General features: G+C 67.6%; 206 protein-coding genes, 2 tRNA genes and 2 pseudogenes (2 of these 210 running past the window's edge). 104 read left to right on the top strand and 106 right to left on the bottom strand.

The features are described from left to right. The 9 genes from H0B43_RS12205 to H0B43_RS12165 all read right to left on the bottom strand — a co-directional run. Positions 1-3, bottom strand: partial view of an MCE family protein gene (locus H0B43_RS12205; RefSeq protein WP_185727651.1) — the 5' end (the start) only. The gene continues 1,482 nt to the left of window position 1, outside the view; 3 of the gene's 1,485 nt are visible here — the first part of the coding sequence; its start codon is at positions 1-3; its stop codon lies off the left edge, out of view. Then, on the bottom strand, positions 3-1,142 hold the full coding sequence (locus H0B43_RS12200; RefSeq protein ID WP_185727652.1) for an MCE family protein: 1,140 nt from the start codon (positions 1,140-1,142) through the stop codon (positions 3-5). Before H0B43_RS12200 ends, H0B43_RS12205 begins: the two co-directional genes overlap by 1 nt. Beyond that, positions 1,139-2,335: an MCE family protein gene (locus tag H0B43_RS12195; protein WP_252189815.1), complete on the bottom strand. Its 1,197-nt coding sequence runs from the start codon at positions 2,333-2,335 to the stop codon at positions 1,139-1,141. Before H0B43_RS12195 ends, H0B43_RS12200 begins: the two co-directional genes overlap by 4 nt. A gap of 17 nt (positions 2,336-2,352) precedes the next feature. After that, the gene (locus H0B43_RS12190; RefSeq protein ID WP_185727654.1) at positions 2,353-3,354 is read right to left on the bottom strand and encodes an MCE family protein; all 1,002 of its coding nucleotides are present in this window, start codon (positions 3,352-3,354) and stop codon (positions 2,353-2,355) included. Then, a complete protein-coding gene (locus H0B43_RS12185; RefSeq protein WP_185727655.1) occupies positions 3,354-4,361 on the bottom strand; it encodes an MCE family protein in 1,008 nt (335 codons plus the stop codon). Before H0B43_RS12185 ends, H0B43_RS12190 begins: the two co-directional genes overlap by 1 nt. Beyond that, the gene (locus H0B43_RS12180) at positions 4,361-5,524 is read right to left on the bottom strand and encodes an MCE family protein (protein ID WP_185727656.1); all 1,164 of its coding nucleotides are present in this window, start codon (positions 5,522-5,524) and stop codon (positions 4,361-4,363) included. Before H0B43_RS12180 ends, H0B43_RS12185 begins: the two co-directional genes overlap by 1 nt. 1 nt (position 5,525) lies before the next feature. After that, positions 5,526-6,311, bottom strand: a complete 786-nt coding sequence (locus H0B43_RS12175) for an ABC transporter permease (RefSeq protein ID WP_252190200.1) — start codon at positions 6,309-6,311, stop codon at positions 5,526-5,528. A gap of 132 nt (positions 6,312-6,443) precedes the next feature. Beyond that, entirely contained in the window at positions 6,444-7,238 is a 795-nt protein-coding gene (locus H0B43_RS12170; RefSeq protein ID WP_185727657.1) for an ABC transporter permease, read from the bottom strand. Between the two features lie 53 nt (positions 7,239-7,291). After that, entirely contained in the window at positions 7,292-8,395 is a 1,104-nt protein-coding gene (locus H0B43_RS12165; RefSeq protein ID WP_185727658.1) for an NAD(P)-dependent alcohol dehydrogenase, read from the bottom strand. A gap of 307 nt (positions 8,396-8,702) precedes the next feature. On the opposite strand from H0B43_RS12165, the gene H0B43_RS12160 reads away from it, so the two are divergent. Further along, the gene (locus H0B43_RS12160; protein ID WP_185727659.1) at positions 8,703-10,061 is read left to right on the top strand and encodes a bifunctional lysozyme/C40 family peptidase; all 1,359 of its coding nucleotides are present in this window, start codon (positions 8,703-8,705) and stop codon (positions 10,059-10,061) included. Positions 10,062-10,144: 83 nt separating this feature from the next. Here the strand turns inward: H0B43_RS12160 and H0B43_RS12155 are convergent, their stop codons facing one another. The 3 genes from H0B43_RS12155 to H0B43_RS12145 are packed head-to-tail and all read right to left on the bottom strand — an operon-like array spanning position 10,145 to position 12,220. Further along, the gene (locus H0B43_RS12155) at positions 10,145-10,573 is read right to left on the bottom strand and encodes a DUF2834 domain-containing protein (RefSeq protein WP_185727660.1); all 429 of its coding nucleotides are present in this window, start codon (positions 10,571-10,573) and stop codon (positions 10,145-10,147) included. Position 10,574: 1 nt separating this feature from the next. Beyond that, entirely contained in the window at positions 10,575-10,892 is a 318-nt protein-coding gene (locus H0B43_RS12150) for a 2Fe-2S iron-sulfur cluster-binding protein (protein WP_185727661.1), read from the bottom strand. A gap of 5 nt (positions 10,893-10,897) precedes the next feature. Continuing rightward, on the bottom strand, positions 10,898-12,220 hold the full coding sequence (locus H0B43_RS12145; RefSeq protein WP_185727662.1) for a cytochrome P450: 1,323 nt from the start codon (positions 12,218-12,220) through the stop codon (positions 10,898-10,900). Positions 12,221-12,821: 601 nt separating this feature from the next. On the opposite strand from H0B43_RS12145, the gene H0B43_RS12140 reads away from it, so the two are divergent. From H0B43_RS12140 to H0B43_RS12100, 9 genes are all read left to right on the top strand, one after another. Further along, positions 12,822-13,916, top strand: a complete 1,095-nt coding sequence (locus H0B43_RS12140) for an alpha/beta hydrolase (RefSeq protein WP_213015128.1) — start codon at positions 12,822-12,824, stop codon at positions 13,914-13,916. Positions 13,917-14,606: 690 nt separating this feature from the next. Beyond that, positions 14,607-15,623, top strand: a complete 1,017-nt coding sequence (locus tag H0B43_RS12135) for a LacI family DNA-binding transcriptional regulator (protein ID WP_185727663.1) — start codon at positions 14,607-14,609, stop codon at positions 15,621-15,623. Next, entirely contained in the window at positions 15,624-16,628 is a 1,005-nt protein-coding gene (locus H0B43_RS12130; protein WP_185727664.1) for a 2-hydroxyacid dehydrogenase, read from the top strand. It abuts the gene before it with no gap. Continuing rightward, the gene (manD, locus tag H0B43_RS12125; protein ID WP_185727665.1) at positions 16,625-17,842 is read left to right on the top strand and encodes a D-mannonate dehydratase ManD; all 1,218 of its coding nucleotides are present in this window, start codon (positions 16,625-16,627) and stop codon (positions 17,840-17,842) included. The genes H0B43_RS12130 and manD overlap by 4 nt, the downstream gene beginning before the upstream one ends. A gap of 5 nt (positions 17,843-17,847) precedes the next feature. After that, the gene (locus H0B43_RS12120) at positions 17,848-19,365 is read left to right on the top strand and encodes a mannitol dehydrogenase family protein (protein WP_185727666.1); all 1,518 of its coding nucleotides are present in this window, start codon (positions 17,848-17,850) and stop codon (positions 19,363-19,365) included. Positions 19,366-19,435: 70 nt separating this feature from the next. Beyond that, a complete protein-coding gene (locus H0B43_RS12115; protein ID WP_185727667.1) occupies positions 19,436-20,815 on the top strand; it encodes an MFS transporter in 1,380 nt (459 codons plus the stop codon). After that, positions 20,812-21,426: a bifunctional 4-hydroxy-2-oxoglutarate aldolase/2-dehydro-3-deoxy-phosphogluconate aldolase gene (locus H0B43_RS12110; RefSeq protein ID WP_185727668.1), complete on the top strand. Its 615-nt coding sequence runs from the start codon at positions 20,812-20,814 to the stop codon at positions 21,424-21,426. Before H0B43_RS12115 ends, H0B43_RS12110 begins: the two co-directional genes overlap by 4 nt. Continuing rightward, the gene (locus tag H0B43_RS12105; protein WP_185727669.1) at positions 21,426-22,364 is read left to right on the top strand and encodes a sugar kinase; all 939 of its coding nucleotides are present in this window, start codon (positions 21,426-21,428) and stop codon (positions 22,362-22,364) included. Before H0B43_RS12110 ends, H0B43_RS12105 begins: the two co-directional genes overlap by 1 nt. 35 nt (positions 22,365-22,399) lie before the next feature. Next, on the top strand, positions 22,400-23,470 hold the full coding sequence (locus tag H0B43_RS12100; protein ID WP_185727670.1) for an L-idonate 5-dehydrogenase: 1,071 nt from the start codon (positions 22,400-22,402) through the stop codon (positions 23,468-23,470). Between the two features lie 94 nt (positions 23,471-23,564). Here H0B43_RS12100 and H0B43_RS12095 read toward each other — a convergent pair whose 3' ends face one another. From H0B43_RS12095 to H0B43_RS12070, 6 genes are read right to left on the bottom strand one after another with little or no spacing between them, the layout of a single operon-like run. Further along, complete coding sequence (locus H0B43_RS12095; protein WP_185727671.1) at positions 23,565-24,329, bottom strand: HpcH/HpaI aldolase/citrate lyase family protein; 765 nt, start codon at positions 24,327-24,329, stop codon at positions 23,565-23,567. A gap of 14 nt (positions 24,330-24,343) precedes the next feature. Beyond that, the gene (locus tag H0B43_RS12090) at positions 24,344-25,300 is read right to left on the bottom strand and encodes an aldo/keto reductase (protein ID WP_185727672.1); all 957 of its coding nucleotides are present in this window, start codon (positions 25,298-25,300) and stop codon (positions 24,344-24,346) included. Further along, on the bottom strand, positions 25,300-26,157 hold the full coding sequence (locus H0B43_RS12085; RefSeq protein ID WP_185727673.1) for an ATP-binding cassette domain-containing protein: 858 nt from the start codon (positions 26,155-26,157) through the stop codon (positions 25,300-25,302). The genes H0B43_RS12090 and H0B43_RS12085 overlap by 1 nt, the downstream gene beginning before the upstream one ends. Then, positions 26,154-26,969, bottom strand: coding sequence for an ABC transporter ATP-binding protein (locus H0B43_RS12080; protein ID WP_185730004.1), 816 nt, complete (start codon positions 26,967-26,969; stop codon positions 26,154-26,156). The genes H0B43_RS12085 and H0B43_RS12080 overlap by 4 nt, the downstream gene beginning before the upstream one ends. A 1-nt stretch (position 26,970) precedes the next feature. Next, positions 26,971-27,915 carry an ABC transporter permease gene (locus tag H0B43_RS12075; RefSeq protein WP_185727674.1) on the bottom strand — a complete coding sequence of 315 codons (945 nt, stop codon included), beginning with the start codon at positions 27,913-27,915 and terminating at the stop codon, positions 26,971-26,973. Beyond that, positions 27,912-28,847, bottom strand: coding sequence for an ABC transporter permease (locus tag H0B43_RS12070; RefSeq protein WP_185730005.1), 936 nt, complete (start codon positions 28,845-28,847; stop codon positions 27,912-27,914). Before H0B43_RS12070 ends, H0B43_RS12075 begins: the two co-directional genes overlap by 4 nt. Positions 28,848-29,157: 310 nt before the next feature. On the opposite strand from H0B43_RS12070, the pseudogene H0B43_RS12065 reads away from it, so the two are divergent. The 6 genes and pseudogenes from H0B43_RS12065 to H0B43_RS12045 form a co-directional block, all read left to right on the top strand. Continuing rightward, positions 29,158-30,141 (top strand): annotated as a pseudogene (locus tag H0B43_RS12065) (ABC transporter substrate-binding protein); the annotation flags it as partial. Next, the gene (locus H0B43_RS43105; RefSeq protein ID WP_397517473.1) at positions 30,128-30,823 is read left to right on the top strand and encodes an ABC transporter substrate-binding protein; all 696 of its coding nucleotides are present in this window, start codon (positions 30,128-30,130) and stop codon (positions 30,821-30,823) included. The pseudogene H0B43_RS12065 and the gene H0B43_RS43105, both read left to right, overlap by 14 nt. Positions 30,824-30,875: 52 nt before the next feature. Then, complete coding sequence (locus H0B43_RS12060) at positions 30,876-32,105, top strand: exo-alpha-sialidase (protein ID WP_185727675.1); 1,230 nt, start codon at positions 30,876-30,878, stop codon at positions 32,103-32,105. A gap of 26 nt (positions 32,106-32,131) precedes the next feature. Then, positions 32,132-32,791 (top strand): SDR family oxidoreductase, encoded by a 660-nt coding sequence (locus H0B43_RS12055; RefSeq protein ID WP_312033807.1) that lies wholly within the window; start codon positions 32,132-32,134, stop codon positions 32,789-32,791. 76 nt (positions 32,792-32,867) lie between these two features. After that, the gene (gene pdxA / locus H0B43_RS12050) at positions 32,868-35,096 is read left to right on the top strand and encodes a 4-hydroxythreonine-4-phosphate dehydrogenase PdxA (protein WP_185727677.1); all 2,229 of its coding nucleotides are present in this window, start codon (positions 32,868-32,870) and stop codon (positions 35,094-35,096) included. Between the two features lie 11 nt (positions 35,097-35,107). Continuing rightward, positions 35,108-35,875 carry a DeoR/GlpR family DNA-binding transcription regulator gene (locus H0B43_RS12045; protein WP_185727678.1) on the top strand — a complete coding sequence of 256 codons (768 nt, stop codon included), beginning with the start codon at positions 35,108-35,110 and terminating at the stop codon, positions 35,873-35,875. A gap of 19 nt (positions 35,876-35,894) precedes the next feature. Here the strand turns inward: H0B43_RS12045 and H0B43_RS12040 are convergent, their stop codons facing one another. The 10 genes from H0B43_RS12040 to H0B43_RS11995 form a co-directional block, all read right to left on the bottom strand. After that, the gene (locus H0B43_RS12040) at positions 35,895-36,395 is read right to left on the bottom strand and encodes a hypothetical protein (RefSeq protein WP_185727679.1); all 501 of its coding nucleotides are present in this window, start codon (positions 36,393-36,395) and stop codon (positions 35,895-35,897) included. A 38-nt stretch (positions 36,396-36,433) separates the two neighbouring features. Further along, positions 36,434-37,225 carry a DUF6390 family protein gene (locus tag H0B43_RS12035; protein WP_185730006.1) on the bottom strand — a complete coding sequence of 264 codons (792 nt, stop codon included), beginning with the start codon at positions 37,223-37,225 and terminating at the stop codon, positions 36,434-36,436. Positions 37,226-37,249: 24 nt separating this feature from the next. Further along, positions 37,250-38,377 carry a hydrogenase formation protein HypD gene (gene hypD / locus H0B43_RS12030; RefSeq protein ID WP_185727680.1) on the bottom strand — a complete coding sequence of 376 codons (1,128 nt, stop codon included), beginning with the start codon at positions 38,375-38,377 and terminating at the stop codon, positions 37,250-37,252. Between the two features lie 25 nt (positions 38,378-38,402). Then, positions 38,403-38,675: a HypC/HybG/HupF family hydrogenase formation chaperone gene (locus H0B43_RS12025; protein WP_005244643.1), complete on the bottom strand. Its 273-nt coding sequence runs from the start codon at positions 38,673-38,675 to the stop codon at positions 38,403-38,405. Between the two features lie 25 nt (positions 38,676-38,700). Continuing rightward, the gene (gene hypE, locus H0B43_RS12020) at positions 38,701-39,801 is read right to left on the bottom strand and encodes a hydrogenase expression/formation protein HypE (protein WP_185950061.1); all 1,101 of its coding nucleotides are present in this window, start codon (positions 39,799-39,801) and stop codon (positions 38,701-38,703) included. Beyond that, positions 39,798-40,490: an SIS domain-containing protein gene (locus H0B43_RS12015; RefSeq protein ID WP_185727682.1), complete on the bottom strand. Its 693-nt coding sequence runs from the start codon at positions 40,488-40,490 to the stop codon at positions 39,798-39,800. Before H0B43_RS12015 ends, hypE begins: the two co-directional genes overlap by 4 nt. After that, positions 40,487-41,251, bottom strand: coding sequence for a hydrogenase assembly protein HupF (locus tag H0B43_RS12010; protein ID WP_185727683.1), 765 nt, complete (start codon positions 41,249-41,251; stop codon positions 40,487-40,489). The genes H0B43_RS12015 and H0B43_RS12010 overlap by 4 nt, the downstream gene beginning before the upstream one ends. Before the next feature lie 44 nt (positions 41,252-41,295). Then, complete coding sequence (gene hypF / locus H0B43_RS12005; RefSeq protein WP_185727684.1) at positions 41,296-43,602, bottom strand: carbamoyltransferase HypF; 2,307 nt, start codon at positions 43,600-43,602, stop codon at positions 41,296-41,298. A gap of 66 nt (positions 43,603-43,668) precedes the next feature. Beyond that, entirely contained in the window at positions 43,669-44,319 is a 651-nt protein-coding gene (locus tag H0B43_RS12000) for an ATP-dependent Clp protease proteolytic subunit (protein WP_252189819.1), read from the bottom strand. Further along, positions 44,316-44,588 carry a helix-turn-helix transcriptional regulator gene (locus tag H0B43_RS11995; protein WP_185727685.1) on the bottom strand — a complete coding sequence of 91 codons (273 nt, stop codon included), beginning with the start codon at positions 44,586-44,588 and terminating at the stop codon, positions 44,316-44,318. Before H0B43_RS11995 ends, H0B43_RS12000 begins: the two co-directional genes overlap by 4 nt. A gap of 42 nt (positions 44,589-44,630) precedes the next feature. Here H0B43_RS11995 and lhgO point away from each other — a divergent pair, with 42 nt between their 5' ends. Next, positions 44,631-45,836 carry an L-2-hydroxyglutarate oxidase gene (lhgO, locus tag H0B43_RS11990; protein ID WP_185727686.1) on the top strand — a complete coding sequence of 402 codons (1,206 nt, stop codon included), beginning with the start codon at positions 44,631-44,633 and terminating at the stop codon, positions 45,834-45,836. 65 nt (positions 45,837-45,901) lie between these two features. Here the strand turns inward: lhgO and H0B43_RS11985 are convergent, their stop codons facing one another. From H0B43_RS11985 to H0B43_RS11975, 3 genes are all read right to left on the bottom strand, one after another. Continuing rightward, entirely contained in the window at positions 45,902-46,498 is a 597-nt protein-coding gene (locus H0B43_RS11985; RefSeq protein WP_185727687.1) for a TetR family transcriptional regulator, read from the bottom strand. Then, on the bottom strand, positions 46,488-48,008 hold the full coding sequence (locus H0B43_RS11980) for an MFS transporter (RefSeq protein ID WP_185727688.1): 1,521 nt from the start codon (positions 48,006-48,008) through the stop codon (positions 46,488-46,490). The genes H0B43_RS11985 and H0B43_RS11980 overlap by 11 nt, the downstream gene beginning before the upstream one ends. Positions 48,009-48,085: 77 nt before the next feature. Further along, entirely contained in the window at positions 48,086-49,483 is a 1,398-nt protein-coding gene (locus H0B43_RS11975; protein ID WP_185727689.1) for a cytochrome P450, read from the bottom strand. Positions 49,484-49,581: 98 nt separating this feature from the next. Between H0B43_RS11975 and H0B43_RS11970 the strand changes: the two genes are divergently transcribed. Continuing rightward, the gene (locus tag H0B43_RS11970; protein ID WP_185727690.1) at positions 49,582-50,166 is read left to right on the top strand and encodes a TetR/AcrR family transcriptional regulator; all 585 of its coding nucleotides are present in this window, start codon (positions 49,582-49,584) and stop codon (positions 50,164-50,166) included. Positions 50,167-50,259: 93 nt separating this feature from the next. Continuing rightward, positions 50,260-51,045: a class II aldolase/adducin family protein gene (locus H0B43_RS11965; protein WP_185727691.1), complete on the top strand. Its 786-nt coding sequence runs from the start codon at positions 50,260-50,262 to the stop codon at positions 51,043-51,045. Positions 51,046-51,054: 9 nt separating this feature from the next. On the opposite strand, the gene H0B43_RS11960 is transcribed toward H0B43_RS11965, so the two are convergent. Genes H0B43_RS11960 through H0B43_RS11950 form a run of 3 tightly spaced genes read right to left on the bottom strand, consistent with a single transcriptional unit; the run spans position 51,055 to position 54,170 of the window. Then, positions 51,055-52,014: an NAD(P)-dependent oxidoreductase gene (locus H0B43_RS11960; RefSeq protein WP_185727692.1), complete on the bottom strand. Its 960-nt coding sequence runs from the start codon at positions 52,012-52,014 to the stop codon at positions 51,055-51,057. Then, the gene (locus H0B43_RS11955; protein ID WP_185727693.1) at positions 52,011-52,646 is read right to left on the bottom strand and encodes a TetR/AcrR family transcriptional regulator; all 636 of its coding nucleotides are present in this window, start codon (positions 52,644-52,646) and stop codon (positions 52,011-52,013) included. The genes H0B43_RS11960 and H0B43_RS11955 overlap by 4 nt, the downstream gene beginning before the upstream one ends. 42 nt (positions 52,647-52,688) lie before the next feature. Continuing rightward, on the bottom strand, positions 52,689-54,170 hold the full coding sequence (locus H0B43_RS11950; RefSeq protein ID WP_185727694.1) for a sodium:solute symporter: 1,482 nt from the start codon (positions 54,168-54,170) through the stop codon (positions 52,689-52,691). 181 nt (positions 54,171-54,351) lie between these two features. Between H0B43_RS11950 and H0B43_RS11945 the strand changes: the two genes are divergently transcribed. Next, positions 54,352-55,242, top strand: coding sequence for a LysR family transcriptional regulator (locus H0B43_RS11945; RefSeq protein WP_185727695.1), 891 nt, complete (start codon positions 54,352-54,354; stop codon positions 55,240-55,242). A 4-nt stretch (positions 55,243-55,246) separates the two neighbouring features. On the opposite strand, the gene H0B43_RS11940 is transcribed toward H0B43_RS11945, so the two are convergent. Genes H0B43_RS11940 through H0B43_RS11930 form a run of 3 tightly spaced genes read right to left on the bottom strand, consistent with a single transcriptional unit; the run spans position 55,247 to position 58,262 of the window. Further along, a complete protein-coding gene (locus H0B43_RS11940; protein ID WP_185727696.1) occupies positions 55,247-55,909 on the bottom strand; it encodes an IclR family transcriptional regulator in 663 nt (220 codons plus the stop codon). A 37-nt stretch (positions 55,910-55,946) separates the two neighbouring features. After that, positions 55,947-57,095 (bottom strand): CaiB/BaiF CoA-transferase family protein, encoded by a 1,149-nt coding sequence (locus H0B43_RS11935; RefSeq protein ID WP_185727697.1) that lies wholly within the window; start codon positions 57,093-57,095, stop codon positions 55,947-55,949. A 15-nt stretch (positions 57,096-57,110) separates the two neighbouring features. Beyond that, the gene (locus H0B43_RS11930) at positions 57,111-58,262 is read right to left on the bottom strand and encodes an acyl-CoA dehydrogenase family protein (protein ID WP_185727698.1); all 1,152 of its coding nucleotides are present in this window, start codon (positions 58,260-58,262) and stop codon (positions 57,111-57,113) included. Positions 58,263-58,454: 192 nt separating this feature from the next. On the opposite strand from H0B43_RS11930, the gene H0B43_RS11925 reads away from it, so the two are divergent. Beyond that, the gene (locus tag H0B43_RS11925) at positions 58,455-58,832 is read left to right on the top strand and encodes a hypothetical protein (protein WP_185727699.1); all 378 of its coding nucleotides are present in this window, start codon (positions 58,455-58,457) and stop codon (positions 58,830-58,832) included. Between the two features lie 76 nt (positions 58,833-58,908). On the opposite strand, the gene H0B43_RS11920 is transcribed toward H0B43_RS11925, so the two are convergent. Further along, positions 58,909-59,112, bottom strand: a complete 204-nt coding sequence (locus H0B43_RS11920) for a cold-shock protein (protein WP_005244612.1) — start codon at positions 59,110-59,112, stop codon at positions 58,909-58,911. A 225-nt stretch (positions 59,113-59,337) separates the two neighbouring features. Between H0B43_RS11920 and H0B43_RS11915 the strand changes: the two genes are divergently transcribed. Beyond that, positions 59,338-60,171, top strand: coding sequence for an alpha/beta fold hydrolase (locus H0B43_RS11915; RefSeq protein ID WP_185727700.1), 834 nt, complete (start codon positions 59,338-59,340; stop codon positions 60,169-60,171). A gap of 20 nt (positions 60,172-60,191) precedes the next feature. Here the strand turns inward: H0B43_RS11915 and hutG are convergent, their stop codons facing one another. Genes hutG through H0B43_RS11895 form a run of 4 tightly spaced genes read right to left on the bottom strand, consistent with a single transcriptional unit; the run spans position 60,192 to position 65,594 of the window. Further along, on the bottom strand, positions 60,192-61,154 hold the full coding sequence (gene hutG / locus H0B43_RS11910) for a formimidoylglutamase (RefSeq protein WP_185727701.1): 963 nt from the start codon (positions 61,152-61,154) through the stop codon (positions 60,192-60,194). After that, positions 61,151-62,374 (bottom strand): imidazolonepropionase, encoded by a 1,224-nt coding sequence (gene hutI, locus H0B43_RS11905; RefSeq protein WP_185727702.1) that lies wholly within the window; start codon positions 62,372-62,374, stop codon positions 61,151-61,153. The genes hutG and hutI overlap by 4 nt, the downstream gene beginning before the upstream one ends. Positions 62,375-62,421: 47 nt before the next feature. Beyond that, positions 62,422-64,098 carry a urocanate hydratase gene (gene hutU / locus H0B43_RS11900; RefSeq protein ID WP_185727703.1) on the bottom strand — a complete coding sequence of 559 codons (1,677 nt, stop codon included), beginning with the start codon at positions 64,096-64,098 and terminating at the stop codon, positions 62,422-62,424. Positions 64,099-64,157: 59 nt separating this feature from the next. Continuing rightward, a complete protein-coding gene (locus tag H0B43_RS11895) occupies positions 64,158-65,594 on the bottom strand; it encodes a cytosine permease (protein WP_185727704.1) in 1,437 nt (478 codons plus the stop codon). 228 nt (positions 65,595-65,822) lie between these two features. Here H0B43_RS11895 and H0B43_RS11890 point away from each other — a divergent pair, with 228 nt between their 5' ends. Then, entirely contained in the window at positions 65,823-70,502 is a 4,680-nt protein-coding gene (locus tag H0B43_RS11890) for an NAD-glutamate dehydrogenase (protein ID WP_185727705.1), read from the top strand. 105 nt (positions 70,503-70,607) lie between these two features. Then, positions 70,608-71,369, top strand: a complete 762-nt coding sequence (gene hutC, locus H0B43_RS11885; RefSeq protein ID WP_185727706.1) for a histidine utilization repressor — start codon at positions 70,608-70,610, stop codon at positions 71,367-71,369. A 9-nt stretch (positions 71,370-71,378) separates the two neighbouring features. On the opposite strand, the gene H0B43_RS11880 is transcribed toward hutC, so the two are convergent. Further along, positions 71,379-71,972, bottom strand: a complete 594-nt coding sequence (locus H0B43_RS11880) for a PadR family transcriptional regulator (protein ID WP_185727707.1) — start codon at positions 71,970-71,972, stop codon at positions 71,379-71,381. Between the two features lie 137 nt (positions 71,973-72,109). On the opposite strand from H0B43_RS11880, the gene H0B43_RS11875 reads away from it, so the two are divergent. From H0B43_RS11875 to H0B43_RS11860, 4 genes are all read left to right on the top strand, one after another. Next, positions 72,110-73,384, top strand: a complete 1,275-nt coding sequence (locus H0B43_RS11875) for a glycosyltransferase family 87 protein (protein ID WP_185727708.1) — start codon at positions 72,110-72,112, stop codon at positions 73,382-73,384. 52 nt (positions 73,385-73,436) lie between these two features. Next, positions 73,437-73,718, top strand: coding sequence for a DUF2277 domain-containing protein (locus H0B43_RS11870; RefSeq protein WP_185950060.1), 282 nt, complete (start codon positions 73,437-73,439; stop codon positions 73,716-73,718). A 107-nt stretch (positions 73,719-73,825) separates the two neighbouring features. Further along, positions 73,826-74,833 (top strand): AraC family transcriptional regulator, encoded by a 1,008-nt coding sequence (locus tag H0B43_RS11865; protein WP_185727709.1) that lies wholly within the window; start codon positions 73,826-73,828, stop codon positions 74,831-74,833. Between the two features lie 118 nt (positions 74,834-74,951). After that, entirely contained in the window at positions 74,952-76,130 is a 1,179-nt protein-coding gene (locus H0B43_RS11860) for a serine hydrolase (protein ID WP_185727710.1), read from the top strand. A 49-nt stretch (positions 76,131-76,179) separates the two neighbouring features. Here the strand turns inward: H0B43_RS11860 and ipdC are convergent, their stop codons facing one another. Genes ipdC through echA20 form a run of 4 tightly spaced genes read right to left on the bottom strand, consistent with a single transcriptional unit; the run spans position 76,180 to position 79,671 of the window. After that, positions 76,180-77,241, bottom strand: coding sequence for a (3aS,4S,5R,7aS)-5-hydroxy-7a-methyl-1-oxo-octahydro-1H-indene-4-carboxyl-CoA dehydrogenase (ipdC, locus tag H0B43_RS11855; RefSeq protein WP_185727711.1), 1,062 nt, complete (start codon positions 77,239-77,241; stop codon positions 76,180-76,182). After that, on the bottom strand, positions 77,238-77,999 hold the full coding sequence (gene ipdB, locus H0B43_RS11850; RefSeq protein WP_185727712.1) for a cholesterol ring-cleaving hydrolase subunit IpdB: 762 nt from the start codon (positions 77,997-77,999) through the stop codon (positions 77,238-77,240). The genes ipdC and ipdB overlap by 4 nt, the downstream gene beginning before the upstream one ends. After that, complete coding sequence (ipdA, locus tag H0B43_RS11845; RefSeq protein WP_185727713.1) at positions 77,996-78,889, bottom strand: cholesterol ring-cleaving hydrolase subunit IpdA; 894 nt, start codon at positions 78,887-78,889, stop codon at positions 77,996-77,998. The genes ipdB and ipdA overlap by 4 nt, the downstream gene beginning before the upstream one ends. Before the next feature lie 5 nt (positions 78,890-78,894). Beyond that, entirely contained in the window at positions 78,895-79,671 is a 777-nt protein-coding gene (echA20, locus tag H0B43_RS11840) for a (7aS)-7a-methyl-1,5-dioxo-2,3,5,6,7,7a-hexahydro-1H-indene-carboxyl-CoA hydrolase (RefSeq protein ID WP_185727714.1), read from the bottom strand. Positions 79,672-79,732: 61 nt separating this feature from the next. Between echA20 and H0B43_RS11835 the strand changes: the two genes are divergently transcribed. The 6 genes from H0B43_RS11835 (at position 79,733) to H0B43_RS11810 (ending at position 85,669) form a co-directional block, all read left to right on the top strand. Then, on the top strand, positions 79,733-80,539 hold the full coding sequence (locus tag H0B43_RS11835; RefSeq protein ID WP_185727715.1) for an SDR family oxidoreductase: 807 nt from the start codon (positions 79,733-79,735) through the stop codon (positions 80,537-80,539). Next, complete coding sequence (locus H0B43_RS11830; protein ID WP_185727716.1) at positions 80,536-81,450, top strand: SDR family oxidoreductase; 915 nt, start codon at positions 80,536-80,538, stop codon at positions 81,448-81,450. The genes H0B43_RS11835 and H0B43_RS11830 overlap by 4 nt, the downstream gene beginning before the upstream one ends. A 199-nt stretch (positions 81,451-81,649) precedes the next feature. Then, complete coding sequence (locus tag H0B43_RS11825) at positions 81,650-82,513, top strand: LLM class F420-dependent oxidoreductase (protein ID WP_185727717.1); 864 nt, start codon at positions 81,650-81,652, stop codon at positions 82,511-82,513. A gap of 89 nt (positions 82,514-82,602) precedes the next feature. After that, positions 82,603-83,850 carry a glycosyltransferase family 4 protein gene (locus tag H0B43_RS11820; RefSeq protein WP_185727718.1) on the top strand — a complete coding sequence of 416 codons (1,248 nt, stop codon included), beginning with the start codon at positions 82,603-82,605 and terminating at the stop codon, positions 83,848-83,850. Beyond that, positions 83,844-84,584 (top strand): class I SAM-dependent methyltransferase, encoded by a 741-nt coding sequence (locus H0B43_RS11815; RefSeq protein ID WP_185727719.1) that lies wholly within the window; start codon positions 83,844-83,846, stop codon positions 84,582-84,584. The genes H0B43_RS11820 and H0B43_RS11815 overlap by 7 nt, the downstream gene beginning before the upstream one ends. Beyond that, positions 84,581-85,669, top strand: a complete 1,089-nt coding sequence (locus tag H0B43_RS11810; RefSeq protein WP_185727720.1) for a prenyltransferase — start codon at positions 84,581-84,583, stop codon at positions 85,667-85,669. Before H0B43_RS11815 ends, H0B43_RS11810 begins: the two co-directional genes overlap by 4 nt. On the opposite strand, the gene H0B43_RS11805 is transcribed toward H0B43_RS11810, so the two are convergent. The 5 genes from H0B43_RS11805 to H0B43_RS11785 are packed head-to-tail and all read right to left on the bottom strand — an operon-like array spanning position 85,645 to position 89,827. After that, positions 85,645-86,307 carry a class I SAM-dependent methyltransferase gene (locus H0B43_RS11805; RefSeq protein WP_185727721.1) on the bottom strand — a complete coding sequence of 221 codons (663 nt, stop codon included), beginning with the start codon at positions 86,305-86,307 and terminating at the stop codon, positions 85,645-85,647. The two genes, H0B43_RS11810 and H0B43_RS11805, sit on opposite strands and share 25 nt — an antisense overlap. Beyond that, positions 86,304-86,696, bottom strand: coding sequence for a carboxymuconolactone decarboxylase family protein (locus tag H0B43_RS11800; protein WP_185727722.1), 393 nt, complete (start codon positions 86,694-86,696; stop codon positions 86,304-86,306). Before H0B43_RS11800 ends, H0B43_RS11805 begins: the two co-directional genes overlap by 4 nt. Beyond that, entirely contained in the window at positions 86,693-87,574 is an 882-nt protein-coding gene (locus tag H0B43_RS11795; RefSeq protein WP_185727723.1) for an NAD(P)-dependent oxidoreductase, read from the bottom strand. Before H0B43_RS11795 ends, H0B43_RS11800 begins: the two co-directional genes overlap by 4 nt. Then, entirely contained in the window at positions 87,571-88,323 is a 753-nt protein-coding gene (locus H0B43_RS11790; protein ID WP_185727724.1) for an SDR family oxidoreductase, read from the bottom strand. Before H0B43_RS11790 ends, H0B43_RS11795 begins: the two co-directional genes overlap by 4 nt. 37 nt (positions 88,324-88,360) lie before the next feature. Beyond that, positions 88,361-89,827 (bottom strand): aldehyde dehydrogenase, encoded by a 1,467-nt coding sequence (locus tag H0B43_RS11785; protein ID WP_185727725.1) that lies wholly within the window; start codon positions 89,825-89,827, stop codon positions 88,361-88,363. A 282-nt stretch (positions 89,828-90,109) separates the two neighbouring features. Between H0B43_RS11785 and H0B43_RS42825 the strand changes: the two are divergent. The 9 genes and pseudogenes from H0B43_RS42825 to H0B43_RS11740 form a co-directional block, all read left to right on the top strand. Beyond that, positions 90,110-90,277 (top strand): annotated as a pseudogene (locus H0B43_RS42825) (cytochrome P450); the annotation flags it as partial. 63 nt (positions 90,278-90,340) lie between these two features. After that, entirely contained in the window at positions 90,341-90,904 is a 564-nt protein-coding gene (locus H0B43_RS11775; RefSeq protein ID WP_185730008.1) for a TetR/AcrR family transcriptional regulator, read from the top strand. 5 nt (positions 90,905-90,909) lie between these two features. Beyond that, on the top strand, positions 90,910-92,136 hold the full coding sequence (locus tag H0B43_RS11770) for a cytochrome P450 (RefSeq protein WP_185727726.1): 1,227 nt from the start codon (positions 90,910-90,912) through the stop codon (positions 92,134-92,136). After that, positions 92,129-92,914, top strand: a complete 786-nt coding sequence (locus tag H0B43_RS11765) for an SDR family oxidoreductase (RefSeq protein ID WP_185727727.1) — start codon at positions 92,129-92,131, stop codon at positions 92,912-92,914. The genes H0B43_RS11770 and H0B43_RS11765 overlap by 8 nt, the downstream gene beginning before the upstream one ends. Then, a complete protein-coding gene (locus H0B43_RS11760; protein ID WP_185727728.1) occupies positions 92,911-94,263 on the top strand; it encodes a cytochrome P450 in 1,353 nt (450 codons plus the stop codon). Before H0B43_RS11765 ends, H0B43_RS11760 begins: the two co-directional genes overlap by 4 nt. Then, the gene (locus H0B43_RS11755; RefSeq protein ID WP_185727729.1) at positions 94,263-94,478 is read left to right on the top strand and encodes a ferredoxin; all 216 of its coding nucleotides are present in this window, start codon (positions 94,263-94,265) and stop codon (positions 94,476-94,478) included. Before H0B43_RS11760 ends, H0B43_RS11755 begins: the two co-directional genes overlap by 1 nt. Next, positions 94,478-95,026, top strand: coding sequence for a nuclear transport factor 2 family protein (locus H0B43_RS11750; protein ID WP_185727730.1), 549 nt, complete (start codon positions 94,478-94,480; stop codon positions 95,024-95,026). Before H0B43_RS11755 ends, H0B43_RS11750 begins: the two co-directional genes overlap by 1 nt. Beyond that, a complete protein-coding gene (locus H0B43_RS11745) occupies positions 95,020-96,276 on the top strand; it encodes a hypothetical protein (RefSeq protein ID WP_312033811.1) in 1,257 nt (418 codons plus the stop codon). The genes H0B43_RS11750 and H0B43_RS11745 overlap by 7 nt, the downstream gene beginning before the upstream one ends. 12 nt (positions 96,277-96,288) lie before the next feature. After that, complete coding sequence (locus H0B43_RS11740) at positions 96,289-97,899, top strand: acyl-CoA synthetase (RefSeq protein ID WP_185727731.1); 1,611 nt, start codon at positions 96,289-96,291, stop codon at positions 97,897-97,899. Positions 97,900-97,942: 43 nt separating this feature from the next. Here the strand turns inward: H0B43_RS11740 and H0B43_RS11735 are convergent, their stop codons facing one another. The 3 genes from H0B43_RS11735 to H0B43_RS11725 all read right to left on the bottom strand — a co-directional run bounded on the left by H0B43_RS11735 (position 97,943) and on the right by H0B43_RS11725 (position 100,395). After that, a complete protein-coding gene (locus H0B43_RS11735) occupies positions 97,943-98,608 on the bottom strand; it encodes a GNAT family N-acetyltransferase (RefSeq protein WP_185727732.1) in 666 nt (221 codons plus the stop codon). Between the two features lie 102 nt (positions 98,609-98,710). After that, complete coding sequence (locus H0B43_RS11730) at positions 98,711-99,226, bottom strand: nitroreductase family deazaflavin-dependent oxidoreductase (protein ID WP_282555441.1); 516 nt, start codon at positions 99,224-99,226, stop codon at positions 98,711-98,713. Between the two features lie 5 nt (positions 99,227-99,231). Further along, positions 99,232-100,395 carry a steroid 3-ketoacyl-CoA thiolase gene (locus H0B43_RS11725; protein WP_185727733.1) on the bottom strand — a complete coding sequence of 388 codons (1,164 nt, stop codon included), beginning with the start codon at positions 100,393-100,395 and terminating at the stop codon, positions 99,232-99,234. A 160-nt stretch (positions 100,396-100,555) separates the two neighbouring features. On the opposite strand from H0B43_RS11725, the gene H0B43_RS11720 reads away from it, so the two are divergent. Then, a complete protein-coding gene (locus H0B43_RS11720) occupies positions 100,556-101,812 on the top strand; it encodes a cytochrome P450 (protein ID WP_185730011.1) in 1,257 nt (418 codons plus the stop codon). A gap of 143 nt (positions 101,813-101,955) precedes the next feature. On the opposite strand, the gene H0B43_RS11715 is transcribed toward H0B43_RS11720, so the two are convergent. The 5 genes from H0B43_RS11715 to H0B43_RS11695 are packed head-to-tail and all read right to left on the bottom strand — an operon-like array spanning position 101,956 to position 106,493. Further along, positions 101,956-102,369: a nuclear transport factor 2 family protein gene (locus tag H0B43_RS11715; protein WP_185727734.1), complete on the bottom strand. Its 414-nt coding sequence runs from the start codon at positions 102,367-102,369 to the stop codon at positions 101,956-101,958. Between the two features lie 10 nt (positions 102,370-102,379). Then, positions 102,380-103,243 (bottom strand): TIGR03619 family F420-dependent LLM class oxidoreductase, encoded by an 864-nt coding sequence (locus H0B43_RS11710; RefSeq protein ID WP_185727735.1) that lies wholly within the window; start codon positions 103,241-103,243, stop codon positions 102,380-102,382. Between the two features lie 17 nt (positions 103,244-103,260). Next, positions 103,261-104,436 carry a thiolase domain-containing protein gene (locus H0B43_RS11705; RefSeq protein WP_185727736.1) on the bottom strand — a complete coding sequence of 392 codons (1,176 nt, stop codon included), beginning with the start codon at positions 104,434-104,436 and terminating at the stop codon, positions 103,261-103,263. After that, positions 104,436-105,500 (bottom strand): thiolase domain-containing protein, encoded by a 1,065-nt coding sequence (locus H0B43_RS11700; protein WP_185727737.1) that lies wholly within the window; start codon positions 105,498-105,500, stop codon positions 104,436-104,438. Before H0B43_RS11700 ends, H0B43_RS11705 begins: the two co-directional genes overlap by 1 nt. Positions 105,501-105,512: 12 nt before the next feature. Continuing rightward, positions 105,513-106,493: a Zn-ribbon domain-containing OB-fold protein gene (locus H0B43_RS11695; protein ID WP_185727738.1), complete on the bottom strand. Its 981-nt coding sequence runs from the start codon at positions 106,491-106,493 to the stop codon at positions 105,513-105,515. 79 nt (positions 106,494-106,572) lie between these two features. Here H0B43_RS11695 and H0B43_RS11690 point away from each other — a divergent pair, with 79 nt between their 5' ends. Next, positions 106,573-107,610 (top strand): LLM class F420-dependent oxidoreductase, encoded by a 1,038-nt coding sequence (locus H0B43_RS11690; protein WP_185727739.1) that lies wholly within the window; start codon positions 106,573-106,575, stop codon positions 107,608-107,610. A 74-nt stretch (positions 107,611-107,684) separates the two neighbouring features. Here the strand turns inward: H0B43_RS11690 and H0B43_RS11685 are convergent, their stop codons facing one another. Together H0B43_RS11685 and H0B43_RS11680 are read right to left on the bottom strand one after the other, a co-directional pair. Beyond that, entirely contained in the window at positions 107,685-108,644 is a 960-nt protein-coding gene (locus tag H0B43_RS11685) for a hypothetical protein (protein WP_185730012.1), read from the bottom strand. A gap of 174 nt (positions 108,645-108,818) precedes the next feature. Then, positions 108,819-109,673, bottom strand: a complete 855-nt coding sequence (locus tag H0B43_RS11680; RefSeq protein ID WP_185727740.1) for a crotonase/enoyl-CoA hydratase family protein — start codon at positions 109,671-109,673, stop codon at positions 108,819-108,821. Positions 109,674-109,752: 79 nt separating this feature from the next. On the opposite strand from H0B43_RS11680, the gene H0B43_RS11675 reads away from it, so the two are divergent. Together H0B43_RS11675 and H0B43_RS11670 are read left to right on the top strand one after the other, a co-directional pair. Further along, positions 109,753-111,405 carry an acyl-CoA synthetase gene (locus H0B43_RS11675; protein ID WP_185727741.1) on the top strand — a complete coding sequence of 551 codons (1,653 nt, stop codon included), beginning with the start codon at positions 109,753-109,755 and terminating at the stop codon, positions 111,403-111,405. Next, positions 111,406-112,521: a nitronate monooxygenase family protein gene (locus H0B43_RS11670; RefSeq protein ID WP_185727742.1), complete on the top strand. Its 1,116-nt coding sequence runs from the start codon at positions 111,406-111,408 to the stop codon at positions 112,519-112,521. Positions 112,522-112,557: 36 nt separating this feature from the next. On the opposite strand, the gene H0B43_RS11665 is transcribed toward H0B43_RS11670, so the two are convergent. Genes H0B43_RS11665 through H0B43_RS11655 form a run of 3 tightly spaced genes read right to left on the bottom strand, consistent with a single transcriptional unit; the run spans position 112,558 to position 116,439 of the window. Further along, on the bottom strand, positions 112,558-114,129 hold the full coding sequence (locus H0B43_RS11665; RefSeq protein ID WP_185727743.1) for a long-chain-fatty-acid--CoA ligase: 1,572 nt from the start codon (positions 114,127-114,129) through the stop codon (positions 112,558-112,560). After that, complete coding sequence (locus tag H0B43_RS11660; RefSeq protein ID WP_185727744.1) at positions 114,126-115,247, bottom strand: acyl-CoA dehydrogenase family protein; 1,122 nt, start codon at positions 115,245-115,247, stop codon at positions 114,126-114,128. Before H0B43_RS11660 ends, H0B43_RS11665 begins: the two co-directional genes overlap by 4 nt. A gap of 10 nt (positions 115,248-115,257) precedes the next feature. Beyond that, positions 115,258-116,439 (bottom strand): acyl-CoA dehydrogenase family protein, encoded by a 1,182-nt coding sequence (locus H0B43_RS11655; protein ID WP_185727745.1) that lies wholly within the window; start codon positions 116,437-116,439, stop codon positions 115,258-115,260. 247 nt (positions 116,440-116,686) lie between these two features. Between H0B43_RS11655 and H0B43_RS11650 the strand changes: the two genes are divergently transcribed. The 13 genes from H0B43_RS11650 to H0B43_RS11590 all read left to right on the top strand — a co-directional run bounded on the left by H0B43_RS11650 (position 116,687) and on the right by H0B43_RS11590 (position 129,737). Next, positions 116,687-116,878 carry a ferredoxin gene (locus H0B43_RS11650; protein WP_005244549.1) on the top strand — a complete coding sequence of 64 codons (192 nt, stop codon included), beginning with the start codon at positions 116,687-116,689 and terminating at the stop codon, positions 116,876-116,878. A 74-nt stretch (positions 116,879-116,952) separates the two neighbouring features. Beyond that, complete coding sequence (locus H0B43_RS11645; protein WP_185727746.1) at positions 116,953-117,870, top strand: 3-oxoacyl-ACP reductase; 918 nt, start codon at positions 116,953-116,955, stop codon at positions 117,868-117,870. Positions 117,871-118,436: 566 nt separating this feature from the next. Continuing rightward, on the top strand, positions 118,437-119,201 hold the full coding sequence (locus H0B43_RS11640; protein WP_015888557.1) for an ABC transporter permease: 765 nt from the start codon (positions 118,437-118,439) through the stop codon (positions 119,199-119,201). A 20-nt stretch (positions 119,202-119,221) separates the two neighbouring features. Further along, entirely contained in the window at positions 119,222-120,073 is an 852-nt protein-coding gene (locus H0B43_RS11635; protein ID WP_073358221.1) for an ABC transporter permease, read from the top strand. 12 nt (positions 120,074-120,085) lie between these two features. Beyond that, positions 120,086-121,261, top strand: a complete 1,176-nt coding sequence (locus H0B43_RS11630) for an MCE family protein (protein WP_185727747.1) — start codon at positions 120,086-120,088, stop codon at positions 121,259-121,261. After that, positions 121,258-122,280 carry an MCE family protein gene (locus H0B43_RS11625; RefSeq protein WP_312033814.1) on the top strand — a complete coding sequence of 341 codons (1,023 nt, stop codon included), beginning with the start codon at positions 121,258-121,260 and terminating at the stop codon, positions 122,278-122,280. Before H0B43_RS11630 ends, H0B43_RS11625 begins: the two co-directional genes overlap by 4 nt. 2 nt (positions 122,281-122,282) lie before the next feature. Beyond that, positions 122,283-123,338 carry an MCE family protein gene (locus H0B43_RS11620; protein ID WP_185727748.1) on the top strand — a complete coding sequence of 352 codons (1,056 nt, stop codon included), beginning with the start codon at positions 122,283-122,285 and terminating at the stop codon, positions 123,336-123,338. Beyond that, positions 123,335-124,630, top strand: a complete 1,296-nt coding sequence (locus H0B43_RS11615) for an MCE family protein (RefSeq protein ID WP_185727749.1) — start codon at positions 123,335-123,337, stop codon at positions 124,628-124,630. Before H0B43_RS11620 ends, H0B43_RS11615 begins: the two co-directional genes overlap by 4 nt. Then, the gene (locus tag H0B43_RS11610; protein WP_185727750.1) at positions 124,627-125,850 is read left to right on the top strand and encodes an MCE family protein; all 1,224 of its coding nucleotides are present in this window, start codon (positions 124,627-124,629) and stop codon (positions 125,848-125,850) included. Before H0B43_RS11615 ends, H0B43_RS11610 begins: the two co-directional genes overlap by 4 nt. Then, positions 125,847-127,253 carry an MCE family protein gene (locus H0B43_RS11605; protein WP_185727751.1) on the top strand — a complete coding sequence of 469 codons (1,407 nt, stop codon included), beginning with the start codon at positions 125,847-125,849 and terminating at the stop codon, positions 127,251-127,253. The genes H0B43_RS11610 and H0B43_RS11605 overlap by 4 nt, the downstream gene beginning before the upstream one ends. After that, positions 127,250-127,981, top strand: a complete 732-nt coding sequence (locus H0B43_RS11600) for a hypothetical protein (RefSeq protein WP_185727752.1) — start codon at positions 127,250-127,252, stop codon at positions 127,979-127,981. The genes H0B43_RS11605 and H0B43_RS11600 overlap by 4 nt, the downstream gene beginning before the upstream one ends. After that, complete coding sequence (locus H0B43_RS11595; RefSeq protein ID WP_185727753.1) at positions 127,978-128,496, top strand: h domain protein; 519 nt, start codon at positions 127,978-127,980, stop codon at positions 128,494-128,496. The genes H0B43_RS11600 and H0B43_RS11595 overlap by 4 nt, the downstream gene beginning before the upstream one ends. A 230-nt stretch (positions 128,497-128,726) precedes the next feature. Beyond that, positions 128,727-129,737: an NAD-dependent epimerase/dehydratase family protein gene (locus H0B43_RS11590; RefSeq protein WP_185727754.1), complete on the top strand. Its 1,011-nt coding sequence runs from the start codon at positions 128,727-128,729 to the stop codon at positions 129,735-129,737. On the opposite strand, the gene H0B43_RS11585 is transcribed toward H0B43_RS11590, so the two are convergent. Together H0B43_RS11585 and H0B43_RS11580 are read right to left on the bottom strand one after the other, a co-directional pair. Continuing rightward, complete coding sequence (locus tag H0B43_RS11585) at positions 129,707-131,254, bottom strand: trehalose-6-phosphate synthase (RefSeq protein WP_185727755.1); 1,548 nt, start codon at positions 131,252-131,254, stop codon at positions 129,707-129,709. The two genes, H0B43_RS11590 and H0B43_RS11585, sit on opposite strands and share 31 nt — an antisense overlap. A 33-nt stretch (positions 131,255-131,287) precedes the next feature. Beyond that, on the bottom strand, positions 131,288-131,461 hold the full coding sequence (locus H0B43_RS11580; protein WP_005244525.1) for a hypothetical protein: 174 nt from the start codon (positions 131,459-131,461) through the stop codon (positions 131,288-131,290). A gap of 167 nt (positions 131,462-131,628) precedes the next feature. Between H0B43_RS11580 and H0B43_RS11575 the strand changes: the two genes are divergently transcribed. Both H0B43_RS11575 and H0B43_RS11570 read left to right on the top strand, forming a co-directional pair. Further along, positions 131,629-133,332 carry an ABC transporter ATP-binding protein gene (locus H0B43_RS11575; RefSeq protein ID WP_185727756.1) on the top strand — a complete coding sequence of 568 codons (1,704 nt, stop codon included), beginning with the start codon at positions 131,629-131,631 and terminating at the stop codon, positions 133,330-133,332. Further along, complete coding sequence (locus tag H0B43_RS11570) at positions 133,329-135,077, top strand: ABC transporter ATP-binding protein (protein ID WP_185727757.1); 1,749 nt, start codon at positions 133,329-133,331, stop codon at positions 135,075-135,077. Before H0B43_RS11575 ends, H0B43_RS11570 begins: the two co-directional genes overlap by 4 nt. Positions 135,078-135,089: 12 nt before the next feature. On the opposite strand, the gene H0B43_RS11565 is transcribed toward H0B43_RS11570, so the two are convergent. After that, entirely contained in the window at positions 135,090-136,025 is a 936-nt protein-coding gene (locus tag H0B43_RS11565) for a methionyl-tRNA formyltransferase (RefSeq protein WP_185727758.1), read from the bottom strand. Positions 136,026-136,134: 109 nt separating this feature from the next. Between H0B43_RS11565 and H0B43_RS11560 the strand changes: the two genes are divergently transcribed. The 5 genes from H0B43_RS11560 to H0B43_RS11540 all read left to right on the top strand — a co-directional run bounded on the left by H0B43_RS11560 (position 136,135) and on the right by H0B43_RS11540 (position 156,882). After that, positions 136,135-136,938, top strand: coding sequence for an alpha/beta fold hydrolase (locus H0B43_RS11560; RefSeq protein ID WP_185727759.1), 804 nt, complete (start codon positions 136,135-136,137; stop codon positions 136,936-136,938). 79 nt (positions 136,939-137,017) lie between these two features. Next, positions 137,018-138,217, top strand: coding sequence for a sensor domain-containing diguanylate cyclase (locus H0B43_RS11555; protein ID WP_185727760.1), 1,200 nt, complete (start codon positions 137,018-137,020; stop codon positions 138,215-138,217). A gap of 164 nt (positions 138,218-138,381) precedes the next feature. Continuing rightward, positions 138,382-155,127 (top strand): non-ribosomal peptide synthetase, encoded by a 16,746-nt coding sequence (locus H0B43_RS11550; RefSeq protein ID WP_185727761.1) that lies wholly within the window; start codon positions 138,382-138,384, stop codon positions 155,125-155,127. A gap of 160 nt (positions 155,128-155,287) precedes the next feature. Continuing rightward, positions 155,288-156,634, top strand: coding sequence for a lysine N(6)-hydroxylase/L-ornithine N(5)-oxygenase family protein (locus tag H0B43_RS11545; protein WP_185727762.1), 1,347 nt, complete (start codon positions 155,288-155,290; stop codon positions 156,632-156,634). Then, the gene (locus tag H0B43_RS11540; protein WP_005244517.1) at positions 156,631-156,882 is read left to right on the top strand and encodes an MbtH family protein; all 252 of its coding nucleotides are present in this window, start codon (positions 156,631-156,633) and stop codon (positions 156,880-156,882) included. The genes H0B43_RS11545 and H0B43_RS11540 overlap by 4 nt, the downstream gene beginning before the upstream one ends. Positions 156,883-156,985: 103 nt before the next feature. Here the strand turns inward: H0B43_RS11540 and H0B43_RS11535 are convergent, their stop codons facing one another. Next, positions 156,986-158,419 (bottom strand): threonine/serine exporter ThrE family protein, encoded by a 1,434-nt coding sequence (locus tag H0B43_RS11535; protein WP_185727763.1) that lies wholly within the window; start codon positions 158,417-158,419, stop codon positions 156,986-156,988. A 1-nt stretch (position 158,420) separates the two neighbouring features. Further along, entirely contained in the window at positions 158,421-158,801 is a 381-nt protein-coding gene (locus tag H0B43_RS11530; protein WP_185727764.1) for a nuclear transport factor 2 family protein, read from the bottom strand. Positions 158,802-158,873: 72 nt separating this feature from the next. Here H0B43_RS11530 and H0B43_RS11525 point away from each other — a divergent pair. From H0B43_RS11525 to H0B43_RS11515, 3 genes are all read left to right on the top strand, one after another. Continuing rightward, positions 158,874-158,948, top strand: a tRNA-Thr gene (locus H0B43_RS11525). Positions 158,949-159,090: 142 nt separating this feature from the next. Then, a complete protein-coding gene (locus H0B43_RS11520; protein WP_185727765.1) occupies positions 159,091-159,297 on the top strand; it encodes an RNA polymerase sigma factor in 207 nt (68 codons plus the stop codon). A 41-nt stretch (positions 159,298-159,338) separates the two neighbouring features. Next, positions 159,339-159,491, top strand: coding sequence for a hypothetical protein (locus tag H0B43_RS11515; protein ID WP_185727766.1), 153 nt, complete (start codon positions 159,339-159,341; stop codon positions 159,489-159,491). On the opposite strand, the gene H0B43_RS11510 is transcribed toward H0B43_RS11515, so the two are convergent. Together H0B43_RS11510 and H0B43_RS11505 are read right to left on the bottom strand one after the other, a co-directional pair. Beyond that, complete coding sequence (locus tag H0B43_RS11510; protein WP_185727767.1) at positions 159,472-160,308, bottom strand: class I SAM-dependent methyltransferase; 837 nt, start codon at positions 160,306-160,308, stop codon at positions 159,472-159,474. The two genes, H0B43_RS11515 and H0B43_RS11510, sit on opposite strands and share 20 nt — an antisense overlap. A gap of 102 nt (positions 160,309-160,410) precedes the next feature. Continuing rightward, positions 160,411-163,113 carry a LuxR family transcriptional regulator gene (locus H0B43_RS11505; RefSeq protein ID WP_185727768.1) on the bottom strand — a complete coding sequence of 901 codons (2,703 nt, stop codon included), beginning with the start codon at positions 163,111-163,113 and terminating at the stop codon, positions 160,411-160,413. 122 nt (positions 163,114-163,235) lie between these two features. Here H0B43_RS11505 and H0B43_RS11500 point away from each other — a divergent pair, with 122 nt between their 5' ends. Then, entirely contained in the window at positions 163,236-165,170 is a 1,935-nt protein-coding gene (locus H0B43_RS11500) for a 2-oxoacid:acceptor oxidoreductase subunit alpha (RefSeq protein WP_185727769.1), read from the top strand. A gap of 5 nt (positions 165,171-165,175) precedes the next feature. Beyond that, positions 165,176-166,243 carry a 2-oxoacid:ferredoxin oxidoreductase subunit beta gene (locus H0B43_RS11495; RefSeq protein WP_185730014.1) on the top strand — a complete coding sequence of 356 codons (1,068 nt, stop codon included), beginning with the start codon at positions 165,176-165,178 and terminating at the stop codon, positions 166,241-166,243. Here the strand turns inward: H0B43_RS11495 and H0B43_RS11490 are convergent. The 7 genes from H0B43_RS11490 to H0B43_RS11460 all read right to left on the bottom strand — a co-directional run bounded on the left by H0B43_RS11490 (position 166,219) and on the right by H0B43_RS11460 (position 174,230). Continuing rightward, positions 166,219-167,487 carry an aromatic acid/H+ symport family MFS transporter gene (locus H0B43_RS11490; RefSeq protein ID WP_185727770.1) on the bottom strand — a complete coding sequence of 423 codons (1,269 nt, stop codon included), beginning with the start codon at positions 167,485-167,487 and terminating at the stop codon, positions 166,219-166,221. The two genes, H0B43_RS11495 and H0B43_RS11490, sit on opposite strands and share 25 nt — an antisense overlap. A 146-nt stretch (positions 167,488-167,633) precedes the next feature. Continuing rightward, entirely contained in the window at positions 167,634-168,428 is a 795-nt protein-coding gene (locus H0B43_RS11485) for a 1,6-dihydroxycyclohexa-2,4-diene-1-carboxylate dehydrogenase (protein WP_185727771.1), read from the bottom strand. Continuing rightward, positions 168,425-169,963, bottom strand: a complete 1,539-nt coding sequence (gene benC / locus H0B43_RS11480) for a benzoate 1,2-dioxygenase electron transfer component BenC (RefSeq protein WP_185727772.1) — start codon at positions 169,961-169,963, stop codon at positions 168,425-168,427. The genes H0B43_RS11485 and benC overlap by 4 nt, the downstream gene beginning before the upstream one ends. A 36-nt stretch (positions 169,964-169,999) precedes the next feature. Beyond that, positions 170,000-170,509, bottom strand: coding sequence for a benzoate 1,2-dioxygenase small subunit (gene benB, locus H0B43_RS11475; protein WP_185727773.1), 510 nt, complete (start codon positions 170,507-170,509; stop codon positions 170,000-170,002). A gap of 14 nt (positions 170,510-170,523) precedes the next feature. After that, the gene (benA, locus tag H0B43_RS11470; RefSeq protein ID WP_185727774.1) at positions 170,524-171,900 is read right to left on the bottom strand and encodes a benzoate 1,2-dioxygenase large subunit; all 1,377 of its coding nucleotides are present in this window, start codon (positions 171,898-171,900) and stop codon (positions 170,524-170,526) included. A 93-nt stretch (positions 171,901-171,993) separates the two neighbouring features. Further along, a complete protein-coding gene (locus H0B43_RS11465) occupies positions 171,994-173,016 on the bottom strand; it encodes a 2Fe-2S iron-sulfur cluster-binding protein (RefSeq protein WP_185727775.1) in 1,023 nt (340 codons plus the stop codon). Positions 173,017-173,018: 2 nt separating this feature from the next. After that, positions 173,019-174,230: a cytochrome P450 gene (locus H0B43_RS11460; protein ID WP_185727776.1), complete on the bottom strand. Its 1,212-nt coding sequence runs from the start codon at positions 174,228-174,230 to the stop codon at positions 173,019-173,021. 204 nt (positions 174,231-174,434) lie between these two features. On the opposite strand from H0B43_RS11460, the gene H0B43_RS11455 reads away from it, so the two are divergent. After that, positions 174,435-175,382 (top strand): AraC family transcriptional regulator, encoded by a 948-nt coding sequence (locus H0B43_RS11455; RefSeq protein WP_185727777.1) that lies wholly within the window; start codon positions 174,435-174,437, stop codon positions 175,380-175,382. Between the two features lie 22 nt (positions 175,383-175,404). On the opposite strand, the gene H0B43_RS11450 is transcribed toward H0B43_RS11455, so the two are convergent. Continuing rightward, the gene (locus H0B43_RS11450; RefSeq protein ID WP_185727778.1) at positions 175,405-177,021 is read right to left on the bottom strand and encodes a 4-hydroxyphenylacetate 3-hydroxylase family protein; all 1,617 of its coding nucleotides are present in this window, start codon (positions 177,019-177,021) and stop codon (positions 175,405-175,407) included. A 26-nt stretch (positions 177,022-177,047) separates the two neighbouring features. Then, positions 177,048-177,608, bottom strand: coding sequence for a flavin reductase family protein (locus tag H0B43_RS11445; protein WP_185727779.1), 561 nt, complete (start codon positions 177,606-177,608; stop codon positions 177,048-177,050). 164 nt (positions 177,609-177,772) lie between these two features. Here H0B43_RS11445 and H0B43_RS11440 point away from each other — a divergent pair, with 164 nt between their 5' ends. Continuing rightward, positions 177,773-178,711 carry an AraC family transcriptional regulator gene (locus tag H0B43_RS11440; RefSeq protein WP_185727780.1) on the top strand — a complete coding sequence of 313 codons (939 nt, stop codon included), beginning with the start codon at positions 177,773-177,775 and terminating at the stop codon, positions 178,709-178,711. A 6-nt stretch (positions 178,712-178,717) separates the two neighbouring features. Here H0B43_RS11440 and H0B43_RS11435 read toward each other — a convergent pair whose 3' ends face one another. Further along, positions 178,718-180,208: a multicopper oxidase family protein gene (locus tag H0B43_RS11435; protein WP_185727781.1), complete on the bottom strand. Its 1,491-nt coding sequence runs from the start codon at positions 180,206-180,208 to the stop codon at positions 178,718-178,720. Positions 180,209-180,259: 51 nt separating this feature from the next. Then, entirely contained in the window at positions 180,260-181,207 is a 948-nt protein-coding gene (locus H0B43_RS11430) for an acyl-CoA thioesterase (protein ID WP_185727782.1), read from the bottom strand. Positions 181,208-181,439: 232 nt separating this feature from the next. Here H0B43_RS11430 and H0B43_RS11425 point away from each other — a divergent pair, with 232 nt between their 5' ends. Continuing rightward, entirely contained in the window at positions 181,440-181,979 is a 540-nt protein-coding gene (locus H0B43_RS11425; protein ID WP_185727783.1) for an intradiol ring-cleavage dioxygenase, read from the top strand. Between the two features lie 14 nt (positions 181,980-181,993). Here the strand turns inward: H0B43_RS11425 and H0B43_RS11420 are convergent, their stop codons facing one another. Beyond that, positions 181,994-182,764 carry an IclR family transcriptional regulator C-terminal domain-containing protein gene (locus H0B43_RS11420; RefSeq protein WP_185727784.1) on the bottom strand — a complete coding sequence of 257 codons (771 nt, stop codon included), beginning with the start codon at positions 182,762-182,764 and terminating at the stop codon, positions 181,994-181,996. 206 nt (positions 182,765-182,970) lie between these two features. On the opposite strand from H0B43_RS11420, the gene catA reads away from it, so the two are divergent. The 3 genes from catA to catC are packed head-to-tail and all read left to right on the top strand — an operon-like array spanning position 182,971 to position 185,262. Then, a complete protein-coding gene (gene catA / locus H0B43_RS11415; RefSeq protein ID WP_185727785.1) occupies positions 182,971-183,813 on the top strand; it encodes a catechol 1,2-dioxygenase in 843 nt (280 codons plus the stop codon). A 29-nt stretch (positions 183,814-183,842) separates the two neighbouring features. Then, positions 183,843-184,964, top strand: a complete 1,122-nt coding sequence (locus H0B43_RS11410) for a muconate/chloromuconate family cycloisomerase (RefSeq protein ID WP_185727786.1) — start codon at positions 183,843-183,845, stop codon at positions 184,962-184,964. Between the two features lie 16 nt (positions 184,965-184,980). Next, positions 184,981-185,262, top strand: coding sequence for a muconolactone Delta-isomerase (gene catC, locus H0B43_RS11405; RefSeq protein ID WP_185727787.1), 282 nt, complete (start codon positions 184,981-184,983; stop codon positions 185,260-185,262). 8 nt (positions 185,263-185,270) lie between these two features. Here the strand turns inward: catC and H0B43_RS11400 are convergent, their stop codons facing one another. Beyond that, a complete protein-coding gene (locus H0B43_RS11400) occupies positions 185,271-186,458 on the bottom strand; it encodes an ROK family protein (RefSeq protein WP_185727788.1) in 1,188 nt (395 codons plus the stop codon). A gap of 151 nt (positions 186,459-186,609) precedes the next feature. Here H0B43_RS11400 and zwf point away from each other — a divergent pair, with 151 nt between their 5' ends. The 5 genes from zwf (at position 186,610) to H0B43_RS11375 (ending at position 193,449) form a co-directional block, all read left to right on the top strand. Then, positions 186,610-188,088 carry a glucose-6-phosphate dehydrogenase gene (gene zwf / locus H0B43_RS11395; protein ID WP_185727789.1) on the top strand — a complete coding sequence of 493 codons (1,479 nt, stop codon included), beginning with the start codon at positions 186,610-186,612 and terminating at the stop codon, positions 188,086-188,088. Further along, positions 188,085-189,938, top strand: a complete 1,854-nt coding sequence (gene edd, locus H0B43_RS11390; RefSeq protein WP_185727790.1) for a phosphogluconate dehydratase — start codon at positions 188,085-188,087, stop codon at positions 189,936-189,938. Before zwf ends, edd begins: the two co-directional genes overlap by 4 nt. Positions 189,939-189,948: 10 nt before the next feature. Then, a complete protein-coding gene (eda, locus tag H0B43_RS11385) occupies positions 189,949-190,575 on the top strand; it encodes a bifunctional 4-hydroxy-2-oxoglutarate aldolase/2-dehydro-3-deoxy-phosphogluconate aldolase (protein ID WP_185727791.1) in 627 nt (208 codons plus the stop codon). A gap of 29 nt (positions 190,576-190,604) precedes the next feature. Next, on the top strand, positions 190,605-191,783 hold the full coding sequence (locus tag H0B43_RS11380) for an ROK family transcriptional regulator (RefSeq protein ID WP_185727792.1): 1,179 nt from the start codon (positions 190,605-190,607) through the stop codon (positions 191,781-191,783). Between the two features lie 214 nt (positions 191,784-191,997). Further along, on the top strand, positions 191,998-193,449 hold the full coding sequence (locus H0B43_RS11375; protein WP_185727793.1) for a sugar porter family MFS transporter: 1,452 nt from the start codon (positions 191,998-192,000) through the stop codon (positions 193,447-193,449). A 36-nt stretch (positions 193,450-193,485) separates the two neighbouring features. Here the strand turns inward: H0B43_RS11375 and H0B43_RS11370 are convergent, their stop codons facing one another. Then, positions 193,486-194,217: a FadR/GntR family transcriptional regulator gene (locus tag H0B43_RS11370; RefSeq protein ID WP_185727794.1), complete on the bottom strand. Its 732-nt coding sequence runs from the start codon at positions 194,215-194,217 to the stop codon at positions 193,486-193,488. Positions 194,218-194,384: 167 nt separating this feature from the next. On the opposite strand from H0B43_RS11370, the gene H0B43_RS11365 reads away from it, so the two are divergent. The 3 genes from H0B43_RS11365 to H0B43_RS11355 all read left to right on the top strand — a co-directional run bounded on the left by H0B43_RS11365 (position 194,385) and on the right by H0B43_RS11355 (position 197,436). Beyond that, the gene (locus H0B43_RS11365) at positions 194,385-195,779 is read left to right on the top strand and encodes a GntP family permease (RefSeq protein WP_185727795.1); all 1,395 of its coding nucleotides are present in this window, start codon (positions 194,385-194,387) and stop codon (positions 195,777-195,779) included. Between the two features lie 31 nt (positions 195,780-195,810). Next, positions 195,811-196,347 (top strand): gluconokinase, encoded by a 537-nt coding sequence (locus H0B43_RS11360; RefSeq protein ID WP_185727796.1) that lies wholly within the window; start codon positions 195,811-195,813, stop codon positions 196,345-196,347. Positions 196,348-196,464: 117 nt separating this feature from the next. Further along, a complete protein-coding gene (locus tag H0B43_RS11355) occupies positions 196,465-197,436 on the top strand; it encodes an alpha/beta hydrolase (protein ID WP_185727797.1) in 972 nt (323 codons plus the stop codon). On the opposite strand, the gene H0B43_RS11350 is transcribed toward H0B43_RS11355, so the two are convergent. After that, the gene (locus H0B43_RS11350) at positions 197,381-198,904 is read right to left on the bottom strand and encodes an MFS transporter (protein WP_185727798.1); all 1,524 of its coding nucleotides are present in this window, start codon (positions 198,902-198,904) and stop codon (positions 197,381-197,383) included. The genes H0B43_RS11355 and H0B43_RS11350 overlap by 56 nt on opposite strands. Before the next feature lie 64 nt (positions 198,905-198,968). On the opposite strand from H0B43_RS11350, the gene H0B43_RS11345 reads away from it, so the two are divergent. Next, entirely contained in the window at positions 198,969-199,349 is a 381-nt protein-coding gene (locus H0B43_RS11345; RefSeq protein WP_185727799.1) for a MarR family winged helix-turn-helix transcriptional regulator, read from the top strand. Positions 199,350-199,353: 4 nt separating this feature from the next. Here the strand turns inward: H0B43_RS11345 and H0B43_RS11340 are convergent, their stop codons facing one another. The 12 genes from H0B43_RS11340 to H0B43_RS11285 form a co-directional block, all read right to left on the bottom strand. Continuing rightward, positions 199,354-200,157 (bottom strand): transglutaminase family protein, encoded by an 804-nt coding sequence (locus H0B43_RS11340; protein WP_185727800.1) that lies wholly within the window; start codon positions 200,155-200,157, stop codon positions 199,354-199,356. Between the two features lie 51 nt (positions 200,158-200,208). Next, positions 200,209-201,048: an alpha/beta hydrolase gene (locus H0B43_RS11335; RefSeq protein ID WP_185727801.1), complete on the bottom strand. Its 840-nt coding sequence runs from the start codon at positions 201,046-201,048 to the stop codon at positions 200,209-200,211. 70 nt (positions 201,049-201,118) lie between these two features. Next, positions 201,119-202,345 carry a cytochrome P450 gene (locus H0B43_RS42820; RefSeq protein ID WP_185727802.1) on the bottom strand — a complete coding sequence of 409 codons (1,227 nt, stop codon included), beginning with the start codon at positions 202,343-202,345 and terminating at the stop codon, positions 201,119-201,121. Positions 202,346-202,448: 103 nt separating this feature from the next. Beyond that, positions 202,449-202,525 (bottom strand) — tRNA-Met (locus H0B43_RS11325). Between the two features lie 61 nt (positions 202,526-202,586). Next, the gene (locus tag H0B43_RS11320; protein WP_185727803.1) at positions 202,587-203,225 is read right to left on the bottom strand and encodes an LON peptidase substrate-binding domain-containing protein; all 639 of its coding nucleotides are present in this window, start codon (positions 203,223-203,225) and stop codon (positions 202,587-202,589) included. Further along, on the bottom strand, positions 203,225-203,698 hold the full coding sequence (locus H0B43_RS11315; RefSeq protein ID WP_073358890.1) for a DUF309 domain-containing protein: 474 nt from the start codon (positions 203,696-203,698) through the stop codon (positions 203,225-203,227). The genes H0B43_RS11320 and H0B43_RS11315 overlap by 1 nt, the downstream gene beginning before the upstream one ends. A gap of 16 nt (positions 203,699-203,714) precedes the next feature. Next, complete coding sequence (locus H0B43_RS11310) at positions 203,715-204,464, bottom strand: ESX secretion-associated protein EspG (protein WP_185727804.1); 750 nt, start codon at positions 204,462-204,464, stop codon at positions 203,715-203,717. Further along, positions 204,461-205,798 (bottom strand): hypothetical protein, encoded by a 1,338-nt coding sequence (locus H0B43_RS11305; protein ID WP_185727805.1) that lies wholly within the window; start codon positions 205,796-205,798, stop codon positions 204,461-204,463. The genes H0B43_RS11310 and H0B43_RS11305 overlap by 4 nt, the downstream gene beginning before the upstream one ends. A gap of 3 nt (positions 205,799-205,801) precedes the next feature. Beyond that, a complete protein-coding gene (locus H0B43_RS11300) occupies positions 205,802-206,392 on the bottom strand; it encodes a DUF3558 domain-containing protein (RefSeq protein WP_185727806.1) in 591 nt (196 codons plus the stop codon). Further along, positions 206,389-206,730, bottom strand: a complete 342-nt coding sequence (locus tag H0B43_RS11295; RefSeq protein ID WP_312033822.1) for a hypothetical protein — start codon at positions 206,728-206,730, stop codon at positions 206,389-206,391. The genes H0B43_RS11300 and H0B43_RS11295 overlap by 4 nt, the downstream gene beginning before the upstream one ends. 97 nt (positions 206,731-206,827) lie before the next feature. Further along, entirely contained in the window at positions 206,828-208,171 is a 1,344-nt protein-coding gene (locus H0B43_RS11290) for an HNH endonuclease signature motif containing protein (RefSeq protein WP_185727808.1), read from the bottom strand. A 79-nt stretch (positions 208,172-208,250) separates the two neighbouring features. After that, positions 208,251-208,850, bottom strand: a complete 600-nt coding sequence (locus H0B43_RS11285) for a TetR/AcrR family transcriptional regulator (protein ID WP_185727809.1) — start codon at positions 208,848-208,850, stop codon at positions 208,251-208,253. Positions 208,851-208,989: 139 nt separating this feature from the next. Between H0B43_RS11285 and H0B43_RS11280 the strand changes: the two genes are divergently transcribed. From H0B43_RS11280 to H0B43_RS11255, 6 genes are all read left to right on the top strand, one after another. Next, positions 208,990-210,135, top strand: coding sequence for an acyl-CoA dehydrogenase family protein (locus H0B43_RS11280; protein ID WP_185727810.1), 1,146 nt, complete (start codon positions 208,990-208,992; stop codon positions 210,133-210,135). Between the two features lie 40 nt (positions 210,136-210,175). Further along, entirely contained in the window at positions 210,176-210,937 is a 762-nt protein-coding gene (locus H0B43_RS11275; protein WP_185727811.1) for an SDR family NAD(P)-dependent oxidoreductase, read from the top strand. A 44-nt stretch (positions 210,938-210,981) separates the two neighbouring features. Beyond that, positions 210,982-211,677, top strand: a complete 696-nt coding sequence (locus tag H0B43_RS11270) for a TetR/AcrR family transcriptional regulator (protein ID WP_185727812.1) — start codon at positions 210,982-210,984, stop codon at positions 211,675-211,677. 116 nt (positions 211,678-211,793) lie between these two features. Then, positions 211,794-212,603, top strand: coding sequence for an SDR family oxidoreductase (locus H0B43_RS11265; RefSeq protein WP_185727813.1), 810 nt, complete (start codon positions 211,794-211,796; stop codon positions 212,601-212,603). A gap of 67 nt (positions 212,604-212,670) precedes the next feature. After that, a complete protein-coding gene (gene fabG, locus H0B43_RS11260) occupies positions 212,671-213,429 on the top strand; it encodes a 3-oxoacyl-ACP reductase FabG (RefSeq protein WP_185727814.1) in 759 nt (252 codons plus the stop codon). Between the two features lie 3 nt (positions 213,430-213,432). After that, a complete protein-coding gene (locus H0B43_RS11255; protein ID WP_185727815.1) occupies positions 213,433-214,422 on the top strand; it encodes an NADPH:quinone oxidoreductase family protein in 990 nt (329 codons plus the stop codon). On the opposite strand, the gene H0B43_RS11250 is transcribed toward H0B43_RS11255, so the two are convergent. After that, positions 214,419-214,880: an SRPBCC family protein gene (locus tag H0B43_RS11250; RefSeq protein ID WP_185727816.1), complete on the bottom strand. Its 462-nt coding sequence runs from the start codon at positions 214,878-214,880 to the stop codon at positions 214,419-214,421. The genes H0B43_RS11255 and H0B43_RS11250 overlap by 4 nt on opposite strands. A 119-nt stretch (positions 214,881-214,999) precedes the next feature. Here H0B43_RS11250 and H0B43_RS11245 point away from each other — a divergent pair, with 119 nt between their 5' ends. From H0B43_RS11245 to H0B43_RS11230, 4 genes are all read left to right on the top strand, one after another. Beyond that, positions 215,000-215,620: a TetR/AcrR family transcriptional regulator gene (locus tag H0B43_RS11245; RefSeq protein WP_185727817.1), complete on the top strand. Its 621-nt coding sequence runs from the start codon at positions 215,000-215,002 to the stop codon at positions 215,618-215,620. A 99-nt stretch (positions 215,621-215,719) separates the two neighbouring features. Continuing rightward, the gene (locus H0B43_RS11240; RefSeq protein WP_185727818.1) at positions 215,720-216,931 is read left to right on the top strand and encodes an acyl-CoA dehydrogenase family protein; all 1,212 of its coding nucleotides are present in this window, start codon (positions 215,720-215,722) and stop codon (positions 216,929-216,931) included. Beyond that, positions 216,928-217,953, top strand: a complete 1,026-nt coding sequence (locus tag H0B43_RS11235) for a phosphotransferase family protein (RefSeq protein WP_185727819.1) — start codon at positions 216,928-216,930, stop codon at positions 217,951-217,953. The genes H0B43_RS11240 and H0B43_RS11235 overlap by 4 nt, the downstream gene beginning before the upstream one ends. Further along, complete coding sequence (locus H0B43_RS11230) at positions 217,950-218,687, top strand: SDR family oxidoreductase (RefSeq protein WP_185727820.1); 738 nt, start codon at positions 217,950-217,952, stop codon at positions 218,685-218,687. The genes H0B43_RS11235 and H0B43_RS11230 overlap by 4 nt, the downstream gene beginning before the upstream one ends. Before the next feature lie 2 nt (positions 218,688-218,689). Here the strand turns inward: H0B43_RS11230 and H0B43_RS11225 are convergent, their stop codons facing one another. Beyond that, entirely contained in the window at positions 218,690-219,241 is a 552-nt protein-coding gene (locus H0B43_RS11225) for a ribulose 1,5-bisphosphate carboxylase large subunit (RefSeq protein ID WP_185727821.1), read from the bottom strand. Positions 219,242-219,336: 95 nt separating this feature from the next. On the opposite strand from H0B43_RS11225, the gene H0B43_RS11220 reads away from it, so the two are divergent. The 5 genes from H0B43_RS11220 to H0B43_RS11200 are packed head-to-tail and all read left to right on the top strand — an operon-like array spanning position 219,337 to position 222,491. After that, the gene (locus tag H0B43_RS11220) at positions 219,337-219,843 is read left to right on the top strand and encodes a methylated-DNA--[protein]-cysteine S-methyltransferase (RefSeq protein WP_185727822.1); all 507 of its coding nucleotides are present in this window, start codon (positions 219,337-219,339) and stop codon (positions 219,841-219,843) included. After that, positions 219,840-220,331 carry an RNA polymerase sigma factor gene (locus tag H0B43_RS11215; protein WP_185727823.1) on the top strand — a complete coding sequence of 164 codons (492 nt, stop codon included), beginning with the start codon at positions 219,840-219,842 and terminating at the stop codon, positions 220,329-220,331. The genes H0B43_RS11220 and H0B43_RS11215 overlap by 4 nt, the downstream gene beginning before the upstream one ends. Further along, positions 220,328-220,930, top strand: coding sequence for a methylated-DNA--[protein]-cysteine S-methyltransferase (locus tag H0B43_RS11210; protein ID WP_185727824.1), 603 nt, complete (start codon positions 220,328-220,330; stop codon positions 220,928-220,930). Before H0B43_RS11215 ends, H0B43_RS11210 begins: the two co-directional genes overlap by 4 nt. Further along, a complete protein-coding gene (locus H0B43_RS11205; protein WP_185727825.1) occupies positions 220,927-221,637 on the top strand; it encodes a 2OG-Fe(II) oxygenase in 711 nt (236 codons plus the stop codon). Before H0B43_RS11210 ends, H0B43_RS11205 begins: the two co-directional genes overlap by 4 nt. 2 nt (positions 221,638-221,639) lie before the next feature. After that, positions 221,640-222,491 (top strand): DNA-3-methyladenine glycosylase, encoded by an 852-nt coding sequence (locus tag H0B43_RS11200; RefSeq protein WP_185727826.1) that lies wholly within the window; start codon positions 221,640-221,642, stop codon positions 222,489-222,491. Positions 222,492-222,497: 6 nt separating this feature from the next. On the opposite strand, the gene H0B43_RS11195 is transcribed toward H0B43_RS11200, so the two are convergent. Next, entirely contained in the window at positions 222,498-224,720 is a 2,223-nt protein-coding gene (locus tag H0B43_RS11195; RefSeq protein WP_185727827.1) for an MMPL family transporter, read from the bottom strand. An 83-nt stretch (positions 224,721-224,803) separates the two neighbouring features. After that, positions 224,804-226,345, bottom strand: coding sequence for a bifunctional 3'-5' exonuclease/DNA polymerase (locus tag H0B43_RS11190; RefSeq protein ID WP_185727828.1), 1,542 nt, complete (start codon positions 226,343-226,345; stop codon positions 224,804-224,806). A 116-nt stretch (positions 226,346-226,461) separates the two neighbouring features. Between H0B43_RS11190 and H0B43_RS11185 the strand changes: the two genes are divergently transcribed. Continuing rightward, positions 226,462-226,671 (top strand): hypothetical protein, encoded by a 210-nt coding sequence (locus H0B43_RS11185; RefSeq protein ID WP_185727829.1) that lies wholly within the window; start codon positions 226,462-226,464, stop codon positions 226,669-226,671. Position 226,672: 1 nt separating this feature from the next. On the opposite strand, the gene H0B43_RS11180 is transcribed toward H0B43_RS11185, so the two are convergent. Then, the gene (locus H0B43_RS11180; RefSeq protein WP_185727830.1) at positions 226,673-228,016 is read right to left on the bottom strand and encodes a YhgE/Pip domain-containing protein; all 1,344 of its coding nucleotides are present in this window, start codon (positions 228,014-228,016) and stop codon (positions 226,673-226,675) included. A gap of 75 nt (positions 228,017-228,091) precedes the next feature. Continuing rightward, positions 228,092-228,334 (bottom strand): phosphopantetheine-binding protein, encoded by a 243-nt coding sequence (locus tag H0B43_RS11175; protein WP_185727831.1) that lies wholly within the window; start codon positions 228,332-228,334, stop codon positions 228,092-228,094. A 151-nt stretch (positions 228,335-228,485) separates the two neighbouring features. Between H0B43_RS11175 and entS the strand changes: the two genes are divergently transcribed. Beyond that, entirely contained in the window at positions 228,486-229,751 is a 1,266-nt protein-coding gene (entS, locus tag H0B43_RS11170; protein ID WP_185727832.1) for an enterobactin transporter EntS, read from the top strand. Positions 229,752-229,767: 16 nt separating this feature from the next. Here entS and H0B43_RS11165 read toward each other — a convergent pair whose 3' ends face one another. Next, positions 229,768-230,686: the 3' portion of an iron-siderophore ABC transporter substrate-binding protein gene (locus H0B43_RS11165; RefSeq protein ID WP_185727833.1), read on the bottom strand. 146 nt of this gene lie beyond the right edge of the window; the window shows 919 of its 1,065 coding nt (coding positions 147-1,065); its start codon lies beyond the right edge, outside the window — the gene reads right to left on this strand; it ends in the stop codon at positions 229,768-229,770.

The following is a 230,686-nucleotide window of genomic DNA, read 5'->3' as shown; positions in this document are numbered from 1 at the left end:
CATCAGCGCGGTGCTCCGTTCTGCGGTGCGGACGTCGCTGGTCCGCCGGATGTCGTTGCACCGGTGGGTGCCAACAGCGGATTCACCGCTTGGCGAGCCGGGTTCAGTCCCGCCAACTCGTCGAGAGGAATGCTGCCGAGAACCTTTCCGCCAACCGTCTCGGCGCTGACGTCGAGGGTGAGGAAGAGATTCATGTAGTCGCCCCGCACGGCGCGCTGGGTGGTCGTGACCGGGAACGGTATGGTTCCAGCGATCTTCAGCGATTCTGGCAGGTGATCACCGGCCGCGGCGAGCTGTGAGAGCACCGGCTGCAGCGACCGCAGATTCGCGTCGAGATCGTCGCGGCTGCTCTCCAGCACCTTCGTGGCGACCTCACCGAAACGCCCCACGTCGTCGAGCATCGTGGTGAGTTGCTTCTGCTGTTCGTCGAGGATTTGCATCGCCGGCTGGATCGAGGTGATGCCTCGATCGATCGTCTGATTCTGGCTGGCCAGTTCCGCGCCGAGGCGATCGAGCCCGTCGATCGCGCGGACGATGTCGTCGCGTTGCTGGTCGACACCGCCGACGAACTCTTCGAGGTTGCCGAAGAGGCTGCGGAGTGATTCCTCGCGGCCACCCAGAACGCGGTTCAGCTCGGAGGTCACGGTGCGGATCTGTTGCAAACCACTGCCGTTGAGCACGAGGGCCAGCGCCGAAAGCACCTCTTCGGTCGACGGGTACTGACTGGTGCGGTCGAGGGGGATCACGTCCCCGTCGGCGAGTGCGCCGACCGCCTCGACACCGGGCGGCACCGTCAGCTCGAGGTACTGGGAGCCGAGCACACTGGTTTGCGCGAGTTTGGCGCTGACGTTCGCCGGGATCTCGGCGTCGGGATCGATTTCGAGTGTCAGTTTGGCACCCCAATTGTCACCTGCGATGTGGCTGATATTCCCCACGATGACGTTGTTGGCCTTCACCGGCGAGTTGCCCACGAGATTCTGGATATCCGCGAGCTCGACCGTCACCTCGTGTGCGTCGCCCCCGACCACGTTGCCGGGCAGCCCGATCGAATTGATCCCGTCGAATCGGCACCCGGCCGCCGCGGCCACGACGCCGACGAGCATGGTCACGGTGAGCGCCGACCTCCGAATTGAACTCGTCATCGTGGTCCCTCCGGAAGAATGAGGTTCTGGAAGCTCTGGGTGATGGAGGCGACGGGATCACTCGGGCCGTGGGATCCCGGCGCGCCTGCCGGCGGAGTCGGATTGGCGACGGGTGCTGACGTTGCCTGTTGCACGGCCGCATTGGCCAAAGGTGCGGCGAAAGCCCCGGCAGCGGTGGCGCATTCATTCGCGGGTGCGTCGACCGTGGTCAAGAGCGCGCAGATGAGCGAGCGCGGGTCCGGCATCTCGGGCACGGCGAGGGCGCCCGTGAGTGAGTTGGCGTCGGGATCGTAAATGTTGTAGAAGTCCGACAGCGCCGTCGGTCCGGCGTGCAGGATCGACATCAGGGTGTCCTGCCGATCGACGAGCAACCGGGTGATGGTTTCGAGCTGCCCGGCATTCTCGACCAGTGCCCCACGGTTGTCTTCGACGAACTTCGTGACTTCCTGGAACGTGGTCAGCATGCTGCTGAGCAGTGCGTCGAGCTCGGTCCGGTTGGCGTTGAGCAGCCCCGACACGTTGGCCAGTTCACCGCTGAACGCCCGAATCTGCTGGTCGCTGGCGGCGAGGGCGGAAGAGAACTTCTGCAGGTTCTCGACGGTGCCGAACAGATCTTCGCCGCTCGCGTTCAGTGTGGTGGCGGCGTCGGAGAGGTGGGTGAGGGAATCGTGCAGTGCGGTACCCGTTCCGTCCAGGGTGTGGGCGGTGCTGCTCACGAAGCGATTGAGTGAACCGTCAGGGTGCTCCGGGGTGCGGCCTGCATCCTCGCTGAGTTTGACCACCTGCTTCTTGATCTCGTCGAACTCGACGGGTACGGCGGTCCGGTCGAGCGGGATCTCGTCGCCGTCCGACAGAGTCGGTCCACCCGAGTACGCCGGTGCCAGCTGGATGTAGCGGCCGGTCACCAGGGTGGGCGCGACGACCGCGGCCTTCGCGTCGGCGGGGACGTCGTACTCGTTGTCGTAATCGAACTCCACCCGGACCCGTTCGCCGTCCGGTTCGATCGTCGTGATGCGGCCGACCTCGACGCCGAGAATCATCACTCGGTCTCCGACGTACATGCCGGTGGTGTTCCGGAAGTAGGCCGTGACGTGGTTGACGGAGTGGTTTTCGATCCAGGCGGCGGTCAGCAACCCGACTATGGCGACCGCGATCACCACGGCGAGCAGTCTCGCAGGCAGTGCCCGTGCCATCTCACGTACCGATGCCATCAGCGCGGCCCCCCGAAACTTCCGGGAAGCTGCCCGGAGAGATTGGCCGGGACGATGTTGTGCAGCAGCACCCCGAAGAACGGTCCGCTGCCCACCGCCTCACCGACCTGCCTCGCGAACCGTTCGAGGCCGGTGAGCGACGCGTTGATGTTGTCGTAATTGCTGTTCAATGTGGCCACCAGAGTCTTCATCTGATCGAGAGTGGGTCCGAGAGTGCCTGCGTTGTCGCGGGACAGCCCGGTGAGGGCATCGGCCACCTGCCGGGACTGCACGAGGACGTGATGGATGGTGTCCGCCCGGTTGTTCAGCGCGGCGAAAAGCGACTGGCCTTGGCCGAAGAGTGCAGAGACCTGGCCGTCCCGATCCGCGAGGATCTTGGACACGTCGGCCGCACCCGCGAGCAACCGACGCAGTTCCTCGTCCCGGCTCGATACCGTCTCGGACAGGCGGGACAGGCCGTCGAGAGAGGACCTCAGGTCCGGCGGAAGCTCGTCCTCGACCGAAGAGACCTGCTCGAGTGCGCCGGACAGGTTGACGGTGTCGGTCTCGGACACCTTGTCGGTGACCTCCTCGAGTGCCCGGGTGATGTCGTATCCCGAGCTGGTCTGCGCCAGGGGGATGGTCGAGTTCTCGGCGAGTTCGCCGTGACGCCCCGGAGTGATCTCCACGTACCGCCGACCGAGAGCAGTTTCGACCTTGATCGCTGCCGTCGTGTCGTCGCCGAGCCCGACCGCACCACTGTCGACATCGAACTCGACGTCGACCTTTCCGTCACTGATCGAAAGCTTCTTCACCTCACCGACTTTCACGCCGGCGATTTGCGTGGTGTCACCGACGGCGAGGCCACTGGCATCGGCGAACTCGGCATGGTAGGTAGTGGCCGTGTTGATACCGGGGATGGACTTGAAGTTGAGCGCAAGGAAGAGGACCCCGATCAGGACGGCTGTTCCGATCAGTCCCATGCGGAACGCATCCCGCTCGAGGAAGGACTTCTGAGCCATCACTGGCACCTTTCTGCGGGGGCCTTGAACATCGGTGTGACGCCGCCGGGGCCCGGCCCGGACGCGTACTTGATCGCGAGACCGCAGACGAAGAAGTTCACGAAACTGCCGTAGCCCGCGACGCGGCTGATGAGGCGGTAGTCCTCGGGCAATGTGGAGAGCACCATGTTCAGGGTGTCGGTGTTGGCGTTGAGGTTGCCCGCGAGATCACCCAACGCGACGACGTCCTGCGCGATCGCCGGCCGGTTCTGGTCGAGCACACTCGCGAGACTGTCGGTGACGTGGTCGATGTTCACCAGGGAGTTGGTGATCAGATCACGGTCACCGTCGAGGCCCGCGACCAGCCGCTGAAGCTGATCGATGAGCGTCGAAAACTGGTCACCGCGATTGTTCACGGTCCCGACGACGGTGTTGAAGTTGCTCACCACTTGACCGATCGCCTGGTCCCGGTCCGCCAGCGTGTTGCTCGAGGACCCGATCTGACTCACCAGACGCCCGATGCTCGCCTCCTGGCCGTTGAGTACCTCGATCAGGGAGGCGGACAGTTGATTGGTCTGATCCGGGTCGAGCCCCTGCAGGAGGGGCCGGAACCCGTTGACCACCTGGTCGAGGTCGAGTGCCGGGGTGGTCTGCTGGAGTGGAATCGGGCCGTCGAGCGCACCGATGGCACCCGGTCCGTTCGACAACTCCACGTAACGGTCACCGATCAGGTTCTTGTACTTGATCCGTGCCGTGGTCCCCTCCGTCAGAGGGCGCTCGGTGGACAGGGTGAACGACACCACCGCGGTGCCGTCCGCGGCCAACTCCACCCCTTTCACCTTGCCCATCGGAACACCGCCGACCTTGACGTCCTCGCCGTTGCCCAGGCCGGACGCGTTCGCGAAGACGGCCTGATAGGTGTTTGTGCTACCGAAGCGCATGTTGCCCACCACCGTCGCCACACCGAACCCCGTCAGCGAGGTGACCAGGACGAAGATCAGCAACTTGATTCCCGGTGCCTTCGTCATCAGCGTCCACCTCCGAACATGAACTGCGCGAACGGGTTGCCGATCAGATCGTCGATACCGTGCGCGGGTTGGTAGGCGTGGCTGCCGTCGTCGAAATCGGTGTGCCCGGGTGCCTGCCCGGGGTCGTAACACCGCGGTGCGCCGTGCGCACCGTTCTTCGGCGCGTTCTTCGGGTACGTGTACGGCGGATCGCCCATCAACAGGGTGCCGAGGATGTTCAGCCCGGCCTGATCGCTACCACCGACGGTGCGCTCGAGATACCTGTTGGTCTGGTCCATGCTCGCCAGGAAGCACGGATACATCGGCGCATTCTGCGCGAGCAGTGCCGTCGTCGGTTCCAGCGCATCCAGCGACTTCTCCAACGGGTCACCGGAAGCCTCGAAGAAACTCCGTCCGCTGTTGCCGAAACCGCTGAAACTGAGGAGGAACGCGCTGAACTGATCCCTTTTCGCGGGCAACGTGTCACCTGTGGTGCTGACATGGTCGACGGTCCGCAGGAGGTCCGGAGCCGCGTCGGCGAGGACGTCGGAGACCTCCGCGCCCTTGGCCAGGTCGCGCTGCAACGTGGGAAGGCTGCCGTTGAACTCGGACAAGTAAGTGTCGAGCTCGACCATCATGTCTCCAAGTTGGTCGCCGCGGCCCTGCAACGACGTGGACAACGCACTCAACGTCGCGTTGACTTTCTGCGGTTCCACGGTGCGCAGCACCGTCACCAGCGAGTCGAGGAGGTCGTTCACCTCGGTGGCTACGCCGGTGCCCCGAACCACCGAGCCCGCCGACACAGTGGTCGCGGAGGGATGTTCCGGCTGCACGAGCGTGACGAACTTGCGGCCGAACAACGTGGTCGGATCGATGACGGCCGTGATGTTCTCCGGGATCGCCGACGTACGGCTCTCGTCGATGTCCATCGTGATCTGGGCTTGGTCGTCCACCAGCTGCACCTTCGACACCCGCCCGACGACGACATCTCTCATCTTGATGTCTGATCCGGGTTCGAGCATCAGACCCGACCGCGCCGAGTACAACGTCACCGGCACCGTCGAGGCGAACGATCCGCGGTAGATGCCGACGGATACCGCCGTCGCGATCGCGAACAGCGTCACCAGACACACCCCCAGGAGCACGTACACCAGGCGGCTTCGCTCTTCGATATGGCCACCCATGTCAGCCCGCCACTTTCACGGCGCCGGCGGAGCCACCGTAGACGGCGATTCCGACCAGTAGGTCGATGACCATGATCGCGATCAGGGAGGTGCGCACGGCCCGCCCGACCGCGACGCCGACTCCCGCCGGCCCGCCCTTCGCGTTGTAACCGTGGTAGCAGTGCACACACATCACCACCACCGACATCGCGAGGACCTTCACCATCGACCACGCGACGTCGCTGGGCACGAGGAATACGTTGAAGTAGTGCTGGTACGTTCCGCTCGCCTCGCCGAGGTATTCGGTAACAAGCTGGGTGGCGACGTATCCGACGAACAACGCCACCGCATACAGCGGAATCACCGCGATGATCCCGGCCATCACCCGGGTCGTCACCAGGTAGGGGAGCGACGGAATCGACATGGTCTCCATGGCATCGATCTCCTCGCTCACGCGCATCGCACCGAGTTGCGCGGTGAAACCCGCACCGACCGTCGCCGTCAGCGCAATACCCGCGATGACCGGAATGGCCTCCCGGGTATTGAAGAACGCCGAGATGAATCCGGACAGCGCGCCGATCCCGATGCGCCCCATCGAGGTAGCACCCTGCTGGCCCACTTCGTATCCGACCGCGGTGGTGAGCAGGGAGATGACGACGAGAGTTCCCCCGATGACCGCGAGGGCGCCGGTGCCCATGCTGACCTCGGCGAGTAGCCGAAGCGTTTCCTTCCGGTACCGCCGGAAAGTGCGCGGAATCGCGGTGACAGCATGGCTGTAGAAGTGGAGCTGTCGGCCCATCTCCTCCATGTGGCCGACCGGTGCGTCGACCACGCGGAGCGCGACCGTGGCAACCCTGGGTCTCGCGCCGGTGGCCCGAGTAGCTTTCGACACAGAATTCTCCCGTTGACAGCCGTCTTCGCGGCTAGAGGTGGAGCGCTGTCAGTGCAGCGCGAGAGTCGTGATAACCGAGTTGGCTAGGAAAAGCAGCAGAAAGCTGAACACGACGGTCTGGTTCACTGCGTCTCCCACACCTTTGGGTCCGCCTTTCGCGTTGAGTCCCAAATGGCACGCGACGAGTCCTGCAAGCAGACCGAACACCGCCGCCTTCACCTCGCTGACGAGGAAGTCGGGCAGTTTGGTCAGGATCGAGATCGCCGTGACGTACTGGCCCGGCGACGCACCCTGCATGTACACCGTCGCGATATAGCCGCCCACCAGGCCGACCGCCGAAACGAGGCCGTTCAGGAACATCCCGATCAACGTGGACGCCAGCACCCTCGGCACAACGAGCCGTTGAATCGGATCGATCCCCAGCACCTTCATCGCGTCGATCTCTTCACGAATCGTCCGCGAACCCAGGTCGGCGCAGATCGCGGTTGAGCCGGCACCTGCCACGACGAGAACCGTGACAACCGGGCCGATTTCCCGAATGATCGCGACGCCGGCGCCGGCGCCACTGAGGTCGACCGCACCGATCTCGGCCAGCAGGATGTTGATCTGATAGACGAACATCATGCAGAAGGGAATCGCCATCAGCAGCGCCGGGATGATCGATACACCGGCGATGAACCACGCCTGCTGCACGAACTCGCGAGCGTGGAAGGGGCGCTTGAACATGCATCGGAACGTCTCCATCGACGTCGCGTAGAACGCGCCGACCGCCGTCGGCGCGACCTGGACGGCCTTCCGGACAGCACTCGCCTTCGGCGGGCGTGCCTTCAGATCTACTGACATCGAACAGCCTTTCTCACTTATCCGGAGCATCCGACGGGCAGGCAGGGTTGCCATCACTCGTGGACGAGGACGACCTTCACTGCCTCACCTCGATGCTGCACGGCCACAGCCTCGTTGATCTGTGAGAACGGCATCGTCGTGATCAACTTGTCGAACGGGAACCTGCCCTGACGGTGGAGATCGAGAAGGTAAGGAATGAATGTGTCGGGGTCGGCATCTCCCTCGACGATCCCGCGAATCGTGTGACCGAAGAGCTGCGTCGACATCATGCCGATCGGGAGTGTGGCGGTCGGGTCGGCGGGGACCCCGATGAGGCCGAGGGAGCCCCGGACACCGAGTGACTGCAGGATCTGGTCGAGCACCGGAAGGAGGGCCGTCGTATCGATGGCGTAGTCGACGCCGTCGGGGACGATTGCCCGGATCTGCTCGGAAAGTGCACCATTCGCCGGATCGACTGCGTGGGTAGCTCCGAGGGAGAGCGCGAGCTCGCGCCGCGACTCGTGAGGTTCGACGACGATGATCGCGCCGACCTCGCGGACCACGGCAGCGAGCACTGCCGCCAGGCCGACCGAACCTGCTCCGACGATGACCAGTGACGATCCCGGAGCGACGTCGAGTGAGTTCAACACCGCGCCCGCGCCGGTCTGGATTCCACAGCCGAGCGGACCGACGAGTTCGAGAGGCGCGTCGTCCGCGACCTTCACGACATTGCGCTCGTGAGCGATGGCATGTGTCGCGAGGGAGGACTGGCCGAAGAAGTTGCCGCCGAGCGTGGCGTCGCCCGAGGTGAGTGCCGAACTGCCGTCCGGACGCGCGCCCCCGAAGTTGAACGCCATGAAACTGTGGCAGTAGGCAGGCTCGCCCTTCACGCAGTGGGCGCACTGGCCGCAACTGTTGAAGCTGATGGCGACCTTGTCGCCCTCAGCGACCTTGGTGACCCCCGATCCGACCCTCACGACCGTGCCGCTGCCTTCGTGGCCGACCACGCCCGGGAGGGGGAACGGGAGATGACCCTCCTTGACGGCCACGTCGGTGTGGCAGAGACCGACGCCGGCGATCTCGACGAGGACTTCGTGTTCCGTGGGTTCGCTCAGAGACACGGTCTCGATGGCGAAGTCTCCCGACACTTCGTTGATTACGGCGGCGCTGATCTGCACGATTGCTCCTAGATTCAGGTTGTTTCGGCGTTTGCCCGTTGTCGGGCATCACTTGCGTACGGGTGATGTTAGGTAGGTCACAAGGCCGAAAAATAGGGGTGAAGGACAAGTTCGCTCGAATCTCCCCCTTGACCCCCCCGGTGGGGGGAGATGGCGATCCGCGGCCCTGTCGCTGCGGGTCGGTCCGTAGCTCCGATGAAGTACCCGAACCACCCTCTGGTGCGACGCGGCGAGGAAAGCGCGCGGGAGAGACTCGGGTCACATCTCATGAGTCTCTTTGGCCTGGCTTACACTTCAGGAGGAAACAATGTCTGTTGACCCTTCGGCGATCATCGTCGGGGTAGCCGCGGCAATCGGGGGCTTCGTGCATGGCGCCGACCTGCCAGAGCTCGCGCAAGGCATTGCAACGCAACAGGTTCAATCGATCGTGGAGGCCGCGCCGGAGTTGGACGCGCAGATCGACGAGTCCATCGCGAATCTGCCCCGAGAAGCTCAGGACCCGGCTCGTCGAGCCGTCGACGCCGCGGCCGTTGCCGTTCAGGATGCGGTAGCCCCATATCTACCGCCCGTGCCGGTGCCGGCGACCCCGCAGGATCCGTTGCCCCCCAGAGATCCCCGACGTGAGGGCAACGTGAGTCCCCAATCCTCAGGGCCGGTCGCTACGGAGCCGTATTCCCCGTCGTGGTGGCCGTCACCGACGACGGACGATGCCCTTGCGCAGGGAGAGAGTGATGGCGCGCTGTCACAATGGGTGCCGTCGGTGCTCGATTCTTCCGCCGCTGCTTCGTCGGCTATCGGTTCGATCGCCGTCTTCGTTCCGTGGTTTCAGAAGGCGGGCGCCATCTGCGACGGCGTGAAGGCACCCGTTCTCGCTGCGCTGTACGCCGCGGAGAACGGGTTTCGCTACGGCGCAGCCGCTCCGGTGTCACCGTCCGGCGCACGTGGTCCGGGACAGTTCATGCCCGCCACCTGGGCGAGGTACGGCAAGGACGCCGACGACGACGGGAAGGCCGACATCCTCGACGTCGCAGACTCGGTCATGGCATCCGGCCACCTTCTCTGTGACATGTACGACCAGATAGAACAGTGGAAATCGGACGGTGAGGTGGTCGGAGACACGCTCGACCTCACGATCGCGGGGTACAACGCAGGTGTGGGCGCAGTCCGAAATAGTCGCGGTATGCCCTCAGGTGCGGCAGATTACGAGAATCAGACGAAGCCCTATGTCGCGAAGATCCGCGGATCCGAGTCCCGATATGCCTCCCTTCTCGGCGTTTTCGGAGGCGGGGCCGACAGTATCGGCGGTAAGATCGTCGAAGCCGCCGTCCGGTACCTCGGTCTCCCATACGTGTGGGGCGGCGGGAACGTGAATGGTCCCTCGGCGGGCGGTTTCGACTGCTCCGGTCTGACGTCCTACGCCGTCCACGCGGCCACGTCGGGGATGTCCCTTCCCCGCACCTCCGAGACGCAATGGAATGTCGGTGTGGAGGTGCCGCTCGCGGATGCGAGGCCGGGCGATCTGCTGTTCGGGAACTGGGGCCCGGCGGGCCCCGGGCATGTCGCGATCTACGTGGGGAACGGGCAGATGGTCCACGCCCCGACGACCGGCGACGTGGTACGCGTCGCACCGGTGTTCGAGGGGATGAAGGCCCGCCGGGTGGTGTGACAGCACATCGGCGTCGTGACGGAACGCGAAGTGCGCCAGGACGAGGGTCCTGGCGCACTTCGCGTGTCGGGCAACTACAGGTGTTACGTGCTCGTCGACGCACTCGATTCGCGGCCGTCCGACGCCGACACCGGCTGTCCGGGAACGTGTCTCCCCAGGAACCGCTCACGAACAATGAGATAGAACGGAAAGGCCATCGAGACGCCGATGTAGGACAGCAGAACGAAGGCCACGCCCCATTTGCGGCCCATCCCGATCCGCACGGTGTCCGTGAGAACCCACACGATGAAGACCGCCCACGCGATCAACATGTCGATGCTCAGAAAGGCCGCCGTGCCGCCCGGTTCGATGCCGTCTCCGAAGAACTCGACCGGGTTCATGATGTTGCCCCCGTCGCCCATCCAGTCGAACGCGAATGGCCACGTCAGGAGTAGCGCCGCGATCCCGGCGACGAGGTAGCAGGCATGCCGGACGTTCATTGCCGTGTTGCCGTGTAGTTGCATCGTCACCATGTCACCTGCTGTCTGCGACTCGGACGTGGATCTCGGCGTCGCTGTCACCGACGACGAGTTGGCAGGACAGGCGGGAATCGCCATCTGCCGCATCCAGATATGCGATCAGATCCGCCTCTTCGTCGGTCGGCTCGGCGAAGAAGTGCGCGTACTCCTTCGGGAGATGAACGTGGCAGGTGGCGCAGGCGCAACTGCCGGCGCATTCGGCAACGATTCCGGGGAGATTGTTGCGGAGCGATGCATTCATGAGCGTCTCGCCGGGTTCGACGTCGACCTGCTCAGTCGTCCCGTCGGGCAGATGGTAGGTAACTTTGGTCATGATTGTCACGCGAACGTCAGGTGGACAGGGAGACGCCGGAGTCCGCCGACGAAGTTGGTCTGGATCATCTTGGGATCGCCGGTTACCTCCACGCGCCGGAGGGCGGGCAGCAGCTCCTCGAGCATGACCTTCATCTCGAGCTTGGCGAGATGCTGTCCGATGCACATGTGCGGACCGTAGCCGAAGGCGATCTGCTTGTTGGGGCGTCGGTCGATGTCGAAGGTGTCCGGATTGTCGAAGACCTCGGCATCCCGGTTGCCGGATTGGAACAGGAGCATCAGGCGGTCACCGGCCTTGATGGTGCGTCCCCGGAGTTCGTAGTCGCGGAGAGCGACACGGGTGAACTGCTTCACCGGCGACACGATCCGCAGTGCCTCGTTCACGAGGTGTGGAACCAGGGTGAGGTCGCCCTGGACGCGCTCGAGGATGTCGGGACGTGCAGCGAGCTGTTGCAGGCATCCCGCGAGGGTGCTGGCCGTGGTGTCGTGGCCGGCGGTGGCGATGGCAACGAACCATCCGTAGGCGAAGGTCTTGGGGAAATATTCCCCGCTCGCGTCCTTCGCGACGGCGATGAGAGTAGCCAGATCGTCGCGCGGTTCGGCGCGCCTGCTCTCGACGAGAACATCGAAATACGCGTAGAAGTCCGCGATCGCCGCCGCCCACTGCTGTGCCGCGGCGTCGGGGGACAGGGTTTCGATGTCGTCGCGCTTCGCATCCGGGTCGGCGACTCCGAAGAGGTCCTGCGTCAGCGCCATCATGCGTGGTTCGTCTTCCACGGGAACGCCGAAGAGCGACATGATGACGTGCAGCGGGAAGAACACCGCGAACTCGTGCACGGCATCCAGGTCTTGCTTTCCGGACACGAGGCGCGTGACGGATTCCCGCGCGGTCTCGCGAATGCGGTCTTCCCACTTCTTGAGGTTCGCCGGGCGGAACCAGTCGAACGCAACGTCCTTGATCGTGGTGTGCTCCGGCGGGTCGAGGTAGGGCAGCGCGTCGAGGATGCGGAGACTTCCACCGGTGAGTGTCTTCGTGAACTCGTCACCGGCCTGATTGCTGAGAATCGGGTTGTGCGAGCCCTTGTTCTCGCCACCACCAGCGCTGAAAATCTCTGGCTGTCGCTCGATTTCCATCAGGTCGGCGTGCTTGCTGACCAGCCAGAGGGGGTCGTACCCCACTACCCGCGCCTGCCCGAGGGGCTGGTTCTCGCGGAGCCACCGGTAGGCGTCGTACAGTTTCGCGTCGTCGCTGTGCCCCTCGGGGAGAACGATCTGCCTGCCTATTTCGTCGGGAATTGTTGTGGTGTCGGCGGATTCGACTGTTGTCATGATCAACCTTCTCTCTGGGGTGGGCTGAAGAGAGCCGGACGCCTGAGTGTCACCCCCTACGTCCTCATGCTCTGTGACTCGAGTCTCATGCATGGCCGAGGCGGGTGCGTCACCCGGATGAGGTGTTTTGATCCCGCTTCGGAGGGGTTGAGCGGCGCTGAGTGCGGGTGCGTCGACTCGGAGTTCCCGCGTTACGAGACGCCCTCGCGGAGAACAGCCCTACTGCTGTCGGTACCGGGTCACCGATCTGGGGGCGATGCGGCGCAGGTGTTTCGGCCCCCGGGCGGAAGTCGCAACACCATGTTGATCACCGGCGCGCCGGGTGCGATCGAATTCCTCGCAGCACGTTTCGCCGGTGTGCGTGCTGTCGACGAATGCCGTTGACACAGTGGGACCGCCCGTCCTGCGACATACCCGTTGCCCTGGTAGGGGGATCGGCCGTTAACTCCATCGGTGAGCAATGCCCCGAAGGGGCTATATTTCCACCCCTACGGGGTAATGCGCTGGGGTGATGTGCACCATACGTTGGAGCTGCGTTAATACGAGGTTAACGCCGGTTGCTTTCAGCCAGTCGTGACCATCTGAAAGAAGTGGAGTTCCGATGGCGGTCCCCAGTTCGATCGAACGGCAGATCGCGGAGGCAACCTGCGATGTGGGCCGGACTCACCGGTCGGAGGTGGGGCCCGAGTGGAACGCACTCGGCCAACCGAACATTCTCCCTGGCAGCAGCCTTCAGTCGAAGGCCATTGCGCACCTGTTGCGTGTGACGATCAAGCCCGCGCTCGGTGTCTGGGCGCGAGTGCCGAGCACGAGCTGGGCCGCGCGAGCGGTGGACCAGGCGGCGCGTGTACTACCTCCGCTGGACGGAGTAGGGCATCGGCGCGTGCGCCTGACGAACTGCGATGCGGATTGGATCCAGGCGCACGACGCCGATCTCCACAGTGTGGTGCTCTACCTGCACGGTGGTGGATTTCTGTCCTGTGGCCTCAACACGCATCGGCGACTCGCGTCGCGAATCTCGCAGTCGGCCGATGCCAGCGTGCTCAGCGTCGACTACCGGCTCATGCCGACGCATACGATCGAAGACGCGGTAGCCGATGGTGTCGCCGGCTATCAGTGGCTGCTTGCGCGAGGATTCTCGCCCACGCAAATTGTCATTGCCGGCGATTCCGCGGGCGGATACCTCGCGTTCATGGTGGCGCTCGCCCTCGACGGCCCAGGGCTGCCACGGCCGGCCGGGCTCGTCGCGTTGTCGCCGCTCACAGACCTGGACCCGACAAGCAAGCTGCAACATCCCACGTCTGCACGATGCCCGGTTCTTCCCCGTTCTGCGCTATTGGCGTTGAGCTCTCTCGCCATGCAGGTCGAACACCGCTCTCGCGGCGTGTCGGGGCTGCCGCAGTCTCCCGTCGACGCAGACCTCCGTGGGTTACCTCCGGTTCTGCTGCAGGTGGGGTCCAAAGATCTGCTGTGCCCCGACTCACGCTTGATGTTCGATCGTCTCGTGGAAGCAGGTGTTCCGGCCTCTCTCGAGATTTGGGATGGACAGTTCCACGTGTTCCAGGTGGCCGCAGATCTCGTGCCTGAGGCGCGGAAGGCGATCGCGCGCGTCGCGGAGTTCATTCGGGGGAGGACCACCGTTCGAGGTAGCGATGCGGAAGGTGGTCACGGTGATGCGGCACTCGAGATCGCCTAGTGGCTTGGATACGCAACGCGACCTGTTGGTCCGAGCGATCGGCTATGTCATCGATCGGTTGGAGGCACCGGAATTCGTGCTTCCGTATCTGGTTCAGCTGGGGCGAGATCACCGAAACCGGAATCGACGACTCGCACTACAGCGCGGTCGGCATCGCCCTTGTCGCAGCGCTGGAAATGGTGTGTGAACCGCGCACGTGGACCACGGAGGTGGGAGCTGCGTGGCGACAGGCGATCGCGCTGGTCACCGACGTCATGACCAATGCAGCCCAGACGGAATCAGGGCCGTCGAGTTGGTTGGGACGGTGCAGCGGACACCGTAGGGTACGTGAGGATGTGGCGCCGCCTGTCACCCGCCACGCCGTGGAGTGCCGATGTAACTTTCATGTGCGGGTTTGCTCACCGGCCCAGTGGGGTCGGTCGTCGCGGGCTACTCGAACTGGACCGACCACGACATCCAGATATCGGAATCGCCCTCGGCGATCCAAACCATCAAGTTTCGGCTGCAAGCGCTGGTGTGGAGTCCGGGAGTATCCGTCACGACCCCTTGCCGTGAGCGGCCTACTCCTCCTACGTCTGATAGAGGCTCGGCACACTCGTTGCCGCAAAGCTTGCGCAATATATTGACAATCTTGCGCAAGCTGTGGATAGTTGTGTCGTCAGTCACAACGAGCAGCGAGGCGGTAGCACCGTGGCACCCACCTTGACCGAGGTCGCACGCCGTGCGGGGGTATCCCTGTCCACCGCGTCGCGGGCGTTCAGTGCCCCGGACCGGATCGGACCGGACACGCTCGCGCGGATCATTGCGGTCGCCGACGAGATCGGCTACCGGGCGGCGTCACCGACACGCAACGATGCGGTGAGGGCGACCGCCACCACCGTCGCGGTCGTGGTGCCCGACATCGGACACACGGTGTTCGCGAGCTTCGTGAAGGCGGCGCAGGCTCAGGGGTGGCACCGACGCCAGACGGTGCTCCTCACCGACACCGACGGCAGCGCCGACCGTGAGCGTGAGGTTCTCGGCGAGTTGCAGGGTCGCGTCGACGCGCTCGTGGTCTGCGCTCCACGGCTTCCCGCATCGGACATCGTGCAGCTCGCCGGCGACACCCCCTTGGTGCTGGTCAACCGCTCCTCACCCGAATGTGACTGCATCGTTGCCGATTCCGAGGACGGCATTCGCCAGACCATCGACTACCTCGTCGCCCTCGGGCACGAACACCTCGCCTACGTCCAGGGGTCACCCCAGTCGTGGTCCAACCAACGGCGTGTCGCCGCGGTCGAGGAGTTCTGCGCGGCGCGTGACGTGCAGCTGAGCCTGCTCGGCTGGCAGCAGGAAACCCTCGCGGGTGGGCACGCCGCCGCCGCCAGCGTGATCGCCACCGGAGCCAGTGCGGTGATGACGCACAACGATCCGATGGCGATCGGCGTCATGAACGGCGCACGGGCCATGGGCTTCTCGGTTCCGGACGACCTCAGCGTCGTCGGCATCGACGATTCGCCGCTTGCCGAACTCGCCAACCCTGCTCTGACGAGCGTCAACGTCCCGATGGCACGAGCCGGCGTGCTGAGCCTGGATCTGGTGTTCCAGCGCGCGAACGAGCCGGACTCCGATATCCGAGAAATCCACCTCCCCACTCAACTGGTCGTCCGTGCTTCGGCCGGACCGGCGCACGATCGGGTGTTTCGCCCCGGAAGAGAGAACCGCTAGATGAAGATCATTGTTGCCGACCGCAACCTGATTCCGCACCGATCCCGGCTCGAGGCCGCGGTTCCACCCGATGCGCGGCTGTCCTGGCACGACGGCTTCGACGAAGCGGCCCTGGCCGAGGACCTGCGCGACGCCGACGTCTATGTCGGGGGAAGGTTCACACCGTCGATGGCGTCGTCCGCGGAGAGGCTGCGTCTCGTCCACGTCGCCGGTGCAGGGACGGACAACATCGCGTTCGATGCCCTCGCGCCGGACACGCTGGTGGCAAACACCTTCCATCACGAGCAGTCGATCGCGGAATACGTCGCGGCGGCCGCGGTGATGCTCCGTCGCGGTGTTCTGGCCCAGGACGAGGCGCTGCGGGGCGGCGTCTGGGCCACCTCGGTGTATGACGACCGCCTCACCCAATCGAATTCCCTGCAGGCTGCGCGGGTGGGCTTCGTGGGGTTCGGGCACATCGGTGCGACCACCTGGAAACTGTTCCGCGCGTTCGGCGCGACGGGTTCGGCTGTAACCGGCCGCGGCAACGTCGACGCCGCGATTGCGGGGTTGGAGTGGGCCGCCGACGCGTCCCAACTCGATCGCTTGATGCGCGACTCCGACGTGGTCGTCGTGTCCGCACCGCTCGACGACCGAACACGGGGCATGATCGGCGCCGAAGAATTGCGCGCACTCGGCAGCGACGGCGTGCTGATCAACGTCGGGCGCGGACCGCTCGTCCAGGAGCAGGCGCTGTTCGACGCACTGTCCTCGTCGACCATCGCGGCTGCGGCCATCGACGTCTGGTACGACTACCCCGATACCGACGGTCGCGGGACGCCCAGCGCCCTGCCGTTCTCCGAGCTTCCCAACATCCTGATGACACCGCACTCTTCCGGAGTGTCGCGACAGACTTTCCTCGGCCGCGTCGACGACATCGCCGGCAACATCACTCGACTGTCCCGCGGCGAGCAACTGCGCAACGTCGTCGCTCCTGCCGTCGGCTCGAAAGGAACACGAGCATGACCGACAAGATCATCTCTGCGGACGTGCTGGTCTGCAGTCCCACCCGCAACTTCGTCACCCTCAAGATCACCACCGCGGACGGCGTCGTCGGATACGGCGACGCCACGCTCAACGGCCGCGAGCTGTCGGTCGCGTCGTATCTTCGAGATCATGTCGCTCCCTTGCTGATCGGGCGTGACGCGACGCGAATCGAGGACACCTGGCAGTACCTCTACCGCGGCGTGTACTGGCGCCGCGGACCGGTCACGATGGCCGCGATCGGCGCCGTCGACGTCGCCCTCTGGGACATCAAGGGCAAGACCCTGGGACAGCCCGTCTACCAGTTGCTCGGTGGCGCGGTCCGTGACCGCATCCTGTCCTACACCCACGCCACCGGATGGGACGTGCCCGCGCTGCTCGACTCCGTCGACGCCACGCGGGAGAAGGGTTTTCAGGCAATCCGCGTGCAGTCCGGTGTTCCCGGACTGGATTCGGTGTACGGCGTGCACAAGGGGGCGGCCGGTTACGAGCCCGCGAGCCGCGGCGCCCTCCCGGTCGAAGAGGTGTGGGACACCGACGCCTACCTCAACCATGTTCCCGGAGTGCTCGAGGCGGTCCGCGAGCACGTCGGTCCCGACCTCAAGTTACTGCACGACGCCCACCACCGACTCACCCCGCAGCAGGCGGCGCGCCTCGGCAAGTCCCTCGAACCCGTGAACCTGTTCTGGCTCGAGGATGTCACCCCGGCCGAGAACCAGGATGCGTTGCGGCTGGTGCGGAACCACACGACGACCCCGCTGGCAATCGGCGAGGTGTTCAACACCATCTGGGATTGCCAGCACCTGATCACCGAGCAGCTGATCGACTTCATCCGCGTCGCCATCGTCCACGCCGGTGGAATCAGTCACGTGCGCAAGATCTTCGCGCTTGCCGAGGTGTACCAGGTGCGGGGCGGACCGCACGGTCCGTCGGACGTCTCGCCGATTTCCCTGGGCGCGAGCCTGCATCTCGGACTGGCGACGCCGAACTTCGGAATCCAGGAATACATGGGCTACGACCCGCTGGTCAGCGAGGTCTTCCCGCACGCATGGTCGTTCTCGGACGGACACCTGACCCCGGGTGCCGCACCGGGTGTCGGCGTGACGATGAACGAGGAACTGGCCGCGAAGTATCCCTACGAACAGGCCTACCTCCCGGTCGCCCGTCGCCGCGACGGCTCGATCACGGATTGGTGACGAGCATGACCGAACCGACGCTGTCCCGCGTGAGTGTTCCCGCAGCGGCGCTGATCCACCGGCGGGTGCCGGAAGGCACCGGGATCGTCCATCTGGGGCTCGGCAACTTCCACCGTGCCCACCAGGCCGTCTACACCGCGCTGGCGATGGAACGCGACCCCGGACCCTGGGGCATCCTCGGGGTGGCCAGCAGGTCGGGCACCGTCGCCGCGGCCATGCAGGTGCAGGACCTGCTCTACAGCGTGGTCGAGATCTCGCCCGAAGGCTCTCGGGTCACGGTTCCCGGCTCCCATTCCGGAACTCTGGTGGCCGACCGGAATCCGGAGGCCGTCGTCGACGCGATCGCCGATCCGGCGACGAAGATCGTCACGATCACCGTGACGGAACACGGGTACACCGTGTCGCCCGAGACCGGCGCGCTCGACCTCGACTCCGACGCCGTCCGGCGTGATCTCGCGGAGGTCTTGACGCCGCGCACCACGATCGGGCAGATCGCCCGGGGGCTGACGCTGCGAGCAGGAACGCACGGCACCCCGATCACCATTCTGAGCTGCGACAACCTGCTGTCGAACGGTCGCCAGACCGAACGGCTGGTGCGCGAGTTCGTCGGCACCTTCGCGGAGCCGCTCCGCGACGACGTGCTGGCCTGGATGGACGCGGCCGTCACGTTCCCCAACTCGATGGTGGACCGCATCGTGCCGTCCGGTTCGGACCGATACAACGAGGCAGCCCTGGCACACCTCGGTGTGCGGGACACCATCGCCGTTCCCGCCGAGCCGTTCACCATGTGGGTCATGGAGGAGCGTTTCGCCGCCGGCCGTCCCACCTGGGAGCACGGTGGGGCACTGTTCGCCGACGACGTGGAGCCCTACGAGTTGATGAAGGTACGCCTGCTCAACGGGACGCACTCGCTGATCGCCTACCTCGGAGCCCTCGACGGGCACGCCACCATCCCGGAGTCGGTGTCCCAGTCGTTCATCGCGGACGCGGCACACCGCATTCTCCACGACGAGTACCTGCCTACCGTGACCGTCCCCGACGCGGTCGACACGGACGACTACGTCCGGCAGCTCTTCTCGCGATGGTCCAATACCGCACTGGGACATCGGACCTCGCAGGTAGGATCCGACGGATCGGTCAAGCTGGCCCAGCGTGTCCCGATCCCGGCACTCGAACACCTCGGTCGCGGCGACGTCCCCCAGCACCTCGCGTTGACGGTGGCCGCGTACCTCTGCTGCATCGCACCGCTGCCCGGCTTCGACCCCGGCACCCACGCACACGACATGACCGACCCCGCTCGACCGCGCCTGGCAGGAATGGCTCACCACGCCGCTTCCACAACAGAATTCGTTCGCTCCGTCTTCCGCGACGGCGCAGTGTTCCCCAGCACTCTCGCATCGCACGCCGAGTTCGTCTCGCGGATCGCCGACTTCGTCGACATCATCGTCCGCCACGGGCCGGCGGTCGCCGCCGGCGAGGCAGCGGGCCTCATCTCCGATCTCGAGGCGACGCACTCGCTGTAGTGCCGAGCGGCGATCCGACACTCTCACCCCTGTACCCGGTACATTCCGGGAACCACCAATGGAGGAATCCATGGACACTACAATCGACCCCACGGTGAACCCGAAATCCCACGACCGCGCAGGCGGAGCGCCCCAGGCAGACCCGGCCGCGGTCCGCCGGGCGGCCTGGGCGGGGCTCATCGGAACCACCCTCGAGCAGTACGATTTCGTCATCTACGGCACCGCGTCGGCGCTGATCTTCAACACCCTGTTCTTCCCGAACATCTCTCCCGCGGCGGGAATTCTCGCGAGCTTCAGTGCGTATGCGGTCGGATTCCTCGCCCGTCCGCTCGGCGGCCTGTTCTTCTCCCGCTACGGCGATCGCCTCGGCCGCAAGTGGGTACTCGTCGCGACACTGATGTTGATGGGCGGAGCGACGCTCGCGATCGGTCTCCTGCCCACCTACAGTCAGGTCGGCCTCCTCGCACCCGCACTCCTCGTCGCCTGCCGGTTCCTCCAGGGATTCGGCGCGGGGGCCGAACAGTCTGGTGGTGCAACACTTCTCACCGAGACAGCGCAGATCGGCAGGCGCGGCAGACTCGCCGCCCTGGTGATGACCGGAGCGGCGCTGGGCACAGCGCTCGGCGCAGTGGCCTGGATCGGCGCGCAACTTCTCCCCGAAGAGCAACTGATGTCCTGGGGGTGGCGTCTCGTCTTCATCAGCAGTCTGTTCGTGACGGTCGCCGCGTTCGTCATTCGTCGCAAGCTGACCGAGAGCCCGGTGTTCCAGGAACTCAAGGAGCAGCACCAGGCACCGAAGACCCCGGTCAAGGAGATCTTCGCGAACGGCAAGAAGCCACTGTTCATCGTCATGTTCATGACGATCGGCATCAGCGCGCAGTCTTACACCTACCAGGTCTTCATGGCGTCGTACCTCAAAAATGACGTGCACGTCGATCCGACGTTCATCCCCAAGGTGCTCCTGATCGGGGCCGTCTGCGGCGGAATCGCGGCGTACGGCTTCGGTAGACTGTCCGATCGGGTGGGCCGCAAGCCGGTGTACATCTCGATCGTGATCGCCCTCATCATCCTGCCCGTGCCGACCTTCCTGGCCTTGAACACCGGCTCACATCTCTTGATCACGATGGCGATGATCGTCGGATTCATCCTGGCCTGCCAGGGTGCGGTCGGCGTCACCATGAGCTACTTCCCGGAGATCTTCGGCGCCCGCTACCGCTACGCCGGCGTCACTCTCGGACGTGAATTCGCCTCGATCTTCGGCGGCGGAGTCGCACCACTGATCTGTGCCGCCCTCGTCACCGCCTTCTCCGGTTCCTGGATTCCCGTGGCGGTCTACATGATCGTGATGGCCGTGACCGTTCTGATCGCCTCGACGATGGCACCGGAAACTCGCGACCGCGACCTCACGCTGGCAGCCAACGCCACCGACCGTGAGGTGACGGCAGCATGACCCCCTCCGTCATCGCGGTTCTGCGCGCGGCGCACGCCGACCTGTACGCGCCTGTGGTGAATGTACTCGCCGAGAACGGCGTGCGCGCCGTCGAGCTGACGATGAGCACCCCGGGAACCCTCGAGTCCCTCGGCGCGATCCGAGAGTTCGCACCCGACGACGTCGAGATCGGCGTCGGAACGATCACCACCGTCGACCAGGCGCACACGGCCCTCGACCGGGGTGCCGACTTCCTCGTGACCCCGACGACCAACCTCGACGTCATCGCCACCGCCGTCCGCGCGGGAATCCCCATCTACCCGGGCGGACTCACCCCGACCGAATTGTGGAGCGGATGGAACGCGGGCGCGACCGCCGTGAAGCTGTTCCCGGCGTCCGTGGTGGGACCCGAGTACATCGCGCACCTGCGGGGGCCGTTCCCCGACATCCAGGTCGTTCCCTCGGGTGGGGTGGGTATCGAGGACGTGCCGGCGTGGATCGCGGCCGGGGCGGCTGCGGTCAGCCTCGGTGGTCCCCTGATCGGGGACGCACTCCGCGGCGGAGACCTCGGGCAGCTCGCGGAACGCTGCCGGCGCCTCGGCGACGTCGTTGCCGAACTGGCGGTCGTGTGATGACGGTGCTGACCTTCGGCGAGACGATGGCTCTCACCCGCGCGGTGGACACCGGTGCGCTCGCCCACACATCGGCACTCCACCTGGGAATCGGTGGCGCGGAATCGAACTTCGCGATCGCACTGCGGCGGCTCGGTGCCGACGTCACCTGGATCGGCCGCGTCGGCCGGGACAGCCTGGGCGACCTGATCGAACGTGAACTCCGGGCCGAAGGTATCACCGTCGACATCGTCCGCGACCCGGATGCGCCGACCGGGCTGATGGTGAAGGAACGGCGAACCGCCACGGCGACCCGCGTCTGGTACTACCGGGCCGGCAGTGCCGGATCGCGGCTCACTACGTCGGACGTCGCGGACGACCGCCTGCGGTCGGCGTCGCTGCTGCACGTCACCGGCATCACGCCCGCCCTCTCCGACACAGCCCGGAAGACCACCCTGCACTGCGTCGAACAGGCACGCGCACTGGGCATTCCGGTGTCGTTCGACCTCAACTACCGCCGTGCGCTGTGGTCGCCGGCGGACGCGGGTCCCGTCTTCCGTGAGCTGATCGAACTGGCAGACATCGTCTTCGCGGGTGTGGACGAGGCCGCGATCGCTGTGGGCGAGGGGACGCCCGCCGAACTCGCCGCCCGCATCTGCGATCTCGGCCCCACCGAGAGTGTCCTGAAACTGGGCGAGCAGGGATGCCTGGCCCTCATCGACGGAGAAACGTTGTCACTGCCCGCAGTGCCGGTGACCGTGGTCGACTCCGTCGGCGCCGGAGACGGTTTCGTCGCCGGCTACATCGCGGAGCGGCTCGCTGGAAAGTTACCCCTCGACCGGCTGAGGACCGCGGTGACGGTCGGGGCATTTGCTTGCGCCGTCTCCGGTGACTGGGAGGGCATGCCCCGACGAGACGAACTCGGCCTCCTCACCACCGCCGAGCCCGTCACCCGATGACACGCTCCGATCTCCGACAGAACTGGACTTCACCGATGAACACCACCCAGACCACCGGCACGCAGACCGCAGAGGTTCCGACGCACGCGCAGGCGGTCGTCGCCCACGGCGCGAACGACCTGCGCGTCGAGGACGTGCCGATCGCGGCACCGAAGCCGGACGAAGCGGTGATCCGGATCGCCTATGGCGGAATCTGCGGGTCCGATCTGCACTATTGGCAGCACGGCGCGGCGGGTGAGTCGATTCTTCGCGCACCGATGCGGCTGGGACACGAGGCGTCGGGCACCGTTCTGGTCGCTGCGACGGACGGAAGCGGACCCGCCGTCGGCACTTCCGTCACGATTCACCCCGCGACACCCGGCGGGGACAGCACCACGTACCCGGCGGATCGCCCCAACATTTCGCCTGGCTGCACGTATCTGGGCAGTGCGGCACATTTCCCGCACGCGGACGGCTTGTTCGTCAGCCACGTCGCCGTCCCGGCCCGCATGCTGCGTGTCCTCCCAGCCGGACTCGACCTCCGCCTCGCTTCGCTGGCCGAGCCGGCGAGCGTGGCCTGGCATGCTGTCGCGCGGGCAGGGAACGTGAAGGGCCGGTCGGTCCTGGTCATCGGGGCGGGACCCATCGGCGCGCTCGTGGTCGCGGTACTGAAGAGAGCGGGTGCCGGACAGATTACGGCGGTGGACATGCACGAGTACCCGCTGACCATCGCGCGTGAAGTCGGCGCGGACCGGACACTCACCGCCACCGACGCCGACGCGATCGCGGCGGTGGCGGCAGATGTCACCATCGAATGCTCCGGCAACCATCGCGGTCTGACGTCGGCGATCCACGGGACGGCACGCGGCGGCAGCGTCGTCATGGTCGGATTGCTTCCGTCCGGAGATCAGCCGGTACCCGTGTCGATTGCAATCACCCGGGAACTGGACCTGGTCGGCTCGTTCCGGTTCAACGACGAGATCGACGAGGTCGTGGCCGCGCTCGCCGACCGCTCGCTGGTGGTCGATCCGATCGTCACGGCCGAGTACGGCGTCGCGGATGCGCTCACCGCTTTCGCACTGGCCAAGGATGCGTCCTCGTCGAGCAAGGTCCTCCTCCGGTTCTGACCCGCACACGTGTGCCACAGGTGCACGAGTAGGTGCGCCGCCCGCATCACCGGGACGGGCGATGCGGACGGCGCGTGGACCGTTGGTGACCGATCTACTCCCCGGCGGCCGCTTTGAGATGCGCGGCGGAGACGGCCTTGAGGTGGGTGAGGTCGGAGGCGACGGTGGCGAAGGTGTAACCCTCGGCGAGGCGCCGCGCCGCGACGGATCCGTCGGGGGTGTGGATGCCCGCCGCGATGCCGGCTGCGGCGGCGGCTTCCCGGACCCGGACGAGGGCCGCCTCGAATTCGTCGTCGACGCTCAGATCGTTCGGGTGGGCGCCGCCGACGGCGAGGCGCAGGTCGGACGGTCCGACGTAGACGCCGTCGAGTCCGGGGACGGCGCAGATCTCCTCGACGTTCGCGAGGCCTTGCGGGGTCTCGATCATCACGACGAGCACCGTGTCGCGGTTGGCGTCCGCCGGTGTCGGGCCGATCCGCAGTTGGGAGCGCATCGGCCCGTACGAGCGGATTCCGGCCGGCGGGTAGGTGGCCGACGCGACGGCGTGGGCCGCTTCCTCGGCCGTGTTCACGAGCGGAACGATCACTCCCGCCGCACCGGCGTCGAGCGCTCGGCCGATCGGGGTCGGATCGTTCGACTCCACGCGGACCATTCCCACGGAGGAACCGGACGCGTCGATCGCGGTGAGCCCCGCGACCATCCCGGAGTACCCGATCAGGCCGTGCTGGAGGTCGAGGGCGATGTAGTCCCAGCCGACGTGGGCGAGCCATTCCGTCGAGACCGGACTGTCGATGACGGCCCAGTAGCCGACGATCCGTTCCCGGCCGCGGAGTCGGGCGGCAAATTCCTGGGCGCTCATGAGGGGAGTTACTCCTAGCGGTTGTAGTTGGGCATGGGTCCGCGCAGGGCGCTGCCCACTTCATCGCACGCGTCGATCAGTTCGTCGTCGAGTCTGCCCTTCGCGACGGCGGCGATGTTCGACTGCAGGTGCGCGACCTTCGATCCGCCGAGGAGGATGGGGCCCGCGGCGGGCTTGGACACCAGCCAGCGGAGAGCGAGTTCGGTGAGGGGGATGCCGGCCTTGTCCGCGATCACGGACAGCTGTTGGATGGCGTCGAAGATCGCGGTGTTCCAGTACCGCTCCTTGTACATCTGCGCGAGCCGCGAATCACCGAAACGACCGTCGGCGGGCTTCGCGTCGAACGAGTGCCGTCCGGTGAGCAGACCGCCACCGAGCGGGTTGTAGACCATCGTGATCAGGCCGGTGACCGCCGCGAACTCGACGTACTCCTCCTCGATCCGTCGGGCCAAGAGGTTGTAGAGCTGCTGTGCCACGATCGGCCGGGGTGCGCCGACGGCGTCGGCGGTGTGATTCACCTCCGCGATCTGCCAGGCGGCGAAATTGGAGACACCGAGGGCGCGAATCTTGCCTTCCGACACCAGGTCCGCGACGGTGGACAAGGTGTCGGCGAGCGGTGTTGCCCGGTCGGGCTGATGGAGATGGAAAAGGTCGACGTAATCGGTGTCCAGCCTCTTCAGGCTCGCCTCGACGCTCGACCGGAGGCCCGCGGGCGAGAGCGGGGAATTGTCGCCCGCGTCCGGGTGGGGCATCCCCGCCTTGGTGGCGAGGGTGACACGGTCGCGCCGGCCGGCCAGCAGCCGGGCGAGGATCCGTTCGGATTCGCCGCCGGCGTAGCCGTTGGCGGTGTCGATGTGGGTGATTCCGGCATCGAGCGCGGCGTCGACCATCGCTGCGGCACCGTCGAAGTCGACGGTGTCACCGAAGGTCATCGTGCCGAGCACGAATGAGGTCAGGTCGAGTTCGGGCATCAAGCTACTCCTCGGGACGCGGTGCGGTGAACCTCGGTCGCGCCGGACAGGCGTGAGACGAGGTGACGGGGTTTGATCCCGACCATGGTGGTGGGATCGAGCGCGGCGGCGCGCAGGGCCTGGGTGTACGGCTCGGCGGGGCGTTCGAGAACGTCGGTGGTGGAACCGCTTTCGACCACCCGCCCGCGTGACATGACGATCACGGTGTCGCTGATCTCGCGGACCACGCCGAGGTTGTGGGAGATGAAGACGTAGGTCAGACCGGTGTCCTGCTGGATTTCGCGGAGGAGGTCGAGGACCTGCGCCTGCACCGACACGTCCAGCGCGCTGGTGGCCTCGTCGCACACGAGCAGTTCCGGGTCGCTGGCCAGGGCGCGGGCGATGCCGATGCGTTGCCGCTGACCGCCGGAGAACTCGGCGGGCCGGCGATGGAGCGCGGACGCGGGCAGGCCGACCCGGTCGATCAGCGCCGCCGCCCTGCGGGCCCGCTCGGATTTGCTCCGGACGCCCTGCAGGCGCAGCGGTTCGCCCACGATGTCGACGGCCGTCAGATGCGGATCGAGCGACCCGTACGGATCCTGGAAGACCATCTGCACGCGAGAACGGAAGGGGCGCAGCGCCTTCTCCGAGAGTTGTGCGATGTCGGTCCCGTCCACCAGGATGCGGCCGGACGTGGGGGTGAGCAGCCGGACGATCGACTTCGCGATGGTCGACTTGCCGCAGCCGGATTCCCCGACCACGGCCAGCGTCGCCCCCTTGTCCACCGAGAAGCTGACGGTGTCGACCGCGCGGAACACCCCGTCGGTCACCGGGTATTCGACGACGAGATCTTCGACGGACAGCAGAGGTGCTTTCATGTCGACGCTCCTACGGTCGTGGTGTAGTCGCCGAGCCGGGGGACGGCGTCGAGCAGCTTCTTGGTGTAGGCGCTGCCGGGATGGCGGACCAGGTCTTCGGCGTCACCGTTCTCGACGAACCGGCCGTCCTTCATGACGTAGATGCGGTCGGACATCAGCCGGGCGACACCGAGGTCGTGGGTGATGACGAGCATGCCGACGCCGGTGCGCTCCTGCAGTTCGAGGAGCAGGTCGAGGATGCTCGCCTGCACGGTGACGTCGAGGGCGCTGGTGGGTTCGTCGGCGACGATCAGTTCCGGGCTCGACGCCAGCGAGCAGGCGATCAGCACACGCTGCAGCATCCCGCCGGACAGTTGGTGCGGGTACTTCCCGAGTTGTCCTGCCGGGTCCTGGATCCGCACCTGCTCGAGAAGTTCCACGGCCCGCGCGGTCTCTTTCGCCCGGCCGGTGATGCCGCTGTGGCGGACGGCCTCCCGCAACTGGGATCCGATGGTGTGCACCGGACTCAACGCGGTCATCGGATCCTGGGGGATCAGGGCGATGTGCCGTCCCCGGACCTTGGCGAGCGCCTTCGGTTTTCCGAGGAGGTCGCAGTCCTTGAACCGCACCGCACCCGAGAGGACGGCGAGGTCGTCGGCGAGCAGACCGAGAATGCCCATCGCGGTGGTCGATTTGCCCGAGCCGGATTCGCCGATGATCGTCACCGTTTCGCCGGCGTCGATGGAGAAGGACACACCGTCGACGGCGCGGATGACACCGCGCGCGGTGATGAGTTCGATCTGCAGTTCGTCGACCCTCAGGAGGTTGTCCATGTCAGGCACGTCCCTTCCGCGTCCGAAGTTTGTGCAACACACTCGGTTGCAGGCGCACCGACTTCGGCCGATCGCGGAGCCCGTCGCCGAGCAGGTTCACCCCGATCACGAGGACCACGATGACGAGACCGGGAAGAGTGACGAGCCACCAGGAGGTGGTGATGTAGTCCTGGCCGTCGGAGATGATCCGGCCCCAGGTGGCGAACGGGCGTTGCGGCCCGGCCCCCAGGTAGCTCAGCGCGCTCTCGAGAAGAACGGCCTGGGCGAGCAGCAACAGCACGACGAGCGACGCCTGCTTGATGACGTTGGGGACGACGTGGCGCAACAGGATGGCGGTACGTCCGAGCCCGAGCACCCGGGACGCCGCCACATACGGTTTCTCGCGTTCGACGAGGACGAGCGAGCGTGTCAGCCGGGCGATCTCCGGCCACTGGGCGATCGCGATGACGAAGGTGATGACCGGGATCGACGGGCCGAACAGGGCCACGACGAGCAGCAGCATCATGAGGAGCGGCAGCGACAGCTGGGCCTCGAGCAGCCTGCTCACGACGGTGTCGGTCCAGCCGCCGAGATACCCGGCGAGGGCCCCCAAGCACAGTCCGATCAGCCCGGACACGACGACCGCGAGGATGCCGATCGTCAGCGACACCTGACCGCCGTAGAGGACGCGGGAGAGCAGGTCGCGGCCGAGTTGATCGGTGCCGAACAGGTGCCCGTCCGTCAGCGGCGGAAGCCGGCGCTGGGAGAGGTCGGTGGCGTCCGGCGACGGAAGCGGAAGCAGTTGCGCCAGTGCGACGGGGGCGATGACGGCGAGCGCGCAGATGCTGCCCACCCAGATCTTCACGCGACTGTCGCGGGCCCGGCGGGTGGCGCCGGCCCTGGCGATGTCCCGGGCGGTGACGGCGCTCGGCCGCGCCTGTGCCGGGGGAGCGATGACGGTGGTCATTTGTTCGTTCCCTTTCCGAGTCGGACGCGCGGGTCGAGCAGCGGGTAGCAGAGATCGACGACGAGCTGCACGAGGACGGCGAGCACCGCGGTCACCAGAACGGTGGCCTGGATGAGCGGGTAGTCCCGGGTCTCGAGCGCCCGCACCACCAGCGATCCGACGCCCGGCCACGCGAAGACGACCTCGACCACGACGACACCGTTGAGCATGGACGCGAACCGCGTGCCAAGCGCGGTCAGCACCGGGATCGCCGAGTTCCGCAGGGCGTACCGCCAGATCAGTTCGCGCTCCGAGACGCCCCGGGCGCGGGCGACGGTCATGTACGGCGAGGCGAACGCGCCGACCATTTCGCGGCGCACCATGCGGGAGATGAGGGCGATCTGCAGCACCGCCACGGTCACCGTCGGCAGCACGAGGCTCGACCAGGTCGTGAAGCCGGCGGCGGGAAACACCGGGATCAGGACGGCGAACAGGGTGATGAGCATGAGGCCGGTCCAGAAGTCGGGCATGGACTGACCGGCGATCGTGACGACGTTGGCACCGAGCTCGCGTCTCGTGTCGGCGCGGCGGGCCATCCACACGCCGAGCGGAATGGACACCAGGGTGGTGAGCACGATCGCCGAGACGGCGAGGGTGATCGTGTAGGGGAGCCGGGCGATGACGACGTCGAAGGCGGGCGCCTGGAACGAGTACGACGTCCCGAGATCGAGGTGGAGCAGGCCGCGCAGATACAGCAAATACTGGGTGAACACGGATTGGTCGAGGCCCATGTCCGCTCGGATGCGGGCGAGATCGTCGGTGGTGGCCAGCGGCCCGGCCATCGAGTAGGCGGGGTCGCCGGGCGCCATCCGGATGAGGACGAACACGGTGGTCAGGGTCAGGAAGACGGCCAGCGCGCTCTGTCCGAGGCGTTTTGCGACGTAGCGGGGCATGGCCGCCGTCAGCACTCTCGGGACATGGGAGGTCCGGGTCCGGCGGGGCGCCGAGGAGGCCGAGCCCGGGGGCTGGGCTGCAAATGCCGTGTCGGCGGCGTGCTGCGTCATTCGGTCACCGGCCGTTCGGTGTCTGCGTGAGGGGTCATCGTCGACCTTTCGATAACGCCGGCGATGGGAGGTATCGACACCGCGGCGTGTCGGGTACAGCAGCTTCGTTTGTAACTCAGCTCACAATCGCACTAATGCGCGTTGTGCGCAAGTCTCGACCTCATCTTGCGCATCTCAAGCAACTCTGAGTAGAGTTCGGATGTGCCGGCGATCACATCGCGTGGTGGGCAACCATCTCGCGCCGTACCGGATCGCCGCGCCCCACACCCTGAGTCCCGAGAGGTCGACGATGACCAATTCTCTTTTCGAACAGCGTTTTTCGAGGAGAACGCTGCTCCGGTCGGGTCTGCTCCTCGGTGCCGGCCTCACGCTCGGATCCGCCGCTGGATGCGCGACCCCGACCGGAACGCCCGGACCGAGGACCGTGAGCCTGGCCCTGAACCGATCGCTCGTGAGCCTCGACAACAAACTGAACCAGTTCGATGCCGCACTCACCGTGCAGCGCGGCGTGCGGCAGGCACTCACCGAGATCGATCGGAACCTGCGGCCCCAGCTGGTCCTGGCCGATCGCTTCGAACTCGTCTCGCCCACCCAGTGGTTCGTGCACCTGCGTCCCGGAATCCGCTATTCGGACGGCAGCCCGGTCCAGGTCCGGGACGTCGCGACGGCCCTGCAGATGTACAGCCAGGTCGACGGATCCTTCGTCGGCGGGTTCTTCCCCGAATGGCCCACGGTCGGCCAGATCGACGACACCAGCTTCACGCTGAACACCGAGCGCCCCGTCCCGGTACTCGACTACCTCATGTCGAACATCCTCGTCACCCCGGCGGCCGCGAACGTCCCCGAAGAGCTGCAGTCCGGCGTGGGGACCGGACCGTACGTCGTGACGGAAAGCGACCGCGGCACCGGAAACTACACCCTGGTCCGCAACGAGAACTACTGGGGAACGCCGGCCCAGATCGAATCGGTGCGCGTCCGCTTCGTGCCCGACGAATCGAACCGGGTGGTGACGTTGCGCAGCGGCGAGGTCGACGTCATCGACTCCATCACCCCGGATGCCGCCGATCAGCTCGCCGGACTGTCGGGTGTCTCGATCGACCGGATCGACGGAGTGCGGCTGAACCAGCTGTTCTTCAATTTCCGGAAACCGCAGGGGCACCCGCTGGCCGATGCGCGGGTGCGTCGGGCCCTCACCTACGCCATCGACGGACACGCCCTCAGCCGACCAGGTTCTCCAGGGCTCCGCCACCCCCTCGCGCGGGGTCATCCCCCTCACTCTCGACGGCGCCGTCGAGACCGGCGAGTACACCTACGACCCGGCTCGGGCCCGCGGCGAACTCGACGCCCTCGGGGTCCGCGACCTCGAGCTGAAGATCATCTGGGAGACCGGCGAATTCGCCGCCGACACCGACATCATGGAATCGGTGCTGCAGATGCTGTCCGCGGTCGGCGTGCGCACGAGTCTGCAGCAGTTCGAGCCCGGCGGCGACATCTCGCAGTGGCGTCAGGGCAAGGCCGGTGACTGGGACGTGCTCGGCAACGGCTTCCCCAGCCCGACGGGTCTGGCCCTCACCATCATGCAGGGCATGTACGCGGGCACCGCGGAGAAGGAAGCGACGCGGGACACCTACCACGGGTACATCTTTCCCGAGATCACCCGAATCATCACCCAGGCGTCCGAGGAGGCCGACGCCGCCCGGCGTGCCGCACTCCTCGCGGATGCGCAACGGCAGATCTGGGACACGTGCCCGTGCCTGTGGTCGTTCGTCCCGAAGGCCGTTCTCGCGCGGCGCTCGCGGATCGACGGCGTCGGGCTGCGCCCCACCAACTCCTACGACCTGAGCGTCGCGACGCTGCACGCCTGACCGTGCCCGCACCGACAGCTCGCCCCGCCCACCCGACGCACTGGAGACGCAGATGACCACACCGAGTCCCGCAACCGACACCCGATCCGCCGACGGCGTCGTACGTCCCGCCGCCGAGAGTGGCCGCCGCGACGCTCTGCTTCCCGCTCCGCAGGTGCAGAATCACGCCGCCAATCTCACGGTCCTGCCGGACGGATCCCTCGCCTGTGTGTGGTTCGCCGGCACCCAGGAGGGGGTGCCGGACATCAGCGTCTGGTTCTCCCGGCTCGCGCAGGGCGCGGACACCTGGTCGGAACCCGTGCAGCTGTCCCATGATCCGACGAGGTCGGAGCAGAATCCCGTTCTCCACGTCGCGAAGTCGGGGGCGGTCTGGTTGCTGTGGACGTCGCAGCACGCCGGCAACCAGGACACGGCGCGGGTGATGCGGCGCATCTCCGCCGACGGCGGCCGAACGTGGGGGGAGGCGCACACGCTGCTGCCGGAGACCGAGGCCGGGGGCGTGTTCGTCCGCCAACCGGTGACCGCGCTCCCGTCCGGGCGGCTCCTGCTCCCGGTGTTCCACTGCGTCCGCCTCGAGGGCCGCAAGTGGGTGGGCGATCGCGACTACAGCAGCGTGATGATCTCCGACGACGACGGCGACTCCTGGCGGGAGGTGGTCGTGCCGGGCAGCGTCGGCTGTGTGCACATGAACATCGGCCGCCTCTCCGACGGCACGCTCGTGGCCCTGTACCGCAGCCGCTGGGCGGATTCGATCTACCGCAGCACCTCCACCGATGACGGCGACACCTGGACCGCGCCGGTGGCCACCGAACTTCCCAACAACAACTCGTCCGTCCAGTTCGTCGTCCTGCCCGGCGACCGGCTCGCCCTGGTGTTCAACGAGTCCAGCGCCGCCGACGCCACCGCGCGGCGGACGTCCCTCTACGACGAGATCGACGACGACGGACTCGCCGACGCGGTGCCCGCCGCCGCGGACGCGGAACCGGAACCCCTCGACGACGGCGACAGCCGCAGCGCGTTCTGGGGCGCACCCCGCGCGCCGATGACGCTGGCGATCTCCGACGACGGCGGCCGGACGTGGCCGCTCCGCCGGGACCTCGAAACCGGGGACGGCTACTGCCTGTCCAACAACTCCCGCGACGGCCTGAACCGCGAGTACTCGTACCCCAGCATCACCACCGGGAACGACGGCCGCCTGCACGTGGCGTTCACCCGGTTTCGTCAGGCGATCGAATACGTCGAACTCGAAGCGGGCTGGATTGCCGACGGGGGCCGGTCGTGACCCCGGGCGGACCGAAGAGGGCGCTCGTGACCGGGGTCAGCTCCGGCATCGGCGCCGCCGCCGCGCACCGGCTTCTGGACGACGGATGGTCGGTCATCGGGTTCAGCCGCCGCGACCCCGGCATCGAGCACGACCGATTCGACTGGGTGCCCGTCGACCTCGGCGATCTCGACGCGGTGGCCGAGCAGGCGACGGCGGTCGGTGCGGTGGACGCCGTCGTGCACGCCGCCGGCCTGCAGTCGTCCGCGCCCCTGGGGAAACTGCGAGTGGAGGACGGCCTGGACATGTGGCGAATCCACGTCGCGGCCGCCGAGGTTCTCGTCGACGCGCTCGCGCCGTCGATGCGCAACGGCGGCCGGGTGGTCCTGGTCGGGAGCCGCACGATGTCGGGAGCGGCGGGCAAGAGCCAGTACGCCGCCACCAAATCGGCCCTGGTGGGGATGTCCCGGTCCTGGGCCGCCGAGTTGGTGGACCGGGCGATCACGGTCAACGTGGTCGCGCCGGGCCCGACGGACACTCCGATGCTGAAGGATCCGGCACGCACGTCGACCCCGCCGAAGGTTCCGCCGCTCGGTCGCTTCATCGCGCCGGACGAGGTGGCGGGGCTGATCGGCTTCCTCCTCGGACCGCACGGCGGGAGCATCACGGGCCAGGCGATCGTGCAGTGCGCGGGAGCGTCCCTGTGAACGCGCTGCGCGTAACGCGCAATTATGTTAGCATTAGATGCACGAAACGCGCACCTAATCGGGCAAAGGCGGCACCATGAGACCGAAATCGATCGGATCCGATCCGACCGTCGCGGTCCTCGCCGACGACCTGTCCGGCGCGGCCGAAGTGGCGAGCGCCTTCCTCGGCCGGAGCGCGGCCGTCTCGCTGCTTCTCGGCGCCGCCGAGGCTCACGAACCGGGCGGGGTCGTCGTCGCGGATCTCGACACTCGGTCGATGAGCGGGGCGGAGGCGGCGCGGACGACACGGCACGCACTCGCCGGCATTCCCGCCGGCACGCTCGTGGTGAAGAAGATCGACTCGCTCCTACGTGGCAACATCGGCGCCGAGGTGGGAATCCTTGCCGAGACCGGCCTGGTGGTTTTCGCAGCCGGCCTTCCTGCAGTCGACCGGACCGTGCGCGGCGGCACCGTGCACCTCGGTTCGACACCGCTCCACGCCGCCGGCGCCTGGTCGGCGGAATCCACGCCGCCCCCGGAGTCGATCGCGGCACTCTTCCCGGGCCGACCCACCCGGAACGTGCCCCGCGGTGCCGATGTCGCCGAGGCGCTGGCCCGCGCAGCGTCCGACGGCGCCGTCGCGATCTGCGACGTCGAGACGGACGCCGACCTCGATTCGATAGTCCTGGCCTGCCGCGCGTTTCCCGGGGTGCGACTGGTCGGGACGTCCGCCCTCGCCGCCGCCGTGGCGCGCACGCTGCCCCGTCGCGACGTTCCCGCCCCGGCGACCACCCACCCCGAATCCGTGCTCACCGTCGTCGGGACGGCGGAACCCGTTGCCGTGCAACAGGTGGCCGCACTCGTCGCCGACGGAGCCCGGCACGTGCCCGTCGACGCCCGGGCGCTTCTGCTCGGCGCCGTCGACACCGCGCCCGTGCGCCGCGCACTCGACAGCGGCCAGGCCGTGGTGACGGTGACCGGTGACGTGGGCCCGTCGAACGCCCGGAGTCTGTCGGCGGCGCTGGGCAGGCTCGTCGCCGCCGTGCAACACGGCCGTCGATCCGATCTCGTGCTCACCGGCGGGGAGACGGCGCGGGCCGTCGTCGACGCGCTCGGGATCACGTCCCTTCGGCCCGTCCACGAAGTCCACCACGGCGCCGTCGCCTCCGTGGCGTCCGACGGACGGCGAGTCGTCACCAGACCCGGCAGCTTCGGCGACGCCACCAGCCTCTCCGCGATCGCGGCCTACCTGCGCGGCGGTCAGCGGCCCACCCCCACTCCCACACAGCGAGGACCTCACATGAGCGCGTCAACCGATACCGCCAACCTTCCCGCCGTCGCCGTCACCATGGGCGACGGTGCCGGAATCGGCCCCGAGGTGATCGTCCCCGCACTGCTGGACGAGGCCACCCGGTCCTGGTGCAACCCCGTCGTCGTCGGCGACGCCAAGCGGTTGCGTCTTGCGGCGAACGTCCTCGGCATCGACGCCGACATCGTGACCGTCGAGTCGATCGCGGACGCCGAGTCGGTGCCCGGACGCGTCAACGTCATCGATCTCGACCTCCTGCCCGACGACCTGCCGTGGGGCGAACTGTCGCCGATTGCCGGTCACGCCGCGTACGAGTACATCCGCGTCGCCAGCGAACTGGCCGTGCGCGGGGAGGTCCAGGCGATCTGCACCGCCCCGCTCAACAAGGAAGCGCTGCACGCCGCAGGCCACATCTTCCCGGGGCACACGGAACTCCTCGCGCATCTCACCGGCACCGAGGAGGTGTCGATGATGCTGTCGACGCCGAAACTCAAGGTGATCCATGTGACCACCCACATCGGTTTGCTCGACGCCGTCGCCAAGATCGAACCCGGCCTGGTCGAAAGGACCATCCGGCGGGGGCACGAGGCGCTGGTGCGATCCGGGATCGCGGAACCGAAGATCGGGGTGTGCGGCATCAACCCGCACGCCGGCGAGCACGGACTGTTCGGCTACGGCGAGGAAGAGCAGAAGATCATTCCCGCGGTCGAGGTGCTGAAGGCGGACGGCATCGACGTCCACGGTCCGTTGCCCGCGGACACGGCGTTCTTCCTCGCGGGACGCGGCGACTACGACCTCATCGTCGCGATGTATCACGACCAGGGGCACGGGCCGGTGAAGGTCCTCGGCATCGAGGCGGGCGTCAACATCACGGTGGGACTGCCCGTCATCCGGACGTCCGTCGACCACGGCACCGCCTTCGACATCGCGGGCAAGGGTATTGCGGAGGCCGGTAGTATGGTCGAAGCTCTTCGTCAGGCTGCCGAATTGGCAACCAGCACAGCGGTTGTGAAGTAGGGGGACGAGACATGGCGGTTCGTGAGTCGGAAGCACGCCGGTCCGAGATCGTGCGACTGGCCCGGTCGATCGGGCTGGCCAGCGTCGAGGACCTGTCGGCGCAGTTCGGTGTCACGGCCTCCACCATCCGGCGGGACCTGAGCCAGCTCACGTCTCAGGGGCTGATCGCCCGAACGTACGGCGGTGCGATCGCGCTCGACCCTCAGCAGGAGTCGTCACTCCGCCAGCGTGCCCTCGAGGGTTTCGACGCGAAGCGGGCGATCGCGGAATGGGCCGCGAACCAGGTGCGCCCGGGTGAGACGATCCTCCTCGACGCCGGCACCACCGTGGGCGCGATGGGGGAGTTCCTGCGCGAGATCGAGAACATCACCGTCATCGCGGCCGGTCTCACGGCCCTCGAGTCGCTCGCCGACGCCGACTCCGTGCGTGTCGAGTGCATCGGCGGCACCCTCCGCCACCTCAGCCAGGGGTTCGTCGGCCCGTTGGCCGAGGCCGCACTCCAGCGCGTCACCTTCGACCGCGCGTTCCTCGGGGCAGACGCCGTCACCGCGGATCTGGGCATCTGCGAGGCCGAACTGGAACAGACCCGCCTCAAGGAGATCATGATCGAACGCGCCGACGAGGTGTACGTGCTCGCGCACGCGGCCAAACTCGGACGCCGCCCGTTCCATGCGTGGGCGCCGATCCCGCCGGGAACGACGATCGTCACCGACGACTCGGCCGAGCACGACCAGACGGCACCCTTCGATTCCGCCGGAATGCGGGTCGTGCGAGTCTGAGGCAGCCCCGGACTCGGAGTTACCGCTTGTCCTTCTTCGCCTGCCGGCGTGCGCCTTCGGCGATGGTGGAGGCTTCGTACTTCTTGCGGCCGGAGGATTTCCGGGTGGCGTCGACGCGTGCCTTACCGGACGACGCGACCTTGCCGTTACCGTCGCCGAGTTCGCTGAAGGAGGGGGCATCGCTGCGCGCGCGGGCGAGTCGCTCGCCCTTCAGATCCCGGGCGCTGGCGCGGGCCGCCGTCGCCAACTGGCGGCTCACCCGGCTCAGTGCCGCCTCGAAGACCTCGGCCTTGTCGGCGTTGCGCACGTTGGCCGCCTTCCCGGCTCCACGCGCACCCTTGTTTTCGACCTTCGCCGCGCCTTCCTGGCGGTACAGCTTGACGTGCTTGTTCCGGGCGCGGCGAATGCGGGTGTGCAGCTTGATCAGCGCGTCCTCGTCGAGATCGGCCATCTGCGCCTTCTTGGTCTCACGAATCAGCACGAACTCGTCCTCGGACAGGGAGTTCAGAATTTTGTTCATGTCGGCTCCGATCCGGCCACTCAGGCCGTGAGTTGTAGTCATGGTAACTGAGAAACATTCGCGCCGGTCCGTTTCGGAGTGGCTGGGGACACCTCCCCGACAAGCCGCTGATTGGTCTGTGCAAGTTGCCATTCCGTCTGCCTGCGTAGCCTGCCGACCCGATCGGCGTCGAGGCGGTCGCACACGAAATCCCAGTGCAGCGCGACGTGGTCGCCGACCGTCAGGCCGGCGACGAAAGCCCCTTCGGGCACGCGGTAGTCGGCCGGGTCGTCCTGCTCGGGCCCGAGGGACAGCCGGGTACCGTCCCACTGCAGTCGCCGGGACCGGACCACGGCACGATCGTGATCGAGACCCACCACCTCACCCCAGCGGATGCGGCACGAGTCGAGAACCTGCAGCGGCTGAGGCATTCCGGTGTGCAGCAACCGCGACCACGGATACACCGCGAACACGTGAAAGTTGTGGGTGGGCGCCGCCTCCCCGAGCAGGTCCTCCGTGAGGTGCTTCCAGTACTGGCCGGCCTGCGACGCGAGGCGGGCGAGTAGTTGGACGCCGAATTCGGCGCGGTCGATGCGGTCGGAGAGCTCGTCCGCGGTCCAGTAGGCACGAACGACGCTCTCGTCCAAGGGGTCCGGGATCCCGGCCAGTCGCGCGATCACCTCCTGGTACGGCCACGCGCCGCTGAACTGCTTCGCCAAACACACCACGTCGGTGTCCGGCGCCCCACCGCACGCGACCGCCTGCAGTCGCTCCGAACCGGGAGGGCCGCAGTAGCCCAGGGCGTTCGGGGCGTGCGCGTACTGCGCGAACACGCGGTGCCCTGACGGCATCGTGTGTTCGCGCGGCATCACCGGTCAGCCTCGCTGACCGAGCAATTGGGCCGTCTCGCGGTGCAGCCTGCCGAAGTTGTAGTAGGCGGCGCACGCACCTTCCGGGGAGACCATGCACGTGCCGATCGGGGTCTCCGGTGTGCAGGCCGTCCCGAAGACCTTGCACTCCCACGGTTTGATGACGCCCTTGAGAACCTCGCCGCACTGGCAGGCCTTCGGATCGGCGACGCGGACACCCGGCATCGAGAACTTCTCCTCGGCGTCGAACTCGACGTAGTCGCGGTGGACCTTGAGCGCGCTGTGCGAGATGAAACCGAGCCCGCGCCACTCGAAGTGCGGTCGCAACTCGAACGTCTCGGCCATCAGCTTCAGCGCCTGCACGTTGCCCTCCGCGCGCACCACCCGTTTGTACTGGTTCTCGATCTCGCAGCGACCCTCACGGATCTGCTGGAGCAGCATGTGCACCGACGCGAGGATGTCGAGCGGCTCGAAACCCGCGACCACCATCGGCTTCCCGTACACCTCGTTCACGAACCGGTACGGGCGCAGCCCCACGACGGTGGACACGTGGCCGGGACCGAGGAAACCCGACAACCGGAGGTCGGGGGATTCGAGGATCGCCTTGATCGGCGGAACGATCGTGACGTGGTTGCAGAACACGCTGAAGTTCTTCACACCCAGCGCCCGCGCGCGGACCAGCGTCACCGCAGTGGACGGCGCGGTGGTCTCGAAACCGACGGCGAAGAACACCACCTGGTGGTCGGGGTTGTCGAGGGCCACCTTGAGTGCGTCCAGCGGCGAATACACGAAGCGGACATCCGCGCCGCGGGCCTTGGCCTCGATGAGATTGCCCTTGGATCCGGGCACCCGCATCATGTCGCCGAACGTCGTGAAGATGACGCCGGGCTGCTCGGCGAGCCACATGGCGTCGTCGACGCGGCCCATCGGGATGACGCACACCGGACATCCGGGGCCGTGCACCAGTTCAACGGTCTCCGGCAGCAGATGCTCGATGCCGTGCCGATAGATCGTGTGGGTATGGCCGCCGCACACCTCCATGAACTTGAACTCGTCGCCGCGGGCCAGTTCGGTGATGGATTTGACCAGGGCGCGCGCCGCCGCCGGGTCCCGGAATTCGTCGACGAACTTCATCCCTGTTACCTCGTTCTTGCTGTAGTCACGCGATTTCGGACGAGTTGAACGCGTCGATCTCGTTCACGTAGTCGGCGCCCATCTTCTGCACCTGATCCAACGTCAGCTGCGCCTCGATCTCGTCGATCTTCGCCATCGCGAAACCGACGTGTACGAGCACCCAGTCACCGACGACGAGACCTTCTTCGGCGAGCAGTCGCACACTGATCGTTCTCTGGACGCCGTTCACGTCCACCTTCGCCAGATGCTGTTCGGCATCGACGATGTCGACCACCTGACCGGGTATCCCCAGACACATCGTGGTTCTCCTCTCGGGCTGTACGTCAGCAGATTCGGGGAAGCGGGTCGCCGACGAGCATGTCGACGATCCGGCTGCCGCCGAACGAGGTTCGCAGTGCGACGATGCCCGGCGGCTCGGCCAGGATCTCGCCCACCGCAGCGGCATCGGCTCCCCGCGGATGGGCCCGCAACGCCGCGACGGCTGCGTCCGCCTCCTCCGCCGCGACGACCGCGACGAACTTGCCCTCGTTCGCCACATACAGCGGGTCGATGCCGAGCATGTCGCAGGCGCCCAGCACCTGAGGCTCGATGGGCAGGGAGTGCTCGTCGATGATGACGGCGAGTTGCGAGGCGTGCGCCAGTTCGTTGCACACGGTGCCGACACCGCCGCGGGTGGCGTCCCGCATCCACCGCGTCGACGGGGCTGCCTCCAGCAACGCCTCCACCAAGGAATTGACGGGGGCCGTGTCGGAGGCGATGTCGGCCTCGATGGCCAGGTCGCCGCGGGCGAGCATCACGGCCATGCCGTGTGCGCCGATGGTCCCCGACAGCAGAACCTTGTCGCCCGCGCGCACGAGGTCCGGTGACAGCCGCCTGCCCTCCGGGATGACACCGACACCGGCGGTGGAGATGTAGACGCCGTCGGCGGCGCCCTTGCCGACGACCTTGGTGTCGCCGGTGACGATCTGCACCCCCGACAGGACCGCGGCCTCGCTCATGTCAGCGACGATCTCCCGCAGTTCGGCGATCGGGAAACCCTCCTCGATGACGAACGCCGCCGACAACCACCGCGGGCGCGCGCCGGAGACGGCCAGATCGTTGACGGTCCCGTGCACCGCGAGGTGCCCGATGGAACCGCCTGGAAAGCGCAGCGGCTGAACCACATACGAGTCGGTGGAGAATGCGAGCCGTTCACCCGACGGCATGCTCAGCGCGGCCGCGTCACCGAGTTGCTCGAGTTCGTCGTTGCGGAACGCCTCGACGAACACCGCGTCCACCAGCGCCGCCGACGACTTTCCGCCCGCACCGTGCGCGAGCGTCACCACCTCGTCGAGCAGCCGGGGACGGCGTTGCCGGAACTTGTCGATCCGCTCGAGGACGCGGTCTTCGCGTTCCGCCGACGTGGCCGGTTCGGTCGTGCTCATGAAGCCTCCACAGATTTGGGAGCGATCCGCGCCATATGGTCCTGGGCGACCGACCACAGCCGGTACCCGAGCATCGCGTGGCTCTCCTGGATCCGGTGGATGCTCTGCGAGTGGACGGTGTAGCAGAAGTCGAGTTCGCCGGCAGACGCCATCGCCGCCATCCGGCCGCCCTCGTGCCCGGCGAATCCGATGGTGAGCAGACCCCGCTGCTTGGCCTCGGTCAGCGCGGTCATCAGATCGTCCGAATTGCCGGACGTCGACAGCGCGATCGCGACGTCGTGTTCCCGGGCGTGGGCGATGATCTGCCGCTTGAAGATCAGATCGAAGCCCACGTCGTTGCCCAGGGCCGTCACCACGGCCTGATCGGCGGCCAGTGACCAGGCGGCCACCGGGCGTCCGCGGGCGGGACGGCTGAACAGCGACGCCAGCGTGGCGGCGTCGGTGGAACTGCCGCCGTTGCCGAACGTGTAGAGGCGGCCGCCGCGGCGGAACCTGTCGGCCATGTCGATGCCGGCGGCGGTGAGGCCGTCCCCGTATTCGTCGAGGGACTCCTTCTGCAGGCGCGCGCTCTCGGTGGCCTTCCCCCGCGCGGAGGCGGCGAGGTCGTCGAGGAGGCTCTGCGCGTCGGTCTCCTCCGAGTCGATGAACGGGTACAGGAAGCTGGTGCTCTCCGAGTCGTGCGTGGTCATCGGTCCGCCTCCGTACCCGTGTCGTTGAGAGCCGTGTCGTCGAGTCGCGTGATTGCCGCGCCCGCATGCACCAGCACGAGGTCGTTCGGCCGGACGTCGCCCAGAACGCTGACGTCCACCCACTCCTCGCCGGCGGCGGTGCGGACCAGGGCCGGACCGAGGGGCTCGGCGGGCTCGATCACCACCTCGCCCAGGCGGCCCTCGTCGCTGCACGTGACGCAGACCGTCTCGTCGCAGTCCGAGGTCTCGGGTTTCAGCAGCCCCGAATGCTCGAAGCAGACGTGGGTGAGTTCCCACAGCAGGTGGTACATGAGGACGAAACGCCCGGTGGCCGGCACCATCGGGTCGTCCGAGTCGACCCAGAGGATGTGGTTGGCCGCACCGGCCGGAGGTCGGGGGCCCGCCCCGATCCACAACGTCATCGCGCCCCACGCCGGTGCCCGGCGCATCGCGTCGACCACCGCGGGCTCGTCCGCCGACGCCACCGCCAGCAGGATGTCGCCGGGTCTGCTCGCCACCCGGGCCTGCGCCACCGGATCCGGTTCGACGAGCGCCACCGACGGCAACGCCCGTTTGCCCATGATCACCGGGTGAACGAATTCGACGGCCACGTGATGGGCGTGCGGTTCCCATTGCGGCGAGATCACCCAGAGCGTCGCGCCGTCATGGAATCTGCGGGCCAGGGACAACGCTGCGGCAGCGAGATCCGCAGACAGATCCGTGTCGACAAGGTGCCCGCCCGCCTCTGCGGTGGTGGTCATCCACTAGCTCCCGTCCCGGGCCGGCCGGTCGGGGGCTGCCGACGTCACGGTCCGCGCATGGTTGCCGCGGCACCGATCACCGCCTGGCCGAGGGAGAGTCCTCCGTCGTTGGGAGGCACCCGGTGGTGGGTGAGGACTCGATAACCGCTGCTCTCCCAGTGTGCTCTCACCAGTGCGAGGAATAAACGGTTTTGGAAGACTCCTCCGGTGAGTCCGATCGTGGTCGCGCCCGTGGCGGTGGCGGCCCGGTCGACGAGTGCCGCCGTCCCGGCCGCGAGGGCATGGTGGAAGCCCAGTGCGAGCGCCGCCGGCGGCATGCCGTCGCGTAGTCCGGCAACCAGTCCGGACAGCAGGAGGGGAAGTCCGAGCTGGTCGTTCTCCACCTCCATCGCCAGATCGGCGGGGTGCGCGGCGGTCCGGGCGAGCGCCTCGAGTTCGATGGCGGCCTGCGCCTCGTAGGTGATGCGATGCCGCACCCCGAGCAGGGACGCGACCCCGTCGAACAGGCGGCCGGCGCTCGTCGTCCTTATACAGCCGAGACCCGAGACGAGTTGCGATTCCACCGCCGCACGCTCCGTCGCCGGCATCGCCGCGACGCACGGCAGCCCGTCGACGTCGGCGATCCCGCACTCGTGGAGCAGGGCCAGCGCCACCCGCACCGGATTGCGGACGGCGGCGTCACCACCCGGCAGCGAGAAGGGCTGCAGATGACCCACCCGCCGGGAGTCGAGGATGTCCGGGCCGACCAGCAGGAGTTCGCCGCCCCACACGGTGGTGTCACAGCCGTACCCGGTTCCGTCGAAAGCGACCCCGAGCACCGTCGTCCCGACCAACCCGTGTTCGGCCATCAACGACGCGACGTGCGCGTGGTGATGCTGCACGGTGAGCAGGGGGACGCCGGTTCTCTCGCTGTAGCGCCGGGCCCAGTGATGCGTCGAGTAACCGGGGTGCCGGTCGGCGACCACGGCCTCCGGTGCGATGCCGTGCAGATGCGTCAGTTGCCGTACCGACGTCTCGAAGGCGTGCTGACTCTCCAGGCTGCCCATGTCGCCCAGATGCGCGGAGCAGAACGCGTAGTCCTGCCGGGTCAGGCAGAAGGTGTTCTTGATCTCGGCGCCCACCGCGAGGATCTCCGGGCCGGGCGCCGGGAGCACCACCGGCAGGGGAGCGAACCCGCGAGACCGGCGGATCGGCAGCACCGCCCCGTCCTCCACCGCCAGCACGGAATCCTCGCAGGGCACCGCGATGCGGCGGTCGTGCATCAGGAACACGTCGGCGATGTCCCGCAGCCGGGCGCGGGCGTCGTCGTTGTCGAAGCACAGCGGTTCGCCGCTCAGGTTGCCGGACGTCATGACCAGCACCCGCGGGGGATCGACGTCGCTGCCCGGTGTCCGGGAGAAGAGCAGGTGATGCAGCGGCGTGTACGGAAGCATCACGCCGAGGTCGTCGATCCCGGGTGCGATGCCGTCGGAGATCGACGCGGTACACCCCTTGCGCAGCAACAGGATCGGCCTGGACGGATGTCGCAGCAGGGCACTCTCGGATTCGGAGATGTCGCACAGTTCGGCGGCGACGGGCAGGTTCGCCGTCATCACCGCGAACGGTTTGTCCGGGCGGTGCTTACGCGCGCGGAGCATCGCCACGGCGTCTGCGTCGGCGGCATCGCACACGAGGTGGAACCCGCCGAGACCCTTGACCGCCACGATCCTGCCGTCCCGCAACGCCTGCTGGACCGTCGTGAGGACGGCGTCGTCGCCGTCGAACCGGCGTCCGTCGATCTCGGCGAACAGGTGCGGACCGCAGTCCGGGCAGCACACCGGCTGGGCGTGGAATCGGCGGTCCGCGGGGTCGCGGTATTCGGCCAGGCACGCGTCGCACAGCGGGAACTCGGCCATCGTGGTGTTGGGCCGGTCGTAGGGCAGATCGGTGATCACGGTGAACCGCGGCCCGCAGTTGGTGCAGTTGACGAACGGGTGCCGATACCGGCGATCGCGGGGATCGGCCAGTTCACGCAGGCAGTCGGCGCAGGTCGCCACGTCCGGCGACACCAGCGTCCGCGCGCCGGGGACGTGGAGGCTGTCGATGATCCGGAACGACTCGTCCCCGCGAACCGGAACCGGCTGCGCCGTCGCGTCGACGATCACGGCCATCGGCGGCGCGTCCGTGCGGAGCCTGCGCACGAACTCCGACGCGGCGGCCGGCTTGCCCTCGATCTCGATGAACACGCTGACGTCGTCGTTGCCGCAGTGGCCGTGCAGGCCGAGTTCCTCGGCCAGTCGTGCGACGAACGGGCGGAAACCGACGCCCTGCACCACCCCGTGGACCGTGATGCGCGATCGTACGACCGTCATCCTCGGATGATTCCCCCGCCGAGGTGCGGGGCGCAAGAGGCGCGGCCGCGGTCCGCGGCTGCCGGATCACACGCCTTCGACGGACCGGGCGCCGGCGATCGTGTCGATCAGCCCGTAGTCGCGGGCCTCGTCGGCGGTGAGGATCCGGGCCTCGCGCATGTCGCCGATCACCGTGTCGAGGGGCTGCCCGCAGGAGTCGGCGATGCGCTGCTGGAGTCGCCGCAGCTGCTGCTCGTGCTGTTCGGCGGCGACCGCGACGTCGGACGCCGGACCGACGCAAGACGTCCGCGGTTCGCGTAGGTGGAAGCGGGCATGCGGTGCCGCCGTCCGCCGGCCGGCCGGCGCGAGGAGCGCCACCGCCATTCGCCGGACGTCGCCTCGGCAGTGGACGTGGAGCGGGACGCCCATCTGGTCCAGGGTGTCGAGGAGGGTCGCCGCTGCATCGACGTCGGCGTCGACGCCCTGCAGCCACAACTGGACCTCTGCGTCGCCGGAGGCGTCGAGCAGCGCCAGCGACGCCGCTGCGCGATTGGTGGCCTCGGCGTCGAGTCGGCCGGTGAGCGACACGATCCGCTTGTCGAACAGGCGCTCGGTCAGCCAATCGGGGCCAGGGGCGATCGACGTGCCGTGAACGGGTTCCGACGGCTGCCGCGGATCCGGCTGCCAGGGTGTGGGGAACTGCGGGACGGACGGTGGGGTGGGTGGTGGCCAGATCATGGTGATGACTCCCGGTGCGCTGAGATCGTCCAGTCGACCGTCCGGCCCACGGCCTCCGCATACCGTTCGAGCGTCGACAGGCGGGGGTCGACGTCGCCGCGTTCGAGCCGCGCCACCGCCGACTGCGACGTGCCCATGTGGGCGGCGATCTCGGTCTGCGTCAGCCCCCGCTCGCGGCGGGTGGTGACGAGTTCGTCCAGCAGCGCTCGACGCCGATCGGACAGGTGCCCCAGCCCGGGAAAGGACGTGCGTCGAGGGGTGGTCGACATACCATCGATGATATCTCGAAAACGGTATACGGAGGGGTGGTCATGGCGAAGGTTCGTGCGGCCGTCATCGGCGGCGGCATCATCGGTCTGGCGGTCGCCCGGGAACTTCTGCACCGCGTGGACGGCGTCGAGGTGACGGTGTTCGAGAAGGAAACCCGGGTCGCGGCCCACCAGACCGGCCACAACAGCGGTGTCGTCCACGCCGGCCTGTACTACCCGCCCGGCAGCCTGAAGGCGCGCCTCTGCCGGCGCGGTGTCACCCTGCTGCGGCAGTACGCCGAGGACAAGGGTGTGGCCTACGAGGAGTGCGGCAAAGTGGTAGTGGCCCGCGACCCGTCCGAAGTCGCGCGGATGGACGCCATCTATGACAGGGCGACCGCCAACGGGGTCCCGGGTATCCGGAAGCTGCCGGGGGAGGAGATCCCCGAGATCGAACCGCACGCACGGGGCGTCGCCGCCGTGCACTCACCGCACACCGCGATCATCGACTACGTGGCGGTCGCGGAGGCTCTCGCCGCGGACATCACGGCCGCGGGTGGACGCGTGCTGCTCGGCCGGGAGGTCGTGGGCCTGGACAGCCGGTCGGCGGACACGGTGGTCACCACCCGGGACGGCAGTGCGGGCTTCGACCTGGTGGTCACGTGCGCCGGACTGCAGTCCGACCGGGTCGCGCTGATGTCGGGCGAACCGCGATCACCCCGGGTGGTGCCGTTCTTCGGTGACTACTTCTTGCTCGAGCCGGAACGTTCTTCACTCGTGAAGGGGCTGATCTACCCGGTGCCGGACCCGCGGTACCCGTTCCTCGGGGTTCACCTCACCAAGCGGATCGATGGTCGGATCATGCTCGGCCCGAACGCGTTTCTCGCCTTCGGGCGCGAGGCCTACGACCGTCGGGGGTGGTCGGCGTCCGACCTGATGTCGGCGGTCGGGTTTCCCGGATTCTGGCGGTTCGCGGTGCAGAACACGGCGGCGGCGGTCCGCGAGGCTCGCACCGTCCTCAGCACCGGCGAGTTCGTGAAGGAGGCGCAGAAATACGTGCCCGACGTGCGCCGCGCCGACGTCACCCGCGGGCCCCGCGGCATCCGCGCGCAGGCGATGAACGCCGACGGCAGCCTCGAGGACGACTTCGTCATCACCGGAACCCACCGCGTCATCCACGTCCGGAACGCGCCGTCGCCGGGTGCGACGTCGTCCCTCGCCATCGCCGAACACGTCGTGACGGAAGCTCTCGCCCGCGCCGCGGCCTGACCGAGCCCCGCCCGATGTCACACCGGTGCAGTCGAAGTAGACCGCTGTGACATCGGGCGCCGGGTTTACGACGTGGTGTCCCGCCCGAGCGGCAACCCGTCCTCGAGGAATTCCAGTGCGCGCAGGGCGAGCGGCAAATTCCCCGGCAGCAGATCGACCACACCGAGGACTACGCCGACGATGGCCCCGGCGAGTGCGCGGACCTCGAAGTCGTCGGCGGTGCGCCCGACCCGGCGCGCCGTGACGCCCGCGATCATGTCGATGCTGCGCACCATCTCCTGCATGATGGCCCCGCGCAGCTCCGGGACCGAGTACAGCAGTTCCTGACGGGTCCGCTCGAACTCCATGTCTGCCTCGGACAGGCCGGCGAAGACGGACTCGGCCGCCTTCCGGAACGCGGTGATCAGCGGGACGTCCGGCGGTTGCGCCTCGATGGCCTCGATCATGGGCGGATCGAGATCGTCGGCGAGGACCAGTTGTTCCTTGGTGGGGAAGTAGCGGAAGAACGTGCTCGGCGACACGTCCGCGGCCTCCGCGATCTGCTCGATCGTGGTTTCGGCGTAGCCCTGTTCGCCGAACAACCGAAACGCCTCGGTACGGATGGTCAGCCGCGTGCGCGCCTTCTTCCGTTCCCGGAGGCCGGGGCGGGCATCAATGGACATGTACCGATTCTGACTCATCCTGAGCACGGGCCGGGGTGTCGCGGGGCGTGAACCGTGCCGCGAGCACGACCGCGACGGCGCAGATGCCCGCGCAAATCCACAGCATCAGACCCATCCCGGACACGAACGCCGCCTGGACGTGCTCGAGAACCGACGGGTCGCCGGTCGCCTTGGCCACCGCGACACCGGCGTTGACACCGTCGCGGACCGGAGGCACGTCCAGGTCTCCCAGCTCGGACCGGTAGCGGGTGGCGAGGACGGTGCCGAGCACCGCGACCCCGATCGTGCCGCCCGCCTGCCGCAGCGCCTGGATCAGGGCGGAGCCGGAACCGGAACGTTCGTTCGACAGCGCGCCCAGGGCTGCGCCCATCGCTGCCGGCATCACGAAACCCATTCCCGCGCCGACGAGTGAGATCCATGCCGCGGTGAACCAGTACGCGGAATCGACGGAGGTCGTCGCCCCGGCCGCGAGTCCCGCGGTGAGGAGGGCGAACCCGATGGCGATGACCGGCCGGGCGCCGGCCCGGCGCAGCAGTTGATCGCAGAGCCGGGTGCCCACCAGCAGACCGCCGATCAACGGCAACAACCGGAGGCCGCTGCCCAGCGCGTCGACCCCGAGCACGGCCTGGAAGTACTGAGGCACCGTGAAGAACAGCCCGAACATCCCGAAATTGACGAGGGTGGTGAAGATCGTGCCCCAGCGGAACCCGGGGCTGGCGAACAACGACATGTCGATCAGCGGGTGCCGCGACCGCCGCTCCCACATCGCGAACAGCCCCAGCACCACCACGCCCGCCGCGATCGACGTCCAGGCCAGGGTGTCACCCCAGCCGTCCTGGCCGGACTTGATGAAACCGTAAGTGAGACTGAGTAGTCCGAGCGAAGACAGCACGGCGCCCAGGTAGTCGGTGGTCGCTCGCTCCTCGCTGCGCGACTCCGGTACCAGGGCCGCGACGGCGATCGCGCCGACGACGACGAGCGGCACGTTGATGAGGAACACCGATCCCCACCAGAAGTTCTCGAGCAGCCACCCGCCGAGAATCGGCCCGAGGGGAAGGCCGATCGCGGTGGACGTCACCCAGATGGTCAGGGCCCGCGACCGTTCGTCCGCGTCGGGGAACAGGACGGGCAGTACCGCCATCGACAGCGGCATCATCACCGCGGCGCCCAGCCCCAGCAGGGTGCGTCCCGCGATCAGCTGCCCCGACGTGCTCGCACAACTGCAGAGCAGCGACGCGAGGCCGAACAGGACGAGTGCGCCGAGTAGAAGCTTCTTGCGGCCGTAGCGGTCGCCGAGCGCGCCCGCCGGCAGGAGCGCCGCGGCGAGTACCAGCGTGTACGCCGAACTGAACCATTGCAGTTGCGAGTTGTTCGCCCCGAGATCGACTGCCAGCGTCGGCAGCGCCACCGTCAACACCGTGATGTCGAGTCCGATGGTCAGCATGGCAACGGACAGGGCTCCGAGCGCCCACCAGCGGCGAGGGACTTCGTTTACCGTCGTTGCGCTCATGACAGCTCCACTCGAAAGGAAGTTACTATATTTTGATAGTAACCCTCACTTTAGGGCTGTCAAGGCCGATCGCAAGGTCAGCGCCGGCGTATCTGCAGGGTGAACCCCTCGGGCATGAGGGTGAGTCGTTCGGCGACCTTCAACCGGTAGTCGGGGTCGCCCACGATGTCGTACCGGCGCAGGATCGTGCCGAGAACCAGCACCGCCTCGTGGAGGGCGAACTGCCGTCCGATGCAGGCGCGCTCACCGGTCCCGAACGGCTTGTACACGTGCGCGGGCCGGGACCGGATGCGCTCGGGCAGGAAATTGTCGGGGTCGAACGCCTCGGGATCCGCACCCCACACGGGGTCGCGGTGCAGGGCAGGGATGAGGACGAGAACCCAGTCGCCGACCTTCATCGGGTACTTGCCGACGAGGGTCGTGTCGACGGTCGCCTCCCGGCCGTACGCGGGGGCCGTCGGCCACAGCCGCAACGCCTCGTCCAGCACCCTCCGTACGTAGCGGAGCTTGGCGATCTGCTCGAATGCCGGCTCGTCGTCGCCCCAGACTTCGTCGACCTCCGCCTGCGCCCTGGCGAGCACCTCGGGATGGCGCGACAGGTAATAGAGGGCGAACGACAATGCGCCCGAAGTGGTCTCGTGCCCCGCGACGAGGAACGTGACCACCTGGTGGCGGATGTTCAACTCGTCGATCCGGTTGGGGTCGTTCTCCCGGGCCGCTCGCAGCATCAGTTCGAGCAGGTCCTCAGGGCCCGCGTCGGCGCTGTCCCGGCGGGCGCGGATCACCTCGTCGACGACCTCGGCCATGTGCTCGAGATTGGCGACGTTGCGGCGATCCGACCGTCGCGCCAGCCGTCGTCCGAGCGCCGTGGACTTCACGAACGTGGTGCGCTGCGAATGGCTCAGCGCACCGACCATCGCCTGCACGAAGGGGTGCGGACGCTCCCGGGTGAACGAGTCGAAGGAGTAGCTGAAACCGGTCCGGCCGATGGTCTCGAGCGTCAGCTTCGTCATGTCGGAGGACACGTCGACGGGTGGGCCGTCCACGCGCTGGTCCCAGTGCTCCGTGAGCTCGCCGGCGACGTCGAGCATCGTGCGGTGATACGACCGCATCGCGGATTTCGTGAACGCCGGGGCGAGCAGATTGTGTGCCTTGCTCCAGTTCGGCTCGTGGTTGTACGCGGTGAACAATCCGTCGCCGCCCACCTCACGCAGCGATGCGACGCCGGGCGCCAGGTGCTTCGCGAATCGGGATTCGTCGGACAGTTCCGCCACCATGTCTGCGCCGGACGCGAACACGAACCGATTGCCGAGGACGTTGCGCTCGAAGATGGGCCCGAGTTGCCTGCCGATCTCCATCGAATTCTGCAGGGGAGTGCGGATGCTGATTCCGAAGAGGTCGCCGAAAACGGGAAGACGCCATCGAGGATGCGGGATGGTCGCGTCCGCCGTGCTGCGCATTGATTCGACGCTCATTGTCGACCCCCGTGTCGATGTGGCCTGCGTTACTGAATTGATGTCTAGTACGCAAGGTACGCCTTACTGAACCGGTGTCAAGCAGTACGGTGGCTGGCATGACCAGCGCCCGCCGTCGACTCGCCCCGGAACAGCGCCGGGCGCAGTTGCTGGACATCGGCGCGCGGCTGTTCGCGGACCGCCCCTACGAGGACGTCTGGATCGAAGAGGTTGCGGAACTCGCCGAGGTGTCGCGCGGTTTGATGTACCACTACTTCCCGACGAAACGGGACTTCTTCGCCGCGATCGTCGAACGCGAATCCGAACGACTGCTCGAGGTGACGGCCCCCGACTCCACCCTCCCCGTCGAGGAACAGGTCGCGGCCGGCCTCGATGCGTACTTCGAGCACGTCGCCGGACACCGGCACGGAGTGCGGGCCATCAACCACGGAGCGCTCTCGGCCGACGCCGATATCCGGGCCATCGTGGAGCGGGAACTCGACGCCCAGCAGCGGCGCATCGTCGACGCACTCGATCCGCCCGACAGCGAACGCGAACTCGTCGGCATCGCGGTGCGCGGATGGATCGCCTTCGTCCGCGCCGTCTGCATGGACTGGCTCGACCACCCCGCTGTTGCGGAGAGTGAGTTACGTGAACTCTGTCTGCGCTCGCTGCGGGGCATGCTGGGTGGCCGGCTCGACTGATCTTGCCGCCACCGCGGTGTCGGAGACTGGTGCTTAAATAAACCAGTTGATATATTTAGCGCGAAATCCGTTCCGTGAACAAGGAGATCCCGCATGAGTGCACCCACCGTTACGTCGCAGGACTGTGCGGAGCCGGTGAAGACCGAGGCGGAACTGCGTCGTGAACTCGCGGCGGTGTACCGCCTGCTGGCGCATTTCAAGATGACCGACCTGATCTTCACGCACGTCTCGGTTCGCCTTCCCGGGCCCGAGCATCATTTCCTGATCAACCCGTACGGCCTGCTCTTCGAGGAGATCACCGCCTCCAACCTGGTGAAGATCGGGCTCGACGGCGAACTCGTCGAACCCTCCGAATACCGTGTCAATCCTGCGGGATTCGTGATTCACGGAGCGATTCACGAGGCCCGCGCCGATGCGCAGTGCGTTCTGCACACCCACACGAAGGCCGGGTGCGCGGTCGCCGCCCAGGAGCGCGGCCTGCTGCCGTTGAATCAGATCTCGATGGAGTTCTACAGCCGGGTCGGCTACCACGACTACGAGGGCATCGCGCTGAATTCGGCCGAGCGAGAGCGTCTGGTCGAGGATCTCGGGAACCACCCCGCGATGATCCTGCGCAATCACGGACTGCTCACCGTCGGCGAAACTGCGGCCGAGGCGTTTCTTCGAATGTTCTACCTGGAGAAGGCCTGCGACATCCAGATCGCCGCCCAGGCGTCGGGTGAACTACGGGTGCCCTCGTCCGAGATCGCCGAGCACACCGCGCGGCAGTTCGCCGGTGAGGCGGCCACGGACGACTACACCGACGATCAGGCCTACGAGATGGCGTGGGCGGCGCTGCTGCGACTGCTCGATCGGACCGCCCCCGACTACAAGGACTGAGAGGGCTGATCACATCCCCGGTGCGGCAACGACTCCCACCGGGGATGCGCCCCTCAGGACTGCCGCGACATTGTGCGCCGACTGCCGCGCCAGCCGCTGCGCGACCTGCGGCGAATACCACCCGGCGTGCGGGGTGATCACGAGATTCGGGATCTGAAGAGCCGGATCGTCTTGTGCGGGTGGTTCGTTCGGCAGCACGTCGACGGCCGCCCCGGCCAGCTGTCCCGTGCGCAGTGCGGTCGCCAGGGCGTCGTGGTCGACGAGGCCGCCGCGGGAGACGTTCACCAGATACGCGCCGCGTGTCATCGCGGACAGTGCACGCTCGTCGATCAGTCCCCGCGTCTCGGACGTGAGGGGTACGTGCAGGCTGAGGACGTCCGAGCGGCGCAGCAGATCCTCGAAGCCGACCACCTCGATGCCCTCGGCCGCCAGTTCCTCGGCACGGTCGCCGAGCCCGCGGCCGCTGACGAGGACCGTCATCTCCAGGGCTCGGGCGCGCCGTGCGAACGCGTCGGCGATCCGGCCGAAACCGTAGAGGCCCAGCACGGTTCCCGCGATGCGCCGCGGTGGCGCGGCGGTGACGTCCCACTCGCCCGCGTGCACCGACCGGTCGAGCACGTGGGTGGATCGGAGCAGTCCGAGGGTGAGCGCGAGCGCGTGGTCCGCGACCTCCTCGGTGCAGTAGTCCACCGCTCGTGTCACCCACAGGCCGCGCTCGTGGGCCGCCGACACCGGCAGGTGGTCGTATCCGGCGGACGTCGCCGACAGCAGGCGCAGGTCCGGCAGATCCGACAGGTGGTGGGGTGCGAGACCGGCGATCTCCGGTCCGACGAGCAGAGCGACGACGCCGGGACCGGACGGGATCTCGGACTGGTGCACCACCTCGACGGAGATGCCTTCGGTGGCAAGCGAATCGGACAGATCTCGGATGGGGATGAAGTCGTCGAGGACGATGACACGGTCGGTCATGTGCCCATCGCTCCCGCTTCTTCGGTGGACCGCCGCACGGCGGCTTCGACGCAGCGAGCGGCGGCGTCCTCGGTGCTGATCGCTTCCATGACAACGGGATCCAGGATGGCCTGCAATGCCAGCCCGTCCGTCAGTGCCACCAGTGCGAGGGTGACGGCGTCCGCGTCGAGGTCGGCGGAGACGGTGCCGTCCCGCTGCGCGTCGACGACCGCCTCGTGCACGACACCCCGCCAGCGGGCGAGAAAGGCCGCGATCTCACCGCGCGCGGTTTCCTCGGCCGCCCCCTCCGCGTAGAAGAACAGGAAGACGCGGGTCATGGCGAGTCGGCGTTCGTCGAGAGGGAGGATGCTGGCGGTGATGTTCCGCAGCTTCTCGATCGGGCCGGTGCCCTCCTCGTCGAGGATCTCCCGGTACAGCCGGCCCTGGAGGTCGCCCGCCCGGCGCAGCGCCGCGAGGAGCAGTTCGTGCCGAGACCGGAAGTAGTGGTTCAACACTCCGGTCGACCATCCGCTCTCCTCCGCCACCGCGCGCGTGGTGACGGCGGAGATCCCCTCCCTGGCGATCAGCGCGAGAACCGCGTCCGCGAGCACCAGTCTCCGTTCGTCGTGGTCGACGATCTTCGGCACGATCATTCCTCCCGCTCGAGCGCATTCGTCCTCAGGTGTTGTCGCCCTTCAGGCTATCGGCGCCGGGGCGCGCTCCGGCTCTTCCTCGTCCTCGGCCTTTCCCGAGACCCGCGCGTTCCACACCGACATGACGTTCGCCGGGGTGGGTGCGGTGAACAGGCTGGTCGCGACGAACACCACCAGTGCGCTGACGAGTCCGACGTACACCGGTTCGTTGGCCATGACGTCGCCGACGACGACCATCGTGGCGAGAGTGGCCACGGTGCCCACCGCCATCGCGGCCATGGCGGCCGTTCCGGTGGCGCGCTTCCAGACCAGTCCGCCCAGGATGGGGACTAAGAGTCCGCCGACCAGGATGTCGTAGGCGATGGTCAGCGCGGACACGATGTCGTTGATGAGTACGGCGATGACGATGCTGACGAGACCGATCACGATCACGTAGAGGCGGTTGCCGCGCACGTCGGCTTCCGGGTCGGACGTGTCGAGTTCGGGCCGGGTTCGGCCGAAGATCTGGGCGATCAGCGGAAGGACGTCCTGCCGGGCGACCGTGGCGGTGGCGATCAGCGCGCCGGACGCCGTCGACATCATCGCCGCGACGGCGGCGGCGAGAACGATGCCGCTGAGCCCGACGGGCAGGACGTGGACGGCGACGTCGGCGTATACGTCGTCGGACGAACCGATGTCGGGCATGAGGGCCGACGCGGCCAGCCCGATCAGTGCGCCCGCGACGCCGTACAGCAGACAGTAGACACCGGCGGTGACGCCACCCCAGCGGGCGACCTGCGGCGACTTCGCGGTGAACACCCGCTGCCAGATGTCCTGGCCGATGAGGATGCCGAGGGTGTAGACGACGAAGAACGTGATGATGGTGCCGGTGCCGATGGTGCCCAGCCCGAGTGCCTGCTCGCCCACGCGTTCCTTGATGCCGGCATAGCCGCCGGCCTTGCTCCATGTGAACGGGAGGAGCAGAACGAAGACGCCGATGGTCTTGATGACGAACTGGACGACGTCGGTGAGCGTGATCGACCACATGCCGCCCATCGCGGAGTAGGCGACGACGATGAGCCCGCCGAGGACGACCGACAGCGTCCGGTCGAAGCCGAACAGCACGTTGAAGATGGTGGCGTAGGCGATCGTCGAGGTGACGGTGAGCATGAGGGTGTACGCCATCATCACGAGGCCGGACGCGCCGGTGGCGTCGATGCCGTAGCGGAGTTTGAGCATGCCGGAGACGGTGTAGACCTTCAGGCGCTGAATCCGGGCGGCGAAGAGCAGGCTGAGCAGCAGCACACCCGCGGCGATCGACACGACCAGCCACATCCCGGAGATGCCGTACTTGTAGCCGAGGCCGACCCCGCCGACGGTGGAGGCGCCGCCGATGACAACGGCAGCCATGGTGCTCGTGTAGAAGAATCCGCCGAGGCGCCGGCCGGCGACGAGGTATTCGCTGGAGTTGCTCGCCCGCCGTTTGCCCCACCAGCCGAACGCGAGCATCGCGCCCAGGTAGATCAGGATGATGGTGATGTCCATGGTGCGTCCTTCACGTGTCCTAGCGGATCGGTCGGTGCCGGTCTCGTCAGACCGTTGCCCTAGACCGTAGAAGAACATTGACGTGAAATAAATCACTTGATACAAATAATCACTTCAGGAAATCGTGAAGTAACGGTGCGAGCCGGCTCACACCCTGTTTTCGACGCCTTCGAGGAGTGCGATGCGCAGCTCGCTGCCCGATCTGAAACTGCTCCAGATCTTTGCGTCCGTCGTCCGCCACCAGGGGTTCGCGCCCGCGCAGCAGGAGCTCGGCCTGTCGGCCTCGGCGATCAGCACCTACATGAGCCAGCTCGAACGCCACCTCGGCATCGTGCTGTGCCACCGCGGCCGCGGCGGGTTCAGCCTCACCAGCAAGGGCGAGCTCTACCACAAGGAATGCCTGCGCATCCTCGGAGAACTCGAGGGCTTCGAACGCTACGGCGCCGCGCTGCAGGGCGAGCTCAGGGGCACCCTCACCATCGGGGTGCTCGATTCCACCGTCACCGACGCCACCCTCCCGCTCGCCGACGTCATCGGTGTCTTCAGCAAAGACCATCCCGCCGTCTACCTCGACCTGAAAATTCAGACCCCGCACGAACTGCAGGTCGGCGTGCTCGACGACCGCATCGACGTCGCGGTCGGCGCGTTCGCCTCCCCGATGAACGGACTCGTCTCGCAGGCGCTGCACCGGGAACAGCACTGGCTGTACTGCAGCGACAAGCATCCGCTGTTCGGCCGGAAGCGGGTGCCACCCGAAGTCATCACGCAACAGCGGATGGTGACGCGCGGCTACTGGTCCGAGCAGGAACTCGCCCGTCAGGGCTTTCCCCAGCCCTCGGCGACGGTGGAGAACATGGAGGCGCAGCTCATCCTCGTCCTCTCCGGCGCCTACATCGGATACCTGCCCGAGCACTACGCGGAGTACTGGGTCGCCCGGAACCGGCTCCGTCCGATCCTGCCCGCGTCGTTCGGCTATCAGGCGCCGTTCTCGCTGATCTACCGGCGCGGCCGGGCCCGCGAACCGATGGTCCTCACGTTCCGGGAATTCGTCCGGACCAGCGTGGACACCTGACCACTCACGGGGTGGGGGACCCCAGTTCCGCGGACAGCGCGCGGCACCGCGCGGCGAGGACCGAGCCGTGCTGCGCGCAGAGGGCGTCGTCCAGGCGGAACGTCGGCCCGACGACGCTGAGGGCGCCCACGATCCGCCCCACCGCGTCATAGATGGGGGCCGCCACACCCGTCGAGTGGTCCTCGATGGTGTCGTGCGCGATCGCGTACCCCTCGCTCTGCAGATCGCCCCGCAGCGCGGCGCCGACGGCCGTGCCCACCAGCGGCACCGTCTGACCCACCCAGCCCATGTGCCGAATCGCGTGGGTGCCCTCGATCTGCGCGAGATACAGGGCCGTGCCCTTGGGGCCGTGCGTCGACAGGTACGTCGATTCGCGGGTCTCCTCCGCGATCGCGACCATCGCCGGCCGGGCCCGGGACAGCAACTGGTTGTCGCTGATCGCCCGGGCGCCGATCTGGAGAAGTCGCGGTCCGGCCCGGTAGACGTTGTCGTCGCCGCGGACGAGGAACTCGCTCTGCTCCATGCTGCGGATCAGGCGCAGCGCCGTGCTCGTGGCGAGGCCGGCGGCCTTGGCTGCGTCGCCGAGCGTCAGCCCACCCTGCTCGGTGATCGCGCCGAGCAGTTCGAAGGTGCGGCTCGCGCTGCGGGTCACATCTCCGGGGGCCATGGTGCGTCTCCTGACGGTCGCGGGTGTCGGCGTGAATCTACCGTGATCCGATTTCTGACAGCAGGGGTTGCCGGTGTTCGTCGAGGAGCGGGCTGCGGCGGACGCCGGGACGCGCGCTGTCGCCGAACACAACCGGCTGCCGGACGTAGTCGATGGTTCCCGCGACCGGATGATCGAACGACTCGACGAGCCGTCGATGCCTGCTCTGCTCGGACGACAACGCCTGTTCCACGTCCCAGATCTCGGAGCTTGCCAGTCCGGCCGCACCGAGGGCCGCGACCACCTCGGCGACGGTCTTGTCCTTCGCCCAGATCTCGATCTCCGTGCGCAGGGCGGGTTCGTGATCGGTGCGGGAGGTGTCGTCGGCGAAACGATTGTCACCGAGCAGGTCTGCACGGTCCATGGTGTGCGCCAGCTTCTCGAACCCGGCGTGGCTCGCGACGGCGAGGACGAACAACCCGTCCGACGCCCGGTACGTGTCGAACGGGGTAGAGACGGGATGGCGATTGCCCACTCCCGCCGGTGCGACGCCCGTTGCCTGCAGCTGGCTGTGTGCGGTGGGGAGCATGGCCAGCATGCTGTCGAACATGGCGACGTCGAGGTGCTGTCCCACCCCCGATTCGCGGGTTCCGACCAGTGCGGAGCTGATGCCCCAGGCGGCGAAGAGTCCCGCGACGAGGTCGCCGAACGATTCGCCGAGCCGGGTCGGCCCGGATTCGGGGGAGCCGGTGATGCTCATGATGCCGGACATCGCCTGGACCACGAGGTCGTAGGCGGCCGAGCCGGCGAGCGGCCCGTCCTGCCCGAAACCCGAGATCGACGCGTAGACGAGGCGCGGGTTACGGGCGTGCACGGTGTCGTAGTCGATGCCGAGCCGGGCGGTCACACCGGGCCGGAAGTTCTCGACGAGGACGTCCGCCGTGTCGAGGAGATCGAGCAGCACCTGACGATCCGCAGTGTCCTTGAGATTCAGTGCCAGCGAGCGCTTTCCGCGGTTGAGCACGTTGAAGTAGATGCTTTCGCCGTCGCGGAACGGTCCGAGGTGTCGCGAGTCCTCGCCGGCGACGGGCTCGATCTTGACGACGTCGGCGCCGGCGTCCGCGAGCAGCGCCGTGCAGTACGGTCCGGCCAGGACACGGGAGAGGTCGACGACGCGGATGCCGTCGAGGGGAGGCAGGGTAGGCATGGCGGTGGGTCCTTCTCAGTAATCGGTGGAGCGCGGGGAGGGCGCGTTGGACGCGATGGTGAGCAGCTGGATCTGCGAGGTGCCCTCGAAGATCCGCAGGATCCGGCAGTCGCGGTAGAGGCGTTCGATCTCGGACTCGCGCATGAAGCCGGCGCCGCCGTGAATCTGCACGGTCTGGTCGACGATCGAGAAGCAGGCCTCCGTCGCCACGTATTTCGACACGGAGGCGGCGCGGCGCAGGTCGGCCCCGGCATCCTTCACGTCGGCCACCCAGTCCGCGGTGACGCGGGAGGCGACGAGTTGCGCGTCGCACGCGCCGAGCAGCAGTTGGATCGCCTGGAATTCGGCGATGGGGTGGCCGAACTGCTTGCGTTCGGCCGCGTAGGAGCGGCCCAGTTCCCAAGCGCGCAGGGCGATTCCGTTGGCCATCGCGGCCACGTCGATGCGGGCCCGGTTGAGGGCGGTGAGCGCGATGTTGCCGCCGCGCCCCTCGATTCCCACCACGGCGTCGTGGGGGAGCACCACGTCGTCGAGGTACACGGTGTAGGTGGGTGCCGATCGGATGCCGAGTTTGTCCTGCGGCTCGGAGTAGCTCACGCCGGGTGTGCCCTGGGGGAGGACGAACGCGGTGATGCCGCGGAAGCCCGCGGACGGGTCGGTCTTGGCGAAGAGGACCACCACATCGGCCTCCTTGGCGTTGGAGATGTACGTCTTCGAACCGGACACGTGCCACCCGTCGTCCTCGCGCCGCGCGGTGGTGCGCATGGAGGCGATGTCGGAACCGGCGTCCGGTTCGGTGAGGGCGAACCCGGCGAGCAGTTCGCCGGACGCGAGCCGGGGCAGCCACCGCCGCTTCTGCTCCTCGGTTCCGCCGACCAGAATCGGCTCGAGCCCCAGGTAGTGGGCGGTGTAGATCGACGCGAGGGCGGCGTCGGTGCGGGCCACCTCCTCGATCGCGATCAGCTGCGTCTTGGTGGACAGACCCAGGCCGCCGAATTCCTCGGGTACCGAGATTCCCATGAGGTCCTGTTCGCCCAGTCGCTTCACCAGGTCCGCCGGAAACTCCCGCGTCTCGTCGCGGAACGCGGCGCCGGGGTGGATCTCGCGGTTGGCGAACGCACGCACGGTGGAACGGAACTCGGCGGCATCGAGCAGCTGATCGGACACGTGAACTCCTGTCGGAAAGATCGAAAATGCCATTTAGTGAAATAGCAATGCCACTTAGTGGCATATCGACTATGGAGGAAAGCGCCGAATTTGTCCAGGGTGCCGGTGTCCAGGGCGCGAGAGCGGGTACACGACGACAGACCGGTCCGTGGACGGCACGGCCGGGCCGTCGACACTGCAGAGGGAGGCATCATGCGCGCGATCACGCAAGGGATCGTCACCGCGGGAACACTGATCGGCGCCGTTCTCGTCGGCGCGGGGTCGGGCGCGGCGGAACCCGCAGCCGTCCCGTCCGGCACCTATCAGGGAACGACCACCGCGCCTGCGGGTGAGTTGATCTGGAAGGGCAAGACGTTCCAGGGCGGGACGGTCGTCAACAACTTCGCGTTCGGTGTGACCGGACTCGCGGGCACCACTTCGCAGGACGGGAACGGAAACACCGTCATCGACTACACCCCATCGGGTCTGGGGTTCCTGTCCGACAGGATTGCCCCCAACGCAGACGGGACCTACACCGGGGCCGTGTACGTGGGCGGCAACCAGGTGGGAAGTTTCGGCCTCTCGAGATAGCTGTCCCGGGGCCTACTACGACGACGAGGCCGCACCGCGCGGGTGCGACCTCGTCGTCACAGTGTCATCGGGGCTGTCAGACGGCCCGGACGTTCTGGGCCTGGGGGCCCTTCTGGCCCTGTCCGACCTCGAACTCCACCCGCTGGTTCTCCTCCAGCGACTTGTAGCCGCTGCCCGAGATCTCGGAGTAATGAACGAACACGTCCGCGCTGCCGTCGTCCGGCGCTATGAACCCGAAGCCCTTCTCGCTGTTGAACCACTTCACAACACCCTGCGCCATACCGTTCACTCCCTGCAGTTGCCGCCCGGCACCTCACATCGAGATACCGTTCGCGTGGGTATCATCCTGTCATCCTGACGCGCGCGCTTCCAGTGCAACGCCCACGATTCCTGCCGATTCCGGTCGCCGTGCCCGCTCTGTGGCACAAATTTCCCCCACAACCGATGATTCTGCGTGCCCGCGGCGGTCCTACCTTCGACCCGCATCACCCCGAGGAGGACTCGTATGACCCCGACACCGACCGCCACCGCCGAGCCCGGAACCCTGCAGGTCCCCGGAGCGAGTCTGTACTACGAGGTCAGGGGCGCAGGCCCGGTCGTGGTGCTGGTGGGCGCCCCGATGGACGCCGATTCCTTCGCGCAGGCGGCCGATCTGCTCTCGGCCGATCACACCGTGGTGACGACGGACCCGCGGGGCATTCACCGCAGCCCGGTCGACGACCGCGACCAGGATTCCACCCCCGAGATGCGCGGCGACGACCTGGCCCGGATCCTGACGCACCTCGACGCGGGACCGGCCGTCGTCTTCGGCTCCAGCGGCGGCGCCGTCAGTGCGCTCGCGCTGGTGCAGGCGCACCCCGAGCTGGTGCACACCCTGGTGGCGCACGAGCCGCCGCTGGACGAACTGCTGGACGACCGCGAGGAACTACGGGTGAAGACCGACGAGATCATCGACGCACACCTTGCCGGGGATGTCGTGGGGGCGTGGCGGAAGTTTCTGGCGCTGGCGAACATCGACCTGCCCGAGCCGGTGTTCCAGCAGATGTTCGCGGGCGAGCGCGATGCGCAGACGGAGGCGGACGAGCACTTCCAGCACGCGCACATGCTGCGTCCGACCCCCCGCTGGCGCCCGGACGTCGCCGTCCTGCGCTCGGTGCCGACCCGCGTTCTGGTCGGCCTCGGCGAGGCGTCCGCCGGGCAGCTCTGCGACCGCACCGCGCGGGCGCTCGCCGCGGAACTCGGCATCGAACCCACCATGTTCCCCGGCGGCCACATCGGTTTCGCCGAGGACCCGGCCTCGTTCGCCACCCGTCTGCGCGCCGTGCTGCGCGAGGGGTGAGCGGACGGTCCCGGGCGACCTCAGCGCACGATCGGGACCCGCTTCGTGACGATCCGATGGAGCAACCGCGCGGCGGTGCGCGCGGTGCGGTTGTCGACGTCGAACGACGGATTGAGTTCGGCCACATCGCAGACGGCGAGCTTGCCGCTGGCGGCGACGGCGTCGCACACGAATTGGATCGTCTCCGCAGGCACACCGTACGCGGCGGGAGCGCTCACCCCCGGTGCCACGGCGGCGGGGAGGACGTCGAGGTCGATGGTGAGATAGACGAGATCGACGTCGGAGAGGAAATCGCTGACGAACACCGCCACCCGGTGCCGGTCGGAGACCGAGCACTCGTCGTCCAGGAGATACCGGACGTCGTACCCGCGCGCGGTGTCGAACAGTGCGGTGGTATTGCTCGGCTGGCTGATGCCCAGCACCGAGTACTGGAGCGAGGTGCCCGCCGCGTGCTCCTGTTCGAGAATCTGCCGGAACGGGGTGCCCGAACTCGGGACCGGATCGGACCGCAGGTCGAAGTGGGCGTCCAGGTTCAGGATCCCGATCCGCCGGGTCGGGGTCCGGACCGATGCCTGCGCCAGACCGAGGTACGTCCCGTAGGCCACCTCGTGGCCGCCGCCGAGGACCACGGGGAACTGGCCGGCGTCGAGTGCCGCGGCCACCACGCCGCCGAGCGCCATCTGCCCCGTCTCCAGACGGTTGTCGGTGACCGCGACGGTGCCGGCGTCGTAGGCGCGGAGCGGCTCGGCGAGCGCCATCGACGACAGCGCGCCCCGCAACGCGTCCGGGCCGCGGGCCGCCCCGCGGCGTCCCTTGTTCCGCTCCACGCCCTCGTCGCACGCGAAGCCGACGAACACGCACGCGCCGGGTTCGGAATTGTCGCGAAGTGGGGTCACCGACTGGTGCCAGCGCAGGTGGTGGCTCGACGTGCCGTCCACCCTGCCGGTCCAGGGAGGTGGGGGGATCAACAGGTTCTCCATCATCGCAGTGCCCTTTCCTTCTCGTGGATGGTGCGCGCGGACCAGGCGAGTTCGCCGCCGCGCCACACATCGCTGACCAGGGGGACGCCGGGCCGGTAGGCCAGGTGTAGGTACGACGGCGCGGCGAGGGCGAGGGCGTCGGCCCGCGCGCCGGGACGCAGGACCCCGATGTCGTCACGCTGCAACGCGCGGGCGCCGCCCGCCGTCGCCGCCCAGATCGCCTCGTCCGGGGTCATGTGCATGTCGCGCACGGCGATCGCGATGCAGAACGGCAGGCTGGTGGTGTAGCTGGTGCCGGGGTTGCAGTCGGCACCCAGCGCCACCGTGACACCCGCGTCGAGCAGTGCCCGGGCGTCCGGGTACTTGTTCCGGGTGGAGAAGTCGGCACCCGGCAGCAAGGTGGCGACGGTCGAACTCTGTGCCAGTGCGTCGATGTCGGCCTGCGTCGTGTAGCAGACGTGGTCGACGGACGCGGCCCCCAGTTCGACGGCGAGTTGCACTCCGGGACCCTCGCGGAGCTGATTGCCGTGAACCCGGGGGATCAGCCCCTTCGCCATCCCGGCAGTGAGCACGGCGTGCGCCTGGTCGCGGTCGAACGCGCCGGTCTCACAGAACACGTCGATCCACTTGGCCTGAGGGGCACAGGCATCGATCATCTCCGCGCACACCATGGCGACGTAGTCGTCGGCGCGGCCCGCGTACTCCGGCGGTGGCACGTGCGCGGCGAGCAGCGTCACCTCGTCGGTGAGGGACGCTGCGATCCGCGTGCTGCGCAGTTCGTGCTCGACCGTCTGCCCGTACCCGGTCTTGCATTCCACGGTGGTGCTGCCCGACCGCAGGGACTCGTCGAGCAACCGCCGTGTATTCGACTGCAGCTGTTCGTCGGTGGCGTTGCGGGTGGCCTCGATCGTGTTGCGGATGCCACCCGCCGCGTACGGCTGCCCGGCCATCCGCGCCGCGAATTCTTCCGCGCGCTCCCCGCCGAACACGAGATGCGAATGGCTCTCGACGAAGCCGGGCAGCACCGCCCTGCCGTCGAGGTCGTGCCCGATGTCCGCCGCCGGCGCGGAGCCTGCGCTGCCGACCCAGGCCACCACGCCGCCGTCGAAGACGACGGCGGCGTCGCGGAGCAGCCCGAGCGGACCTTCCCCCACTGTCGGGTCGTTGGTCACCAGGGTGCTGATGCCGGTCAGCACTGTGGAGCGGGAGGTGTTCGCCGTCACTGCTGTTCCTTCCAGTGGTTCGAAAATACGGTCGCGCGGGCCTGCGGTCATCCTTCGGACATCGGCACGCGGACGCCGCGCTCGCGGGCGACGTCGGCGGCGTGGTCGTAGCCGGCGTCGACGTGCCGGATGACACCCATGCCGGGATCGTTGGTCAGGACCCGCTCGAGCTTCTCGGCCGCCAGGTCGGTGCCGTCCGCGATGCACACCTGACCGGCGTGGATGGAACGTCCCATGCCGACGCCGCCGCCCTGGTGGATGGACACCCACGACGCCCCCGACGCGGTGTTGACGAGTGCATTGAGCAGCGGCCAGTCGGCGATCGCGTCGGAGCCGTCGAGCATCGACTCGGTCTCGCGGTACGGGGACGCGACCGATCCGGAGTCGAGGTGGTCGCGGCCGATGGCGACGGGTGCGGACAACTCACCGGACGCCACCATCTCGTTGAACTTCAGGCCGGCCTTGTGCCGTTCGCCGTAGCCGAGCCAGCAGATCCGCGCGGGCAGGCCCTCGAACGCCACCTTCTCGCCTGCCATCGTGATCCAGCGCTTCAGGTGCTCGTTCTCGGGGAACAGTTCGAGGATCGCCTTGTCGGTTGCCTCGATGTCCTTCGGGTCGCCCGACAGCGCGGCCCAGCGGAACGGGCCGAGGCCCTCCTCGAACAGCGGGCGGATGTAGGCGGGGACGAATCCGGGGAAGTCGAACGCGCGGTAGTAGCCGGCCTTGCGGGCCTCGTCGCGGATGGAGTTGCCGTAGTCGAACACCTCGGCGCCCTTGTCCAGGAAGCCGACCATCGCGGCGACGTGGCGGGCCATCGACGCGCGGGAGTCCTCGGTGAACTTCGCCGGATCCTTGTCGGCCATCGCCTTCATGTCGGCGAAATCGATGCCGAGCGGCAGGTACGACAGCGGGTCGTGCGCCGACGTCTGGTCGGTGACGATGTCGATGGGGGCGTTCATGGCGAGCAGTTCGGGGAAGATCTCCGCGGCGTTGCCCTCCAGGCCGATCGACAGCGGGCGCTTCGCGTCGCGTGCCTCGATCGCCAGCCGCAGGGCGTCCTGGACGTCGGTGGCCTTGGTGTCGAGGTACTTGTGCGCGATGCGGCGGTCGATGCGGGTGACGTCACAGTCGACGCAGATCGCGACGCCGTCGTTCATCGTCACGGCGAGGGGCTGCGCGCCGCCCATGCCGCCGAGTCCGGCCGTCAGCGTGATGGTGCCGGCGAGCGAACCGCCGAAGCGCTTCCGGGCGACCGCACCGAACGTCTCGTACGTGCCCTGCAGGATGCCCTGCGTGCCGATGTAGATCCACGATCCGGCCGTCATCTGCCCGTACATGATCAGGCCGAGGGCGTCGAGCTTGCGGAACTCCTCCCAGTTCGCCCAGTCGCCGACGAGGTTCGAGTTCGCGAGCAGCACACGGGGCGCCCACTCGCTGGTGCGGAACACACCCACGGGCTTGCCGGACTGCACCAGCATCGTCTCGTCCGACTTCAGCGTCTTCAGTGTGCGGACCATCGCGTCGAACGCTTCCCAGCTGCGCGCGGCCTTGCCGGTGCCGCCGTAGACGACGAGGGAGTCGGGGTGCTCGGCGACCTCGGGGTCGAGGTTGTTCATCAGCATGCGCAGGGCGCCTTCTTGCTGCCAGCCGAGGGTCGTCAGTTCGGTGCCGCGGGGCGCCGAGACGTGGCGGGGTCCGGAAACCGGAGGCGTCGTGGTGGTCATGTCGTGTACTCCTTGATGGTCGAACGTGAGAGGGGAAAGAGTCTGGGGGTCAGGGTGTTTCACAGACGCGAATCGGCCATGGCGGTATTCGTCGGATAGATCATCGATGCGGGCGGGTTGCTGCTGCGCCGGGCGAGCGGGTAGTAGAGGGCGGCGGTGAAGACGATGCCGACTATCCACGAGATGTCCGCGCCGCCCAGCATTTCCGTGACCGGCCCGGTGTAGAGCTTCTGCGCGAGGAACGGTATCTGCGCCACGACACCGATGGCATAGCAGCTCATCGCCGTCTTGTTCCAGCGACCGTAGCGGCCCTCCGGGTCGTACAACGCCGGGATGTCCACGCGCTCCTTGGAGATGAGGTAGTAGTCGATCAGGTTGATGGCGCTCCACGGGGTGAACACCATCAGCAGCACGAGGACGAAGTTCTTGAAGTTGTTGAGGAAGTCGGCGCTGGCGCCGATCGCGATCAGCATCGACACGGCGACGAACCCGATGATGTACAGGGTGCGGGCCCGCGACGAGATGCGCGACTGTCCGTTGAAGGCGGTCACCGTGGTGAGGATCGACATGAATCCGCCGTACGCGTTGAGGCAGTTGATCGTGAGCTTCCCGACCAGGATCACCAGGTAGATCATCAGGGCGATCACCGCGGGTCCGGCGAGACCGCCGATGAAGCCGACCTGGTCGCTGAGGAACGCGTCGCCCGCGACGGCCGCGACGAGCGCGCCGAACGTCATCGACCACTGCGAGCCGATCACGCTGCCCGCGAACGTCGACCAGAACGTGGTCCGCTCGCTCGTCGAGCGCGGCAGGTAGCGGGAGTAGTCCGCGACGTACGGTCCGAACGTGAGCTGCCAGCCCGCCCCGAGCGAGATCGCCAGCAGGAACGTGACGATGTCGAAACCCTTGATCCCGACGAACGCGGCCACGTCGTATTCGGCGAACAACCGGATCGCGAGGTAGGTGAAGCCGAGGATGCCGACCACGGTCGCGATCTTGCCGACGACGTGGATCAACTTGTATCCCGTTACCGCGACGAACGCGGTCATCGCACCGAAGATCAGGATGCCGACGGTCGGGTTGTCGATGTGGAGGATCTCGTTGACGGCCTGACCGGCGAGGACGCTGCCGGTCGCGGCGAACCCGAGGTACATCAGGACGACGAGGACCAGCGGGAGGACGGCACCGAGAACACCGAACTGCGCGCGGCTCGAAATCATTTGTGGCAGACCGAGGCGCGGTCCCTGGGCGGAGTGCAGCGCCATCACGGCGCCGCCGAAGAGGTTGCCGATCAGCAGGCCCACGATGGCCCACAGTGCGTCGGCGCCGAAGACGACCGCGAGGGCGCCGTCGACGATCGCAGTGATCTGCATGTTGGCGCCGAACCAGAGCGTGAACTGGCTGCGCGGAGATCCGTGGCGCTCGTCGTCCGGGACGACGTCGATGGTGCGACGCTCCGGCGCGAGGCTGATCTCGGGAGGTCCCTCGTGTGTCATAGGCCTGATGTCTCTCTGTGACGAGTCCGGCAGCTGGGTCGGTCCCGGGGTGCTCTGTCCCATGTCCTGAATCCAGTGTGCTCTGACTCACGTTTTTTATCGCCTTAGATGTATAGTCCTGTATAGACAACCCCCTGTCAAGCGTTCTCCCCGGACCCAGCCGAGAGGCGTGCCGGCCCGCCACTGCACCAGTCGGGAGTGTCGAAGCTTCCGACGGAAGGTACTGACATGAGAGTAATTTCGACGTCCTCACAATCGCTCGAGGGCGATGAGCAGCTGTTTTCCGATCAGGACGCCCGCAGGCGCGTCCTCGACCTCTACCTCCGCGCCGCCGGTCGACCCTCCGCCGACGACGGAGATCCCGAGGCGCGCGAGCGCATCGCGCACACCCATCTGGACACCGGGCGACTCCGGATCCCCGGCACCGCGGTGGTGCGGGGCATCGATGCCGACGACCCCAGCGGAATCGGGCCCGCCGTGCAGATCGTCACCGACGACATGGCCCTGCTCGTCGAATCGGTGCTCCTGACCGCCGCCAAGGTCGGTGCCCCGATCGACGAGGCGCTACACCCGGTGCTCGTCGCCCGCCGCTCGGAGTCGGGACAGCTCACCGACCTGCTGCCCGCCGCCGACCCGGGAACGGCGGAGTCCTGGATCCACGTCGGACTGCGTTCGGACACCACCGACACCATCGTCGCCGCACTCGTCGCGGCGCTGGACACTGTCCTCGCCGACGTGCGCCGGGTGGACATGGACCTGGCGCGCATGCGCGCACTCCAGATCCAGGTCTCCGAACACCTCGACACGCAGGCCGGGCAGGACCCGCTGTCCGACGAACTCCGGGAAGCCGCCGACTTCCTGCGCTGGTGCGAAGCCGGCAACTTCACCGTCCTCGGATACGCGCGATACGGCAACGACGGCGCACCCGGGGAAACTCTGGGCGTGCTCCACGACCGGGACGATGATCGCCCGCAGGCCGCGGAATCCGGGCCCGTCCTGGCAATCGGGCAGGCGGCGCTTCCGGTGTCCGTGCATCGTTCGTCGTATCCGTCCGTGATCGGTGTGCGGGCGGGCGGAGTCGAGCACCGCTTCGTCGGCGCGTTCACCCCGGCGGGCCGACACGAGAACGTTCTCGACATCCCCGGGGCGGGACGCCGGGTGCGGGCCCTCCTCGACCGCGCCGGCTTCGACGTCGACTCCTTCTCCGGGCAGGCCGTGCTGCAGGTCGTGCAGGCGCTGCCGCTGACCGAACTGTTCGCGGCGAGCCCGGACTCGCTGCATTCGGCCCTGACGGAGGTCGCGGGCATCACCGCCCGCGAGCACATCCACCTGTTCCTGCGCACGGACGCCGTCGGCGACAGCATGTCGGCGCTGGTGTTCATTCCCCGCGATCGGTACAACACCCGCACCCGACTGGCGGCCCAGCGCGTGCTCCTGGACGAATTGGGCGGCACCGCCGTCGAATACACCACCAATGTGTCCGAGTACCCGCTGGCCGTCGTGCACTTCACGATGCGGGTTCCGGCGGGCACCGCGGTGACGGACGCACGCCGCCTGGACGTTCAGCGCCGGATTTCCCGAGCCTGCCGGACGTGGGAAGACCGGTTCCGCGGACAGGCCGGTGCGGTCCCACGCGACCTCCTCGCGCACTATGCGGACCACTTCCCGGAGGGGTACAAGCACGACTTCGACACCCCGCGCGCCCATGCGGATGTGGCGGTGTTCGAGAGACTGAGGGACGGCGCAATCGATACGCGGCTCGAGGCGAACGAGGCCGACTGGCGTTTCACGCTCTTCGTCGGCGGCGCTCCCGCCTCCCTCGGCGACGTGCTTCCGATCCTGCAGAGCCTCGGTGTCGCCGTGCTCGACGAGCGCCCGTACACCGTGATGAACAGTCGCGGAACAGACTGCTGGATGTACGAATTCGGGATTCGCCACGCGGCGCCGGGACCGGTGGACGACGGGCTGCCGCGACGCTTCACGGAGACGTTCGCCGCGGCATGGGAGTCGCGGGCCGAGGCGGACAGCTTCAACGAACTCGTCCTCCGGGCGGGCCTGGACTGGCGTGAGGTGGAGGTGCTGCGGGCCTACGGACGCTACCTCCGGCAGGGCGGCTTCCCGTACAGCCAGAACCACATCGCCACCGTCCTCGGTGATCATCCCGCCATCTCGCAGGAACTGATCCGGCTGTTCGCCGCGCGATTCGACCCGGACGGCACGGCGGACTGCGGCGACGTGGTCGCCGCTCTGGAAACGGCGATCGGCGATGTGCTCGGCCTCGACGCCGACCGCATCCTGCGGGCCTATCTGACCGTGGTCCTGGCGACGCTCCGCACGAACCGCTACGCGAACCGGGGCCGTGAACGTGGCGTCCTGTCGTTCAAGTTCGATCCGCAGCAGATCCCGGAACTGCCGCAGCCGCGGCCGCGTTTCGAGATCTACGTCTACTCGCCGTGGGTGGAGGGCGTGCACATGCGTTTCGGCGCGGTGGCGCGGGGAGGCTTGCGGTGGTCCGACCGCAAGGAGGACTTCCGCACCGAAGTGCTCGGCCTGGTCAAGGCGCAGGCGGTGAAGAACTCGGTGATCGTGCCCGTCGGCGCGAAGGGCGGATTCGTCGTCGCGCGTCCACCCGCCCCCACCGGCGACCCGCAGCGGGATCGGGACGCCCAACGCGCCGAGGGTGTTCGCTGCTACCGCAGCTTCATCAGCGGACTGCTCGACGTCACCGACAACGTGGACCTCGCGAGCGGCGCCGTGATTCCGGCACCGCGGGTGGTGCGGCACGACGGCGACGACACGTACCTGGTCGTCGCCGCGGACAAGGGCACCGCCACGTTCTCCGACATCGCCAACGACGTTGCCGCGCAATACGGATTCTGGCTCGGCGACGCGTTCGCGTCGGGCGGATCCGTCGGCTACGACCACAAGGCGCTCGGTATCACCGCCAAGGGTGCATGGGAGAGCGTGAAGCGGCATTTCCGGGAGATGGGCGTCGACACGCAGTCGCAGGAGTTCACGGCCGTCGGGATCGGCGACATGAGCGGTGACGTGTTCGGCAACGGCATGCTCGCAAGCCAGCACATCCGGCTCGTTGCCGCGTTCGATCACCGGCACGTGTTCCTCGATCCGAATCCCGACGCCGCCACGTCGTTCGCGGAGCGGGAACGGCTCTTCGCGCTGCCGAGGTCGTCGTGGGCGGACTACGCACCCGAACTGATCAGCACGGGCGGCGGCGTGTGGGAACGATCCAGAAAGAGCGTGCCGATCAGCGAGGAGGCGCGGCGCGCGCTCGGACTGAGCCCCGGGACCACCGAATTGTCCCCACCCGACCTGGTCCGCGCGATCCTGCGGGCGCCTGTCGACCTGCTGTGGAACGGCGGAATCGGCACATACGTGAAGGCGGGCACCGAAACACATCTGGACGTAGGGGACAAGGGCAACGACGGTGTCCGCGTCGACGGCGCCGACGTGCGCGCCCGGGTGGTCGGGGAGGGTGGCAACCTCGGCTTCACCCAGCTGGGGCGCATCGAATTCTCCCGTGCCGGCGGACGCATCAACACCGACGCTCTCGACAACTCCGCCGGCGTGGACTGCTCCGACCACGAGGTCAACATCAAGGTCCTGCTCGACGCTCTCGTCAGCGGCGGACGTCTCGCCGCGGAGGACCGCGCCGCTGTGCTCGCCGGTATGTCCGGCGAGGTGTCGGCACTCGTGCTCGCCGACAACGTCGCCCAGAACGACGTCCTGGGCACGAGCCGCGCCGACGCCGCCGCGTCGATCACGGTGCATGGTCGGCTCATCGGCCACCTCGAAGGCCGCTACGGGCTGGACCGCGCCATCGAGGTGCTGCCGTCCCGGAAGGAGATCGCCGCCCGGGAACGCGCCGGGACGGGACTCACCTCGCCCGAACTCGCGACGCTGATGGCGCACGTCAAGCTGGCCCTGAAATCGGACCTCCTGTCCGGCGACCTACCCGACAGCCCCGCGTTCGCCGACGCCCTCGCCGGGTACTTCCCACGCAGGCTGAGGGAAACCTTCGGCGACGCCATCGGCGAACACCCGCTACGCCGGGAGATCGTCGCGACGGTCCTCACCAACGACGTCGTCGACAACGGCGGCATCACCTACGCCTTCCGGCTGGGGGAGGAGGCGGGTGCGAGCAGCGCCGACGCCGTGCGGGCCTTCGCGGTGGTCTCCACTGTGTTCGATCTGCCGTCCCTGGGGAACGACATCCGGGAGGCGGGGCTGGACGCCGCCCTCGCCGACGAACTCACCCTGTTCACCCGCCGGCTGCTCGACCGCGCGTCGCGGTGGATGCTGACCCGCAGGCCCCAGCCGCTCGCGGTCGGGGCTGAGATCAGCCGATTCCGCGACCGTCTCGCCGAGCTGACACCACACGTCGCGGGGTGGCTGTGCGGTGAGGATGCGGAGAACCTCCGGAGCCGCACCGCCGCGCTGGTGGCCCGCGGGGTTCCCGCGGACCTCGCCGGACGGGTGCAACTCCTCCTCGACCGGTTCGCGCTCCTCGACATCGTCGAGATCGCCGACATCACCTCACGCGATCCCCGCGAGGTGGCGCAGGTGTACTACCGCCTCGGGGAGTACCTCGGGCTGGTGCACCTCCTCGTCGGTGTGTCGCAGCTGGGCCGGGGCACCCGGTGGAACGCGCTGGCCCGGTTGTCGTTGCGCGACGAGCTGTACGACACGGTCCGGGCACTGTGCCTCGACGTGATCGCGGGCGGTGAAGCCGTGGACACGGCCGAGCAGAAGATCGGGGAGTGGGAGGACCGCAATGCGGCCCGGCTGGCGCGGGCGCGTCACACGCTCGACGCCGTCACGGAGTCGGGCGAGCACGACCTGGCCGCCCTCTCCGTCGCGACCCGGCAACTGCGCAGCATGGTGAGGTGACACCGGGCGCACCGCGCGATTAAGGCTTTCCCGTGCAGTCGGCCGATAGACTGCAACGGCCGACTGCACGGGAAGTTCATCGGCGTTGCGGAGGAATGGGTACCAGTGGTGGAGATCGCAGTAGTCGACGCGGAGCTTGCTGCGTTGTACAACGGACCGGGGGCGGAGTCGGCCCCGGCGTACGAACGCGTCAAGCATCTGATCGTGTCGCAGATCAACGCCGGGCGCTGGCAGGAAGGCGACCAGCTGCCCTCCGAGAATCAGCTCGTGAACGCGCTGGGGCTGTCCCGCATGACCATCAACCGCGCGCTCCGCGAGCTCACCGCCGACGGTCTGGTGGTGCGGCTGATGGGGGTGGGCACGTTCGTGGCGGCCACGAAGACGGCGTCGCCGCTGTTCGAGGTCAAGAACATCGCGGACGAGATCCAGCAGCGCGGCCACCGCCACCGGACCGAGGTGGTGTACGTCCGCGAGGAAGACGCCGATCCGGCCAACGCCTTCATCCGGGACTCCATCCGCGGCAAGGTGTTCCACTCGCTGATGGTCCATTACGAGGACGACACCCCGATCCAGCTCGAAGACCGGTTCGTCAACCCCGCAGAGGCCCCGGGATATCTGAATCAGGACTTCACCCAGCAGACGCCCAATCACTATCTGAGCGTGGAGGCTCCGCTGACGAGGGGCGAGCACGTCGTCGAAGCGATCCTCGGATCGCCCGAAGAATGCCGGCTCCTCCACATCGAGCGTTCCGAGCCGTGCCTGCTGATCCGACGCCGCACCTGGTCGTCCAGAGGACTCGTCAGCGCCGCCCGGCTCGTGCACCCCGGGTCGCGGAACCGGCTCGAAGGAACGTTCGGGACGGGCTGATCCGGAGGTTCACGGCTGCTCGGCCGTCGTCCGCGCGGCGGGCCAGGTGAGGTGGCCCGCGTGGATGTCGGAGATCGTCGACGCGATCCACGCGAGTTCGCTTCGCGCGGCATGCAGGGCATAGTCCGCCTCGACGACGAACAGGCGGGGCACGCCCTCGTCGTGTGCGCGCGTGAGCCTCGCCTGATCGGATTCGATTCTCGCGGTGAGCCGTTCGGCGCGTTCGGTCAGCGCATCGACGGCGCCCTCGCGTCCCAGCGCGCCGAGATAGCTGAGCGCCGCGAAGAACGGTGAGAACTCTCGTGCGGCACTGCGGATCTTGGTGTCCAGACGCGTCACGAGTTCCGCGCGCCCGGTGTCGGTGAGGGCGTAGACGGTGCGGGCCGGCCGCCCGTCCCGTTGCGCCCGTTCGTGTTCCTCGATCCACCCGGCCGTCGTGAGGGCCCCGACCACATTGTTGAGTGAACCGCGATTGAGCGGCCACTGACCCGCCTCGCTGCGGTCGCGCAGCGTGACCTCCACCTGGTACGGGTGCATCGGCGATTCGAGGAGAAGGCCGAGCACCGGCAGCACGAGGGGATTGTCGAGAACGCGAGCAGGCATGGTCTGAATATACCGGTCGAAATAAACTATGACGAAGTGCGTGGTTCGGACGCCGCGACCTCGCCTTTGTCACGATTGGGTCACGGCCAGCTACGGTGGATCGTTGACCACGACGCCGATCATGAAAGAACAAATTCTTGTTACCGAGTGAATCGAAGTTCAGGGCTTATCGTCTCCACGCCGTCGCGCTCCTCGTGGGCATCGTCTCCCTGGGGGTGGTGGCCTACCGGGAGTTCGATGCGGCGACGGGCTACCTGATGGATCTCTCCGTCTTCCGCGACGCCGGGCACGCCTTCCTCAGCGGGCTGCCCCTCTACTCCGCGGACTTCCCGAGCAGTTCCGGGTTCAGATTCATCTACGCGCCCTTCGCGGCGATCCTCTTCGCACCGATGGCGGAGATCGACCCCGCGGTCCTGCAGGCGCTGTGGTGCGCCCTCAACCTCGGGCTCGTGTGGTGGATGCTCAAAGTGGCGCTGTCGAAACTCGACGTCGCACGGCCCGAACTTCTCGCTCTGCTGTCGATGGGGCCGGTACTGCTCCTCGAACCAATGCGCTCGAACTTCGACTTCGGCCAGATCAACATCATCCTCATGGCGCTCGTGGTCGCCGACTGCGCCGGGGTGATCCCGCAACGGTTCCGTGGAATCGCGATCGGCCTCGCCGCGGCCGTCAAGATCACCCCCGCCGCGTTTCTGCTGGTCCTGCTCGTCCGCCGCGACTTCCGCTCGATCGGACGGGCGCTTGCGACGATCCTCGTCACCGTCGCCCTCGGCTTCTGGCTGCTGCCCCAGTCGTCGGTGTGGTTCTGGACCACCGAGTTCTTCGCCACCGGCCGCGCGGGCGCGCCCGACTTCTTCCGCAACCAGGCGGTCACCGGCGTCATCGCCCGGCTCGGCGCGGAGGGTCTGCTCGCGAGCATCCTGTGGGTCCTCAGCGCGGCCGTCATCGTGTCCGCCGCCGCATGGTCGGCCCACCGGTTCACCCGCTCGGGTGAGCACCTGATCGCGCTGTCGATCGTCGCCCTGGCATCCCTGCTCGCCGCGCCGTTCGCCGTCACCCACCACTGGGCGTACAGCATCCTGCTCGTCCCGATCCTGATCGCCCCGCAATACCGCAGCTGGCGGCCGCTGGTCGGCGCCGCGACCGTCATCTTCCTGATCGGACCCAACTTCGTGCTGCAATCCTCGTCGTCCGGCTGGGTGGAGGCCGCGGTGCGCGAGGTGATCGGCAGCTCGCAGTGCCTCGTCGCACTCGTCCTGCTCGGAGCGGCCGTCGTCGCCGCCCGGTCCCGCACCCCGCTCCCGGACTCCGTGCCCTCCGATGCCGTGCCCTCCGATGTCGTGGTCTCGGACGCCGTCCCCTCGGATGCCGTGCCGTCGGACGCCGATGCGCTGGAGTCGGCCCGCGGTTAGTGGCCCGCGCCGACGAGCCGCGCGGAGGCCGGGGCGGCGCTATCGTCGAGTCATGTGCCGAAACATCACCGAGCTGCGCGGACTCGAACCGGCGGCCACCGCGGAGGAAATCGAGGCGGCGGCGCGTCAATACGTCCGGAAGGTCAGCGGGATCCAGAAGCTGTCCGACGCCAACCAGGAGCCCTTCGAGGAGGCCGTCGCCGTCGTCACCGAGGCCACCACGAAACTGCTCGCCGCACTCCCGCCGCGCAAGCAGCCGCCCCAAACCGTGCCTCCGCTGCGACGACCGGAGGTCCGGGCGCGCATCGCGGCGAAGGCCGCGTCATCCAGCTGAGCGCGGCGAAGGCCGCGTCATCCAGCTGAGCGCGGCGAAGGCCGCGGCCACATCCTAGCCGGCCGATCGGGTGGTGTCGGGAACGGCCGGTGTGCTCTACGCTCCGGATGGTGGACGTCGTGCACTCGCTGGATCCGCTTTCCGATGTCGCAGTATCGGCTGCGTCGTCGTCGGACTGGGACGAGATCCGGGCCTGGTCGGATCGGGTGTACATGCCGTACCGGGTGCGGTCCACGGGACGACTGCTCCAGCCGCGTTCGAGCATGTACTCGGCACCCATCGGCGACGTCACCCTCACCCGCTTCCGGTACGGGGTTCCGGTCACCGTCGACGACATCTCCGCCGACGCCGGCAACATTCTGGTCTTGACGACGATCCGCGGATCCGCCCGGCACCGGGTCGGCGCGGCCGAGGTGGAGGTCGGCTCCGGTGGCACGTTTGTGGTGGACTGCAGCCGGATCGAGCACTACATCCAATTCGACGAGTCGGATTTGCAGCTGAATCTGACGGTGCCGCACCGCCTGGTCGCCGACGCCGCCGATCGGTGGTTCGGATATCGGCCCGACGACCGCCTGTGGCAGCACAAGTGTGTGATCGGTGCCGGGCAGCAGTCGGCGTGGAACGCGCTTCTCGCGTACGCGGTGCGGTCGATAGCCGCCGCTCCCGACCGGATCGCTCACGGCCGCCCGGGCATTCACCTCCAGGAGATGCTCCTCGGTCACCTGCTCGCCGAATGGGCCGCGGCGGCGGGGATCGCCCTCGACGGCGGCGCGAGTGACGTGGCCCCCGACTACGTGGGGCGCGCTGAGCACTACATGCGCGACCACGCCGCCGAACTGCCGACGGTCAGCGACGTCGCCGCGGCGGTGGGGGTGAGTGTGCGGGCGCTGTCGGGAGCGTTCCGTCGCTACCGGGAGACCACGCCGAATCGCTTCCTCACCGAGGTGCGGCTCCAGCGAATCCACGACGAACTTACCGCCGCGACATCGGAGTGCACCGTGTCCGCCGTCGCCGGCCGCTGGGGTTACGTCAACATGGGCGTCTTCGCCGCGGCCTACCGCGGCCGGTTCGGGGAGAACCCGTCCCGCGCGCTCGCCCGCGCCCGCCGCCGGTAGTGCCGAAATCCGACAGCCGGACCGCCGAATCGAGGTGGTCTACGTCACAGTTGCCTCCGTAGTGTCCGTTCCGATCCTCGGCCCTGTTGCCGACGCGGGAACGAACACAGGAGGAACCATGAGAGATGATTTCGCGAGTGTCACCGACACGGACCTGCAGAAACTGACGCAGGACGACGCCGGTGTCCCGGGTGTGGTGGCGATGCTCACCGACCGCGACGGCGTCGTGTACTCGGGTGTGGCCGGGGAGCGGTCCCTCGGCTCGGGTGTGGCGATGACCGCCGATACGGTGTTCGCCGCCTTCTCCACCACCAAAGCCGTCACCGGAACCGCGGCACTCCAGTGCGTGGAGGAGGGCCTGCTCGACCTCGACGCCCCGGCCGCCCGGTACCTCCCGGAGATCGGTGAACTGCAGGTCCTCGACGGCTTCGGGAGCGACGGCGAACCGGTGCTCCGCGCGCCGAAGCGAGACATCACCACCCGGATGTTGTTGCTGCACACCGCCGGGCTGGGCTACGACTTCTTCGACGAGAACTACCGCCGCCTCGCCGACCGACACGGCCAGCCCAGCCCCATCACCGCCACGAAGAAGTCGCTGACCACACCGCTTCTGTTCGATCCGGGCGAGCGGTGGATGTACGGATCGAACATCGACTGGTGTGGACTGGTCGTGGAGGCGGTACGCGGGCAGCGACTGGGAGAGGTGATGCGCGAGCGCATCTTCGAGCCGCTGGGGATGAACGACACCGCGTTCACACTCACCGACGACATGCGGGATCGTCTCGCCGTGGTGCACCAGCGCACCGAGGACGGTTCGCTGGTGCCGATGCCTGAAATGGTGTTGCCGCAGGAGCCGGAGGTCCACATGGGCGGCCACGGGCTTTACACCACTGTCCCCGACTATCTGAAGTTCCTCCGCATGTGGCTGCGGGACGGTGAGGCTCCCGGCGGCCGGATTCTCGCGGCCGACACGGTCGCCGAGGCGGTGCAGGGTGGCTTGACCGGGCAGGAGGTCACCGCGCTGCCCGGGGTGATCCCCGCCCTGTCCAACGACGCCGAGTTCTTCCCCGGCCTGCGCAAGAATTGGGCGTACACCTTCATGGTCAACGAGGAACCGGCCCCGACGGGACGCCCGGCGGGCGCACTGGGCTGGGCCGGACTCGCGAACCTGTACTACTGGATCGACCGGGAGAACGGCATCGCCGGCTTCTGGGCCACGCAGATCCTGCCCTTCGCCGACGCCGTCTCGTTCGGCGGATACCTCGACTTCGAGACCGCGGTGTACCGCGCTCTGTAGGACGAACGGGACGCTCGCCCGAGTCGGATCGAACGAGCGTCCCGTTCGTTCAGGCGCGGAGGGCCCCCAGCGCGTCGATGCGCTTGATCGCGTCGGCGACGATGCCGTCGATGAGGTCCTTGCAGGTGGGCAGGTCGTCGAGGAGTCCCACGACCTGACCCGACGCGAGCACGCCCGCGTGCGTATTGCCCTCGACCAGGCCGGCTTTGAGCAACATCGGGGTGTTGGCGGCCATGATGATCTGCTGCCACGTGCGGTCGCTGGACTTCTTCATGGCGAGGCCGTCCTTGACGAGGGTCGACCACTTCATGCCGGTCATGGCCTTGAACTTCGAGGCGTTGCGGGCGGCCGCGACGAGTCCGCGCACGTTGCCGGAGTGCTCGAGGCTGTCGACGAGTGCGGTGTTGAGGACCCGGTGGGGCATGCCGTCGACCTTGCGGGAGACCGTGGTGTCCTGCAGTCCGCGGGCGAGGTACTCCTGCTTGACGGAGTCGGGGACGGTGGATTCCTGGGTGAGCAGGAAGCGGGTGCCCATCGCGACGCCGGCGGCGCCGTACGCGAGGGCGGCGGCGAGCCCGCGGCCGTCGTAGAACCCGCCGGCCGCGACGACGGGGATGTCGACGGCGTCGAGCACCGACGGCAGCAGCAGGGTAGTGGCCACCGGTCCGGTGTGGCCGCCGCCCTCACCGCCCTGCACGATCACGGCGTCGGCGCCCCAGGATGCCACCTTCTTCGCGTGCTTGGCGGCGCCGATCGACGGAATGACCACCACCCCGGCATCTTTCAGCTTCGCGATCAGGTCCTGTTTCGGTGCGAGCGCGAACGACGCGACGCGCACGTTCTCCCGGATCAGCAGGTCGATTCGCTGGTTGGCGTCGGTGGCGTCGGCGCGGATGTTCACCCCGAACGGCTTATCGGTGAGCGTCTTCGTCTTGGCGACGGCCGCCTCGAGTTCCTCGTACGTCATCGTCGCCGACGCGAGGATACCGAGACCGCCCGCGTTGGCTGTTCCCGCGACGAGTCGCGGTCCGGCCACCCAGCCCATCCCGGTCTGGACCACCGGGTGCTCCACTCCGACCAGTTCGGTCAGGGCAGTGCGAAGAGTGCTCACAGCGACACCTCCCGGTCACGCAGGCTGCGGGGGTCGAGGACCTCGCGGATGAGCCGCAGTTCTTCGTCCGATGGTTCCCGGGTGACCGGGGCGTCGGCCAGCCCCGCCACCTCGAACGAGGTGTTCTCCGCGACCTGCTCGGCGGTGACGCCCGGGTGCAGCGACAGCGCCCGGAACGTGTGGTCGGGACCGCCGAAGTCGAACACCCCGAGGTTGCTCACCACCCGGTGCAGGTGATGGAAGCGGTAGGCGGGGTTCTCCGGGTCGATCTGGTCGTAGCCGACGCCCGAGACGATGTCGACCTTGTCGCAGAACACCCGCGACGAGTGCTTGCCCACCCAGTAACTGGTGGGGTGGTTGATCGTGTTGCCGGGCGCGCCGCGGACGCCGAACATCTGACGTGTCGGCTGCTGCAGCGGACCGAACGCCGACAGGTTCTGGTTGCCGTGCCGGTCGATCTGGTTGGCGCCCATCACCACATGGCGGCGGCCGGACGCGACGACGTCGAACACCTTCCGGAACGGCATCCAGCCCTCGATCGGGGCTTTCGCGCCGACGGCGGGTGTGTCGGCGAAGATCAGGGCCTCGCCGTCGGTGATCAGCAGGTCGGGTTCGGTGGTCAGTCGTGCGAGCCGGGCGCCGATCAGTGGCAGCGTCGCCATCGGGCTGGCCATGATCTCGCCTGCCCCGGAGAAGATGTCGGCGCACGCGATCGCGCAGTACTCCGCGCGGGTGACGTCGGTGGTCGTCTCGGTCATGCCTGGGACTCCTCTGCAAATGTCTTCACGGCCGCCTGATAGTCGTCTTCGCTGCCGGACAGGTAGGTGTCGACGAATTGCTGCCACGCCTCGGGGGTCTTCGCCGCTTCGGCGTAGTGGCGCTGGAACTTCTCGTCGCGGCCGTAGCTGTCGCCTGCGAGGGTGAAATGGGCGCCGTTCGGGGCCTCCACGACGCCGTCGACCATCATCCGGTTGAGGATGAGATTCTGCAGCGGAACGGTTTTCACCAGCTCTTCGGTCTCGACCACCCGCTCGACGGAGACGAACCGCTTCTCGGCCGCCGCGCAGTACAGGTCGTCGAAGTAGGGGTCGACCCCGGTGTAGGCGGCGTTGCCGTGCTTGTCGCCGAGGTTCAGATGCACCAGGGCGGCATCGAGATTCAGGGCCGGCATCGCGATCAGGGTTTCCGATTTGCCGGATGCGTCCGGGTACGGGGAGGTGACGGTGCGCAGTTCGTCGCCCCAGAAATTCCGGACGTCGGAGCCGAGCCCGGCGCGGATCGGCAGGAACGGCAGCCGGGCGGCGGCCGCCTCGAGTCCGCACTTGACCATGCCCTCGTCCATCTCGCGGACCTCGATGTCGCCTGCGGTGCGCGCCTTCGCGAACCACGGGTCGTAGAACGGGGCGGAGTCGAGGGACACGAAACCGTAGTACGCCTTCCTGACCTTGCCCGCCGAGCACAACAGCCCCAGGTCGGGGCCGCCGTAGGTGACGACGGTGAGGTCGGTGACGTCCGAGCGCAGCAACGCCCGGACCAGCGCCATCGGTTTGCGGCGCGAACCCCAGCCGCCGATGCCGATGGTCATTCCGCTGCGGAGTTCCCCGACGGCGTCGTCGAGCGACATCCTCTTGTCGCGCTTGTTCGCCATGGATGTCAGCCTTTCCTGTTGTTCGAGTTGGAGCGGGGCCTGCCGGTTTCGACGAATTCGTCGCGGTGCTCGTCCGAGATCCCGGCGAGGTTGAGTTCGAAGGTGTAGCCCTGCTCGAGGCGGTAACTGGTCTTCACGTCGACGGGGTCGATGCCGTTGATGGCTTCCTTGGCGCAGCGGATCACGCGGGTGTCCTTGGCGGCGATCTTGGCAGCGATGTCGCGGGCGGTGTCGTCGAGTTCCTCCCGCGGCACCACCTCGTACACCGACCCGAAGTGCTGCAACTGCTGGGCGGTGACGTTCTGCGCGGTGTAGTACAGGGTGCGCATCATGTGCTGGGGGACGAGGCGGGCGAGGTGTGTGGCGGCGCCGAGCGCCCCGCGGTCGACCTCGGGAAGTCCGAAGACGGCGTCGTCGGACGCCACGATCACGTCGGCATTGCCGACCAGACCGATTCCGCCGCCGACGCAGAATCCGTTGACCGCGACGACGACGGGGACGGCGCAGTCGTAGACGGCGGCGAACGCGGCCGCGCAGCCCCGGTTGGCGTCGACCAGCGCGCCGTAGCCGTCGGTGGCCTGCATCTCCTTGATGTCGACGCCGGCGTTGAACCCGCGCCCCTCCGCCCGGAGGATCACCACGTGGGTGTCCGGGTTCCGGCCCGCGGCCAGGATGGCGTCGGCCAACTCGAACCAGCCCCGGGACGGGATGGCGTTCACGGGCGGGTAGTCGACGGTGACCGTGGTGATGCCCCCCGGATCTGTCTCGCTCCGAATTCCCACTGTTTTCTCCTCGTCAGATCCGCACTTCACGCACCAAGCAATTGCTTGGTAGGGTAGCACGATGGAAACAGGTTCCAACATGACCGGAAGTGTCGTGCTCGTGACCGGCGGAGTTCGCGGGGTGGGCGCGGGCATCAGCCGCACCTTCCTGCGGGCCGGGGCGACGGTGATCGCCTGCGCTCGCCGGCCGGGCGACAACCCCGTGGAGGTGGACGGGCGTGCCGTCGAATTCCTGCCGTGCGACATCCGCGACCCGGAGCAGGTGCAGGGTCTCGTCGACCGGATCGTCGAGCGCCACGGCCGGCTCGACGTCCTGGTCAACAACGCCGGCGGCGCACCCTTCGCGCTCGCCGCGGACGCGAGCCCGAAGTTCCACTCCAAGATCGTCGAACTGAATCTGCTCGCCCCGCTGCTGGTGTCCCAGGTCGCGAATGCGGTTATGCAGCAACAGGACTCGGGTGGCGCGATCGTGAACATCTCCAGCGTCAGCGGATCGCGACCGTCGCCCGGCACCGCCGCGTACGGTGCGGCGAAGGCGGGAGTCGACAGCCTCACCACCAGCCTCGCGGTCGAGTGGGCGCCGAAGGTCCGGGTCAACTCGGTGATCGTCGGCCTGGTTCGCACCGAACTCGCGCACCTGCACTACGGCGACGACGCGGGGATCGCGGCGGTCGGGGCCACCGTGCCGCTCGGCCGGATGGCGTGCCCCGAGGACGTCGGCAACAGCGCGGTATTCCTGGCTTCACCGCTGGCGGCGTACGTCAGCGGTTCCACACTGACCGTCCACGGCGGCGGCGAACGCCCCGCCTTCCTGGCGGCAGCAACAGCATCCACCTCAGCTACGGCATCAACGAAGGAGAACTCATGAGTGGAGTGGTCGACGGTCGCGTCGTCATCGTGACGGGCGCCGGGCGCGGAATCGGACGCGCCCACGCGCTGGCGTTCGCCGCCGAGGGAGCGAAGGTCGTGGTCAACGACATCGGCGCCGGCATCGACGGGTCCGCCACGGGCGAGAGTCCGGCCGAACAGGTGGTCGCGGAGATCGTCGCGGCGGGTGGCGAGGCCGTCGTCAACGGCGACGACGTCGCGGACTGGGCCGGGGCCGAGAACCTGGTCCGGACGGCGATCGACACGTACGGGCGCCTCGACGTGCTGGTGAACAACGCCGGATTCCTGCGCGACCGCATGCTTGTCGGGATGAGTGAGCAGGAGTGGGACGCCGTCGTAAGGGTGCATCTCAAGGGACATTTCGCGACGCTGCGGCACGCGGCCGCGTACTGGCGGGCCGAGGCGAAGGCGGGAAACCCCGTCGACGCCCGGATCGTCAACACCAGTTCCGGTGCCGGACTGCAGGGTTCGATCGGGCAGGGCAACTACGCCGCCGCGAAGGCAGGGATCGCGGAGCTGACCATTCAGGCGGCCGCGGAGTTGAAGAACTACGGCGTCACCGTCAACGCGATCGCACCCGCCGCCCGCACCCGGATGACGGTCGGCGCCGGCGGCGCGATGGCGGAGGCAATGGCCGCGCCCGAGGAGGGTTTCGACGCGATGGCGCCGGAGAACATCTCCCCGCTCGTCGTGTGGCTGGGGAGCGTGGAGTCGAAGGACGTCACCGGGCGGGTGTTCGAGGTGGAGGGCGGCAAGATCACCGTCGCCGAGGGCTGGCGGCACGGCCCTGCCCAGGACAAGGGCGCGCGCTGGGAGCCGAAGGAGATCGGCCCCGTCGTCGCGGACCTCCTCGCGAAGGCGGAGGACCCGGTCCCGGTCTACGGCGCCTGAGCACGTGAGCGGGGAAGTGTGCCGGGGCACGCTTTGCCGCTCACCTGCCGGACGAACGGGACGCCCGTTGCGTCAGATCGAACGAGCGTCCCGTTCGTCCGGCTGCCCGGGGAACTGGAGAGTTGTTTGGACACATTGCTAAACAGGTGTCCAAAAGTTAGTGTGCAAGGAGGAAAAGGCTCTCGGCCAAGGAGAATTCGTGAAATTCGGCATTACGTTGTTTACGAGTGACCGCGGGATCGGGCCGGCCTCGGCCGCGAAGGGTGCAGAGGCCAACGGATTCGACTCCTTCTACGTGCCCGAGCACACGCACATTCCGGTGAAACGCGATGCCGCGCATCCTCAGACCGGGGACGCGTCGCTGCCCGACGACCGGTACATGCGCACCCTCGACCCGTGGGTGGCTCTCGCCGCGGCGGCGGCGGTCACGGAGCGGATCGACCTGGGCACGTCGGTGGCGCTGCCGGTCGAGCACGACCCGATCACATTGGCCAAGACGATCGCCTCCCTCGACCACCTCAGCGGCGGACGGGTGATTCTCGGTGTGGGGTACGGGTGGAATCTGGACGAACTCACCGATCACGACGTTCCGCCCGGACGGCGCCGGACGATGCTGCGCGAATACCTCGAGGCGATGCGCGCGCTGTGGACGCAGGACGAGGCGTCCTACGACGGCGAGTTCGTGAGTTTCGGTCCGAGTTGGGCGTGGCCCAAACCGTCCCGGGTGCCGCCGGTCATCGTCGGCGCAGCAGGCAACGACAAGAACTTCCGGTGGATCGTGAAATCGGCCGACGGGTGGATGACCACCCCGATCGAACAGGACATCGACGACCGGGTCGCGACGCTGCAACGCATGTGGCGCGAAGCCGGCCGGGACGGCGAACCGCGGATCGTCGTGCTCGACGGCAAACCGCACGTGGACAAGTTGCGGCGGTGGAAGGACCTCGGCGTCACCGAGGTCGTGTACGGATTGCCCGACCGGAGCGAGGAGGACGTCCTGGCGTACCTCGGACGTCTGGCAGGAAAACTCGAGGGATTGCGCGAGTCGACCGCGGTGGGGTGAGTGAGTGCGGTTGGATGGGATGAGGGCACACTCGAGTAAGAACGTGTTCTAGTATTGCTTGCCAGCTGCTCGAGGAGAGGCCGAAGTCCGTGCGCATCGCACTCTTGTCGTACCGAAGCAAGCCCCACTGCGGTGGGCAGGGTGTGTACGTCCGCCATCTCAGCCGTGAGCTGGCCGAACTCGGCCATCAGGTCGAGGTGTTCTCGGGCCAGCCGTACCCGGACGTCGACCCCCGGGTCACGTTGACGAAGGTCCCCAGCCTCGACCTGTATCGCGAGCCGGATCCGTTCAGAACGCCGCACCCCCGCGAATTCCGCGACGCCATCGACGTCCTCGAGGTCGCGACCATGTGGACCGCCGGATTCCCGGAGCCGCTCACGTTCAGCCTCCGCGCCGCGCGACTGCTGAAGGAGCGCGCCGACGAGTTCGACGTCGTGCACGACAACCAGTGCCTCGGGTACGGGCTGCTGCAACTGCAGAAGTCCGGGCTCCCCGTCGTCGCCACCATCCATCACCCGATCACCCGCGACCGCGAGCTGGATCTGGCGTCGGCGAAGTGGTGGCGCAAGGTGACGGTCCGGCGCTGGTACGGCTTTCTGCGCATGCAGAAGCGGGTGGCGCGTGCCATCCCCGCGCTGCTGACGGTGTCGCAATCCTCCGCCGACGACATCCGCGCCGCATTCGACGTTCCCGCCGACAACCTGCGGACCATCCCGCTGGGCGTCGACACCGAGGTCTTCCGGCCCCCGGCTATCGCCCGGGTTCCGGGCCGCATCGTGTGTGTCGCCAGCGCCGACATGCCCCTCAAGGGAGTGTCGACGCTCCTCGAGGCGGTCGCGAAGGTGCACACCGAGCGTGCCGTGGAACTGGTGCTGGTCACCAAACTCGCACCCGGGGGAGCGACGGAGAAGCTCATCGAGGAACTGGCCATCGGCGACGTCGTCCGGACGGTTTCGGGCATCGACGACGCCGAACTGGCAGCGCTGCTGGGGTCGGCCGACGTCGCGTGCGTCCCGTCGCTGTACGAGGGATTCTCGCTGCCCGCCGTCGAGGCGATGGCGTGCGGCACCCCGCTGGTCGCGAGCCGCGCCGGCGCCATTCCCGAGGTGGTGGGAACGGGCGAGGAGGCGAGTGTGCTGGTCACACCCGGCGACCCACAGGAACTCGCGGACGTGCTGGGCGCGTTGCTCGACGACCCACAGCGCCGGGCCCGGCTCGGCGACGGTGGCCGTCGCCGCGTGCTCGAGCGCTACAGCTGGGCCGCCGTGGCCGCGAGAACCGCGCAGACGTATGCCGAAGCGATAGCGCAGACCCGTGAAGGAGGCCGATTGTGCTGACCGTGGACTTCGACCGGCTGGGTGTGAAGCCCGGGGACAAGGTGATCGACATCGGGGCGGGCGCCGGACGGCACTCGTTCGAGCTGTATCGACGCGGCGCCGACGTCATCGCCTTCGACCAGAACGCCGACGAACTCGCGGACGTCGAGAAGATGTTCGTGGCGATGGCCGAGGTCGGTGAGGTCCCGGCGGGCGCGTCGGCCCGGGTGGAGGTCGGCGATGCGCTGAACCTGCCGTACGAGGACGCGTCGTTCGACGTGGTCCTCATCTCCGAGGTCCTCGAGCACGTGCCCCGCGACGGTCGCGCCATCGCCGAGCTGACCCGCATCCTCAAACCGGGTGGTGTTGCGGCGGTGACGGTTCCACGGTGGCTGCCGGAGAAGATCTGCTGGGCGCTGTCCGACGCGTACCACGAGGTGGAGGGCGGCCACGTCCGTATCTACCGCGCCGACGAACTGGCGGAGAAGCTCACGACCGCCGGTCTGCGGGTCCGGGGCCGGGACCATGCCCACGCCCTGCATTCCCCGTACTGGTGGCTCAAGTGCGCGGTGGGGGTGGAGAACAACGACAACCCCCTAGCGAAGGCCTATCACCAGGTTCTGGTGTGGGACATGATGAAGGCCCCCTGGCTCACGCGTACTGCCGAGAAGGTCCTCAATCCGGTGGTCGGCAAGAGCGTCGTGTTCTACCTCGAGAAGCCGAGGGAACCGAGCGTGGTGAAGGCGCCGCGGTGAGAGCCGTCGGCGTGCCGTCGGTGCCGAACGTGTTGTCGGAGAGCCAGGTCAGGCAGACGGCACGGTCGATCGCGGCAGCGCAGGAGTCGTCGGGGGCGCTGCCGTGGTTTCCGGGCGGGCACACCGACCCGTGGGATCACGTCGAATCCGCCATGGCGCTCGCCGCCGCCGGGCTGATCGACGAGGCGGAAGCCGCGTACGGGTGGTCCCGGCAGATGCAGCGACCGGACGGCTCGTGGCCGATGAAGTTCCGCGACGGGGTCGTGGAGAATCACGATTCCGACAGCAACTTCTGTGCCTACCTCGCGGTGGGGGTGTGGCACCATTACCTGATCACCGGCGACCGGAACTTCGTCGAAGCCCTGTGGCCGTCCGTGCAGGGCGGCCTCGACTTCGTCGTCGACATGCAGGCTCCGAGCGGCGAAATCTGGTGGGCCCGCGGCGAGAACGGACAGGACTGCCCCGAGGCATTGCTGACCGGAAACTCCAGTATTCACCACAGCCTGCACTGCGGGCTGCTCCTGGCCCGGCTGATCGACGACCCCCAGCCGGAGTGGGAGTTCGCGAAATACACGCTCGGCCACGCGATCCGGCAGCATCCGGAGTCGTTCGCGATCAAGGACGAATACTCCATGGACTGGTATTACCCGATCCTCGGCGGCGCCGTGCGCGGTGCGGCCGCGTCGGAGCGCATCGATTCGCGGTGGGACGACTTCGTGGTCGAGGGGCTCGGCATCCGCTGCGTGGACCACCGGCCGTGGGTGACCGGCGCCGAAACGTGCGAGTTGGTGCTGGCGCTCGACGCGATGGGGGAGCGCGCCCGGGCGCTCGCACAGTTCACCGCCATGCAGCATCTGCGGGATCCGGACGGCTCGTACTGGACGGGGCTCGTCTACAGCGACGGCAAGCGGTGGCCGGTCGAGCAGACTACGTGGACGGGCGGCGCGATGATCCTCGCGGCGGACGCGCTGTCCCGCACCACGCCCGGACACGGAATCTTCCGGGACGCGGCGCTGCCTGTGGGACTACCGATCGGCCTCGACCGGTGCGGCGACTACTGTCAGGCCAGCGGCTCGCCTGTCTGACCGCCCACACGCTCGAGAACGCGCAGCGAACCGGTGACGGACGTCTCCTTGAATTGTCCTGTCGCCAGAGCGCGTTCGTAGATCTCGAACGGTGGTCGGCCGCCGTCCGCCGGATCGGGGAACACGTCGTGGATCACCAGGGCGCCGCCGACGTTCACCCACGGCGCCCACCCCTCGAGGTCCGCCGATGCCGCCTCCGATGTGTGTCCGCCGTCGATGAACACGAAGTTCACCGGAGTGCGCCAGAACCTCGCGACCGTCGACGACCGGCCGAGCACACCGACGACGAACTCCTCGAGTCCCGAATCGGCCAAGGTGTGCCGGAACCGGCCGACCGTGTCGAGCAACCCGGTGTGCGGATCGACGAATGCCGGTTCGTGGTACTCCCATCCGGGCTGATGTTCCTCTGAACCGTGGTGGTGATCGATCGTGACGACGCGGGCACCCCGCGCCCTCGCCGCTGCCCCGAGGTAGATCGTCGACCGGCCGCAGTACGTGCCGATCTCGACACCCACCCCGCCGGGGACCAGGTACTGCATCGCGGCCTCGTGGAGGGCGGTCCCCTCGTCCTCCGGCATGAAGCCGGGGGTGGAGTCGGCGAGTCGGAGAAGCTCTGGTGTCAGGTGTTCGGTGCTCATGTGGCCTCTGCATCCGGGGTGGCCGCTCTGGCCGCCTTCTTCCGATTGTGTAGCACCCCTCCGATCATCGAGTCGAGTTTCGTCCCCAACGGCCAGCCCACGTAATGGCACAGGAACAGCGCGATCTCCCGGAGTTGCTCCTCGTCGAGTTCCTCGTTGTGCAGGGCCGCCCCCACCTGGATCTCGGCGACGTCGACGAGTCCCTGCGCGGTGAGCGCGCCGAGGAGGAGAAGCCTGCGGTCGCGGATGCTCAGCCCCGGCCGCGACCAGATGTCGGCGAACAGGTGGTCGGCGGTGACGGCGAAGTGCGCGCCGGGTCCGTCCTGCATCTCGAATCCGTAGACCTTCTCCATCATGGCCAGGCCGCGGGTGCGGGTGTCGTCGGTCATGGCTGTTCCTCCTTGTCCTTGTCCGCGGTGTGCTCGACGCCGAGTCCCGGACCCAGGCCGGAGAGTGCGAGTCGGGCGAGCGGCAGCGCGACGTCGAGTCGGTCGCCGAGCCCGATCGCCAGTGACAGGTCCTTCTCCCCGAGGTCCCGGACGTGGGACATGATCGGGTACCAGTTGTCGTTCTCGTCGAGGGCCTCGGTGGTGTCGCGGAGCATGATCGCTCCGGCGCCCCCGGTGATCGCGTCCGTGTGCCGGACCACCTTCCCGAGTTCGGTGATGTCGAGACCGGCGGCCTCGGCGAGCCGCTGCGCCTCGGCGGCGGCAGTGAACGAGACGAAGTGCAGCAGGTTGCGGGCCAGCTTCATCCGCGTGCCCGCGCCCACGTCGCCGGCGTGCACGACGAGTTCGGCCCAGTGCCCGAACGGCTCCCGGACCTTCTCGAACGCGTCTTCGCTCGCCCCGACCATCACCGCGAGCTTCCCCTGGTGTGCCCCGGGGGCGCCGCCGCTGACGGGAGCGTCGATCAGGTCGACGCCCTGCACACGGCACCGGTCGGCGAGTTCGACCGCGGTGACGTCGCTGATCGTGGAGTGCACCGCCACGACCGTGCCCGGCCTCGCGGTGTCGAGGATCTCTGCGACAACCGCCCGCACCTGCTCGTCGTTGAGCACCGTCACCGAGATGACGTCCGCGTTCTCCGCCACCTCCCGCGGACTCGACGTGACCTTCGCGCCCGCCTTGCCGAACGGTTCCAGCGCCTCCGGCCGGGTGTCGCACACGATGAGTCCGCCCGGCCGGTCGAGTAGCCGCTTCGCCATGGGCGCACCCATGTTGCCGAGTCCGATGTAGCCGACGGATACCTGCTCGGTGGTTGTCATGCCCGAAAAATCTGTCCGCCGTCGACGTTGAAGATCTGCCCGGTGATCCAGCTCGCCTCGTCGGAGAGCAGGAACAGGCAGGCACCGACGAGGTCGTCAGGGGTGCCCATCCGTTTGAGCGGCAACGTCTTGACCATGTCTGCCACCATATTTCCCGGTGTGACGGTGCGGGTGGCTTCGGTGTCGATCGGTCCGGGCGCGATGGCGTTGACCCGGATGTTCATGCCGCCCACCTCGTGGGCGAGTTGCTGGGTGAGGCCGTTGATCCCGACCTTCGCGAGGCCGTAGAAACCGGAGTACAGCCAGGCAGCCGTCGACGACTGGTTGACGATCGAGCCGCCACCGCGTTCGTTCATGTGCGGCCACACCGCGCGCGTGACGTTGAGGGCGCCGTCGAAGTTCACGGCCATGAATTTCTTGTAGTAGTCCCATGGCACGGTGATGAGGAGGTCGAGTTTCATTTCGCCGTAGATCGCGGCGTTGTTCACGAGATGGTCGATGCCCCCGAACTTCTCGACGGTGAACTCCGCAAGGGCTTTCGCCGAGTCCTCGTCGGCGACGTCGACGTCCTTGAACACCGCGCCTCCGCCGTCGGCGCTGATCTGCTTGGCGACCGTCTCGCCGAGTTCCGCGTTGAGGTCGGCCACCACCACGTTGGCGCCCTCGCGGGCAAGAGCACGCGCGTAACCCTCGCCGATACCCTGCGCGGCGCCGGTGACGATGGCCGTCTTGCCGTCGAAACGTCCCATATCGATTGACTCCCTCTTCATTCGGGCCGGCGTGTTGTCAGGCCGGTTCCGCGACCAGCTTGGTTTCCAGGTATTCCTCGAAACCGGCCACGCCCATCTCGCGGCCGATTCCGGACTGCTTGTATCCGCCGAACGGGGCGTCGGCCGAATACCAGACGCCGCCGTTGACGCTGAGCGTGCCGGTGCGCACGCCGTCGACCACCCGCTTCACGCGTGCGGGGTCCGTGCCCCACACCGACCCGGACAGCCCGTACGGCGAGTCGTTGGCGATACGGATCGCGTCGCCGTCGCCGTCGTGGGGAATGATCACGAGCACGGGTCCGAAGATCTCCTCCCGCGCCACCCGGGCGGTGTTGTCGAGGCCGGAGATCAGGGTGGGCTCGATGAAGAATCCGCGGTCGCGATCGGCCGGGCGGCCGCCACCGACGACGATCGTGCCGCCCTCCTCCCGCGCGAGCCGAAGGTAGTCCTCGACCCGGGCGCGCTGCCGCGCGGAGATGAGTGGACCGCAGATGGTGCCGGGTTTCGTCGGGTCTCCCGCGGCCAACCCGCCGAGCGTCCGGGCCGTGGCCTCGACCGCCTCGTCGTACTTCTCCCGCGGCACCAGCAACCGGGTGGTGATTGCGCATCCCTGCCCTGCATGGGTGGACACGGTGAACGCGGCGACCCCGCAGGCACCGGCGAGGTCGGCGTCGTCGAGCACGATGAACGCCGATTTGCCGCCGAGTTCGAGGAACACCCTCTTCAAGGTCTCGGACGCCGCCGCCATGACGGATCTGCCGGTGGCGGTCGACCCGGTGAACGAGACCAGGTCCACGCGCGGATCGGTCGAGAGTTGCGCGCCGAGGGAATGGTCGCTCGACGTGACGATGTTGAGCACCCCGGCCGGGATGTCGGTCTCCTCCGCGACGAGGTGCCCGACCAGGGCCGCGCACCAGGGAGTGTCGGGAGCGGGTTTGAGGACGACCGTGTTGCCGGCCGCCAGCGCGGGGCCGATCTTGGCGAAGTTGATCTGGTGCGGGAAGTTCCACGGTGTGATGGCGCCGACCACACCGACGGCCTCCTTGAGGACCTGTCGTCGCGTCCTGATGCCCATCGGTTCCGCGATGCCCAAATCCTGTTCCCACGAATAAGTGTCGGCGAGGCCTGCGAAGTAGCCGAGGTCGGCGACCGGGCCCTCGAGTTGCGGTCCGCTGGTGAGGAAGGCGGGAGCGCCGACCTCGGCGATGGTGATCTCGCGCAGTTCCTCGATGTGCGACTGCAGCACGTCGCGCAGTTGTCGTAGGCAGCGGGCGCGGAAGGCGTGGTTGCGTGTCCACGTGGTGTCGTCGAAGGCCCGCCGGGCCGCGGCGATCGCGGTCTCCATGTCGGATGCGGTGGCGTCGGCGGCCCGTCCCAGTATCTCTTCGGTTGCCGGGTTGATCACCTCGAAGGTGCCGCCGGAACCGGGAATCAGTTTGCCGTCGATCAGGAGCGCGGAGCTGTCGGTGGGGCGCAGAGTCATGGATTGTCGCTTCCGAATCGGGTGGATGTCACAACGATCTCTGAAAACTGGACATGTGTCTGGACTATAGTTTGAACAACTGGATGCCGCAATGGCGAGTCCCGGAGTTGCGATGGCCGACCGCGACTACGAAGCCGAGCCGCCGTGGCCGCTCCAGAAACTGGCGGAGTTGGTGGGTGCGGCGAATCCGACGCCGGCGAGGGCTCCCCGGAGTACGGATTCGTAGATCACGTCGAGGTCCGAGTCGTCGCCGAGGAAGTCGAAGTGCTCGCGGGGCACATCCGCGACGGGGACGTCTTCGGCGAGCCGTACCGGTTCGACATCGGCCGGAGTCCCAACCCGCAGATCGACCGGGTCGAGCCCGCCGGTCCGGTCGTCCGGCTGCGGTCGAAATTCATCAGTGGGATCAAGACGATGCCCGTGCGAATTCACCCGCGCGACATGGTGTGAGCGCCTGCTCTTCATTGCCAGGGGCCGGTAACTGTAGTAGCGTCCAGACACGTGTCCAGTAGTATGAATTTCGAGTCCACCCGCCGCCGTCTCACCGAGAAGCAAGCCGACACCGTCGACAAACTCACCAAGGCGGCCGTCGAAGTACTGCGCGAAGAGGGATTCGCGGGGCTCACTGTCCGCTCGGTGGCCGGTCTCGCCGGGGTCGCACCGGCAACCGCGTACACCTACTTCTCCTCGAAGGAACACCTCGTCGCCGAGGTCTTCTGGCGCCGCCTCGCCGCGTCGCCGCCGCAGCCCGCGGACGACGGACTCGACCGCACCGGACGCGTGGTCGCCGTGCTCCGCCATATCGCCCTCCTGGTGGCGGACGAACCCGAACTCGCCGGTGCCGTCACCAACGCGCTGCTCGGCCGCGACCCCGACGTGGAACACCTCCGTGCCCGCATCGGGCTCGAGATCCGTGATCGCCTTGCCGCGGCGCTGGGCGAGGGCCACGACCCCGACGTCCTCGAAGCACTGGAGCTGCTGTACGCCGGCGGCCTCGTCCGCGCGGGAATGGGCTACGGGTCCTACGCACAATTCGCCGATCGACTCGAAACTTCCGCCAAGCTGATTCTGGAGTAGATGCCATGACCGCAGCCTCGATGCCCGGGGTGTCCCGCAATCCGGTGACGTTCAATCCGTACGACTATGGCTTCCACGAAGATCCGTACGTCACGTATCGAAGACTGCGGGAAGAGGCGCCGGTCTACTACAACGAGGAACTCGACTTCTGGGCGCTGTCCCGGCACGAGGACGTCGTCGCGGCGTTCCGCGACAACCAGCGCCTGTCGAGCGCGAACGGGGTGTCGCTCGACCCAGCGGCCTACGGTCCGCACGCCCACAAGACCATGTCCTTTCTCGCGCTGGACGATCCGCGGCACATGCGGATGCGGCAGTTGGTGTCCCGCGGCTTCACCCCGAGGCGGGTGAACGAACTGGAGGGCCGCATCCTGGATCTGACCCGGCAGTACCTCGCCCCGGCGCTCGAGGCGGGCGAGTTCGACTGGATCGCCGAATTCGCGGGCAAGCTCCCGATGGACGTGATCTCGGAGCTGATGGGGGTGCCGGAGGCCGACCGCGGCGAACTCCGCCGGCTCGCCGATCTGGTGGTGCATCGCGAGGAGGGCGTCCTCGACGTGCCGCACGCTGCGATGGAGGCGTCGCTCTACCTCGTCGGCTACTACGCCGACATGCTGGCCGAGCGGCGTAGAAGACCGACCGAGGACCTCACCTCGGCCCTGCTCGAGGCGGAGATCGACGGTGACCGGCTCACCGACGACGAGATCATCGCCTTCATGTTCCTGATGGTGGTGGCGGGCAACGAGACCACCACCAAACTGCTCGGCAACGCGCTGTACTGGGGTTTCCGCTATCCGGCCGAGGCCAGGCACGTATTCGAGGACGTGAGCCGGGTGCCGGAGTGGGTGGAGGAGACCCTGCGTTTCGACACGTCCAGCCAGATGGTCGCGCGGACGGCGGCCGTCGACCTCGACTTCCACGACCGGACGATTCCCGCCGGCCACAAGGTGCTGATCCTCATCGGGTCCGCGAACCGCGACTCGGCGGTGTTCGAGGACGCCGACGAATACCGGATCGGCAGAGACACGTCCAACAAGCTCGCGAGCTTCGGCGGCGGCACCCACTTCTGCCTCGGCGCCCACATGGCCCGGCTGGAAGCGCGGATCGCCCTCACCGAACTCGTCACCCGCATCGACGACTACGACATCGACGAGGCGAACAGCGTGCGGGTCCACTCGACCAACGTGCGCGGTTTCGCCGCCCTTCCCCTGAAAGTGCAGGTCCGCGATGCCTAGATTCGAACCCAACCCGCAGCGACGCCCGTCGGTCGTCGCCGGGGCGTCGTCCGGAATCGGGACGGCGACGGCCTATGCGCTGGCGGAGGCCGGTCACCCCGTCGCGCTCGGTGCCCGCCGGGTGGCCGAGTGCGAGGAGATCGCGGAGAAGATCCGCAGCAACGGGGGAGAGGCGTTCGCGCACTTCCTCGACGTCACCGACACCGCCTCCGTCGACAACTTCGTCATCGCGGCCGAAAAGGCGCTGGGCCCCATCGAGATCGCGCTGTCGGGAGCAGGAGACCTGGAGTTCTCCGTCGCGCACGAGATGGACCCCGACCAATTCCTGGGGCAGGTCGACGTCCACCTGGTCGGCGCGCAGCGCCTCGCGCACCGAATCCTCCCCGGCATGATCGAACGCCGGCGGGGAGACTTCGTCCTGATCGGATCCGACTGCGCCGACACACCCCGACCCCGGATGGGCGCGTACAACGCCGCCAAGGCCGGTGTCGAGATGATGGGCCGGCAGATGCGAATGGAGTTGGAGGGCACCGGCGTCCGGGCTTCGGTCGTGCGTCCGGGCCCCACCCAGACATCCATGGGGATGAACACCACCGAGGAGGTCATCGGACCCGTCCTCGAGGACTGGGCGAAATGGGGATTCGCCCGGCACTCGTACTTCCTGCGCGCCTCGGCGATCGCCGACGCCGTCGTCGCTGCCGTCAGTGCGCCCCGAGGCGCACACATGGTGCTGATCGAGGTGCAGCCCGAGGCGCCCCTGCGAAAGGATGGAGAATGAATCCGACTACCCCGCAACGGGTGTCCGGCGGCCGGCACGAGCACGGACACCTCGACGAACTGCGTACCGACCCGATCGCGCTGATGCGCCGCGTCCGGGAGGAATGCGGCAACGTCGGCGTCTTCCAGCTCGCCGACAAGAAGGTGGTGCTGCTGTCCGGCGCCGAGGCCAACGAATTCTTCTTCCGCTCCACCGACGAGGATCTCGACCAGCAGGCCGCCTACCCGTTCATGAAGCCGATCTTCGGCGAGGGAGTCGTGTTCGACGCGAGTCCCGAGCGCCGCAAGGAGATGCTGCACAACCAGGCGCTGCGCGGCGAGCAGATGAAGGGCCATGCCGCGACGATCGCCCACGAGGTCGACCGCATGGTGGCGCGGTGGGGTGAGGAGGGGGAGATCGATCTCCTCGAGTTCTTCGCGGAGCTGACCATCTACACGTCCTCGGCCTGCCTGATCGGGAAGAAGTTCCGGGAGCAACTCGACGGCCGGTTCGCGCACCTGTATCACGAGCTGGAGCAGGGCACCGACCCCATCGCGTACGTCGACGCGTACGCGCCGATCGAGAGCTTCCGCAGGCGGGACGAGGCGAGGGTGCAGCTGGTGGCGCTCGTCCAGGAGATCATGACCGGGCGCATCCAGAACCCGCCGCAGGGCAAGGAGGATCGGGACATGCTCGACGTGCTCGTCTCGATCAAGGACGAGAACGGCAACGAGCGCTTCACCGCTGATGAGATCACCGGCATGTTCATCTCGATGATGTTCGCCGGGCACCACACCACGTCCGGCACCGCGGCCTGGACCCTCATCGAACTTCTGCGGCACCCCGACTACGCCAAGCAGGTGGTCGCGGAACTCGACGATCTCTATTCGGACGGCTCCGACATCAGCTTCGGAGCGCTCCGGCAGATCCCGAAACTCGAAGCGGTACTGAAGGAGACACTGCGGCTGCATCCACCACTGATCATCTTGCTCCGCGTCGCCCGTGGCGACTTCGAGGTCGGCGGCTACCGGATCGCCGAGAACGACCTAGTGGCGGCCACACCCGCGATCTCCAACCGGATCGCGGAGGACTTCCCGAACCCGGACACGTTCGACCCGGAACGGTACATCGACCCCAACCAGGAAGACATCGTCAACCGATGGACCTGGATACCGTTCGGGGCGGGCAGGCACCGCTGCGTCGGGGCCGCGTTTGCGCTGATGCAGCTGAAGGCGATCTTCTCGATCCTCCTGCAGGACTGGGAGTTCGAGATGGCACAACCGTCCGAGACGTACCGCAACGATCACAGCAAGATGGTGGTTCAACTGCAGCAGCCGTGCACGGTGAGGTACCGGAAGCGAAGCAAGTGATGAAAATCGAAGCCGACCTCGACCTGTGTCAGGGTCATGCCGTGTGCGAGATGGAGGCGCCCGATGTCTTCGCCGTCCCGAAGCACGGCAAGGTCGAGATCCTCGACACCGACCCCCCGGAGAAACTGCGTGCCGAGGTGGAGAGCGCCGTGCGCTTCTGCCCCACCCAGGCCCTGCGGATCCTCGCGGACAACGACTCAGAAGGAGATGCCTGATGGCCCCTTTCGACCGCGCCGAACTCGACGAGATGGTGCAGCGCTGGGTGGACGAGAACAAGCGGTGCGAATCGCTCGGCGACTGGAAGCCGCTCGCCGAGATGTACACCGAGGACGCCACGTACGGATGGAATTACGGGCCGAAGGACGACTTCATGGCCGTCGGCCGGGACGAGATCCGCGACCTGGCGCTCGGACAGGAAATGGACGGGCTCGAGGGCTGGGAGTATCCGTACCAGCAGTTCGTCGTCGACGATCGCAGCGGCGACGTCATCGGATTCTGGAAGCAGGTGTCCGAGCGCACCCGCGACGACGGCACGCACTACCAGGTCACCGGAATCGGTGGCAGCTGGTTCCGGTACGGCGGCAACTTCCAATGGTCCTGGCAGCGTGACTTCTTCGACTTCGGCAACGTCTCCAGCCTGTTCCTCGAGATGATCACGAACAACGCCATGTCCGACGGCATGAACGCGCGGATCCAGCGCGCGACGTCCGGCCGGTTGCCGGGCTGGTATCCCGTCGGGCAGGCCCCGGTTCCGCTGTGGTGAGTACGGTGAAGGGTCCGGCGTCGTTCGCCGATCTGTCCCGCGAGGATCTCGCGATTCTCGTTCCGGAACTGCTCCTGTGCGGTCATCTCATCGACCGCTCCGGTATGCCGCACCTGATCGGGGCGTTCGGTCGCGAGGGCATGACGCAGGTCGCGATCGAGGAATGGATGGCGTCCAGCCCCGTCTACACGAGGCGGATGCAACGGGCTTTGGGGTTCGAGGGCGACGGCGTCGTCACGATATTCAAGGGCCTGCAACTCGACATCGGCGCACCGCCACAGTTCATGGACTTCCGGTACCGCGTCACCGATCACGACCACGGCGAGTTCTGGCTCGAACACTGCGGGGCGCTGATGGACGTCGAACCGATGGGCGACGAATACGTGACGGCCATGTGCCACGACATCGAGGACCCGACGTTCGACGCCACCGCACTGGCCACCAACCCGCACGCGCAGGTGCGTCCCGTGCACCGCCCGCCGCGACGGCCCGCGGACCGGACACCGCACTGCCTCTGGACGGTCACCATCGACGACGCCCACGTGCCGCCCCCGATTCCGGCCGGTCTCGTGACGGTGGGGAAGTCGCGGGCCGCGACGGTCGCGCTGTCGCCGATCGACAGCGGCGGGCCGGGACGGCACGACTACGCCGGCGCGCTCCTCGCCGATCTTCGGTTCGCGGACTTCTCCCATTCGGCGCTGACCAGACTGGCGGAGGAGGTGTGCATGCAGCAGCATCTGCTGACCCTCGGGTTCCTGCTCGCCGTGCGGGCCCGCACCGACGCCGCGGCCGCACTCGACCTCGCCCGCAAGCAGCTCACCGGCATCGCCGGCCTTACGTCGGAGCGGATCCGGAACGCACTCGGGCTGCCCGCGGATCTCGTGGGTCTGGCCGCCGTCCTCGCCGTGCACCCGGCGCTGAATCCCCGGCAGTACGTGGACGTCACGATCTCTCTCGACCACCGACTGCTGCTCACGCTCGGACGGGACTGCGGGGCCGGGGCGGACGGGGCCTGGCCGTCCATGATCGACGGCGAGCACCTCGCGCCGTTGAACGCGCTCGTGCGCGGGGTGTCGCCGACGTTCGCGGTGCGGGTGGTCGAGGAGACGGACACGGCGCTGACAGTGGAGGTCGTCACCGGTGAGCCGCCCGCGACGGAGGCACCCGAGGTCGCCCTCACCCGGTTCAGCACCGGCGCCGACTTCACGTTCACCGACCGCGGCATACCCCTACCACTCACCGTCGTCTGAGAGGACGCTCCCGTGGCCTACAACCTTGCGGACCTCTTCGAGCATTCCGTGGACGCGATGCCGGAGCGGGTGGCACTGATCTGTGGCGCCCGTAGCGTCACCTACCGGGAACTGGAAGACCGGGCCAACAGACTGGCCCACCACTTCCTGGACGCGGGGCTGACCGCCGGTTCGCACATCGGCGTGCACCTGCACAATTCGGTCGAGACCATGGAGACGTTGCTGGCGGCGTACAAGATTCGCGCGATCCCGGTCAACATCAACTACCGCTACACCAGCGACGAACTCGCCTACGTCTACGGCCACGCGGAACTCGACGCCGTCGTCCACCATCGGATCTACGCCTCGCGCGTCGCGGAGGTCCTGCCGTCGTTGCCGAGGATCCGGCACACCGTCGTCGGCGAGGACGATCTCGGCGGAGTCGGCCTGCCCAGCGACTCGATGCCGTACGAGGAGGCGCTGTCCGGCAGCGGCGACCGGGACTTCGGCGATCGCAGCTCCGAAGACCTGTTCATCATGTACACGGGCGGCACCACGGGACGTCCCAAAGGAGTGGTGTGGACGCACGAGGCGATCTGGCGGGTTCTCGCGGGCGGGCTCGACTTCTACACCGGTGAGTCGATCGACGACGAATACCAGCAGTCGCGGGTGGGGTCGCAGGAGGAACCGACGCTGTGGTTTGCCGTGCCGCCGCTGATCCACGCGGCCGCGATGATGCCGACGTTCACCGCGTTGTTCAGCGGCAACACCGTGCTGCTGGAATCGAAGTTCGACGCCGACCGGACGTGGGAGCTCGTCGAGCGGCACCGGGTGCAGATCCTCATCATCACCGGAGACGCGATGGGGCGGCCGCTGATCGAGGCGCATCGACCCTCACGCACCGACACGTCGAGCCTGGGTGTCGTGGCATCCGGGGCCGCGCTGTTCTCCCCGGTGATCAAGGACGCCTTCCTCGACGCGTTCCCGGGACTGCTGGTCTCCGATTCCATCGGCGCCTCCGAAACCGGTTTCGGCGGAATCGGTTTCGCGACCAAGGGGGAGAAACAGGTAGGTGGGCCCCGGGTGCCCGCCGGACGCTACGCCCTGGTGCTCGACGACAACGACGTGCCCGTCGCACCGGGCTCCGGGACGGACGGCTGGTTCGCGAAGGGCGGGTACGTCCCCCTCGGCTACTACAACGACCCGGAGAAGACCCGGGAGATCTTCCGGGAAGTCGACGGGCGACCCGTCGTCGTCACCGGCGACCGCGCGCGAATCGAGGCCGACGGATCGATCACCCTGCTCGGCCGGGGCAACATGGTGATCAACACCGGTGGCGAGAAGGTGTTCGCCGAAGAGGTCGAGAGCGCGGTCAAGGCGTACCGCGACGTCTACGACGCCATCGTCGTCGGCGTCCCCGACGAACGCTGGGGTCACCGCGTCTCCGCGGTCGTGCAGGCACGCAACGGTCGAGGCGTCGACTTCGCCGGGCTCGAGGAACACGTACGGCAGAGCCTCGCCGGCTACAAGATTCCGCGTCTGGTGTGGGTGGAGCAGACTGTCCAGCGCACGCCGAGCGGCAAACCCGACTACCGGTGGGCGCAGGGCGTCACCAAACAGCGCGACCCCGACCACCGCACGTGAGTGGCAAAGCGTGCTCCGGCACGCTTTGCCACCCACGTGGGGGTCAGGCTGGAGCGCGGACGACCAGGACCGTTCCCGGGAACTCCGCGGCGAGTTCCTGACGGCTGTGCTTCACGGCCGCGGTGCCGTAGCCCTTCTTCCGGGCGTCGGGCGAGATCCAGATCGCGACGTCGACCTCACGTCCCGACAGTTCGCCGAACACCAGGCCGACCGCCGTGTTCTCCGCGGTGTCCTCACACACGAACCATGCCGCGGACTCGTCGTCGACCCGGCTCAGGCCTTCGGCGCGTTCCTTCTCGATCCGCTCCTCGGACCACTGCGTGCCCGCGTCGTCGACCTGTTCGGCGCAGCGGCGCCGGAACAGCTCGGCGTCCTCCTCGGTCTGCGTGAACGGGCGCAGACGGAAGTTGCGGCCGGTACTCGCCGGCCGGTCGCTCGCGGTCCATTCCAGCGTGGCATCGAGGTCTTTCAGTTCCGTCTGGATGCGCAGCCGCTCGACCTTGGTGAGCCGCCGGAACGTCAGGTTGAGGACGGCCTCCGCGTATGCCTCGGTGGTGTCGAGGAGTCCGGCGACAGTGGTGAGGGCCTCGGCGTGGTCCTCGCTGTCGACGATGGCATCGAGAACCTCGTGGCGCTGCTCGAGTGCGCGCAGCAGGACCGCGGTGAGCTCGCGACGGTCATGTATCCGATCTTGAACCTGTGTACTCATGTCTGCAATTTCCTCGCCCTCGGCCGTCCAACAAGTCCGTACGCGTCAATACTGCAAGAAGTCCTCCGGCATGGCATCCGTTACCCGGCGGTACATACAGATCTATCGGGGCGTGCAGACGACGACTGGGATCGTGCGGTCGGTCCAGGCCTGGTAGTTGTCGAAGTCGGCGTACATGTCCACGAGCCGCGGCCACAGGTCCGCGCGTTCCCCGGGATCGGCCACGTGGGCGGTCATCGGCCGCACCCGCGACTTCACCTGGACGGTCACGTCGGGATTCGCGCGGAGATTGAGATACCACATCGGATGCTTCGGGAGGCCGCCCTGCGAGGCGACGAGGATGATGCGGTCGCCGTCCTCGAGGAACAGCAGCGGGCTGATCCGCGGCTCGCCGCTCTTGCGGCCGGTGGTGGTGAGCAGGCAGACGGGCAGACCGCGCGGGAAGGCACTGCCGACCCGCCACGTGCTGCCCAGTCGCCCGCCCGTCCGCCGGTACAGCACGACGTTGATCTTCGACATCCACTTGATGGCGGAGACGGTCCACTTCGAGTCGAGGCCGGGCGGTCGAGCGGAGCGAGGGGAATTTGGCTCGGGGCGAGCGGCGGCGGGTGCATTCATCGGGTCTAGATCCGCTCGATGATGGTGCCGGTGGCGAGTGCGCCGCCCGCGCACATCGTGATCAGCGCGGTCGATCCGTCGGTGCGTTCGAGTTCGTGCAGCGCGGTGGTGATCAGACGAGACCCGGTGCTGCCGACGGGATGGCCGAGCGCGAGCGCCCCGCCGTTGACGTTGACCCGATCCATGTCGGGCCCGTGCACCGACGCCCACGACAGCAGCACCGACGCGAAGGCCTCGTTCACCTCGAACAGGTCGAGGTCGCCGATCTTCATACCGCTGCGTTCGAGGACGCGGGCCGTGGCCTGTACAGGTCCGTCGAGGTGGAATTCGGGTTCGGAGCCGACGAGCGCCTGGGAGATGATCCGCGCCCGCGGCGTCAGTCCGAGTTCGCGGGCCCGGGCCTCGTCCATCAGCATGACGGCGGCGGCACCGTCGGAGATCTGCGACGACGTGCCCGCGGTGTGAATGCCGCCCTCGAGAACGGGCTTCAGCCTGGCGAGCGATTCCGCGGTGGTGTCGCGCAGACCCTGATCGCGGCTGACCACCTGTATCTCACCGGTGAGCGTGCCGTCCTTGTCGACGACGGGTGCGGTCACGTGCAGCACTTCCCGGTCGAATCGGCCTTCGTCCCAGGCCTGCTTGGCGCGGGCCTGCGAACGTACGCCGAGGGCTTCGACGTCGACGCGGGTGATTCCGCGGCGACGGGCGATACGTTCTGCGGCCTCGAACTGGTTGGGCATGTCGATGTCCCAGTCTGCGGGCCGACGTGGGCCGGCGTTCTCGCCGACGTTCGCGCCGAGCGGCACCTGGCTCATCGCTTCGATGCCGCAGGCGATTCCGACGTCGATGGCGTCGGTGGCGATCAATCCCGCGACGAGGTGGTTGGCCTGCTGGGCGGAGCCGCACTGGCAGTCGATCGTGGTGGCGCCGACCTGCCAGGGCAGCCCGGCATGCAGCCACGCGGTCCGGGTGATGTTGTTCGACTGTGCGCCGGCCTGTGTGACGCAACCGCCGATGACCTGTTCCACCAGTTCGGGGTCGATGCCGGAGCGGTCGAGGATGCCCCGCTGAGCGGCGCCGAGGATCTCGGCGGCGTGTAATCCGGACAGCCAGCCACCGCGCTTTCCGATCGGGGTGCGTACGGCCTCGACGATTACTGGTGTGCCCACGGCGGGCTCCTTTCCTTGTTCTCAAAAAATAGAACAGGTTCTGCTATCCGGGCAAGGTCTGAATGAGCTTTCCTTTGCTAGTCGCCCGGCTTGTGCTTCAATGCTAGTAGAACGTGTTCCACATCACGGAGTGGTGTATGGCTTAGGGCAGGAGACAGCAGTGGTGCAGCCCAATCTTCCAGAGGGTTTCGACTTCACCGACCCGGACATCTACGCAGAGCGCATTCCTTACCAGGAGTTCGCCGAACTGCGGAAGACTGCCCCGATCTGGTGGAACCCGCAGCCGCCGGAGATCGGTGGCTTCCACGACGACGGCTACTGGGTCGTCAGCAAGCTCGAGGACGTCAAGGAGGTGTCGCGGCGCAGCGACGTGTTCTCCACCCACGAGAACACCGCGATCGTGCGCTTCGCCGACGACATTCCGCGCGAGAACATCGAGATGCAGCGCTTCATCCTCATCAACAAGGACGCTCCCGAGCACACGAAACTCCGCAAACTCGTCTCCCGCGGCTTCACGCCCCGGGCGATCAACAGCCTGCGCGAAGAACTCACCGAACGCGCCGAGAAGATCGTGAAGGCCGCGGCGGAATCGGGTGCCGGCGACTTCGTCACCCAGGTGGCGTGTGAGCTTCCGCTGCAGGCGATCGCCGAACTGCTCGGTGTGCCGCAGGAGGATCGACTGAAGGTGTTCGACTGGTCGAACCAGATGACGGGCTACGACGACCCCGAACTGGACATCGACCCGAACGCCGCATCGATGGAGATCCTCGGCTACGCGTACCAGATGGCGGACGAGCGCAAGAAGTGCCCCGCCGAAGACATCGTCACGACGCTGATCGAAGCGGACATCGATGGAAATGAGCTTTCTCCTGAGGAATTCGGCTTCTTCGTGATCCTGCTGGCGGTCGCCGGCAACGAGACCACCCGCAATGCCATCACACACGGCATGATGGCATTCCTGGACCATCCCGATCAGTGGGAGCTCTACAAGAAGGAGCGTCCCAAGACGGCGGCGGACGAGATCGTCCGGTGGGCGACCCCGGTCAACTCGTTCCAGCGCACCGCACTGGAAGACACCGAACTCGGCGGAGTGCACATCAAGAAGGGGCAGCGAGTCGTAATGCTCTACGGCTCCGCGAATTTCGATGAAGACGCGTTCGAGAACCCGGAGAAGTTCGACATCATGCGGGAGAACAACCCGCACGTCGGGTTCGGCGGCACCGGTGCCCACTTCTGCCTCGGCGCCAATCTGGCGCGACTCGAGATCGACCTGATCTTCAATGCGATTGCGGATCACCTGCCCGACATCAGTAAGCTGGGAGATCCGCGGCGGTTGCGCTCGGGCTGGCTCAACGGCATCAAGGAGTTTCAGGTCGATTACAACACTGCGTCAGGCGGTTGCCCGGTCAGGCACTGACCCCCCTGATTCAGCGGCGTCGGAGGGCACCCTCATCCTCTCCGACGCCGCTGTCCTCTTTCCGTGCGAGAGGCGAGGATACGGAAATGCGTGCCGGCCCTTCGGGCACGGCACGCTTTTCCTCCGGCGGGTGATCCGGACCGTCAGATCTTACGCAGTGTCTTCATCGCCCGATCGACCTCCCAGAAGGCCCGCAGCGACGTGATCTTGCCTTCGTCGTTCACGCGGTAGATGAACACACCCTCGGCGTCGATCTGTGATCCCGCGACCGTGGACCGGATGGTCCCGATGTTCACGTTCTCGTTACCGCAAACCAGTGAATCGGTGATGAGGAACTCGAGCGATTCGGTGGTCGCGATCGTCATGTCGTAGAACCGGGAGATCGCGTCGAGGCCGTGGTGACCCTTGCCTTCGGGGTCGAAACCCGAAGGGCCGACGGGGTCTTCCACGCACGCGTCCTCGGCGAACAGGGCCAGCCACTCGTCCTTGCGCCTGCCGCTGGCGGCCTCGCGGGAAGCCTGCCCGGCGAGGCGGGCGGGATGGTCGTTCGTCGTCATGTCTTCGCCCCTATCCGATGTACTGGTCGGCGAACTTACGCAGCGACTCCTGCTTGGCCTCGATCGGTCCGTCGAAGCCGATGCCGTCGAACACCCAGGGAACGACGATCGTGTCGGTGACTCCGGCGTCCTCGAGTTCGGCGTACCCGTCCTTGCCGAAACGGTCGATGCAGACGGTCTGGATCTCGTACGGAAGATCGGCGCGGCCGTACTCCTCGCGGAGTTCCCGCAATCGCGCGATGACCTGGACGAGATCGTCGAACTTGATCATCGCCGACGTCCAGCCGTCACCCACCCGGGCCGCACGGCGCAGGGCCACATCGGTGTGCCCGCCGACGTAGAACGGCACCGGCTTCGTCGGGGCGGGGCTCATCTGCAGGCGGTCGAAGTCGTAGAACTCACCGTGATACTCGACCATCCCGCCGCCGAGGATCAGCTTGATGACGTCGATCATCTCGTCGACGCGTGCACCGCGCTTCGCGTACGGCACCCCGCACCACTCGAATTCCTCCGGTGCCCAGCCGATCCCGACGCCGAACCCGAACCGGTTGCCGATGAGGTTCGCCACCGATCCCACCTGGCGGGCCAGGAGCACCGGATTGCGGGAACCCAGCTTGAGGACCTGGGTGTAGAACTCGATCTTCGACGTCACCGCACCCATCGCGGCCGCCGCGATCAGCGGATCCACCCACGGCGTCTCCTCGGTCCACATCCGGGAGCCGTCCGGGGTGTACGGGTAGTCGGCGCTCTGCTTCTCCATGAAGAACAGCGAGTCGGGGAGTGCGATGGACGAGAACCCGCACTCTTCGGCTGTCTTCGCGAGAGCCGGCAACTGATCGAGGGGATTCATGGCGATGCCGACGGTGAATTTCACTGGTGACGTCCCTACTGCTAGTTGTTCGGCCGGTCGGAACCGACCACCCACATCGAGAAGTACTGCGAACCGCCGCCGTAGGCGTGTCCGAGCGCCTTGCGTGCGTCCTTCACCTGGTGGTCGCCGGCGCGGTGCATCACCTGCATCGCCGCCTCGGCGAACCGGATCATCCCGGAGGCGCCGATCGGGTTGGACGACAGCACGCCGCCGGACGCGTTGAGCGGAAGCCGACCGCCGATGGCCGTCTCGCCCGCCTCGGTGAGTTTCCATCCCTCACCCTCGGCGACGAAGCCGAGATTCTCGAGCCACATCGGTTCGAACCAGGAGAAGGGAACGTAGATTTCGGCGACGTCGATCTCGTCGAGCGGATCCTTGATCCCGGCCGCCTTCCACAGCGCGGCCGCGGCGTCCCGGCCCGCCTGCGGATTCACCTGGTCGCGTCCGGCGAACGTGGTGGGCTCGGTGCGCATCGCGGTGGCGTGAATCCACGCGACCTCACGACCGTCGGCGGTGACCTGCTCGGCGGCCTCCTCGTTGCCGATCACCAGGGCGCAGGCGCCGTCCGAGGACGGGCACGTCTCGTCATAGCGGATCGGGTCCCACAGCATCTGCGAGGCCTGCACGGATTCGAGGGTGATGTCGGGCTGCTTGAGGTGGGCGTAGGGGTTGAGGCTGCCGTTCAGCCGGTCCTTCACCGCCACCATCGCGCCGATGTGATCGGGTGCCCCCGACCGCCGGATGTACGAGCGGACGTGCGGGGCAAAGTAGCCGCCCGCGCCGGCGCCGACCGGCATGTGGAACGGGATCGGGGTGGACAGGGCCCACATCGCGTTCGACTCCGACTGTTTCTCCCACGCCACCGTCAGCACCCGCGTGTGCACCCCCGACTTCACGAGGCTCGACGCCACGCACGCGGTCGATCCGCCGACCGAGCCCGCCGTGTGCACACGCAGGAGCGGTTTGCCGTTGGCGCCCAGCGCGTCCGACATCGCGAGCTCCGGCATCATCGACCCCTCGAACAGGTCGGGGGCCTTCCCGATCACGACGGCGTCGATATCGTCCCAGCCCACCCGCGCGTCTTCCATCGCGCGGTCGATCGCCTCGCGCACCAGCCCGGCCATGGACACGTCGTGCCGTTTCGCCACGTAATGGGTCTGACCAGTGCCCAGTACGGCGGCCAATTGATTCGCCATCAGTTGCGTCCCTCCAAGACTGCGACCAGATTCTGTTGCAGCACAGCACCACTCGTGGCGTGCGCCAGCGTGCGCCCGGCGTTGCCGTCCATGATGGCCTTGGCTGCGTAACCTATGCGTTCCAGACCCGCCGAGAACATCGGGTTCCCGCTCAGCGGGCCGCCCGACGGGTTGATCGTCGTCGCGTCGGACAGTCCGATGGCCTCGCGGAGGATCAGTTCCTGATGAGTGAACGGTCCGTGCAGTTCGGCCACGTCGATTCCGCCGACGTCCCCGCCGGTGGCGGCGCGGGCAGAGGCCGTCGTCGAGGGTGAGACCGTCAGGTCGCGGGCACCGAAGTTGGGGGAGTCGATCCGATGGTCGACCCCGGTGATCCACGCCGGCCGCTCGCACAGTTCACGCGCGCGGTCGCCGGCCGCGAGCACGACCGCGGCGGCACCGTCCGTGATGGGCGCGCAATCGTGGGCACGCAACGGATCCGCGACGAACGGGCTGGCGAGCAGCGCGTTGATGTCGACGTGCCCCGACAGTTGGGTGTTCGGATTGCTCTCGGCGGCGGCCCGGCTGCGCGCGGCCACGGCCGCCATCTCCTCGGACGTCCACTTCCCGGCGTCCAGCCCGAGACGGGCCTGCAGTCCGGCGAGCGACACCGAGTCGAGCGCCAGTGGCGCGACCAGATAGGGGTCGAGCTGCATCGACAGGACCTTGCGGAGGTTGCCCGCCGACGACTTGCCGAAACCGTAGACGAGCGCGGTGTCGACCTCGCCGGTCATGATCTTGACCCAGGCCTCGTAGAACGCCCAGGCCGCGTCCATCTCGACGTGCGATTCGTTGATCGGCGGTACCGCACCGATCGAATCGACGGCGGAGATGAAGGAGAACGAACGCCCCGCCAGGTAGTCCGACGAGCCCGAACACCAGAAACCGATGTCGGACTTGGTGATCCCGAGCTCCTCGTACAGTTGCTGGAAGCAAGGGACCAGCATCTCGACGCCGTTGGTGGTGCCGGTGGTCTCGCGCACGTGTGGTGCGTGCGCGAACCCGACGACTGCGATATCTGTCATTGTGCCGCGCCCTTACAGGTGGTGTTTGTAGGTGTCGTACTCGGCGTCGGGCTCACCCGTCGGCCTGAAGTACTCGATGTTCTCGAGGGTGTAACCCCACTCCTCGCGTGGCTTCCACTTGGCCTCCACGCGCATGCCCATCCGCACGTCGGCGGCGTCGCAGTCGAGGATCAGGTGCAGGAACGCGATGTCCGCGCCGTCGAGCAGCACGTAGGCGGCGACGTACGGCGGCTTGATGCGCTGTCCGAGGAAGGGGACGTTCACGATGCAGAACGTGGTGACGATGCCCCGGTCGGGCAGTTCCACCTGCTCCTTCGTCGGGATGCCGTCGGTGGGGTTGGCGCTGCGCGGCGGGATGTACACCTTGCCGCCCGGTCCGGTGCGGCCACCGATCAGCCTGCCCGCCTTCAACCCTCGGAGGTAGTAGCTCTCCTCGGCGGAGGCGGAGTGCAGGTAGTCGAGATCGATCGGCGTCGTGACCATCGTGACCGGATCCGACTCGGTGGACGGCCCGGGTTCGTTCGTCGACTCGCCGGGTTCGAAGCACACGATGTCCTGGATGCGTCCGACGCGATCCGTCACCCATCGCGCCCGCACCCGCATGCCGGTGCTCATACCGGCGGGGGAGTCGACGTCCACGGCGTGCGCCAGCGACGTGTCGGCGCCGTCCAGTTTGATCAGGGCCCACGCGAACGGGGTGGTGAGTGGCTGTCCGGCAATCGGTTCCGGCATCCACGTCCAGCTCACCACCGTCCCGGCGTCCGATACCCCGACGAAATCGGTGAGAGGTTCGGCGGTGTCCGGGTCGAATTCGGGCGGTGGCACGTAGACGCGTCCGTCCGAGCCGCGGGCACCGATGACCTTGCGGTCGCGCAGCGCGGTCACGAACGCACCGATGGTCGGACCCACCGATCGGGTGTAGTCGAATTGAAGTTTCAGCGGGGCGCTCAACGGTTCGTTCGAGAATTTTTCGGCCACCGCGCTCTTTCCCATGCTCACAACTTCGAGTAGAACAGGTTCTAGTGTTTGTGGCAAGGGTCACTTCTGACGACGGTCGATGCGGAGGCACACGATGAAGCTCGGGTTGCAACTGGGGTACTGGGGCGCGCAACCGCCGACGAATGTCCCGGAGTTGATCGCCGCGGCCGAAGCCGAGGGATTCGACGCCGTCTTCGCCGCCGAATCCTGGGGATCCGACGCGTTCACCCCCCTCGCCTGGTGGGGTTCGGCCACCGAGCGCGTCCGGCTGGGCACCTCCGTCGTCCAGATCTCCGCGCGCACACCCACCAGCACCGCCATGCACGCCCTCACCCTCGACCACCTCAGCGGCGGCCGGGCGATCCTCGGGCTCGGCGTGTCCGGTCCGCAGGTCGTCGAAGGGTGGTACGGGCAGCCGTTCACCAAACCGCTCGCCCGCACCCGCGAATACGTCTCCATCGTCCGCAAGGTGCTGTCGCGGCAGGAACCCGTCACCAGCGACGGCCCGCACTTCCCGCTGCCCTACACCGGTCCCGGCAGCACGGGTCTGGGGAAACCGCTCAAGCCCATCACCCACCCGCTGCGCGCCGACATCCCCATCTGGCTCGGCGCCGAAGGTCCCAAGAACGTCGCGCTCACCGCCGAGATCGCCGACGGCTGGCTCGCCATCTACTACTCACCCCGCCTCGCCCCGATGTACAACGAATGGCTCGACGAAGGCTTCGCCCGCCCTGGCGCCCGACGCACCCGCGAAGACTTCGAAGTCGCCGCCACCTGCCAGGTGATCGTCACCGACGACCGCGCCGCCGCCATCGCCGGACTCAAACCGATCACCGCGCTCTACGTCGGCGGCATGGGTGCCCCCGAACTCAACTTCCACGCCCAGGTCTACACCCGCATGGGCTACGGCGAACAGGTCGACGAAATCGGCCGCCTCTTCCGCGCAGGACGCAAAGAGGAAGCCGCCACAGTCGTCCCCGACGAGATGGTCACCGAAACCATGATCATCGGCAACGTCGACGAAGTCCGCGCCGACGTCAAACGCTGGGCCGACGCGGGCGTCACCATGCTCCTCGTCTCCTGCCGCGACGCCGACCACGTCCGCGAGCTCTCCTCCGCGGTCCTGGGCTGATCTCCCCCGCCACCGGCTCCCCCCTGGCCGGGCGAATGTACCTTCCGGCGCACCTGAGGCGTTGAACGGCGCATTCACCCGGGCGCTCTGAGCATCCAGACCTCAGGCCGGGGGCGGGACGACGCCAGCTGGTAGTGCGACCGGAGGTCGGCGATCACGCGGTCGGGGTCGTCACGGACGGCGCTCGGTAGCGTCGGCAGCACGATGATGCCGTGGTTCTGCATCCGGGTGCGGCGCTCGACGGTCGATTTGTACGCCTTCGGTGCCAGATGCCAGTCGAGTGAGTCGATGTCCCAGGCGAATGCGACGTCGTCGATCCATCCGTCCGGCATGGCGATGAATTGTCCGTCGGCGTCGACGATCTTGCGGTTGAAAACCATTCGGGGCAGTCCGCTGCGCAGCCATAGTCTGCGGGCTTCGGCCTCGGGCACCGAGTGGACGTCGGCACTCACTTCGCGCAGCACTGTCCGGGGGAGTGCTGCACCCCGGCCGCTACCCGAGTCCAACTCCGCGATCAGCTCGGCAACGCTTACCTCGCCTCGCTGGATCACCTCGGCGATGAGGGATCGAGTGCTGTCCAGGGTGCGACACCGTCGTGCTGCGTCGAGCAACGCGCGTGGAAGCGGTGCGCAGGGAAGCCCGTTGCGGGTCACCGGCACGGGCAACCGCGTCGTACGTTCGACGAGGACGAAGCCCGTGGACTGCACGCGCCGGTGCGTGGCGATCAGAACGTGGGCGTCGCCGGAGTACGACGTTCCGTAGCCGTATTCGTGCAGCGCTGCTCGCCCGGTGAGGACTGCGTTCTGGCCGCTGAGCACGATCGCGGCCACGGCACGCTGACGCGCGGTCGGGTGGCCGTTGCCGAGCATCACGACACCCGGAAGGATGCGTTGCCACGGTCCGCCCGGACGGCATCGAGCGTCGATCGCCGAATTCGATACGCCCCATTGCCTCAACTCGGCGGTGCGGATGATTCCGGACCGGCTCACTCCGTACAGGTCTTCGAGGCGATGCCCCCACTCTCCCCGTCGCATGGAGTCGATGATGGCCCACCCGGTGTCGGCGGGAGGTCTGGTCACCAGGCGATTTGGTGAGGTCTGTGGATAAGTAGGGGGCTGTGGATAACCCTCACATCCTGGCCGAATGTACCTCTCGCCGCCTCAGATGCGCCGAAAGGTACATTCGCCCAGGGATTAGTGCACCCGGGGTCAACGGCCCTCGAACTTCGGCGCGCGTTTTTCGGAGAAGGCGCGGGGGCCTTCCTTCGCGTCGGCGGATTTGAAGACCTCGGTGCCGAGGGCGGCGTCGATCCGGAACGCCTCTTCCTCGTGCATGCCTTCGGTGTCGCGGATGGTCTTCAGGATCGCCTGGACGGCGAGGGGGCCGTTGGCGGCGATGAGGTCGGCGAGTTCGAGGGCCTTGTCGAGGGCCTGACCGTCGGGGACGACGTGTCCGATGAGGCCGATCTCCTTGGCCTCGGGGGCTTCGATGTGCCGTCCGGTGAGCAGGATGTCGGCTGCGACGGTGTACGGGATCTGCCGGACGAGGCGCACTGCGGAGCCGCCGAGGGGGAAGAGTCCCCATTTTGCTTCGGAGACACCGAATTTGGCGCTCTCGCCGGCGACGCGGATGTCGGTGCCCTGCAGGATCTCGGTGCCACCGGCGATGGCCGGACCCTCGACTGCGGCGATGAGGGGTTTGGTGAGGCGCCGGCCTTTGAGTAGCGCCTCGATCTTCGACAGGTCCCAGCCCGACGAATTCTTTCCCTCGCTCCGCTCGCCCGCGCCCGAAAACGAATCGCCCGGGTGCCGCGACGTCATGGCCTTGAGGTCGGCGCCCGCGCAGAACGCGCCGCCGGCGCCGGTGAGAATGGCGACCCGGATGTCCGGGTCGGAGTCGACCTGATCCCAGGCGTCCTTCATGATCGCCATCATTTCGCCGGACAGCGCGTTCTTCGCCTCGGGGCGGTTCATGGTGACGATGAGGACGTGCCCGCGTTTCTCGACGAGGCAGTGCGGCGACTGTGCCGAAATGTCGGATTTCTCGGTCGTGGTAGAGGACACTGAAGTCTCCCGAAAGGTGTGTGAGCTGGCTCTCAAATTAGGTCTTGCCAGAAACGGTAACACGTTCTACTTTGTTGACGTGGCCCTTAATATCGCAGACCTCGTAGAGCATGCAATCGACCTCGTTCCTGACCGTGTCGCGTTGGTGTCCGACGACCGGGAAGTGACGTACGCGCAGATGGAGGAGAGGGCCAATCGCCTCGGCCACTACCTGCGTGAACAGGGTGTCCGGCCCGGTGACAAGGTGGGCATCTACTGCCGGAACCGCATCGAGGCCATCGAGGCCATGGTGGCGGTCTTCAAGATTCGCGCGGTGATGGTGAACGTCAACTACCGGTACATCGAGAACGAGTTGCAATACATCTTCGACAATTCGGACATGGTTGCACTCGTGCACGAGCGCCGGTACTCGGACAAGGTGGCGAACGTACTCCCCGAGACGCCGCTCCTGAAAACCACCGTGGTGGTCGAAGACGGCACCGATCTCGACTACGAGGGCATCGAATACGAGGCCGCGCTGGCGCAGGGGTCCCCCGACCGCGACTTCGGCGAGCGCAGCAACGACGACCTGTACATGCTCTATACCGGTGGCACCACCGGAAAGCCGAAGGGTGTCATGTGGCGTCACGAGGACGTCTGGCGGGTGCTCGGTGGCGGCATCAACTTCATGACCGGTGAATACGTCCAGGACGAGTGGGATCTCGCGAAGCTGGGCGCCGAGAGCCCCGGCATGACCCGTTTCCCGATTCCGCCGATGATCCACGGCGGTAGCCAATGGGCGGTGTTCCAGAGCCTGTTCGGCGGCGGAAAGTGTGTCATGCACCCCGAATTCGACGGGCACGACGTGTGGCGGATCGTCGACCAGCACAAGGTCAACCTCATCTTCATCACCGGTGACGCGATGGCGCGGCCCATGCTCGACGCACTGGTGGAGGGCGACACGGTGAGCGGCGAACCGTACGACCTGTCGTCGCTGTTCCTCATGGCGAGTTCGGCGGCGCTGTTCTCGCCCAGCATCAAGGACAAGTACCTCGAACTGCTGCCCAACCGGATGATCACCGACTCCATCGGTTCGTCCGAGACCGGTTTCGGCGGGCTCAGTGTGGTCGCGAAGGGCGATTCGCACGGTGGCGGTCCGACGGTGAAGATCGACGCGTCCACGTCCGTGCTCGGCGAGGACGGCAACCCCGTGGAGCCCGGCTCCGGTGTGGTCGGCATCTTGGCACGCAAGGGGCACATCCCGATCGGCTACTACAAGGACGACGAGAAGACCAAGGCCACGTTCAAGAAGATCAACGGCATCCGCTACTCCATCCCCGGCGACTTCGCGCAAGTGGAGGCGGACGGCACGGTGACGATGCTCGGACGCGGCTCGGTGTCCATCAACAGTGGTGGCGAGAAGATCTTCCCCGAGGAGGTCGAGGGTGCGCTGAAGTCGCATCCCGATGTCTTCGACGCCCTGGTGGTCGGCATCCCCGACGAACGCTTCGGCCAGCGTGTCGCCGCCGTCATCCAGACTCGCGGTGGCGCGCGCCCGGGCCTGCACGAGATCGCCGACGCGGCGCGCAAGGAGATTGCGGGATACAAGGTTCCGCGCAGCCTGTGGTTCGTCGACGAGATCAAGCGGTCGCCCGCAGGCAAACCCGACTACCGCTGGGCCAAGGAACAGACCGAGACCCGGCCGGCCGACGACCACAACGGCAACGGTTCGCCCGAAAGTAAAGGCGCGTAAATGCACACGAGTGTGAGTGAGAAGTTCGGCATCGAGTACCCGGTATTCGGGTTCACGCCCTCCGAACACGTCGCCGCGGCGATCTCCCGGGCCGGTGGGCTGGGTGTGCTCGGCTGCGTTCGGTTCAACGACCCCGAGGAACTCGAGGCCGTCCTGTCGTGGATGGACGAGAACACCGACGGCAAGCCGTACGGCGTCGACATCGTGATGCCCGCCAAGGTTCCCACCGAGGGCACGTCGGTGGACCTCGAGTCGCTGATCCCCGCGGAACACCGGGCGTTCGTCGACCGCACCCTGTCCGAACTGGGCGTGCCGCCATTGGATTCGGGTGCCGAGCACGCGACCGGGGTGCTCGGCTGGCTGCACTCGGTGGCGCGTTCGCATGTGGACGTGGCGCTGAATCATCGAATTGCGTTGATCGCCAACGCCCTCGGGTCGCCGCCGAAGGACGTCATCGATCAAGCCCATGCGAAGGGTGTTCCGGTGGCGGCGCTGGCCGGTGCCGTCGAGCACGCACGCAGGCATGTCGCGAACGGTGTCGACATCGTCATCGCGCAGGGATACGAGGCCGGTGGGCACACCGGTGAGATCGCGTCGATGGTGCTGGTGCCCGAGATCGTCGATGCCATCGGAGATTCCGCCGCGGTCCTCGCGGCCGGTGGTATCGGCAGCGGACGTCAGGTCGCGGCCGCACTGTCGCTGGGGGCGGCCGGGGTGTGGATGGGGTCGTACTGGCTCACCACCTCCGAGTACAAACTGGGCAGCGCGTCGGCCGAGGGCCCGTCCGCGATCCAGCGCGCCCTGCTGGGTGCGACGTCCGCCGACACAGTGCGGTCCCGCATCTACTCGGGTAAGCCCGCGCGCCTGCTCAAGACCAAGTGGACCGACGCCTGGTCGAAGCCGGAAGCGCCGGCACCGCTCCCGATGCCTCTGCAGAATCTCCTGGTCAGCGAGGCTCATCAGCGGATCGCCGCGTCCGAGAACCCGGATGTCGTGGCGATGCCGGTCGGCCAGATCGTCGGCCGGATGAACGAGATCCGGCCGGTGGCCGAGGTGATGGACGAATTGGTCAAGGGCTTCGACAAGGCAGTGTCCCGCCTCGACAGCTTCCGGTAGGTGAGTGGCAAAGTGTGCTGACGCACACTTTGCCACTCACCTGGGGGAGTAGGCGGACCCGTCGCGGACCCAGACCGGATCGGCGCAGTTCGCGGCTTCGGCGCTCAGCACCCGGGTGAGGACCTTGAAGGTGGCCGTCCGCGGGAGATCGGCACACACCCGGATCAGGCTCGGACGCTGCTTCGGCCCCAGATCGGACTGCGCGTCGAGGAATTCCGCGAAGGCCACGGGATCGAAGTCCCGCGTCGGGACGACGGCCGCCATCACGCGGTCCCCGACGTCGGCGTCGGGCACCGCATACACCGTCACCTGCGCGAACCCGTCGTACCGCAGCAGGATGCGTTCGATGGGTGCCGCGCCGATGTTCTCGCCGTCCACGCGCAACCACCCGGAACTGCGGCCCGCGAAGTACACGAACCCGTCCGTGTCCCGGTAGGCGAGGTCGCCGCTCCAGTACTTGCCGTCGCGGATCCGCTCGGCGTCGGCCTCGGGATTGTTGTAGTAGCCCGCGAACGCCCCCGGCCCCGCCGTGTTGACGAGTTCACCCGTTGCGGCCTCCACGTTGACCACCCGGCCGTCGGAATCGAACTCGGCCGTGGGACAGACATTTCCGGTGTCGGGGTCGAGGATCGCCACCCCGTCGGGAAGTCTGCCCAGGGAACCGGCGGGCGCCCCGGGTGCGGCGGAGATGGCGATACCGCCCTCGGTCGAACCGAACCCGTCGACCACTGCGGTGCCGAAGCGGCACGCGAACGCGGCGACCGCGGGCGCGGACCCCTCGTTGCCGTACATCACCCGCAGGGTGTTGTCGGCGTCGTCGGGCATCTCCGGAGTCGCCAGCACATACGACAGCGGCTTTCCGACGTAGTTGGCGTACGTGACGCCGAACCTCCGGACATCGGACAGGAAGTTCGACGCGGAGAACCTGCGCCGCAGCGCAATCGAGCTGTGTCCGGCGAGCGCGACGGACCACGCCGCCATCATGGCGTTGGAGTGGAACATGGGCATCGACATGTACACGACGTCGTCCCGGGTCAGCCCGAACCGCTCGGCGAGCATGGTGCCGGGTCCGGTGATCTTCGCGTGGGTGCAGCGCACCGCCTTCGGGTCGCCGCTCGTACCGGACGTGAAGATGAGCATGAACAGGTCGTCGGGTGCGGCGGCCGTCGGCGTGAATTCGGGGCGTTCCCCGGCGAGCAGCGCGGACCATTCCGGGGAATCCACGTCGACGACGGGAACATCCGGGTCGAGACCGTCCAGCAGCGCGGACCGCCCGGATTCGGTGAAGACCACCTGGCAGTCGGCCAGCGCTATGTCGCGGGCGAGCGCGTCGCCGCGACGGGTGGTGTTGAGCCCCACGAGCACGGTGCCGGACAGCGCCGCCGCTCCGGCGAGGAGGGAGAACTCGGGGACGTTGTCCATGAGCACCCCGACGTGCCGGGGCCGGCTGTCGTCGAGCAGATCCTCGAGGACCGCTGCGCGGCGCAGGCTCGCCCGCACGTGTTCGGACCACGACACGAACCGGTCCTCGAAGTACAGGCCCTGCGCGCCGGAATCCGCGACACCGAGCAGCAGGTCCGACACCGTGCGGGCGAGCGTGACGGTCATGCCGGGACGGTGGCGAGCTCGGCGCCGAGGATGCGCAGCTGCTGCGTGGCCGAACCGAGCCGGAATTCGAGTGCCTTCGCGGCGAGGAAGTATCGGTGCACGGGGTGGTCCTCGTCGAGTCCGACGCCGCCGTGGACGTGGACGAGTGTGTGGGCCACCCGGTGCCCGGCGTCGGACGCCCAGAAGTTGGCGGTCTGGACGTCCCCTTCGCTGGGCAGGCCCTCGCCGATCCGCCACGCCGCCTGCCACAGCGTGAGCCGGACGCCCTTCACATCGATGTAGCCGTCGGCGAGTCTCTGGGCCACGGCCTGGAAACTGCCGATGGGCCGTCCGAACTGGACCCGCTCCCGGGCATACGCCGCGGTGAGCGTCAGGGCTTCGTCGAGCACGCCGTACTGATAGGCGCACGCGCCCAGCGTGCCGCGCTCGACGAGCCAGCCGACGATCTCGCCGCCCTGGTCCACGGTGCCCAGCAGCCGGTCACCGGCCAGCGCGACTGCGCTGAGACTCACCTCGCCGGTACTGGCCAGGTCGACGGTCTGCTGACGGGTGACGGTCACGCCGGGGTCGTCGGGGCGGACGAGGAAGACAGCCACCCCGTCCGGGGTGGTGGCCGGGACCAGGAAGAGGTCGGCGGACGGTGCCGCGTCGACCACGATCTTCGTGCCGTGGAGTGTCCAGCCGTCCGCACCGGGTTCGGCACGGGTGACGGGAGCACCCGGGTTGTCGCCCAGCTCCTCGTCGAGGGCGACGGTGAGGATCTTCTCTCCGCTCGCGGCCGGTGTGCCCCAGTCGGAACGCTGCCGGTCGGTGCCGTACTTCGCGATCGCGCCTGCCGCCATCACGATCGACGACAGATAGGGAACCGGCGCGACGGCGCGGCCCAGTTCGACGAGAATGCTGCACTGCTCGAGGACGCCGAAACCGTCGCCGTCCACCGACTCCGGCAGCGCGGCGCTCAGGACGCCGGACGACGCGAGCGCAGACCAGAGCCGCCGATCGAGACGGTCCTCCGCCGCGTCGAGTTCGCGCAGCCGGTCGTTGGTGACGAGATCCGAGACGATTCCTCGGGTGAGCCCGGCCAGATCCTGCTGGGCCTCGGTGGGGGTGAAGTCCATGGTGGTAGTCCTAACGCTTCGCGGGGGGCAGGCCGAGGGCGGTCATGGCGATGATGTCGCGCTGCACCTCGTTGGTTCCGCCGCCGAACGTGAGGATCAGCGACGACCGGTGCATCCGCTCGAGCCGTCCGCGCAGCAGTACGCCGGGGGAGTTCTGGCGCAGCGTCGCCGACGGTCCGAGGATCTCCATCAGCAGCCGGTACGCCTCCGTGGCGAATTCGGTGCCGTAGACCTTGTTGGCCGACGCCGCCTCGGGGCCCGGAGCATGCTCGGTAGAGGAGGCGATCTCCCAGTTCATCAACTTGAGGTACTCGGCCTTGGCGTGGACGCGGGCCAGGTTGATCTGGACCCATTCCTGGTCGATGACGCGGCGGCCGTCCGGCAACTTGGTGTTCTGCGCCCATTCGCGCACCTCGCGCTGGGCGGTCAGGACCGGTCCGGCCGACGTCAGGGCGACCCGTTCGTGGTTGAGCTGGTTGGTGATCAGCGCCCAGCCACCGTGTTCGGGGCCGACGAGCGCGGACGACGGAACCCGCACGTCCTGGTAGTAGGTGGCGCTCGTGTCCGGGCCCGCCATCGTGTGGACGGGCGTGTACGAGAAGCCGTCGGCGGTGGTCGGGACGATCAGCATGCTGATGCCCTTGTGCTTCTTCGCGTCGGGGTCGGTGCGGCACGCCAGCCACACGTAGTCGGCGTACGCGATGAGGCTCGTCCACATCTTCTGGCCGTTGACGACGTAGTCGTCGCCGTCCTTGACGGCGGTCGTGCGGAGGCTGGCGAGGTCGGTACCCGCCTCGGGCTCGGAGTAGCCGATGGAGAAGTGCAGTTCGCCGGCCGAGATCCTGGGCAGGAAGAACGACTTCTGTTCGGGGGTGCCGAAGTGCATGATCGTCGGCGCCACCGAGTTGATGGTGAGGAAGGGCACCGGGGCGCCCGCGATGGCGGCCTCGTCCGTGAAGATCAACTGCTCCATGGCCGACCGTTCCTGGCCGCCGTACTCCCTGGGCCACCCGAGCGTCAGCCAGCCGTCCTTACCCATCTGGGCGACGACGTCGCGGTAGACGTTGCCCTCGCCGTATTCGCCGGTGGTGGCGGCCAGCGCCTCTCGACGCTCCGGAGTCATCAGCTTCGCGAAGTACGCGCGCAACTCTTCCCGCAACTGCTGCTGCTGCGGTGTGTACGTGATGTGCATCGAAATACCTCTCCGGTCCGAGAGCGGAATCAGCTGAAATCTGGCACAGGTTCCAGTCTCTGCGGGGTAGTGGCGAAGCCGGCCCGGGCCGGCCCCGAAGCGTGCCCGGTAGGCGTGCTCGCAGTCGTGGAACGAATCATTGCACACGACTGGAACAGGTTCTAGTGTTATCGCAGGAACGGTGTGCGCCCCAGCCCGGCGGCACCCGGATCCGCGAGTGACGAGACGAGGAGAAGTGAGGGTTGCCATGGAGGTCAGAGTCGATTTCGACCGTTGCGAGGCCAATGGTGTGTGCGTGGGGATCGCGCCCGACATCTTCGAGCTCGACGACGACGATCAACTGCACATCTCGAGTGCCGTTCCTCCCGCTGACCGGGAGGAAGACGTGCGTACCGCGATCGCCCAGTGTCCGAGGGCCGCACTGAGCGAGCATCCCTGAGGATTGTTGCCCGGAATGAGAACACGTTCTACAGTGACGTCCCCGTGAGTGCACAGAACCAGGAGAGCGTGTTCATGAATGCTGTGACCGACCGTGATGTGAACGTGGACGGCAGGGTCGCCGTCGTGACCGGGGCCGGATCGGGCCTCGGAAAGTTCGAGGCGATCGCTCTGGCCCGCTCCGGCGCGTCCCTCGTGGTCAACGACCTGGTCGCGAACGACGCGGTCGAGGCGACGCTCGACGAGATCCGGGGGCTGGGCGCGAAGGTCGAATTCGTGGCAGGCGACATCGGTGAACGGTCCACCGCCGACGCGATCATGGAGGCGGCGCAGAGCCGGCTCGGCGGTCTCGACATTCTGGTGAACAACGCGGGCATAACGCGGGATCGCATGCTGTTCAACATGTCCGACGAAGACTGGGACCTCGTGCTGAAGGTGCATCTGCGCGGTCACTTCCTGCTGTGCCGCTCCGCCGCGTCGTACTGGCGGGGGAAGTCGAAGCTGGCCGGGGCGCCGGTGTACGGGCGCATCGTGAACACATCGTCGGAGGCGGGACTGCTGGGCCCCGAGGGGCAGGCGAACTACGGCGCCGCCAAGGCAGGCATCACGGCGCTCACGCTGTCTGCCGCCCGTGGGTTGTCCCGGTTCGGCGTCCGCGCCAACGCGATCTGCCCCCGGGCCCGCACGTCGATGACGGAGAACGTCTTCGGGGAGGCGCCGGCCGAGGGGGTCGATCCGCTGTCGCCGGAGCATGTGGCCGCGCTGGTCGCCTACCTCGCGTCGCCCGCCGCGGATTCGGTGAACGGTCAGGTCTTCGTCGTCTACGGCCCGATGGTGGCGCTGATGGCGGCACCGGTCGTGGAGCAGCGGTTCGATGCCGCGGACGGTCGATGGACGCCCTCATCGCTCGCCGCGGAACTCGGTGACTACTTCGGTGACCGTGATCCGGCTGCCATGTTCTCGGCGTCCGCGGCGCTGCGCGACCTGGGCTGATCTGCCGCTCCGGGGCGGCGATCCGACACGAAGGGCGTTTCAGTAGCGTTTCCGCAGGTAATGCACCCGTGATGGGCGATACTGAGGACAACTGGACAGCGGCGGTGTCGGGGCCGAGCAACCGTGGTGGGGTGTTCGAGAGGTGTGCCGGATATGACTAGATCGTGTTCTAGTTTTCGGCCGCGGTCCCGTTCGATGGCTGCTGCTCGCCCGCCGCGGAACCCCTCGTCGCCCGCTCCCGTTGGGCACGCCAGTCGACGGTGTGGTCCCGGAGTGCTGGGATCTCGCGGTTTTCGTCGAAAGCTATTGTGCTATAACCGATCAGGGATTCAGCTCGGCGACGTTCCCGACGTGCGAAGTGGGCGTCCGGAACGTGCGGCCATCCCCGGGATTTCGATCGAATCGCGCCCTTCGGGCGTGCTGAATGTGGGACGATTTGTGCTGATGAGCGGCCACCTTTGACAGGTGAACACGTTCTAGTTAATATGACCTGAGTCACAGACCGTTGGGGGGCTGGGCTCGAACTGACAGTCGGTGCTGGGCGCGATCATGGACGAGGAGGGCGGATGGTAGACCTCCTCGAGGTGCCGTTGCGTGCGGTCGGCGGGTTCTTCACGATGTCGGGCGAGACGTTGAGGGCAGTCTTTTCGAGGCCCTTCCAGCGCCGCGAGTTCGTCGACCAGGCGTGGTTCGTCGCCCGGGTCTCGATGGTGCCGACGGTTCTGGTGGCCATCCCCTTCACGGTTCTGGTGAGCTTCACGATCAACATCCTCCTCCGCGAGATCGGCGCGGCCGACCTCAGTGGAGCCGGCGCCGCCCTCGGCACCGTGACCCAGGTGGGTCCCATCGTCACCGTGCTCATCGTGGCGGGCGCGGGAGCCACCGCCATCTGCGCAGACCTCTCGGCCCGCACCATCCGCGAGGAGATCGATGCGATGCGTGTGCTGGGCATCAATCCGATCCACCGGCTGGTCGTCCCCCGAGTGCTCGCGTCGACAGTCGTGGCCCTGCTCCTCAACGGGCTCGTCTGCACCATCGGCATCCTCGGCGGTTTCGTCTTCTCGGTCTACATCCAGGACGTCAACCCGGGTGCGTTCGTCAACGGGATCACCCTACTCACCGGATTCGGTGAGCTCGTCATCTCGGAAGTCAAAGCCGGTCTGTTCGGCATGATCGCCGGGCTCGTCGCCGCCTACCTCGGCCTCAACGTCAAGGGTGGCGCGAAGAGCGTCGGAGACGCCGTCAACCAGACCGTCGTGTTCTCGTTCATGGCCCTGTTCGTGGTCAACGTCCTCGTCACCGCCGTCGGCATCAAGCTGACGGCAGGGTGATCGACATGGTGGTGGAGTAGATGGCACTAGCGGCGGCCGGGCGCTTTCCCCGAACTCGCAAACGGTTCGCGTCGGCGTCCCGCTCGATCGACCGGCTCGGTGAGCAGGCGCTGTTCTTCGCGCGTGCCATCGGCTCGGCACCCCGCGCGATCATGCACTACCCGCGGGAGACGCTGCGGCTCATCGCCGAGATCAGCATGGGCACGGGAGCGCTCGCGGTCATCGGCGGCACCGTCGTGATCGTCGGCTTCCTGACACTGTTCACCGGCGGCACCATCGCGGTGCAGGGGTACAGCTCGCTCGGCAACATCGGCGTCGAAGCCCTCACCGGCTTCTTCGCGGCGTTCATCAACGTGCGCATCGCGGCCCCGGTCATCGCGGGCATCGGGCTCGCCGCGACCATCGGTGCCGGCTCCACCGCGCAACTCGGCGCGATGCGCGTCTCCGAGGAGATCGACGCGCTCGAGACGATGGCGATCCCGTCGATTCCGTACCTCGTCAGCACGCGCGTGATGGCGGGAATGATCGCAATCATCCCGCTGTATGCCCTGGCGGTGATCGCATCGTTCATGGCGAGCCGGTTCGCGACCGTGGTGCTGTACGACCAGTCGTCCGGTGTCTACGACCACTACTTCTCGACGTTCCTGATACCCACGGACATCCTGTGGTCGTTCGCCCAGGCCATCGTCATGGCGATCGCGATTATGCTCATCCACACCTACTACGGCTTCAACGCCTCGGGCGGTCCGGTCGGTGTCGGCGTGGCCGTCGGCAACGCGGTGCGCTCCTCGCTGATCGCCGTCGTCACCGTCACCCTGCTCATCTCGCTCGCCATCTACGGCGGGTCCGGCAACTTCAACTTGTCGGGATAGGGGTGCCGGTCGATGACTGATTCGGGTGGGAAGAAGAAGCTCGCGGCACTCGTCCTCGTCGTGAGTCTCCTCGCGATCATCGGCGTTTCGCTCGCCATGTTCAACGGAACCTTCAGTGAGACCACGCCCGTCACCGTCACCTCGGATCGCTCGGGGCTGGTGATGGAACCCGACGCCAAGGTCAAGCTCCTCGGTGTCGAGGTCGGTCGCGTCGGCGCCATCGAACACGTGCCGGACGGTGCCGAGTTGAAGCTCGCCATGTACCCCGACATGATGTCGCTGATTCCGTCGAATGCCACCGTGGAGATCAAGTCCACCACCGTGTTCGGCGCGAAGTACGTCAATTTCGTGATGCCGGAGGATCCGTCGTCCACCCATCTCCAGCCGGGTGCCGTCATCGCCTCCGACAACGTCACCGTCGAGTTCAACACGGTCTTCCAGCACCTCTCCGACGTGCTGGCCAAGGTGCAGCCGGAGAAGCTGAACGCCACGCTCGGCGCCATCTCCTCGGCGCTACACGGACGGGGCGACGAACTCGGCGCGCTGCTCGAGCAGAGCGACAGCTACCTGGCGAAGATGAATCCGAGTCTGCCTCAGCTGCAGCAAGACCTGTCCAAGGCCGCCCAGGTCACGGACGTCTACGCCGACACCGCACCGGACCTGCTGCGGGTGCTCGACAACGCGACGGCCACCAGCGGCACCGTCGTCGACGAACAGGACAACCTGGACGCGGTGCTGCTCAACGTCACCGGGCTGGCCGACACGGCCAACACCGTACTGACCGAGAACGAGCGGAACCTGGACTCCGCGCTCGACCTGCTGATCCCGACGACGGATCTGCTCGCCGAGTACTCGCCCGAGATCTCCTGCTTCATCGTCGGCCTGAACAAGGTGATCCCGCTCGCCGAACAACTCATCGGCGGCAACCAGCCGGGGATCGCGCTGAGCGCCAGCTTCATGTACGGGCAGACGCCGTACACCTACCCGAAGGACCTGCCGAAAGTGAACGCGACAGGAGGGCCGAACTGTCACGGTCTTCCCGATCCTGATCCCAGCGTGCACGCGAACTTCGTCGTCGCCGACACCGGAACGGTGCCCTTCGTGCCGTCGACGGAAGTTCAGGTGCACCTGCCGAAGGTGTTCCAGTTGTTGTTCGCGGGTGTGTACCCCGAGCAGGGTGGGCAGTGACTGTGCGAGCCACCACGGTCAAGCTGCTGATCTTCGCGACGGTGATGTCGGTGATCTTCGCCGGTCTCGCCCTGGTGTTCAGCCAGTACCGTTTCAGTAGCAGCGACGGTTACCACGCCACGTTCACGGACGTGTCCGGACTCAAGCCCGGCGACAAGGTGCGGATCGCCGGCGTTCCCGTCGGCGCCGTCGAGAACGTGAAAATCGACGACGACAACCTGGCCGCCGTCGACTTCACTGTCGATACCAAGTATTCGCTGTTCGACGGGACGAAGGCGACTGTGCGGTACGAGAATCTCGTCGGCGACCGGTACATGGAACTGCTCGAGGGCGCCGGATCGGTGGAGCGTTTGCCGGACGGTGGCTCGATTCCGGTCGAGAACACCTCTCCCGCACTCGATCTCGACCTCCTGCTGGGCGGGTTCAAGCCGCTGCTGCGGGCACTGGACCCACAGCAGGTCAACGACCTGTCCGACGCTCTGGTGCAGGTGTTCCAGGGACAGGGCGGAACACTCGTCTCCCTCCTCGGTAGCACGAGTTCGTTCACGAACACCCTGGCGGACCGGGACCAGTTGATCGGCGAGGTGATCACGAACCTCAACCAGGTTCTCGGCACGATCAACGACCGGGGCGACCAGTTCCGGTCGACGCTCGACCAGCTGCAGCAGCTGGTCAGCGGGCTCTCCCAGGACCGCGACCAGATCGGTGACGCCATTCCCCGCATCGCGGGAGCCACCGGGGACCTCGCGAACCTGCTCGAGGGCGCGCGGCCTCCGCTGCAGAGCACGATCGCCGAGGCCGATAGGACCGCCACTCAATTGCAGGCCGGGGAGGGCGACCTGGACTGGGTCCTCCAGAATCTGCCCGCCGCCTACCGCCGCCTCATCCGGATCGGTACGTACGGCAGCTTCTTCCAGATGTATGTCTGCACAGTGAAGTTCAAGTTCTCCGGCCCGGACGGATCGGATCTGCTCCTCAACATGCCGGGCGGACAGACGGCGGGGAGGTGTGCACCGTAGCCATGAAGAGCGAGCGCAATCCCGTACAGGTGGGCATCATCGGTGTCGCCGTCGCGAGCATGATCGTGATCGCGACCCTGCAATACGATCAGCTGCAATTCCTCTCGGGCGGAACGCAGTACTCGGCCGTGTTCGAGGACGCGGGCGGCCTGATGGCCGGCGACACCGTCACCCTCGCCGGTGTCGATGTCGGTAAGGTCGCCGACGTCGAACTCGACGATCAGAACGTGCTCGTCACGTTCTCGATCCAGGACGGTATCGCGCTCGGCGACGCCACCGAGGCGAACATCAAGACCAACACGGTCCTCGGGCGCAAATCCCTGGCCGTCACCCCGCTCGGGCACGACACGATGCGAGTGGGATCGACGATTCCCTTGGAACGCACCAACTCTCCGTACTCGCTCAACGACGCGCTCGGCGACCTGTCGACCACCGTGTCCGAACTCGACACCGACAAGGTCAACAACGCGTTGAATGCGATGTCCGGCGCGCTGGAGAACACGCCACCCGAACTGCGCACCGCGCTCGACGGCCTGACGCGGTTGTCCGAGAGCATCAATTCGCGAGACGAGAGCCTGCGGCAATTGCTCTCACGTGCGGAGAACGTGACCGGAATCCTCGCCGAACGCAGCGGGCAGATCAACTCCCTCATCGTGGACGGGAACCAGCTGTTCGGCGAACTCGACCGCCGCCGCGCGGCGATCAGTCAGCTGATCGTCAACATTTCCGCGGTGTCCCAGCAGCTGACGGGTCTGGTCCAGGACAACGAGGAGCAGATGAAACCGACGCTCGACAAGCTGAACTCGGTGGTCGAGATCTTGCAGCGGAACAAGGACAACATTTCGCAGGCCCTCGACGGCCTCGCGCCGTACGCCACCCAGCTCGGGGAATCGGTCGGCAGCGGCCCGTTCTTCATGGCGTACGTCTACAACATCGGCATCGGCAATCTGCTCCAGGGTTTGAGTGATGCCGTGACCTGGCCGGAGCATCTCCCCAACGACCTCCAGGCCTATCTGCAGACAGGTCCGTCCATCGAGCTGAGGGAACCGCCACGATGACGACGAACCCGGAAATCACCAACACGCGGAAGAAGTGGCTGATCCGCGGAGGCATCGCCGCAGTCGTGGTGGTGCTGGTCGTCGGCGCCGCCGTGATGTTCGTGCCGAAGCTGTTCCAGAACACGATCACGGCCTACTTCCCGACGACGACCGGACTGTATTCGGGTGACGACGTCCGCGTCCTCGGCGTGAAGGTAGGCACGATCGACTCGATCGAGCCCGGCGCCGATTTCGCCCGCGTCACCATGAACGTGAAGAAGAGCGTCGAGATTCCGGCCGATGCCAAGGCCGTCATCGTCGCGCCCAGCCTGGTGTCGGGACGGTTCGTCCAGCTGACGCCGGTGTATTCGGGTGGGCCCACGATGGGCGACGGAGCGAGCATCCCGATCGAGCACACCGCGGTGCCGGTGGAGTGGGACGAGATCAAGGCCGAACTGAACAAGTTGTCGGAGGCGCTCGGACCGCAGGGGGCCGACCCGCAGGGCTCCCTCGGCACGTTCATCGACACCGCCGCAGACAATCTCGACGGCAACGGCGAATCGCTGCGGAGCACGCTGCGCGAGCTGTCGGAGACCATGCGGACGCTGTCCGACGGGCGCACCGACCTCTTCTCCACCATCCGCAACCTGCAGACGTTCGTGGCCGCGCTGTCGTCGAGCAACGAGCAGATCGTCCAGTTCGAGGGCCGGCTCGCGTCGGTGTCGAACATGCTCGCCACCAACTCCGACGAACTCGGGGCGGCACTGAACGATCTCGACATCGCGCTCGGTGACGTCAATCGGTTCGTGGTGGAGAACCGGGCCGCCCTCAGCGAGCAGGTCGGGCGGCTGGCCGACGCCACCCAGGTTCTCGCCGACAAGAGGCCGCAGATCGAGCAGGTCCTCCACGTCGCGCCCACGGCGCTCGCCAATTTCAGCAACATCTACAAACCGGCGCAGGGTTCGCTCGTCGGTGCCATCTCCATGTCGAACTTCGGCAATCCCGTCAACTTCATGTGCGGTGCCATCCAGAGCCTGCAGGCCAACGAGGCGAATCGAAGTGCCGATCTGTGTACCCAGTACCTGTCGCCGGTCTTGAACTCGCTGACGATGAACTACCTGCCCATCCTCACCAACCCGACCACGGGTGTGAATGCGTTCCCCGACCAGATCGAGTACAGCCCGCCGAGTCTCGAGGGCTCCGTCCCGCCGCGGACCGCGGCGCCCCCGGTGACCGGCACCCTCGCCGGGATGCCCACTGTGGACGTGCCCCGAGACCTGAACGATCTGCTGCAGCCGGGAGGTGGGCGATGACGAAGCGCACACGGGTGCGTCGCGGCGGCGTCGCGGCGGTGGCGATCACGCTGTCCCTGACACTGACCGGGTGCGAGTGGGAAGGGTTGAACTCGCTCCCGCTGCCCGGCACCGAGGGGCAGGGCGACGACGCCTACACCGTGGAGATCCAGATGCCCAATGTGACGACGCTGTCGCAGAACTCGCCGGTCCGGGTCAATGACGTGACAGTCGGAGCGGTGACGGGTATCGAGGTGCAGGACTGGCATGCGCTGGTCACCGTGTCGATCAACGGCGACGTCCAACTGCCGGCCAACGCGACCGCCAAGATCGGCCAGACCAGCCTCCTCGGCTCGCAACACCTCGAACTTGCCCCGCCGACCGACACCGCGCCCGAGGGCACACTCGAGGACGGCGACGTCATCCCCATCGAGCGAGCGGGCGCCTACCCGACCACCGAACAGACACTGTCGTCGTTGTCGGTGGTGCTCAACGGCGGCGGCATCGCCCAGATCCGCGACATCACCCAGGAACTCAACGCCACCCTGGACGGCCGGGAGGACTCGATCCGCGACCTACTGCCGCAGCTCGACCAGCTCGTCACCAGCCTCGATCAACAGCGCGGAGACATCATCGGCGCGATGGAGGGGCTCGACCGGTTGTCCGGCACCGTCAACGAGCAGAAGCCCACCCTCGATGCGGCGCTCGACGGCATCCCGCCCGCGCTCGACGTACTCGTCGACCAGCGGCAGAACCTCACCACCGCCCTGGTCGAGGTGGGCAAGCTCAGCGACACCGCGAGCCGCCTCGTCGAGAGCAGCGGCGAGGAACTGAAGACGAACCTCCGCAACCTCACCCCGGTGCTGCGCGAACTCGCCAACTCCGGGAGCGCACTGACCCAGGTGCTGACCCTGATGCTCACGTATCCCTTCCCGATGAAGACGATGGACAAGGCGATTCAGGGCGACTACGCGAACCTCATGATGACGATCGACCTGACCAACGCACGCGTCGACAACAACTTCCTCACCGGAACCGGGCTCGGGGGATCACTCGGCGGCGTCGAGGGCGCGGTGGGATCACTCGCCGGCGTCGCCGGACAGTCGGGCGATCCGCTGCAGGCACCCTTGCAGCCGGCCCCGGCCCCGGCACCGCCGGTAATTCCGGGACTTCCGCAGATACCCGGACTGCCACAGATACCCGGCCTTCCGCCGCAACTGGGAGGGGCGCCGACACCATGAGAATGACCGGATTCGTTCGGGCTCAGCTGATCATCTTCTCGATCCTCACCGTCATCGGACTGGTGGTGATGTCGATCCAGTACGTGAAGGTGCCGGTGCTGTTCGGTGTCGGACGCTACGAAGTCAGCGTCCAGTTGCCGTCGACGGGTGGGCTCTACTCCCACGCCAACGTCGCCTACCGCGGCACCAACATCGGTGTCGTCGAGAATGTCGCGCTCACGGCGGAGGGCGTGGAAGCGAAGATGTCGCTCGACAGCGACTACAAGATCCCGGCCGACGTCGACGCAGCGGTGAAGAGTGTGTCGGCGGTCGGTGAGCAGTACGTCGATCTGATCCCCCGAGCCGCCGCCGACGGTCCGTACCTCGCGAACGGTGACGTGATCCCGCTGGATCGAGCCACCATTCCGCAGGACGTCGGCGAGATGCTCGACCAAGCGGACGAATTGCTGGCGAGCATCTCGGACACCCGGTTGCAGACGGTGATCGACGAGGCGTTCACCGCGTTCAACGGATCCGGACCCGACCTGCAGAGGCTCATCGACTCGGCCCGGCTGTTCGTCGAGGAGGCCGACGCCAACAGCGACGCGACCAAGGCCCTCATCGATCAGGTCGGCCCGCTGCTCGACACCCAGACCGTCAGCAGCGACGCCATCCGGTCGTGGACCCAGGACCTCGTGACGTTCACCGATCAGTTGCGGGCGAGCGACCCGAGTCTGCGGTCGGTGCTGGAGAAGGGTCCGGGAGCCGCGCAGGAGGCCACCCAGCTGTTCCAGGACCTCCAGCCGACGCTGCCGATCCTGCTGCGGAATCTGGTGAGCGTCGCCCAGGTCGGGGTGATCTACAACAAGAGCATCGAGCAGGTCCTCGTCATCTACCCGCCGCTGACGGCGGCGCTGGTGACCGCGGCCAAGGGCGGTCCGGTGGAGGACGGCGCGATCGTCGACTTCGCTCTGCAGCTCCACGACCCGCCCGCGTGCACGACGGGATTCCTCCCCCCGGAGCAACGCCGGTCGGGCGATCAGACCGATCCGATCGCCACCCCGAACGACCTGTACTGCAAGGCCGCCCCGGACGACCCGTCGGTGGTCCGCGGTGCGCGGAACCTGCCGTGCATGGAATACCCCGGTCGTCGCGCGCCGACGGTCGAGGCGTGCCGGGAGGGCTGGGAGGCGTCGGGCAACAATCCGCCGTACGGGCCCATCATGCCGCCGGATGTACCCTCGTACACAGCCGTTCCGAGTTCCTACGAAGGCGCCGCGGGTGCACCGGTCGCGGCCGTGCCCTACGACCCGGCCACCGGTAGCTTCATTGGTTCGGATGGAAGAACGTACACCCAACCGGATCTGGCGGTGCAGGGAAAGGACTCGACGTGGCAGACGATGATGACAGGTCAGCAGATTTGAGTTCCAGCACAGACGAACGCGCAACCGACTCCCCCGAGCAGTCGACCGCCGGGAGGGAGCGGAGCAGGCGACGAGCCGTCCGGCACGCGGGCCCACCGGTGGGGGAGACCGAGGTCCCGAAGCCGGTGGTCCTCGCCAAGCCCGTGGACGCGCACACCGCGAACGAGACGGGAAACGACGCGACGGCGAAGGCTGCCTCCCCCGAAGCTTCCGCGGCAGACACTCCGAAGCAGCAGCGCTCGCTGAAGTCGTTGCTCGCGTGGGGTGTTACGGCGGTGGTCATCGTCGCGCTGGTCGCCGCGGCGGTGGTGCTGCTGCTCGACCTCCGGTCCGCACGTGAGCGGGACGATCGCCGGCAGGCGTTCGTCGACACCGCCCGGCAGACGGTGCTCAACCTGACGACCATCCATCCCGAGACCGCGAAGGAAGACGTCGACCGGATCATCGCCGGAGCGTCGGGTCAGTTCCTCGAAGAATTCCAGGGCCGTGAGGATCCCTTCGTCGGTGTCGTCCAGGACGCGAACGTGACCACCGAGGGAGAGGTCATCGAGGCGGGCGTCGAGAACGGAACCGAGACATCGATCTCGGCGAACGTCCTCGTGGCCGCTCGGACGATGGTGAGCAGCAAGGAACAGCCCGACCCGTCGCCGCGCGATTTCCGGATGCGGGTGACGATCAGCGACGTCGACGGCAAGTTGACCGCATCGAAGGTGGAGTTCGTCCCATGAGCGAGAACGACGAAGGCACGCGAAAGTTCGCGATCACCAAGGCAACAGCGTTGAAGATCGCGGCCGCGGTCGTGGTGGTGGCCCTCGCCGTCGGGGTGGGCTTCCTCTGGTACGAACATCGGCAGGATCAGCTGGCGGAGCAGGCGCGGACCGAGGCCGTCGACGCGGCGGGCAAGCAGGCCGTCGCGATGCTGGCGTACGACTTCTCCGATGTCGACAACCAATTGGCCGCTGCCGCAGACGGACTCACCGGTTCGTTCCGCGACGACTACACCACGCTGGTGCAGCAGACCATCGCTCCGGGCGCGAAGGAGAAGCAACTCACCGTGCAGGTATCGGTGCAGGCCGGCGCGCCCGTGTCGACCACACCCGACACGGCGGTGGTGCTGCTGTACCTGAATCAGACCACGACGAGTGCCGAGGCGCCCGACGCCCGCACGTCGGGCAGCCGGGTGCGGGTGTCGCTGCAGAAGGTGGACGACCGCTGGCTCGTCGATCAGCTGACCCCGGTGTAGGCGTGGCAGTCTCGTCATGACGGTGGTCCGCGACCTCGACCTGGCGACCCGGATGTCGACGGGCGTGGTCCTGACGTATCACCCAACTGGCGAGAGCCGGGTGGCCGGACGCACGGTTCCGGCCGCCCCCTTCACAAAGTGAAACAAGTTCTAGTACTGTCGGAGGCTCTTGGTCGATCGCTGACGCACGACGCTGCGCCGCGGGGCCACAACCGAACGGGGAGTCGTCGATGAAGGTTGCAGTAACCGGCGCCGCGGGATTCGTGGGCAACAATCTGCTGAATCTGTTGGTCGAGGCGGGGCACGAGGTGGCGGCAATCGACCGTGTCCGTTCCCGGTACGCACCGGAATGCGGGGTCACCTGGGTGAACGCGGACGTGCTCGACGTCGAATCCATGAAGTGGGCCCTGGACGGCGCCGAGGTGGTCTACCACCTGGTCGCGATGATCACCCTCGCGCAGAAGGACGACCTGGCCTGGACCGTGAACACGACCGGAGTGCGCACTGTCGCCGAAGCTGCTCTCGCCGTGGGTGTTCGGCGGATGGTGCACTGCAGCTCCGTGCATTCGTTCGATCAGAGCATTTGCGGCGGAACGCTCGACGAGAATTCGCCCCGCTCCGTCGACGCAGCGATCCCGGTGTACGACAGGTCGAAGTGGGCCGGCGAACTCGCACTCCGCGACGTGATCGAGGACGGACTCGACGCGGTGATCTGTAACCCCACCGGCGTGTACGGTCCCGTCGACTACGGACTGTCCCGCGTGAACGCCTTGCTGCGCAACGCTGCTCGTGGCCGGGTTCCCGCGGCGGTGCAGGGCGGGTTCGACTTCGTCGACGTCCGCGACGTCGCCGCCGGCCTGATCGCCGCCGGGGAGAGGGGGCGCGCCGGGGAGAACTACCTGATCTCCGGGCACATGCTCGGCATGCACGATGCCGTGAGAAGGGCAGCGCGTGCGGCGGGCCGTCGGGGGCCGCTGTACTCGTTCCCGCTGAGCGTCATCGAACGCGTGCTGCCGATCGCCGAACCGATCGGGGCACGCTTCGGCTCCGACGTGTTGTCGCGGTCGGCGATGTCGGCGCTGCTCGCGGCCCCGGTCGTCGACGGCACCAAGGCGCGGTCCGAACTCGGCTACGTTCCGCGTCCGGCCGACGAGACGATCCGCGACTTCGTCGCCTTCCTGGTGACCTCCGGCCAGTTGGGCCGGGAAGGTCAGTTGTCCTCGGTGGCGTCCGCGTCGTAGTCCGACTCGGAGGCCTCGGCGGGCGCGATCAGCGCGGGACCCGCGGCCCCGCCGTGGGCGAGGGCGTCGAGGAAGGATCGGGCCCACCGGTCGACATCGTGTGCGAGAACCTGCCTGCGCAGGGCCCGCATGTGGCGTCGGCCGTCTTCCTTCGGCTGGTTCAGGGCCTGCTCCATCGCGTCCTTGACGCTGTCGAGATCGTGCGGATTGCACAGGAACGCCTGGCGCAGTTCTGCGGCCGCGCCGGTGAATTCGCTGAGCAGCAGCGCCCCGCCGAGGTCGCTGCGGCACGCCACGTACTCCTTGGCGACCAGGTTCATGCCGTCCCGCAGTGGGGTCACCAGCATGACGTCGGCGGCGACGAAGAACGCGATCAGTTCGTCGCGGGGGATGGGCCGGTGGATGTAGTGCACGACGGGCCTGCCGACCTCGCCGTACTCGCCGTTGATCCGCGACACCGACTGCTCGATCTCGCCGCGCATGTGGACGTAGCTCTCCACACGTTCACGACTGGGCGTCGCGAGTTGCACGAGCACGGTGTCGGCGGGGTCGACTCGTTTCTCGTCGAGCAGTTCGTGCAGCGCGGCGAGACGGACGTCGATGCCCTTCGTGTAATCGAGGCGGTCGACGCCGAGCATGATGTGCCGGGGATTGCCCAGTTCCTTGCGGATCTTCTTGGCTCGGTCCCGGATGGACTTGGACCGGGACTGCTCGTCCAACTGCCCCGAGTCGATGGAGATCGGGAACGCGCCGACCCGCACCGTGCGGAAACCCACCTGCACGACACCCAACTTGGAACGGACGCCCACGTTGCCGCGCGACGTCTGCTGGCCGGCGAGTTTGCGAGCCAGGTAGAGGAAGTTCTGGGCGCCGCCCGGGAGGTGGAATCCGATCAGGTCGGCGCCGAGCAGGCCCTCGATGATCTCGGTGCGCCACGGCATCTGCATGAACAGTTCCACCGGCGGGAACGGAATGTGCAGGAAGAACCCGATGGTGAGGTCGGGGCGGAGCATCCGCAGCATCTTCGGGACGAGCTGCAGTTGATAGTCCTGAATCCACACGGTGGCACCGTGCGCGGCGGCCTTCGAGGTGGCCTCCGCGAAACGCCGGTTGACCTCGACGTACACGTTCCACCAGTCGCGGTTGTACTCGGGTTTGACGATGACGTCGTGGTAGAGCGGCCACAGGGTGGCGTTGGAGAAGCCCTCGTAATAGTCGGCGATATCGGCCGCGCTCAGCGGGACGGGGTAGAGCTCGAGTTCGTCCTCGACGACGGGGTCGAGCTCGGCGTCCGCGACCCCCGCCCAGCCGACCCATGCGCCCTTGTTGCGGCGCAGGATCGGCTCGAGCGCGGTGACGAGGCCACCGGGGCTGCGCTTCCAGCGAGTGGTGCCGTCCGGAAGGCGGTCGAGATCGACGGGGAGTCGGTTCGCGACGACGACGAAGTCGGCTTGCCCGGAAACAGGATCAGATGTCGAGCGTTCTGACGATGCTGACGATTCCGAGCTGGCAGCCACGGGCTTCCTTCGCGGTCGAAGTGGATGAAGTTCTCAGTCGAGCTTGGTGGTGGGTCCGATTCCGAGCATCGAGAGCAGCATCCTGCACTCGTCGGCGTCTTCGGCGTAGGCAGCGACAACGCGCTGCGCCTGGCGGGCGGTCTCGTCGGCTAGGGGTTCGAGATCCTCGTCCGCGATGTCGTTTTCGGCGGTCGTCTTCGCGGCCATCTTTTTCCTCTCGGGCTTGCTGCTGCGTCACACGCAGTAGTTCGTATCGGGGACTCTATGAGAACCGGGCATGTCAACGCTAGTTGCCCATCGATTAGTGTTCATCTAGTTAGGGTCTGCTTACTTCATGGGTGGGTTGGGAAGCGTCGACGTTGGGAGTTACGCGCGTGAAGACTGGTGGCACCGCGATTCTGCGTCGCATGCTGGTGCGGAATCGTGCCCGGCTGGGCATCGGCACCGTCCTGGTCTGCCTGCATCAGGTGGCCGAGACGCTGGTTCCGATCTCGATCGGGGTGATCGTCGACCGGGCCGTCGCAACCGGTGACGTCTTCGCCCTCGCAGTGTGGCTGTGCGCCCTGGCGCTGCTGTTCCTGGTGCTGACCGCGGCATGGCGATACGGCGCGCGGTTCGTCGTCGTCGCGATGCAGAACGAGGCGCATCAGTTGCGGATGGAGGTGGCACATCGCATCCTCGACCCCCGCGGGGTGCGCACCGACCTCCGGGCCGGCGAGTTGCTGTCCGTATCGACGTCCGACGCCGACCGCGCCGCCTGGATCGCGGACATCGCACCGCGCGCGGCCGCCGCCCTCACCGCGGCCATCGGATCCGCCGTCGCGCTGCTGCTGATCGACGTCCCGCTCGGACTCGCCGTGCTGATCGGAACCCCCGTCATCCTCGGTCTCCTCCAACTCGCGGCGCCGTTGATCACCCGCCGGGCCACCGACCAGCAGGCTGCGGTCGCCCGGGCCTCCGCCATGGCCACGGACCTGGTGAGCGGGCTCCGGCCGCTGCGGGGGATCGGCGCGGAGGTGTCGGCGTCGCGGCGATACCGGGCGGCCAGCCGCGACGCGCTGGGCGCCACCCTCCACACGGCGAAGAGTTCCGCCGTCTTCGCCGGGGTGTCGATGACCGTCAGCGCCCTGCTCGCCGTCGGCGTCGCGGGTTTCGCCGGCTGGTTCGCCCTGGAGGGACGCATCACCATCGGCGAGCTGATCACCGTCGTCGGACTGTCCCAGTTCTTCATCGAACCGCTCGGCGTGCTGGCCGGTCTGCCCGGATTCCTGGCCCTGTCCCGCGCGTCCGCGGACCGCCTGGCGCTGGTCCTGGACGCCGAACCGCTGCTACCCGCCGGATCGGACCACCGGCTCGACGGCAGCACGCTCGACCTCACCGGTGTGTCCTACCGGTCGCTGAGCACGGTGAATCTCCAGGTTCCGCCCGGCGAACTGCTCGGCGTCGTCGCGTACCGCCCGCAGGACGCGGAGGCGCTGGCCGCGCTGCTGTCCGGGCAGGTTCCGCCCGACCGCTACGACGGCGAGGTGACCGTGGGCGGGGTCCGGCTGTCGGAAGCCGATCTCGCGCAGGCACGCCGTGCGCTGCTCGTCGAACCGCACAACGGCGATCTGTTCTCCGGCACCGTCGCGTCGAACGTCACCGCCGGACGGCCCGGCGCGACGTCGGCCGAGGTGCAGGCGGCGCTGACCGCATCCGCGGCGATGGACGTCGTCGAAGCACACCCCGATGGGCTCGACCATCAGGTCACCGATCGCGGGTCGTCGCTGTCCGGGGGTCAGCGGCAGCGGGTCGCGCTCGCGCGGGCGCTGGTGGCGCAGTCGCCGGTGATGGTGCTGCACGACCCGACGACAGCCGTCGACGCCGTCACCGAACACACGATCGCCGGCGGCATCGCCGACCTGCGGCACCGCGGCACCACCCGAAGCCACACGACCATCCTCATCACGAGCAGCCCCGCGCTGCTGTCGGTGACCGACCGCGTCGTCGTCCTCGACGAGGGCACGGTGGCCGGCGAGGGCACCCACTCGCAGCTGGCTGCCCGGGACGCGAACTACCGTCAGGCGGTCCTGCGATGAGCGAACTGCTGCCCGTCGCGGACGCCCGCGACACGTGGGCGTGGCTGAAATCCGACCTGGGACGCCGCCGCGGCCGCAGCGCCGTCACTCTCCTGGTGGCAGCGGTCGCCGCGAGCATGGCCCTCGTCCCCGTCTACGTGTTCGGCGTCCTCGTCGACCGCGTGCAGGACGGCGCGCCACCGTCCACCATCGGGTGGGTCGTCGCGGTGATCGCGTCCGCCGCGGTGATCGGCGGCGTCTGCGCCGGGTTCGCGTCGTTCCTCATCCGCAGTCTCGGTGAGGAAATCCTGGCCGATCTGCGTGAACGCACCGTCGACCGGGCGCTCCGGTTGCCGATCCAGACCGTCGAACGCGTCGGGAAGGGAGACCTGCTGTCGCGGGTCGGCGACGACGTCGCCGTGATCGGCAAGGCCGTCACCGACGTGGTCCCCAACCTCGTCACCGCTGTGTTGCTGGTGGTGCTGAGCATGGTCACGATGCTCGGCATCGACTGGCGACTCGGGCTCGCCGGGATGGTCGCGCTGCCGATGTACGCGCTCGCGATGCGCTGGTACCTGCCGCGGTCCGCGCCGGTGTACGCCGCCGAACGCGTGGCGATGGGGGAGCGTTCGCAGGCCCTGATCAGCAGCATGCAGGGCGCCCGCACGGTGCGCGCCTACGGTCTGGAAGACAGCCATCTGGGGCAGATCAACGGCGCGTCGGAGAAGGCGCGCGATCTGTCCGTCGGCGTCTTCGCGCTGTTCACCCGCTTCGCTGGGCGCGGCAACCGGGCCGAGTTCGTGGGGCTCGCCACCATTCTCGCGGCGGGGTTCGCGCTGGTGAATGCCGACATCGTGACCGTCGGCCAGACCACCACCGCGGCTCTGCTCTTCCACCGGCTGTTCAACCCGATCAGCATGCTGATGTACACGTTCGAAGAGGTGCAGTCGGCGGGTGCGAGCCTCGCGCGGCTCGTCGGCGTCGTCGACCTCGCGGACGACTCGAACAGCGGAACCGCCACCGCCGGGGAGTCCGCGGATTCGACGCTCGAACTCACCGACGTCCGGCACACCTACGACGGCCGCCACGAAGTGGTGCACGGCATCGGCCTGCACGTGAGGAGCGGGGAACGGGTCGCCCTCGTCGGCTCGACCGGAGCGGGTAAGACGACGGTCGCGGCGATCGCGGCCGGGTCGATCGTCCCGACGTCCGGTGCGGTGCGCATCGGGGGAACCGCGCTGAGCGACCTCGCACCGGGCGACCTCCGCCGACGTGTCGCCATCGTCAGTCAGGAAGTCCACGTCTTCGCCGGACCGCTGATCGACGACCTTCGGCTCGCGGCGCCCGACGCGTCCGAGGAGGACGCGGCGATGGCGTTGAAAGCCGTCGGTGCCGACGTCTGGGTGGCCGCACTGGACGACGGCGTTCAGACCGTGGTCGGGGAGGGCGGTCACGAACTGACCGCAGCCCAGGCCCAGCAACTGGCTCTGGCGCGGCTCGTCCTAGCGAATCCGGGGGTCGCGATCCTCGACGAGGCGACCGCGGAAGCCGGCAGCGCCGGCGCGCGGGAACTCGAGGCGTCGGCCGAGGCGGCGGCCCGCGGTCGCACGACGTTGGTGGTGGCCCACCGGTTGACGCAGGCCGCCTCCGCCGACCGGGTGGTCGTGCTCGAACACGGGCGGATCGTCGAGGAGGGTCCGCACGCCCAGCTCGTCGCGGCCGGCGGCCGGTATGCGGAACTGTGGTCGGCGTGGGAGGGGCGGTAGGCCCCACGGGCGTCAGCTGAGGTAGCCGCCGCCGTGGGGGAAGAATTCGGTCCCGGCGAGTTCGGTGCCGTCGTCGAGCCGGACGCGCTGGATCTTGAGGCCCTTGTTGCGGCCGGTGCGGGCGTCGGGTCCGGCGACGATCACCATTCCGTCGCCCTCGTGGATGAAGACACGCCCGGGCGTTCCACCGTAATTTCCTTCGGACACGGCGGCCTTCAGAACCCGGACACGCTGTCCCTTGTAATGGGTGAAGGCGTTCGGGTACGGGTCGGACTGGGCGCGGACGAGGCGCTCGATGGCGTCGGCGGGCCACGTCCAGTCGATGAGGCTGTCCTCGGGGGCCCGCTTGTGGAAGAACGTGGCCTGCGAGCGATCCTGCGGTGTCCAGTCCGTGCGGCCGGACGCGACCAGCTCGAGCGCGTCGAGGGTGATCGGGCCGATCATGTCGACGGTGCGGTGGAACAGATCGGTGACGGTATCCGCCGGTCCGACGGCCGTCGACCTCTGCAAAACGATGTCGCCGGCGTCGAGTTCCTCGTCCATGAGGTGCGCGGTGAGGCCGACTTCTTCCTCGCCGTTGATGAGCGCCCAGATGAGCGGGGAGAATCCCGTGTACTTGGGCAGGAGCGAATCGTGGATGTTGAGCGTGCCGTAGCGGGGCGAGTCGAAGACGTCCCGCGGCAGCCAGGTGCGCCAATTGTTGGCGACGACGATGTCCGGGTCGGCCTGCTCGAGTGCGGCCTTGAAGTCCTCGTCCGGCTTGGTGGCGATGTGCACGGGCACTCCGTTTTCGGCGGCCAGATCGGCGACGGAGTCGGCCCACATCTGCTCGTAGACGTGATCGCTCTTGGGGTGAGTGACCGCGAGCACGACCTCATGTTCGGACTCGAGAAGGGCCTGCAGGGTACGGTGACCCCAGGTTTGATATCCGAGTGTGGCGACTCTCAACGCGGTCCTCCTGGACGAGCTTGTCGGTCAACGCCGCACGTGAGCGGCTTCGAGGCCAGCTTAGGCTATCCAATCTTATTTGGTGAACCGCCCATGGAAGGAAGGCAACATGACGATCGCCACGATCAACGGGATCCCCCTGAATTACCAGGTCAAGGGGTCCGGCGATTTGGTGGTGCTCATCATGGGAACCGGGAGTCCGGGGCGTGTGTGGGATCTTCATCAGACGCCCGCGCTCATCGACGCCGGATACCGCGTCTGCACGTTCGACAACCGCGGCATCGCGCCGTCCGGTGAAAGCGTCGACGGAATCACCATGGACGACCTCGTCGCGGACACGGCAGGACTGATCGAACACCTCGGTGGCGGCCCGGCCCGCGTCGTCGGCACCTCGATGGGTGCCCGTGTCGCACAGGAACTTGCGCTGTCCCGGCCCGACCTCGTCCACAAGGCGGCCTTCCTCGCCGGTCATGCCCGCATGGACTACTTCCAGCAGACCCTCACCGAGGGTGAGCGCGCCCTCCACGACAGCGGGGTCGAACTCCCGGCCAAGTACCGGGCCGCGGTGACCGCCGTGATGAACCTGTCGCCCGCGTCGCTCGTCGACCCGCACACGGCCCGCGACTGGCTCGACCTGTTCGAGTTCAGCGGCGGCCGGACGTCGAACGGTGTTCGCGCGCAGATGGAGATGGATCGCAGCTTCGATCGCCGTCAGGCCTACCGGGCGATCACGACGCCGTGCCTGTCCATCGGGTTCGCCGACGACAGGATGATTCCGCCGTACCTCTCCCGCGAGGTCGCCGAGGCGATTCCGTCGGCCCGCTATTACGAGATCCCCGACGTGGGGCACTACGGCTACCTCGAGCAGCCCGAAGTGGTGAACAAGGTGCTCCTCGAATTCCTCGCCAACTGACTCCCCGCCGCCCGTCGAGTTGTGAGTAGGGTGGAATTTCGAGCGGCTGGGGGGCGATCACGGAGACGGCGAGGTTCTGATGGCGTTGGGTGTCCCTCGTCTCGGGGTGGGTATCGTCCGGTACGACATCGTGAACGCGGCACTGTGGTGGGACGCCAAGGCTGCAGCCATATTCGGTGACGACGGTTCCCTGCCGCCCCTCGAGCAGTGGCGGCAGCGGGTGCATCCCGAAGACATCGACGTGGTCCGGCGCATGTTCGGCGACATGACCGGGTCGGTGGGTGCCGAATGCGTCTTCCGGATCGTGATGGCTGACCAATCGACCCGGTACATCCTCACCCGCAGCATCGACGTCGCCGTCGACGATTCCGGCGTCCCCTCCGAATTGACGGGGGTGGTCATCGAACTCGGGCACCTCACCGGGCGCGATGCGCAACTCGCGTCGCTGCTCGATCGGGTGGGTCTGGGGTTTCTCGCCCTCGACGAGAACCTGCGGGTCATCTACGCCAACTCGGGCTGTCTGCGGCACGTTCGCCGGTCCCGGGAGGAAATGCTGGGCCGGGTCGTCACCGACGTGCTTCCCGAAACTCGGGGCAGCTACTTCGACGCCCTGTGCCGCAAAGTTCTCGCCACCGGGCGGGAGCACACGACCCGGGTGGATTCGCTGTATTCACCCGGCATGACGATCGAGGCCACTGCCGCAGCCGATTCCGGCACCCTCGTCGTCCATTTCCGTGACGTGACCGCGGAGGTCACCGCCCAGCAGCAGGCGGACGCGGCGCATGCTCTCCTTCTGCACGAAGCCAGGCACGACAGTCTCACCGGGTTGCTCAATCGCGCCGCGATCACCGAGCACCTGCAGCGGCTGTTCGACCCCGGCGCCGGTCCGGCCGTGGTGCTGTTCCTCGACGTCGACGGGTTCAAGGAGGTCAACGACACGCGGGGGCACCGCGTCGGCGATCGCATCCTGCAGGCGGTGTCGGAGCACCTGTCGCAGGGGATGGTCGCGCCCGCGGTCGTGGGACGGCTCGGCGGTGACGAGTTCGTGGCAATCATCCCCGAGGCCGGCGGCATCGACGTCGAGAAGGTCGTGACGTTGATGATCTCCTCGATCACGACCCCGATCGACGTCGGCGACGAACTGCTTGTCGTGACGATCAGCGTGGGGATGGCGCGCAGCACGTCGGCGTACACGGTCGACGGATTGCTCCACCACGCCGACACGGCCCTCTACGCCGCGAAGCGACTCGGCGGAAACACCGCGGTCTGGCATCAATAGATTGCTGGGTGTCTGCCCATAATCGAGGCAGGCTGGTGCAGTATCCGTACCCGCTTCGGGGCCGTCGATGCTGCGAACCGGCTTGTTGCTGGTGGGTAGCCTAACCTAAACTCCTCGGGTGCCCTTCGTTGGTCGGGCGCTCTCGACGGACGATCGGATCACCCATGTCTCCGGACCACTCGGCGGCTGCTCGCCCTCAGTCCTTTCCGGCTGAGCTCGCTTCCACCTCGGCGTTCTCCACTGCGATGCGTGCCGCGCTGCCGCTGACTGCACCGCAGTCCGAGGTGTGGGTGGGGCAGCAGTTGAATCCGGGAAGCCCGGTCTACAACCTGTCACTCGTCGTCGAGGTCGCCGGCGCGATCGACCTCGCGCGAACGGCCGCGGCGATCCGGGCGACCGTCGAACGGACCGAAGCTCTGCACGTGCGCTTCGAGCGGGGCGGCGACAACGAACTGTTCCAGGTGCCGACCGCTCCCGACGCGTGGAACCTGACCGTCGTGGACCTGCGCGGCGAGGAACATCCCGACGCGCGAGCGCGTGCATGGATGGATCGCGACATGCAGACCGTGGTCCACATCGACGGCGAAGAGCCGCTGTTCCACCACGCCCTGCTGCGCACCGGCGACGAGTCGGTGATCTGGTACCAGCGCTACCACCACAGCGTCATGGACGGGTACGCCATCACCCTGCTCGTCGCAGACGTCGTCGACCGATATGAACGCCCGGACCTCGGGACCTCCGCGGCGCCGTGGCCGCTCGACACCCTCGTGGCGTCGGACCGCGAGTACCGGGGGTCGGCGCGATTCGCGTCCGATCGAGAATTCTGGATCCAGCAGGTGATCGACGCGCCGGAGCCGCCGCGGCTGTTGCCGCAGGTGATCGATTATTCAGGCACACCCATTTCTGCACTCGTCGAGATCGACGGGGACGACGCCGACGCGCTCTACGCCTTCGCCGCCGACGCCGGGATCAGGCGCACCCGACTGCCGCTCGCGGCGGTCGTGGCGTACATCCACCGGGTCACCGGCCGCCGCGACCTCACGGTGTCGCTGCCGATGACGGCGCGGGTCGGCCGTGAACTGCGCCGCATCCCCGGAATGTGCTCGACGATCCTGCCGTTCCGGGTGCAGGTGGATCCCGAGATGACGGTCGGTGAACTCGCCACCCGCATCGACACGACGCTGATTTCGGTGCTCCGGCACGGGCGCTACCGCGGCGAGGACCTCGCCCGCGATCTGCGGTCGATCGATCCGGACCGGCAGATCTTCGGTCCCGGAATCAATTCGATGATGTTCGAGCACTCGCTGACGTTCGGTGGGTTTCCGGCGTGGGTGCGGGGTTCGGCCACCGGGCCGGTCCGCGACCTCGACTTCTCCATCCGCGGTGGGCAGGATTCGGAGCCGATCCAGATCGACCTCCGCGCCCCGGCCGGTCTGCGCGACGAACTCGAGGAGCATCGCCGCAGGCTCGAGCACTTCGTCGGGCAGTTCGTCGCCGACCCGGCGCAGCCCATCGCGTCGCTCGATCCGATGACCGAGGCCGAGCGCCGGCAGTTGCTGGTGGAGTTCAACGACACCGCGTGCCCGCAGGAGTCGGTGACCGTTCCCGACCTGTTCCACGCCCAGGTGTCGCGGACGCCGGACACCGAGGCCCTGGTCTCCGGGGAGACCCGGCTCACCTACCGGGAGCTCGGGGAACGGGTGGCGCAGCTGTCCCACTACCTGCGCGCCCGCGGTGTCGGCGCGGAAACCGTGGTGGCGATCGGACTTCCGCGCTCCGCGGAGATGGTGATCGGACTGCTCGCCGTCATGAGCGCGGGCGGCGCGTTCGTGCCCCTCGACCCCTCGTGGCCGGAGGATCGGCGCACGTCGGTCCTCTCGGACGCCGGGGCAACGCTGATCCTGACCGGCCCCGGCGGGGTGCCGGACGCGGGGGAGCGGGCCGTGTCCGTCGATCTCGCGGCGTGGGCGTACGCCGATCAGCCGACCGCACCCCCCGCGGTGACCGTGCAAGGGTCGAGGCTGGCGTATGTCATCTTCACGTCGGGTTCGACGGGCCGCCCCAAGGGGGCAATGATCCGGCACGAGGCCGTCTGCGCACGACTGCTGTGGCAGCGCGACGAAATCCTGGGGTTCGGGACCGGGGACGTGTCGCTGTTCAAGGCGCCGCTGTCGTTCGACATCTCCGTGAACGAGATTCTGCTGCCGCTCGTGTCGGGTGGCCGTCTCGTGGTCGCCGAGCCCGGCGGGGAACGGGATCCGCAGTATCTCCTCGACCTGATCGCCCGCGAGTCCGTGACGTTCGTGTACCTGGTGTCGTCGATGCTGGACGTGCTGCTCGACCTGTCGCGGGGCACCGACCTGCTCGGGGCACTGAGGCACGTGTGGTGCGGCGGTGAGGTTCTCACTCCCGGTCTGTTCGAGCGGTTCCGCACGCAACTCGCCACCACCCTGTACCACGGCTACGGCCCGGCGGAGGCGACGATCGGTGTGTCGCACGTGATCTACCGGGAAGACGCCGCACGGATCGCGACGTCGATCGGCCGCCCGAACCCCAATACCCAGCTGTACGTGCTGGACGAGCACCTGAACCCGGTGCCGTTCGGCGCGGGCGGCGAACTCTACGCCGGCGGATTCCTCCTCGGGCGAGGCTACGTGGAGGCGCCGGGGCTCACGGCGTCCCGCTTCGTCGCCAACCCGTTCGCGGCGGACGGCTCCCGGTTGTACCGGACCGGTGACCTCGCGCGGTGGGCCGCGGACGGCACCCTCGACTTTCTCGGCCGCGCCGACAATCAGGTCAAGATCCGCGGCATGCGACTCGAACTCGAGGACGTCGAGGCGGGCATCGTGTCGCATCCCGCGGTCCGGCACAGTGCCGTCGTCGTGCGGGAGACTCCCGCGGGGGCGAAGTATCTCGCCGCCTATGTCGTCGCGCAGCAGCATTCGGAGCCGGATGTCGACGAGCTCCGCATGTGGGCGTCGTCGAAGCTGCCGGAATACATGGTGCCGTCCGCCTTCGTGATCCTCGACCGGTTCCCGCTCACGCCCAACGGAAAGCTGGATCGCCGCGCACTGCCCGAACCCGACCTCGGCGCGGACGGGGAGAACGTCGCACCGCGCACCGTGGCCGAGGAAAGGCTGTGCGCGCTGATGGCCGCCGTCCTCGGCGTGGAATCGGTGGGTGTCACCGACGACTTCTTCGCGTTGGGCGGAGACAGCATCGTCGCGATCCAGCTGGTCAATCACGCTCGGCGCGAAGGCCTCTCGATCAGCCCGCGGGAGATCTTCCAGCTCCGCACGGCCGAGGCGCTCGCCCGGGCCCAGGACGGCCGGTCCGCGGCCGCCGTGGACTCCGACGACGTCGCCGTCGGTGACGTCCGCAGCACCCCCATCCTCGCCCGGACCGCCGAGCGGGGCGGCGAGATCGCCGCGTTCCATCAGTCGGTGCTCGTGCAGACCCCGGCCGAATTCGACGAGGCTGCCGCACGGGCCGCCCTGGGTGCCGTGCTCGAGCGGCACGACGCCCTGCGCGCGACGCTCGTCCGCGGTGACCGCTGGACGCTGTCCGTGCCGGAATCGTCGACCGTCTGCCTCGATGGAATCCTGCGTGTCGTCGAATTCGACGACAGTGCAGAGCAACTCGACGACGAGACGCGGGCGGCCGTCGGGCGGCTCGATCCGGACGCCGGCACGATGGTGCAGGCCGTCCTGTTCACCGCGACCGCGGGTCCCGGCCGGTTGCTGCTGATCGGACATCACCTGGTGGTCGACGGGGTGTCCTGGCGCATCATCCTCGAAGACCTCGTCCGCGCGGGAACCGCGGCGGCGGCAGGGGGCGTTCCCGAGCTCGCTCCGGTCGGGACGTCGCTGCGCCGCTGGTCCGAACTGCTCGACCAACACGCCCAGTCGGGCGCCTTCGAGCACGAACTGCCCTTCTGGTCGGACGTGGCGACCACACCCGACCCGCTCATCGGCTCGCGTGCACTCGACCCGGCCCTCGATCGCGCGGGCGACGCCGAAACCCTCACGGTGACACTGCCTCCGGAGTTCACCCAGCCGCTGCTCTCCACCGTGCCGGCGGCATTCCACGGCCACGTCAACGACGCACTCCTCACCGGTGTCGCGGTGGCGATGCAGAGATGGCGACACGGCAGGCCGGGGCGGGTGCTCCTCGATCTCGAGGGGCACGGACGCGAGGAAGACCTCGTGCGCCGCAGCGACGGGCCCGCCCTCGACCTCTCCCGAACCGTGGGTTGGTTCACCACCGTCTACCCGGTGGTGCTCGACCCCGGTGCGGCGGCGGACGAGGCGGGCATCGCCGACGCCCTGAAGGCGGTCAAGGACCAGTTGCGCCGCATCCCGGGTTCCGGATTCGGCTACGGCGTGCTGCGTCACCTCGGTGTTTCGAGCCCGGAACTCGCACACACCCCGACGCCGCAGGTGCTGTTCAACTACCTCGGACGGGTGACGGCCGGCGAGGGCGTCGACTGGCTGCCCCTCGCCATGGGCGGCGCCGACGACCCGCGGATGCCGCTCGGACACGTCCTCGCATTCGACGTGATCGCCGAGGACGGCGCCGGCGGACCGACGCTGACGACCACGCTGACGTGGGCACCCGGTGTGCTCACCCGCCGCGCTGTCGAGGCGCTCGCCGCCGAGTGGACCGCGGTGCTGCGGGTGCTGGCCGGTGTCGACCGCCTCGGCGGTCACACCCCGTCCGACTTCCCGCTGGTGTCGCTGACGCAATCGGACGTGGACGCGCTGGCGCAGCCCGCCGACGTGCTCCCGCTGACGCCGCTGCAGGAGGGCATCTACTTCCAGTCGGCGTTCGAGGACGCCGGCACGGACCCGTACATCGTGCAGCAGGTGATCGAACTGGCCGGGCCCGTCGACGCGGCGGCGCTGCACCGCGGGCTGCAGGCGGTCGTCGACCGGCACGCCGCCCTCCGCGTCGGAGTGCAGGCGGTGTCGGACGGCCGAGTGGTGCAGGTGGTCCGCGACGACGTCCGGGTGCCGATGGAGGTGGTGGACCTCACCGGAACGCCGGAGCCGGGCAGGCGCGTCGACGAGGTGCTGGCGGCGGACCGGGCGCGGGGCTTCGACTTCGGCCGTGCCCCCCTGCTGCGGTACACGCTCGCCCGGACGCAGACCCAGAAGTTCCTTCTGCTGCAGTCGATTCACCACATCGTCGCCGACGGATGGTCGGTGCCGGTGATGCTGCGGGAGCTGATGGCGCTGTACAGCGTCGACGGGACGCCGCTGGCGCTGCCGACGCCCACGCCGTACCGCTCCTACCTCGACTGGCTGGGCGCGCGGGACCGTCAAGCATCGCTCGCGGTGTGGCGGGACGCGCTCGCCGACGCACCCGAGCCGGGGGAACTGCCGACGACCGCATCCACGGGGGAGTCCGGGATCCGCAGTGTGCGAGCGGCCTTGCCGTCGGACGCCACAGCCGCGCTCACGGCGGTGGCCAGGGCCCGGGGACTGACGCTCAGCACGCTCGTGCACGGCACCTGGGGTCTGGTCCTGGGCCGCCTCACCGGCCGGGAGGACGTGCTGTTCGGCTCGACGGTGTCGGGCCGCGGCGGCGATCTGCCCGGCATCGAGACCATGGTGGGCCTGTTCATCAACACCGTCCCCACCCGGATGCGCTTCGGGCCCGCCGACACGGTGGCCGGCACCCTCGCACGCTGGCAGGACGAGCAGTCGGTCCTGCTCGACCACCAATACCTCGGTCTGCCGGAGCTCCGCAGGGAAGCGGGACTGCAGGACCTGTTCGAGACGCTCGTCGTGTTCGAGAACTACCCGATCGGCGACGGCGCGGTCGCCGATCCCACGGGTGCGGTGCAGGTGACCGACATCCGCTTCGACGAGCACCCGCCGTATCCGATGACGCTGATCGTCGTGCCCGGGGACGCGCTGACCCTCGAGCTCAAGTACGACGCGGCCCGCATCGACGCGGCGACCGCGACCCGGTTCGCCGAGGCGACCGTGGCGTATCTCGCGGAGCTGACCCGGGACGCCGACCAGCCCGTGTCCTCCGTCGCGCTGGCGTCGCGGGAGCCGATCGACGCGGCACTGCGCGACGCGCAGGTCGACTTCCCCGACACGACGGTGACGGCGCTGCTCGAGGAGCAGGCCGTGCGGACACCCGACGCGGTGGCCGTCGTGTTCGAGGACGAACACCTCACGTATGCGGAACTGCATTCGCGCGCCAACCGCCTCGGCCGGCTGCTCGTCGAGCGCGGGGTGGCGCCGGAGTCGAAGGTCGCGGTGGCACTGCCCCGTTCGCTGGACCTGATGGTCGCGCTGCTCGCGGTCGGGAAGGCAGGCGGCGCGTACGTTCCGCTCGACACCGGATATCCGGCCGATCGGCTCGCGTACATGGTCGACGACGCGCAACCGGTCTGTGTCCTCACCGACGGCGCGGTGACCCTGGCCGGTTCCGACGTTCCGCAGGTCCGGGTGTCCGACGCCGACGGGTACTCGCCCGAGCCGCTGAGCGGCATCCCGCTCGCGCCGCAGCACCCCGCGTACGTCATCTACACGTCCGGTTCGACGGGCCGGCCCAAGGGCGTCGTCGTACCGCACGCCGGCATCGTCAACCGGCTGCTGTGGGTGCAGCGTTTCCGTCCGATCACCGCGTCGGACAACGTGTTCCAGAAGACGCCGTCCAGCTTCGACGTGTCCGTGCTGGAATTCTTCGGACCGCTCCTCGCCGGGGCGACCCTCGTGGTCGCGCGGCCCGACGGTCACAAGGACCCGGCCTACCTCGCCGACGTCATCGTCCGGCGGTCGATCACGCGCGTGCATTTCGTGCCCTCCATGCTCGAGGTGTTCCTCGCCGAACCCGCGGCGGCCCGGTGCACCGGTCTGCGGATCATCTCTTGCAGCGGTGAGGCGCTTCCCGTCGCGTCCGCCCGACGCGTCGCCGAACTCCTGCCCGGAGTGGAACTCGACAACCTCTACGGGCCCACCGAGGCATCGGTCGACGTCAGCTACGCCGCGTCCGTGCAGGGGATCGACGCGGCCGCGCCGTCTGTCCCGATCGGCCTGCCGACGTCCAACACCGGCCTCTACGTGCTCGATCGATACCTGCAGCCGGTGCCCGCCGGCGCCGAAGGTGAGCTGTATCTGTCGGGGCCGCAGCTGGCCCGCGGCTACCTGGGCAGGCCCGGGTTGAGCGCGGAGCGGTTCGTCGCCGATCCGTTTTCCCGCAACGGGTCCCGCATGTACCGCACCGGCGACGTCGCCCGGATGAACGGGGACGGCGCGGTCGAGTACCTCGGCCGGGTGGACGACCAGGTGAAGCTGCGCGGGTTCCGCATCGAGCTCGGTGAGATCGAGGCGCACATCGCGGCCTGCCCGGGTGTGCGGCAGGCGGCGGCCGTCGTGCGCTCCGACCGGCCCGGTCAGCAGCAGCTGGTCGGGTATGTCGTCGGTGACGCCGATCTCGACGACGTCCGTGCGCGCCTGGCCGGGGCTCTGCCGGAGTTCATGGTGCCGGTCGCCTTCGTGACACTGGCGGAGTTCCCGCTCGGCCCGAGCGGGAAGCTGAACCGTAAAGCGCTTCCCGCGCCGGACTTCTCCGCGCACATGACTTCGGGGCAGGTGGCCGCTGCACCGGCCGGTGAGAGCGGGCCGGCGGTCGTGCTGGCCGCCCACTACGCCGAGGTTCTCGGGCTCGGGACCGTCGGAGTCGACGACGACTTCTTCGCGCTCGGCGGCGACAGCATTCTGGCCATCCGGCTGGTGAATCTCGCTCGCCGCGAGGGGATCACGATCACCCCGCGGCAGATCTTCGAACAGCGGACCCCGTCCGCGCTCGCCCGGCTGGCGGCGACGACAGCGGTCGCCGCGGCCCCGCGCGTGGACGACACGGGAGCCGGTGTCCTGCTGCCCCCTCCCGTGGTCCATCGGCTCTCGGAGTGGAGCGGCGGTAAGAGCCGCTTCAACCAGTCGGTCCTCGTGCACACACCGGCGGGTACGAGCAGCGCCGTCCTCGCAGCGGCACTGCACTCGGTGATCGCCCACCACGAGGGCCTGCGGCAGAAGCTCACCCGGCACGCACCGGGGGTGTGGTCTCTCGAGATCACCGAATCCGCCGACCTGCACCTGCATCGCGTCGACGTCACCGGACTCGACGCGGCCGCGCTGCGCGAGGTGGTGGCAGCAGAATCCGATGCCGCCACCGACCGGCTCGACCCCGACGCCGCGGCCATGCTGTCGGCCGTGTGGTTCGACGCGGGCCCGTCCGAACTGGGCAGGCTGCTGCTCGTCGCGCACCACCTGGTGATCGACGGGGTGTCATGGCGGACGCTGATCGAAGACCTCGCGATGGCGTGGGTGGCCGCCGACAGTGGTGAGGATGCGGCACTCGACCCGGTGCCCACGTCGTTGCGCGGATTCACCCGCATCGTGACCGAGCAGGCACAGGAACCGGCCCGCCTCGCCGAACTCGACCACTGGTTGCGGGTCACCGAGCCCGGTGCCGACCTGGTGCCCGGCACCGACCGGCACGCCGTGGTGAGCAGTGGTGCGCGGCTGACCGTGCGGCTCGACCCGCGCCTCACGACGGCCCTGCTGACCACCGTTCCCGGAGTGGTCCGCGCCGACGTCACCGACGTGCTGCTGGCCGCCCTGCGACTCTCGGCCGACCGGTGGCTCGCCGCGCGGGGGCGCGACCACGACCTGCTGGTGGACCTCGAGCGGCACGGCCGCGAAGAACTCGCCGCGGGTGTGGATCTCTCCCGGACGGTCGGCTGGCTCACCAACGTCACCCCCGTCCGGTTGCGCAACCGCGGGGGTGCGCTCGCGACGCTCGGTGACGTCAAGGAATGGCTGCGCGGCGCCCCCGACGGCGGCATCGGCTACGGCATGCTGCGGTACGTCAACGCCCGCACCGCGGGACTGCTGGCGTCGCGCTCGGAGCCGCAGGTGCTGTTCAACTACCTGGGCCGCATGCCGCACACCCCACCGGGTGCGTGGACACCGGCGGTCGAATCCGATTCCCTGGCCACCGATCCCGACGCCGATCTCGGCGGCCCGTATCGGTTGGTGATCAATGCCCTGTGCGAGGAGTCGGCGGACGGCGCCGAACTGCAGGCCGTGTTCGCCTGGTCGGAGCCCGACCTGAGCGAGGCCGACGTGGTGGCGTTGAGCGACGGCTGGGTGACGGCACTTCGTGAGCTGGCCGTCGCCGCCGCAGAGCACGACGGTCCGGCGATGCTGACACCGTCCGACCTGCCGCTCGTGACGCTGACGCAGGCGGAGATCGACCGGATCGTGGAGGCGAGCCCGAGCGGGGTCGACACGGTGCTGCCGCTGTCGCCGCTGCAGGAGGGGCTGTACTTCCAGGCCGGGTTCGACGCCGGTCCCGACGTCTACACGGCACAGTTCTCGCTCGACTTCGCGCACCGCCTCGACACCGAACGTCTCGCCGCTGCGCTGCGCACCCTGCAGCGACGCAACCCCACGCTGCGCGCGGGATTCGTCAGCGAAGGCCTCCCCGCGCCGGTCCAGTTCTTCGGCGCCGGCCTGGACGTCCCGATCACCGAATTCGACCTGCGTGAACTCGACGAATCCGACCGCGTCTCCTACGCCGAGCAGGTGACGGCGCAGGACCGGCTGACACCGTTCGACCTCACCTCCCCGCCGCTGTGGCGGGCGATGGTGCTGCGGCTCGGCGACTCCCACGACCGGCTGGTGATCAACCGGCAGTTCCTGCTGTGGGACGGATGGTCCAACGGCCTCGTCGTGAGCCAGTTGCTCGCCCTCTACGAATCGGGCGGCGACGACTCCGGATTCGGTTCCCCCGAGGGCTCGTTCGAGGACTATCTGCAGTGGCTGGCCGCGCAGGATATGGAGGCCGCGCGGTCCGCGTGGACCGACGCGCTCCGCGGTCTCGACGAACCGACCCTCCTCGCCGCGACCGTCGCCGGGGACCCGCAGCCACCGCAGCGTCGCGACGCCGTGCTGTCCGAGGAACTGAGCGAACGACTGCGCGCCGGTGCCCGCGGTGCCGGGGTCACGTTCAACGCGGTGATGAACGCCGCGCTCGCCGTCGTGCTCGGCATCGAGACCGGGCGGCAGGACCTCGTGTTCGGCACCACCGTGGCCGGGCGCCCGCCGGAGGTCCCGGGCATCGACGCGGTGGCAGGCATGTTCCTCAACACCGTCCCCGTCCGGACGGTGCTCCGCCCCGGCGAGACCGTCGCGGATCTGCTGCGCCGCAACCAGTCCGAGCGGTTGGCGCTCACCCCGTACGACTACCTCGGGCTCGCCTCCATCCAGCGTGTGTCCGAGCACCGGCAACTGTTCGACGTGCTGTACGTGCTGCAGAACTTCGTCGACGAGAAGCAGGTGTCGGCGCTCAACGACGCACACGACATCAGCGGGGGCGACAGCATCGACCACACGCACTACCCGGTCACCGTCGTCGTGACACCGGGTGCGAGCGTGAAGGTGAAGTTCGAATTCCACCCCGGGAAGATCGCGGAGTCGCGGGTCGAGGCCATGCTGTCGCGGTATCTGACCGTGCTCGAGCAGTGGTCCACAGATCTGTCGGGTCCGGTCGGCGGAATTGCCGGTGGCGCAACATCATTGCCGTTCGAGTCGAAGCCGCTGCCCGACGCGACCATCGCCGATCTGTTCGCCGACGCGGCTCGACTCCGGCCCGACGAGACCGCACTGGTGTTCGGTGACCGCACCGTCGGCTACGCCGAACTCGACGCCGACGTGAACCGGATGGCCCGGCTCCTGCTGCGCCACGGCGCGGGCCCGGAACGGATCGTCGCGCTCGCGTTGCCGCGGTCGGTGGAGATGGTGGTGGCGCTGTTCGCCGTCCTGCGCACCGGATCCGCGTATCTGCCACTGGAACTGGACCACCCGGCCGAGCGGCTCGTCGGGATGCTCGACGACGCGCGACCGACGGTCCTGGTCACCACGTCGGAGGTCGCCGGAACGCTCGCCGCCGCGGCGGTCGACACCCTGGCCGTCGACACCCTGGACTTCGGCGCGGTCGCGTCCGCACCGTTGTCCGATGCGGAACTCGGCGGATTCGCGCCCGGAAACCCCGGTCGCCTGGACCATCCGGCGTACGTCATCTACACGTCCGGGTCCACCGGCAAGCCGAAGGGTGTGGTCACCCCCTACCGGGGCCTCACCAACATGCAGTTCAACCACCGCGAGGCGATCTTCGAGCCGGTCGTGACCGCGGCGGGCGGTCGTCGCCTCCGCATTGCCCACACCGTGTCGTTCGCCTTCGACATGTCGTGGGAGGAACTGCTGTGGCTGGTGGAAGGTCACGAGGTCCACATCTGCGACGAGAACCTCCGGCGCGACGCCGAGGCGCTCGTGGCGTACTGCGACACCCACGAGATCGACGTCGTCAACGTGACACCGACGTACGCGCAGCATCTGATCGAGGAGGGTCTGCTCGACGACGGTCCCGGCCGCCACCGGCCGCCGCTGGTGCTCCTCGGCGGCGAGGCGGTGTCGGATTCGGTGTGGAACCGGTTGCGCGACACGGATGGAACGGCCGGATACAACCTGTACGGTCCCACCGAGTACACGATCAACACCCTCGGCGCCGGCACCGCCGACAGCGCGACACCCACCGTCGGCACCCCGATCTGGAATACCTCCGCGTACGTGCTGGACGCCTGGCTGCGTCCGGCCCCGGACGGTGTTCCCGGTGAGCTGTACATCTCCGGGGTCGGGTTGGCGCGCGGCTACCTCGACCGGTTCGCGCTGACGGCGGAGCGCTTCGTCGCCGACCCGTTCCGGGAATCCGTACGTATGTATCGGACGGGTGACCTCGTCCGCCGCCGCGCAGACGGGAACCTCGACTTCCTGGGCCGCACCGACGATCAGGTGAAGATTCGCGGTCACCGGGTGGAACTCGGCGAAATCGCGTCCGCCCTCGAAGCGCTGGACGGCGTGCGCCAGGCTGCCGTCGTCGTCGATTCCGGCCCGGGTGGATTCCCGCGACTGGTCGGCTACGCGGTCGTGAGTACTTGTCAACCGCAGGACGTTGACAAGTACTCACGGGCGCTGCGCGCATCGCTGCCGGACTACATGGTGCCCGCCGCGGTCGTCGAGGTCGACAGCCTGCCGATGACGGTGAACGGCAAACTCGACGTCAAGGCACTGCCGTCAGCGGACGACGTGCTCGGCCGGATCGGCGGTGCCCGAACGGAGCCCCGCACCGATACCGAACGGGTGCTGGCCGACTTGTTCGGTGAGATCCTCGGAGTCCCCGCCCCCGGGGTCGACGACAACTTCTTCGACCTCGGCGGTCATTCGTTGCTGGCCACCCGGCTGATCAGTCGGGCCCGGGCCGCGCTCGGCACCGACCTGGCCATGCGCGACCTGTTCGAGGCGCCGACCGTGGCGGAACTCGCCACCCGGATCGGGGCTGACAGCGGGTCGACGCGTCCGGTGCTGGTGGCCCGGCCACGGCCCGAGCATCTGCCGCTTTCCGCGGCGCAGCAACGGCTGTGGCTGCTGCAGCAGATGGAGGGAGCATCAGTTCGGGATGGGGCGGGCCCCGCCGTCGCGTACAACTTCCCGATCGTCCTGCGACTGCGGGGTGCCCTGGACCCCGGGCTGTTCGAGCAGGCTCTCACCGATGTGGTGTCGCGGCACGAATCGCTGCGCACCGTGTTCGGGGAGCACGACGGCGAACCCGTGCAGGTGATCCTGGACGACGCCCGCCCCGACGTCACGGTGGTCGACGGCACCGAGGCCGATCTGGTCCGGCTCGTCACCGAGACCGTCGGCCGCCCGTTCGACCTGGCCACGGAGATCCCGGTGCGCGCGAGCCTCATCCGGGTCGCGGACGAGCAGGTGCTGGCCATCGTGCTGCACCACATCGCCACCGACGAATGGTCGGATCGCCCGTTCCTGCGGGACCTGATGACGGCGTATGCCGCTCGCGCACAGGGTTCCGCTCCGGGGTGGGCTCCGCTGGACGTGCAGTACGCCGACTACACGCTGTGGCAGCGCGACGTCCTGGGCGATCCGCGGGACCCGTCCAGCGTCGTTGCCCGCCAACTCGACTACTGGGCGAAGACCCTCGACGGTGCGCCGGAGGAGTTGGTTCTCCCCGCCGACCGGACCCGTCCGGCGCAGCCGAGCTTCGCGGGCGGAGTCGTCGAGACGACGCTGGACGCCGCGACGACGCGGGCCCTGCGCTCGCTCGCGCGGACGTCGGGCACCAGCATGTTCATGGTCCTGCACGCGGCGTCGGCGACACTGCTGCACCGCCTGGGCGCGGGCGACGACCTGCCGATCGGCGCGCCGGTCGCGGGCCGCAGCGAACAGGGTCTCGACGACCTGATCGGATTCTTCGTCAACACCGTGGTGTTGCGGACGGACGTGTCGGGCAACCCCACGTTCGATCAACTGCTGGCGCGGGTCCGCGATACGGACCTGGCGGCATTCTCCCATGCGGACGTGCCGTTCGAAACCGTTGTGGAGAAGGTGAATCCGGCACGCACCCTGGCCCGGAACCCACTGTTCCAGGTGATGGTCGGCTACCACAGCCGCACGTCCGATGCGGCGCTCGCGCCCGGTCTTGCTCTCGTTCCCGTGTCGTTCGAGGAACGCACCGCCAAATTCGACCTGGTGTTCAACTTCACCGAGCACCTCGACGAGGACCGTGTGGAACTGCGCGTCGAATACGGCTCCGACCTGTTCGACCGGGACACCGCGGAGAAGATCGCCCGCAGGCACGTCACCGTCCTCGACGCCGTCGCCTCCGATCCGGGTATCCGGGTCGGCGACCTCGACGTGTTCGTCGGCGACGAGCGCGAACTCGTGGTGTGCGATTTCAACGACACCGCGTATCCGGTGGCGGAGGAGACGTTCCCCGAGGCGTTCGCGCGTCACGTCGCGGCGACGCCCGACGCCGTCGCCGTGGTCGACGCCGACGGCGAGATGACGTATGCGGAGCTGAGCGTGCGCGCCGACCGCGTCGCCGCACTGCTGCGCCGCCGCGGTGTCACCGTCGAAGACGTGGTGGGACTGGCAGTTCCGAGGTCGGCGCAGATGGTCGCGGTCGTGCTCGGTGTCCTGAGACTCGGCGCCGCGTACCTGCCGCTCGACCTGAACCACCCGTCCGACCGCATCTCCTACATGCTCGCCGACTCCGCCGCGCGGCTGCTGGTGACCACGGTGGGGGACAGCCCGCGCATCGCCGAGGTCGACGGACTCGACCGCGTCCTCCTCGACGACGCCTCCGTCGCCGGCGAACTCGGGACCGAGGCAGACGAGCGGCTACCGCAGCTCCCGCCCGGACTGGATCATGCCGCGTACGTGATCTACACGTCGGGCTCCACTGGTAAACCCAAGGGCGCGATCCTCACTCACGACGGCATCCCCAGCCTCGTCGCCACCGCCGAGCAGCGGATGAAGCTGGTGCCGGGGTCGGTGGTGATGCAGTTCGCGTCGATCGGATTCGACGTCGCGGTCTTCGAGCTGTCGATGGCCCTGTGCACGGGATCCCGACTGGTGATCGTGCCCGACGAGTCCCGGGTCGCCGGACCGGAACTCACCGAGTTCATGACCGGCCACGGCGTGACGCACGCGATCATTCCGCCGTCGCTGCTGGCGGCGCTGCCGCCGGGGTGCGACGTCCCGGACGGGTGCACGGTGCTGGTGGGCACGGAAACCGTGCCGCCGGAACTGATCGGACGCTGGGCGGAACGACTCAACCTGCTGGCCGCATATGGTCTCACGGAGGCCACCGTCAACAACACGCTGTGGCAGGCGCAGCCCGGCTGGAATTCGGCTGTCCCGATCGGTATCCCCGATCCGAACGAGCAGGCGTACGTCCTCGACGACCGTCTGCAGCCGGTGCCGCCGGGGGTGGCGGGCGAGTTGTACATCGCCGGCCGCGGTCTGGCCCGCGGATATCTCGGCAGGCCCGATCTCACGTCGGGACGGTTCGTGGCCAACCCGTTCGGTGAACCGGGCACCCGGATGTACCGGACCGGCGACCGGGCCCGCTGGCGCGCCGACGGCAACATCGACTTCCTCGGGCGCGTCGACGACCAAGTGAAGATCCGCGGATTCCGCATCGAACTCGGCGAGATCATCGCCGCCCTCGGAAGCCATTCGTCGGTGAAGCAGTCTGCGGTGGTGGCGGATCGGGCCGGTGACGTCGTCCGGATCGTGGGCTACGTGACGGCGACCGACGGTCACGAGACCGGGCAGATCGATCCGCGGGCGGTGCGGGAGCACACCGCTGCGCGATTGCCCGACTACATGGTTCCGACGCTGGTGGTGGTGCTGGACGGCGATCTGCCGCTCACACCCAACGGCAAACTCGACCGGAAGGCACTCCCGTTGCCGGACTGGACGGCACTCACCGGGGACGGCACGCCGCAGACGCGGGAGCAGCAGGAGATCGCCGACGCGTTCGCCGACATCCTGCACCTGCCGTCGGTGGGCATACACGACAACTTCTTCGACCTCGGGGGCAACTCGATGGCGTCGATGCGGTTGGTCGGGCGCATCCGCCGGCGATTCGCCGTCGACATCGGAATCCGGGACGTGTTCGACAGTTCCACGGTGGCCGAACTGGCCGCGATCGTCGCGGCCGCCGCCGCCACCGGCAGACCGGTACTGACGGTGGCGGATCCGCGGCCGGAGGTGCTACCGCTGTCCGGGCCGCAACGCCGGTTCTGGAACCGGTTCCGGGAGGCCGGCGCCGAGGCGACGGCCGGCCACGCACTGTCGCTGCAGCTTCGCGATGCCGTCGACCCGGAGATCCTGGCGCAGGCCCTCGACGACGTCACCTCGCGGCACGAACCGCTGCGGACCGTGTACGTGGACGTCGGGGACACCGTCGTCGCCCGGCACGCGGTGCGGCCCGCGCTCGAACTCGTCGACGTCGGGGACGGTGACGTCCACCGCACGGTCTTCGAGTTGGCGCAGCAGCCACTCGATCTCACCGCGCAGGCCCCGCTGCGGGCGCATCTCGTGACCGGCGCCGACGGCACGCAGGCGTTGCTCTTGGCGATGCACCACATCGCGGTCGACGAGTGGTCGGTGGTGCCGCTGCTCGGTGATCTGATGGGCGCGTACGCCGCCCGCTCGGACGGCCGGGAACCGTCGTGGGAGCCGCTGCCCATCGGGTACCCCGACTACGTCGTGTGGTCTCAGGCACTCCTCGGCGATCCCGGGAATCCGGACAGCCGGCGGTCCCGTCAGCTCGCCTACTGGAGGGACACGCTGGACGGCATGCCGTCCCGGCTCGAGCTGCCCGCCCCGACGGTGCGCGGGCCGCGGACGGCGGAGATCGTTCCCGTAGAGCTCGATGCGGAACTCCACGGTGCGGTCGAAAAATTCGCGAGCGAGACCGGAACGAGCCTGTTCATGGTGTTGCAGGCGGCACTCGCCACTGTGCTGACGCGACACGGCGCCGGCACGGACCTCCCGCTGGGGTCGTTGGTCGCTGGACGTACGGAGGAGGCGCTGGACGCGCTGGTGGGCTGCTTCTTCAATATCGTTCTGTTGCGAACGGATACCAGCGGCGATCCCGGTCCGGTGGAGTTGCTGCGGCGCATCCGTGCCGCGAATCTCGATGCGCTGGACCACCAGGACGTACCGTTCGCCGACGTCGCGGAGGCACTCGGCGAGTCGCCAGTACTACGTCCGCAGATCATGCTCGTGCACCACGAACAGGCCCGGCTCGGTCATCTCGACGCGCTCGGGGGCCTGATGCCGGTGCCGGTGGGTGTTCCGGATTCGGATCTGACACTGAGCTTCTACGAGCCGATCGGCGACGGTCCGGTGCACGCGTATTTCTCGTTCGGCTCGGACGTGCTGGACGCCGTCACGGTCCGTGGCTGGGCGTCGGAGTTGTCGGCGCTGGTCACCGCATGGGCGGACGGAGCCCGATGATCACGAGTGATCTAGATCGCAGATTCGGGGCCGAGCTAACCGCCGTGGGGGCCGGATCTACTTGATACTGTGCTGAAACTAAGGATAGGCTACACTATCTTTCGAAGGCGGACGGCGGCTGGGTCGGGTGCGGCGCGGCGTCGAGGACGGACAACGAGCTATGAGTGAATCGCCGGAAACGGTCGGTACAGATCTCCCGGTGCGAGATGTCGTGGGTGTCGGATTCGGTCCCGCCAACCTCGCTCTGGCCATCGCCATCGAGGAACACAACGCGGCGTGCTCGCCGGGCGAGCGGATCAGCGCGCAGTTCTTCGAGAAGCAGGAACGATTCGGGTGGCATCCCGGGATGCTGCTCGACGGCGCGACCATGCAGATCGCGTTCCCCAAGGATCTGGTGACGTTCCGGAATCCGCGTAGCGCCTTCACCTTCTTCAATTACCTGTTCGATCAGGGTCGCCTCGTCGACTTCGTCAACCACCAGACCTTCTTCCCGACGCGGCACGAGTTCCACGACTACCTGCGGTGGGCGGCACGTCGAGTGGACGCCGACGTGCGGTACTCCACCGCGGTGGAGACGGTACGTGGAATCCGCGGAGACGACGGAGTGGTCGACCGTTTCGCGGTCCGTGCCGCCGACGGCACCACCGTCATCGCCCGGAACCTGGTGATGGGCGCCGGACTGCGGGAACGAATCCCGGAGTGGGCCAACCCCTCTGCGCGCTGCTTCCACAACCACCAGTTCCTGTTCCGGCTCGGTGAGATGCCGGCGCCGGTCCACCACAGGTTCGTCGTCCTCGGAGCGGGTCAGAGCGCCGCCGAGATCGTGCAGTACCTGCACGGAAACTACCCCGAAGCCGAAGTCCACAGCGTCTTCTCGCGGTACGGCTACAGCCCGGCCGACGACAGTCCGTACGCCAACCGCATCTTCGATCCGGAAGCCGTGGACGATCTGCACGGCGCCCCCGAGGAGGAGCGACTGCGACTTCTGGATGTCCATAGGAGCACTAACTATTCGGTGGTCGACATCGAGCTCATCAACGAGCTGTACGCCACCGAATACCAGGAACGGGTGCGGGGGCGCCGCCGCCTGTTCATGCGCCGTGCGTCGGAGATCATCGCCGTCGACGAGACTTCGGACGGAATCGAGGTCGCGGTGCGCAGCGGTGTGGACGGACTGACCGACACTCTCGCTTGCGACGCACTGATTCTGGCCACCGGGTTCACCCCCGCACCCCTCGCGCCCCTGCTCGGCGATCTCGCGCCGAAGACCCACCCGCCGCGTGACGTGGGCCGAGATTACAGATTGGCGGTTTCGCCGGACGTCACAGCGGGAATCTATCTGCAGGGCGGCACGGAGAAAACGCACGGAATCACGTCGTCGCTCCTGTCGAACGTTGCCGTGCGGGCGGGAGAGATCGTTACATCTGTCGTAACAAGGCGTGGCCGTAACGGCACGCTTGCTAGTGTGAACGCACAGGACACGTATGCGACAAGCGAGGCGAGATGAGCACCAATCCATTCGATGACGAAGAAGGCCGCTTCTACGTGCTGGTGAACGACGAGGACCAGCACTCACTGTGGCCCACGTTCTCTGAGGTGCCGGCAGGCTGGCGCGTGGTTTTCGGCGAAGAAAGCCGGGCTGCATGCCTCGAGTACGTGGAGAAGAACTGGACCGACATGCGGCCGAAGAGCCTGCGTGAGGCCATGGAGGCCGACGAGAAGTCGGGCGGACGGCACAGCGTCGACAAGAGCTGAAGTTCTCCGGCGCCCGCGTGTCGGCGACGATGTGACCGGAAACGACCGCCGGTGAGACACCGGCGGTCGTTTCCGGCCGACACGGCCGTCAGCTGAAACTGCCTCAGGCCGCCTTCTGTGTTTCGATCGGCTTCCGCCGCCTCGTCTTGAATACGGGGCGGCGGATGTCGTCTGTGCGACGCAGGATGCGCGGCCTCCGGAGGGTGCGGGCGATCCATTCGCCGAGGGTGACACCGGCGGCGAGTGCGCACCCGATACCGAACGCAGCCAGCAACGAGCTGAGTCCGATCACGACTTCGTTGTTCAGCAGGGCGTACAGACCCCGGTACAGGGACAGACCCGGCAGCAGTGGGGTGATACCCGCCACCACGACGACCAGCGGTGGCGTCAGCGCCCGGCGGGCCATCAGACCACCGGCGAAGCCGACCACCGTGGCGGCGAGTGCCGAACCGATGATAGGGCCGATACCGAACTGGTGCGCCACCATGTACACGAGCGCGCCTGCCGCCCCACCGAACCACGCGGCGGTGAGGGCCCGCTGCTCGGCGTAACAGGCCAGTGCATAGAACATCGACGCGAACGCGCCCGACATCACCAGCACGGGGAGTTGCACGAGTTCCGTGATCTCGACGTTGACCGGCGGCAGGGTCGAACCCAGCACGCCGGTCAGGCGCAACGAGATGGCCACACCGGCGATGATGCCGCCGGTCATCATGACCACTTCGAAGAATCGCGCCGCCGCTGTGATCGGTGCTCCCGTAATTGCGTCCTGCACGGAACCGACCAGTGACAGCCCGGACAACAGCACCACCACACCGGCCGAAATGATCTGCGAAGGTCTGATCTCGACACCCAGCTGATCCTGGAACGTATAGAGCGTCGCCGCCGGCGTCGCGGCCACCAGACCGCCCGCAACCTGCTGGAAGAAGTACGGCAGACCGATGCGGTTGAGGACGCGGTTGACCCGGTAGATCACCATCGTCGTGAGGAAGGCGACGGATGCAACCAGCACGCCACCACCCATCAACACGGACACCGACGCGGCCATCGACGCCCAGGCGAGCGTCGCGATCCAGCGGTTGTACGGGTGCGGCGCCGTGGTGACCGCGGTCAGGGCCTCGTGCGCCTCGCCGGGGGTGACCGCTTCCCGGCGGATACGCCGGGTGAGCCGGTCGACCGCTGCGAGCCGGGTGAAGTCCATCGAGCGGTAGTGCACGATCCGCATGGTGCTCGCCGGCGGCAGAGTGGGCCCGCGGTACGCGGACAGCACGATGGAGTTGTACGTGACATCTACATCGCACTGGGCGAGGCCGTACGTGGCGGCGATGAACTGCACCTGCTCGGCGGTGTCCATCGCACCGGTGCCGGACGCGAGGAGCACTTCACCGACGCGCACGGCGAGGTCGAGTACTTCGGCGACCACCGCGTCGTCGGTGAGGTCGATCGGCTGCAGCGGTGTCGGTGCAGCGGTGACCGCATCGACCGTCGCGCGACGGTCGCCTGTGAGACGTTGAAGGGATTCTGTGAGCTTGGCCATACTACGTGTCGGAGACAAGGTCTTTCTCGGTCAGATCGGTGGCGGAGAGTGCAGACTCGAGTGTCTCGTGGCGGAACGTGGAGATGACCTGATCGTGGACGACACGGAATGCAGAGGCAAGGATACGCGTCTCGCCCGGTTCCGTCGTCCACGTGGCCTCCTGCTCGACCACCAGCACACCGTCGTAGTAATACATTCGCTTCGGAATCAGCGTGATGCCGGCCGTCGACGCCCATTCCCGCAGCGCCGCCAGGCCCTGAGTGGCGCCGTGCGGCCCACCCATCTCGATGTCGTCGCTCGACAGCGACAGCAGAGTGTCGATGTCGCCTGAGTTCAGGGCGTCGTGCCAAGCGAGGACGGTGGCGATCTCCGAGGTACTCATGGCTCCAACGCTATCCAATGTGGGCGGAAGTGGCCGACGTTCGTGCAATGGATATGATGGGCGCGCGTGTCCGCCTCCTTAGCTCAGTGGTAGAGCACTCGCCTTGTAAGCGAGCGGTCGTCAGTTCAATCCTGACAGGGGGCTCCACCGCGGAATTGCCTCCGCGCACCGAGGGCCACCTTCCTCCGGGAAGGTGGCCCTCGGTCGTTTCCTGCGTTCACCCCCAGGGTGTGCGATCGTCACCCTGGGGTCCCTGTCTCCGAGCCCACCGGTCATTGACGATGGGTTCATGCACACGAATGCATGCAGGTCGGCGGTGTTGGACGCGGTCGAAGCGCTGCCGGATCTCGAACGCGAGACGCTCGCTCTCGTGTTCTACCGGGGAATGTCCTGCGACGAGGTGGCGGCGAAGATGAAGACCACCGTCGACGTCGTCCGGGTCCGGCTCCACGCGGGCTCGCGCACACTGCTCGCCGGCGTCGGCTGCGGACTCTGATCCGTCACATGCCGATGGGCCGGCCGAGCAGGGTCGCGAGCGTGTCGTCGACGATCGGCGATCAGACGGGCCACGTCGCCGGGTCGAGGGCCATCGATCCCACGTCGCGGGTGGTGCACTCCTGCCCCCGGCTGTACGCCGCAGGCCACACCGATCCCGGCCCGGACGAGCTCGCTACCACTTACGCGCGGTGAGCAGGAGGTACTCCCAGTTCATCACGGTGCTGCCGTGCCCGTAGTCGTAGCGGTGTGCGAGATCGGCGAGTTCGCGGTCCAGTGCGGCCACGCGGTCGGGGTCGCCGGCGATGTTCCGGTACACCGCGATGGTCGGGCCGTACCGGGTCTTGAAGTAGTCGCGGAAGTGTTCCGGGGAGCGGAACTGGTCTACTCGCAACGTCTTCCGGGTCGCCACGACATCGGTGACCCGATGGGAGAACAACGCCCGCACGTGGTCCTCGCGACCCCACAGCGGCGGGGGCTGCGCGCCGGGCGGGGGCGGTGGTGCGTACGGTTTCATCGTCGCGAACATTTGACCGACGAAGCCTTCGGGGGTCCAGCTGAGCAGGCTGATCGTTCCACCGGGCCGGCAGACGCGGACCAGTTCGTCGGCGCTCGCCTGGTGATGCGGGGCGAACATGACACCGACGCACGACATCACGGTGTCGAACTCGTCGTCGGCGAACGGCATGGCTTCGGCGTCGGCCTGCCGCCATTCGACGTGGGCCCCGACCTCCGCGGCGTGTCTGCGTCCGGCGTCGAACAGTTCGGGGGTGAGATCGCCGGCCACCACGCTCGCGCCGGACAGCGCCGCGGGGATGGCGGCGTTGCCGGATCCCGCCGCGACGTCGAGAACTCGGTCACCGGGCCTGATGTGGCTGGCGCGGACCAGGGCGGGGCCGAGGTCGGCGATGATGTCGATGGCCAGGGCGGGATAGTCGCCGAGGGCCCACATCGCACGGTGTTTGTTCTTCAGTTCGCTGTCGGCGTGCACTGCGTCGATCGTGTCATCCATCTCGGAGCTCCAGGGAGGTCGGCTGCATCGGTCGTTTCAGCCTGGCCGGACGACGCCGCCTGTGACAGGCACCCTCGGGGTGGGTTCCCGCCACCCCGAGCGTCACTCCTGGTCGCGGAACTGCGCGGCGAGTTCGCTGCGCGAGCGGATACCGAGCTTCGCGTAGACCCGGGTCAGGTGGTACTGCACCGTCTTGACGGACAGGAACAACTCGCCCGCCGCCTCCTTGTTGCTGGCGCCGCCCGCGACGAGTTCCGTCACCGCGCGTTCCTGTGGGGTCAGTTCGTCGAGTGTGAAGCGGCTCCGTTTGAGGTTGAGGCCGCCGGCCTTCAGTTCGCGGTCGCATCGTTGCACGTAGGCGGTGGCGCCGAGCGCGAAGTAGCTTTCCCTGGCGGCCTGCATGACGGCGTCCGCTTCGCGTCGCTTGCCTGCCCGGCGCAGGGTCTGACCGTAGGCGAAGTTGACGCGGGCGCGGTCGTAGGGGAGGGGCAGGGTCTCGAGATGCGCCAATGCTTCCTCGAAGACGTCCCGGGCGCCGTCGATGTCGCCTCGTGCGCCGGCGATGCGGCCGCGGGCGTAGCCGAGCCGGGCCATCGCGGACCGGTGTCCCCGCTCGGCGGCGCGTTCCTCGTGCGGGACGAGGAAGGTGTCTGCGTCGTCGACGCGACCGGCCATCACGAGCGCATTCGCGTAGACGTCGGGCCACTGCCAGAAACCGGGCTCGTCGATGCCCTCCCGCGGATGCAGGCGGGTGAGGGGCTCCAGCGCCCGGATCACCGCCGCGTAGTCGGTCTCGACCTCGGCGCACTGTGCGCGCGCCAGGGAGGCCGGAATGAACATCATGGGGTAGTCGTGCGAACTCGCGGCAGCGAGACGAAGGTGCTCCCGAGCCGCGGGCCAGTTGCCGCGGAGCGCGTGCGTCTGCGCGCCGGTCCAGTGCACGAGGGGGCGGAGGAGGTCGAGCGTGGCGTCCTCGAGTTGGTGGCCCGCACGTTCGACGGTGACGATGGCGCCGCTCCAGTCGCCGAGGGCGAATTGCGTTCGCGCCAACCAGGCCTGCGCCCACAGCGAGATGCGGGTGGAGCCCATGCGGAAGGCCGTGGGCACGGCGCTCTCGAGTTCCTGGCGCGCTGTCTCGGGATCGTCGAGAGCCAGGTCGAGCCAGCCCCTCGCCATGTCGAAGCGCTGGGACTGGGCGCCGAGGGCGACCTTCGCGGACAGCGTGTCGTACGCGGCCCGTGCCTCTGCGATCCGGCCGGTGGCGGCGAGCCCGAGTCCCATGATCGCCGCTGATTCGACGGCCGACGGATCCGCCGAATCGACGAGAGCAACTGCCCGGCAACCCCACTCGACCAGATCCGGTCCGTGCCAGCGTGCGAGGGAGTCGAGGACGCGCCGCTGGCAGATCAGTGCCGCGGTGGCCGGATCGGTCTCCGGGTCGCATGCGGCCCAGGACTGGGTGAGCAGCTGGTCGGCTTCCGCGGGACGTCCTCGTTGGATCGCGAGGTAGCCGAGGACGGCGTCACGTAGGGGACTCGCCGGGAAACTCTCGATCTCGGGCGCGAAAGCCAGGGCCTGCGAGAGATTTCCGGTGCCGAGGAGCGCGTCGACGGCGCGAATCAGCCGCTGCTCGCGTTCGCCGCGATCCGCGGTGAGCCGGCTGGACTTGATCAGTGCGTCCGCGACCGCCGACCACGCCCCGACCGTTGCCCGGCCCGCGGAGTATTTGTCGAGTTCGTCCGCGAGAGCGGGGTCGGCGAACGGGGTGGCGGCGGCGCGGTGGTCCAGGCGCCTGCCCTCGTCCTCGACGATGCGTGCGGCGTGGTCGTGCAGGTCGCGCAGCCGAATCGGTCCGAGGCTGCGGTATACGGCGGCGCGGGCGAGCGGTGACGGGAAGGACAGTACGGTCACGCCGCGATGCTCACCGACGGTGAGTAGTCCCGCGCGGTGAATTTCGTCGAGTGCCTCCACGGGGTGCTCGATGTCGGCGAGTGCGGCGGCGTCGGCGAATCGGGGTTCCCCGGCGAGTACGGCGGCCGATTCGACGAGCGCGCGGGCCGACGGCGAGCAGGCGGACACCCGCGACAGAACTTTCGCGGCGAATGTGCGCGGCACCGGCAGCACCGGTTGCCACTGACCCCACGCGCTCGGATCGACTTCCTGCAGAAGCTGCGTGAGGTGCCGGGGGTTCCCGGCGGTGTGCTGCACGAGTTGGTGCGCCACCGGGGCCGGAAGGTCGACGTGTGCGAGGTAGTTCGCGAGCGCGCGGGTATCGGACGCGTCGAGTGGACGCACGCGGATCCGGCGCTTGCGGTGCCGGTCGAGAAGGTCGAGGACCTCCGCGGGAACGCCGTCGGGCGGCTCCGAGTTCGTGACGAGCACGATCAGGGCGGACCGATCGAGCAGATGTACGACGGACGTCAGGGCCTGCAGGGAGGCGACGTCGGCCCAGTGCGCATCGTCGAGGACGACGACGAACGGTGCGTCTCCGGTATCCGCGGCCACCGCTGCGACCAGTTCGCGGGCGACGTCGAGGGGGTCCTCGGCCGTGACGTCTGCACCCAGGAGTTGTCCGGCGACGCCGAAGGGGCGCCCGGATGCCCACGGCGTGCAGACGGCCGAGAACGCAGGCAGATCGGGATGAGCGTCGAGGAAGTGCTCCACGAGCGTGGTCTTGCCGATGCCCGGAACGCCTTCCACCACGACGACGAGCGGCCCGTTCGCGGCCGCCTCCTGCAGGACGGCCGCGAGTTCGGCGAGCTCGCGGGAACGTCCGACAAGTTCGATGTTGCCTGGATCACTCACACCACTCACCGTATCGCGACGCGTTTTTTCGGCGTGTGCCTGGCGAAAACGAGGATCGCTTGTAACGTGAAGTGAGAAGCTGCTGGTCAGAACGACCACGAGTCGAAGGATTCGGTGCATTCATGACGACGGAGGCGAACTCCACGAAGTTGGAGCGGGTGGCCATCCGCTTTGCCGGTGACTCGGGCGACGGCATGCAGTTGACCGGCGACCGGTTCACGTCGGAGGCGGCCGCATTCGGCAACGACCTCGCCACCCAGCCCAACTTCCCCGCCGAGATCCGGGCGCCGCAGGGCACCCTCCCCGGGGTGTCGTCGTTCCAGATCCAGATCGCCGACTACGACATCCTGACCGCCGGCGACCGCCCGGACGTCCTGGTCGCCATGAACCCGGCAGCGTTGAAGGCGAACCTGGCCGATCTGCCGCGCGGCGGCATGATCATCGTCGACACCGACGAGTTCACCAAGCGGAATCTCGCGAAGGTCGGATACGCCACGAGTCCACTCGACGACGACTCCCTCGAGGACTACGTCGTGCATCCGGTGGCGATGTCGACGTTGACGGTCGGCGCGGTCGAACCCGCCGGCCTGAGCCGCAAGGACGGCGAACGGGCGAAGAACATGTTCGCCCTCGGGTTGCTGTCGTGGATGTACAACCGTCCCAGTCACAGCATCGAGCGGTTCCTGCAGACCAAGTTCGCCGCGAAGCCGCAGATCGCGGAGGGCAACCTCCTCGCGTTCAAGGCGGGCTGGAATTACGGGGAGACGACGGAGAGTTTCGCGACCACGTACGAGGTGTCGGCGGCGACGCTCCCGCCCGCCACCTACCGTCAGGTCACCGGAAACATCGCACTGGCGTACGGGGTGGTGACCGCAGGCCGGCTGGCGTCGCGGGACGTCTTCCTCGGCACCTATCCCATCACCCCGGCATCGGACATCCTGCACGAACTGAGCAAGCACCGGAACCTCGGCGTCACCACGTTCCAGGCGGAGGACGAGATCGCCGGGATCGGTGCGGCGCTGGGCGCGTCGATCGGCGGCGCCCTCGGGGTGACGAGCACGTCCGGGCCCGGGCTGGCGCTCAAGAGCGAAGCGATCGGGCTGGCGGTGATGACGGAGGTGCCGTTGCTGGTCATCGACGTCCAGCGTGGTGGCCCCTCGACCGGGCTTCCGACGAAGACCGAGCAGTCGGATCTGTTGCAGGCGATGTACGGACGCAACGGCGAGTCGCCTGTTGCGGTGATCGCGCCGTGCTCGCCGGCCGACTGCTTCGATGCGGCGGTGGAGGCTGCGCGGATCGCGTTCACCTACCGCACTCCGGTGCTGTTGCTGTCGGACGGGGCCATCGCGAACGGGAGCGAACCGTGGGCCGTTCCGGACGTGGCCGGACTGGAGCGGATCGACCCCGGCTGCGAGACGGCCCCACCGGCAGGCGGCGAGTTCGCACCGTACGCGCGCGACCGGGAGACGCTCGCCCGTGCCGTGGCGATCCCGGGGACACCCGGACTCGAACACCGGATCGGCGGTCTCGAGAAGGCCGACGGCAGCGGCGACATCTCCTACGATCCCGCCAACCACGACCTGATGGTTCGGTTGCGCCAGGCCAAGATCGACGGAATCAGCGTCCCCGACGTGGTCGTCGACGACCCCTCGGGGGAGGCCGACCTGTTGCTCGTCGGGTGGGGCAGCTCGTACGGGCCCATCGGCGAGGCCTGCCGGCGTGCCCGTCGTGAGGGCAAGAAGGTGGCCCACGTGCAGGTGCGTAATCTCAACCCGTTGCCCGCGAATCTCGGTGCGGTGCTCCGCAGTTATGGGACCGTCGTCGCACCGGAGATGAATCTGGGCCAGCTCGCGACGATCCTTCGTTCGAGGTTCCTCGTCGACGTGCAGTCGGTGACCAAGGTGCGGGGACTGGCCTTCCTCGGCGACGAACTGCACGAGGTGATCGACGCCGCCCTCGCCGGAACGTTGCGGGAACACGAGTTGGCGAAGACCACCGACGCGCTCGCGTCGGCGACCTACCGATCGACCGGACCCCGGTGGGAGGAATCGGTGTGACACAGATGATCAGTCGTGTCGGTGCAGATCTGGGACTGAGCGCCACCGCTCACGTTCCCACGACCGACGAACCGCAGAAGGCCAAGGACTTCGCCTCCGATCAGGAGGTGCGGTGGTGTCCGGGGTGCGGAGACTACGTCATTCTCGCCACGATCCGAAGTTTCCTGCCGGAGTTGGGACTCCGGCGCGAGAACCTGATGTTCGTCTCCGGCATCGGATGCTCGAGCCGGTTCCCGTACTACCTCGACACGTACGGGCTGCATTCGATCCACGGTCGCGCACCGGCCATCGCGACCGGGCTGGCGGTGACGCGGCCCGATCTGTCGGTGTGGGTGGTCACCGGTGACGGCGACGCCCTGTCGATCGGCGGCAACCACCTCATCCACGCCCTGCGGAGAAACGTCAACATGACGATCCTGTTGTTCAACAACAGGATCTACGGGCTGACCAAGGGGCAGTACTCACCGACGTCGGAGGTCGGGAAGGTCACCAAATCGACGCCGCTGGGATCGGTGGATCACCCGTTCAACACACTGTCTCTCGCGTTGGGAGCGGAGGCGACGTTCGCGGCCCGTGCGATGGACTCGGACCGCAAGGGGCTGACCGACGTGCTGCGGCAGGCGGCGGCGCACCGCGGCACGTCGTTCGTGGAGATCTACCAGGACTGCCCGATCTTCAACGACGGCTCGTTCGACGTCTTACGCAAGGACGGTGCGGAACAGCGCCTGATCCCGCTGACGCACGGCGATCCGATCATCTTCGGCAAAGCAGGCGAATACTGCGTCGTCCGCTCGGGTTTCGGTCTGAAGGTGACCGCGACCGCCGACGTCGACCCGGGCGAGATCGTGGTGCACGACGCCCACACCGACGACCCCGACTACGCGTACGCCCTGTCGAGGCTCTCCGATCAGGACCTCACGCACACCGTCACCGGCGTGTTCCGCAGCGTCGCGCGGGACACGTACGACGACATGGTTCGCCTGCAGAACGAGATCGCACGGGAGAGCGACCCCGTCGACGACGGCTCCCTGCAACGCCTGCTGACCGGTCACGACACCTGGACGGTGGAATAGGCGGTCGTGACCTCGGGACGTGCTGCTCGTGCGCGCGGGACGAAGAACGTCACGATCCCGCCCAGGACGGCGATACCCGCGAAGACGTAGAACGCCACCTGGCTGCTGATGCCTGCGCTGATCAGGGCTCCGCCGATCAGGGGGCCGAAGATGCCGCCCAGCCGGCCGAACCCGGCGCACCAGGCCACTCCCGCGCCGCGCGCGGACGTCGAATAGTAGTTGGACACGAAGCCGTAGATCAGGACCTGGGTGCCGATGGTGCCGACTCCGGCAACGGCGACGGACGCCAGGAGCACCGGAAGCGGGAAGCCGAGCGTCAGGAGGATCAGGGCGAGTGCGGCGAGGCCGAACGTCGTGGCGACGACGCGTTGCGGCCCGATGCCGTCGGCCACCTTGGAAGCGATCAGACCGCCGAGGATCGCGCCACCGTTGAGGACCAGCAGGAAGGACAGCGAACCTTTCGCGTTGAAACCGGCGTCCTCCATGATCTTCGGAAGCCAGGTGTTGAGTCCGTAGGTGAGCAGCAGGCCGGAGAAGCTCATCAGTCCGAGAAGGGCAGTGCCCCAGGCGTAACGGCGGGTCGCGAGCGCGGCGAAGCCGACCTTGTCCTCGTGCCCTCGGGCGACGAGCCACTTCGGGGACTCGGGCAGTTTCACGAGCGCCAGCGGAAGCAGGATCACGATGGGCAGTGCGCCGATCCAGAAGAGGCCGCGCCAACCGATCGTGTCGCGCAGCACGATCGCGAGCAGGGACGCGAGCACCCCGCCGGCGGGGACGCCGCTGTAGACGATCGCGTTGTACAGGTTCCGCTTCCCGGGAGGCGCGAACTCCGCCACCATCGCCCCGGCGGTGGCGACGAGACCACCGACTCCGATGCCGGTGAAGAAGCGCAGCAGACCGAACATCGTGACGCTGGTCGACATCGCGGCGAGCCCCATGCCGAGGGAGAACCACACGATGTTGATCAGCATCATCCGCCGCCGGCCGAGATGGTCGCCCACGGCGCCGGCGGTGAGGGCGCCCACCATGACGCCGATGAGCGCGTATGAGCCCAGCGCACCGGCCTGCTGGGCGGAGATCTCGCCCAGTTGACTGGGATCGTTCATCAACGTCGGAAGGATGGTGCCGTACACGACCAGGTCGTAGCCGTCGAAGATGATGGCGATCGTCGCGATGGCGACGACCCAGATGACGGCACTGCGGTGCCGTGGACTTGCCCAGGTGTCGGGATTGGATCGATTCATGGTGATCTCCGCTCTCTGAATGTGACGGGGAACCGCGTCGAAGTCGAAAGTGCAGTGCCTCACAATCGAATTCGGGTAGAGAAATGCCTCATCGGCGAGACGGTGCAATGCGTCCCGCCGACGAGGCGGTCGAGATCGGTGAGCTGCTAGCCCAGGTCGCCACCGGCGACGGGGAGAACCGTCCCGGTGATGTAGGTGGCCTCGTCGGAGGCGAGGAAGACGATGGCCGCGGCCTGCTCGTCAAGCGTTCCGTACCGCTTCATCAGCGACGAGTCGATCGTCTGGTCGACGATCTGCTGATACCAGGCCTTCTCCTGGTCGGTCTCCGCGCCGGGGCCGCGGGGCACTCGGCGCGCCGGCGCCTCGGTGCCGCCGGGAGCGGTGGCGACCACGCGGATCCCGTACTGCGCGGCCTCGAGGGCGAGGGATGCGGTGAGGGCGTTGACACCGCCCTTCGATGCCGCATACGGCACGCGGTTGACGCCCCGGGTGGCCACGGAGGACACGTTCACGATGGTGCCCGACTGCTGGGCGATCAGGTGGGGCAGGACGGCGCGGCACGTCCACAGGGTCGGGAACAGGGACCGCTGCACCTCCGCCTGGATCTGCTCGGCGGTGTAATGCTCGTACGGCTTGGCCCAGATGGTGCCGCCGACGTTGTTGATCAGCACGTCGAGCCGGCCGTACTGCTGCCGTGCCTCGTCGATCGCGGCCTCGGCGTCGGCGAACTGCTCGAGATCGGCGGTGATGCTGTGCGCTTCGGTACCGTTCTCACGCAACCCCTTCGCGACGTCGTGGACCAGCTCGGCACGGTCGATCAGGATCAGCGACGCACCCTCCGCCGCGAGGCGGGTCGCGACGGTCAGTCCGATGCCCTGCGCTGCGCCGGTGACCGCGACGGCCTTGCCGTCGAAACGGTGCGGGGTGACGTGTCCGCTCATGCGACGGTGCTCCTCTCGATGGCGCGGCACATGGTGGCCTTAGCGTGCGCGCTGTGGGTGACGATCAGGTCGTGAGCGGCCGCCCGGTCGCCCTTCTCGAACGCCGCGACGATGTCGAGGTGGTCGTGCTGGATGTGCTCGTCCACCCAGTCCGCGGTGCGGAGCACCTTGGTCATCAGCTGCGTGACCTCCAGGCGGTTGTATGCCTCGAGGAGCACGTCGTTGGCGGTGCACCGGAACAGGAACTCGTGGAAGGCGGCGTTGGTGTCGGTGAAGGCGCCGGCGTCCGTGAAGTGGTCGTTGTCGATCGATTCGCACGAGGTCTCGGCGAGGATCCGGTACTCTGACAGCTGTTCCTGCGTCATCCGGCCGATGGTCAGTTCCATCGCACCGAGTTCGAGTGCCATGCGGGCGTCGAACTGGGCGTCCGACTCGGACAGGGGCTGGTGTTCCTCGCCGATCTCATATGCGGGAGCGGCCTCGACCGCGGCGTCCGCCGGCTCTGCGGACGGTGCCGATCCACTCGGTGTCGCCGCATTGTTGAACTTCTCGAAGTAGAAGTTCGCCGGCGTGATGCCCTCCGACTTCAGGTGGTCGCGGACGGCCTCGACCATCGGCGGAGGTCCGCACAGGTACACGTCCACGTCGCCGTCGTTCAGATGTGCGGGCTCGAACAGGCCGGTGACGTACCCCTTGTTCGGGGCGCTGCTGGCGGGGTCGGACACGCAGTAGTCGAACGTGAACTGCGGCAGGGATTTCGTGTATTCCTCGAGCTTGTCCAGCTCCACCAGGTCCGCGTCGGACGACACACCGTAGACCAGGTGCACGGGGTGGTCGGCGGCGTCGGTGCGCATCTTGTCGAGGATCGACAGCAGCGGGGCGAGACCGGTGCCACCGGCCAGCAGCAGCGCGCGACGCTTCTGCTGACGCAGGAAGAAGCTCCCCATCGGGCCGGTGAATTCGAGTGTGTCGCCGACCTGCGCCCGGTCGCGCAGGTACTCCGACATCAGGCCGCCATCGGTGATCTTGACCAGGAACGACAGGTCCCGCGACGTGGGTCCGGTGCTGAACGAGTACGAACGGGTCGCGTCCGTCCCCGGGACGGTGATGTTCACGTACTGCCCCGGGAGGAAGACGAGGTCGTCGCGGTTCGCGACGTCGATCGTGAACCCGATGGTGGTGTCGGAGAACTTCCGGATCTCGGTGATCGTCGACGAGAACGTCCCCGCGGCCGTCTTGGCGACGTCGGACGTCGTCGGGATCTGCAGCACCAGATCGCTTTCCGGCATCATCTGGCACGGGAGGCAGAATCCCTGCTCCGCCTCGTCGTCGGTGAGTGCTTCCTCGATGTAGTCGCCGCCGTCGTACGTGCCGGATTCGCAGAGCGACTTGCAGGTGCCGCACGCCCCGTCCCGGCAGTCGAGGGGGATGTTGATCCGCGCACGGTAGGACGCGTCGGCGACCGTCTCGTCGCCGTCACACTTGATGAAGCGGGTGATCCCGTCCTCGAAACTCAGTGCAACTTGGAAAGTCATGGAAAACAGCTCGATTCGCAACGATGGGGGAGGAACTCAGATGTGGTAGATGTCGACCACGTGGTGGATGTAGTCGTTCTTGAGCACGACCTTCTTCTTCGTGATCAGAGGCTGCGCACCGGAAAAGTCGATCGTGTAGAAGGAGTTTCCGAAGTACGTGTCGACCGTGTTGTACCGGAAGTACAGGGTGAACCAATTGAACCGGACATCCACGACGTCGCCGCGGCGTTCCGTGACCTCGACGTTCGAGATGTTGTGCCCGGTGCGGGGTTCCGGAAGGCTCGTGGCGCTCGACCGGTCGGTCTTGATGCGGAACACCCGGTCTTCGATGCCGCCGCGGTTGGCGTAATAGATCAGCGAGACCTCGGTCATCGGGTCGGTGGTCAGTTCGCCGTCGTCGGCCCACGCCGGCATCCAGAACTCGGAGTCGGGGTGATAGCACTCGATCCACTTCTCGAACTCGCGGTCGTCGAGGTAGCGGGCCTCACGGTAGAGGAACTGCTCGATATCGTGCTGGGTGACGGTGTTTTCGGCAACTGCAGTCATGTCTCTCGTCTCCCTCAGCGGTTGGTCGCGGCGGCGTCAGCGTCGAGTGCCTCGGTGAGCGCCCGCACCCAGTAGCCGTGCTGGATCGGGTAGAGGCCCTCGTCCTCGGTCTTCACGCCGCTCGAGATGGGGTTGATGCCGATCTTCTTCGCGTTCTCGTCCGGTCCCTGCAGCTGGTGGGTGACACCGCGGCTGAGGTCGTTGAACGGGGCGGCACCGGCCTGGTACGTCTTCTGGCAGGAGCGGAACTCCTCGAGATCGTCCGGGGTGGCCATACCGGTGGCGTTGAAGAAGTCCTCGTACTGCCGGATGCGGGCGGCGCGGGCCGTGCGGCTCTCACCCTTGGGGGCGATGCAATAGATGGTGACTTCGGTTTTGTCGACGGAGATCGGGCGGAAGTGCCGGATCTGCGAACCGAACTGGTCCATCAGGTACACGTTCGGGTACAGGCACAGGTTGCGGGACACCCCGATCATCCAGTCGGCGCGGTCCTCGCCGTACTCGGCGACGAGTTCGTCGCGGCGCTCGTTGAGGGGACGGTTGGCGGGATCGGCCCACTTGGTCCACAGCAGCAGGTGGCCGTTGTCGAACGAGTAGTAGCCGCCCTGCTGCTTCGACCACTTGCCGGCATCCATCGCCTTCGTGGCGTTGGTGGACTCACCCGATTCGCGTCTCGACGTGGTCGCGGCGTAGTTCCAGTGGGTGGCGGACACGTGGTAGCCGTCGGCACCGTTCTCGGTCTGCAGCTTCCAGTTGCCGTCGTACGTGTAGGTGGACGCTCCGCGCAGCACCTCGAGGCCGTCGGGCGACTGGTCCACGATCATGTCGATGATCTTCGTGGTGTCACCGAGGTGCTCCTCGAGCGGTGGGACGTCGGCGTTGAGGCTGCCGAACAGGAATCCGCGGTAGTTCTCGAACCGGGCGACCTTGGTGAGGTCGTGGGAGCCGTCCTTGTTGAACTGTTCCGGGTAACCGGCCTCGCGGGGGTCCTTGACCTTGAGGAGCTTGCCGGAGTTGTTGAACGTCCACCCGTGGAAGGGGCAGGTGAACGTGGTCCGGTTGTCGGTCTTGCGCCGGCAGAGCATGGCGCCGCGGTGGCTGCACGCGTTCACCAGGGCATTGAGCTCGCCCTCCTTGTTGCGGGAGATGACGATCGGCTGGCGGCCCATGTACGTGGTGAAGTAGTCGCCGACGTTCGGAATCTGGCTCTCGTGCGCCAGGTAGATCCAATTGCCCTCGAAGATGTGCTTCATTTCGAGTTCGAACAGGTCCTCGTCCGTGAAGACGCTGCGTCGCACCTGGTAGCGGCCGGTTTCGGCGTCCTCGATCAGCGCGTCGGCCAGCTTGGCGCGCACGTCGTCGGACGGCGCTGTATACAGGGTTTCAGTCATGGGATCCTCCAAGATCTCCGGGGGCTTGCGCCCTGCGGGGGCGCCCGGGTCCGGCAATGGATTCCACTCTTGCAGCCTGTGCGCTGCATCACACTAGGCATTTGCCGAGTACTGACTAGGACGTGTCCGGCATGCGAACTTCTCGCGGAAGATGCGTCGCGGAGCCATGCGCCGGCGTTTGAACGCCTTGACGCCGGCGTCGACCATGGCCGGCGGCCCGCACAGGTACCCGGAGTAGCCGCGACAGGTGTCGAAGTCCTCCACGAACGCGTCGCTGACGTAGCCCGACCGCCCGGACCACGTCTGACCGCTGAGACACGGAACGTACCGGAACCCCCGGTGTGCTCGTTCCCATTCCCGCAACAAGTCCACGTCGTACAGGTCGGCCTCCTCCCGCACGCCGTGATAGAGGTGGATCGCGCGACCCGGCGTCGTCGACAGCGCATGGCGAATGATGGATTTCAGTGGGGCGAGGCCGGTGCCGCCGCCGAGCAGGATCATCGGACCCTCGTCGCCGGGATCGAGCCGGAAGTCGCCGAGCGGTCCCACCATCTCGACGGGTTCACCGACGGACATCGAGCCGAAGACCCACCCGTCCGTCGCCACTCCACCCGGTTGCCTGCGGATGTGGAACTCTAGCTGTTTCGACTCGCCCGGAGTGTTCGCCATCGAGTACTGGCGGCCGTGGTCGGTGCCGGGGACCCGCAGTTCGACGTACTGCCCAGCGGAGAATTCGAGGGGGCTGTCGAGTGTGACGAGAACGCGCCGCGTGTCACGGGCGACGTCCTCGATCGCGCTCACGGTGCCGACGAGGTCGCGCAGTGCATGGACGGTGCCCGCGGGCGGCGCGTCCAGGCGTTCCACCACCGTGTCGCTGCACGGGGTGGCCTGGCAGGCCAACGCGAACCCCTGCTCGCGCTCGGCCGGGGTCAGCGTGTCCTCGGGTGACTGGCCGTGGTCGACGGACCCCGACACCACCCGCAGCTTGCACGTTCCACACGTGCCCTGATTGCACGAGTTCGGCATCCACACGCTGCCCCGGAGGAGGGCGTCCAGTATCGGCTGGTCGGGGCGGCATTCCACGGTGTCGGTGGCGACGGAAACGGTGAACGTCACGGCTACACCTCCCACGTCGTCCGGAGTGCGGTCGGGCCGCGGAAACCCCAGCCCCAGAATTCGACGTCCGCACCGGAGTCGCGTTCGAGGTTCGGGATCGCCTCGAACAGTTCCTCCAGACCGATGCGGCAGACGTGGTTGGCGAAGTAGATGCCCGCGCACGCATGGCTGCCGGAACCGAACGCGAGATGGGGCAGCGGGGGACGCATCATGTCGTAGTCGGTGGGGGCGTCGTAGACGTCGGTGTCGTGATTCGCCGAACCGTAGGAGAGCAGGACCACGGACCCCTCGGGGAGGAACACGTCCCCGAGCGTGACGTCGGTGGTGCTGACGCGGGCGGTGGCCGACCAGATCGGGGAGGTCCAGCGCATACCCTCGGAGATCGCGCGCGGAATCAGGGCGGGCTCGTCGACGACGGCTTCCAGCTGCTCGGGCCGGGTGAACAGACCCACGAGCGTCGAGGCCATGCCGTGACCGGGTTCCTGCATCGCGCCCAGCAGGTAGACGAACAGGGTGGGGTAGATGTAGTCGCGGTCGCGGACCTGCCCTTCGGGCATGCCGTCGTGCAACCAATGCGAGATGGCGCTGTCGTCGGGGTTGACGATCCAATTGTCGATGAGCGGATCGACGATGGCCCGGATCTCGGCTTTCGCTTCGTCGCCCTGCACGAATCCTTCCGGGTTCGTGAACTCACCGTTCGCGTCCACTCCGGCATTGGTGAAGGAGTTCGACAGCCGGTGGAACCAGTCGCGCAACGTGTCCGAGCTGACGTCGTTCAGGCCCAGCAGGTCACCGAGTGCGCGCACGCTGACGGGCTCGCAGTACTGCGAGACCAGATCGGCGCTGCCGTCGTTCTCGAACTGCTCCACGTAGCGCCGCGCGATGGGGCGGACGAGTCCGTCGACCCACCGGTCCACCTCCGACGGTTGCAGTGCGGGGTCGACCATCGAGCGCAGATCGCGGTGAATCTCGCCGTTGACCCCGATCACCGCCGGGTGGCCGAACGTGCGGCCGCCGGCTTTGGTGATGATTCCCTCGAAATCGGGGCTGTTGGCGATGGTGCGGCACAGATCGGCGGTGGTCGCGACGAATGAACCGAGAACCGGGACGTAGGCCAGCGGCGCTTCGGCGCGCAGCCGTTCGTAGACCGGATAGGGGTTGCGCTCGAGTTCCGTCATCGTGATCTCGTCGATCCAGGACAGCGTGGTGGTCATGTGAATTCTCCTCTTCGGAAACAACTTTCGCGGCCGTGGCGCGTGGAGGAGAACATATTGCGCGGGTCGGCGGGTGGTCTAGCCACTCTGCGCGGGGACTGGACGATGTGCGCGACGAGTTGTGAGCGGGGTCTCAGTTATCCTCGACTCGGCGTCCCGGTGCAGCTTCAATAGGTCGGAACGACTCTTCAGCGAGGCAGGTACATGACGATGGCATCGACGATCACCGAGACCCGGGACTGGGATGCGGCGTCGAGGGCGGTGGCCGGAGCGTATTTTCCTCACACGCTGACCGACCTGTCGTCGGGCGGTGCGATGACGCTGTCGATGCGGACCGTCGACTTCGGCCCCGTCACGCTCGGCAGGCTGGGCTGGGGCGCGGACGTGTCGATCGCATGCGACTACCCGGGCGCGTACGAGGTCAACATCCCGCTGTCCGGGTCGTTGGAGTCCCGTTCGGAGGACGGCACGGTGGTGTCGAGGCCGGGGCAGGCCACCGTCTTCCGGGCGGACGAGCCGACGCTGATCACCCGCTGGAGCGGCGATTGCTCGGTGCTGGGCGTGAAGTTCGACGGCGACTACCTCGAGCAGGAGGCAGATCGGATTCTCGGCTCCGACCTGCGGCCCGGGCTGCGCCTGCCGTCCCAGATCGATCTCACCGCCGCGTCGGAGAGCAGCTGGTTTCGTCTGGTGCGCTCGCTGACCGCCCAACTGCGGGAGCCGGCCGACCTCCTGGCGAACCCGGTTGTCGGCCCACAGCTCGCCGGCGCGATCACGTCTGCATTCATCCTGGCCGTCACACCCGACGAGACGACCCGCGTCGGTGCCCCGCGACCGCGGATCGTCAAACGCGTCCTCGACGGGCTGAACGACGACCCGGCCCGGGCCTGGACGGCAGCCGACATGGCCGAATTGGCGGGCACCAGTGTGCGCCGGTTGCAGGAGGGGTTCCGTCAGTACGTCGGACGCACCCCGTCCGAATGCCTCCTCGACATTCGATTGAGCCGGGCCGACGCGGACCTGAAGGCACTGGGCGGCAGCGTCACCGTCTCCGAAGTCGCCGCCCGCTGGGGCTTCACGCATGCCGGCCGGTTCGCCGCCGCGTACCGCAGGCGGTACGGCAAATCCCCGTCAGAGCTGATTCGCTTCTGACGGGGACTGCGCGGGTGTTCGGTTACTTGTTGCCGAAGTACGAGACGTCGTCGTTGCCGATGAGGTCGGGCACCGTCCAGCCGTCGAGGTCGTACTCGGACAGGCACTGTTCGGCGAAGCCCTTCATGGAGGCGACGTCACCACGGTTCTCGGCGGCGAACAGCAGTTCGGCCTTGACGTTCTCGTGGTTGCCCGAGTAGTTGCGCTCGTACAGTTCGTGCCGGCCGCCGAACTCGCTGCCGATCGAATCCCACAGCGCCTTCATGATCTTCACGCGCTCGACGGCGGTCATGCCGTCGGAGCCGCGCACGTACTTGTCGAGGTACGGGCGCACGTCGGGGCTCTTGAAGTCGCGTGCGCTGGACGGCAGGTAGATCAGGCCGGACGCGACGTCCTGCTCGATGATCTCCTTGATCCGCGGGTAACCCTGGATCATGAACATCCGGTACGTGAGACCGTATTCGAGCTTGGGGATGACGGTGTCGCCGATCCACGGCTCGGGGTTGCGTGCCATGGATTCCGTCAACGACCAGAACAGGTTTCGCCAGCCGATGACCTCACCGACGCGCGTCTGGACGCCGCGGAAACCGCCTGCGCCGGTGGCGTCGAGGGCCTTCATCAGCATGCCGGCGATGAAGTCGAGCTTCACGGCGAGACGCGTGCAGCCCTGGAAGGTGAAGCGGGGCAGGAAGCCGGACTGCGGGAAGAAGCCGTTGATCTTGTCCACGTCGCCGTACATGAAGACGTTCTCCCACGGCACCAGCACCTTGTCGAAGATGAAGATGGTGTCGTTCTCGTCCATGCGGCTCGACAGCGGGTAGTCGAACGGGGTGCCCATGACGGCCGCGTTCTGCGTGAACGAGGACCGGCAGATCAATTTCACGCCCGGTGCGTCCATCGGGACGGTGCAGATGAGGGCGAATTCCTTCTTCTTGATCGGCAGACCGTAGTGGGCGATGAAGTTGTAGTTGGTGATCGCGGAACCGGTCGCGACGACCTTGGCGCCCGACACGATGAGACCGGCGTCGGTTTCCTTCTCCACCTTCATGAACACGTCGCCGACCTCGTCCGGGGGCAGCTGGCGGTCGACGGGCGGGTTGATGATCGCGTGGTTCCAGTAGAGGACCTTCTCCTGCGATTCCTTGTACCAGCGCTCGGCGTTGGCCTGGAACGGCGAGTAGAGCTCCTTGTTGGCGTGCAGGGTGCCGAGGAACGAGGCCTTGTAGTCGGGGGAGCGGCCCATCCAGCCGTAGGTCATGCGCGCCCAGGTGGCGATCGCGTCGCGTTCCTTGAGCAGGTCGTCCGAGGATTTCGGTGCCTTGAAGAACGGCATGGTCACGCCGCCGTTGCCGGTGTCGGTGGACGTGGTGACCTTGTCGACGTGCTCACCGGTGTGCATCGAGTCGTAGAGGCGGGCGGTCATCCGGATCGGGTTACGGAACGCCGGATGCGTGGTGACGTCCTCGACGCGTTCGCCGTGGAGCCAGATCTCGCGGTCGTCTCGCAGCGACTCGATGTACTCGTCGCCGGTCATCGGGCGGGTGGCGAAGTTGGCGGTGCGGTTGGCCTCGGCGTTCTCCGCGGGGTTGACCTTCGTCGGGTCGAGCGTGGTCTCGGGTGCGCTTTCGGTGGTGGTCATGAGGGAAGTCCTTTCGGATTCGGCGGTCAGTGGGCGGGCTGGAGGTGGAATGGGGTGAAGGAGGTGGCGGCGTCGAACCATCCGTTGTTCGGATCGTCCATCGATCCGTTCCATGCGGCGGACGCCGACGGTGAGCCGAGGTCGTGGAACGTGCTCCGGTAGAACAACAGCGGATCCTTGCCGCTGGATTCGGCTGCCACGATCTCGCCGAGGAAGATGATGTGGTCGCCGCCGTCGTATTCGGCCCACGGCCGGCAGGACAAGGTGGCTGCGGCCCCGGAGATAATCGGAGCGGTCGGACCGTCGGCCCAGACTGGCTCCGGGTTCTGCGGTCGTCCCGCGAAATGCAGGGCGGTGTCCACCTGGTCGGCGGCGAGGATGTTGACGGCAAACGGTGCGTTGCTCAGATAGCTGCAGGCCTTCGATTTTCGGGTCAGGGTGACCTGGCACAGCCGCGGTTCGATCGACACGGCGGTGAAGGCGGTGACCGTCGCTCCGTGCGGCAGACCCTCGGAGTTGCTGCACGTGATGACAGTGACTCCGCTGGCAAACTGACCGAAGATGTTCCGGAGTTCGCGCTGCTCCATGTTCGGAGCCTCCTTTCGTGTCCGGGCGCTGTTGCGGTACGGACGAACGTACGACCGCGCGAACAGTGCGTCGATCCGCTGAGCGCGGAGGTGATCCGCTTTGCGCAGTGACTCGGGTCACGGAGCAAATTGCAATCGAAGGTGTCCGTGGTCACACTGGTGCCATGCAGTCCACGCCCAGGTTCGTGCGCCCCGAAGATTGGGACGAGGCGTCGCATGTGGTGTCCGACGTGTACTTCCCGCACCGGCTGACGCCGCTGAGCAGGTCGAACGCGCGGAATACCGTCGCGGAGGCGGTGGAACTGGGTCCGGTGAAGATCACCCATATCGGGTGGGGTGCGGACGTGTCGATCCAGTCGGACCACCCCGGCGCGTACGCGATCAACGTCCCGCTGTCGGGACACCTGGAATCGGTGACGGGCCGGACCGAGGTGTCGTCGGTGCCCGGGTCGGGCACCATCTGCCCGCCCGATACCACCACGTTGATCACCGACTGGAGCAGGGACTGCTCGATCATCGGTGTGCGCGTCGACCGCGACTACCTGCACCGCGAGATGGCGCGGGTCCTGGCGCGGCCGGGGCTGCGGCTGCCCGCGCAACTGGATCTGACCAGCGCGAACGGTGCGAGCTGGCTGGCCCTGGTGCGGTCGCTACTCGACCAGATGCTGCGATCGGACGGCATCTACGCGAACCCGCTTGTCGCCGAGCAACTGTCGGGGGCGGTCACCACGGCCCTCGTCCTGGCGGCGATCCCGGACGACGAGACCGTGGGTGGCGGGACCCGTCCACGCATCGTCAAGCGCGTCATCGACGAGATCCACGCCGACCCCGCGCGGGCCTGGACGGCGGCCGAGATGGCCGAGATCGCGGGCGTCGGAGTCCGCCGCCTGCAGGAGGGCTTCCAGGAGTACGTCGGCGTGAGCCCCCGCGACTATCTGCTCGACGTGCGCCTCGAACGCGTCCACGACGACCTGCTGCGCGCGGACGGTTCGCCGACGGTCGCCGAGGTCGCGATGCGCTGGGGTTTCACGCACACCGGCCGGTTCGCGGCGGCGTACCGGCGGAAGTACGGCGTGGCGCCGTCGGAGGCACTCCGCGGCTGAGCGCCGTCAGCTGAGGTAGGAGAAGATGGTCGCCATGCCCGCGGCGAGATGATAGTCGTTGTGGCAGTGCGTGATCCACTGACCGGGATTGGTCGTGTCGATGTCGACGGCGACGGTCTGGCCGGGGAGCACGATCACGGTGTCCTTGCGGGGGCCGGAGCCGTCGGATCTGGCCACGGCGAAGGTGTGCCCGTGCAGGTGCATGGGGTGCCACATCGTGGTCGTGTTCGTGTAGACCAGCCGTACCCGCTGATCGGAGTGGACGGCGAGCGGTGCGTGGTCGGGATAGGCCTGGCCGTTCACCGTCCACGTGTAGCGCTTCATGTCTCCGCCGAGCGACGCCTCCAACGTGACTGAAGGGTCGACGACGGGAAGGCGGGCGGCGTCGGTGGCGCGCAGGTCGGCCACGGTGAGCGGGGGAGCGGTGAGCTCACCGGGCGTCACCGCGAGGTCGGGGGCCGCGCCACCCCCGGTCCGGACCACTGCGAATCCCTGCGCACCCTTCCCCTCGGCGACCGCGACCAGAGGGAACACCCCGTCCTGCAGGGTGACGACGGCGTCGTACCGCTCACCCATGCCGATCAGCACCGAATCGGTGTCGACCGGTTCGACGGGGAAACCGTCCGTGTCCGTGACGGTCAGCCGGTGGCCACCCAGCGCGACCCGGAACGCAGTGTCGTCGCCGGCGTTGATCAGCCGGATACGGGCGCGTTGCCCCGGTCGCGCGGTGAAGACCGCCGGGTCGGCGGGAGGCCTGCCGTTCACGAGATACACCGGATACCGCACGTCCCCGGCGTCGCCGCCGAGCGCGGCCGATGTCATGTCGGGGCCGGGCATGGAGGCCATTCCGCCGCCGCGCAGCTGGTCGAAGACCTGCGTCGGCGTGCGGTCGGTCAACCAGTCGGAGAGTGCGACGACGAACTCGGTGTCGTAAGCGGCCGCCGCACGGGGGTCGTCGACGATCAGCGCACCGTAGAGGCCGCGGCCGCGCTGGAGGTCGCCGTGCGTGTGGTACCAGTAGGTGCCCGGGTCGGGCGGGATGAAGTCGTAGACGAACTCGTCCCCCGCCGGGATCGGGGCCTGCGTGACGTCCGGGACCCCGTCCATGTCGTTGCGGATGGCCAGCCCGTGCCAATGCACCGTGGTGGGGTCGGGGAGCTGGTTGCGAAACCGCACCTGGACGCGGTCGCCGACGGTCGCCCGCAGGATCGGGCCGGGCAGTTGGGTGTTGTACAGCCAGGCAGCGGTGCGCGTACCGGCGATGTCGACGTCGGTCTGCGCCGCGGTCAGGGCGTAGGCGACCGGTGTGCCGCCGGGGAACCGCCGCGCCTCGGCCTCGGCGTACGCACGCACCTGCGGAGAATCCGGTCCGATCGCGCCCTCGGTGGCGTCGGGAGAGGAACAGGCCCCGGCCAACCCGAGCACGGCCATCCCGGTGCCGAGTTGCAGCATCTGCCTCCGCGACAACTGCACGTCGAGTGGACGGTTCCCAGGCATCCCCCGCTCCTTCCGCGGGTAGATCGTTTCCCGTGACGCTACTCGGGCGGGTTACGCCAGAGCGCCGATTCGGGCACGGTCGCGCAGGGCGATCAGTTCGCGGGCGTGGGCGTCGAGCTTGCGATCCTCGTCGGACTGCGGAATCCATTGCCGCGCCCGGGTCGCGGTGCCGTTGTCGTCGACGGCGGCGACGACGGTGAGGCAGTGGGTGGTGAGGTTCATTTCCCCGGTGCGGGGATCGCCGGACCGCACATGCACGGAGATGTGCATGGTCTGCGCGCCGGTGTGGAGCAGTCGCGCGTCGACCTCGACGACGTGGCCGATCTGGATGGGACGGTAGAAGCGGACGCCACCGGCGTACACCGAGACGCACGGGGTGCCGGTCCACGACGTCCCGCAGAGGTAAGCGGCCTCGTCGATCCAGCGCATCACCGTTCCACCGTGCGTCTTGCCACCCCAGTTGACGTCGGTGGGTGCGGCGAGGAAGCGCATGAGCGACTCTGGTGCGGTGCCGGCATTCGTGTAGCTCTGCCTGCTCATCGCCTCTTCGATGTCCGCGCGCAGACCGATCCGCATGACGGCCTCGTCGGACTCGGCGCGGTCGGCGGCGGTGACGGGCTTCCATGGCGGGATGCCGGTCGGCTTCCCGGCGTCGTCGACGGCGACGAAGATGACCAGGCAGTTACTGGCTTCCGTGAACTCTCCGGTGCGCGGGTCGGCGGACGACACGGTGCACTGGATGTGCATGCTCGACCGGCCGGTGTGGACGAGTCGCGCTTCGACCTCGACGAGGTGTCCGGACTCGATCGACCTGGTGAACTTGATGTTGCCGACGTACGCCGTGACGCAGTACGCGCCGCTCCAGCCCACTGCGCAGGCATACGCGGCCTTGTCGATCCATTCGAGGATCCGGCCGCCCTGGACGGCCCCGCCGAGCGTCGCGACCTCGGTGGGCGCGGCGAGGAAGCGGAGGGTGATGCTGCGGGGAGGAGTGGTCATCGATGTGATCCTCGGGTGTTCGACGTGGCCGGCGCGAAGGCGCGAACCGGGGACGGCGAAACGTCGTTGTCCGCCGGTGGCGGGGAAATTGTCCCACAGATGCACCGGACCGACTCGTCCGCGATGTGAACGGGACGTAGGTTGACGAACGCTTGTGATGGGGCGCACACTCGGTCGGACCGCACAGCGTTCTCTACGTACGCACAGCGTACGAGAGTGATCGGATCAGGTGATGACCTCAACGTCGACGACAACCGCATCCCCGGCAAACCGGGCCTCCCTCGACTACGTGGACCGGGAGTTCTACCTCCCCGCGCAACGGGTGCTGCCGTGGACGGCGAACCTCGCGGCACTCCCCGGCGAACCGGGGGCGCCCCTGCGCGTGGCGGGTGTGGTCCGGTCGCGCACCGGCGAGCCGCTGTCGGGCGCCGAGATCGAGATCTGGCACGCGGACGCCGACGGATGCTATTCCGGGTATTCCGTCGAGATCCTGCGCAACAACCTGCGCGGCATCGTCGTCACGTGTGTCGGGGGTCGCTTCGACATCACGACCGTGCAACCCGCGCCGTGTGAATTCTCCAGCGCCCGAGGCGATGCCGACGTCGGCCACCTCAACGTGGTCGTCCATGCGCGCGGTTTCCGGCCGCTCGAGACTCGCCTCGTGCCGACGCCGGACGCAACGCGAGAAGTGGACGAGTCCGCCGCCGAATCGTTCGTCGACGTCGGTGCCGACGGACGGGTCTCCTGCGACTTCGTGCTCGACCCGATCTGATCGACGTGCGGTCCTCAGCCGGCGTAGCCCATGTCGGCGCCGAGGGCGGCCGCGGCGGCGAGGACGCACGGAACGGCCTGTTCCCGGAACTGCTCGGGAGTGTTGCGCGCGGACGACGTGGAACAGGCGATGACGCCCACGACGGTGCCTGTCGCGTCGCGGACCGGTGCGGCCAGCGAGATCAATCCCTTCTCGAGCTCCTCCGACGTCAGCGCGTAGCCCTGTTCCCGGACGTTGCCGAGTTCGCGTTCGAGTTCGGCTGGGGACCCGATGGTCTCGGGTCCCAGTTTCTGGAACGTCGACTCCGCGACCACTCGCTCGACGACGTCGGCGGGAGCCCAGGCGAGGAGTGCGCGGCCCATCGAGGTGGCGTATGCGGGGACGCGGGTGCCGACGGAGACGTTGATGCTCATGATCCGCCGGACGGGGACACGGGCGGCGTAGACGACGTCGGCGCCGTCGAGCACGCCGAGGGACGCGGACTCCTGCGTCTTCTCCGCCACCTCGAGCAGCCGGGGCATCGCGGCCTCGATCAGCGCGTGCGACTCGGAGTAGTGCTGACCGATGCTGAGCACCCGCGGGGTGAGCGACCACCGTCCTCCGGAGCCGGCGACGTACCCCAGCTTCTGCAGGGTGAGCAGGATCCGGCGGACCGCGGGCCGCGACAGTCCCGCCTCCGTGGCGAGTTCGGCGAGCGTGGGGTTCGGTCGCTGGGCATCGAATGCGAGAAGTACGGCGAAGCCGCGCTCGATGCTCTGGATGTAGTCGCGATCGTTCTCGGGCATGGCGGCCTCCACCAGGGATTCTCGTTCCGATCCGGATTCGGGGTTGACATTTCAATGTGACTGCGCGCACAGTAGTCGTGTACGCACAGCGTGATCGTAGTACGCAGAGCGTACAAGGTGCAAGACCCCCGGCGCGTGAACACCCACCGCGTCGCCCAGAACTCGATAACAGCCCCGTCCGAATCCCTCCAGCCCAAGGAGAAAAGATGACCACCACCGAGAGCCCCACCGCAGCAGGTTCCGGCACCGCCGCCACTGACAAGTTCAAGGCCGAACGCGTCAGTGCCGACACCTCGCCCGAGCGGCTCGCCGCGATCGCCAAGGACGCCCTCGGCGCGCTCAACGACGTGATTCTCAAGCACGGCGTCACCTACCCCGAGTACCGCGTGTTCAAGCAGTGGCTCATCGACGTCGGCGAGGGTGGCGAATGGCCGCTGTTCCTCGACGTGTTCATCGAGCACTCCGTCGAAGAGGTGCTCGCCCGCAGCCGCAAGGGCACCAAGGGCAGCATCGAGGGCCCGTACTACATCGAGAACTCGCCCGAACTGCCGTCGAAGTGCACGCTGCCGATGCGCCCCGAGGACGAGAAGATCACCCCCCTCGTCTTCGCCGGCCAGGTCACGGACCTCGACGGCAACGGCCTCGCGGGCGCGAAGGTCGAACTGTGGCACGCCGACAACGACGGCTACTACTCGCAGTTCGCCCCGCACCTGCCCGAGTGGAACCTGCGCGGCACGATCATCGCCGACGAAGAGGGTCGCTACGAGATCACCACGATCCAGCCGGCGCCTTACAAGATCCCGACCGACGGCCCCACCGGCCAGTTCATCGAGGCGCAGGACGGCCACCCGTGGCGGCCCGCGCACCTGCACCTCATCGTGTCGGCGCCCGGCAAGGAGTCGGTCACCACGCAGCTGTACTTCAAGGGAGGCGAGTGGATCGACAGCGACGTCGCATCGGCCACCAAGCCGGAACTGATCCTCGACCCGAAGACCGGTGACGACGGCAAGAACCACGTCACCTATAACTTCGTGCTCGACCCCGCGTGAACCGTTCCACCCGTAGAGAAAGTGATCCGATGACCGACCTGTCGATCGTCTCCGTCGAAACGACGATCCTCGATGTGCCGCTGGTGCGTCCTCACAAGTTCGCCACCACATCGATGACCGCGCAGCCGCTACTCCTGGTCGCCGTGAAGACCGAGGGCGGCGTGACCGGCTACGGCGAGGGCGTCGTCCCCGGCGGCCCCTGGTGGGGCGGCGAATCGGTGGAGACGATGCAGGCGATCGTCGAGAAGTACATCGTCCCGGTGCTGCTGGGCCGGGGCGTCGACGAGATCACCGGCATCATGTCGGACATCGAACGGGTGGTCGCGAACGCGCGTTTCGCGAAGGCCGCCGTCGACGTCGCGTTGCACGACGCCTGGGCGCGCAGCCTGGGAGTGCCCGTGCACACGCTGCTCGGCGGCGCCTTCCGGAAGAGCGTCGACGTCACCTGGGCCCTCGGCGCCGCACCCGCCGAGGAGATCATCGAGGAGGCCCTGGGTCTGGTCGAGTCCAAGCGGCACTTCAGTTTCAAGCTGAAGATGGGCGCACTCGATCCCGCCGTCGACACCGCGCGGGTGGTCCGGATCGCGCAGGCCCTGCAGGGCAAGGCCGGTGTCCGGATCGACGTCAACGCCCGCTGGGACAGGCTCACCGCACTGAAGTACGTGCCCCGCCTCGTCGACGGTGGCGTCGAACTGATCGAACAGCCCACACCCGGTGAACAACTCGAGGTCCTCGCCGAACTCAATCGCCTGGTCCCCGTCCCGGTGATGGCGGACGAGAGCGTGCAGACTCCGCACGACGCCCTCGAGGTCGCCCGGCGCGGAGCGGCCGACGTCATCGCGCTCAAGACCACGAAATGCGGCGGACTGGCCAAGAGCCGGGATGTGGTCGCGATCGCCAAGGCCGCCGGAATCGCCTGTCACGGTGCGACGTCCATCGAGGGCCCGATCGGCACCGCGGCGTCCATCCACTTCGCCTGCTCGGAACCCGGTATCGATTTCGGCACCGAACTGTTCGGACCGCTACTGTTCAGCGAGGAACTGCTGCAGGAACCGATCCACTACGCCGACGGCCAGGTGTTTCTGCCCGAAGGCCCCGGACTCGGCGTCGAACTCAACATGGACGCGGTCAAGACCTGGACCAGGAACTAAAGGAGAACACAACCCGATGGCACTCTTTCACGTCCGCATGGACGTCGCCATTCCCCGTGACCTCGACCCGAAGGTTCGGGACGAGACCATCGCCAAGGAGAAGGCGTACTCGCAGGAACTCCAGCGCTCCGGCAAGTGGCCCGAGATCTGGCGGATCGTCGGGCAGTACAGCAACATCAGCATCTTCGACGTCGAGTCGGCCGACGAACTGCACGAGATCCTGTGGAATCTTCCGCTGTTCCCGTACATGAAGCTCGAGATCATGCCGCTCACCAAGCACGGTTCCGACGTCAAGTAGGCCCGCGCCTATTTCTGTTGCGCCAGCAACCGGTCGACGGCGCGCACGCTGAGGACGTGGTCGAGTGCCATGGTGGCGCTGCCGACGACTCCCGACAGTTCCCCGTGCGTCCAGGGGAGGATCTGAAGCTGTTGGGTGGCCACGGCGATCGCGTTTCCGTACAGGGTTTCGCGAAGCCCGGCGACGAACGTGTCGTACGCCTGCGCCATGTCGCCGCCGACGATCACGACCTCCGGGTTGAGGAGGTTGATCGCGCCGGACAGGACCTCGCCGATCTGCCGGCCGCTCTCCCGGATCATCCGGCGGGCCTCGGCGTCCCCGGCCAGGGCGAGTGTGATCACGTCGCGGATGTGGGTGACCTCGCGCCCCTGCTCCTGTAGGTTGCGGACGAGCGCCCACCCGCCGGCCACGGCCTCGATACATCCCACATCACCGCAGCGGCACACGACTCCTTGTGCCGCTGCGGTTTTCGTGTGCCCGATTTCGCCGGCCGCGCCGAGGGCGCCGCGCTGGAGTACGCCGCCGGAAACGAGTCCGGCGCCGAGCCCGGTGGACGCCTTGATGAGCAGCATGTCGGCGAAGTCGCGGCGTTCCCCGCGCCGCTCCGCCAGGACCATCACGTTGGCGTCGTTGTCGACGAAGACGGGGGCGTCGGTGACGTCGGCAAGGAACGGTTGGAGGGGGACGCCGTCCCATCCCGACATCATGGGGGAGTTCAGGCTGCACCCGCGTTCGGTGTCGACGGTGCCGGGGAGGCTGATCCCGATCCCGACCGTCCGTCCGGCGGTCTCGCCGAGGCTCTCGCGGAGTGCGATGAGGCGCGTCGCGATGACGGGCATCAGCTCGGCCGGGCTGGTGCCGATTTCCTGCTCCACGTCCTCGGCGACGATCACGTCGCCGGCGAGGTCGCAGATGGCCAGCTGGGTGCGACTCCGGCCGATGGCGGCGGACAGCACGACACCTGCCTGGACGTGAAACGAGAGCTTTACGGGTGGGCGGCCGCCGGTCGAGACGCCTTCCTCTCGTTCGACGACGAGTCCCGAGGATTGCAGCGACGACACCCGGGCCGCGACGGCCGTGCGCGACAGCCCGGTGAGGTTGCCGATCTCGGTGCGCGTCGTGGCTTGCCCTGCGCGAATGAGCGCGAATACGTCGCCACCCGTCGCCGGGGAGGTCGTCGAGCGAGGCGTCCGCATACAGGCCATTCAACCAACCGGACACGCGTCTGACAACGTAAGCCCGTGATCTTTGTTCTCAAAAATACTTAAGTCTGTATTGATAGAAAGCCAAAGGTCGCCTATCGTCGTCTGTGACGGCCCACACATACGGCTTTCAGAGGGAGATGACATGTCACCAGCGACCACCGTGGATCCGTGCGATTTCGTCGTGTTCGGCGGCACCGGCGACCTGGCGGTTCGTAAGCTGCTTCCCGCGCTCTACCTGCGCGACAGGGACGGCCAGCTGCCCGCCGAAACCCGCGTGATCGGTGCCTCGCGTGCCGGTCTCGACACCGACGGCTACCGCGACAAGGTGCGAGGAGAACTTGCGCGGTTCGTCTCCGGCGATCAGCTGGATTCGGACACCTGTGAGCGATTTCTCAATCGCCTCGAATACGTCACCGTCGACGTCGCGGATCCCGCGAACTGGTCGGACCTGAACGACTGTCTCGCCGACCGCGACGGCGCGATCCGGGTGTTCTACCTCGCGTGCGCTCCCGGCCTGTTCGGGCCGATCTGCGAGAACCTCGCCCTGAACGGTCTCGCCGACGCGCAGTCCCGCGTGGTGCTGGAGAAGCCGATCGGGCACGACCTCGCTTCGGCCCGCGCCGTCAACGACGCGGTCGGCGCCGTGTTCGAGGAATCGCAGATCTTCCGCATCGACCACTATCTCGGCAAGGAGAGCGTCCAGAACCTTCTGGTCACGCGATTCGCCAACACCTTCCTCGAGCCGCTGTGGAACTCCTCGTCGATCGACCACGTGCAGATCAACGTCGCCGAGTCGCTCGGAGTGGGCAGTCGCGGTGGCTACTACGAGTCGGCGGGTGCGCTGCGGGACATGTTGCAGAACCACCTCCTGCAGCTGCTCTGCCTCGTCGCGATGGAGCCGCCCACGTACGTCGACCGCGAGACCGTGCGTGACGAGAAGCTCAAGGTGCTCCAGGCACTCAAGCCGATGAGCCCGCAGGACGTCGAACGCTGCACCGTCGCAGGGCAGTACGGCCCCGGACTGGCCGACGGGATCGCCGTGCCCGGATACCAGGACGACGTCGAGAACCCGGACAGCACCACCGAGACGTTCATCGCCGTCAAGGCCGAGATCCAGAACTGGCGGTGGGCCGGGGTGCCGTTCTACCTGCGCACCGGCAAGCGCATGGACCGCAGGTGCTCGGAGATCGTGGTGCAGTTCAAGCCCGTCCCGCACCCCATGTTCCCCGGCAGCGAGGGCCACAGCGAACCCAACCGCCTGGTCATCCAGTTGCAGCCCCACGAAGGCATGCGGCTGCACATGACGGCGAAGGAGCCCGGCCCCGGCGGTATCCGCCTCAAGCCGGTGTCGTTGGACCTCAACTACATCGAGACGTTCAAGCGCCCCTCGCCCGACGCGTACGAGCGGCTGCTGATGGACGTGGTCCGCGGCAACCCGACCCTGTTCATGCGCCGCGACGAGGTCGAGGCCGCGTGGGAGTGGGTCGAGCAGATCCTCGTCGGATGGGACAAGTCCGAGCGCGGACCGCGCCGCTACCCGGCGGGCACCAACGGGCCCACCGACGCAACCACCCTGATCGAGCGCGACGGCCGCGCCTGGCACGAAGGAGTCACCGCATGACCGACGCATCCACGACCCCGGCCGGCGTTCACCCCGTTCTCGCCGCCGTCACCGAACGCATCGTCGAGCGCAGCAGGCCCGAGCGCACGATCTACCTCGACCGCATCCGGCAGGCCGCCGACCGCGGTCCGGCGCGCGGCAAGCTGGCCTGTGCGAACCTCGCACACGGTTTCGCCGCGTCCGGCCCCGCCGACAAGAAGGCGCTGCGCAGCTTCGTCAAGCCCAACGTCGCGATCGTCTCGTCGTACAACGACATGCTGTCGGCGCACCAGCCGTTCGAGCACTTCCCGCGGCAGCTGAAGGCCGCGGTCATGGAGGCCGGTGGCATCGCCCAGTTCGCCGGTGGTGTCCCCGCGATGTGCGACGGCATCACCCAGGGCCGGGACGGCATGCAGCTGTCGCTGTTCAGCCGCGACGTCATCGCGATGGCGACGGCGATCGGACTGTCCCACGACATGTTCGACGCCGCCCTCATGCTCGGCGTCTGCGACAAGATCGTGCCGGGAATGCTCATCGGCGCACTGGGTTTCGGCCACCTGCCGACCATCTTCGTTCCCGCCGGACCGATGACGTCGGGACTGCCCAACAACGAGAAGTCCCGGGTGCGCCAGCTGTACGCGGAGGGCCGGGCCGACCGCGGCGAACTGCTCGACGCCGAGGCGGCGAGCTACCACGGCGCCGGCACGTGCACGTTCTTCGGCACCGCCAACTCCAATCAGCTCCTCATGGAGGTCATGGGCCTGCACCTGCCCGGATCGAGCTTCGTGAACCCGGGCACCCCGCTTCGTGACGCGCTCACGACGGAGGCGGGAAAGCGCGTCACCGGTCTCACCGCGCTCGGCGACGACTACACACCTGTCGGCGAGGTCGTGGACGAGAAGGCCGTCGTCAACGGCTGCGTTGCGCTGCTCGCCACGGGCGGCTCGACCAACCACACCATGCACCTCGTGGCGATCGCCCGCGCCGCCGGAATCACGCTCACGTGGGACGATCTCGCCGAACTCTCGGCCGTCGTCCCGCTGCTCGCCCGGATCTACCCCAACGGGTCGGCGGATGTGAACCACTTCCACGCGGCCGGCGGCCTCGGCTACGTCGTGTCGTCGATGCTCGACGCGGGACTGCTGCACGAGGACGTCAAGACCGTCGTCGGTCCGGGCCTGCGCAGGTACGCCGAGGAGCCGAAGCTGTCGGGTGACGGCGTCGAATGGCAGCCCGGTACTCCGGTCAGCCACGACACCAGCGTCCTTCGCGGCCCCGAGGAACCGTTCGCGGTGAACGGTGGCCTGAAGATGCTGAAGGGCAACCTCGGTGAATGCGTCATCAAGGTGTCCGCGGTCAAGTCGGAGCATCAGGTCGTCACCGGCCCGGCGCGGGTGTTCGACGACCAACTCGACTTCCTCGCCGCGTTCGAGGCGGGCGAACTCGACCGCGACTTCGTGGCGGTGCTGCGCTACCAGGGTCCCCGCGCCAACGGCATGCCCGAACTGCACAAGCTCACACCGGTTCTCGGGTCCCTGCAGGACAAGGGCCGCCGCGTCGCGCTCGTGACCGACGGCCGCATGTCGGGCGCATCGGGCAAGGTTCCCGCCGCGATCCACCTCACCCCGGAAGCCGCCGTAGGCGGACCCCTGGCACGGGTTGTCGACGGCGACGTCGTGACCGTCGACGCCGTCGCCGGGACGGTGAATGTCCACGTCGACGACGCCGAGTTCGCTGCCCGGCCGGCGACCGGCCGCGCGCTCGGCGCCGACGAATGGGTCGGCACGGGCCGCGAACTGTTCGCGGGCCTGCGTGCCGCCGTCGGACCGGCGACCCAGGGCGCCAGCATCTTCCACCCCCAACCCGTCTAAGGAGTATTCAGTGACGAACAGCCCCTCCCTCCTCGACCGCGTCCCGGTCATCCCCGTCGTTGTCGTGGACGACCTCGGCGACGCAGTGCCGGTGGCCCGTGCGCTGGTGGCCGGCGGCATTCCGATGATCGAACTGACGCTGCGCACGCCGTGCGCTCTCGACGCCATCAAGGCGATCGCGAGCGAGGTGCCGGACATCTGCGTCGGCGCGGGCACGATCGTGGAACCGGTCCAGGCCGCACAGGCGGCCGAAGCGGGAGCACAGTTCCTGGTTTCGCCGGGCAGCACCGAAACCCTCCTGAAAGCCATGACGGAGACCGGACTGCCGCATCTCCCGGGCGCTGCGACCGTCTCCGAGGTGCTTTTCCTGCTCGAACACGGCTACCGCGAACTCAAGTTCTTCCCCGCCGAGGCGTCGGGCGGCGCGAAGTTCCTCGGCTCGATCCACTCGCCCGTTCCGGCCGCGCGGTTCTGCCCCACCGGCGGCATCTCCACGTCGAACGTCCGCGACTACCTGTCGCTGCCCAACGTCGGCTGCGTCGGCGGATCCTGGCTGACGCCCGCCGACGCGGTGCGGCAGAAGGATTGGGACCGGATCAGCGGTCTCGCACGTGAGGCGTCCGCACTCGCCCGGTAGCGCGAGAAGCGGCGCGGTACGGTGACGAGGTGCGCGACAGTGACAACGGTGATCCCCCACGGCCGGGTTCTCAGTCGTCGCTGAAGTCCGCCAACCAGCACCGGGTGGTCCGGGCGCTCCAGACCTCGGGTGAACTCACCCAGGCGGAGATCGCGCGCCGCACGGGACTGGCACCCGCCACCGTCTCCAACATGGTCAAGGAATTGACCGCGGCCGGGATGGTCGCCGTGCCGGACGGCGACCACCCCGGTCAGCGGGGCCGGGCGGTGCGGCTGACCCGCAAAATGGGGCTCGCCGTCGGGATCGACTTCGGGCACCGCCACCTCACCGTGGCCGTCGCCGACATGGCGCACCAGGTGCTCGCCGAGGAACGCGTCGAACTTGGGCCGGGTCACCGCGCCGAGGACGGCGTGGTGCAGGCGGGCACCCTGCTGGACGCCGCCCTCGATCGACTCGGTTGCGATCGCACGTCCGTCCTCGCGGTCGGGATGGGCCTGCCCGCGCCGCTCGAGACCGACACCGGCGAGGTCGGCGGTCCGTCGATCCTCCCGGGGTGGGTGGGGGTCGACGCCGCCGCCATCGCGTCCGAGTATCTCGGCACCGCCGTGCACGTCGACAACGACGCGAACCTCGGTGTGCTCGCCGAGCACATGTGGGGCGCGGGCCGGGGGACTACCGATCTCGCCTACATCAAACTGTCCGACGGTGTGGGCGCCGGACTCGTCCTCGACGGCCGGCTCTATCGCGGAAGGGGCGGCACCGCAGGCGAAATCGGCCATCTGACGCTCGACGAGTTCGGTCAGGTGTGTCGCTGCGGCAACCGCGGCTGCCTCGAGACCCTCGTCGCCTCGCACGTGGTGATCAGACTGCTCGAACCCAGCCGCGGTCCCGACCTCACCATCGCCGACATCGTCGCCATGGCCGAGGGCGGAGACGCCGCCTGCATCCGCGTGCTCGCCGATACCGGCAGGCACGTCGGGATCGCCGCGGCGAGCCTGTGCAACCTCGTCAACCCGGAACGCCTCGTCATCGGAGGCGAACTCGCGCTGGCCGGCGAATTGCTGCTGGGGCCGATGCGCGAGGTGGTCGGCCGGTACGCGGTGCCCAGCGCCGTGCGTGCCCTCGACATCCGGGTCGCCGAACTCGGCCCCCGTGCGCAGGTGCTCGGTGCCGTCGCGCTGGGTCTGCGATCCGCGCTTCCAGCCTGACTGTTCGTCGCTGCATCCTCGATCGATGCGAGGGTGGAGACTGCGCTTCGATATTCATTCGTGAACATAAATCGTACAAAACAGGCATTGCATGTTCATGTCTTGACGATTCCTCCTTTTGTTGCCTACTGTGTTCCACACCACAACGAATGCGCTCTCTGCGCAGGCCTCGGCCCGATCCGAGTCTCGATCACCCTTGCTCACGAGGAGTCCCATGTCTGAAAACGTCCTGTTGCCCGGTGCGGAATCGCCCGGCGACACCGCAGAGGGCACGTCGGTTCCCGTTCGTGTCGCGGCCGTCGCCGCGCTCGGCGGGCTGCTGTTCGGATACGACAGTGCGGTGATCAACGGCGCCGTGTCGGCGATCGAAGGCAAGTTCCAGGTCGAGTCCGCCCTCCTCGGATTCGCGATCGCCTCGGCGCTGCTCGGTGCCGCGGCCGGCGCCATGCTGGCGGGGCGGATCGCCGACCGGTACGGACGCCTCGTCACCATGCGGGCCGCGGCCGTGATGTTCCTGCTGAGCGCCATCGGCACCGGGTTCGCCGCCAACGTCGAGATTCTCGTGACGTTCCGGATCGTCGGCGGCATCGGCGTGGGTCTGGCCTCGGTCATCGCGCCCGCCTACATCGCCGAGATCTCGCCGGCCCGGGTGCGCGGACGGCTCGGATCGCTGCAGCAACTCGCGATCGTCACCGGCATCTTCGTCTCCCTGCTGGTCGACTACGCCCTCGCCGCGCTCGCCGGCGGCTCCCAGGAAGAACTGTGGTTCGGGCTCGAGGCCTGGCGGTGGATGTTCCTCGCGATGTGCGTGCCCGCACTGGCGTACGGACTGCTGTCGCTGACGATTCCCGAATCCCCCCGCTACCTGATCGCCCAGGGACGACTCGGCGAGGCCCGCGGCATCCTCGCGGTACTGCTGGGGGAGAAGGGTCTGGACCTCAGAATCGAGAGCATCCGCTCGTCGCTGGCCAGCGAGACGCGACCGTCGATCCGCGACCTGAAGGGCTCCGCATTCGGGCTCATGCCGATCGTGTGGATCGGGATCGGACTGTCCGTCTTCCAGCAGTTCGTCGGCATCAACGTGATCTTCTACTACTCCAGCGTCCTGTGGCAGGCCGTCGGCTTCGACGAGGGCAGTTCGCTGCAGATCACGGTCATCACCTCGGTGGTCAACATCGCCACCACCCTCATCGCCATCGCGTACATCGACCGGGTCGGCAGGCGACCGCTGCTCATCATCGGTTCCGCGGGTATGGCCGTGACGCTCGCGACCATGGCGGTCATCTTCGGAACCGCGTCCACGACCGTCGTGAACGGTGTCACGACGCCGCAGCTGACCGGGCTGCAGGGGCCGATTGCTCTCGTCGCCGCCAACCTGTTCGTGGTGGCCTTCGGAATGTCCTGGGGCCCCGTGGTGTGGGTCCTACTCGGCGAGGCGTTCCCCAACCGCATCCGCGCCGCGGCCCTCTCGCTCGCCGCGGGCGCCCAGTGGGCCGCGAACTGGCTCATCACCGTCACGTTCCCGTCCATGAAGGACTTCTCGCTCGGAATCTCCTACGGGTTCTATGCCGTGTGCGCCGTGCTGTCGCTCGTGTTCGTGCTGCGCTGGGTCAAGGAGACGAAGGGCGTGGAACTCGAAGCCATGCATACCGATTCGGTCGTGTAAGGCCTGCACTCTCCGACGACGACACCCGCGAGGATCTCACTCGCGGGTGTCGTCGTCGTCCTTCATCTGCTCGACGGCGGTCGCGGATTCGGTCACGATCGCGCGCATGGCCGCTTCGGCCGCGTCCGGGTCGCCCATCTGGATGGACGACGCCACCACGCCGTGCAGCCGGATCGCTTCGGTCTCGGCGACGTGCGGCATCAGCGAGTGGCGGGTACGGCCCTCGAGTACTTCCACGACGATCTGCGACATCGCGCGCAATAACGGGTTTCCGGACGCGGTGAGCAGGGTGCGGTGAAAGTCGGAGTCGTGGGCGAGGTAGGCGTCCGTGTCCGCCGCACGAGACGTCGACGACATTCCGATGACCGCGGCCGTCAGTGCCCCGCATTGCTCCGGCGTCGCCCGTGTCGCCGCGAGACGCGCGGCGAGCGGTTCGATCCCCGACCGCAGCTCGCTCAGGCTCGACAGTTGCTCGAACCGCTGCGGTCCGGCCAGCTTCCAGCGAATCACGCTCGGATCGAGGGAATTCCAGTGTTCCTCGCCGAGGACGGTGATCCCGACTCGCCGGCGCACGGCGAGGAGTCCGAGCGATTCGAGTACGCGGACCACTTCACGCACGACGGTGCGGGAGACGGAGTACTGGGTAACCACATCGTCCGCGGAGATGCGAGTGCCTGCCGACACGACCCCGGCCACGATGTCGCTGCCCAGCCGATCGAGCACCGTTTCGTGCAACTGCCGGTACTCGGCACCGTCTGCGTTGGTCATCCGCCGATGGTCCCACGGCTGCCCCCACTGAACACACGTTGGCGTGTCATTCGATCTCTAAGTAGTACTTATTTTGGAGCTGCCTTGAAATCATATGGTTTTTGAGGCACAGTGACCTGAGTCACGAATAAGGGTCATTCCATCACCGATCTCCCTGGAGCAACAGAATGAGTACCGCTTCACTACTGGCCGCGGCCGACAGCGCCGGCCACGACACGCGGCTGATCACGGCCGCCGTCGTCGGCGTCGCCGTCATCATCGCGCTGATCACCTGGCTCAAGCTCCACCCGTTCCTCGCGTTGTCGATCGGCGCCGTCGGCGTCGGAATCGCCGCAGGTCTGGGTGCGCAAGACTCGGTGAAGTCGTTTGTCGAGGGCTTCGGGGCCACGATGGGCAGCGTCGGAATCCTCATCGGATTCGGTGCCATGTTCGGAAAGCTGCTCGCCGATTCCGGTGGCGCCGACCGCGTCGTCGACACCCTCGTCGGTCGGGCCGGACCGCGGACGCTGCCGTGGATGATGGCGCTGGTAGGGGCAGTGATCGGCCTGCCGATGTTCTTCGAGATCGGCCTCGTGCTGTTGATGCCGGTGATCATCCTCGTCGCCCGACGCTCGGGGCTGCCGTTGATGCGCATCGCGATCCCCACCCTGGCAGGACTGTCGGCCATGCACGGCCTGGTTCCGCCCCACCCCGGACCGCTCGTCGCGGTGTCGGCGCTGAACGCGAACCTCGGACTCACCCTCGCGCTCGGCGTCGTCGTCGCGATCCCCACCGTGATCGTGTCCGGCCCGCTGTTCAGCAAGCTGGCGGCGCGGTGGGTCGACGTGCCCGTCCCCGAGCTGTATGTGACCACCGAGGACAAGGAGGGCGCGGAGGCGGCGGCCGAGCGTCCTCGCCCCGGATTCGCGGCCACCCTCGCCGCCATCCTGCTCCCCGTCGTTCTCATGCTGGGCAAGGCGGTCGCCGATGTCGTCGCCCCCGGCTCGGATGCGTGGATCAAGGCCCTGCTCGACTTCCTCGGCACACCGGTCGTCGCCCTCGGCCTCGCGGTGCTCGCCGGTATGGTCCTCCTCGGCCGAGGCGGCGGCATGGATCGCAATGCCCTCGCGGCCTCGCTGGAGAGCTCGCTGCCTCCGATCGCCGGAATCCTTCTCATCGTCGGCGCCGGCGGCGGATTCAAGCAGGTCCTGATCGACACCGGCATCGCCGACGTGATCGCCGAAGCGATCAAGGGCAGTGCGCTCCCGGTCCTGTTCCTCGCCTGGCTCGTGGCCGTGCTCATCCGGGTCGCCACCGGATCGGCCACCGTCGCCACCGTCACCGCATCCGGCATCCTCGCGCCCGTCGCCGCCGAGCTGACGTCGACGCACGTGTCGCTGATGGTCCTGGCGATCGGATCCGGTTCGCTGTTCCTGTCCCACGTCAACGACGCCGGATTCTGGCTGGTCAAGGAATATCTCGGCGTCACGGTGGTACAGAACCTGAAGACGTGGACAGTCATGGAATGCATCATCTCCGTCACTGGCCTGGCCGGCGTCCTCGCGCTGAGCGCGTTCATCTGAGAGGCCGAAAATGTCGAGTGAGGTTGGTGAGATGCACGTGAGTACGCGCGAGCCGCAGACCGTGGATCCGGTCCTGGTGCTGATGGGGGTGTCGGGGTCCGGGAAGTCGACGGTCGCGGGAATCATCGCCGGGGCCATGGGCTGGGACCTGCAGGAGGGGGACGCCCTGCACCCGCCCGCGAACGTCGCGAAGATGGCGTCGGGGCAACCGCTCACCGACGAGGACCGCTGGCCGTGGCTCGATCTCGTCGCGGGGTGGATCCGGGAGCACACCGACAACGGTCTTCCCGGGGTCATCACCTGCTCGGCGCTCAAGCGCAGCTACCGCGACGTGCTGCGGGGCGACAACGTGGTGTTCGTGCATCTCGCCGGGTCGCGGAAGCAGATCGGCGAACGCCTCACCACCCGGCTCGACCACTTCATGCCCGCGTCGCTGCTGGACACACAGATCTCGACGCTCGAACCCATCGAGCCCGACGAGGACGCCATCGTGGTCGACGTCGGCGGATCGCCGACGCAGGTGGCCACCGAGATCATCGCTCGGCTGGAGCAGCGACTCGGCCGGTGAACTTCGAGTAATCGGGCGGAAATTAAGTCGAAGTCGCTCGGTGACGGGCGGCTTCGACTTACCGTGGCGGGAGGTGTCCAGCTCGCTGGATGAGCGTCCGATACGACGGAGGGCAGTATGCGAACGCGTGGATCGATCGTGTGGCACTGGGATGTCAGCCGGCGGGCACACATGACGTTCTGGTTCGCCAGAGCCTTCGTCAAACCGCTGTTCACGATCTGGCCGACCACGGACCGCGGCATCGAACTGCTCGCGGCCCTCGACGAACTGATCGACCGGCTGCCCAAACCGCGGGGCCTCGACATCGAGACGATCTCGCTCGGCGGGGTGCCGTGCGAGAAGATCACCCATCCGCGGCCGGCGCTCGGTTCGATGGACGGCGCCACCATCCTCTACTTCCACGGCGGCGGATTCGTGTTCTGCGGGCTCGCCACCCACCGGGCGCTGTGCGGGTTGCTCGCCGCCCGCTCGGGCGCGCCCGTCGTCTCGGTCGAATACCGTCAGCTTCCCAAGGGGGCGATCGGGGCGTCGCTGGTAGACGCCATGACCGCGTACACCGAGGTGCTGAAAGTGTGCGACGACCCGACCCGGGTCATCGTCGCCGGTGACTCCGCCGGCGGCTACCTCGCGATGAAGGTCGCGGAAGTCGCCGCGTTGCGGGGTATCACGCGCCCGGCCGCGGTGATCGGATATTCCCCGTTGCTCAACCTCGACCTCGAGGACCACGATCCCGATTTCATGAAACGCGACGCGTACCTGCCGATGTCGCAGGTGGCCAAGCTGAAGGATCGCTGGCTGGCCGGGCCCGACAAGATTCCGGGCGCCCAGTCTCCCGTCAACGCCGACCCCGGGTTGTTCCCGCCGGTCTTCCTCACCGCCGCCGAGTACGAGATCATGCGACCCGACGTAGAGATCCTCACCGACAACTTCGACCGGGCAGGGCGGCAGATCGAGACCCACCTCTGGAGTGGGCAGATCCACGCGTTCCCGGTGATCGGAAAGGCTCTACGTGAGAGTCGCACGATCATCGGACTCACCGTCGACTTCGCGTCCCGCGCCCTGACCGAGTCGAAGCGGCACTCTGCGTGAGAGGCGAGACCGTGACGAACAGTCCCAGCAGCGCGACTCCGGTGACGAGCACGAGACCGGAGTGGAACTGGTGGAACCCGGCTCCGCTGATACCGGACGCCGTGTGCGAACCGGCGGTGACCAGGGCGGTGGTCAATGCCAGGACGAGCGCCGCACCGACCTGAGCCGAGGTCTGCACGAGTCCCGACGCCAACCCCTGCTCGGAGTCGTCGACGCCCGACGTGGCCTGCGCCATGATCGACGTGAACCCCAGCGCGAAACCGACGCCCAGCAGCACCACACTGGGCAGGATGGCGACGGTGTAGTCGGGCTGATCGCTCCCGGCGAAGAGGAACCACAGGTAGCCCAGGCTCAGCGAGGTCAGTGCCGCGATGATCATGCGTGCCGTGCCGAACGCGTCGATCAGGCGGCCGACGAACGGTGATCCGAACGCGACGATGATGCCCGCGGGGAGGAGGCCCAGTGCCATCTCCAGCGGCGACCACCCCAGCACCGACTGCAGGAAGATGGTCATCATGAACTGGAAGCTCAGGTAGGAGCCGAACAGTGCGACGATGCTGAGGTTCGCCCGCACGATCGAGCCGACCCGGAGGATGCTCAGTCGCACCAGCGGGTGCGCCACCCGGTTCTCCACGACGAAGAACGACGCCAGCAGGGCTGCGGCCAGTGCGAACGAGCCCAGTGTGAGCGGATCGGCCCAGCCGCGGGCCGGCGCCGACACGACGGTGTAGACGGCGAGCAGCATGCCGGACACCAGTGTCGCGGCTCCCACGACGTCGTGTCCGCCGTTGTCGGCGGCGCGGTCGCGGGGGATGAGGACGGTGCCCGCGACGAGGGCGAGAACGGCGAACGGGACCGGCATCAGGAAGGTCCAGCGCCATCCGGCGCTGGTCAGCAGTCCGCCCAGGATCAGGCCGGACGAGTATCCGCTGGCTCCGAAGACCGAGAAGATCGACAGCGCCCGGTTGCGGGCAGGGCCTTCCTTGAACGTGGTGGTGAGGATCGACATCGCGGTCGGCGCCGTGAATGCGGCGGCGAGGCCCTTGACGAATCGGCTGGCGATGAGCAGCGTGCCGTTGTCGACGAGTCCGCCGACCAGGGACGCGACGGCGAACACGGACAGCGCGATCAGGAAGACGCGGCGGCGTCCGAGCAGATCGGCGGTACGTCCGCCCAGCAGCAGCAGGCCACCGAATCCGAGAACGTATCCGTTGATGATCCATTGAAGCGACGTGGTCGACAGCCCGAGCTCGGTTCCGATGGAGGGCAGCGCAACACCCACCATCGAGACGTCGAGACCGTCGAGGAACATCACGAGGCAGAGCACGGCCAGGACGCCCCAGAGGCGGGGAGTCCAGGCCTGGTCGGTCGACGGTGCGGTGGTGGCGCCCGACGAAGTGGCGAGGTCCGGGGTGGCATCGCTGATAGTCACAGGGAGAATGTAGATGCACGTGCAATCAATGCGCAAGCACTAATTCCGTTTGCATTTAATTCGCTTGCAACTTTTCCGTGCGCGCGCTAGGGTGCGGTTCATGAGCTCTGAGGCAGACCTGCGCGGCACGTGGCGGCTGCTCGCGAGCAGGTACAACGCGATCGCGTGCGAGTTGGATCGTGAGATGCAACACGCTCACGGGTTGAGCATGAGCGATTTCGAGACCCTCGACCGGTTGATGGACGCCACCTGCGAACGACCCCGGATGCAGGACCTGGCGGCCGAGATGTACCTCAGCGCCAGTGCCCTGTCCCGGAGCGTGGCCAGGCTGGAGAAGGCGGGCCTGGTGGCCCGATCGCTCTGTGAGGCCGACCGGCGCGGCGTGTTCGTCGACGTCACCGACGCCGGCCGCGCGGTGCATGCCGACGCCAAGAAGATTCAGGTCGGAGTGCTCACCGAACGGCTTTCGGACGCAACCTGATTCGCTACGTCAGCGATGTCGGCGTCACGTAGTCGTCGGACGGGAACTCGCCGTCGACGACGGCGGTGACCACAGTGTTCTCCAGAGTGATCGCCCCGCCGTGGTTGTCCAGGAAGGCCGTGTCCGCCGCGTCGCGTCCGGTGGCGATCCGCAGCAGCGCCTCGCGCGGGGCCAGTCGGGTCGCGTCGACCACCCGCCACTCGTCTTCGACGAACGCCTCGACGACGGCGTGGAAATCCATCGGATCGCACCCCGGCGCGTACACCGCCACCAATCGCGCCGGGATGGTGACGGCCCGCAGAAGTGCCACCGTGAGGTGGGCGAAGTCACGGCACACGCCCGCCCCCGAGAGCATCGTGTCGACGGCGCTGTCGGTTGACCTACTCGAACCCGGTTGGTAGAGCAGCCGCGATCCCACCCACGTGGTGATGTCCTGGAGTAGCTCAGGGTGCGGCTTGGAGAGGTTGAACTCACCGCCGGTGAACCCGAAGAACTTGTCCGCCTCCGCATATCGGCTCGGCCGAAGATACTTCGAGAGGTCGTAGTCGGTGACCGGGGGCGAATCGGCTTTGCCCACAACCGAAGCCGAATATTCGACATGCAGCGAGCCGGGAGGGCTGTTCAGCAGGTGAACTCGAGTGCCGTTCTCCGCCAGTATCTCTCGTGCCTCGACGCGGTCACCGTCATGGGTGAACGTCAGCGACTCGGACAACTCCGCACCGGGAGTCCGGGCCACCGCGATCTTGAATTCGAGGCTGGTGGTGTCGGTGACCTCGATGTCGAGAGTGGCGGTGACGTGACGTTTCATCCGCCCATCCTGGCATCCCTGGCCCGGGGGTGCACATCACCTCCGCCGAAGTCAGGCCTGAACGCGCGGCCGCAACCACTCGACGAGATCGTCGAGTACCTCTTCGTTCTCCGGTTCGTTGAACACCTCGTGGAACAGGTTTTCGTAGATCTCCACCGTGAGATCCTCCGAACCCGCGTACTCCGCGATGAGTTCCGTACCTTTCACACTGGCGAGCCCGTCGTCGCGGCCGTGCTGGAGCAGCAGGGGAACCGTCAACGACGGCAAACGCTCCGGCAACCGTTCGGCGGCGAGAATCATCCCGCGGGCGATACCTGCAGGCACCTTCCCGTGGTGGACGAGGGGATCCTCCTCGTAGGCCGCCACGACGGCCGGATCCCGGGACACCAATTTCGCGTCGAGCGACTCGACGGGCACGTCGGGGAGGATGCGTCCCACCAGCTTGCCGATCTCGACCACGATCCGCGGCGTCCCACTGGTCACGTCGACCGCAGGCCCGGACAGCATCAGCGCCTTCAGATCCTGCTGGTGATCGAGTGCGTAGGTCAGCGCGATGGAACCACCCATGCTGTGCCCGAGGAGGAACCGGTCGGCTCCCGGCCAGTCCGTGGAGGCGATGCCGAACAACTGGTGCAGGTCGTCGGTGAACTCCGTCCAATCCTTCAGGTGGACCCGTTTGCCACCCGACCGCCCGTGGCCGCGGTGGTCCGGCGCATAGATCGCGAGGTCGAGTTCTCCGAGCCGCTCGACCACGTGGTCGTAGCGCCGGGCATGCTCACCGAAGCCGTGGCACAGAACCAGCACGCCGCGCGGGCGCCGCTCGGGGAGCCACACGTCGTAGACGATGGGAACCCCGCCGACGCCGGCGAAGGACGATTCTCGATGCTGCATGATGCCCCTTCGTGGTCCGAATTCGACGACTCAGATCATTGCACGGTGAGGTGCCCCGGGAAGGGACAAATCAGGGGATCGGTCCGGGTGCGAACGCCACCGGCAGGTGCTTCAGCCCGTTGATGAAGTTCGAGCGCAGGCGCTGCGCCGGCGCCGTCTGCTCCATGTCGGGCATGCGACGCAGGATCTCGCTCAGCATCACCTTCATCTCGGCGCGAGCGAGGTTGGCGCCGAGGCAGAAATGGTGACCACCGCCGCCGAACGCAATGTGCTGCGAGAAGTGGCCGGTGGGCCGGTCGATGTCGAACCGGTACGGGTCGTCGAATACCGCCTCGTCCCGATTCCCGGACATGTGCCAGATGACCACCCGGTCGCCCTCGGCGATCTCGACGTCGTGCAGCACCGTGTCCCTGGTCGCGGTGCGCCGGAACTGCATGACCGGTGTGGCCCAGCGCAAGCCCTCCTCGATCAGCGCGTCGAACTTGGACGGGTCGTCGAGTACCTTGCGGCGCTCCTCGGGGTGCTCCATCAGCGCCAGCTGGGTGTGGGAGATGGCGTTGCGGGTGGTCTCGTTGCCCGCGACCGCGAGCAGCATGAAGAACATGTTGAAGTCGAGTTCGCCGAGTTTCTCTCCGTTCACGTCGGCCTGGATCAGGGCCGTTGCGATGTCGTCGCGGGGGTGCTTCCTGCGGTCCTCGAACATCGCCAGGCTGTAGGCGAACATCTGCGCCGCCGCCTCGCGTTCCTGTCCTTCCGCGAGATGGAACTCCGGATCCGACGAGCCGATCATCTGGTTCGTCAGGTCGAAGATGAGCTTGCGATCTTCCTGAGGCACACCCAGGAAGTCGGCAATCGCCTGAAGGGGTAGCTCGGAGGCGACATCGACGACGAAGTCGCACTCACCGCGCTCGATCACCGCGTCGACGATGCTGCGGCCCCGTCTCGCGAGAATCTCGTGCAGCTGACCGATGCGGCGGGGTGTGAATCCCTTGCTCACGATCTTCCGCAGCGCCGTATGGTCCGGCGGGTCCATGTTGAGCATCATCAACTGCTGGCCCGCCAGATCGTCCGGGCTCAGGTCGTCGATGTAGGTGGCGCCTCGCCACGACGAGTACGTCTCCGCGTCCCGATTCACCGTCACGATGTCGGCGTGACGGGTAACGCACCAGAAGGGGTTGCCCCGATCGTCGAGGTGCCGGTAGACGGGAGCCTCCCGCCGCAACGTGGAGAACATCTCGTGCGGCACGCCCTCGGCGAAGGTGTCCGGATTGTAGAGATCGACGTCGGCGAGCTGCACGGTCCCTCCTGAGGCTCACGTATGAGAATACGTTCTAGTCCTGGAGGATGTGGAACAACGAAAACGGCTCCGGAGAATTGATATCTCCGGAGCCGTTTCCACTTGGTAGCGGGGACAGGATTTGAACCTGCGACCTCTGGGTTATGAGCCCAGCGAGCTACCGAGCTGCTCCACCCCGCGTTGCATTGACAACACTACACCCTCCCCGGAGTGCTCTTGACCAACCCCGGGGAGGGCTACATCACATCAGCCGAAACTGCACCATTTCGACGGCGTTCTCGATTGCCTCCGAAACCTCCCGCAGGCGTTCGTCCGCGCCGGCCGCAGCGAGGATCTGCAGGCGGTCGGCGTCACCCATCGGAATGTAGGTGGCGATCTCGTACAGCCTCGTACCCAGCGAACCGCGGAAGCCGCCGATGACGGGAACGTCGGGCGGGGCATTGCCCGTCTCCGTCGCCAGTCGACGGAGCAGGCCGTACAAGAATTCGAGTCTCTCGATCAGCGCGGGGAACTCATAGTCCGCTGTCTGGGTGCCGGTGTTCTCATCCGGCCACACGTCCACCTCGGCGATCGGATACGGATTGTCGGGCAACCACTTCGACACCTTGATGCGTTCCTCGGTGCGGCAGAACAGCTCGTACCGGCCGTCGCCGATCGCGGCATGCGATTCGATCCGCGCGATGGTGCCGATGTCGTGGCGCACGTCGCCGCCGCCGACCTCGTTGCCGCGTGCAATGAGCACCACGCCGAAGCGGGGACCGTCGGGTGCGTCGAGGCAGTCGCGGACCAGTTCCTGGTAGCGGGGTTCGAAGACGTGGAGAGGAAGCTGCTGACCGGGCAGCACCGTCGAGCCCAGCGGGAACATGGGAAGCAGAGTCATCAGGGGATTCTCAATCGGGGTACGGGCGTCGCCGGAAGCGGGTCGACGCGATCGATCTCGTCGGTCAGGTGCTCGGACCACGTCAGCAGTCCGGAGATGTCGAGGCCGTGCGGTGCCTCCACCTCGTAGTGCCGGATCCGGTCGTGGCCCTGGCGCAGCAGTGACCGTGCACCGGTCTTGTTGCCTCGCATCAGGTGGGTGAGCCCCACCGCGAGTTGTGCGAGCCCCTGCCACAGTTCCCGCTCGTCCTCGGGGGCAATCTTCCACGTGCCTTCGAGGATTTCGTGCGCGTGGAACGGCATGCCGTGGTCGAGCAGTCGCTGGGCCTCGGTGATCGCCTCGTCGGGCGGCAACCGCACATCGTCGGGGATGCGCGGCACCCCCTCGGCGTCGTGGGGCAGGGGGCGGCCGAGTTCGTCGCGGGGTCGTGCGTTGAGGGGTTTCCCCGTCCCATCCCTGTCCCGATCGGCCATGGCACAAGGGTAACGCTCAGTCGCGGGTCGGCGAAGGGTTCGCGACGGCCGCCGACACGCGTTTCGACACCTCCTCCTGAACTACCCGCGCCGTCGCCGATCGCAGGTGAACGCGGTCGTCCTGGTGATAGAGGTAGCGGCCGTCCCCCTCGACGTCGATCCAGGTCAGCTCACCCAGAACAGGCTCGTCGAGCCCACTGCGAGCGCCCCGGATGCAGATGTATCCGATGCCGGTCCGCGGTCGGCCGACGATCCTGCGCAGGAGCGTGCCGTCGGAGACGCGAGCATTCTGCAGGACCGAAGACCCGGTGTTTCGGGCCTGAACGTCGTCGGGGTGCGCGGTCAGCGACGCCGTCCGTCCGGGCGGGCAGTCGGGTAGACCCTTCACCAGCTGGGTGGTGAGCCAGTCGACGCCTTCGGTGCCGGCGTCGATCCGGATGTCGCCGCGACCGGGTGCGTCACGTAGTTGTTCGGCGACGACGGTGACCCGGCCACGGATGCTGCCCCTCCGCCGAAGCCCGGAGTCGAGTTCGGGGGAGGGGGCGAGCACAGTCACCGACAACTGTGGATTCCGCAGTGCCTGGATCGCCGCGACCAGATTCGGCTCGTCCAGTGCCGTCCGCCACCGCTCCAGTTCGTGCTGCTGCACGGCGTACCGGTCTTCTGTCGCTGCGGCGGACCGATACTGCAACGGATACGGCATGCGGTCGAGATCCGTTGCTTCCCAAAGGCACATGAACTGGGCTGACGTCAGCAGCCAGTTCATGCGCCGATTACCGGCGGTGCGACGGGGTCGAGTTTGCCGATCAGGTCGTTGCCGTTGTCGACGGTGATGAGGTAACTCGGTGTCTGGTGCTCCGTATCGCCGTCGCCGTTGCCTGCCGGGCCCCGTCCGGGAGCACCCATCATCCCTGGCCCCATGCCCATCCCGGGTCGACTCATGCTCGGTTTCACCGGCGTCGCCGCCGCGGCAGCGGCTGCCGCCCCCGCACCCGCTGCGGTGCCACCGGACGGGATCGGGCTTCCCGGAACCACACCGCTCGTGGAGGATTCCGAGTCGCGCCTATCGTTCTTCCGGCGCGCGCTCGAAGCCGAGCCCGCCCGGCCGACGCCCGACCCGCCGGAGCTCGGCCTACCGGCTCCGCCGTAGCCGCCCATGCCTGCGCCACTCCCGGACTGTGAACCGGTACCAGCCGCATTCTGCGCATTCGCGGCGGCGGTCTGCGCGGCTGAGCCGGAGCCTGCGCCTTGGTTGGCAGCGGCCTGGTTGGCGGCGGCGTCCGCATTCGCCGCGGACGTATTCGCAGCAGCGGCGTCCGCTGCCGACTCCCCATCCGCCAAGCCCTCACCGTTCAGGGGCGAATCCCCGCCGCCCGAGGCGGAGGAGGTGTCACCGTTGATCGAGCTCCAGGAACCTGGGCTGCCCTCGGTCGACCCAGTGAGAGTCGGGTGGACAGAGGCGATCTCGCCGCTCGGCGAGTGCGGCGCAGGGAGGACTGGAACATTGGTGCCCACGTCTTGGTAGTTCGGGACGTAGATGTTCTGCAGCTTCCGAATGGCTTCATCTCGCGCCGCATCCCGGGCCGATTCCTGCGCTTCCACAGCGGTGGGACTCAGGGGGAGAAGGCTGAGGGGTTGCTCCGACATCGGCGCCGGGATGCTGTTTTTCACATCCTGTGCGGCGCTGCTCAGAATGTCGAGCTTCACGCCTATAGCTTGCACTCCCGACGTCAATTGGTCGCTCGCACCCGCCAACGTGTCAGTCGCCGCGAGTGCCGCATCGGCGGCAGCGCCCTGCCACTTTTCGGCAATCGTGTTCTTGAGAAGGGCGAACCCGAAACCGATGGGTAACGAACCGACGATGGCGTGGCAAGCCTGAGCGAGATCACCGATGACGCTCGGGTCCATGTCCCGCGTCTTTGCATAGATCTCCGAGTGCTGCCAGCTCTCAAAACTCTCCATCTCGGTTATGTAGGGCGGGTCGATCGCATCCGATCCGAGTTGCTCCGCGGACCTCTGCAACTTGGTGCGGTGCTGATCCCCGGCGCCATTGGGCACCACGGCATCGAAGAAGGAAGCGAGCGGGTCCTTCGGTGCCATGGGTCAGTCTCCCTTCGGGATGAGAGGTTCGTAAGTGCGCGCAGTGTCATCGAGCCCTGTGCACCAGTCGGCTTCCGGTACGGGTCCTGCGTGATCTGAGAAGATGCTTCGCGTGAATCCCAGGACCCCGTAGGAGGTCTCGATGCTGAGCTCGCAGTAATCCCTTACCGTGCTGTCGAAGATCAAAAGTGCCCTTCGGCCATTGATGTCGATAGGGGTGGCGTGGTCCCGCTTCTTCTCTTGTTCCTCTGCAAAGCTGATGTTTCCCGACAGGACATTCATGCCGTAATAGAAGCCCTCCGGCTTGTGGAAACTGTCGTAGCTGCAGCCGAGGAACGTATACGAGTCGGGTGTGAAGTCGGCGAACTTCTCACTATCGGGATCGTATCCGGCCGCGATCAACGTCGAATCAGGTAGGTCGAGGCAGGGATCAAATGTGACCTGCGGTCGATCGGATTGATCGACATGTCGCGGCACACGAACCGTCGATGTTGGCAGTTCGGCGGGAGTGGGCTCGCCGCTTGCTCTCTGGGTGCTGCATCCCGCCACTAGGAGGGCGAGAACGGCAACGCCCCACAGTGCATTGCGCGTCATTGGTCCGCTCCCGTTCGAATGCCTGAGAGTGCCTGCCCGATTGCGCTATCAGTCTCAGAGAACGCCTCGCCTCCCGCTGCAAAGGTGTCACGCATAGTGATTATCACATCGCGGAATTCCCTTAGACGCGCGCGAACGGAGCCCGAGCCTTCGCCGCCGTTGAATTTAGCGTTGTAGCGCGCCTGCAGTTGTTTCGCCGAGTCGAATCCACCGAATCCTGAAACATACTTCAATTGGTCGGCGTTCTTGATCGCCTGATCCATCTGCCCGATCATGGTGTTGCAGATGCCGACGCATCGTTGGATTGCGTCGTCGTCCAGACGCAGTGTTTTGCTCATTCCCATCCCCCCAGTACTCGACAGGACCCCCACGGCCGCGTGCGGAGATGCTACCGCACGGGTGTGTCGTTCGGCTTGGTGCACAGCGAGCTGATGTTCACGCTGTGTGGAGAAAATCGATGAGGATGCGTTCCACGGGTGAAGTGGTCTGAACTTCGCGGAACAGCAACGGTTTCGGTAGTGGCGGTGCCGTCGATCGGTACCGGTGTCCGGTGGGTGTGTAGATCTCGATTTTGTGCAGTCCGCGGGGTTGTTGACGCGGAGTGGAGTGCCACCCGGCACCTTGTTTGGCGTAGTTGCAGGCAGCGCACAGGCCGGCGCCGTTGTGTGCGGTGGTGGGTCCGTCGAATCCGCGGGGTTGGACGTGGTCGTGATGCCGGATCGGGGCATCGCACCACGGTGTGCGGCACGTTCGATCTCTCAGGTCGATCATCCTCGCCAACCCGGCGGGGAAGCACCGGGCCCGGGACTCGGTGGCGGTGAGCGCCCCCGACCCCGGGTTTGCGTACAGACGGCGCAGCGTCACCCGTGTTTCGTCGCCGGTGTCCGGATCGGTCGTGGCCTGGACTGCCTCGGATATCCAGTGTCCGGCGAGTGCGGCGGGGATGGGCCCGTATCCCTGCACGTGGGCAGGTTCGGACCCGCCGTCGAGGAGGGCGCGGTCGGAGATGACCAGGTTGACGGTGATCGGAGGGGCCGTCGCGGTGTGGGGTGCGCCTGTGACACGGGATACGAGGAGGTCGGCCATGATCTGCGACCGGGTGCGGTCGTCGCCGGCGGCGAGAATGGAATCCGCGTCACGAGCGAGGGTGGCGTGCACAGCCACGCCCTGGGCCACCGGCAGCAGGGCGCTGACGTAGGCCATGGTGTCCGGTGCGGGACGCGAGGTGACTCGTCGATCCGACAGTGCCTTGCGGGCCCGCCGCACCATGGCTTCGGCGTCGACTTCGGCGGCCGCCGCGCGGACCTTCGCGCACACCGCCTGGTCGCCGAGCCCGTCCAGTGTTGCCGGGTCGGCGCAGAGGAGGTGATCGAGTGCCGTGCGATCTTCTCGCGTCAGGCACGCGGTTTCGCGGACGAGGATCGTCGCCCGCCACTCACTGAGCACACCCCGTTCGAGCAGTGCCAAGGTGCACGGCATTTCGTGGACGAGGGTGGTGGCCATTCCGAGATGGCGGCCGCCCCGGAACGGGGAGTCGCGTCGAGCCAGTGCCACCTGGTTGGCGATTCCTCGGCCTCGTTGTGAGACGGGCAGGTCACGCTCTGCTCGTGAGGCGCGGATGGAAGCGTCGAGGTCTGCGGTGATCCGGGCTTGCACGCCGGCGCAGGCAGCCTTCACTTCTTCAAGGTTGCGGAGTAGGTCGATGCGTGCAGCATCGTCGACGTTCCTGTCGAGGTTCGGCAACTCGGCCAGAAACTCGACGACCCCTGATGCATCCACCCCGACCCCCCGCGGCTTCGAATCCCCCGAATCGAACGTATGTTCTATACTAGCTGCCGATACGGGTTCGTGGCAATACCTAGCCGGCGCCGACCATGCGCATGGCGAGGTCCGCGTAGAGGTCTGCGACAGCTTCGGGCTCCGTGTATGCGCCGGCCGGGAACCAACGGCAGATGTCGACGCACAGCGACATGAGGGCGAGGGTGACGCCTTCGCCGTCGGGCACGGTGAATTCGCCGGATGTGGCTCCGGCGTCGACGACGGCACGAACGATGTGGGTGATGTCGCGGCGCAGTTTCACCACGTCCCGGTAGTGCTCGGGCGTGAGGGCGTTGAGTTCGTACTGCACGACGCGAGCTTGCGCGTGGTGGGTGGCCTGCCAGCCCGCGAACGCGCCGATCAGCGCCTGCAACCTCGTCGAGGGCGCCTCGTCGGGGAGGTCTGCACTCGTCACGACGTCGAGTGCCGCGGTGTGGCCTTCGTAACTGATCGCGAAGAGCAGCTCTTCCTTGGATCGGTAGTGCGGGTACATCGCGGCCGGGCTCATGTCGAGGCGGGCGGCGATCTCGCGAGTGGTGGTGCCGCCGTAACCGCTGGTCGCGAACGCGTCGACGGCTGCGGCTCGGATGCGGGCGGCAGCCTTGGACGGGCTGATCACCTGGCTGGGTGATTCGCTCATGTCTTTCTCCATCCTCGGCTGCGCGGCTGTTGACAATACCGCGCCGCACCATCACTATAAGCAAGCGCTTAGAAAATAAGCACACGCTTACATGCTTGAAGCGTGTACCAGTCAAGCTCGACATCCAGAAGGAGCGGTCATGCGACGCACCCTGTACGGCCCCGATCACGAGGCATTCCGCGAATCGGCCCGGGAGTTCGTGAACCGCAACCTGCTGCCCGTAGCCGACAAGCTCATCGCGCAGCGCTTCATCGACCGTGAGATCTGGCTCGAGGCCGGTCGCAACGGATTCCTGGGACTCGAGGTTCCGGAGGCGTACGGCGGAAGCGAGGCCGGCGACTACCGGTTCAACGCGGTTCTCGCCGAAGAGCTTTCGCGGGCCAGTGCAGCGGTGTCGTCGAGCTTCGGCATTCACGCCGACGTCGTCGCGCCGTACCTCGTGCAGCTCACGACCGAGGAGCAGAAGCAGCGCTGGCTGCCGAAGTTCTGCACCGGCGAGCTGCTCACCGCCATCGGTATGACCGAGCCCTCCGGAGGTTCCGACCTCGCCTCGCTCAAGACCACGGCGGTCAAGGACGGCGACGACTGGATCATCAACGGGTCGAAGACGTTCATCACCAACGGCTACAACGCCGATCTGGTGATCGTCGCGGCCCGCACCAGCCCCGAGAAGAAGTCCAAGGGCATCACCCTGTTCGCCGTCGAGACGGGAATGGAGGGCTTCGAGCGCGGACGCAAGCTCGACAAGGTCGGCCAGCACGAGTCCGACACCGCCGAGCTGTTCTTCGAGAACGTGCGTGTGCCGTCGGCGAACATCATCGGAGAGATCGACCGCGGCTTCATCCACATGATGGAGATGCTGCCGCAGGAGCGTGTCGGGGCCGCGGTCTCGAACATCGCGCACGCCGCGCCGATCCTCGAAGAGACGATCCAGTACGCGAAGGACCGCAAGGCATTCGGGCAGCCCATCGGTTCGCTGCAGTGGAACAAGTTCCTCCTCGCCGATCTCGTCACCCGTGTGGAGGTCACCCAGGCCTACGTCGACAACTGCGTCGCCGCACACGCCGACGGCGAGCTGACCGCAGTGGACGCCGCGAAGGCCAAGTGGTGGACTGCTCAGGTGCAGAACGAGGTCCTCGACCACTGCGTTCAGCTGCACGGTGGCTACGGATTCATGACCGAGTACCGCGCCGCCCGCGCGTGGATGGATGCGCGTGTCACCAAGATCTGGGCCGGTTCGAACGAGATCATGAAGGAACTGATCGGCCGCGACCTCGGCCTCTGAGTCCGTACCCCGTAGCCCGACGACAAAGGAGTCGCTTCGTATGTCCGTTCTCGACAAGTTCAGCTTGACCGATCGGGTGGTCGTCGTGACCGGTGCGTCGTCGGGTCTCGGGGTTGCGTTCGCGCAGGCCGCGGCAGAAGCCGGTGCCGACGTGGTGCTGGCCGCGCGTCGAACCGACCGTCTCGAGAAGACCGCGGAACTGGTGCGGGCCGCGGGGCGTCAGGCGCTGTGCGTCGCGACGGACATCGCCGACCCGGCTCAGGCGCAGAACATGATCGACGAGACCATGGCGAAGTTCGGCCGGGTGGACGTGCTGGTCAACAACGCCGGCGTCGGTACGGCCGTTCCCGCGACGAGGGAGACGCCGGAGCAGTTCCGGCAGGTCGTCGACATCAACCTGCACGGTTCGTACTGGGCTGCGCAGGCGGCGGGCAAGGTCATGAAGCCGGGCAGCGCGATCGTGAACATCGCGAGCGTGCTGGGCCTCACGACCGCGGGACTTCCGCAGGCTGCGTATGCCGCGAGCAAGGCCGGGGTGATCGGCTTGACCCGCGACCTGGCGCAGCAGTGGGGTGCCCGCAAGGGCATCCGGGTGAATGCGATCGCTCCCGGATTCTTCGCGACGGAGATGACGGACCAGTATCAGGACGGGTACCTCGACTCGATGAAGTCACGTCTCGTTCTCGGCCGCCTCGGTGATCCGGAGGAACTGGCGGCGACCGTGATCTGGCTCGCGTCGGACGCCGCCGCATACGTCACGGGGCAGACGATCGCGGTGGACGGCGGCATCACCATCACCTGAGCGTCGGGTTGGGCGGTGCTGCTGTGCTGGCGTATAAGTAGGAAATGACCTCGCGCACCGTCCATGAAGAGTGGGACGATCAGCCCGCCCCGTCGATGGCGGCAACCGACCTGCTGCGGGAGCCGCCGGCGACCGCTCGCGGTGCACGCACGCGCGCGGCTTTGGTGGCGGCGGCGCGGACGGTGTTCGAGCGGTCCGGGTACCTCGATGCCCGGCTCACCGACATCACGAAGGAAGCGAACTGCTCGACGGGGTCGTTCTACACCTACTTCGACAACAAGGAGCAGGTGTTCGCGGCCGTGCTCGAGGTGGCGCAGGAAGACATGATGCACCCGGGCATGAAGCGGGTGCAGGACACCGACGACCCGTACGCGGTTCTGGAGGCGAGCAACCGCGCCTACCTGGAGGCGTACCGGCGCAACGCCAAGCTGATGGGCCTGCTCGAGCAGGTGGCGCACATCGACCCGGCGTTCGCGGATCTGCGTCGGCAGCGGGCCGACGCGTTCATCGCGCGCAATGCGCGGGGCATCGCGGAGCTGCAGGCGCGGGGCATCGCCGACACGGAGCTGGACCCGATGCTGGCGTCGCGGGCGTTGTCGGGGATGGTCAGCCGGCTGGCGTACAACGTGTTCGTGGCCAACACGAACGGCGACGACGGCACGCCCGTCGACTTCGACGACGTCGTGTTCACTACGACGCGTATCTGGGCGAACGGGCTGCGGTTCCCCGAGCGGAGCTGAGCTTCGTCCGAGGGCGGACGGACACTCACGTCGACAAAGCTGAATCCGACACCGGGTTCAGGTGATTTCTGTGGAAGACTGGGGTCACGTCCGTGTCCCCGCGAGGGAGGAATCTCGTGCAGGTTGCTCAGAAGGTCGCCATCGTCACCGGTGGTGGGGGTGGAATCGGGAGTGCACTCGCGGAGCGCCTCGCCGCCGAAGGCGCCCAGGTCGTCGTCACCGATCTGGATGCCGCATCGGCCCGGGCAGTGTCGGACCGGATCAACGCGATGCGTCCAGGGGCCTCGATCGCCCGCGGTGGCGACGCGTCCGACGACGCGCAGATCGCGTCGGTCATCGACGCCGCGGAGCAGGCCTTCGGTCCCGTCGACCTCTACTTCGCCAATGCGGGTGTCGCGGCAGGAGATGGGCTCGAGCCCGGCGACGCCGTGTGGGACCTCGCTTTCGACGTGAACGTCCGAGCGCACATCCGGGCGGCACATCGCCTGATTCCCGGCTGGATCGAGCGTGGGGAGGGGTACTTCGTCAGCACGGCCTCGGCCGCAGGCCTGCTCACCCAGATCGGTTCCGCCCCCTACTCGGTGACGAAGCACGCCGCCGTCGGATTCGCCGAATGGCTGTCGGTCACATACGGCGACAAGGGGGTTCGCGTCAGCTGCCTGTGTCCCATGGGCGTGAACACCAAACTCCTCACCGACGACGCCGCCCTCTCGGCGACCGCGGCACGCGCCGTCACGACCGCGGGGACGGTACTCGAACCGTCCGAGGTGGCCGAATGCGTGCTCGCCGCAATGGAAGCCGAGCAGTTCCTGATCCTGCCGCACCCCGAGGTGCTGGAGATGTACCGGCACAAGGGCGCCGACTACGACCGGTGGATCCGGGGGATGCGCCGCTATCAGGCCGCGCTTCTCGCCCAGCCGTCCTGACCCGTTCGAGACGAGAACTGCGCAAACACCGTACGAAGACCGAGAACAACCAGCATGGAGGAAACCAGTGAGTCAGGAACGTAGAACCGCCATCGTCACCGGGTCGGCCAGGGGAATCGGCGCCGCCGTCGCGAAGCGGCTGGCCGACGACGGCTACGCGGTCGCCGTCCTAGACCTCGACGAGGCCGCCTGCGCGGCAACGGTGGACGCCATCAAGTCCGCCGGCGGCGAAGCGCTGGCGGTGGGTGCGAACGTGGCCGACGAGGCGTCCGTCGCCGCGGCGGTCGAGCGGGTCGCGACCGAACTGGGCGCCCCGACGATCCTGATCAACAACGCCGGGATCACCCGCGACAACCTGCTTTTCAAGATGACCGTCGACGACTGGGATTCGGTGATGAACGTGCACCTGCGCGGGGCGTTCCTGATGTCGCGGGCCGTGCAGAAGTACATGGTGGACGCCAAGTTCGGCCGCATCGTGAACCTGTCGAGCACGTCCGCGCTCGGCAACCGCGGGCAGGCCAACTATTCCGCGGCCAAGGCCGGGATGCAGGGCTTCACGAAGACCCTCGCGTTCGAACTCGGGAAGTTCGGCGTGACCGCGAACGCGATCGCGCCCGGATTCATCGAGACCGAGATGACCGCCGCCACCGCGGAGCGGGTGGGCGTCGGCTTCGAGGACTTCAAGAAGGCGGCGGCATCGCAGATCCCGGTGAACCGGGTCGGGCAGCCCGAGGACATCGCGCACACCGCATCGTTCTTCGTCAGCGAGGGTGCTGGATTCGTGTCGGGTCAGGTCGTCTACGTCGCCGGCGGACCGAAGGACTGATCGATGAAGGCGTGGCGCGTACACGAACTGGGTCAGCCGCGGGACGTTTTGACGTTCGAGGACGTCCCCGACCTCGAACCGAAGCCCGGGGAGTTGCTGGTCAAGGTGCTCTCCGCGGCCGCCAACTTTCCGGATGTGCTGCTCTGCCGCGGTGAGTACCAGATCAAGCCGCCGCTTCCGTTCACTCCCGGTGTGGAGTTGTGCGGAGAGGTGGTGGGGCTGGGCGAGGGCGTCACCGAGTTCTCCGTGGGCGACCGCGTGATCGGTATGCCGAGCCTCCCGCACGGCGGGTTCGCCGAGTTGGCGGTCATGTCGTCGGCCACCGCGTTTCCCGCGCCGGAGGCCCTGGACGACGCGGAGGCGTCCGCGCTGTCGATCGGGTATCAGACGGGATGGTTTGCGCTGCACCGCAGGACGCAGCTCCAGCCCGGTGAGACCCTGCTCGTGCACGCGGCCGCCGGTGGTGTGGGCAGTGCGGCCGTCCAATTGGGCAAGGCGGCAGGCGCCAAGGTCGTCGGCGTCGTCGGCGGGCCCGAGAAGGCCGCCTACACACGGGAGCTCGGCGCCGATCTGGTGATCGACCGGCACAGTGAGGACTTCGTCCAGGCCGTCAAGGACTTCACCGGCGGCCGAGGCGCAGACGTCGTGTTCGATCCGGTGGGTGGCGACTCGTACACGAAGTCGACCAAGTGCATCGCGTTCGAGGGTCGCATCATCGTGATCGGATTCGCGAGTGGCACCATTCCGTCACCCGGGTTGAATCATGCTCTGATCAAGAACTACTCGATCATCGGGCTGCACTGGGGGCTGTACAACGCCTACAACCCCGCCGCGATCCGGGAGTGTCACGACGAGCTGACGAGGATGACGGCGGCCGGGGAGATCAAGCCGATGATCAGCGAGCGGCTCGGGCTCACCGACGTCGCGGACGGTATCGCCCGCCTCGGCGAGGGGACGACGGTGGGACGGCTGGCCTTCCTGCCCGGACGCTAGCCGTCGCTGCGCTTCGCGTACAGCTCCTCGAGGTTGTGCCGCAGGGTCGCCTCGGTGTTCTTGACGGCCGTTTCGATGAACGGTTCGACGATGAGTCCGAGGGCCTTGCCGGTGAGACCGCTGGGGAGCTTGTACGCGAAGTCCACGCTGATTTCGGTCTTGTCGTCGCCCTGCGCGGTGAATTCCCACGTGGAGGAGTTGGCGGCGCCGTCGAGTGAGGCCAGGGTGATGACGCGGTCCAGCTCCCACTCGGTGACCTCGAGGCGCGACCGCAGGGTGCTCGGTCCGATGTGGATGGCCGCGTCGAAGGTGGAATCGAGCCCCTGGTCGAATTCCCCGATCGGGCGGAACTCCGAGACGCCGAACATCCAGTCGGGGACCGTCCGGTAGTCGTCGATGTAGGCGAATGCGACGTGGAGGGGTACGGCGGCGATCGCGGAGTGACGGACGTGGATCATCGGATGGTCCCTGGCTCTCTGTCGGAGAAGGCTGTCGATCTGGGCGACCTCGTTCGACTCTAGTCAACTCCCGCGACCACAGCAGGGCGGCGGCGGGTACCTGTTCTACCGTAGGACTCATGACGGTAGAGGGCACCCAGCGCGGCAGTTCCTGGCGGGAGTACACCGACCAGGGGCTGCCGAAGGTTCTGGCCGCGGCGCTGGAGGCGTTCGTCGAGAAGGGGTACGACGGCGCGTCGATCCGTGAGATCGCGTCACGCGCGGGGCTCTCCGTCCCCGGTCTCTACCACCATTACCCGTCCAAGCAGGCCTTGCTGGTGGGTCTGACCAACGTGGTGATGCGTGATCTGCTCGATCGCAGTCGCGCCGCGGTCGCCGAGGCGGGGCCGACGCCGGGCGAGCGGTTCGACGCGGTCATCGAGTGCCTGCTGCGGTTCCACATGTACCGCCGCGAGCAGGCCTTCGTCGCGTCCCGCGAGACGCGGAGCATGGAGCCGGAGAGCAGGCAGGCGTACATCGCGCTGCGGGACGAGCAGCAGGAGATGCTGGACGACATCGTCCGCGACGGGGTAGCGGCCGGTCTGTTCCGGACGCCGTTCCCGGAGGACGCGAGCCGCGCTGTGGTCACGATGTGCGTCGCGGTGTCCACGTGGTACCGGGAGGACGGGCCGCTGTCGCCCGACGAACTGGTGGAGCGGTACCTGGCGATCGCGAGGAGCACCGTCGGCGCCGCCGACTGAGGCTTGACCCCGGTCCGAACCTGTGGGATCGTCGGGGACGACTTCGACCGAGCGAGTGATCGGTCGGTACCGGAGTCGACGTACTGACTGGAGGTAGTTGTGGCGATCGATCTGTCCTATGCACCCGAGGTGACCGCCCTCGTCGAGAAGACCGAGACGTTCATCCGCGATGTCGTGTTGCCCGTCGAGGACGAGCACGGCGGCGACATCACGGCCGCCGGTGGCGACGCCCTGCGTGTGGAGTTGCAGAAGGCGGCGAAGGACGCGGGCGTCTTCGCGCCGCATGCGCCCGTCGAGTACGGCGGACACGGGTTGAACATGACCGACCGCGCCCCCGTCTTCGAGGCGGCGGGCTACTCGCTCTTCGGCCCGACCGCGCTGAACATCGCGGCACCCGACGAGGGCAACGTCCACCTGCTCGCGCACATCGCGAGTGCCGAGCAGAAGGGCCGGTTCCTGGCACCGCTGGCGCAGGGCGACGTGCGGTCGGCGTTCGCGATGACCGAACCGTCGCCGGGAGCCGGCTCCGATCCGTCGGCACTGACCACCCGCGCGGAGAAGGTGCCCGGCGGCTGGAAGATCAACGGCCACAAATACTTCATCACCGGCGCCGACGGCGCGGGATTCTTCATCATCTTCGCCCGCACGTCCGGTGTTCCCGGCGACCGCGGCGGCGCCACGATGTTCCTCACGCCGGCCGACGCCGAGGGACTGACGGTGGGGCGTCACATCGACACCCTCGACCGCGCCATGATCGGCGGACATTGCGAGGTGTTCTTCGAGGACCTGTTCGTTCCCGACAGTGGGGTTCTCGGCGAGGTGGACCAGGGGTTCGCCTACGCCCAGGTTCGTCTCGGTCCCGCCCGGATGACCCACGTCATGCGCTGGCTCGGCGCCGCGCGCCGCGGTCACGACGTCGCCGTCGCGCACGTCGCGAAACGCGAGGGTTTCGGCGGAAAGCTGGGTGACCTCGGCATGGTCCAGAAGATGATCGCGGACAACGAGATCGACATCGCCGCCACCCGGGCGCTGTTGACGCGGGCGTGCTGGGAACTCGACCAGGGCGGGCACGCGAGCAATTCGACGTCCATCGCGAAGACCTACGCCGCGGAGGCGATCTTCCGGATCGTCGACAATGCGGTGCAGATGTGCGGCGGTCTCGGGGTGTCCGGAGATCTGCCCCTCGCCCGGCTGTCCCGTGAGGTCCGGCCGTTCCGGGTGTACGACGGCCCCTCGGAGGTGCACCGCTGGGCGATCGCCAAGCGTGTCGTCGGTGCCGCGAAGAAGGCCGCCCGGGAGGCGGGGGAATGAGCGAACATCGCGGGCTCGATCTCGTTGCACTGCAGAAGTTCCTGTCGGACTCGAACGTTCCCGTCGAGGGTGAGTTGCGGGCCGACCTGATCGCGGGAGGAAAGTCCAACCTCACCTACGCGATCTTCGATGACTCCTCGCGGTGGGTGCTGCGAAGGCCGCCCACCGCGGGGCTCACACCCTCGGCGCACGACGTGGCCCGCGAGTTCCGCATCACCTCGGCACTGCAGGGCACCGACGTCCCGGTCGCCGCGACCGTCGCGCTGTGCGAGGACGACAGCGTGATGGGCGCGCCGTTCACCGTGGTGGAACACGTGACCGGCCAGGTGATCCGCACCAAGTCGGATCTCGAGGCGCTGTCCGACGACGACGTCGAGTCGTGCACCGACGAACTGGTGCGCGTGCTCGGCGCGTTGCACAACGTCGACTATGCAGCCGTCGGACTGGGTGAACTCGGCCGCCCGGACGGGTACGTGTCCCGGCAGGTCAAGCTGTGGGCGAGCCAGTGGAGCCGGGTGAAGACGGAGGACTCCGGCGACGTCGACCGCCTGCACGCCGCCCTGGTCGAATCGATTCCGGCGCAGTCGGAGTCGTCGATCGTGCACGGCGACTACCGCATCGACAACACCATCCTCGCGTCCGGTGACGTGAGCACGGTTGCGGCGGTGGTGGACTGGGAACTGTCGACGCTGGGTGACCCGCTCACCGACGTCGCGCTGATGTGCGTCTATCGGCACCCCGCGCTCGACCTCGTGCTCGGAGAGCCCGCTGCCTGGACGAGCCCGCGGCTGCCGTCGGCCGACGACCTCGCGCAGCGGTACAGCGTGGCATCGGGCCGCGAACTCGGCAACTGGGACTTCTACCTGGCGCTCGCGAACTTCAAGCTCGCCGTGATCGCCGAGGGCATCAACCACCGCTACCGGGTCGGCGCCACCGTCGGGGACGGCTTCGACAAGGCAGGCGCCGCGGTACCCGAATTCATCACGGCGGGCCTGCGCGCCCTGAAAGGACATACCGCGTGAGCCGCACCGCACTGATCACCGGAGCCTCACGCGGCATCGGGCTCGGCATCGCCACCCGCCTCGCCGAACAGGGGTACGGGCTGACGATCACCGCACGCGACCGTGAACGGCTCGACTCGGTGGCCGCCGACCTGCGGGCCGCCGGCGCGAAAGACGTGGTCGTCGCCGCGGGCGATCTCGCCGACGAGGAGTCCGCCGGGCGGGTCGTCGAGGCGCACGCCGACGCGTTCGGTTCGCTGAACGCACTGGTGCTCAACGCCGGTGTCGGAACCGCCGGCGCCATCGGCGAATTTCCGTTGCGCCGATTCGACAAGAGCCTGGGAGTCAATCTGCGGGCGCCGTTCAGCCTGCTGCAGCAGTCGCTGCCGCTGCTCCGGGCCGGTGCGGCGGAGAACCCGGGACGCGGGGCCAAGGTCATCGCGCTGGCATCGATCACCGGCGTCTATGCGGAAGCCGGACTCGCCGTCTACGGCGCGACCAAGGCCGCGCTGATCTCCCTCACCGAGACGCTGAACGTGGAGGAGTCGGGCAACGGAATCTCCGCGACCGCGCTCGCCCCCGCGTACGTCGACACCGACATGTCCGCGTGGATCCACGAGACCATCCCGCCCGAGGCGATGATCGAGGTCAACGACATCGTCGAACTCGTCGACGCGCTGCTGCGGCTGTCGTCGCGGGCGGTGGTCCCGAAGCTCGTGGTGGGGCGCGCCGGCACGGACGGGTACCGCGCCTAGTCCTAGTCCTCGTCCTCCTGGGCCTCGCCGCGTTTGCGGAAGAACTTGAAACCCGGAACGCCCTGGATCGCCTGGCGTACCCCCTGAACCTCCTCGAGGAGCTGGTGGATCTCGGGGGAGACGGTGTCGAGAGTCGCCAGGATCGGCAGGAGCCCCTCCATGCGCATGGTCAGCTCGGGGAGGTGGTTCACCAACCCGATCGCCGCGTGGAGTTCCTCCTCGGTGAGGTCGTCGACGAACCGCTGCGCCAACGGGGCGGCCTTCTTCGCGAGCGGTTCGTAGAGGTCGAGCAGGGTCTGTGCGGACGCGGACGTGCCCGCGGCGGTCGCAACCACGGTGGCCGCGGAGTCCGACACGGCGGTGGCCCTCGCGACCGCGATCTCCGCTCCGTCGCTGATCACCTCGATGCGTGCGATCAGCACCTCGACCCGGTCGAGCAGGAGGCCGATACGGCCGGGGAGTGAGACGAGAAGGTCAGCGGTGTCCACTGACCACCGGGCGATCCCGGTGACGGTGCGCACCAGGTCGCGGGGACCGAGTTGTACGAGAGCCATCGGCCCATCCTGCCCGATGCTCGCCCGCACCTCACGTTTCGGTCGTCGCAGACGTCTACCTTTCAGAGGCCCGCACACCTGGAAGGATTGGCACCGTGAATGCCGACCGCGCAGCACACACTGTCATCGATTCGCCGATCGGCCCCTTGACGCTGGTGAGCGTCGACGGGGTGCTGAGTGGCATCTACATGGCCGAACACCGGCACCAGCCCGATCCCGCGACGTTCGGGGCGCGCGACCCCGCGGGATTCGACGAGGCCACCGCCCAGCTCGCCGAATACTTCGGCGGTCGACGCACCGAGTTCACCGTTCCCCTGGCCGCACGGGGCACCCCGTTCCAGCAACGAGTGTGGGACGCGCTCCGCACCATCCCCTACGGCGAGACATGGACGTACGGTCAGCTGGCCGACTCACTCGGCACCCCCACCGCGGTCCGTGCGGTGGCCGCCGCGAACGGCAGAAATCCGATCAGCATCATCGTGCCGTGTCACCGCGTCATCGGGAGCAACGGCAGCCTGACCGGGTACGCGGGTGGGCTCGACCGCAAACGGTTCCTGCTCGACCGTGAGGCGGAACGGGCCGGGCTCCGGCTGAGCTCATGACCCTGCGGCCGTTCGAAGACGTCGTGGCCGAGCACGGCCCGACGGTCCAGCGGGTCTGCCGGGCAGTGGTCGGTCCGGTGGACGCCGAGGACGCGTGGTCGGAGACGTTCATCGCCGCGATGCGGGCGTACCCCGACCTGCATCCGGACAGCAACATCGAGGCGTGGCTGGTGACGATCGCGCACCGGAAAGCGCTCGACCACATCCGCGCGCGCGACCGGCGGCCCGTCCCCACCGAGGAACTGCCCGAGCAGACCACCGACGGCGGACTTCCCGGCTCCGACGACCCGGAGTTGTGGAAGGCGGTCGGCGCCCTGCCGGTGAAGCAGCGGGCGGCCGTGGCGTACCACTACCTGGCCGGACTGCCGTACAGCGAGATCGCGGTGATCCTGGGCAACTCCCCGGCCGCGTCGCGGCGGGCGGCCGCGGACGGCGTTGCGGCGCTACGCAAGAACCTCTCGATCTCTGTGAGTGGAGACATCACATGAACATGCCCGACATCGTCTACTCCCTGTACCCGTTGGACTCCCCGGTCGAGCAGAAACTGCGTGAGCGACTCGCCGTCGCCGCAGCCGAAGCCGGGCTTCTCGACGTCGCGTACCGCACGATCGACACCCCGGTCGGTTCGCTGCTGCTCGCCGCCACCGATCGCGGGCTGGTGCGGGTCGCGTTCCCCAGCCAGGATCACGACGCCGTGCTACAGACTCTCGCCGATCAGATCAGTCCTCGAATCCTGCGGGCGCCGGCCCGGCTCGATCGGGTGGCCCGCGAGATCGACGAGTACTTCCTCGGTAAGCGCACAAGCTTCGACGTCCCGCTGGACTTCCGGCTGTCCAAGGGATTTCGCCTCGACGTGCTGCACCATCTCCCCGACATCGACTACGGACACACCGCCAGTTATGCGGCGGTCGCGGCCGCCGCAGGCAGTCCGAAAGCGGTGCGCGCGGTCGGCACCGCGTGCGCGCTCAATCCGCTCCCGGTCGTGGTTCCCTGTCACCGCGTGGTCCGCAGCGACGGCAGCATGGGCCAGTACGCCGGCGGGCCGGAGGCGAAGTCGATTCTGCTGACATTGGAGGCAGCGGCATGACCACTCTGACGCAACGCGTGGACGATCTGGACTGGCCGGGTCTGCACGCCGAGACCGATGCCGCGGGATGCGCGCAGTCGGAGCAGATCCTGACCGCCGAGGAGTGCGGGCAGATCGCGGACATGTACGAGGAGGTGGAACGTTTCCGGTCCACCGTCGACATGGCCCGGCACCGATTCGGCTCGGGACAGTACCGGTACTTCGACTACCCCTTGCCGGAGGTCGTGGCCGAACTCCGCGCGGCCTTCTACCCGAATTTGCTTCCCGTGGCCCGGGACTGGGCGGCCAAGCTGAGGCAGCCGTCGCCGTGGCCGGACACCCTGGACGAGTGGCTGGACCTGTGCCACGAGGCCGGCCAGAAACGGGCGACACCGATCCTGCTCAGCTACGGCGCCCACGACTGGAACGCCCTCCACCGCGATCTCTACGGCGAACTGGTCTTTCCGTTGCAGGTGGTGATCGGTCTCGACCGGCCGGGGGTGGACCACGAGGGCGGGGAGTTCATGCTCGTCGAGCAGCGACCCCGGGCGCAATCCCGGGGCACGGTGACGACGTTGCGACAGGGGCACGCGCTGATCTTCACCACCCGGGACCGACCCGTGCGCTCGACCCGCGGTTGGTCGACGGGACCGGTGCGGCACGGCGTCAGCACCATCCGGCGGGGCAGGCGCCGGACCCTCGGCCTGGTCCTGCACGACGCGGAGTGACCGTGAGAGTGCTGTTGCCCTACCGCGGTCCGTTCACCCACGCACCCCTGTGGAGTGCTCTGCGTGCGCACACCGTGACCGGGCTCGAGCGGCACGATCCCGACGGAACCCACACCCGGGTGGTGAACGGCCCACACGGTCCGGCGCTGGTGTCGGTGGTCGTGCGGCCCGCCGACGAGTACGTCGAGGCGCACCTGACCCCGGCGCACCCCGACGACGTCGAACCGTTGGTCGCGGTGGTCCGGCGATGGCTCGACCTCGACGCCGATCCGTTGCCGATCGACGCCGCATTGAGCCGCCATGCGGCGCTGGCCCCGTTGGTGGCGTTGCGCCCGGGTCTGCGGCGCCTCGGAAGTGTGGACGGATTCGAGACGGCGGTGCTCACCATTCTCGGACAACAGGTTTCGCTCGCAGCAGCCCGGACGTTCGGTGGCCGACTGGTGTCGGCGTACGGCCTGCCTGTGCACGACGGATTCTTCGCGTTCCCCGAACCGGAGACACTGGCCGAGCTCACTGTCGAGGAGTTGCGCGCGACCGTCGGTCTCACCGGCGCCCGAGCGAAGACGGTGCACGCGGTGGCCGAGGCGGCAACCGACGGTCTACGGCTCGGCGGGGACACCGACGCCGCAGACTTCCGGTCCGGTCTGATGGCGCTTCCGGGTATCGGTCCGTGGACGGCGGACTACCTGACGGTGCGGGTGCTGGGCGACCCCGACGCGTTCACCCCCGACGACCTCGTCCTCAAACGCGCATTGGGTGTCAGGACGGGCAGGCAGGCCGCCGTTCTCGCCGAGCAGTGGCGGCCGTGGCGGGCGTACGCCCTGTTCCACCTGTGGACGGACGAGGCGTATTAGTCCTGCTCAGTCCTTCGCCTTCGCGAGGGACGACGGCCACCAGATCTTCTTGCCGATGTCGTGGGAGAGCGCCGGGACGAGGATGCTGCGCACGATGATGGTATCGAGCAGCACACCGAACGCGACGGCGAACCCGACCTCGGCGAGGAACACCAGCGGCAGCACACCCAGTACCGCGAAGGTCGCGGCGAGCACCACCCCGGCCGAGGTGATGACACCACCTGTCACTGCCAGTCCGCGCAGCACACCGGATTTCGTGCCGTGCTCCTCGGTTTCCTCGCGGACCCGGGTCATCAGGAAGATGTTGTAGTCGATACCGAGCGCCACGAGGAACACGAATGCAAACAGGGGGAATGCCGGATCCGCGTTGGCGAAATGGAAGACGTGAGTGAAGAAGAGTCCGCACACCCCGAGGGTGGCCGCGAACGACAGGACCACGGTGGCGATGAGGATGATGGGAGTGAGCAAGGCGCGGAGCAGGAGCGACAGCACGACGAAGATGACGACGAGAACGATCGGGATGATCAGGTTCCGGTCGTGCACCGACGCGGTCTGCACATCGAGAGTCGTTGCGGTGCTGCCGCCGACGAGCGCATCGGCACCGGGCACCGCGTGCGCCGCGTCGCGCAGTCGTGTCACCGTCTCGAGGGCTTCGGGGGAGTCGTACGAGTCGGCGAGGGTCACGTTGACGACCATCCGCCCGTCGATCGGTGCGGCCGTGAGGAAGTCGGGTGCACACCCCTGCCCGGCAGCCGAGGCCACCGCGGCCGGGTTGGACTTGATCAGCGCCGACAACTTTTCGACATCGACCTGCGGGCACACTGCCCCGGGATCCTTCGACACCCCGTCCACGCCGCTCACGGCCGCGATGACCGCGTCCGTCTGGTCTGCGTTGGTGACGATGACGGCGGGCGCACCGGCACCGGGGTCGAACTGGGAGTCGTACAACTCCTGTCCGACGACGGCGTCGGGTCGGTTGGTGAAGTTCTCCGACGACGACAGCCCGTCCGTCTTCAGGCTGCCGATGCCGACCAGGAACAGAACGGCCAGCAACACGGTCGTGCCGATCCACAGGGGGCGGTCCTTGCTGCCGACCTGGGCGGCGATCCTGCCCCACAGACCGTGGGTGGTGAGGTCTGCAGCCTCGTCCACCTTCGGTTTCCGCGGCCAGAACACCCACCTGCCGGCGGCGGACAGTGCCACGGGAAGAAACGTCATCATCACGAGGTAGGTGCACGCGATGCCGATCGCGGCGACCGGCCCGAGACTCTTGTTGGAGTTCAGTTCGGAGAACGTCAGGCACAGCAGACCGAGGATGACGGTGACCGCCGACGCCGTGATGGCGGGCGCGGATTCCTTCCATGCCTTCGTCATGGCGTCGAAGCGGCTGGGATAGAAGTGCAATTCTTCCCGATATCGGGAGATCAGGAGAAGCGCGTAGTCGGTGCCCGCGCCGATCACGAGGACGAACAGGATGCCCTGACTCTGGCCGGTGAGGGTGAGCACGTCGGCCTTGGCGAGGTAATAGATCACCATCGATGCCAGGCCGAGCGCGAGCAGGGCGGAGAAGAGCGGGAAGAACCATAACACCGGCGATCGATACACGACGAGCAGGATCAGGATCACCACGAGCAGTGCGGCGCCGAGCAGGGCGCCGTCGAGTCCGGCGAACGCGTCGATGAACGCCACCAGGAGACCACCGGGGCCCGCCGGAAGAACCTCGAGTCCGGTGGCCGCGTTCTTCGCGGCGGTGAGGACGTTCTCCTCGGTGGCGGCGAGCACGTCACCCGCGACGGCCGTGCCGTCCTCCTTCGCGACGAGCGGAACGTAGATCGACGCTGTCGTGCCGTCCTCGGAGAACTGGGTCTGGGCAATCCCTTCGGCGTCGACTCCGTCGACCGTCGCGATGGCATCACGTGCCTGGGCGATCGACGCCTTGTCCTGCTCGGTGAGCGGGGCGTCGCTGTGGAACAGCACGAAACCGGGGATCGTCTCGACGGTGAGGAACTTTGCCGATTCGTTGGTGACGATCGTCGATTCGGCGGAACTCGACAGATAGGCGGCGTTGTCGTTCTTCTGGACCTCGGTGAGCTTGCCCTGGAAGGAGCCCCCGAACCCGCCGGCGAAGAAGGCGACGATCGCGATGGCCACGATGGTGAACGCGGGCCAGCGGAATCGGCGCGGCGTCTCGCCGCTGGTGCTCGAGTCCGTCGAATCCAACTTCGTCATGGGTTCTCCTTCGCCGCCCCCTCCAGCAATGCGTCCCAGTACACCATGCCGGGCACACCGGCGACACCGGAAAGTTGCGGGCGTCAGGTCGCGTCGGACGTTTCGGCGTAGCAGTCCCGCACCGCGACATCCATCGGAAACCGCACCCGTGTCTCACCGAACAGGAGCCGGGTGGCCACGTCCACCGCACCGAGGACGTGCCGCGTCGCCGATTCGGGATTTCGGGTGTGGACCATGACCTCGTCGTGCTGGAAGAAGACGAGTTCGCTGTCCGGGTCGTCGGCGAGCCGTCGCCGCAGGTCGGCCAGCACACACAGAGCCCACTCCGATGCCGTCGCCTGTACCACGAAGTTTCGGGTGAACCGGCCGCGGGAACGCGCGTCGCCGTGCGACCAGAAGTCGGGTGACGGCGGTGGGCACGCCCGCCCGAGCCACGACTGCACCACCTCGCCGCGTTCGCCTGCGCGGGCCGCTCTCTCCACGAATTCGACGGCGACGGGAAAACGTGTGCGCAGCAGCGTGAGCAGGGACCGGGCCTCGCCCGCCGTCGCCCCGTACAGCACCCCGAGGATCGCGACCTTGGCCTTGCCCCGGTCACCGTCGAACGTCTCCGCCGCGACCGGTGCGTACAGGTCGTCGGAGCCCGCGGCGGCCACCATCCGGGCATCACCCGACATCGCGGCCAGGATGCGCGGCTCGAGCTGGCCGGCGTCGGCGATGACGAACGTGTGCCCCGGGTCGGCGATCACACTCGACCGCAGAGGTTTCGGAATCTGCAGCGCGCCACCGCCGCGGCTCGCCCAGCGGCCCGAGACCACGCCACCGGGAACGTAGACGGGCCGGAACCGGTCGTCGCGGACCCAACTGTCGAGCCACTGCCAGCCGTTGGTACTGAACAACTTGGACAGGTCCCGGTGGTGCAGGAGCAGCGGCACCGCAGGGTGATCGACGTCGCGGAGCAGGTGCTTGCGGGTGGACGCGAGTTCGATCCCCTCGCGGCGGAAGGCGTCGACGACCTCGACGTGGGACGCCGGGTTGATGCGACGACCGAACGCCGTCCCGATCTCCCCGGATACGTCCTGGATGCGCTGCGGCAGGTCGTAGCCGGTCGGCCGCGGTCCGAGCGCCGCCTCGAGGAAGGCGCGGTGCGCGTCGGCGGAGAACGGCAGACCGTCGTAGCTCATCTCGGCGGCGGCGAGTGCCCCCGCGGACTCGGCGGCCACCAGCAGGTCGAGCCGTGCGTCGTCACCGATCGTCTTCCGCTGTTCCGCGAAGTCGGCCACCACCCGCGCCGGATCCGTGGTGGGTGCGGTGTCGAACAGGCCGGGGCGTTCGTCGACGGGTTCGTCCGGCGGCGGGGCCGGAACGCCGTCGCGCATGCTGAGGACGGCGTGGGTGAGCGCGAGGTCGTGGCAGCGGCGCACCCGTACCCCGGCCCGCAGCAGCGCGGGGTAGACGGCGGCGGTACTCGTCCAGACCCAGCGGGGGTGTTCGGAGGCCTCGATGTCGCGGACCGCGACCACGACGTCGGGGTGACGGCGTGGCGACTCGACCGGAACTCCCGCGGGATCGGTGCGGATCGTCGTGGCGCCACCGTCGGCGTCGGGAACCATCACCACTCTCACCGGCCCAGTCTGCTCCGCGCCACCGACAGTCGATAATCCGCCGTCGGACGAGGGCGAACCCGCAGGTCGGCACTACACTGAACGCAGACGCTTCTCGCCGGAAGGAGGGGCATCCGATGGCAACCATCGAAGAGTTCGAGCAGACGGTGACCGACAAGGTGATCGCCGGACTGCACGACAAATTCGCAGACTACGAGCGCCGCGGTGTCGGACTCGCCGAACTCGGCGACCCCGATCGGTTCGTCGAACGGATGCTGGCGGCGATGCCCGCCCCGCATCCCTGGTACGAACAGTTCGGCGCGGCCTGGTCGTCCGCGCCCGCGTGAGTCACGCCCCGGCGGCGTCGACCGGTTCGGGTTCGCTGAGCGCCTTGTGGCGGCGATGCAGACCCTTGCGGTCGTAGAACCGGGTGATCACGGCGCCGAAGACGAGGCCGATGAGGAGGCCGGCGAGGGTCATCCACACCGCGTGGATGAGCCCTGCGTCGCCGGAGGCGCCGAAGAACATGATGGCGCGCACCCCGATGTAGATCTGGTGCATCGGTTCGAACTCACCGAGCCAGGTGTACAGCCGCGGCGCCGCCTCGAGCGGAATGGTTCCGCCCGACGAGGGCAGCGCCAGGACGACGAAGACCAGTAGGTTGATGAGCAGGCCCAGGTTGCCGAACGCGGCCATCACGGATATCGCCGTGATCCCGACCGCCGCGATCGCGAAGGCGCCGTACTCCCAGAGGGCGAGCGGGTCGGTGATCGGCAGCCCGAGGGCGGAACTGATCCACAGGTACAGGCCCGACACGATCATCGCCAGCAGCACCATCACCGCCCACTTGATCAGCAGGGTGTGGAAGCGTGAGATCGGGACCGCCTCGTTGTGGAGGTACAACGGCCCGACCTCGGTGGGCGTGAATCCGAGCATGCCGTCGATCAGGGTGCTCGCAATGGTCGCACCGGTGAAACCGGCCAGCACGATCAGCAGCGCGTAGTAGAACGCCGCCAAACCGAAACCGGTGCCGTCGGGCAGCGGGTTGTGTGCCACTACCCGGACATCGATGGGCTCGTCGAGCACGAGCCGGCTGGCCCCCGACAGCTGGAGGTCGGGTGCCGTCGCCTGGAGTTGCTGTGTGACCTGGGTGGTGAGTTGTTCGCCCATCGTCTGGTTGGCCTTGTCCATCGCCATCTCACCGATGTTCTGGACGAGGTTCGCGCTGATCGTGCCGGCCCGGGGGTTCGTGTAGATCGTGATCACGGGACGCTCGACGTCCCCGGGAACCACGCTCGCCTGGGCGAGGATGAAGGTGCGCTTCGTGAAGTCGCTCGGAATGACGATGGCGCCGTAGATCTCGCCGTTGTCCAGTGCGGACTGGGCCTGCGCGATCCCGATCTGCCGAAGTTCGACCTTGTTCGGATCGACACCGTCGACGAGGCCTGCGGCGATCTGGTCGCCGAAGTTCTGCTGCTGGGGCGGGTTCGAATTGGGCATGGTGTCGCCCTCGTCCTGATTGACCAGGGCGATCGGGAAGTGGTTGAGGTGCTTGGGGGGATTGAGCATTCCCCCCATGTACAGCGCCGCGAGCAGAGACATGACGACGGAGACGAGGAGCAGGGGAGCTATCCAGAACCGTGGTGTCCGGAGCACGCTCATCTTGCCTGCATCGCTGGTTTCGTGAGCCATGTCCCCTCGCATCCTCCCGTGTCCGGGCCGACCCTCGGATCGACCAGCCGGATCAAGCGTAGGCGGTGGGATCGCTCATCGCGCCGCGGTGACCTCGAACCAGGCGTCGAGTGTCGGCTCACCGACGAGGTCCACGAGATCGACTTGCACGCCGTCCGCTCGCCACCGCTCGACCAGCGCCATGACCCGCACCGAGTCCATGCCTTCGTCGAGGAGGTTGGCGGTGTCGTCGATGTCGGCGACGGGGACGTCGAGCACGTCGGCGACGTCGGCGCGGATCCGGTCCCGGGTCGGAACGGTGCTGGGGTCGGAACTCACTGTCGTCCTCCTGTGTGCCGTCGAACCGCGGCCCGTTGAGGCGATTCGGCGACATGGGGTAGGTTGCTGGGTTAGTGAAGCCTAAGCATAGTTACTCTCCTCGCGAACGGCGAAACGGAGAGCTGGTGCAACCGAATGTGAATGGATGACGATGGCTGGATTATCGAGATACGCAATCGACTTGACGCCCCTCCGGACGAGTCGCGAGTTCCGATACATCTTCATCGCCCGCACGATCTCCATCTTCGGTCTGGGTCTGCTCCTGGTGGCCGTGCCGCTGCAGGTGTACGACATGACGAATTCCACACTGGCAGTGGGCGCAGCGAGCATCGTCGTCGGCTCTTCGGTGTTCATCGGCACCCTCTTCGGCGGCGTGATTGCCGACCGGTACGACCGCAGGCCGGTCATCTCGCTCGCCCGTGCGGCAGCGGGCGTGGCGTTCGCGATCCTCGCGGTCAACGCGTTTCTCCCCACACCCCAGCTGTGGATCATCTACCTGTGCGGCGTGATCGAGGGCCTGGCGGGTGGCATCTCGTCGACCGCGCTGATGGCGGTGATTCCGTCGCTGCTGCCGAAGGACAAGATGGCCGCAGCCGGTGCCCTGATGACGGTCATGGCCGATCTCGGCACGGTCGCGTCACCCGCGATCGGTGGTGTGATCATCGCGGCGACATCCGTGGGTACCAATTATGTTCTGGCCGCGGTGTCCTCGGGCATCACCGCGTACTGCATCGCCAGACTGCCGTCGCTGCCGCCGCCGGTGAAGAACACCGAGAGCCCGCTGCGGTCGATCGCCAGCGGTTTCACCTACGCCGCCAAGGATTCCGTGGTCGGCGGAACGCTGTTGGTCGGGTTCTGCGCCATGATGCTCACCGGCTGGAACGTCCTGCTGCCCGCGTACGCGAGCCAGGTGCTCTACGCCGGACCGGCGGCCACCGGACTGCTCTACAGTGCGCCCGCCGTCGGAGCCCTCACCGGATCGCTCACCAGTGGCTGGACGGGGACCGCGCGGCGCGGGGGCCTGGTCGTGTTCCTCGCGGCCATGATCGCGTCGGCCGGACTGATCGGCGTCGGCGCCGTCCCGATGATCGCGGTCACGTTCCTCGGTCTCGCCGCCCACGGGTTCGGGCGCGTGCTCGGCGACATCCTCCGGTATGCGGTGATCCAGACCGAGACCCCCGAGGAATACCGCGGACGCGTCGCCGGTGTGTGGGGCGCCCAGATCTCCACGGGTTCGGCCGCCGGCGCACTCGTCGCCGGCGCCGTCGGTGCCGCGGTGGGACCGCGTGAGGCGTTCCTTCTCTACGGAGCGGGCGGCATCGTGGTGCTGGCCGTCCTCGCGCTGACGTTGAAGGGCTTGCGCACCTACAGCAGTGCCGCTGCCGAGGAGGACGACCTCTCGGCAGCGGCACCGTGACAATGTCAGCCGGGAACTAGCTGGCCTGAGCATTGTTCGCGGCCTGCGAGAGCTGCGGGAGCAGCTTGTCCAGCAGCCACGGCACGCTGAGCACGTTCGGCGAGCTCGACGCGAACACCAGCGGCGGATCGGTCAGACCCACGTAGGAGTTGTCGCGCACGGCCTTCATCCCGGCGAACAGCGGGTTCGACTGGACCTCGTTCTGCAGCTCGGGTGACAGGTACCAGGCGAGCAGGACGTCCGGGTTGTACGTCGGCAGCAGTTCGAGGCTGACCGGAGCGGCGAACTTGCTCTGGTCGCTGTTCTCGCGCAACTGCTGGGCGAGCGGGTCGACGGTGAAACCGAGACTCGCGAGCATCTTCAGGCGAGGATCGGTGTCGAAGTAGAAGTTGTACGATCCCGCTTCGGTGCCGCTACCGAAAGCCACCGTCTTCCCGGCGAACTCGGGGTGCCGCGACTTCGCCTGCGCGAGGGTGTCCTGCGTCTGCGTGACCAGGGCCTCGGCCTGAGCCGACCGGCCGAGGGCCTTGCCGACGGTGGTGATCTGGTCTTCCCAGCTGGTCGCCCAGCGACGCTCCGGGTACGCCACGGTGGGGGCGATGGCCGACAGCTTGTCGAACTGTTCCTGATTGACGCCCGAGTGCACGGCCAGGATCACGTCCGGGTCGAGCGCCGCGATCTGCTCGTACGGCATCTCCTTGCTCGACGCCGTCAGCAGCGTGGGCTCCGCATTCGGGTCGAGCTCTCCGAGCTTCGCCCGCGACCACGGGAGCAGACCGTCGTCGGTTCCGGTGTCCGACTTCATGTTCTGCACCGCGACGGGCACGACGCCGAGCGACAGTGCCGCGTCCTCGCTGCCCCAGCCGAGGGTGACGACCCGCTTCGGGGCCTCCGTGATCTCGGCGGTGCCGAGCGCCGACGGAATCGACACGGGG

Source organism: Rhodococcus sp. 4CII, assembly GCF_014256275.1.
GTDB lineage: Bacteria > Actinomycetota > Actinomycetes > Mycobacteriales > Mycobacteriaceae > Rhodococcus_F > Rhodococcus_F wratislaviensis_A.
Note: the sequence above shows the minus strand (reverse complement) of the source record. Positions and strands in the feature narration are given on the sequence as shown.

Bases quoted from the DNA above. Each gene is read 5' to 3' on its own strand.
- edd (WP_185727790.1), top strand. From the start codon at position 188,085: ATGACCGACGCATCCACGACCCCGGCCGGCGTTCACCCCGTTCTCGCC.
- H0B43_RS11760 (WP_185727728.1), top strand. From the start codon at position 92,911: ATGAATCCGACTACCCCGCAACGGGTGTCCGGCGGCCGGCACGAGCAC.
- H0B43_RS11435 (WP_185727781.1), bottom strand. From the start codon at position 180,208: ATGCCTGGGAACCGTCCACTCGACGTGCAGTTGTCGCGGAGGCAGATG.
- H0B43_RS12080 (WP_185730004.1), bottom strand. From the start codon at position 26,969: ATGGACAACCTCCTGAGGGTCGACGAACTGCAGATCGAACTCATCACC.
- H0B43_RS11340 (WP_185727800.1), bottom strand. From the start codon at position 200,157: ATGAAACGTCACGTCACCGCCACTCTCGACATCGAGGTCACCGACACC.
- pdxA (WP_185727677.1), top strand. From the start codon at position 32,868: ATGAGACCGAAATCGATCGGATCCGATCCGACCGTCGCGGTCCTCGCC.
- H0B43_RS11205 (WP_185727825.1), top strand. From the start codon at position 220,927: ATGACCACTCTGACGCAACGCGTGGACGATCTGGACTGGCCGGGTCTG.
- H0B43_RS11250 (WP_185727816.1), bottom strand. From the start codon at position 214,880: ATGATCCACGTCCGTCACTCCGCGATCGCCGCCGTACCCCTCCACGTC.
- H0B43_RS11570 (WP_185727757.1), top strand. From the start codon at position 133,329: ATGAGCGAACTGCTGCCCGTCGCGGACGCCCGCGACACGTGGGCGTGG.
- H0B43_RS11785 (WP_185727725.1), bottom strand. From the start codon at position 89,827: ATGACTCTGCGCCCCACCGACAGCTCCGCGCTCCTGATCGACGGCAAA.
- hypD (WP_185727680.1), bottom strand. From the start codon at position 38,377: ATGAAGTTCGTCGACGAATTCCGGGACCCGGCGGCGGCGCGCGCCCTG.
- H0B43_RS11775 (WP_185730008.1), top strand. From the start codon at position 90,341: ATGAATTTCGAGTCCACCCGCCGCCGTCTCACCGAGAAGCAAGCCGAC.
- H0B43_RS11355 (WP_185727797.1), top strand. From the start codon at position 196,465: ATGCGAACGCGTGGATCGATCGTGTGGCACTGGGATGTCAGCCGGCGG.
- H0B43_RS11555 (WP_185727760.1), top strand. From the start codon at position 137,018: ATGGCGTTGGGTGTCCCTCGTCTCGGGGTGGGTATCGTCCGGTACGAC.
- H0B43_RS11280 (WP_185727810.1), top strand. From the start codon at position 208,990: ATGCGACGCACCCTGTACGGCCCCGATCACGAGGCATTCCGCGAATCG.
- H0B43_RS12010 (WP_185727683.1), bottom strand. From the start codon at position 41,251: ATGACCACCACCGCAGAGGCGGGCGGGCACCTTGTCGACACGGATCTG.
- H0B43_RS11835 (WP_185727715.1), top strand. From the start codon at position 79,733: ATGGAAACAGGTTCCAACATGACCGGAAGTGTCGTGCTCGTGACCGGC.
- H0B43_RS12060 (WP_185727675.1), top strand. From the start codon at position 30,876: ATGACCACACCGAGTCCCGCAACCGACACCCGATCCGCCGACGGCGTC.
- H0B43_RS12000 (WP_252189819.1), bottom strand. From the start codon at position 44,319: ATGATCTGGCCACCACCCACCCCACCGTCCGTCCCGCAGTTCCCCACA.
- H0B43_RS11500 (WP_185727769.1), top strand. From the start codon at position 163,236: ATGACGACGGAGGCGAACTCCACGAAGTTGGAGCGGGTGGCCATCCGC.
- H0B43_RS11700 (WP_185727737.1), bottom strand. From the start codon at position 105,500: ATGACAGATATCGCAGTCGTCGGGTTCGCGCACGCACCACACGTGCGC.
- H0B43_RS11320 (WP_185727803.1), bottom strand. From the start codon at position 203,225: ATGACTCTGCTTCCCATGTTCCCGCTGGGCTCGACGGTGCTGCCCGGT.
- H0B43_RS11270 (WP_185727812.1), top strand. From the start codon at position 210,982: ATGACCTCGCGCACCGTCCATGAAGAGTGGGACGATCAGCCCGCCCCG.
- H0B43_RS11830 (WP_185727716.1), top strand. From the start codon at position 80,536: ATGAGTGGAGTGGTCGACGGTCGCGTCGTCATCGTGACGGGCGCCGGG.
- H0B43_RS12160 (WP_185727659.1), top strand. From the start codon at position 8,703: ATGTCTGTTGACCCTTCGGCGATCATCGTCGGGGTAGCCGCGGCAATC.
- H0B43_RS11540 (WP_005244517.1), top strand. From the start codon at position 156,631: ATGAGCACCAATCCATTCGATGACGAAGAAGGCCGCTTCTACGTGCTG.
- ipdB (WP_185727712.1), bottom strand. From the start codon at position 77,999: ATGACCGAGACGACCACCGACGTCACCCGCGCGGAGTACTGCGCGATC.
- H0B43_RS11870 (WP_185950060.1), top strand. From the start codon at position 73,437: ATGTGCCGAAACATCACCGAGCTGCGCGGACTCGAACCGGCGGCCACC.
- hypE (WP_185950061.1), bottom strand. From the start codon at position 39,801: ATGAGCACGACCGAACCGGCCACGTCGGCGGAACGCGAAGACCGCGTC.
- H0B43_RS11685 (WP_185730012.1), bottom strand. From the start codon at position 108,644: ATGCGACGGGGAGAGTGGGGGCATCGCCTCGAAGACCTGTACGGAGTG.
- H0B43_RS11520 (WP_185727765.1), top strand. From the start codon at position 159,091: ATGCACACGAATGCATGCAGGTCGGCGGTGTTGGACGCGGTCGAAGCG.
- ipdA (WP_185727713.1), bottom strand. From the start codon at position 78,889: ATGGCGAACAAGCGCGACAAGAGGATGTCGCTCGACGACGCCGTCGGG.
- H0B43_RS11705 (WP_185727736.1), bottom strand. From the start codon at position 104,436: ATGGCGAATCAATTGGCCGCCGTACTGGGCACTGGTCAGACCCATTAC.
- H0B43_RS11640 (WP_015888557.1), top strand. From the start codon at position 118,437: ATGGTAGACCTCCTCGAGGTGCCGTTGCGTGCGGTCGGCGGGTTCTTC.
- H0B43_RS11670 (WP_185727742.1), top strand. From the start codon at position 111,406: ATGCACACGAGTGTGAGTGAGAAGTTCGGCATCGAGTACCCGGTATTC.
- H0B43_RS11255 (WP_185727815.1), top strand. From the start codon at position 213,433: ATGAAGGCGTGGCGCGTACACGAACTGGGTCAGCCGCGGGACGTTTTG.
- H0B43_RS11295 (WP_312033822.1), bottom strand. From the start codon at position 206,730: ATGAGCAAAACACTGCGTCTGGACGACGACGCAATCCAACGATGCGTC.
- H0B43_RS11650 (WP_005244549.1), top strand. From the start codon at position 116,687: ATGGAGGTCAGAGTCGATTTCGACCGTTGCGAGGCCAATGGTGTGTGC.
- H0B43_RS11580 (WP_005244525.1), bottom strand. From the start codon at position 131,461: ATGGCCGCGAAGACGACCGCCGAAAACGACATCGCGGACGAGGATCTC.
- H0B43_RS11420 (WP_185727784.1), bottom strand. From the start codon at position 182,764: ATGCCCGAGAACGATCGCGACTACATCCAGAGCATCGAGCGCGGCTTC.
- H0B43_RS11590 (WP_185727754.1), top strand. From the start codon at position 128,727: ATGAAGGTTGCAGTAACCGGCGCCGCGGGATTCGTGGGCAACAATCTG.
- H0B43_RS11550 (WP_185727761.1), top strand. From the start codon at position 138,382: ATGTCTCCGGACCACTCGGCGGCTGCTCGCCCTCAGTCCTTTCCGGCT.
- zwf (WP_185727789.1), top strand. From the start codon at position 186,610: ATGTCACCAGCGACCACCGTGGATCCGTGCGATTTCGTCGTGTTCGGC.
- H0B43_RS11235 (WP_185727819.1), top strand. From the start codon at position 216,928: ATGAGCGAACATCGCGGGCTCGATCTCGTTGCACTGCAGAAGTTCCTG.
- H0B43_RS11715 (WP_185727734.1), bottom strand. From the start codon at position 102,369: ATGACGACGAACGACCATCCCGCCCGCCTCGCCGGGCAGGCTTCCCGC.
- H0B43_RS12200 (WP_185727652.1), bottom strand. From the start codon at position 1,142: ATGACGAGTTCAATTCGGAGGTCGGCGCTCACCGTGACCATGCTCGTC.
- H0B43_RS12015 (WP_185727682.1), bottom strand. From the start codon at position 40,490: ATGACCACGCACGACTCGGAGAGCACCAGCTTCCTGTACCCGTTCATC.
- H0B43_RS11660 (WP_185727744.1), bottom strand. From the start codon at position 115,247: ATGGACTTCACCCCCACCGAGGCCCAGCAGGATCTGGCCGGGCTCACC.
- H0B43_RS11735 (WP_185727732.1), bottom strand. From the start codon at position 98,608: ATGAGTACACAGGTTCAAGATCGGATACATGACCGTCGCGAGCTCACC.
- H0B43_RS11695 (WP_185727738.1), bottom strand. From the start codon at position 106,493: ATGGGAAAGAGCGCGGTGGCCGAAAAATTCTCGAACGAACCGTTGAGC.
- H0B43_RS11460 (WP_185727776.1), bottom strand. From the start codon at position 174,230: ATGACCACCACGCTGTCCTGGATCGACGAGATCACGATGACGGAACTC.
- catC (WP_185727787.1), top strand. From the start codon at position 184,981: ATGGCACTCTTTCACGTCCGCATGGACGTCGCCATTCCCCGTGACCTC.
- H0B43_RS11765 (WP_185727727.1), top strand. From the start codon at position 92,129: ATGCCTAGATTCGAACCCAACCCGCAGCGACGCCCGTCGGTCGTCGCC.
- H0B43_RS11440 (WP_185727780.1), top strand. From the start codon at position 177,773: ATGCAGTCCACGCCCAGGTTCGTGCGCCCCGAAGATTGGGACGAGGCG.
- H0B43_RS11970 (WP_185727690.1), top strand. From the start codon at position 49,582: ATGACCAGCGCCCGCCGTCGACTCGCCCCGGAACAGCGCCGGGCGCAG.
- H0B43_RS11730 (WP_282555441.1), bottom strand. From the start codon at position 99,226: ATGAATGCACCCGCCGCCGCTCGCCCCGAGCCAAATTCCCCTCGCTCC.
- H0B43_RS11940 (WP_185727696.1), bottom strand. From the start codon at position 55,909: ATGGCCCCCGGAGATGTGACCCGCAGCGCGAGCCGCACCTTCGAACTG.
- H0B43_RS12070 (WP_185730005.1), bottom strand. From the start codon at position 28,847: ATGCCCCGCTACGTCGCAAAACGCCTCGGACAGAGCGCGCTGGCCGTC.
- H0B43_RS11665 (WP_185727743.1), bottom strand. From the start codon at position 114,129: ATGACCGTCACGCTCGCCCGCACGGTGTCGGACCTGCTGCTCGGTGTC.
- H0B43_RS11860 (WP_185727710.1), top strand. From the start codon at position 74,952: ATGAGAGATGATTTCGCGAGTGTCACCGACACGGACCTGCAGAAACTG.
- H0B43_RS11645 (WP_185727746.1), top strand. From the start codon at position 116,953: ATGAATGCTGTGACCGACCGTGATGTGAACGTGGACGGCAGGGTCGCC.
- H0B43_RS11750 (WP_185727730.1), top strand. From the start codon at position 94,478: ATGGCCCCTTTCGACCGCGCCGAACTCGACGAGATGGTGCAGCGCTGG.
- H0B43_RS11360 (WP_185727796.1), top strand. From the start codon at position 195,811: ATGCACGTGAGTACGCGCGAGCCGCAGACCGTGGATCCGGTCCTGGTG.
- H0B43_RS11225 (WP_185727821.1), bottom strand. From the start codon at position 219,241: ATGGCTCTCGTACAACTCGGTCCCCGCGACCTGGTGCGCACCGTCACC.
- H0B43_RS11545 (WP_185727762.1), top strand. From the start codon at position 155,288: ATGAGTGAATCGCCGGAAACGGTCGGTACAGATCTCCCGGTGCGAGAT.
- H0B43_RS11800 (WP_185727722.1), bottom strand. From the start codon at position 86,696: ATGACCGACGACACCCGCACCCGCGGCCTGGCCATGATGGAGAAGGTC.
- H0B43_RS11890 (WP_185727705.1), top strand. From the start codon at position 65,823: ATGAGAGTAATTTCGACGTCCTCACAATCGCTCGAGGGCGATGAGCAG.
- H0B43_RS12110 (WP_185727668.1), top strand. From the start codon at position 20,812: ATGACCCCCTCCGTCATCGCGGTTCTGCGCGCGGCGCACGCCGACCTG.
- H0B43_RS11965 (WP_185727691.1), top strand. From the start codon at position 50,260: ATGAGTGCACCCACCGTTACGTCGCAGGACTGTGCGGAGCCGGTGAAG.
- H0B43_RS12175 (WP_252190200.1), bottom strand. From the start codon at position 6,311: ATGGAGGAGATGGGCCGACAGCTCCACTTCTACAGCCATGCTGTCACC.
- H0B43_RS11975 (WP_185727689.1), bottom strand. From the start codon at position 49,483: ATGAGCGTCGAATCAATGCGCAGCACGGCGGACGCGACCATCCCGCAT.
- H0B43_RS12105 (WP_185727669.1), top strand. From the start codon at position 21,426: ATGACGGTGCTGACCTTCGGCGAGACGATGGCTCTCACCCGCGCGGTG.
- H0B43_RS11950 (WP_185727694.1), bottom strand. From the start codon at position 54,170: ATGGACATCACCATCATCCTGATCTACCTGGGCGCGATGCTCGCGTTC.
- H0B43_RS11530 (WP_185727764.1), bottom strand. From the start codon at position 158,801: ATGAGTACCTCGGAGATCGCCACCGTCCTCGCTTGGCACGACGCCCTG.
- H0B43_RS12120 (WP_185727666.1), top strand. From the start codon at position 17,848: ATGACCGAACCGACGCTGTCCCGCGTGAGTGTTCCCGCAGCGGCGCTG.
- H0B43_RS11790 (WP_185727724.1), bottom strand. From the start codon at position 88,323: ATGGGACGTTTCGACGGCAAGACGGCCATCGTCACCGGCGCCGCGCAG.
- H0B43_RS11445 (WP_185727779.1), bottom strand. From the start codon at position 177,608: ATGGAGCAGCGCGAACTCCGGAACATCTTCGGTCAGTTTGCCAGCGGA.
- H0B43_RS12100 (WP_185727670.1), top strand. From the start codon at position 22,400: ATGAACACCACCCAGACCACCGGCACGCAGACCGCAGAGGTTCCGACG.
- benB (WP_185727773.1), bottom strand. From the start codon at position 170,509: ATGACTGCAGTTGCCGAAAACACCGTCACCCAGCACGATATCGAGCAG.
- H0B43_RS11610 (WP_185727750.1), top strand. From the start codon at position 124,627: ATGACGAAGCGCACACGGGTGCGTCGCGGCGGCGTCGCGGCGGTGGCG.
- H0B43_RS11630 (WP_185727747.1), top strand. From the start codon at position 120,086: ATGACTGATTCGGGTGGGAAGAAGAAGCTCGCGGCACTCGTCCTCGTC.
- H0B43_RS11490 (WP_185727770.1), bottom strand. From the start codon at position 167,487: ATGAATCGATCCAATCCCGACACCTGGGCAAGTCCACGGCACCGCAGT.
- hutG (WP_185727701.1), bottom strand. From the start codon at position 61,154: ATGATGGAGAACCTGTTGATCCCCCCACCTCCCTGGACCGGCAGGGTG.
- hutU (WP_185727703.1), bottom strand. From the start codon at position 64,098: ATGACCACCACGACGCCTCCGGTTTCCGGACCCCGCCACGTCTCGGCG.
- H0B43_RS43105 (WP_397517473.1), top strand. From the start codon at position 30,128: ATGCGCGGGTGCGTCGGGCCCTCACCTACGCCATCGACGGACACGCCC.
- H0B43_RS11210 (WP_185727824.1), top strand. From the start codon at position 220,328: ATGAACATGCCCGACATCGTCTACTCCCTGTACCCGTTGGACTCCCCG.
- H0B43_RS11605 (WP_185727751.1), top strand. From the start codon at position 125,847: ATGAGAATGACCGGATTCGTTCGGGCTCAGCTGATCATCTTCTCGATC.
- H0B43_RS12075 (WP_185727674.1), bottom strand. From the start codon at position 27,915: ATGACCACCGTCATCGCTCCCCCGGCACAGGCGCGGCCGAGCGCCGTC.
- H0B43_RS11275 (WP_185727811.1), top strand. From the start codon at position 210,176: ATGTCCGTTCTCGACAAGTTCAGCTTGACCGATCGGGTGGTCGTCGTG.
- H0B43_RS11345 (WP_185727799.1), top strand. From the start codon at position 198,969: ATGAGCTCTGAGGCAGACCTGCGCGGCACGTGGCGGCTGCTCGCGAGC.
- H0B43_RS11310 (WP_185727804.1), bottom strand. From the start codon at position 204,464: ATGAACTGGCTGCTGACGTCAGCCCAGTTCATGTGCCTTTGGGAAGCA.
- H0B43_RS12150 (WP_185727661.1), bottom strand. From the start codon at position 10,892: ATGACCAAAGTTACCTACCATCTGCCCGACGGGACGACTGAGCAGGTC.
- H0B43_RS11635 (WP_073358221.1), top strand. From the start codon at position 119,222: ATGGCACTAGCGGCGGCCGGGCGCTTTCCCCGAACTCGCAAACGGTTC.
- H0B43_RS11995 (WP_185727685.1), bottom strand. From the start codon at position 44,588: ATGTCGACCACCCCTCGACGCACGTCCTTTCCCGGGCTGGGGCACCTG.
- H0B43_RS11370 (WP_185727794.1), bottom strand. From the start codon at position 194,217: ATGACCAACGCAGACGGTGCCGAGTACCGGCAGTTGCACGAAACGGTG.
- H0B43_RS11510 (WP_185727767.1), bottom strand. From the start codon at position 160,308: ATGGATGACACGATCGACGCAGTGCACGCCGACAGCGAACTGAAGAAC.
- H0B43_RS12130 (WP_185727664.1), top strand. From the start codon at position 15,624: ATGAAGATCATTGTTGCCGACCGCAACCTGATTCCGCACCGATCCCGG.
- H0B43_RS12155 (WP_185727660.1), bottom strand. From the start codon at position 10,573: ATGGTGACGATGCAACTACACGGCAACACGGCAATGAACGTCCGGCAT.
- catA (WP_185727785.1), top strand. From the start codon at position 182,971: ATGACCACCACCGAGAGCCCCACCGCAGCAGGTTCCGGCACCGCCGCC.
- H0B43_RS12195 (WP_252189815.1), bottom strand. From the start codon at position 2,335: ATGGCACGGGCACTGCCTGCGAGACTGCTCGCCGTGGTGATCGCGGTC.
- H0B43_RS11620 (WP_185727748.1), top strand. From the start codon at position 122,283: ATGAAGAGCGAGCGCAATCCCGTACAGGTGGGCATCATCGGTGTCGCC.
- H0B43_RS11655 (WP_185727745.1), bottom strand. From the start codon at position 116,439: ATGCACATCACGTACACACCGCAGCAGCAGCAGTTGCGGGAAGAGTTG.
- H0B43_RS11375 (WP_185727793.1), top strand. From the start codon at position 191,998: ATGTCTGAAAACGTCCTGTTGCCCGGTGCGGAATCGCCCGGCGACACC.
- H0B43_RS11615 (WP_185727749.1), top strand. From the start codon at position 123,335: ATGACGACGAACCCGGAAATCACCAACACGCGGAAGAAGTGGCTGATC.
- H0B43_RS11495 (WP_185730014.1), top strand. From the start codon at position 165,176: ATGATCAGTCGTGTCGGTGCAGATCTGGGACTGAGCGCCACCGCTCAC.
- H0B43_RS11880 (WP_185727707.1), bottom strand. From the start codon at position 71,972: ATGCCTGCTCGCGTTCTCGACAATCCCCTCGTGCTGCCGGTGCTCGGC.
- benA (WP_185727774.1), bottom strand. From the start codon at position 171,900: ATGACTGAAACCCTGTATACAGCGCCGTCCGACGACGTGCGCGCCAAG.
- H0B43_RS11185 (WP_185727829.1), top strand. From the start codon at position 226,462: ATGGCAACCATCGAAGAGTTCGAGCAGACGGTGACCGACAAGGTGATC.
- entS (WP_185727832.1), top strand. From the start codon at position 228,486: ATGGCTGGATTATCGAGATACGCAATCGACTTGACGCCCCTCCGGACG.
- H0B43_RS12035 (WP_185730006.1), bottom strand. From the start codon at position 37,225: ATGCCGTCAGGGCACCGCGTGTTCGCGCAGTACGCGCACGCCCCGAAC.
- H0B43_RS11920 (WP_005244612.1), bottom strand. From the start codon at position 59,112: ATGGCGCAGGGTGTTGTGAAGTGGTTCAACAGCGAGAAGGGCTTCGGG.
- H0B43_RS11925 (WP_185727699.1), top strand. From the start codon at position 58,455: ATGCGCGCGATCACGCAAGGGATCGTCACCGCGGGAACACTGATCGGC.
- H0B43_RS11795 (WP_185727723.1), bottom strand. From the start codon at position 87,574: ATGACAACCACCGAGCAGGTATCCGTCGGCTACATCGGACTCGGCAAC.
- H0B43_RS12025 (WP_005244643.1), bottom strand. From the start codon at position 38,675: ATGTGTCTGGGGATACCCGGTCAGGTGGTCGACATCGTCGATGCCGAA.
- H0B43_RS11425 (WP_185727783.1), top strand. From the start codon at position 181,440: ATGACCTCAACGTCGACGACAACCGCATCCCCGGCAAACCGGGCCTCC.
- H0B43_RS11400 (WP_185727788.1), bottom strand. From the start codon at position 186,458: ATGCGGACGCCTCGCTCGACGACCTCCCCGGCGACGGGTGGCGACGTA.
- H0B43_RS11955 (WP_185727693.1), bottom strand. From the start codon at position 52,646: ATGATCGTGCCGAAGATCGTCGACCACGACGAACGGAGACTGGTGCTC.
- H0B43_RS11450 (WP_185727778.1), bottom strand. From the start codon at position 177,021: ATGACCACCACCGAAAGCGCACCCGAGACCACGCTCGACCCGACGAAG.
- H0B43_RS12045 (WP_185727678.1), top strand. From the start codon at position 35,108: ATGGCGGTTCGTGAGTCGGAAGCACGCCGGTCCGAGATCGTGCGACTG.
- H0B43_RS11215 (WP_185727823.1), top strand. From the start codon at position 219,840: ATGACCCTGCGGCCGTTCGAAGACGTCGTGGCCGAGCACGGCCCGACG.
- H0B43_RS11935 (WP_185727697.1), bottom strand. From the start codon at position 57,095: ATGCCTACCCTGCCTCCCCTCGACGGCATCCGCGTCGTCGACCTCTCC.
- H0B43_RS11485 (WP_185727771.1), bottom strand. From the start codon at position 168,428: ATGAGCGGACACGTCACCCCGCACCGTTTCGACGGCAAGGCCGTCGCG.
- H0B43_RS11300 (WP_185727806.1), bottom strand. From the start codon at position 206,392: ATGACGCGCAATGCACTGTGGGGCGTTGCCGTTCTCGCCCTCCTAGTG.
- H0B43_RS11365 (WP_185727795.1), top strand. From the start codon at position 194,385: ATGAGTACCGCTTCACTACTGGCCGCGGCCGACAGCGCCGGCCACGAC.
- H0B43_RS11245 (WP_185727817.1), top strand. From the start codon at position 215,000: ATGACGGTAGAGGGCACCCAGCGCGGCAGTTCCTGGCGGGAGTACACC.
- H0B43_RS11985 (WP_185727687.1), bottom strand. From the start codon at position 46,498: ATGTCCATTGATGCCCGCCCCGGCCTCCGGGAACGGAAGAAGGCGCGC.
- H0B43_RS11335 (WP_185727801.1), bottom strand. From the start codon at position 201,048: ATGCAGCATCGAGAATCGTCCTTCGCCGGCGTCGGCGGGGTTCCCATC.
- H0B43_RS12085 (WP_185727673.1), bottom strand. From the start codon at position 26,157: ATGAAAGCACCTCTGCTGTCCGTCGAAGATCTCGTCGTCGAATACCCG.
- H0B43_RS11595 (WP_185727753.1), top strand. From the start codon at position 127,978: ATGAGCGAGAACGACGAAGGCACGCGAAAGTTCGCGATCACCAAGGCA.
- H0B43_RS11535 (WP_185727763.1), bottom strand. From the start codon at position 158,419: ATGGCCAAGCTCACAGAATCCCTTCAACGTCTCACAGGCGACCGTCGC.
- H0B43_RS11915 (WP_185727700.1), top strand. From the start codon at position 59,338: ATGACCCCGACACCGACCGCCACCGCCGAGCCCGGAACCCTGCAGGTC.
- H0B43_RS12190 (WP_185727654.1), bottom strand. From the start codon at position 3,354: ATGGCTCAGAAGTCCTTCCTCGAGCGGGATGCGTTCCGCATGGGACTG.
- H0B43_RS11755 (WP_185727729.1), top strand. From the start codon at position 94,263: ATGAAAATCGAAGCCGACCTCGACCTGTGTCAGGGTCATGCCGTGTGC.
- H0B43_RS11180 (WP_185727830.1), bottom strand. From the start codon at position 228,016: ATGGCTCACGAAACCAGCGATGCAGGCAAGATGAGCGTGCTCCGGACA.
- H0B43_RS12095 (WP_185727671.1), bottom strand. From the start codon at position 24,329: ATGAGCGCCCAGGAATTTGCCGCCCGACTCCGCGGCCGGGAACGGATC.
- H0B43_RS11805 (WP_185727721.1), bottom strand. From the start codon at position 86,307: ATGAGCACCGAACACCTGACACCAGAGCTTCTCCGACTCGCCGACTCC.
- H0B43_RS12170 (WP_185727657.1), bottom strand. From the start codon at position 7,238: ATGTCAGTAGATCTGAAGGCACGCCCGCCGAAGGCGAGTGCTGTCCGG.
- H0B43_RS12040 (WP_185727679.1), bottom strand. From the start codon at position 36,395: ATGAACAAAATTCTGAACTCCCTGTCCGAGGACGAGTTCGTGCTGATT.
- H0B43_RS11560 (WP_185727759.1), top strand. From the start codon at position 136,135: ATGACGATCGCCACGATCAACGGGATCCCCCTGAATTACCAGGTCAAG.
- H0B43_RS11895 (WP_185727704.1), bottom strand. From the start codon at position 65,594: ATGACACACGAGGGACCTCCCGAGATCAGCCTCGCGCCGGAGCGTCGC.
- H0B43_RS12140 (WP_213015128.1), top strand. From the start codon at position 12,822: ATGGCGGTCCCCAGTTCGATCGAACGGCAGATCGCGGAGGCAACCTGC.
- H0B43_RS11455 (WP_185727777.1), top strand. From the start codon at position 174,435: ATGACGATGGCATCGACGATCACCGAGACCCGGGACTGGGATGCGGCG.
- H0B43_RS11980 (WP_185727688.1), bottom strand. From the start codon at position 48,008: ATGAGCGCAACGACGGTAAACGAAGTCCCTCGCCGCTGGTGGGCGCTC.
- H0B43_RS11770 (WP_185727726.1), top strand. From the start codon at position 90,910: ATGACCGCAGCCTCGATGCCCGGGGTGTCCCGCAATCCGGTGACGTTC.
- benC (WP_185727772.1), bottom strand. From the start codon at position 169,963: ATGACTTTCCAAGTTGCACTGAGTTTCGAGGACGGGATCACCCGCTTC.
- hypF (WP_185727684.1), bottom strand. From the start codon at position 43,602: ATGACGGTCGTACGATCGCGCATCACGGTCCACGGGGTGGTGCAGGGC.
- H0B43_RS11865 (WP_185727709.1), top strand. From the start codon at position 73,826: ATGGTGGACGTCGTGCACTCGCTGGATCCGCTTTCCGATGTCGCAGTA.
- manD (WP_185727665.1), top strand. From the start codon at position 16,625: ATGACCGACAAGATCATCTCTGCGGACGTGCTGGTCTGCAGTCCCACC.
- H0B43_RS11430 (WP_185727782.1), bottom strand. From the start codon at position 181,207: ATGACCACTCCTCCCCGCAGCATCACCCTCCGCTTCCTCGCCGCGCCC.
- H0B43_RS11410 (WP_185727786.1), top strand. From the start codon at position 183,843: ATGACCGACCTGTCGATCGTCTCCGTCGAAACGACGATCCTCGATGTG.
- H0B43_RS12185 (WP_185727655.1), bottom strand. From the start codon at position 4,361: ATGACGAAGGCACCGGGAATCAAGTTGCTGATCTTCGTCCTGGTCACC.
- lhgO (WP_185727686.1), top strand. From the start codon at position 44,631: ATGGCGAAGGTTCGTGCGGCCGTCATCGGCGGCGGCATCATCGGTCTG.
- H0B43_RS12145 (WP_185727662.1), bottom strand. From the start codon at position 12,220: ATGACAACAGTCGAATCCGCCGACACCACAACAATTCCCGACGAAATA.
- H0B43_RS11195 (WP_185727827.1), bottom strand. From the start codon at position 224,720: ATGACGAAGTTGGATTCGACGGACTCGAGCACCAGCGGCGAGACGCCG.
- H0B43_RS11690 (WP_185727739.1), top strand. From the start codon at position 106,573: ATGAAGCTCGGGTTGCAACTGGGGTACTGGGGCGCGCAACCGCCGACG.
- H0B43_RS11945 (WP_185727695.1), top strand. From the start codon at position 54,352: ATGCGCAGCTCGCTGCCCGATCTGAAACTGCTCCAGATCTTTGCGTCC.
- H0B43_RS11305 (WP_185727805.1), bottom strand. From the start codon at position 205,798: ATGGCACCGAAGGACCCGCTCGCTTCCTTCTTCGATGCCGTGGTGCCC.
- H0B43_RS12180 (WP_185727656.1), bottom strand. From the start codon at position 5,524: ATGGGTGGCCATATCGAAGAGCGAAGCCGCCTGGTGTACGTGCTCCTG.
- H0B43_RS11960 (WP_185727692.1), bottom strand. From the start codon at position 52,014: ATGACCGACCGTGTCATCGTCCTCGACGACTTCATCCCCATCCGAGAT.
- H0B43_RS12115 (WP_185727667.1), top strand. From the start codon at position 19,436: ATGGACACTACAATCGACCCCACGGTGAACCCGAAATCCCACGACCGC.
- H0B43_RS11285 (WP_185727809.1), bottom strand. From the start codon at position 208,850: ATGAGCGAATCACCCAGCCAGGTGATCAGCCCGTCCAAGGCTGCCGCC.
- H0B43_RS11315 (WP_073358890.1), bottom strand. From the start codon at position 203,698: ATGGCCGATCGGGACAGGGATGGGACGGGGAAACCCCTCAACGCACGA.
- H0B43_RS12090 (WP_185727672.1), bottom strand. From the start codon at position 25,300: ATGCCCGAACTCGACCTGACCTCATTCGTGCTCGGCACGATGACCTTC.